The organism is Catenulispora sp. GP43 (assembly GCF_041260665.1).
Classification (GTDB): Bacteria; Actinomycetota; Actinomycetes; order Streptomycetales; family Catenulisporaceae; genus Catenulispora.
Genome location: NZ_JBGCCT010000002.1, coordinates 170,315 through 397,109, shown reverse-complemented (window position 1 = coordinate 397,109; position 226,795 = coordinate 170,315). Strand labels below are relative to the sequence as shown.

Sequence of the window (226,795 nt, the reverse complement as noted above, 5' to 3'; positions counted from 1 at the left end):
TGTTGACCCAGTCGTCGCCGAGCTTGTTGATCGCCGCGGCTGCTGCCGGGTTCTTGGACTTGCCCGCGTCGGCGTGCAGCTTGTCCCCGATCCCCTTGATTGCGGCGATCGCGCCGGTCAGGTTGCCGGCCGCATTGGATATCGTGGTGGAGCCGCTGGTCAGGTCGGAGGTCGCCGCCTGGCAACCCGGGTCGCTGCCGCCGAGGGCGCCGCCGGAGCTGCCGCCGCTGGAGTCGTCAGAAGACGAGCTGCTGCTGGTGCCGCCGGTGCTGGAGTCGTCGGAGGACGAGCTGCTGCTGCCGCCGGAGGAGGCGGTGGTCTGGGACGTGAGGCCCCCCGTGAGCGGATTCGCGCCGCCGGTGGCCGCCGCCGGGGTGGTGCCGGACGAGGAGCACCCCCCGAGCAGGATGACCGAGGAGGCCAGGGCCGTGCCGACGAGAATCCGTATGCCACGCGTCGTGGACATTGGTGTTACCCCCATTGTTGTTGGACCTGCGAAGTGCCCCGCCACGCTACCGCAACGGGTTGACGGCGAGTGCACAGACGACAGGGTTAACCCCGATTACTCGACCCAAACGTGTGCGGCCTGAGACTGTCGCGTGATGTCGGCCCCTGAGACGATCTTCATCGCCGCCGCGACGGTCTCCGGCAGCGTCTGCGTCACCGGTGTTCCGAACCTGCGCGCCAGGCGCACCAGGTAGCGGTTCCGCTCCGGATTCGGGCAGTCCGGCGGGCAGCCGAGCACCGCGCGGCCGGAGCGCGCGACCAGGCCGAACTCGACATTGGTGGTGAATCCGGGCAGGGTGCGCAGATCGCGGGGGATCCAGAACAGGATCGCCGAGGCCCGGTCCAGGCCCTCCCATTCCCACTCGATCTGGTCCTCGTACTCGGTTTCGCGCAGTCCGCCGGGGTTCTCCGGGACCAGCACGTGCAGCGTGTCAGGCTTCTTCCAAGCTCTGTCGAGAGCATGAATCGCCTGCGGGCGCCAGGAGGCGACGGCCTCGGAACGGGGCGTGGGACCGGCCAGGAAGACGCTCGGGCCGGTCGGGATGGGCTCGCGGGCCCACACAACGGAAACGGTCACGCCGCCATCATCGCCGTACCGCCGGGCACCGGGTGTTCTCCCCGAATCCACCATCCGCGGTTACCGTGCCGGAAGAGGACGCCATCTCAATCCTCTGGGAAAGACAGGAGCCCGCGCATGTCGTTGACCCGCCGCCGCCTGCTCACCTCCGCCGCCGCCACCTCGGCGCTGTCCCTGCTGCCGCCCTCGTTGGGCAAGGCGATGGCCGATGCGGCCCCGGACAGCAGGCTGCACTCGCTGGACCAGATCGAGCACGTCATGATCCTGATGCAGGAGAATCGCAGCTTCGACCACTACTTCGGCACGCTGTCCGGCGTGCGGGGGTTCGGGGACCGCGACGCGGTCCGCCTGCCCGACGGCCGTCCGGTGTTCTACCAGCCCGACACCGCCAACCCCGACGGCTACACCCTGCCGTTCCGCATCGACACCGCCAAGACCAGCGGTGCCAAGTACCCCAGCACCGACCACAGCTGGCCCGGCCAGCACAAGTCCTGGAACAACGGCGCGATGGACGGCTGGATGGCCGCGCACCGCCCCGTCGACGGCGGTCCGTGGTCCATGGGCTACCTGACGCGCGAGGACCTCCCGTTCCACTACGCGCTCGCCGATGCCTTCACCGTGTGCGACAACTACCACTGCTCGGCCTTCGGCCCCACGCACGCCAACCGGCTGTTCGCGATCAGTGGCACCAACGACCCCGACGGCGTGGCCGGCGGCCCGGTGGTGAGCAACAGCAACCCGGCGCCGTTCCGCTGGACCACCTACGCCGAGCGCCTGGAGGCCGCCGGGATCAGCTGGCGCTACTACGTCGGCAACACCGCCGGGTCGGATCTGGGCTGGTTCCAGAACTTCCAGAACGCGCCGCACGACTCGTCCCTGTGGGTCAACGGGATGCAGCCGCGGCCGCCGCAGGCGATCGCCGACGACATCGCCAACGGCGACCTGCCCGCGGTGAGCTGGCTGAACTCCCAGTACCTGCCCTCGATCGGGCTGCCGGAGGCCAGCGAGCACCCGCCGGCGCTGCCCGGGGCCGGCGCGGAGTACATCTGGGGCGTGCTGGACGCGCTCGGGGAGCACCCCGAGGTGTGGGCCAAGACCCTGCTGATCATCACCTACGACGAGAACGACGGCCTGTTCGACCACGTCCGGCCGCCGACCGCGCCGCCCGGGACGCCGGGGGAGTGGATCACCGTCGACCCGCTGCCCGCGGAGTGCCAGGGCATCGCGGGCCCCTCCGGGCTCGGGTTCCGGGTGCCGACGATCGTGGTCTCGCCGTGGAGCGCCGGCGGCTACGTGTGCTCGGAGGTGTTCGACCACACCTCGACGCTTCGCTTCCTGGAGCGCCGGTTCGGCGTGCGGGAGACGAACATCAGCGACTGGCGCCGCTGCACGGTCGGTGACATGACAGGGACGCTGCGTATGCACGAGCGGCAGGAACGGTCCTTCCCGAAGCTCCCGGACGCCGCCGCGCTGTACCAGCAGGAGCTGACAGAGGTCGCCACACTGCCCCCGGTGGTGCCGCCGACGGCGCAGAGCATGCCGCGCCAGGAGCCCGGGCACCGGCGGCGCGTGGGTTAGGCGAATAGTCCGTTTTGCCCGCTCTGGGAAGGCCCTGAGAAGACCTCGGGGCCTTCCCGGTTCCGTTCGCCCCGACGGTGATCCGGCCGCCACGCATCGTGAGAAATGTGGTGTTCGGCACCTGAAAACCTTACGGGCGGTGCGCCCTATATTGACTGCATGTCATCGTTCTTGTGATTTGCTCAGAGTTGTGCTTACCGTCTGAGTCATGCCCCGCCGCGAGCGGGGGCCTCGTCGGCCGGCACGCCCCTTCCTGCCCCGGACCGCGAGAGTCATCCGGAGTCGACCCCCGTGAGCGGAGCAGGACGCGGGCGCCCAGGCGCCCGCCGGCGTGGCGGAGAGAGTGCAAGCCTTCAGATGTTCAACCTGTCCAGCCGCAAGAAGACCGGGATCGTCGTGGCCTCCGTGGCCGGTGCCGCCGTCGTGCTGCCCGCCCTGATGGCCGCCACCGCCAGCGCCGCCAGCGTCTCGACCTGGGACCAGGTCGCGGCGTGCGAGAGCGGCGGCAACTGGTCGATCAACACCGGCAACGGGTACTACGGCGGGCTCCAGTTCTCGACCAGCTCCTGGCTGGCCGCCGGCGGCGGCAAGTACGCCCCCCGCGCCGACCTGGCCACCAAGGACCAGCAGATAGCCGTCGCCGAGAACCTGCTGGCCTCCCAGGGTCCGGGCGCCTGGCCGGTGTGCGGCCCGCGGGCCGGCCTGAGCGCCGGCGGCGCCGCGGCGGCCGTGAATCCGGGCAGCGGTTCGAGCGGCTCCACCGGCACGCAGAGCCAGGCCAAGCCCCAGACGCAGCCCCAGAGCCAGACGCAGCCCCAGACCCAGACGCAGGCCCAGACGCAGACCCAGACCTTGCAGGCGCCCAAGCAGCAGGCGCCTCAGCAGACCCAGCCGGCCCCGGCCGCTCAGGCCCAGCCGACCGGTGCGACCTACGTCGTCAAGAGCGGCGACACCCTGTCCCGGATCGCCGTGAGCCACCACGTGGCCGGCGGCTGGCAGGGCCTGTTCCAGCTGAACAAGGGCCAGATCTCCAACCCGAACCTGATCTTCCCCGGGCAGGTCATCAAGTTCTGAGAACCGATCGCGGCGCTCCTCGCGGCCGCGGCCCCGGCCTGCCGAAGGTGGCAGGCCGGGGCCGCGGCTCAGGTCTGCCTACTGCTCTTCCCAGAGCTCCCAGGCTCCCGGGTACTCGGTCGACGCGTCGCATTCCCAGTAGCGTCCGCCCGACGACACCTGGAAGGCCACGCCCGCGACGGTGCACTCGGCCTTGTTCGTGGGCGAATCGGGGCCGTTGTACACGCCCGCGAGCTGGAGCGGTCCAGTGTTCGTGCTGGCACTGGCCATCGCCGCGCCGCCGGTGACGACACATGCGGCGGCGGTGGCCGCCACGGCTATTCGACTGATCTTCCGTCGCATATCGGCATCCCTGTTCCGAGAAGGTGGCTAACGCGTTTGAGCTACCCGTGGCCGCCGAGCGAATCACGACTCTGACATGTGATCCGTGACACAGGCTGCTTCAGCGGGACGCGTTCCGCGCCGCCGCGACCGCTTCCAGCACCTGCTTGAGCGACGTCTCAGCATCCTGTTTCGCCGAGTCCAGCACCAGGTGCGGCTCGGGCCACGCCTCCCACAGCCCCTGCATCCGCACCACGTGCTCCCACGGCACCGTCGGCCGCCAGCCGGGGATGCCGCGGTCCCGGCTTTCCACCCGCGACCGGTGCGCGTCGGCATCCGAGCAGACGCACTCCACCCCGACGAACCGCGCCCCGAGGCTCTCGGCGACCCGCCGATAGCGGTCCCGGGATGCGACTTCGTGTCCTGTCACGTCGAGCACCACGTCCAGCCCGAGTTGCAGCTGTCGGGCGAGCGCCGCGATCAACATGGTCTCCGCCAGCGGGTCCACGTTCTCGTCGGTCAGCACCCGGAACGGCGTCAGTGCCCCGAGTTGCCAGTCCATGGAGAACACCGCCGCCCGCAACTCCCGGGCCAGTCCCTCGGCCAGGGTGCTCTTGCCGGCCCCCGGTGCCCCGGCGACCAGGATCGCGACCGGTGTCGCCGAGGGATCCAGGGGTGCCAGGCGTTCGTAGCGTTGGAATACGGGCTCGTAGTCGGTCATGGAGCGACAGTAGGCATGGCTCCGCCTGGAACCGGCACGGTTTCGCTGACGGCGAACGCCTCAGCCCTTCAGCCGCCCCAACCGCTCCACGGCCTCGGCCAGCACCTCGTCCTTCTTGCAGAACGCGAACCGCACCAGGGCGCGCGCGGCTTCCTTGTCGTCGTAGAACACCTGGTTCGGGATCGCGACGACGCCGCAGAGTTCGGGCAGCTCGCGGCAGAACTCCAGGCCGCCCTTGTCGCTCAGGGCACTGATGTCGGTGGTGACGAAGTACGTGCCGTCGGGCCGGAACACCTCGAAGCCGGCCGCGACGAGCCCGTCGGAGAGCAGGTCGCGCTTGCGCTCCAGATCGGCGCGCAGGGTGCTGAAGTACTCGTCCGGCAGCGCCAGCGCGGTCGCGGCGGCGTACTGGAAGGGGCCGCTGGCCACGTAGGTGAGGAACTGCTTGGCGCTGCGGACCGCGGAGACCAGCGCAGGGGGAGCGGTCACCCAGCCGACCTTCCAGCCGGTGAAGGAGAAGGTCTTGCCGGCCGAGCCGATGGTCACGGTGCGCTCGCGCATGCCGGGCAGCGTGGCCAGCGGGATGTGCTCGGGGCCGAAGGTCAGGTGCTCGTACACCTCGTCGGTGACGACCAGCAGGTCGCGCTCGCGCGCCAGCTGCGCGATCGCCTCGGACTCGGCGCGGGTGAGCACCATGCCGGTCGGGTTGTGCGGGGTGTTCAGCAGCAGCAGGCGGGTGCGGTCGGTCACGGCGGCACGCAGCGCGTCCAGGTCGGGCCGGAAGTGCGGCGGACGCAGCGTCACCGGCACGCGCACGCCGCCGGCCATCGCGATGCACGCGGTGTACGAGTCGTAGTAGGGCTCGAAGGCCACCACCTCGTCGCCCGGCTCCAGCAGGGCCAGCAGCGCCGCCGCGATGGCCTCGGTGGCCCCGGCGGTGACCAGCACCTCGGTGTCCGGGTCGAAGTCCAGGCCGTAGAAGCGCCGCTGGTGCTCGGCGACCGCGGTCCGCAGCTCCGGGACGCCGGGCCCGGGCGGATACTGGTTGCCGCGGCCGGACAGCACGGCCTCGGCCGCGGCCTGCTTGATCTGCTCGGGCCCGTCGGTGTCCGGGAATCCCTGGCCGAGGTTGATCGAGCCGGTGGCCACGGCTAGGGCCGACATCTCGGCGAAGATGGTGGTGCCCATCGGGGCCAGGCGGCTGTTCACGTAGGGCATGCGCATACCGCCATCCTGCCGTACCGGCGCCGCACGGCACCCGCGCCGCGACGCCCCCGCCGGGACCGGCGCGCCTCACGCGCGCCGCGCGGTATGCCAGGCTTGACCCATGGACTTGCGCATCTTCACCGAGCCGCAGCAGGGTGCCGACTACGACACCCTCCTGGCCGTCGCCAAAGCCACCGAGGACCTGGGCTTCGACGCGTTCTTCCGCTCCGACCACTACCTGAAGATGGGCGGCGGCACCGGCGAGCCCGGCCCCACCGACGCCTGGATCACCCTGGCCGGCCTGGCCCGCGAGACCAGCCGCATCAAGCTCGGCACCCTGGTCAGCCCGGTCACCTTCCGGCTGCCCGGCCCGCTGGCCATCACCGTCGCGCAGGTCGACGCCATGGCCGGCCCGGGCCGGGTGGAGCTGGGCCTGGGCACCGGCTGGTTCGCCGACGAGCACACCGCCTACGGCATCCCCTTCCCGGACACGCGCTTCGGCCTGCTGGAGGAGCAGCTGGAGGTCGTCACCGGGCTGTGGAACACCCCCGACGGCGCGACCTACAGCTTCAAGGGCGAGCACTACGCCCTGGAAGAATCCCCGGCGCTGCCGAAGCCCGTCACCAAGCCGCATCCGCCGATCATCATCGGCGGCGGCGGTCCCAAGCGCACCCCGCGCCTGGCCGCGCGCTACGCCAGCGAGTACAACGCCGCCTTCCGCCCCGTGGACGACAGCGAGAAGCTGTTCGCCACGGTCCGTGAGGCCGTCAACGCCAACGGCCGCTCCCCGGAGTCGATGACGTACTCCGCCGCGCTGGTCGCCTGCGTCGGCCGTGACGAGGCCGAGTTCGCCAAGCGCGCCGCCGCCATCGGCCGCGAGCCGGCCGAGCTGCGGGAGAACGGCCTGGCCGGCACGCCGGCGGAGGTCGTGGACAAGATCGGGCGCTACGCCGGCATCGGGGCCCAGCGGCTGTACCTGCAGATCCTCGACCTGTCCGACCTGGACCACGTGGAGCTCATCGCCTCCGAGGTCATGGGCCGGTTGTAGGCACTCTTGACGCACCGTACCGAACGCGCCGATCTCGCGGCCGACTGCGCGAACTGCTTCGCCCTGTGCTGTGTGGGGCTGGCGTTCACGGCGTCCCAGGACTTCGCCGTCGACAAGTCCGCCGGGACGCCGTGCCCCAACCTCGCCGCCGACGACCGCTGCTCGATCCACGCCGGACTGCGTGGCCGCGGCTTCAAGGGCTGCACGGTCTACGACTGCTTCGGTGCCGGCCAGAAGCTGTCCCAGGAGACGTTCGGCGGCGTGTCCTGGCGCGAGGCACCCCAGACGGCGCCGCGGATGTTCGCGGCGCTGCCGGTGATGCGCCAGCTGCACGAGATGCTGTGGTACCTGGCCGAGGCCGAGACCCTGGCCTCGGCCTCGGCGCTGCGCACGGAACTACTGTGGTCGGCCGAGGAGACCGAACGCCTCGCCCGGGCGCCGCTGGATGATTTGTTGGCGCTGGACCTCTCGGCGCACCGGGCCGGCATCAGCGAGCTGCTCTCCGAGGTCAGCTCCCTGATGAGGGCCGGCATCGGGGCGGGGCGGAAGAAGGACCGGCGCGGAGCGGACCTGATCGGCGCCCGGCTGACCGGCGCCGATCTGCGCGGGGCCGACCTGCGCGGCGCCTACCTGATCGGCGCCGACCTCGCCGGCGCCGATCTGCGGCGCGCCGACTTGATCGGCGCGGACCTGCGTGATGCGAACCTGGCCGGCGCGGATCTGACCGGCGCGATCTTCGTGACGCAGACGCAGCTGAACGCGGCGCTCGGCGATGCCGGGACGAGGATCCCCGACGGGCTGACGCGGCCTTCGCACTGGCAGTGAGCCGAAGCCGCGCACGTCACCAATAGCACCTGAATCGGACTATAGCCGCATAGGCTCCATGAGCGTTCATATATGAACCAAAAGCCCTGCGTTCTCGCGATCAAGGTTGCCGCCCGCCACGAAAGCCCGCCATTCGGGGGCTGGTCGTTGCCGTCCCACCAACACCACCCCGCCACTAGGCATCACGCGTTGAGCGTATTTGAGGTGCGCACCCCGGCCCTGCGCGTCCGGACCATCTGGACGGTGTCGGTCCGCTGATCCGCTCCGTGCTCGCGGCGCCCGTCCCGACCACGGGCTATTCGCGCTGACAGCGGCCCTCGCCGCGTCTAACGACTCTTACGTTGCCGTTTCGTGACGCGTTCATGGCGGATTCGTGTCCGCCAGCTCATAGCGATCATGGTCGAAACCCGAATAGGTTTTGCGCGTCAACATATCGGCGGCGCCTCCCGGGGGTAGGCGACGTGCGGAATCAGAAAGGGGCAAGCTCCCATGCGTAAGGCGATCCTCGCTATCACCGCACTCGGCGCCGCGGTTGCGTTGAGCGCGGCTGGCTGCAGCAGCTCTAAGAGCAGCAGTTCTTCCTCCACCACGGGTGGCGGCTCTTCGACCACCGCCGCTTCGGGCTCGAGCAGCAGCGGCACGCCGCACTACACGAACAACAAGGTCGGCATCCTGCTGCCGGACACCAACTCCTCGCCGCGCTGGGTCAACTCCGACCCGAACGAGCTCAAGACCCAGTGTGCGAGCTACGGCCTGACCTGTGACATCCAGAACGCCAACGGCTCCGCGACCACGCAGACCACCCAGGCGCAGTCGATGCTCAACGAGGGCGTCGGCGTCCTGATGATCGTCAACCTGGACTCCGGCTCGGCCAAGGCGATCGAGGCCCAGGCCCAGGCCAAGGGCGTCGTCACCATCGACTACGACCGCCTGACGCTCGGCGGCAGCGCGCAGTACTACGTGTCCTTCGACAACGTGGCCGTCGGCAAGGCGCAGGGCACCGCCCTGACCAAGTGCTCGCAGGTCCAGGGCAAGACCGCGGTGAAGTACGTCGAGGAGGACGGCGCCGCGACCGACAACAACGCGACGCTGTTCAAGCAGGGCTACGACAGCGTGCTGAGCACCCAGGCGGGCTGGACCCAGGCCGGCGACCAGTCCGGCAACTGGGACAACCCGGCCGGTACCGCCCAGTCGACGTTCCAGAAGCTGCTGCAGGGCGCCCCGAACCTGAACGCGGTCATGGTCGCCAACGACGAGATGGCCAACGCGGTCATCACCGTCCTGAAGCAGCAGGGCCTCAACGGCAAGGTGGCGGTCTCCGGCCAGGACGCGACCGCGACCGGCCTGCAGAACATCCTCACCGGCGACCAGTGCTTCACGATCTACAAGCCGGTCAAGGGCGAGGCCGACGTGGCCGTCAAGCTGGCCAGCCAGATCCTGTCCGGCCAGAAGCCGCAGGCGCCGTCCACGGTCCACGACCCGACCGGCAACCGTGACGTCCCGTCCTACCTGGCGACTCCGGTCGTGGTGGACAAGACCAACATCACCCTGCCGTTCACCGACGGCTACCAGAAGGCCTCCGACGTGTGCACCGGCAACTTCGCCGCTCTGTGCGCGACGGCCGGCATCAAGTAAGGAACGCCGCATACGACCGGCGGCGGCAGCGTGTCGGGTTCCCACTTTCCGACACCGCCGCCGCTGGTCGGTGCTCCGCGCGGGAGCTGTAAACCCCTGCGAAGCCCACACGGCGGCCGTCGGCGGTCGCTGAAGAGCAAGACCGTTCGGGCTCGACCGCTCTGGCTCGACCGTTCGATTGCTGGGCGTCATGAGTTGAGAGAGGTGTGAGGTGACGGAAACAACCACGTCCACGGCACCCCGGACGGCGGGATCGGGCGAGCCGATCCTCCAGTTGCGGAGTGTCAACAAATCCTTCGGCCCGGTCCACGTCCTGCGGGACGTGAACTTCGAGGCCCACGCCGGTGAGGTCACCGCGCTGGTCGGCGACAACGGCGCCGGCAAGTCCACGCTGGTCAAGTGCATCGGTGGCACGTACTCCATCGACAGCGGCGAGTACGTGTTCGAGGGCCGCGACGTCAAGGTGCACGACCCCCGCGACGCGGCGGCGCTGGGCATCGAGATCGTCTACCAGGACCTCGCACTGTGCGAGAACCTGGACATCGTCGGCAACATGTTCCTGGGCCGCGAGCGCGTCTCCGCCTGGAAGACGCTGGACGAGAACACCATGGAGCGCCTGGCCGGGGAGACCCTGGCCGGCCTGTCGGTGCGCACCGTGAAGTCGCTGCGCCAGCAGGTCTCCAGCCTGTCCGGCGGCCAGCGGCAGACCGTGGCGATCGCCAAGTCGGTGCTGTGGAACTCCAAGGTCGTCATCCTCGACGAGCCGACCGCCGCGCTCGGCGTGGCCCAGACCGCGCAGGTCCTGGAGCTGGTGCGCCGGCTGGCCGACCGCGGCCACGCGGTCATCCTGATCTCGCACAACATGCGCGACGTGCTCGAGGTCTCCGACCGGATCGCCGCGCTGTACCTGGGCCAGATGGCCGCGCAGGTCAAGCGCTCGGACGTGACCCAGACCCAGATCGTCGAGCTGATCACCGCCGGCCGCTCCGGGGACCTGGGCCTGCAGCCCGGCACCAACGGCAACGGCAACGGCAACGGCCACGCCGAGGGCGGCACCGGCATCGCCGACGCCCTGGCCGCCGCCGAGGCCAACAAGACCGGCCCGACCGACGCGACTCCCGAGGGGGGCACGGCATGAGCAGCACCACCGAGAACCCCACCGGCACCGCGACCGGCACCGCCGCCGAGGCGGCCGGCAGCACCGGCGCGGCCGGCACGCTGCTGGCCTACGGCCGCAACCGCATCGACCGGGCCCGCGGCGGTGAGCTGGGCTCGGCCCCGGCCGTGGCCGGCCTGATCGTCCTGGTCGTCTTCTTCGCGATCGTGCAGAACGGCTTCCTGTCGCTGTACAACATCGCCAACCTGGTCACCCAGGCCGCGCCGATCATCGTGCTGGCCATGGGCCTGGTCTTCGTCCTGCTGCTGGGCGAGATCGACCTGAGCGCGGGCACCGCCTCCGGCGTGTGCGCGGCGCTGATGGCGGTCATGATCGTGCGGCACAGCCTGCCGTGGTGGCTGGCCGTGATCGCCGCCGTCATCACCGGCGCCGTGCTCGGCTTCGCCATCGGCTGGCTGCGCGCCAAGGTGCGCATCCCCTCCTTCGTGGTCACCCTGGCCGCGTTCCTGTCCTTCCAGGGCGTCGTGCTGATGCAGGTCGGCAAGGCCGGCTCGATCTCGCTGCCGGACCAGGCCGCCAAGCCGATCATCACGCTCGAGGGCTACAACAACAACCTGATGCCGCTGTGGCTGGGCTGGGTGCTGCTGGCCGTGGTGGCCGGCGGCTACGCGCTGGTCAAGCTGCGCATGTCGGTCAGCCGCCGGGCCGCCGGCCTGGAGGCCGAGCCGCCCCTGGTCACCATCGCCAAGACGGCGCTGATGGTGATCCTCGGCGCGGTCTTCGTCTACCTGCTCGGCGAGAACCGCGCGATCCAGCAGAACGCGTTCTTCAACAACCTGAAGATCGAGGGCATCCCCTGGGTCGTCCTGCTGCTGATCGTCCTCACCGTCGGCCTGACGTTCCTGCTCAGCCGCACCCGCTACGGCCGGCACGTCTACGCCGTCGGCGGCAACGACGAGGCCGCGCGCCGCGCCGGCATCCGGGTCGACCGGATCCGCATCTCGGTGTTCGTGGTCTGCTCCCTGCTGGCCGCGGTGGCCGGCATCGTGCAGGCCTCGCAGCTGGAGTCGGTGGCCTCGAACTTCGGCGCCGGCAACACCCTGCTGCTGGCCGTCGGTGCCGCCGTCATCGGCGGGACCAGCCTGTTCGGCGGTCGCGGCCGCATCATGGACGCGGTCTGGGGCGGCCTGGTCGTGGCCGTCATCCAGAACGGCATGGGCGACCTGATCAAGGGCGCGAACAGCCAGGCCTGGCAGTGGATCGTCACCGGCCTGGTGCTGCTCCTGGCGGCCGGGTTCGACGCGGCCTCGCGCCGCGTCGGCAAGGGCGACTCGCGCTGAGGCGAGAATCGGTCGGTCCCGGTCGATAATGACCGGGACCGGCTGAAACCGGCCGACACGCGCCGACATGCGCAGCGAGGAGAGAACCATGAGGGCCCGCAAGGGGTTCACCTACGGAGTGACCCAGGAGGAGCTGCGCCGGCACAACCTGTCGACCCTCTTGCGCTATGTCCACCAGCACGGGCCCACCTCGCGGGCCGTGCTCACCGCGAGCATGAGCCTGAACCGCTCGACGATCGGCGCGCTGACCGCCGACCTGTCCTCGGCCGGCCTGGTCGAGGAGGAACTGCCCGGGCAGAACCTCGGCGCCGGCCGGCCGTCGCTGGTCGTGGTGCCCAGGGCCGCGCACGTGTACGCCCTGGCCTACCAGATCGGGGTCGACTTCCTCGTCGCGGCCCGGGTGGGCCTGGGCGGCCAGGTGCTCGACCGGCGCGAGCTGTACCGCCCGCGCGGCGACTACGACCTCGAAGACGTCATGGGGCACCTGGAGCGGTTCACCGGTGAACTGCTCGCCTCCGAGGGCATCCCCGCCGGCGCCCTGTGCGCCGGCGTCGGGGCCGCGGTCCCGGCCGCCGTCCGCTCCGCCGACGGCATGCTGCGCTTCGTCCCCAACATGAACTGGGACGACTGGGGCGACGCCCCCCTCGGCGACATCCTGCACCGCCGCCTGATGGAGACCTTCGGCATCGACGCACCCGTCGCCGTCGGCAACGACGCCGACCTCGGCGCCCTGGCCGAACGCACCCGCGGCGCCGCGGTGGGCTGCGACGACCTGGTCTACGTCATCGGCGAGGTCGGCGTCGGCGCCGGGGTGATCGCCGGTGGCGAGGCCATGTCCGGCCACGACGGCTACGCCGGCGAGGTCGGGCACATGGTGGTCAACCCCTCCGGCCGGCTGTGCCGCTGCGGCGCGCGCGGTTGCTGGGAGACCGAGATCGGTGAGCCGGCCATCCTGGCCGCCGCCGGCCACGTCGACGGCCGCCGGCCCACCGTGGTCGAACTGGTCGCCGAGGCGGCCATGGGCGATGAGAAGTCGGTGCGGGCTCTGGAGCACATCGGCGGCTGGATCGCCCTGGGCGTGGCGAACATCGTGACGATCTTCAACCCCGAGATGGTGATCTTCGGCGGGCTGTTCGGCGACGTGTTCCCCGGCATCGAGGGGCAGATCCGGACGAACCTGCTGTCGGGGAGCCTGGGCGTGGTGCGCGAGGGCGTGCGCCTGGTGACGCCGGGACTCGGTGCCGACTCCACGCTGATCGGGGCCGCGGAGAAGGCTTTCGAGCCGCTGCTGGCCGACCCGCTGGGGTTCGTGCATCAGCAGGCGCTGTCCGGCGGGCGGGGAGCGGTGGCGGGCTGATCCCGCACTGACACCACACTGTTTCGGCTATGGCCGCCATGCCGGAACAGCCATCGCGCACCCCATGATCGCGCGCCTAGCCTGAGGCGCATGACAGCGAATCCCGGCAGCCCCCTGGTCCTTCTCAACCCCGGCCCGGCGTGCACGACCGACCGCGTCCGCGCCGCCCTGGGGCGCGGCGACTGGTGCCACCGCGAGCCGGAGTTCTCTCAGCTGCTGGCCTCGATCCGCTCCGGCCTGACCCGGGTGCTGAACGTCGGCGACACCCACGAGGCGATCGTCGTCACCGGCTCGGGGACCTCGGCGATGGAGATGGCCGTGATCAGCGCGGTGCGCGCCGGACGCTCGATCCTGGTGGTGCGCAACGGCGTCTACGGCGACCGGCTGGCCCGCATCGCCGAGGTCAACGGGATCACGGTGCACTCGGTGAGCGGCGAGTGGACCGAGCCGGCCGACCCCGAGGCGGTGCGCGCGGCGCTGGCCGAGCACCCGGACGTGGACGCCGTCGCGGTGGTGCAGCACGAGACCACCACCGGCATGATCAACCCGGTCGGGGCCATCGGCCGGATCGCGCGGCAGGCCGGGGTCCTGATGCTGGTGGACGCGATCAGCGCCACCGCGATCGAGGACGAGGGCCACGAGGACCTGTCCGCCGACATCATCTGCGGCACCGCGAACAAGGGACTGCACGGCCTGCCCGGCATCTCCTTCATCCTGTGCTCGGACAAGGGGATCCAGCGCCTCGCTCAGGTACCGGTCCGCTCCCTGTACCTGAACGCGAACACCTACCTCACCGGCCAGCGCAAGGGCGACGTCCCGTTCACCCCGGCCGTCCAGGTGTGCTTCGCCCTGGACGAGGCCATCAAGGAGCTGGAGGAGCGCGGCGGCGTCGCGGCGCGCGTGGCGGAGTACAAGGAGCGGGCCGGGCTGGTACGCGCCGGCCTGGAGCGCCTCGGCCTGCGAGTCCTCATCCCCGAGCAGCACCGGTCGAACTCGATCTCGATGATCTACCTGCCCGAGGGCATCACGTACACCGAGCTGCACGACGCCCTCAAGGACGAGGGCTTCGTCATCTACGCCGGCCAGGGCGACCTGGCGAAGACCTTCTTCCGGGTCTCCACGATGGGCGAACTGCCGCCGGCGACACTGGAGCGGTTCCTGGCGGCGCTGGAAACGTCCATCGCGAAGATCCGCGCCGGTCGCTGAACGGCTGCCCGTTGTCAACCTCGCGGATTAGGCTGACGGGCACGGGGCAGGAGGCGTGGGAAGTGGACCAACCGTGACGCAGCTGAACTTGCACCGCCTGTCGATCTTCCTGACCGTGGTGGAGACCGGCGGCTTCTCGGCCGCCGCCCAGAAGCTCTACATGAGCCAGCCCTCGGTCTCCAACCACGTCCGCAACCTCGAACAGTCGCTGCAGACCACCCTGATCGACCGCTCCGGCCCCCGCATCCGCCCCACCGCCGAGGGCGAAGTGCTGGTCGAGTACGCACGCCGGGTGTTCCTGCTCACCGAGGAGGCGGTCGCGGCCATCCGCGAGGTCTCCGGCGTCCAGTCCGGCCGCCTGGAGGTCGGCGGCACCACGACCGTCGGCACCTACCTGCTGCCGCGCCTGCTGGCCCGCTTCCGCGAACGCCACCGCGCCATCGAGTGCGACATCGTGGTCGGCAACAACGGCCAGATCGTGAAGCGGCTGCTGGAAGGCGAACTCGGGCTGGCGATCGTCGCCGGCCAACCCGGGGCCCCGCAGCTGAAGACCGAGACGGTCCTGGACGAGCGCCTGCTGCTGGTGGCGGCCCCGGGACACCCCCTGACGAGCACCGACGCCCCGCTGGCCCCCCAGGAACTGGCCGCCGAACGCTTCCTGCTGCGCGAACCCGGCTCCCAGACCCGCGACCTGCAAGAAGCGGCCCTCATCGGCTGGGACCTGGACGACATGGCCAAGGCCGACATGTGGGGCCCGGAGACCATCAAGCAGTCGGTCGCGGCGGGCCTGGGCATATCCCTGATCTCCGAGCACGCCATCGACGCCGAGGTCCGCGACGGACGCCTGGTGGTCCTGGAGGTGGACCCGCCGCTGCGCTCCCGGCCGGTGGTGGTCGCCTACCGGCGCGACCGGCTGCTGTCGCCGGCCGAGCGGGCGTTCCTGGGGTTGGTGCGGGGGCTGCGGACGTGGCCGGCGAGTGAGGGGGCGGCGGGCTGAGCTGCCACCCACACACCAAACGGGAGTGCCGCAAATCCCCTGGTGCCCCGCCATCGAGCCCTGACATCCTGCCTGCATGGGAATGCTCGACGCCTTCGCGGCGCGCGTCGCCACCGGCGCCGAGGTGCGCTTCCGTCCGACCGGCTCGTCGATGGTGCCGTTGATCCGCAGCCGCCAACTGGTGACCGTCGCCCCGGTGGACCCGGCCCGGCTCGAGGTCGGCGACATCGTTCTGGCGCGCGTCGCCGGCACCTGCACCGAGGTCGAGGGTGTGGCGCGGCCCGGTACCTCCGGGAAGACCATCACCAAGACCATCAGCTCTTGACGCGCACCAGCCCCTCCGCTTCCCTGGACCGATGACGGCCCAGAACGCGTGGCACCCCAGCGCCGACCAGTCCATCGCGCGCCGCAGTACGCTCGCCGACCTGCTGCGCCGCAGCGCCGCCCGCGATCCCGGCAAGCTCGCGCTGGTCTTCGGCGGCGTCCGGCAGACCTTCGCCGAGCTCGACGCGACCGTGAGCCGGGCCGCGAACGCCCTGGCCGCCCGCGGCATCCGGCGCGGCGACCGGGTCCTGCTCCTGGCGCACAACTCGCACGGCTTCGTGGTCGCCTACTTCGCGCTGGCGCGGCTCGGGGCGGTCTCCGTGCCGGTGAACTTCATGCTCGGGGCCGAGGAGATCGCCTACGTCCTCGGGCATTCCGGGGCCGTCGCCGTCATCGCCGAGGACGCGCTCGCCGACACTGCTGACCGGGCCTGGCAGGCGGCCGGGGCGGTGCCGGTACTCAAAGCCGCCATCGGTACCGGTAGGGGTGCCCCCGAAGGCTGGCTCGACTTCGAGGCCGGGTATCAGGACGCCGGCACCAACGAGCACGAGCCCGACGCCCCGGTCACCGACGACGACCCCGTCCAGATCATGTACACCTCCGGCACGGAGTCCCGCCCCAAGGGCGCCGTCATGTCCACCCGCAACCTGACCGCCCAGTACACCAGCGCCATCGTCTCCGGCGACATGTCCGCCGACGACATCGAAGTCCACGCCCTGCCGCTCTACCACTGCGCGCAGCTCCACTGCTTCCTCACCCCGGACATCCAGCTCGGCGCCACCAGCATCGTCCTGCCCGGCGCCGACCCGGCGACGATCCTGCGCACCATCGAGCAGGAGGGCGCGACCAAGTTCTTCTGCCCGCCGACCGTCTGGATCGCGTTGCTGCGCCATCCCGACTTCGACAGCCGCGACCTCAGCACTCTGCGCAAGGGCTACTACGGCGCCGCCGCGATGCCCGTCGAAGTCCTGGCCGAACTGCGCCGACGCCTTCCCGACCTGCGGCTTTACAACTTCTACGGCCAGACGGAGATGTCTCCGGTGGCCACCGTCCTCGGCCCCGGCGACCAGGAACGCAAGCCGGGCTCGGCGGGCCGCGCCGCGCTCAACGTCGAGACCCGCGTGGTCGACGACGACGGCGACGAGGTCCCGCGCGGCGAGGTCGGGGAGATCGTGCACCGCGGTCCGCACACCATGCTCGGCTACTGGGACGACCCCGAGCGCACCGCCGAAGCCTTCCGCGGCGGCTGGTTCCACAGCGGCGACCTCGGTGTCATGGACGACGAGGGCTACCTGCGCGTCGTGGACCGCAAGAAGGACATGATCAAGACCGGCGGCGAGAACGTCGCCAGCCGCGAGGTCGAGGAGACCGTCTACCAGCACCCCGCCGTCGCCGAGGTCGCGGTGTTCGGCGTGCCGGACCCGTACTGGATCGAGATGGTGTGCGCGGCGGTGGTCGTGAAGCCGGGGGAGCGGCTGGAGCCCGCGGACGTCGTCGAGTTCTGCCGGGCGCGGCTGGCCGGGTTCAAGACGCCCAAGAAGGTGGTCATCGTCCCCGCGCTGCCGAAGAACCCCTCGGGCAAGGTCCTCAAGCGCGAGCTGCGGGAGACTCACGCGAGCTGATGACCTCGCGCAAGCTCATAACCCTGACCAGTAGGTCCTTTATAGACGGAAAACTTACGTCCTGTGAGTAGCTTCGTCACCATGAGTGAACGAAGGACACGGACGACTCACTGGCGCGCGTGGTGTGCGCTGCTGACCGCCGGCCTGCTCGCCGGGGCCTGTACGACGGGCTCCTCGCCACACCACGGCGCGACCGCCTCCGGCCCGGCGTCGTCCCCGGCTTCCTCGCCCCTGCCCTCGGGCGTGACGGCGCTGCCCGCGGGCCTGGCCGCCGGCGCGCCGGCCGGCGCCGGCAAGATCCAGCACATCGTCGTGATCATGCAGGAGAACCGGAGTTTCGATTCGTACTTCGGGACCTACTCCGGTGCGGACGGGATCCCGGCCGGGGTCTGCGTCCCCGACGCCGCGACCAAGAAGTGCGACCCGCCGTTCCACGACGGCAACGTGGTGAACCACGGCGGCCCGCACGGCCAGGCCAACGCCGCCGCCGACATCGACGGCGGCAAGATGGACGGCTTCGTCGACCAGGTCGCCGCCAAGGGCGACGCCCAGAGCGCACAGTGCGCGAATCCTGATGATCCCAACTGTGTCCCGGCTGGCGAGCCGGACGTCATGGGCTGGCACGACGCCCGCGAGATCCCCAACTACTGGGCCTACGCGCAGCACTTCACCCTGCAGGACCACATGTTCGAGCCGAACGCCTCGTGGTCGCTGCCGGCGCACCTGTTCATGGTCTCGGAGTGGTCGGCGCACTGCACCAAGGCCAACGACCCGAGCAGCTGCACCAACGCCCTGCAGAACCCCGGCATGAAGAACTACGCCTGGACCGACTTGACCTACCTGATGTACCGCGCCGGCGTCAGCTGGGGCTACTACCTGGTCAGCGGCAGCGAACCGGACTGTGAGGACGACGCCCAGACCTGCGCCCCGGTGAAGCAGGACGCGAAGACGCCGGGGATCTGGAACCCGCTGCCGGCCTTCTCCACCGTCAAGGACGACGGCCAGGTCGGCGACATCCAGTCGGTCGACAACTTCGTCACCGCCGCCGGGAAGGGCACCCTGCCGCAGGTCTCGTGGGTCGTGCCCGCCCAGCAGGTCAGCGAACACCCGCCGGCGTCCATCGACGACGGCCAGGCCTACGTCACCAGCCTGGTCAACGCGGTCATGAAGGGCCCGGACTGGAGCTCCACGGCCATCTTCCTGTCCTGGGACGACTGGGGCGGCTTCTACGACCACGTGGCCCCGCCGGCCGTGGACGGCAACGGCTACGGACTGCGCGTGCCCGGCATCGTCATCAGCCCGTACGCCAAGGCGGGCACCATCGACCACCAGACGCTCAGCTTCGACGCCTACGACAAGCTGATCGAGGACCGGTTCCTGAAGGGCCAGCGCCTGGACCCGGCCACCGACGGCCGGCCCGACCCGCGGCCCGACGTGCGCGAGGTCGCCTCGCAGCTGGGGGACCTGTGGAAGGACTTCGACTTCGCCCAGCAGCCGGTCGCGCCGCTGGTGCTGTCCGAGCACCCCGCGCCGGGGCCGGCCAGCCGGTAGGCCGCCGATGGACACCCGCCGTCCCACGGAGGCGGCCGAGTGCCCAGGTCACTGGCGAATGTGATGGAGTAATCCGGTAAGCCCCCACACACCCCACGGATAGTGAGGACCGCCGGACATGGCGCGATTCAAAGTAGGCGTGCAACTGCGCCCCCAGCACACCGACATCACCGCCCTGCGCGAGGCGTGGCAGCGTGCGGACGAGCTCGGTGCCGACTCCATCTGGACCTGGGACCACTTCTACCCGCTCTCCGGGGACCCGGAGGGCACCCACTTCGAGGGTTCCAGCCTGCTCGCCGCGATGGCCGTGACCACCACGCGGGCCCGCTTCGGCATGCTCGTGTACTGCAACAGCTACCGCAATCCCGAGCTGCTGGCCGACATGGCGCGGACCGTTGACCAGCTCTCCGGCGGCCGCCACATCCTGGGCATCGGGGCCGGCTGGTTCGAGCGCGACTACGACGAGTACGGCTACGAGTTCGGCACCGCACCGGAGCGGCTGCGTGCGCTGAGGGACGCGCTGCCGCGGATCAAGGAGCGCCTGGGCAAGCTCAAGCCGGCCGCCCCCAACCTGCCGATCATGATCGGCGGCGGCGGGGAGAAGGTGACGCTGCGGCTGGTGGCGCAGTACGCCGACCTGTGGAACACCTTCGGCCCGGTGGAGAACTTCCGGCACAAGAACGAAGTGCTCAACGAGTGGTGCGCGAAGGTCGGCCGGGACCCCAAGGCCGTGGAGCGCACCGTGATGATCCGGGACGACGAGATCGACAACTTCCAGGCCTACCTGGACGCCGGCGCGGACCACATCATCGTCGGCGGTGACTACCCGTTCCCGCTGGAGAACGTGCAGCGGCTGCTGGAGCACGCGCGCGACTGAGAAGCCGGACGAAAACATCAGGGGCCTGGTTCGCTGTGAACCAGGCCCCTGATTGCTTAGCTATCCGCCTTCGCCTTCCGCTTCAGCCGCTACGGCAGCGTCCACTTCTGGGCGTTAGTCCCGTTGCAGGTGTAGATCTGCAACTGCGTGCCGTCGGTCGTGCTGCTGTTCGGGTCGTCCAGGCACTTGCCGGACTGCGGGTTCAGCAGCGAGCCGTTGGACTGCTGCTGCCAGACCTGGGATCCGGTGCCGTTGCAGGTGTACAGCTGGATCAGCGTGCCGTTGGCGGTACCGCCGTTGGTCACGTCCACGCAGCCGCCCATGACGCCCAGGCTGCCGTTGGAGTTGACGGTGAACTGCTGCGCGACCGAGCCGTTGCAGGTCCACAGCTGGATGTGCGTGCCGTTGGCGGTGCCGCGGCTGCTGTCGTCGGCGCACTTGCCGGAGATGCCCGAGGTGATCGGCCCGGTGTTGCTGCCGGAGCTGCTCTGGTCGTAGGACGGCGGCGCGTCGCCGGCGGCGGTGCCCCAGGAGGACGCCGACGAGCCGAGCGTGAAGTCCAGCGTGACGCCGGACTTCCAGGTCGAGGCCGGCAGCCAGGTGTGGGTGCTGGCCGTGCCGTTCACGTTCAGCGACTGCACGTAGTAGTTGCTCGCCGAGGCGGCCGGGGCGTTGATCGTGATCGTGTTGCCGGAGTCCAGGTGCACGACGGCCTGCGTGAACAGCGGGCTGTTGAACGCCAGGTCCGCGCTGCCCGGGGTCACCGGGTAGATGCCCAGGGCGCCCCAGACGTACTGCGAGGACATGGTGCCCAGGTCGTCGTTGTTCGGGAAGCCGGAGGGAGTGTCCTGGTACAGCTGGTTCAGGACGCGGTTCACGACCGACTGGGTGTGCGAGGGCTCGCCGGTCCAGTCGTAGAACCAGGGGGTGCCCAGGTCCACCTCGTTGGACAGGAACGACTGGTCGGAGTTGGTGCTGTTGAAGGTCTGGAAGTAGTAGTCCAGCGCCGAGTTGATCGCGCTGTTGCCGCCGTACTTCGCGGCCAGGCCGGCCTGGTCGAAGCCGACGTCGAAGCGGTTCTGGGCGGCCGTGGACTCGGTGAAGCCGGTCGTGGTGCCGGTGGTGATGGCGTCGAAGTTGCCGTTGGACTCCACCGGGTTCAGCAGGTTGTTGGCCGGGTTGAAGAGGTGCTTCCAGTTGTTGGCCCGGATGTTGAACTTGGTGGCGTTCGCCGAGTCGCCCATGGCCGAGGCGAAGCGGGACAGCGCGAAGTCGGCGTTGTCGTACTCGATCAGGCTGGAGGCCGAGTCGCGGACGTTGCAGCAGCCCAGCGACCCGGTGTAGAGGTCGGAGGGCAGGTAGCCGTAGGTGTTCTCCAGCGAGGTGCCGCGGCGCACGTTGTTGTTGGTCGTGGCCTCGGTGAGCATGTCCGACAGCGCTGTCGACGTGTCGAAGTTCGTGCCGCCGAAGGCGTAGTAGTTCGAGATCGCCGCGGTGGCCGGGTCACCGTCCATGACCCAGTTGTAGAAGTTCATGAACCCCCACTGCGGGAACGTCCCGCCCTGGGCGTAGTCGTTGACCAGCGACTGGGCCTGGTCTGAGGCGACCGAGGGATCGACGAAGGCGTCGAGCTGGGTCTGGCCCTTGTAGACGTCCCAGCCGGAGAACTGGTCGTACTGCGCGTGGCCGGACGGCGCGGTGTGCACGGCGTTGTCGAAGCCCATGTACTGGCCGTTGACGTCGGTCACGGTGTTCGGGTGCAGCAGCGCGTGGTAGAGCGAGGTGTAGAACAGCTGCTGCTGGGTGGCCGTGCCGCCGGCTATCTGGATCTTGCCCAGCTGTGCGTTCCAGGCGTTGTGCGCCGCGGTCTGCACCGTGGAGAAGTTGAACCCCGACTGCTCGGCGGCCAGGTTCGCGGAAGCGTTTGCGGCCGAGACGTAGGACAGGCCCACCTTGGCCTGCACCACCGGGTTGGAGGTGGTGTTGAAGTTCAGGAACACCGAGTTCGGGCCGGGCTGGCCGCTCTCGGTGACGATCTGCGAGGAGGTGAAGGACTGGTCGAAGACCATGTCGAAGTGCAGCGTGTAGCTGCCGGTCTCGCCGCAGAAGCCGCCGGAGGTGGCGGTCCCGGTGACCTCGTTGGTGCCGACGATCTGCGCGCTGGTGGCGGTGGTGCCGTTCTCGCTGTCCAGCAGCTTGAGCAGGACGTCGGCCTGGGTGGTGGCCGGGAAGGTGAAGCGGGCTATGCCGGTGTGCGCGGTGGTGGTCAGCTCGGTCTTCACCGGGGTCGAGCCGGTCTTCACGGTGTAGTACCCGGCGTTGCCGGTCTCGCTGCTGTGGTCCAGGGACTCGGTGAGCACGCCCGGGTCGCCGGAGGGCAGGCCGCCGGTGAACGGCAGCACCGGCACGTCGCCCATCGCGCCGCAGCCGGGGCCGGCCATGTGCGTCAGGGAGAAGCCGCGGGTGCTGGTGGCCCCGTAGTCGTAGCCGCCGCCGTCGTTGCGGCTGCCGTTGGGGGAGTCCGGGCTCCACTGCACCATGCCGAAGGGGGAGTCGGCGCCCGGGAAGTCGTTGCCGCCGCCGGAGGTCATCGCCAGGGTGTTGACCGTCGAGGCCGGATCGGCGACGAAGGCGGCCTTGACGGCCTTCGTGCTGGCGTCTGCGGCGCCCGTGGACAGGCCCGCGGTGGCCAGCGCGGCCGCGGCCACCAGGGCCCCGGCGGATATCAGGGAGCTGCGGCGCCGAGGTGGGCGCCCTGTGCGGTTCGGACTGGTCACGATGTCTCTTCTCTGGACGGACTGACTCAGTATGTTGTGAACGTTCACAGGCATCGGGGATTGTCTGGCCCCTGAGAAGAGTTGTCAATGGGGCGCGCTACTGAATCACGGATGGTAACGTTAACCAGCCGAACTAGGAGGTCGGATGACAGCGCGGCCCACGATGAAGGACGTGGCGCAGGCGGCGGGGGTGTCACTGATGACGGTCTCGCGCGTGGTGGCCGGCGAGACCGGTGTGGCCCCGCAGACCGCCGCCCGGGTCGAGGAGGCGATCAGAGCACTGGGATACCAGCGTAACGACATCGCCCGCAATCTCAGACGCAAGGCGCAGGATTCGCGCACCATCGGCCTGGTGGTCGACGACCTGGCGAACCCGTTCTTCTCCGCCCTGGCCCGCTCGGTCGAGGACGAGGCCTACCGCCGCGGCTTCCTGGTCCTGGTCGGCAGCACCAACGACGACCCGCGCCGGGAGCGCGACGTGGTCTCGGCCTTCAGCGCCCGCCAGGTCGACGGCCTGGTCCTGGTCCCCACCAACGGCAACCGCCCCTTCTTCCGCGCGCAGATGGCCCGCGGCGTGAAGGTGGTCTGCGTCGACCGCCCGGCCACCGGCCTGGACGTGGACTGCGTCGCGGTGGACAACCGCGCCGGCACCGCCACCGCGGTCCGCCACCTGCTGGACCGCGGCCACAGCCGCATCGCCTACCTCGGCGACCGCCAGGAGATCTGGACCCAGCGCGAACGCTTCGCCGGCTACGAGCAGGCCATGGCCGCCGCCGGCCTGGCCGTCGACCCGGCCCTGGTCCGCCACGGCTTACGCGGCGTCCCCGAAGCCGCCGCCGCCATCGCCGCCATGATGGCCGCCCCCAACCCGCCGACCGCCGTCTTCAGCGGCAACGACCTGGTCACCCTCGGCGCGGTGGAGGCCGGAGCCTCCCGCCGCCTGGCCCTGGTCGGCTTCGACGACTTCCTGCTCGCGGACAAACTGGACCCGCCGATATCAGTGGTCAGCCAGGACCCCGCGGCCCTGGGCCGCACCGCCGCGCAGCTGCTGTTCGGCCGCATCGACGGCGACGACGCCGCCGCCCGCTCGGTGGTGCTCGCGACCCGGTTCGTGGACCGCGGGTCCGGCGGACAGGCGGTGGGGCCGCCGCTGCCGGGCGGGTATGCGGTGGGGCAGGCTGCTGGGGATTAGCCGGGCGGCGCGTGCCGGGCGGCTGCGGGCCGACGTGCGGCGTGCTGTGGCAGACGGGCCGGCGGGTGTGCGGCGTGCTGTCGCGACCGGCCGGCCGGCCGGTGTGGCGAGCTAGGCTGCTGCGATCTGGTTGGCCGCCGTGATCGTTGGCGCGGCGAGCTGTAGCCGGCTAGCCCGCCAGCGCAGCCGTCAGCGCCACCGCGATCTCATCCATCCGCTCGGCCGTGAGGGCCTCGTCCTCATCGCGCCCGAGCAGCCCGAACACCCGCGGCCCCCGCAGCTCCGGTGCCAACTCCGGGCTGCGGGGGACGATGTGGAAGTGCACGTGCAAGTACCCGGCCGCCTCGGCGAACTGCGCCACGTACGTCTTCTCGCAGCCGGTCACCGCGTGCAGCGCGCGCGACAGCCGGACCTGCCAGGCGCCGAGGCCCGCGGCCTCGGCGTCGGTCAGCTCGGCGATCGTCGTGACGTGGCGGCGCGGCACCAGGACCAGCCAGCCCGGGAGGGCTGTTCCGAGCGCGTGTGCCGCGCGCCAGTGTTCGTCGTGGGCGATGCGTTCGCGGGGTGGCAGGTCCGCGAGGCGGGCGTCGTTGCGGCAGCTGAAGCAGTCGGGGTCGTGGGTCATGGGCCCGACTCTAGGTCCGCCGCGGCTTGTGGATCTATGAGAACGCCGACAGGCAGTTCGTCGGCGTCGCGTGCGCCGGGTCCAGCGCGTTGACGGTCTCGTGCAGCGCGATCTTGTCGGTGGTGCCGATGGTCACGTGCTCGGACAAGTCGGTGGCGCACAGGTTCTGCAGCACGACGTTGTGCACGTTCGGTCCGTTCAGGGCCTGCGACTGCCACGGCGTGACGACCTCGTCGTACACCGTGGAGATCACCGTGTACTGCACGCCGGGCACGGTGTCCCCGCCGGCGTTCAGCTGCTGCATCAGCGGCGAGCCGACGATCTGGTCGGTGCACGCCGGGCACGCCGTGCCGATCAGGCCGATCGCGCCCGGGAAGTAGTCGGCGGCCAGCGTCTCGATGCCGTCGAGGTCGGTGCCGTGGTTGGACGGCGCCAGGCCCACGAGGGTGTGCACCTTCGCGGCACCGCCGAGGAACTTCAGGTAGTAGCGGGGCATCATCCCGCCCTGGCTGTGCCCGACGATGTCGACCTGCCAGGCGCCGGTGGCCCCGAGTACCTGGTCGACGTAGTCGGCGAGCTGTTGCGCGGACTGCGCGACCGGCGCCAGGCCGTGGAATACCGGGATGCCGGGTTCCTGGCCGTAGTCGAGCTCGAAGACGCAGAAGCCGCGCGAGGCGATGTAGGGCGCGCCCACCAGCCAGTTGTCACCGGCGTTGGCGAACGTGCCGTGCACCAGCACCACCGGTCGGGGGTGCGCGGCGCTGGGCCTGCAGGAGAAATCGTTGATCCCCGACGAGGTGACGGCCTGGGCCGGGGCGGCCAGCGCCAGGAACGGCACGGCCAGGAGCAATACGGAAATTGCGTGGGCGATGCGGTGTCTACGCATACTGACTCCCTGTGGAACGACCGGGGCGAACGGTTCGAGTGAGCAGGGTCACACGCGCGTGGTTACCGGTCGGTAAAGCTACTCGCAGGTAGCCAGGAAGTCACGAAGTCATGGCAGTTCCTTTGCCGAGTTGCACACTGCCTCTACCAGGTCGATCACCCGCACAGCCTCCGCAGCGGCACATGTCACCGACTCATCACCGAGTCGGTACGCCTTCGCCTTCGCGCACAGATCCGCGTACTCCGGGAACAGCTTCGCCGTGTAGTCCGCGGACGCCTCCTTCGAGATGACCTCGCCGGTGGCGATCGTCGCGTGCAGCCGCCCCGGCCCGGTCGCCTCCCAGGCCAGCAGGTGCGGGTCGACCGAAGCATCAGGATCCTGCTTCGAGAAATGCGGCCGGTGCCCGACATGCGTGCGCCAGTACGACTCCAGGTTCCCCCGGTTCCACTCCCGCAGCCACGCCGGATCCGGGGCGACCCGCAACTCCGAGGCCCTCGGCCCGCGCAGCGTGATCCCGTGCTTGGCCAGGATCGCCCACAACACCGGATCGGTCCTGTGCCCCTCGGGCTGGAAGACCCCGTCCACCGCGAACGGAACTCTCACCTCGCTGCGGGCACCGAGCAGATCCGGCGTGACGTAAAGCGCGTCGCTGTGCGCACCGTCGGCGCGCGTGGCCTCCAGCACGGCGTGCATCTCGCCGACCATCGCCAGATCCGAGGCGTTCATCGGACGGTCCAGCACCACCAGCACGTCCAGATCACTGCGGCCGGGCCGCCAACTGCCGAGCGCGGCGGAACCGACGACGTAGACCCCGCGCACCATGTCCGGCGCGAGGGTCGCCTCCAAGGCCTTCAGATACCGGTCTGCCGCCTGCTCGTAAGCCATCTTCGGAGCTTAACAAGGTCACTTCTGGGACCGGTGACGAACGCGAAACGGGCCGGCCGACTCCCCCCTCGGAGTCGGCCGGCCCGCCGGTGACGCAGATCCCTGGCTCAGTCGACCTCGGCCAGGGCCTGCGCGAACTGGGCCGCGTACAGCCGCGAGTACGCCCCGTCGGCGTCCAGCAGCTGCGTGTGCGTCCCCTTCTCCACGATCCGGCCGTTCTCCATGACCAGGATCATGTCGGCGTCGCGGATCGTGGACAGCCGGTGCGCGATGACGAACGAGGTCCGCCCCTCGCGCAGCTTGTTCATCGCGCGCTGGATGAGCACCTCGGTGCGGGTGTCGACCGAGGAGGTCGCCTCGTCCAGGATCAGGATCGCCGGTTCGGCCAGGAAGGCCCGGGCGATCGTGATCAGCTGCTTCTCGCCGGCCGAGAGGTTCGAGCCCTCCTCGTCGATGACGGTGTCGTAGCCGTCCGGCAGCGTGCGCACGAAGTGGTCCACGTGCGTGGCCGCCGCGGCGGTCTGGATCCGCTCCATCGAGGCGCCCTCGGTGCCGTAGGCGATGTTGTCGGCGATGGTGCCGCCGAACAGCCACGCGTCCTGCAGCACCATGCCGGTCTGATCCCGCAGGTACTCCCGCGACATCAGGGCCGTGTCGACGCCGTCGAGCAGGATCGCGCCGGAGTCCACCTCGTAGAACCGCATCAAGAGGTTCACCAGTGTGGTCTTGCCGGCGCCGGTCGGGCCGACGATGGCCACGGTCTGCCCCGGCTGCACGGCCAGCGACAGGTCCTCGATCAGCGGCCGGTCGGCGGAGTAGCTGAAGTTCACGTCCTGGAACTCCACGCGCCCCAGGACCTGCTCCAGCTCCACCGGCTGCTCCGGCTCCGGGGACATCTCCTCGGCGTCGAGGATCTGGAAGATCCGCTCGGCCGAGGCCACCCCGGACTGCATCATGTTGGCCATCGCCGCGACCTGCGACAGCGGCATGCTGAACTGCCGCGTGTACTGGATCGAGGCCTGGACGCTGCCGAGCGACAGCGCGCCGGCCGAGACCCGCAGACCGCCGACCACCGCGACCAGCACGTAGGTTACGTTGCCGAGGAACATCATCGCCGGCTGGATCAGGCCACTGATGAACTGGGCCTTGAAGCTGGCGTCGTTCAGCGCGTCGTTCTGCTTCTTGAACTCCGCCGCCGACTCCTCCTGCCGCCCGAACGCCTTCACCAGCTGGTGGCCGGTGTACATCTCCTCGATGTGCGCGTTCAGCCGGCCGGTGGCCGCCCACTGCTTGACGAACTGCGGCTTGGACTTCTTGCCGATCCGCCCGGCGACGAACACCGACACCGGCACCGTCGCGATCGCGATCAGACCCAGCAGCCAGGAGGTCCACAGCATGAAGGCGGTCACGCCGATCAGCGTGAACACCTGCATCACCACCTGCGCCAGCGACTGCTGCAGGGACTGTCCCAGGTTGTCCACGTCGTTGGTGGCTCGGGACAGCACCTCGCCGCGCGGCTGCTTGTCGAAGTAGGACAGCGGCAGCCGGCTCAGCTTGACCTCGATGTCGGCGCGCAGCCGGGTGATCGCGCGGTTCACCACCACGATCACCAGCCGCGACTGGACCATCATGCAGACGAAGACCAGGACGTAGATCCCCAGCAGGATCAGCAGGACATGGCCGACCTCGGTGAAGTCGATGCCGTGGCCCGGCGTGAAGTTGATGGACTTCAGCAGGCTCGCCTGCGTGCCGTGCCCGGTGTCCTGCAGCCGCTGGATGATCTCCTGCTTGGTCGGGTACTGACCGTTCGGACCCGGCTTGGCCTGGCGGCCGATGACGCCGGCGAAGATCAGGTCGGTGGCCTTGCCCAGAAGCTTCGGACCCCAGACCGACATCCCGACGCCCAGGGCCGCCATCACCATCGAGACGATCAGGATCTTGCGTTCCGGACGCAGGTAGGACAGCAACCGGCGCGAGGAGCCCTTGAAGTCCTTGGACTTCGCGGCCGGACCCGACATGAACGCCGCCGGGCCGCGCAGCGCGCCGCCCTGCTGCGGACGGGGCGCGTCGCCCTCGCTCTCGGTCTCCAGGCGCTCGCCGTCGGGGCCGGACGCGCCCGGGGCCGGCGGCTTCTTCGCCGCTTCCGGCTTGGCACCGTTCTGCGTGGTGCCGTTGGCGGTGGCGCCGTTCTGGCTCGCGCCGTTCTGCGTGGCGCCGCTCGCGCCGTTCGCAGCCGCGCCGTTCACTTCGGCACCGTGCTCCGCGCCGTTCTGGCCCGCGCCGTTCTGGCTCGCGCCGTTCTGGCTCGCGCCGTTCTGGCTCGCGCCGTTCTGGCCGGCGGAGTCGTCGGCGCTCCCCGTGTTCCCCGTGTTCTCCGTGCTCATGCCGCGGCCTCCTCTTCGGTGAGCTGCGAGAGCACGATCTCCCGGTAGGTCTCGTTGGATTCCATCAGCTCGCTGTGGGTCCCGGACCCGACCACCACGCCCTGGTCCAGGACGATGATCCGGTCCGCGTTGCGGATTGTGGACACGCGCTGCGCGACGATGACCACCGTGGACTCCCGCGTCTGGTCCACCAGCGCGGCGCGCAGCCGCGCGTCCGTGCTGTAGTCCAGGGCTGAGAACGAGTCGTCGAACAGGAAGATCTCCGGCTTGTGCACCAGCGCGCGGGCGATCGCCAGGCGCTGCCGCTGGCCGCCGGAGACGTTGGTCCCGCCCTGCGCGATCGGCGCGTTCAGCTTCTCGGGCATGCGCTCGACGAAGTCCCGGGCCTGCGCGGTCTCCAGCGCCTGCCACAGCTCCTCCTCGGAGGCGTCGGGCCGGCCGTAGCGCAGGTTGGAGGCGATGGTCCCGGTGAACAGGTACGGCTTCTGCGGCACGATCGCGATCGACTCGGTGAGCTTCTTCGGGTCCATCTCGCGCACGTCCACGCCGTCCACCAGCACCGCGCCGTCGGTGACGTCGGCCAGCCGGGGCACCAGGTTCAGCAGCGTGGTCTTGCCCGCGCCGGTGGAGCCGATGATCGCGGTGGTCTCGCCGGGCCGGGCGTTCAGCGAGACGTTGTTCAGCACGCAGTCCTCGGCGCCGGGGTACTTGAAGCTGGCCCCGCGCAACTCCAGCGTGCCGGAGATCTGCGGCGCCACGGACGCGGTCGGCGGGACGACGCTGGACTCGGTCTCCAGCACCTCGCTGATGCGGTCGGCGCAGACCGCGGCGCGCGGCACCATCATGAACATGAAGGTGGTCATCATGACCGACATCAGGATCTGCATCAGGTAGCTCAGGAACGCGGTCAGCGAGCCGATCTGCATGCCGCCGGAGTCGATGCGGTGCGCGCCGAACCACAGCACGCCGACGCTGGCGAAGTTCACGATGGTCATCACGACCGGGAACATCAGCGCCATCAGTTTGCCGACCCGCAGCGAGATCTCCAGGATGGCGTCGTTGGCCTGGCCGAAGCGCTCGTTCTCCTGCTCGTCCTTGACGAAGGCGCGGATGACGCGGATGCCGGTGATCTGCTCGCGCATCACGCCGTTGATCTTGTCGATGCGCACCTGCACGATCCGGAACAGCGGGCCCATCCGCCGGATGATGATCCCGATCGCGATGGCCAGCGCCGGGATGATCGCGACCAGCAGCCCGGACAGCGGCACGTCCTGGCGCAGCGCCAGGATCACCCCGCCGACCAGCATCACCGGGGCCGCGGCGGCCATGGTGAAGGTCATCAGGACCACCATCTGCACCTGCAGCACGTCGTTGGTGGTGCGGGTGAGCAGCGAGGGCGCGCCGAACCGGCCCACCTCGCGGGTGGAGAAGGCCTGCACCCGGTCGAAGATCGCGCCCCGCAGGTCCCGGCCCAGCGCCGTCGCGGTCTTCGCCCCGAAGTAGACCGCGCCGATCGAGCAGGAGATCTGCAGCAGCGAGAACACAAGCATCAGGGCGCCGGTCTTGAGCACGTAGCCGGTGTCGCCCTTGACCACCCCGTCGTCGATGATGTCGGCGTTCAGGGTGGGCAGGTACAGCGCGCACAGCGTCTGGACGAACTGAAGCGCCAGGACGAGCGAGATCGGCCCTCTGTACGGTCGCAGGTATTGTTTCAGGATTTTGACAAGCATAAGGATCGTCCCATCTGGCTCGGCAGGCCGGCTTGCGGTGGCAGTCGGCGTGACCGGGCGAGCACTGTATGCGAAATCAGAGGTCTTCGTTTTCCGGTAAACTGGCCTCCGGCGGGGAGGGGATTCCCGGCTGGTCGCCCAGCGCGGCGGCGGTGCGGACCGCCTGGCGCAGCAGGGCAGTGTAGGGGGCCTGGACGTCCTCGCGCAGCCAATATCTGGTCGCCACCCGCACCGCGCCGCTCACCGCGGCCGCGACGATCCGGGGCAGCAGGTCCTCGTTCTCATCCAGCCCCAGCCGGGCCGCGATCGCCGGCGTCAGCTGGTCTTCGAGCTGGGTCATCGCCTCCAGGAAGTGCGGGCGCACCCCCTTCTCGGCCATGACCTTGCGGAGCGCCTCCTTGCTGTAGCTCCCGTCGGCCATGATCGCGCGCAGTTTGCGCACGCTGGCCTTGTCCGGCTCGTGGCCCAGCGTGAACTCCGCGACGACCGCCTCGGCCAGCGCGACGTCGAAGGGCTCCTCGGCCGGCCGTTCGCTGAAGGCGAACGCCACCCGCCGCGCGCGGTCGCCCGGCAGCGCGCCGAGCGCGGCCTCGCGGCTGTGGAAGTAGTTGTGGAACGTGCGCGCGGAGACCCCGGCGCGTTCGGCGATCTCGTCGGGGCTGACGTTCTGCAGACCGTCGTTCTCCAAGGTGAGCTGCAGAGCTGCCTGGGTGATGCACTTGCGGGTCTCCAGGCGTTTGCGCTCGCGCCGGGAGCCCTCTTCGTTCTCGTTCGCGGACACGGCTCCACCTTCTCCTGAACTTGCGCTCAGCGCAATTATATTTTTGCGCTCGGCGCAGGTTTTCAGCCCGCGGCCGCTTCCCGCCGGCCCGCGCGCAGCGTTCTGGCGGTCCAGATCAGCTGGTCCAGCAGGCCCTCCACGGCCTTGTCGCGGTTGTCGCTGGGGCGCGGCCAGGACTGGTCCTCGGCGAACTGGGTCCAGAACTCGGTGAAGCTGATCGTGTCCCGGATCGGCACCGCGGACAGCTCGATGAAGACGTGGCGCAGCTGCTGGACCGCGCGAAGGCCCCCGGAGACGCCGCCGTAGGAGACGAACGCGACGGGCTTGCGGCTCCACTCGCCGTGGTACCAGTCGATCGCGTTCTTCAGCACCGCCGGGAAGCTGTGGTTGTACTCCGGGGTGACGATCACGAACGCGTCCGCGCCGGCCAGGCGCGGGGCCAGGGCGGTGACCGGCTCGGGGCGCGGCGCGCCGAACCCGGTCATGGTCAGCGGCAGATCCGCCTCGGCCAGATCGACGATGTCCAGGTCGAGTTCGGGGCGGCGCTCGGCGGCCTGGCGGACGAACCAGTCGGTGACGGTCGGGCCGAAGCGACCGTCGCGGGTGCTGCCGATGATGACGGCCACGCGCAGCGGATCGGTGTCCTCCCCGCCGGTCCCGGTCACGGTGGCGGCGGTTCCGGCGGTGCCGGTGCCGGTGCCGGTGGCGGTGGTGATGGTCACGGCGGTCATGGTGATCCCCTGGTATGTGTACGGTGTACGCGCTGATGCGTACACCGTACATCGATGCGTACGCTGTACACAAGATGACCCCATGGGAGGCTTCAGGCATGGCGAAGACCAAGAGCGGGACCGCACCGTCCCCGGAAGGCGGCGACGCCCCGCCGACCATCTGGGAGCGCATCGACGCGCCCCGCACGGCCCGCAGCACCCTCACCCACGAGCAGATCGCCGAGGCCGCCGTCGCCCTGGCCGACGCCGAGGGCCTGGACGCGGTCTCCATGCGCCGACTGGCCGAGCGCCTCGGCGTGGCCACCATGGCGCTGTACCGCTACGTCGACAGCAAGGACGAACTCCTGGAGCTCATGACCGACGCGGTGACCGCCGCCACCCCGCTGACCGCCGACCCCGCCGACTGGCGCGCGATCTTCCGCGAGGCCGCCCGCCGCCGCCGCGAGACCGCCCTGGCGCACCCCTGGCTCCCGGCGGCCCACGCCCAGGTCCCGACCACCCTGACCCCCAGCCGCAACGTGGTCCTGGAGCGCATGCTCGCCGCCCTGGAGCCGCTGCCGCTGACCGGCGACCAGAAGATGCAGCTCATCAGGGCGCTGGACGCCTACGCCCGGGGCGCGGCCGACGGCGAGGTGAACCAGCGCATGATGCTGGAGCGGCGCGGCTACGGCGCCGACGGCGATGTCAGGATGCTGCTGCGCTCCAACATGGAGTGGCTGCTGCGCAGCGGCCGGTTCCCGCGGTTCGCCGACCTGGTGAAGGCCGGGCTGTCGCCGGTGGACGCGGTGGAGGAGTTCGACCTGGGCCTGGAGGCGATGCTCGACGGGCTGGCGGCGCGCTTCGGGATCTGAGCCCCTGCCTCACCCCGGGATCTGAGCCCCCTGCCTCACCCCGGAATCTGCTCGGAGGGGTCCACCAGCCGCTTCACCGCGATCTCGCGCGGATACTCGCCGGTCGCCACCTCGTGCTCGGCCCGCCGCAGCGCGGCCTGCTGCACCGCCTCCACCGCCGCCTCGGCCGCCGGCGTGGTCCGGTACAGGGCCCGGACCAGGTACGAACCGGTGACCGGGAGGTCGGTGATGATGACGTTGTCCAGGGCGTCGGCCAGGTAGCGCGGCACCAGGACCGCACCGAGGCGGGCCCTGGCCAGCGCCTGCACCGAATACGGGTTCCGCGCCAAGTGCTCGACCGACGGCACGACGCCGTGTTCGGCGGCGAAGCGCGCGAAGCACCGGCCGCGTGCGGAGTCCGGGATAGCGGCGATCCAGGGCCGGCCGCTCAGCTCCGCGGCGGTCGCCGGCGGCTCCCAGTCGTCCGGGACGGCGATCCGGTATTCGGCCTCGATGATCACCCGGGCCGCGCAGCCGGGCGGCAGGGCCACGGCGGTGGTCCGGTCGTCGGTGAGGATCAGGACGTCCAGGGCGCCCAGCCGCAGATCGGCCAGCCCCGGTCCGGACTCGGTCTCCCGCACGGCCGGCTCCAGCTCCGGCCGGGTGCGGGCCAGTAGCGCGACGGTCTCGGCGGCCAGCGTCACGACCTTGCCCGGCACCGCGCCGATCGTCACCGGGCCCCGGGCCCGGCCGGTCACCGCCGCCAGCTGGCGCTCGGCCTCGGCCAGGGTCGAGGCCAGCGCCTCGCCGGCCCGGGCCAGCACCAGCCCGGCGGCGGTCAGCTCCACCTGCCCGCGGCGGCCGGCGCCGCGTTCGGCCAGCGCGGTGCCGGCCTCCTGCTCCAGCCGGTTCAGCTGCTGGGAGACCGCCGACGGGGTGTGGCCGAGGATCCGCGCCGCACCGGCCAGGCTGCCGGCTTCGGCGACGGCTTGCAGGATCAGCAGTCGGCGGGGATCGATGTCCACGAAAGCAATTAACGGTGCTTCGCATCGTCGTGAGCAAGTCTTGGCCGGTCGTGCCGGTCGCGTCGGTCGCGTCGGTCGTGCCGGTCGCCGTTCTCCGCGACCAGGGCCTCGCCGATCCGGCTGCGCACATACAGCACATACCGCCCGGTCCGGTGGGCATCGACGAGCCCCGCGTCGCGCAAGGCCGTCAGATGCTGCGACACACCGCCGGCCGACAGACCGGTACGGCGGGCGAGATCCGTGGTCGAGGCGGGCGCGTCGAGTTCGGCCAGCAGCCGCGCGCGCCCCTTGCCCAGGACGGCCGCCAGGGCCGCCGGAGCGTCGCCGCCACCGCGTTCCCACAACGCGGCCACCCCGCGCGGCGGGTAGCGCAGGGCCGGCTGGTACGCGGGCACGATCAGGGAGAACACCCGCGGCCAGATGAACACCGACGGCACGAGCAAAAGCCCCTGCCCGGACAGGGATCTGCGGCCCGAGGAACGGCGGTGCGCGATCCGCAGCGTGTCGTTGTCCCACGCCAGGCTGGCGTCGAGGTCGTCGAACAGTCGCGTCAGGCCGCCGTCCAGCAGCCGGCGCGCGCGGTACAGGACGTCGGCTTCGTAGATGGTCATGATGCGCGGCCAGTACGGCGCCAGGGCGACGGCGAAGAAGTCCGTTACGCTCGCGGCGAGCCCGGCGAGCTGCTTCTCAGGGTCCTGGCACAACGCGTCGAGGCGCGGCGAGGGGTCGAGATGGGCGATGCCCTCCCGGATGCTCTGCGGCGGGGTGGCTCGCAGCGCCCGCAGCTCCAGATCCAGATCGGGCACCGGTGTCGTGGGCGGCGGCGCGAGGAACGCCGGGATGCGGACCGCGGGGACCAGATCGGACAACAACCCCCAGTCGACGCCCGCGGTGGCCAGCCGGTCCCGCGCCGACGCCGCCCATCCGGCGTGCAGCGGATGATCGCCGGGATACTTCAGCACCCGCACCGCCGCGACCGCCTCCCACAGCGGGGAGAAGGCGAAGCGGGTGCGTGCCACATCCGCCGTGGTGAACTCGACTTCCAGCACGCTCGCCGCCTCTTGCCCCCTGCGAACCCGTCCGATTCGCTCCTGGCTAAATCTATCGAGGGCGGGGGCGCCCCCGCGCGATCGTTCGACCATGACGATCGAGATCCGCGAATCCCTTTCCGCGCCTGCCGAACCCGCCGCGAAGCCCGCCGGCCTGGTCCGCGTCAACCACGCCTTCCGCCACGTCTACACCGCCGCGGCGATCAGCAGACTCGGCACCGCGGTGGGCACGCTGGCGATCCCGCTCGTCGCCCAACTGGTGCTGCACGCCTCGGCCACCGGCATCGGGGTGCTGGCCGCCCTGAACACCGGCGCGTTCCTGCTGATCGGCCTGCCCGCGGGCGTGTGGGTGGAGCGGATGCGGCGCCGTCCGCTGCTGATCGCGGCGGACTTGGCCCGGGCGGCGGCTTTCGGCTCGGTGCCGGTCGCGGCGTTGTGCGGGGTGCTGACCTACTTCTGGCTGTGCGCGGTGGTGTCCGTCGCGGGGGTGGCGACCGTGTTCTTCGACGTCGCCTCGCTGAGCTACCTGCCGCACATCGTCGGGCGCGACCGGCTGGTCGAGGCGAACGCCTCGCTGGTCGGGATGGACGCGGTCGGCCAGATCGCCGGCCGGGGCCTGGCCGGTCTGCTCGTGCAGGCGCTGACCGCGTCCGGCGTCGTCGCCCTCGACGCGGTCAGCTACCTGGCCTCGGCGCTGTTCCTGATGCGGGTGCGCAAGCCGGAGCCGGTGCCGGCGGCGGCCGCCGACCAGAGGCGTGATCTGCGGGCCGAGATGCTGGAGGGGCTGCGCTTCGTGCTCGCCGACCGCGTGCTGCGACCGCTGGTCCTCAAGGGCGCGCTCGCCAACCTGGCGACCATGCTGGTCCTCACGCTGCTGCCGACCTGGTTCGTGCTGCGGCTGGGGACGGCGCACGGTCCGTCGCTGCTCGGCCTCTTCCTCGCGCTGGGGGCCGTCGGATCGCTGCTCGGGGCCCGCTCGGCGCCGTGGCTGGGGCGCCGTTTCGGCGCGGCGCGGACGATGTGGCTGGCGAGCCTGGTGACCGCGCCGATCAGCCTGCTGATCCCGTTCCTCGGGCGCGGACCGTGGCTGGTGGTCGCGGGGCTGGCGTGGGCGGTGACGCTCGGCCGGGTCGGCGTCGACAACGTCCTGGGCGTCAGCCTGCGGCAGACCGCGGCGCCGGAGGCGATGGCCGGGCGGGTGAACGCGACCTTCCGCTTCCTGCTGTTCGGCGCGCTGTCCCTGGGCTCGCTGCTCGCCGGAGCCATCGGCGCGACGCTGGGGATCCAGGCCTGCCTGTGGGCCGGCGCGATCGGATTGGCGCTGCTGTGGGTGCCGGTGTACTTCTCGGGGCTGCGGGCGCAGAGATGAGCCGCTACCCCAGCCGCTCCAACCGCCGCGACGCGATCTCCGCCGCGACGTCCCCGACCTCGGTCAGCATCGGCGGCGCGAGCTTCCACTGCTGCCAGTACAGCGGCACGTCCACCGGCCGCCCCGGGGCCAGCTCGACGAGTTCCACCTGGCCGAACTGCCTGGCCTGCACGTCGGGGATCAGGCCCCAGCCGAGGCCGGACTCGACCGCGTAGAGGAAGGCGTCGGTGGCGGGCACGTACTGGCGCGGCCCGGACGCCGGCGTGCCGAGGCCGCGCAGGAACGCGTCCTGCAGATCGTCCTTGCGGTTGAAGATGACGACCGGCGCGGCGGCGAGCGCCGCGGCCGTATCCGGCGCGCCGACACCGTCCGGCAGCCAGCGTCTGATGAACCCGCGTGTGGCGACCGCCCGATACCGCATCCGGGCCAGCGGCCGCACCACACACCCCTGCACCGGCTTCGGCGAGGAGGAGACGGCCGCCATCACCAGGCCGGCGCGCAGCAGCTCGTCGGTGTAGTCCTGGTCCTCGCGGTGAAGATCGAAGCACAGCCCCGAGCCGGGGCCGAACCGGGCCGTCACCTCGGGGAACCAGGTGCTCAGGGAGTCGGAGTTCACGGCGATCGACAGCGTCTGCACCGGTGCGGCGCGGCCGGGGCCGCCGGCGCCGCCGCCGGGTTCGCCATCGGCCTGGTCGGCGCCGGTCAGGCCCAGCTCGGCGCGGGCGTTGTCCTCCAGCCAGGCCAGCTGCCGGGCGAAGCGCACCACCGCGACGCCGGACTCGGTCGGGCGCAGCGGCTTGGAGCGGACCAGCAGCACCCGGCCGGTGCGCTGCTCCAGCGCCTTGACGCGCTGGCTGACCGCGGAGGGGGTGACGTGCAGGACGCGGGCCGCGGCCTCGAAGGTGCCGGCGTCCACCGCGACCAGGAGGGTGCGGACGTGGTCCAGAGGCAGGTCCATCATCATGATCTCTAATGATAGCCAAGAAAAGTTAGCTGGTCTTGGGATCACACGCCTTCCTACCATCGTGCTCATGAGCTCCTCCCTCGCGGCCGCCGCAGCCGGCCTCGGCACCGGCCTGTCCCTGATCGTCGCGATCGGCGCGCAGAACGCGTACGTCCTGCGCCAGGGCGTCCGCCGCGAGCACGTGGGCCCGATCGTCGCGATCTGCGCCGCCTCCGACGCGGTCCTGATCGCCGCCGGCGTCGGCGGCCTGGGCGCGCTGGTCCGCAGGATGCCCACGGCCGTGACCGCGATCGCCTGGATCGGCGCGGCCTTCCTGGTGACCTACGGCGTCCTGGCCGCCCGCCGCGCCTGGCGCCAGCAGGACCACCTGGCCGCCGACGGCGCGGGGGAGAAGTCCCTGCGCACCGCGGTCCTGACCTGCCTGGCCCTGACCTGGCTCAACCCCCACGTCTACCTGGACACGGTCCTGCTCCTGGGCACCGTCGGCAACAGCTACGGCGGCGCGCACTGGTACTTCGCCCTCGGCGCCATCACCGGCAGCGTGCTGTGGTTCTCAGGGCTCGGATTCGGCGCTCGCCGCCTGGGCCGGCTGCTGGCGCGCCCGAAGGCCTGGCGGGTGCTGGACGGCGTCATCGCGGTCACGATGATCACGCTGGGCGTCGCGATGGTGGCCAGAACGTGAGGTCAGCGGCGGGTATAGCATCCGGGGCGTGGGGGACTTGGTCTTCGTGAGGCCGCGCAAGCTGATGGGGCTCGGGTTCTACCCGCCGATCGCGGGATTCCCGTGGCACTGGCTGCCGGCGCACACGTCGCTGGCCATCGACGCGGCGGCCGCGATTCCTTTCGTGTTCCTGATCCGGCCGTGGTCCACGACCGTCACGGCCGAGGGCATCACGATCCAGACGCTGCGCCGCCGCTTCATCGCCTGGAGTCAGGTCCGGGACATCACGCTGGACGTGATCGCCGGCGACACCTCGATCGACGTCCGCCTGCACGACGGCTCCCGCCATCGTCTCCCGGCGCCGCTGGAGCGGTACAAGGCCTTCTACGACACCGAGTTCCCCGCCAAGTACGTCGCGATCGTCCAGGCATGGCGTGCAGGGGTCCGGCCCGACAGCGTGTCCACGAGCGTGACCGCCGCCGGGCCGGACTCCGGGCAGATCAGCTCGCCGGGATCACCGACCCGTTGAACGTCTTCTCGATGTACTGCTTCACCTGGTCCGAGGTCAGCAGCGCGGCCAGCTTCTTCACCGCCGGGTCGTTCTCGTGTCCCTTCTTCACCACCAGGATGTTGACGTAGGGGTTGCCGGCCGTCTTCTCCAGCGCCAGCGCGTCCTTGCTCGGGGTGAGCTTGGCCTGCAGGGCGTAGTTGCCGTTGATCACCGCGGCGTCCACGTCGTCCAGGGCACGGGGGAGTTCGGCGGCCTCCAGCGGCTTGAACTTCAGGTGCTTGGGGTTGCTCGCGACGTCCTTCTCCGTGGCGGTGGTGCCGGCGCCGGGCTTGAGGGTGATCAGGTTGTTGTCGGCCAGCAGCTTCAGGGCGCGGCCCTCGTTGGTGGCGTCGTTCGGGACGGCGATGGTCGCGCCGTCCTTGATCTGGTCCAGGGACTTGGCCTTGTGCGAGTACAGGCCCAGCGGTTCCAGGTGGACGCCGACCACCGGGACCAGGTCCGTGCCCTTGCTCTTGTTGAAGTCGTCGAGGTAGGGCTGGTGCTGGAAGTAGTTGGCGTCGACCTCGCCGTCCTGGGTGGCCAGGTTCGGCTGGACGTAGTCGGTGAACTCCTTCACCGTCAGCTTCAGGCCGGCCTTGGCCGCCAGGTTGTCGCGGATGTAGTCCAGGATCTGCGCGTGCGGGACCGGGGAGGCCGCGACGGTGATCGAGTCCACGCCGTCGGCGGCCTTCGCGGTCGCACCCGTTCCGGCGGACTTCGAGGAGGAGCAGGCGGTCAGACCCACGGCCAGGACGCCCGACAGGGCGATCAGGGACGCGGCGAGCTTCTTGTTACGCATAACAAGGTCTTCTTTCTTCCGTGTGATTACCGATGAGCCAGCCGCTTAGCGGTGAAGTCGCCGAGCCACTGAACGATCTGGACGAGGACGATCAGCAGCACGACCGTGGCGATCATGAGCCCGTTCTCGAAGCGCTGGTAGCCGTAGCGGATGGCCAGGTCGCCCAGGCCCCCGCCGCCGATCGCGCCGGCCATGGCCGAGTAGCCGACCAGCGCGACCACGGTCGTCGTCAGGCCGCTGACCAGCGCGGGCAGCGACTCCGGGAGCAGGACCTTGCGCACCGTGGCCAGGTGCGAGGCGCCCATCGCGGCCGAGGCCTCGACCAGGCCCCGGTCGACCTCGCGCACCGCGGTCTCCACCAGCCGGGCGAAGAACGGCACCGCGCCCACGGCCAGCGGCACGATCGCGGCGTCCACGCCGATGGTGGTGCCGACGATCCCGCGGGTGAACGGCGTGATCGCGATCAGCAGGATGATGAACGGCAGCGAGCGCCCGACGTTCACCACCGTGCCCAGCGCCTTGTTCGCCGGCGCGTTGGCCAGCAGGCCGCCGCGGTCGGTGAGCACCAGCAGCAGCCCGATCGGCAGCCCGATCAGCACCGTGAACAGCGCCGACCAGCCGACCATCTGCACGGTCTCCAAGGTCGCCTGCCACAGCAGCGGCTGCATGTCCGACCAGCTCACGACCCGACCTCCTCAAGGGCGTTCCCGGAGACGTCGGCGCAGACCGTCTCCACGTTCAACCCCCGCTCCCGCAGGAACCCGATCGGCACCACGTTGTCCTCGAACCGCCCCGGCAGCCCGATCCGCATCCGCCCGACCGTCTGCCCGTTCACCGTCTCGATCGCCGCGCCCAGAATCGTCACGTCGACCGAGTACGTCCGCGCCAGCTGCGAGATCAGCGGCTGCGCCGTGGAGTCGCCGTGGAACGTGACGTCCACGACCGTGCTCCGCGGCAGCCCGGCCGCGGCCGGCTGCGGCGCCGGGCCCAGCTGGAACAGCTCCCGCGCCAGCTCGGAGCGCTCCCGGCCGAGCAGGTCGGAGATGGTCCCGGACTCGGCGATCCGGCCGTCGCGCATCAGGGCCGCGCTGTCGCACACGGCCTTGACGACCTCCATCTCGTGCGTGATCAGCAGCACCGTGACCCCGAGCCGCTCGTTGACCTCCTTGAGCAGCTTCAGCACGCTGCGCGTGGTCTCCGGGTCCAGCGCCGAGGTGGCCTCGTCGGACAGCAGCACGTGCGGGTCCGCGGCCAGCGCCCGGGCGATCCCGACCCGCTGCTTCTGCCCGCCGGACAGCTGCGCCGGGTGGGCGCCGGCGCGGTCGGCCAGCCCGACCACGTCCAGCAACTCGTCGGCCCGGGCCCGGCGCTCGCGCCGGGTCAGCTTGCCGCCGATCTCCAGCGGCAGCTCGACGTTCTCCCGCGCGGTGCGGCTGGAGAGCAGGTTGAAGTGCTGGAACACCATGCCGATGCGGCGGCGCTCGGCCCGCAGCGCCCGCCCGCTCAGCGCGGTGAGCTCGCGACCGGCCACCGACACCGTGCCGGAAGTGGGGCGCTCGAGCAGGTTCACGCAGCGGATCAGCGTGCTCTTGCCGGCCCCGGAACGGCCGACGACGCCGTAGACCTCGCCGGCGGCCACCGAGAGGTCCACGCCGTCCAGGGCGGTGACCTCACGATTTCGTGCAGGGTAAACCTTTGTCAGGTTCTTGATTTCAATCATGACGCTTTCCAAAAGGCCGCGACCACGCGGCGGCGGGCGCGCGAAAACGGCGCGCCGCTAAGGCTTACAAGGGGGAGGAACTGCTAGAACCCGGTTCGGGGAGGCCAAGCCTCAGCAGCTACACATTCGACACATGGGCATGCCACACATCATCCGCGGCGCCAAGATGGCGGCGGACGTGCGGGAGCTCTGCGTGTCGATCATGGGGATGACTATAGGTGGATCGGCAGGGTGACCCTTACCGCGTCCATTTCGTGAGACAGCGTGGTTTCACGAGCGTGCTGACGTAGCCGTACTGCCGAACCAGTACAGCTACGTCGCCCGCTAGGTCACCCGCTACTTCACCGGATGCACCACCGCCGCGGCACCGCCGCCCCGCCGAGCCGGCTCCGCCGCGGCCTCGACCGCGCCGTCCGGCAGGAACTCCAGCCCGGTCGCGGCCCCGATCTCGGGCGTCGGCGTCCCCGAGGGCGGCGCGAGGGTGAACGTCTCACCCAGCGCCTCCAGCCCCGGGATCTCCGGCAGGTTCAGGAACGCCGGTTCGGCCTGCGTGGAGGAGGCGTTGCGCTGAGAGGCCCGGGGCGCGGCGATCGCCTGCTCCAGGTTCATGCCCAGATCCAGGCGGTCGACCAGGATCTGCAACACCGTGGTGATGATCGTCGCCCCGCCCGGCGAGCCGACCGCGATGAACGGCCTGCCGTCCTTCAGGACGATGGTCGGGGACATCGCCGAGCGCGGCCGCTTGAAGGCGGCCGGCAGGTTCGGGTCCGGCACGCCCGGGTACAGCGGCGTGAAGTCGAAGTCGGTCATCTCGTTGTTGAGCAGGAAGCCCCGGCCGGGCACGGTCATCGCCGAGCCGCCGGTCTGCTCGATGGTCAGCGTGTAGGAGACGACGTCCCCCCACTTGTCCGCGGTCACCAGGTGCGTCGTGGACATGCCCTCGGTGTCGGTGTACGAGGTCCCGGCCGGCGCACTGGACGGGCACGTCGTGCCGCCGCCCGGCGCGAACGGGTTCCCCGGCGCCACCGGAGCCGTCAGCGTACTGGTCGGGCTGATCAGACAGGCGCGGTCCTTGCCGTACTGCGCCGAGGTGAGCTGCTTGGTCGGGACGTCGCTGAAGTTCGCGTCCCCGACCCAGCGGTTGCGGTCCGCGAAGGCGATCTTCGAGGCCTCGTCATACAGGTGCAGCGCCTGCACCTGGTTGGACGGATCGATGTCGAAGTTCGACAGGATGTTGAGAGCCTCGCCGACCGTGGTACCGCCGGAGGACGGCGGCGCGATCGAATAGACGTCCAGGCCCTTGTAGTTCACATGCGTCGGAGCCTGCACCGGCGCGCTGTACCCGGCGATGTCGGCCGCGGTGAGCCGGCCGGGCCGGAAGTCCATCGTCGGATTCGGGATCGTCGGCGGGTGCTGCGAGGTGTTGGCCACCTCCTTGCCCAACTCGCCGCCGTAGAACAGCCCGGGGCCGTCCTTGGCCAGCAGCTTGTAGGTGTTCGCCAGATCCGGGTTCTTGAACACCGAGCCGACCGCCGGCGGCGCGCCGTTGGGCAGGAACAGCTGCGCCGTCGGGGCTATCTGCGAGAACCGCGCCTGGTTCATCGCCGTGAAGGAGTTGAACGTCGGGTCGACGACGAAGCCCTTGGAGGCGATGTCGATGCCGCCCTGCAACGCCTGCTTCAGCGAGATGGTGCCCCAGTCGTCCAGCGCCGTCGTCCACGTCTTCAACGTGCCCGGCACACCCACCGACAGCCCGGAGTTGACCGCGTCGGTGAAGGACAACGGCTGGCCGGTCGCCGGATCGATGAACCAGTTCGTGTTCATCGCCGCCGGGCCCGACTCGCGGCCGTCGATGGTCGACACCTTGTGGGTGCGGGCGTTGTAGTAGACGAAGAAACCACCGCCGCCGATACCGGCCGAATACGGCTCGACGACACCGAGCGCGGCCGCCGTGGCCACCGCCGCGTCCACCGCGTTGCCGCCGTGCTTGAGCACGTCCAGGCCGGCCTGGGTGGCATACGGGCTGACGCTGGCGACCGCACCGCCGTAGCCGGTGGCGACCGGGTCGCGCGGCGGCTGGCCGCCGCCGTGGCCGGCCGGGGCGGCGCGCGCCGCGGTCAGGGTGCCCGTCAGGGCCGCCGCCGTGACCAGGGCGGCGAAAGCTTTGGAGCGTCTGCGTGTGGGGACGGACATCTATGCCTCCGCGTGATCGTTCCGGTACTCCCTGCAGGTCCTCCACTTTGGCAGAGGCCTCATTTCCTGGGAAGCGGCCATGGAATATGCTCAGGCGCCCCTCGGCTATTACCGGGGGTGGTCGGACCGGCTCCCACCGGGGGCTTCGCAGAGTCGATCCGGTCATGGGTTTCGTTCGGTTCCGTCGCCTCGAGGGGGCTCGCGTGTCGAAGCGGGGATGGCTGCTGTTCGCGGCCATGTCGGTGATCTGGGGCATCCCCTACTTGCTGATCAAGGTGGCGCTGGAGGGGATGCCGGCGCCGTTCATCGTGTTCGCGCGCACCGCCATCGGCGCGGCGGTGCTGCTGCCGGTCGCCTGGAAGCGCGGCATGGTGGGCCCGGCGCTGAAGCACTGGCGGTACATCGCGGCGTTCGCGGCGCTGGAGATCGCCGGCCCCTGGCTGCTGCTGGGCGACGCCGAGCAGCACATGACGTCCTCGCTGGCCGGGCTGCTGATCGCGGCCGTGCCGTTCTTCGTCGCGCTGATCATGTGGCGCCTGGGTGAGCGCTCGGCGGTCTCCGGCACCCGCCTGGCCGGCCTGTTCATCGGCATGGCCGGCGTGGTGGCGATCGTCGGGTTGAACATCGGGCAGGTCCAGGTCCTGCGGATGCTGGAGGTGATCGCCGTCGCGGTCGGCTACGCGATCGCGCCGATCATCGCCGACCGCAAACTGGCCGGCGTCCCCACCCTGGCCACCATCACGCTCTCGCTGACCGGCGTGGCCCTGCTGTACGTGCCGATCGCCGCCTTCAGCCACCCGACGCACACGCCCAGGGCCAACGCCCTGGGCGCGGTGGCGGCCCTGGGCCTGATCTGCACCGCCTCGGCGTTCCTGCTGTTCTTCGAGCTGATCGGCGAGGTCGGCCCGGCCAAGTCCTCGATGATCACCTTCGTCAACCCGGCCGTCGCGGTCGCCGGCGGCGTGCTGTTCCTCGGCGAGACCATCAAGGCCGGCATCATCGTCGGCGCTCCGCTGGTGCTGATCGGGCTGATCCTGTCGACGCTGCGCCGGGGCGACGCGGTCGTGCCGGCGGCGGCCGACGCGCTACAGGCGCCGGCCGCCGCGGCTGAGGAACACGGGCCAGAGGCGGCCATGGCCTGAGGCCCAAGGTCTGAGGTCTGAGGCCCTAGGCTCGAGGCCGCCGCCGGACGGACTCAGCTCAGCAGGTTCAGAGTGTTGGTCGCGTCGTCGACGAAGTACACGTCGCCGCGCGGCGCCTGCGCCAGACCGAACAGCGCGCCGGCGCCGGCCGGTGAACCGGAGGAGTCCAGCTGGACGACGTGCACCTGCGCGCCGCCCGGGGTGGTCGCCACGAGGTTGCCGTCGCCGGCGTTCACCGTCAGGATCAGGCCCCTGCGGTCCACCATCAGGCCCAGCGGGGTGTTCAGCGCGCCGCCGCTGGTGACGGTGCGGCCGGTGCCGTCGGCGGTGTGCCGGGTGGCGGCGAACGGGATGGCCGCGATCCGGTTGCCGACGCTGTCCGCCACGTACAAGGTGCCGTGCTCGTCCAGGCCGACGCCGGTCGGCCCGACGACCAGCGCGGCGGGGTCGGTGCGCTCACCGAACCCGCAGCCGATCACCGTGGTCTCCTCGCGCCGCGGCAGCCGGCCGTGCTCCAGGGACAGCCGGATCCGCAGGACGGTGCCCTCGTTCACGACCGCCCCGTTGCCGGCGACCGTGCCGTTGAGCACGTTGGTGACGAACAGGTCGGCCTCGTCGCCCCGGTCCAGGGCGGTCATGTCCCAGGGCCCGTTGATGCCCTGGCCGGCGAAGGTCTCCCGGACCTGGCCGTGGTCGTCCAGCACGATCAGGCAGCCGGCCTGGGCGGTGGCCGAGGTCCCGTCGGCGGTGGGCAGCGAGCCGACGATCACCCAGCCGGAGCGCAGCACCGACAGGGCCGTGGTCAGGCCGACCCCGCCGGGGCACGGGCCGGGCAGGTGCGCCGGGTCGATGGTGGCGAAGGTGGACACCGCCCCGCCCGGGGCGACCTGGACGATGGTCGTGCCGGTGCCCTGCAGGTTGGAGACGGCGTTGAAGTTGCTCACCAGCACGTCGCCCCGGTGCAGGTCGCCGGTGGAGGCCGGGACCACGGCGACGCCGTAGGGGTTCACGTCGCCGTTGGCCGGGACGGTGGAGGCGATGGTGGAGACGGTGTCGGGGAACCGGGCGGCGGCCGCGGGCGTGATCCCCGCCGCCACCCCCAGCCCGATCGCGGCCAGCAGGATGATGGTGCGTACGCGTGCCAAGGACACGGGTTTCGTCCCTTCGATGAGAAGTCGGGTTCCGACCTCTGGTCGGTACTCGACGAAGGGATACACCGTCACATTCCGCGACACGCCGTATATAGCGTCCCTCAGGCGTGGCCGGGCGTGTCGCTACTCCGCCACCCGATACACCTTGTGCTGCGCCGCCTGCGCCCGCGGCCGCACGACCATCAGGTCCACGTTCACATGCGCCGGCCGCGTCACCGACCACACGATGCAGTCCGCGACGTCCTCGGCCACCAGCGGGCCCGGGACGCCGGCATACACCGAGGCGGCCTTGTCCGCGTCGCCACCGAAACGCTTGAGGGAGAACTCGTCGGTCATCACCATGCCGGGCGCGATCTCGATGACGCGGACCGGCTGGTCGAACAGCTCCAGGCGCAGCGTCGCGGTCATGGCGTGCATCGCGTGCTTGGACGCCGCGTAGCCCGCCCCGCCCTCATAGGCGACATGCGCGGCGGTGGAGGTGAGCATCACCACGGTGCCGGCGCCGGAGGCGATCAGCTGGGGCAGCAGCGCCTGGGTGAAGGTCAGCGCGCCCAGGACGTTCGTCTCGAACATCGAGCGCCAGTCCCCGGCATCCGCGGCGGACACCGGGTCCGAGCCGATCGCGCCGCCGGCGTTGTTCACCAGGACGTCACACGACTCCAGACCGGCTGCGAACGCCTTCACGGCCTCGGTGTCGGTCACATCCAGCGCCACCGCCTCCGCCGCCTCGCCGATCTCCGCCGCCAACGCCTCCAGCCGCTCCTTGCGGCGGGCCACGAGGACCACCCGGAACCCCTCGGCGGCCAGCTGGCGCGCGGTGGCGGCGCCGATGCCGCTGCTGGCTCCGGTGACGACGGCGGTCTTGGTCATGGCGGGTCCTTATCGCTATCGGCCGGCCGGCATCGGCTGGTCGGACTTGTCAGTGCTGTCGCGGACAATGATCGGATGCAGATCGCGGCGACCTACGACCCCGAGGGTTTCAGGGATCGAGGCTTCGTTCAAGCGATCACCGACACCGGCGAGGCGGCAGGGCCGGCGCGCGCCGTCGAGGACCTGGAAGCCGAGGTCGGGGCGCTGGAGGCGGCTGGGGCCGGCGACCCGGGTCTGGCTGGTCTGCCCGGTCTGCCCGGTCCGCTCAGCGGCGGGCGCGCCGGCCCGGCCATCGGGTCCGCGGCCGGCCAGACCCAGCCCGGCCACCCGCGCTGGGTATGGCCGGCCACCGCCGACCTCGCCCCGGCCCTGCTGCGCCGCGGCGTGCGCGTCGACCGCTGCCACGACCTGGCCCTCACCGAGGCCCTGCTGCTGGCCTACGAGGGCCGCTGCGGCGAGCCGCGCTCCCTGGGCGCCGCCTGGGCCCGGCTGCACGGCCTGCCGGTCCCCGAGGACCGGGCCGAGGGCACCATGGCCGCCCCGGCCGACAACCCGACCACCCAGCCGGCGTTGTTCGAGCCGGACCGCTCCGGGCTGGCCGCCGACGTCGATCCGCTGCGTGCGGTGCGCGAGGTCTACGCCGACCAGCTGCGCCGGATCGCGGCCACCGCGAACCCCGGCGGGTTCCGGCTGTTGGTGGCCGCCGAGTCCGCGGCCTCGCTGGCCGCCGCCGAGATGGCGCACGCCGGCCTGCCCTGGCGCGCCGACGTGCACAGCCGGATCCTGGAGGAGGTGCTGGGCCCGCGTCCGCCGGACGGCTCGCCGCCCCGGGAGATGGCCGCGGCGGCGGCCCGGCTGGCCGAGGCGCTCGGGGTCCGCACGCTGAACCCCGACTCCGCACCGCAGGTGACCAAGGCCTTCGCCGACGCCGGGGTGCGGCTTCCCTCGCTGCGCCGCTGGGAGCTCAAGGAGATCGACCACCCGGCGATCCCGTTGCTGCTGAAGTACAAGGAGCTCTCGCGCCTGTACTCGTTCAACGGCTGGGCCTGGCGCGACACCTGGGTCGTGGCCGGCCGCTTCCGGCCCGAGTACAGCGTCGGCGGCGTCGTCACCGGACGCTGGGCGGCCCGTGGCGGCGGCGCGCTGCAGATCGCGCGGCGGCTGCGCAAAGCGGTCATCGCCGACCCCGGCTGGGTGTTCGTCTCCGCCGACGCCGCGCAGCTGGAACCGCGCATCCTGGCCGCTATGGCGCAGGACGCGGGCATGGCCGAGGCGACGCAGAGCGATGACATGTACGCCGCTCTGGCCGGGGTCTTCGAGGGCTCCCGCGACCAGGCCAAGCTCGGGCTGCTCGGGGCCATGTACGGGCAGACCGGCGGCGGGGCCGCAGCGCCCCTGGCCCTGATGCGCCGCCGTTTCCCGAAGGCCACGGCGCTGCTGGACGACGCGGCCCGCGAGGGCGAGCGCGGCCGCCTGGTCCGCTCCCAGCTCGGCCGCACCTGCCCGCCGCCCTCGCAGCGCTGGCAGAGCGCGATCGCCGGGGACGCCGAGGCCGGGGCCGACGACGACAGCAACCGGCGCTCCGGCCAGGTGGCCCGGGCCCGGGGCCGGTTCACCCGCAACTTCGTCATCCAGGCCACCGCCGCGGAGTGGGCCGAGGTGCTGCTGGCGCTGCTGCGGCAGCGGCTGCGCGCCCTGGACGGACCGCAGCTGGTGTTCTTCCAGCACGACGAGGTGCTGGTGCACGCGCCGCGTGAGCACGCCGAGGCGGTAGCTGCGATGATCATTGAGTGCGCCGCCGGCGCCGGGCGGCTGGTATTCGGTCCTTCACCGGTCCGATTTCCTATGAGCGTTCACTCGGTGGAGTGTTACGGGGACGCCAAATAGTGCACAACGAGTGACAGTGCGATCACCCAGAGGGCATGCTCCAGTGATGTGGAAACCAATGTGGAAGTCGAAGAAGTAGTCCTGCTGTCCGAGGACGGCAGCCCGATCGGCGCTGCGCCGAAGGCCACCGTGCACACCGAGAACACCCCGCTGCACCTGGCCTTCTCCTGCTACGTCTTCGACGGCCTGCAGCGTCTGCTCATCACCCGGCGCGCCGATTCCAAGCGCACCTGGCCCGGAGTGTGGACCAACTCCGCGTGCGGGCATCCGGGGCCGGGGGAGCAGATGGAGGACGCCGTGCGCCGGCGGCTCTCCAGTGAACTGGGCCTGAACATTTCCGCCGTCCACCCGATCCTGCCGGATTTCCGTTACCGGGCGGTAATGCCGAACGGCATCGTCGAGAACGAAGTCTGCCCGGTGTTCCGGGCCACGGTCGCGACCGGAATTGCGCCGTCGCCCGATCCCGCCGAAGTGGGCGAATACCGGTGGATTCCGTGGGCTGATTTCAGCCGTCAAGTCCTTTCCGGTTCCTTCGAGGTGTCGCCGTGGTGCCGCCTTCAAGTCGAGCAGTTGGCCGCCCAGGATATGGACAACTGGATGTGTTGATCTTCGTGGTGATCATGTGATCACACAGGGGCTTGTTCGACACCTGTGAAGTCGGGCATCATTGCGCGGTGCCCGATCCCTTTACGCGCTCTTGGGAATTGCTTGACGATGCCCAACTGCCCGACCCCCCGCCGGCAGCCGTCTGAGCCCCCATGAGCCCCCACGACTTCAAGCCCGTCATGCACCCGGCCGGATTCGACGAGCCGCTGGCGCGGATCCTCGGTGAGGTCCGCACCGGCCACTGGTTCTCGATGGCCGAGCTGCTGGCCGACTCCTCGCGCGACCGCCGCCTGCGCGGCACCCGCATAGCGCTGCTGGCGCAGGTCGCCGCCGGCTCCAACGCGGTCGACGAGTGGGTCGGCGAGCGTCCGCGCGACCCCGACGCCGTCGCGATGGCCGCTCGGGTGGCGGTCGAGAGGGCCTGCAAGGCCGCTGCCAAGGGCCTGGACCAGGCGCAGAGCCTGGGCCGGCGGGCCGCCGAACTGTGCGCGGAGGCCGCGGCCATGGACCCCGGGGACCCGGTGCCCTATCTGGGCCGGCTGGCCCTGGCCGCCGGGTTCGGCGAGCGCGTCGAGGGCCCCGCCTCCTGTCCGGTCCCGGGACCCTGGCACGCCTTCCGCGACCTGTGGCGCGTCGACCCGGCCAACCGTGAGGGCTGTCACCGGATGCTCAGCGCCGTCGGCTCCGGCCCCGGCCCGAGCCCGGCCGCCGCGCAGCTGTTCGCGGCCAGCATCGTCAGCGGCGTCGGTCTGAGCAGCCTGTCCCCATTGCAGCTGCTGCCCCTTTACGCGCTGGTCATCGCCTACGAATACCGCAAGGCTCAAAACGACGGCCTGGCCCACCTGCTGTGGACCACCGACTCCACCCGCACCGAGATGGCCCGGGGCTGGAACTGGTTCACCAGCACCGGCAAGGACGACTGGCTGGTCGTGGACCTGTCGCACCTGGCCCACGTCCTGGTCGTCGGCGGCCGTTCCGATCTGGCCGCGGACGTGTTCGCGGCCCTGGGACCCTACGGTTCGAACCGGCCGTGGGCCGTGGTCTCGGCGACGGGGGACGCCGTGGAGGAGTTCGTCAGGGCGCGGTACACCGCGCTGTCGGCAGCGGCGCGGCGCACCGACCCCTCCGGTCGGCAGCGCGCCGGACCCTAGCGCGCGGCCGGCATCGCACAGTAACTCAGGGTTCAGATTTCTCAACGAAATCCGAACCCGCCTCGGGGAAAACGCACCATCGCAGTGAGCTCATTCGCACCATCGCCAAACGCACAACCCTTCCCCCCTAGTTGGGCCTCGAAGCGAAAACGGAACGAGACCATGTCGATGACTCAAAGCTCAGATAGCTCTGCCTGGAGTGACACCGACTCCGCCGACGCCGCGCAACTGCGCGCCATCGGCTACGAGCCGGTGCTGTCCCGCAAGATGTCCGGCTTCGGCAACTTCGCGATCAGTTTCTCCATCATCTCCATCCTGTCCGGCTGTATGACGCTGTTCGGCTTCGGCATGGCCACCGGAGGCCCGGCCGTCATGGTCTGGGGCTGGATCGGGGTCACGATCGCGGTCCTGCTCATCGGCCTGAGCCTGGCCGAGGTCACCAGCGTCTACCCGACCTCCGGCGCGCTGTTCTTCATGGCCCACCGCCTCGGCGGCAAGGGCTGGGGCTGGATCACCGGCTGGCTGAACATGCTGGGCCTGTTCGGGGTCATAGCCGGCATCGACTACGGCGCCGCGGAGTTCATCGGAGCGTTCACCGGCATGGCGTTCGGCTGGACCCCGGACAAGTACGGGCTGATCGCCATCTTCGCCGGCGTGCTGCTGCTGCACGGCGTGCTGAACACCTTCGGCGTGCGGGTGCTGGACCTGTTCAACCGGGTCAGCGTCTGGTGGCACCTGCTGGGCGTGGCCTTCATCGTCGCGGTGCTGTTCGTCGTCCCGGCGCACCACCAGAGCGCCAGCTTCGTCTTCACGCACTACGCCAACGCCACCGGCTTCAAGAGCGCGATCTACGTCAGCGCCATCGGCCTGCTGCTCACCGGCTACACCCTGACCGGCTACGACGCCTCGGCCCACATGTCCGAGGAGACCTCCCAGGCATCGACCCTGGCCCCCAAGGGCATCGTCCGGTCCATCTGGGTCTCCGGCATCGCCGGCCTGGTCCTGATCGTCGCCTTCCTGTTCTCCATCCAGGGCGGCGCCGACAGCTACGCCACCGAGTCCGCGGGCTCGGGCTACGGCGGCGCGGTGACGGCCCCGTCGATCATCATGCTCGACGCCCTGGGCCAGCACTGGGCCGAGGTCCTGACGCTGGTCATCATCGTCGCCCAGCTGTGCTGCGGCCTGGCGGCCGTGGGCTCGGCGGCCCGCATGGTCTTCGCCTTCTCCCGGGACGGCGCCCTGCCCGGCTCCAAGACCTGGCGCAAGGTCAACCGCGCGGCGGTCCCGACCAACGCCATGTGGCTGGTGGTCGTCGTGGCCTTCCTGCTGACCCTGCCCTCGCTGTGGACCATCCAGGCCTACGGCGCGGTGACCGCCATCGCCTCCATCGGCCTGGCCCCGGCCTACGTCATCCCCGGCTTCCTGCGCGCCCGGCAGGGCAAGAACTTCAAGGCCGGAGCCTGGAACCTGGGCAAGTGGGGCCCGCTGGTCGGCTACATCGCCTCGGTGTGGGTGGTGATCGAGGTCGTGCTGTTCTGCCTGCCGCAGGCCTCGCCGATCACCGCGCTGACGTTCAACTACGCACCGATCGCCCTGGTCGCCGCGCTGCTGCTGTCGTGGGTCTGGTGGCTGGCGCGCGGGCGCGCCTCCTACGCGCCCCCGGCCGGCGCGGTCGAGGCCGAGCAGTTCGCGGACCTGGACGTGATCTAAGCACCTCGCTTGACCGTCGCAGTGTTCTGGCGCGCCCCGGGGATCCCGGGGCGCGCTCGCTTTTCCCCGGCGCTCAGCGCGGCGTCGGCAGACGTGACAGGAACACCTCGAACGCCGTCGGATCGACCTTCATGGTCCCCGAATACGGGTAACTCATCTCCCTGACGACCACCAGCGAGACCACCACCAGCCCGGCCAGCGTCATCACCATCACGGTGTGCGCGAAGGAACTCGACAGGCCGAACAAGAACGTGAACGCGATGGTCACCAGCGCGCTGCCGATCAGGATCGCCCACAACAGCGGCGGCAACGACTCCTCGGTCTGGTTCAGACGCTCCCTTCGTTGCTCGGCCAGCGACTCCACATGGGTCAGAACGTGGTCATAGAGCACCTGCTGCGAGATGTCGGCCGGACGGAAGGCGAAGACACTGTCCCGGATCTGATACACCAGGTCGGTGGCCTTCGGACTGGTCTGGTGCTCGGCCAGCAGCGGCCATTCGTCGTCGATGACGGTGTGCGCGTAGTCCAGGGTCTCGTGCTCCAGCCGCGAACCCAGCGGCAGCGGCATCTGGCGCGAGATCCAGTAGATGCCGGCGAGCTCGTTGGCCTCCTTGAAGGTGGTCTGGTGGGCGTTGTCGTTGTTCGTCCACAGAGCCACCACGACGAAGGCCAGCGGCACCGCGAACACCACGGACACCGTGGCGAAGATGAAGCCGGCGACGTCGTTGTGCGGTTCGCGCCGGTGATGCGGGATGAAGCGTTCGAACAGACGCAGGGTGATGAAGGTCAGGATGAGGACGGCGACGATGATGCCGTAGTCCTTCGCGGTCATGACGGCTCCCCGTTTCGTGGTGCAGTGGTGCCCTTGGTGCCCTTGGTGCTGTGGTGCTGTGGTGCTGTGCGTGTTGCTGCCGTGGTGTCGCCGTGCTGCGGCTAGTTGGTCCGCCGCGTGATCAGCTCGGCGATCGCGCGCAAGTCGTGCACCCTGGTGTGGTCCACCCCCGGCGCGCGCCGCAGATGCGCATGCGCCTTCGCCACCCGCGCGGTGGCCTCGGTCACCGCCCATGCGCGCCCGCCGGCCCGTTCGACGGCGTCCGTGGCGTGCCGGAGTTCGTGCTCGGTGAAGTCCCGGCCCAGGGCATACAACCGCGCCAGCTCCACCGCCGCCGCCGAACTAGCCGACAACGCGGCCACCACCGGCAACGACTTCTTACGGGCCCTGAGATCCGAGCCCACCGGCTTGCCGGTGAGCGCCGGATCGCCCCAGATGCCCAGCAGATCGTCGGTCAGCTGGAAGGCCATGCCGATCTCGCGGCCGAACAGGTCCAGCGCCGCCACGGCCAGCGGATCGGCGTGCACCGACAGCGCCCCCAGCGCACACGCGCACCCCAGCAGCGCGCCGGTCTTCTTGCCGGCCATCGCCATGCACTCCTCGAGCGTGACGTCGTCGCGCTGCTCGAAGGCGCAGTCCTCGTACTGGCCGTCGCAGATCTCGATGACGCACTCCGCCAGCCGGCTCGCCGCCTCCCCGCCGACCAGGCGCAGCGCCAGCGCCAGCATCGCGTCGCCGGCCAGGATCGCGTTATCGGCCCCGAACACCGTCCAGGCCGTGGGACGGTGGCGGCGGGTGTGGTCGCGGTCGATGACGTCGTCGTGCAGCAGCGTGAAGTTGTGCGTCAGCTCCACGGCGGCGGCCGCGGCCAGGACCGCAGAGTCGGCGACCGGCTCGCCGCCGGTGGCCGCCGCGGCGGCCAGGACCAGGCCCGGCCGCAGGAGTTTGCCACCGTCGGCCTCGATCGCCACGCCCTCGGCGTCCTGCCAGCCGAGGTGGTACGCGGCGATCGTGCGCAACCGCCCCGGCAGGGTGTCCACGGCCGTGCGCAACACCGGCTCGACCAGGTCGCGGGTCCGGTGCAGCGTCGCCTCCGCGTGCGACCTGACGTCGGCCGTGTGGCGCTGGCCGTGCGGCTGGTCATGCGGGTCATGCCGGTCATGCTGGGCAGGGTCACCGGTTACGCCGGTGCCGGCTATCTTCGGCGGCCCCTCGTCCGTCATCGTCAGCGGCTCAGCCACGGGGCCGCGCGATCTCGACGTTCTCCAGTACCCCGAGCGCGTCCGGGACCAGCACCGCCGCCGAGTAGTAGGCGCTCACCAGATAAGAGGTGATGGCCTTGTCGTCCACGCCCATGAACCGCACCGACAACCCCGGCTGGTACTCGTCCGGGATCCCGGTCTGGTGCAGACCGACCACGCCCTGCTCCGCCTCGCCGACCCGCAGCGCCAGGATCGAGGTGGTGTGGCCGTCCAGCACCGGGATCTTCGGCACCGGCAGCAGCGGCACGCCGCGCCACGCCGACACCTGCGTCCCCAGCAGATCCATGGTCCCCGGGTAGATCCCGCGCTTGGTGCACTCCCGGCCGAACGCCGCGATCGCCTTCGGGTGCGCCAGCAGATGCGTGGTGTCGCGGCGCAGCGACAGCAGCTCGTCCAGGTCGTCCGGGGTCGGCGGACCGGAGTGGGTGTGCACGCGCTGCTCGAAACCGGCGTTGTGCAGCAAGCCGAAGCTGCGGTTGTTGACCAGCTCGTCCTCCTGCCGCTCGCGCACCGCCTCGATCGTCAGCCGCAGCTGCTGGTCCAGCTGGCTCATCGGCTTGTTGTAGAGGTCCGCGACGCGGGTGTGGATCCGCAGCACGGTCTGCGCCACCGACAGCTCGTACTCGCGCGGCTTGAGCTCGTAGTCGGCGAACGTGCCCGGCAGCTCGGCCTCGCCCTCGTGCCCGGCCGCCAGCGCGATCTCCGCCTCGCCGTGCGCGTTCTGCGCCTTGCCGCGGGTGCTGCGGTGCTCGGCCAGATGCCGCCGCAGCGCCTCCGACCGCTCGATCAGGGCCCTGACGTCCGAGGCCGGCACCGACAGCGCGATGACCGGGGTCGCGGCGCGCGCCGTGGTCTTCCAACGGGGGGCGTGGCCGTTGGTGGCGGCGCCGCCGGCGGCCGTTGTGTGGAACACCTCCTCGCCCAGGTGGTCGCCGTCGGCGAGGTGGCCGTGCACGGCGTCGTCGCCGTACTTGCCCTGTCCGGCCAGGTCCACCTTGCCGTGCGCGATCAGCCATAACGTGTCCACCGGGGTCCCGGCCTCGGTCAGGGCCTGCCCGGCGCGCAACTCGCGCACGGTGAAGCGCGAGGCCAGCTCGGCCAGCAGCGCCTCGTCGCCGAACCCGCGCAGCGGCGGCAGCTCGGTCAAGGTGGGGGCCAGCACGCTCACGTCGTCGTCGCCGGCCTGGCTGAACGCCACCCGGCCGCGGCCCACGGCGTGGCTGAGCCGGCGGTTCACCCGGTAGGTGCCGCCGGAGGCCTGCACCCAGGGCAGGACCCGCAACAGCCAGCGCGAGGTGATGCCCTGCATCTGCGGCGGCGTCTTGGTCGTGGTGGCCAGGTTCCGCGCCGCCGCGGTGTCCAGGCTGAGCTGCTCGCCCTCGGCTGCCGTCCCGGGTGCCGCGCTCTGGTCGACCGTCATCGTGCCCCCTCCAAAACGATGGATGCTTCTCGTCTCCATCGTGAGTCCGTTGGCGGACCGGGTCTATTACCGCAATGGGTGACAAACTGCGGACGATTCACGAGTGGTCGCGGCCGCGCGGACCGGTGGCATCTCGCCGGAGCATGTGACATAGTACTGGCGTGAGCGCAGCCGCCAACAGGTCCCGCCCGACGTCCGACGTCGTGGTGATCGGGGCCGGGATCATCGGCGCCGCGTGCGCCTACTACGCCGCGCGCGAAGGCCTGTCGGTGACAGTGGTCGACGCCGGCCCGGTCGCCGGCGGCACATCCGGCGCGGGGGAGGGGAACCTGCTGGTCTCGGACAAGGAACCGGGACCGGAACTGGATCTCGCGCTGCGCTCGCAGGAACTGTGGCGCGCGCTGGCCGAGCAGGACGACGGCGCCCTCGGCGCCCGGTTCGAGTACGAGGCCAAGGGCGGCCTGGTCGTCGCCTTCACGGCGGAGGATTTCGAGGCGCTGCAAGGGTTTGCGGCCACGCAGTTAACTCCGGGGGTAGTAGCCGAGGAAGTACCGGCCGAACGCCTGAGCGAACTCGAGCCCTTCATCGCCCCGGGACTGGCCGGCGGCTTCTGGTATCCGCAGGACGCGCAGGTGATGCCGTCACTGGCCACAGCCGCACTACTGAAAGCGTCGGGGGCACAGCTGCGACTGGGCAGCGCCGTCACCGGGCTGGTGACCTCGCGAGGCACGGTGCGCGGGGTCCGGACGGCGGCCGGGACGATCTCGGCGCGGTTCGTGGTGAACGCCGCCGGCTTCGGGGCGTCCTCGGTCGCGGCGCTCGCCGGCTCGACGCTGCCGGTGCAGCCGCGGCGCGGGTTCGTGCTGGTGACCGAGCCGCTGCCGGCGATGGTGCGGCACAAGGTGTATTCGGCGGCGTACGTCGCCGACGTCTCCAGTTCCGACGCAGCGCTTCAGTCCTCGGCGGTGGTCGAGGGGACGCCGTCGGGGCCGGTGCTGATCGGCGCGAGCCGGGAGCGGGTCGGCCTGGACCGGACGCCGTCCTACGACGCACTGGGACGGCTGGCGGCTCAGGCCGCTGAACTGTTCCCCTTCCTGGCAGATGTGAAGGTACAGCGTTACTACTGCGGCTTTCGCCCCTACCTTCCGGACCACCTGCCCGCGATCGGCCCGGACGCTTCCGTCTCAGGACTCTTCCACGCCTGCGGACACGAGGGCGCCGGCATCGGTCTGGCACCGGCGACCGGGGAGCTGATCGCGGCGTTGCTGGCGCAAAGGGAGCCGGAGGTGGCGGCCGAGCCGTTCCGCCCGGCGCGGTTCGAGGAGGGTGCGCGGTGAGTGTGCGGTTCAGTTTCGACGGCCGGCCGATGACGGCCCAGGCCGGCCAGACCGTCGGCGCGGCACTGCTGGCCGAGGGGATCCGGTCGTGGCGCACGACCCGCTTCGGCGGCCGGCCGCGCGGATTGTTCTGCGGCATCGGCGTGTGCTTCGACTGCCTGGTGACGGTGAACGACGAGCCGAACGTCCGAGCCTGCCTGGCGGTCATCGCCGACGGCGACGCAGTCCGGACGCAGATCGGAGACGGACACGGTGAGCAAGGTGAATGACCTCCTCCCACCCGCCGGCCAGGCCTTCGCCGACCTCGAGGAATCCGGCACCTTCGACCTGGCCGTCATCGGCGCCGGCCCCGCAGGCATGGCCGCCGCGGCGACCGCCGCCGAGCAGGGACTGCACGTGGCGCTGATCGACGCCGGCCGCCAACTCGGCGGCCAGTACTTCCGCCACCCGGCCCCCGGCCTGACCGCGGACTGGCTGCCGAAGCTGTACCACGGCTGGCAGCAGTTCGAGCAGCTGGTGACGCGCGTCGAGACAGCCGCCGGCATCGAGGTCAGATTCGGCCACCAGGTATGGGCCATTGAGAAATTCGGGGCCGTCGACCGCAGCGAGGACGTCCCCGGATTCAGGGTCCTGACAGACCGCGGCCCGATCGAGGCCCCCGCCGTGATCCTGGCCACCGGCGCCTACGAACGCGTAGTCCCCTTCCCCGGCTGGGACCTCCCCGGCGTCTTCACAGCAGGCGGCGCCCAAGCACTCCTCAAAGGCAACCTGGTCCTCCCCGGCCGCCGCGTAGTCGTGGCCGGCACCGGCCCCCTGCTCCTCCCAGTGGCCGCAGGCCTGGCAGCCGCCGGCGCCAAAGTCCTGGGCCTATACGAAGCCAACACCATCCGCGGCTACGCCAAGAACCCCCTACCCCTGCTGTCCAACCCGACCAAACTCGCCGAAGGCCTGGACTACGCCCGCCAATTCACCCGAGCCCGCATCCCGGTCCACACAGGCCGAATGGTCATCGAAGCCCACGGCACCGACACCCTGGAAGCAGTAGTGACGGCCCGCCCCGACGGCACCGACCCCCAACGCATCCCCTGCGACACCCTGGCCATCGGCTACGGCCTGGCCCCCCAAATCGACCTGGCCCTCACCCTCGGCGCAGCACCGACCCACCTCACCGACGGCACCATCGGCCTCCGCGTGAACACAACCCAGCGCACAACAATCCCCGGCCTATACGCCGCCGGCGAGACAGCAGGCGTCGCCGGCGCCGAGACGGCCCTACTGGAGGGCGAGATCGCAGGCCTCGCGGTCGCGCAGGTCGCAGCGCGGGCCTGGGCCCGCCGGCTGGCGAGCCGGACGGCCGGAGGCGGCGTGGCGCCCGGCACTGATAGCTCGGCCCGTGCTGTTTCCGACGAGAGCTCTGGTGTCGCTGGCCCGGCTGGCCCGGCTGGCACCGGCACCGGCAGGACTTCCGGCGGTTCGCCATCGAGGACTACCGAGGACAAGCCCGCCGGCCCGATCACCGCCCGCGCGATCGCCGCGGCCCGAGCCCGCGTTTCGCGCCGCACCCCCGAAGACGCTGCCGAGGCCGCCGACTCCACCAACCGCCTCGCCGCGGCCCGAGCCCGCCTCACGCGCCGCGCCCCCGACGATGGTGCCGACGCCGCCGGCTCCACCAACCGCCTCGCCGCAGCCCGAGCCCGCCTCACGCGCCGCCCCGAGCCCTCCGCCGCAACACCCCCGTCGCCGCCGCCACTTTCGCTCGCGTCCCCCTCCGCCGAAGCAACCGCCGCAGCCACCACCCCGGCTACCCTCACCACCCCGGCGAGCCCTGCTGTGCCGACCACTCCGGCCAACCTCGCCAACCTCCTCCGCCGCCGGACCCGCCAGCGTGCCCTCGCCGACCTCCTCCGCGCGCGCCATCCCATCCCGGCCGCGTGGCGCGAACACCTCGCCGACGACACCATCGTCTGCCGCTGCGAAGAGGTACCCGCGAAAGCCATCGCCGAGGCGACCGGCGACCTCGGCGCCGGCGATGCGCGGACCGTCAAGCTCCTCACCCGCGCCGGCATGGGCTGGTGCCAGGGACGGGTGTGCGGCTACGCCGTCGCCTGCCTGGCCGGCGGTACCGAGCCCGCGTCCGATGCCGATCTTCTTGCCGCCGCCTCGCGCCCCCTGGCGCGTCCCGTCCCGCTCGGTGTGCTCGCCGAGCAAGATCGAAGGAACAAGTGACCATGTCCTCCCGCATGCCCTGGCACGGCGTCGTCGTCGCCACCGCCCTGCCGTTCCGCGAAGACCTGACCGTGGACCTCGACGCCTACGCCGAGAACCTGCGCGGCCTCATCGACGCCGGATGCGACGGCGTGTGCCCCAACGGGTCACTCGGGGAGTACCAGACACTCACCGATGCCGAGCGCGCCGCCGTGGTACGCACAGCCGTCGAAACTGTCGGCGGGGACCGGGTTCTGGCCGGCGTGGCGGCGTACGGGTCGATGGAGGCCCGCCGCTGGACCGAGCAGGCAGCCGAGGCCGGGGCCGGCGCCGTCATGCTCCTGCCGCCCAACGCCTACCGGGCCGACGAGCGCTCTGTCCTGGCGCACTACAAGGCCGTCGCCGAGGTCGGCATCCCGATCGTGGCCTACAACAACCCCATCGACACCAAGGTCGACCTCGTCCCCGAACTCCTCCAGCAGCTCCACGAGGCCGGCTACATCCGGGCCGTCAAGGAGTTCTCCGGCGACACCCGGCGCGCCTACCGCATCAAGGAACTGGCGCCCGAGCTCGACCTGCTCATCGGCGCCGACGACGTCCTGCTCGAGCTGGCCCTGGCTGGCGCCGTCGGCTGGATCTCCGGCTACCCGAACGCCATCCCGCACGTCTGCGTCGAGCTCTACCAGGCCGCCACGGCCGCCGCCACGACCGGCGACCTCGGCCAGGCCCTCCCGCTCTACCGCGAGCTGCACCCGCTGCTGCGCTGGGACTCGCGCACCGAGTTCGTCCAGGCCATCAAGCTCTCCATGGACCTGGCCGGCCGGCACGGCGGCGGCTGCCGTCCGCCGCGCGTCCCGCTCCTGCCGGAGCAGGCCGACACCATTAAGGCCGACACCCTGCGCGCACTGCCGCTGGAGGACAAGGCCCGCGAGCGGAAGCGGCAGGCCTGATGCGCACCAAGAACATCTACCACGCCGTCGACTCCCACACCGAGGGCATGCCGACCCGCGTCATCACCGGCGGCATAGGGGTCATCCCCGGCGAGACGATGATGGCCAAGCGCCTGTACTTCATGGATCACCTGGACCATCTGCGCACGCTCCTGATGTACGAACCCCGCGGCCACGCCGCCATGTCCGGGGCGATCCTGCAGCCCCCGACCCGCCCCGACGCCGACTACGGCGTGCTGTACATAGAGGTCTCCGGCCTGCTCCCGATGTGCGGCCACGGCACCATCGGCGTGGCCACGGTGCTGGTCGAGACCGGCATGGTGCCCGTGGTCGAGCCGGTCACCACGGTGCGCCTGGACACCCCGGCCGGGCTGGTCCTGGCCGACGTGCGCGTCGAGGACGGAGCCGCCAAGGCGGTGACCATCCGCAACGTCCCCAGCTTCGCCGAACGCCTGGACGCCCAGGTGGAGGTCCCCGGCTTCGGCGCGGTGGCCTACGACCTGGCGTACGGAGGCAACTTCTACGCGATCGTCGACCTGGACGCCTACAAGCTCCCCTTCGACCGCGCCGCCAAGAACGAGATCATCGCCGCGGGCCTGGCCACCATGGACGCCATCAACGCCGCCGACGAGCCGGTCCACCCGCTGGACGAAGGCATCCGCGCCGTCCACCACGTCTACTTCCGCGCCCCCGGCTCCACCGCGCAGCACTCACGCCACGCGATGGCCATCTTCCCCGGCTGGTTCGACCGCTCCCCGTGCGGCACCGGCACCTCGGCGCGCATGGCGCAGCTGCACGCCCGCGGCGAGCTGGCCCTGGACACCGACTTCGTGAACGAGTCCTTCATCGGCACCCGCTTCATCGGCCGCCTGGTGGAGCAGACCGAGGTCGCCGGCCGGCCCGCGGTGATCCCGACGGTGACCGGCCGGGCGTGGGTGACCGGGACCGCGCAGTATTTCCTGGACCCGGACGACCCCTTCCCGGCTGGGTTCCTACTCTGACCGGTGTCAGGAAGGTCTCTCTATAAAACGAGACAAGATCTGTGGCCGCACGTCACTCAGCGGATAGGGTTTCGACCATGCCAGACAGGACTTCCAGCGGCGCCGCGGTATTCGCCGGCACGGCTCCCGGGCCGGACCCGGAGCGCGGCCCGGCGTTGAACCTGCCCCGCGTGCTCGGCCACAACTCGCTGCGGGAGCAAGTGTCGCATGCCCTGCGCGCCGCCCTGATCGCCGGCGAGCTGCGGCCCGGCGTGGTGTACTCCGCGCCGGTGCTGGCCGCCGGCTTCGGGGTGTCGGCCACGCCGGTGCGCGAGGCCATGCTCGATCTGGCGAAGGAGGGGCTGGTCGAGGTCGTCCGGAACAAGGGCTTCCGGGTGACCGAGCTGTCCGAGGCGGACCTCGACCAGTTCACCGAGATCAGGGCCCTGATCGAGATCCCGGTGGTGACCGGCCTGGCCCGCAGCGCCGCCCTGGCCGACCTGCAGGCGCTGCGGCCCGCGGCCCGGGCCATCGTCAGCGCCGCCAAGGCCCGCGACCTGATCGGCTACGTCGAGGCCGACCAGGCCTTCCACCTGGCCCTGCTGGGCCTGTCCGGCAATCCGCACCTGGTCGAGGTGGTCAGCGATCTGCGCAACCGCTCGCGGCTGTACGGGCTGCCCTCGCTGGCGGACGCCGGCGTGCTGGACGCCTCGGCCGAGGAGCACGTGGCGCTGGTGGACGCGCTGGTCGCCCGGGACGCCGAGACCGTCGAGAGCCTGATGAAGACGCACCTGACGCACGTGCGGTCGATCTGGGCCGGCCGGGAGTAGCCGGCCGGGCCTGTCACAGTGGGCTGAAAAGGGCAGGTTTGGGCGCCGGACCCTGGCGCCTGGGGGTGGCGCCGGGGTCCGGCTGTTGGGTTGTACTGCGCCAGCCCCTTGCGGGGCCTGCTCGATGCGAAGCGATCCCCCATTTGCCTCCGACTTGGCCGAAGCCGGAGGCCCTTATCGCCTCGCTTCGAGCAGTCGACGACGCAAGGTCATCGATGGCGTGGCGGCTGCTTCCTGGTCGGGCGCGGTGAGCTCTGTCCGTGCGCGGCAGGTGGTGACCGTCGGTCCTGGGGCCGCCGTTGCTTGGCGGTGCGTGGCGGCCTTCGGATTAGCTCAATAGTGCTCGAATGTTGTATATCAGACATCGGGTGATTCGCGTAGATCTGGCTGCGCACAATGGCCGACGCCGAATGGGTGAGCTGTGGCCTCTGTGGTGCTGTCGACGTGCTACGCCGCCGCTTGGGCCTCGGCGGGTGTGCGGCTGCCGCGTTCGGGGGACTCAGCTAGCCACCGACCGCTACGGCGCCCGGTCTGGGCGGGAGCGTTGTTGGGGCCGGGCCGCCGCGCGCAGGGCCTCAGCGGTGGGCGACTACGCGCAGGGCCTCAGCGGCCGGCGACTACGCGCAAGGCCTCAGCGGTGGGCACCGCTGAGCTCGCGAGCCGCAGCGGTGCCCACCACCCCCAACCTCACCCCGCGTGCTCGCCCATCCAAGCCTCGACCTCGTCCGCCTCGCGCGGCAGCGCCGATGACATCAGCACCGCGCCGTCCTCGGTGATCAGCAGGTCGTCCTCGATCCGGATGCCGATGCCGCGCAGCTCCTCGGGCAGGGTCAGGTCGTCGGGCTGGAGGTACAGGCCCGGCTCGACGGTCAGTACGTTGCCGGCCGCCAGCGTGCCGTCCACGTACTCCTCGGCGCGGGCCTTGGCGCAGTCGTGGACGTCGATGCCGAGCATGTGGCCGCTGCCGCACAGCGTGTAACGGCGGTAGAGGCCTACCTCGGGGTCCATCGCCTGCTCCAGCGACACCTTCAGGACGCCCATGTCGATCAGGCCGGCGGCGATGGTGCGCATCGCGGCCCAGTGGAACTCGCGGAAGGCTGCGCCGGGTCGCAGTGTTGCGATGCCCGCGTTCTGGGCTGCGAGTACCAGATTGTACAGGTCGCGCTGAAGCGGGGTGAAGGTGCCGGAGATCGGGAGGGTGCGGGTGATGTCGGCGGTGTAGAGGCTGTCCACTTCGACGCCGGCGTCGAGGAGCAGGAGTTCGCCGGCGTTCAGGGTGCCGTTGTTCGCGGTCCAGTGCAGGACGCATGCGTGGGCGCCGCCGCCGACGATGGTGTTGTAGCCGACGTCGTTGCCTTCGATGCGGGCTCGGTTGTTGAAGGCGCCTTCGACCCAGCGTTCGGCGCGCGGCTTGCCGATGACCGAGGGCAGGATGCGGGCCACGTCCTGGAAGCCGAGGGTGGTGGCGTCGACGGCGGCCTGGAGCTGCTCGATCTCCCAGGCGTCCTTCACCAGGCGCAGTTCCGACAGGTACGCGGTGAACTCGGCGTCGGCCTCCGGGCGTGCGGAGACCAGTGTGTCCACTCGCGGGTCGGAGCCGCGAAGGACGCGCGTCGGGACCGAGGAGCCGGTGAGCTTGTCCGGCAGCCGGTTCAGGTTCTCGGTCGCGAGGCCGTACAGCTCCGCGCTTTCTGCGAGGGAGGGGCGGCGGCCTTCCCACATCTCGCCGAGGCGGCGGTCGCGGAAGGCTTCGCCGTTGTCGCGGGAGGAGCGGTCGTGGGCGAACAGGATGGCGTCGTGGCCCGAGCCGTTGGGCTCGAAGACCAGGACGCCCTCCAGCAGCTGGCTGCCGGTCAGGTGGGCGAAGGCGCTGTGCGGGCGGTAGTGCCAGTAGGTGTCGTTGCTGCGCAGCTTCTCCACGCCCGCGGGCACGATCAGGCGCTCGCCGGGGAAGCGGGCCGAGGCGGCGGCGCGTCGGCGCGGGGTCCAGGCCGAGGCCGGCGTGGGGCCCAGGTTCGGCAGCGGCGAGGGCGCCCACTGCGTGGCCATGAACGCCGCCAGGGCGTCGGTGACCGGGAGGTCGTGGCTGCCGGTGGCGAACTTCGACAGGTTCGGGTCGCTGGACACTGCGGCTCCCTGGGGGTGCGATGGGTCGGAACGTGCGGCGCGCGGCGGCGTCCCCGGCGGGCCGCAGTGTGCAATGTTACATTCCACGGCCAGGTCCGGTAACCACCTCCGCGCCCCGAAGAACCTAACGGTCTCCCGAGTCGTCTGGTGGATGTGGATGACGACGACACCCTCGGCACGGGGCCGGAACCCGCGATACCGGAACCCACCGCGCGGGACCCGGAAAACGTGGACGCGGACTTCACCGCGTTCGTCGCGGCGCAGGGCGCGCGCCTGCTGCGCCTGGCGGAACTGATCTGCGGCGACCCGCACCGGGCCGCCGACCTGACCCAGACCGCCCTGGAGCGCGCCTACCTGCGCTGGCACCGCATCCGCGCCGACGACCCGCTGGCCTACGTGCGCCGCATCATCGTCAACTCCTACCGCGACTGGTGGCGGCTGCGCCGCGGCCGCGAATGGAGCACGGACACGGTGCCGGAGCGGGCGGTGCCGTGGGACGTTGCGGATCGCCACGCTCACCAGGAACTCGTGCGCGCCGCACTCAGCACCCTGACACGGCGCGAGCGGCAGGTGGTGGTGCTGCGGTACTACGCGGACCTCAGCGAGGCGGCGATCGCGGCGGAGTTGAGGATCGCGCCGGGCACGGTGAAGAGCTGCCTGTCGCGGGCCCTGACCCGGCTGCGGACGCTGCCGGAGTTCGCCGAGCGCGGCGACCCGTCGAACTGGAAAGGGGATGAAAGGGAGAATATGACAGAGAGGATGCAATCAGATGTCTGAGAACCATGATGCCGGTTCCCCCGGCTTCGAGGACCGGATCAGGGACCTGTTCGCGGACGGGGCCGAGCGCAACGTCTCGGCGCAGCAGGTGATCGACGGCGCGCGCCGCCGCCGGGTCCGGTACCGGGCCGCGGCGGCCGGGTCGTCGCTGGGGGTGCTGGGGGTGCTGGGGGTGCTGGCGGTGCTGGGGGTCGCGGCGGGGGCGATCGCCTTCGGCGGGCACTCCGCCGGGGCGTCGCAGTCGGTGTTCATCTCCAAGCGGGCCGGTTCGTCGTCGCCGCCGCCGGCCGTGGCCGCGGCTCCGGCGCCGAAGACCTGCTCGGCCTCGGTGACCGGCACGGTGCCGGCCACAAGCCCGACGACGCAGGACGGTCTGGTCTTCGAGACGGTTTCGGGGAAGACCGCGGGGTTCCCCTGGACTGTCGAGATCCACGTCTTCCCCGACAAACAGTCCCACATCTCCTGGGAACAGAAGCTGCAGCCGGGCACGATTCCGCAGGCGGCGATAGACGGAGAACATCCGGGCGCCATGGCCCAGTTCCGGACGCCGGGCGTTCAGGGCTATTCGGAGTTCGGATTCCCGGGCGGCGGCGACAACCAGTTCTTTGCGATCCAGCGCGGGCTGGGTCTGGGAACCGGCACACCGGACAAGTCGCCGGAGGCGCAGGGCATGCCGAAGGGATTGTCGATTGATGACTACCCGGCGTATGTGACTTCGGGGTGGATGGCTCCCGATGTCGACCACATGTGCGCCCAGTACGCCGGCCATGCCGAATTCGTGCCGGTGTATCGGATTCAGGGCGGCGACTTCTACGTGATCGGCTACAGCGCCGCCGACCCGCCCCAGCAGCTGATCGGGTATGACTCTGCCGGAAAGGTGGTGGGAAACGGACGCGCCGTCAAGGAAGGAACGTTCTTCCTCATGCCGCAAAGCCCTCAAAGCCCTCAAAGCCCACACTGACCGGCGGAGGCGGCCGCACCGACCGCGGACCTCTCGCCGCCATGCGACGACGACGAGAGGCCCGCGCCGGCTGGTCCCGGAGCGTCCCGATCAGGCCCCGCTCACGGCGTGAGCCGGTGCAGGTCCCGCGGGAACAACGCGGTCCGCCGCAGGTTGTCCGCCTCGGTCAGCCGCATCGTCCACCGCTCCAGCCCGAGGGCGAAGCCGCCGTGCGGCGGCATCCCGTGCTTGAAGTTCGCCAGGTATCCCTCGTAGGCCTCCGTGGACTCCCCCCGGGCCGCCAGTGCCGCGACGTAGTCCTCGTACCGGTGCAGACGCTGGCCGCCGGTGATCAGCTCCAGTCCGCGGAAGATCAGGTCGAAGCTGTTCGAGTACTGCGGCCGGTCCGGCTGCGCGTGCGTGTAGAAGGGGCGCTTGGCCATCGGGTAGCCGGTGACGAACAGGAACTCGCTGCCGTGCTCGCGCAGCGCCCATTCGCTCAGTGCGCGCTCGTCGGCCGGGGACAGGTCCGGCTCGTCCTGGCCGAGCATCTCCATCGCGTCGGCGAAGTGGATCTCCGGGATCTGCTCCGGGACCGTCGGCAGCTTGACCCCGAGCAGGTCCACGGCCGCCGCCGCGCGCTCGGCGACCGAGGCGGTCATGCCGGCCAGTGTGTGGCGCACCACCGCCATCACGTCGCGGTGGTCGGCGATGAAGCCCAGCTCCGCGTCCAGGCTCGTGTACTGGGCCAGGTGGCGCGCGGTGTCGGAGGGCTCGGCGCGGAAGACCGGGCCGGTCTCGTAGACGCGCTCGAAGACGCCGACCATCGCCTGCTTGAAGAACTGCGGGGACTGGGCCAGGTACGCCTTTCGCCCGAACCAGTCCAGTGCGAAGACGTTGGCGCCGGACTCGGTGGCCGAGCCGACGATCTTCGGGGTGTGGATCTCGGTGAAGTCCAGGGCGTCCAGCGCGCTGCGGAAGCCGGCGACGGAGGCGGCCGTGATCTGGAACGGGGCACTCAGGTGCGGGTGACGCAGGGTCACCGGCGCGCCGTCCAGGATGGTCGGCAGCGAGGCGGTCACGGTCGGGCGGTAGATGTCCAGCGGCGGCGTCCCGGCCGGGCTGGACAGCAGCTCGACCTGCGGGCCGGCGGCCGGTGCGACGACCTCCACGCCGCCGGGCGCCTGCTCGTTGGCCGTCACGGTCCCGACGAAGGACAGCACGGTCTCCTCGGGGATGTCCCGCAGCTGCTCGGCGACCGCGCCCGACAGGACGGCCTGGGTCAGGCCGCTGCGGTCGCGCAGGATGAGGAACGTGACGTTCTTGAGCTCGCGGCGGCGGTGCAGCCAGCCGGAGACCTGGACGGTTTCACCTGCGTGCGCCGACAGCTCGGCGGCTAGTACACGGTGGACCATTTTGAGCCCTCCCAAGGGCATCGAAGTGATCCCTTGGGGGTGCGGGCGATAAGGGAATCGCGGTACCACCGCACCTTCGCCGCGGTGGGGGCCGCGGCCTCGTGGCGGCCCGTTGACGGGGGCCGGGCGGCGGGGCATTTCCTCCCCGCACTCAGGAGGGTCTTCGCCTCGGGACGCGGGGCCGTCTTCCCAGCTGTCGACGGCTCTCTGGACCCGCGCGGATCTGAGGCTACTCGTCTCCTTCAACGTGTTGCAGGGATCTTAACCCGCTGTGTGATCACGAACAATCGAATACGCCGCTCGCCGTCTTTCCGGTGCCGGGGGCGAAGCCGGGGATGCTGTGGCAGTGGCCTGTGACCCACGCGTCGCGGTCCTTCGCCGCGACGCTGCGGCCTCCCATGCGCATCCCGCTCACCACCACGTAGCGCACCTGTCCGGTGTGCACGAGCCGGGCCAGGCCCTGCACTGTCGGCGCCGGGGCGTCGCTGGTGAAGCCGCCCATGGGCAGGACCGGGACGTTCGCCGCGAGGTAGGACGCGGCCGTCATCGAGCCGTCGACCGCCGCGGCGTAGGGACGGCCGTCGCGATTGCGCTTCAGGAAGCGGATCACCCGCGGGTCCGGTCCGCGCCCGAAGTCGCGCAGGCCGTGCTGGATCTCGTCGTTGACGGCGGCGTTCTTCCGGCCCCCGAACATCGCCTGCGGCGGGCCGGCCGAGGCCGCGACGCTGCCCATCGTGTCCCCGCGCCGTGTGAGCACCGAAGCGGCCCACACCGAGGGCGCCGCGAGCGCCGCGGTCGCCACCGCCACGGCCGAGACGGCGCCCAGCGCGCGGTTGCGCGAGATACGGGCCCAGGGCAGGAGCGCGATAGCCACCACCGCCGCGCCGAGTACGAACCAGCGCAGCCACGGCTGGTAGTGCGGCGTTTCGCGGCTGGCCAGAAAAGCCCAGCCGGCGGTCGTCGCCACCAGCGCCGGCAGCTGCCAGGTCCGGCCGCGGGCAGCGGCGACGAAGGCGACGCCGGCCAGGGCGGCGACCGGGGGAGCCAGGGTCGAGGTGTAGTAGGAGTGGATGCCGGTGGCCGCGCAGAAGGCCAGGCCGTAGATGCCGAGCCAGCCGCCCCAGAAGAGGTAGCCGGCGGTGGTCTTGCGGCGGATCCGATCCGAGCTGAATCGTTGCCTGGTCAGCGAATCCGCGCTTGCTTCTAGCTCCGGTGTGAGATCGGGGCCGAACGCCGACGTGGACTTCCGCGCCGCCCGCCAAGCTGCCCACAACCCGGCCGCCAGCCCCGCCACCGCCGCCGGCACCAGCCAGCTGATCTGCCCCGCCGAGGCCGCCCCGAAGATCCGCCCGAGCCCGGCCGGCCCGCCGGCCCCGGACAGCACCGCGCCGCCGGCCAGCGGGTCGGTGCCGGCGCCCTGGCCGCCGATGCGGCCGAACCCGTTGTACTGGAAGACCATCTCCCACACCGAGTTGTGCACCGAGCCGTCGATGTAAGGCCGCTGCGAGGCCGGGGTCAGCGTCACGAACACCATCCAGGCCAGCGAGACCGCCGCCACCAGCGCCCCGTAGGCCGCCGCGCGCCCCAGCCGCCACCAGCGCGTGCCGGCGCCGAGCAGGAAGCACGTCCCGGCGAAGACCGGCACCACCAGCAGCGCCTGCCCCATCTTCACGTTGAACGCCACGCCCAGCCACATTGCCGAGGCCGCCAGCCACCAGGTCGCGCGCCGTCCGCCGTCGGCCCAGCGCCACAGCGCGTGCGCGGCGACAACCATGAAGAACACCATCAGCGCGTCGGGGATGTTGGTGCGCGACAGCGCCACGGTCACCGGGGTCAGGGTGTAGGCGATCGCCGCCGCGTAGCCCGCGTGCCGCCCGGCCCAGCGCCGCACCGTGACGAACAGCAGCGGCACGCACGCCGTGGCCGCCAGCACCTGCGGCAGCAGCACCGCCCAGGGATGGAACCCGAACATCCGCACCGACAGCGCCTGCACCCAGAAGGCGCCGGGCAGCTTGTCGGTGGTGATGAAACCGCCCGGGTCGAAGGACCCGTAGACGAAGTCGTGCCAGTCCGCGCCCATCGAGCGGACGGCCGCCGTGTAGTAGGGGTGCGTCCGCCCCCGCTGGAAGCCCCACCCGAACACCACAGCCGCCAGCGCCGTCAGGGCCGCGACCAGGGCCCGATCCGGCATTCGTCGAGTAATCCACGCCATGACCCGGACAACGAGCATGATCGGGAGGAGTCACCTGAAGTTACGAAACAGTCATCCAACACAGAAAAAAGGGGCGTCCGGGACCGGCGATACGGATGATGATCATTCATGCTCGGATTCTGCGCGAACGAGCATTGCGGTGAGCGGGTTGCGCGCTACTGTGTCCCCATGCGACAGGAAGACCGCCTCGGAGCCATCCTCGCCCTGCTGGCCGACCACGGTTCGGTGGGCGTCGTGGAGACCGCCGAACGCCTGGGCACTTCCCAGGCCACCATCCGCCGCGACCTGCAAGCCCTGGAAGAGCAGGGCCTGGTCAAGCGCACCCACGGCGGCGCCGTCCCGGCCGGCGTCCTGTATGAGCTGCCCATGCGCTACCGCGGCGCGCGCCAGCAGGAGGAGAAGAGCAGGATCGCCGAGCTGGCCGCCGGACTGATCGACGAGAGCGCGGCGACCGTGGGGCTGTGCGGCGGCACGACCACCAGCGAGGTCGCGCGGTTCCTGGGGATGCGCGGCGGTCTGAAGATCGTCACCAACGCCCTGAACATCGCCGCGGAGTTGGCGCTGCGCCCGGCGATAGACCTGGTGGTCACCGGCGGCACCGTGCGCACCGAGTCCTACGAGCTCATCGGCCCGGTCGCCGAGCGCGCGCTGGAGGGCTTCAACCTGGACGCCTCCTTCCTCGGCGTCGGCGGCGTCAGCGCCACGGCCGGCGTCACCACCCACCACGAGGTCGAGGCGCAGACCAACCGTGCCATGATCCTGCAGTCCGCGCGCGTGATCGTGGTCGCCGACGGTACCAAGGTGGGCCGGCGCGCCTTCGCTCGGATCGCCGAGGCCGCGCTCGTCTCCGACCTGGTCACCGACCCCAGCGCCGACCCGGCCGAGCTGGACGCCTTGCGCGAGCTCGGCGTGCGGATCCACCTGGCGGACTGAGCGGGGGCGCGGCAATTATGCGGGCTCGCGCGAAGTGCGGCGGCTGACCACGCCGTATTTTCTCCTGCTTGATTCTGCTCGACTCGTCTGGCTATCGTTCAGATACAAGCATGAGGATCACGCGCCCTGTCGAGCGCAGCCAGCCTGGGGAGAGACACCATGTCCGGATCCGAGTACGTCGACGCCGAGATAGCGAGCCAGCCGGACACCTGGCGCCGGGCCGCCGCGATCGCCGTCGGCCCGACCGCCGAGGCGCTGCCGAAGAAGGGCGAGCGCGTGGCGGTCGTCGGCTGCGGCACCTCGCTGTACATGGCGCAGTCCTACGCGGTCCTGCGCGAGCAGGCCGGCCTCGGGGACACCGACGCCTTCGCCGCCTCGGAGTTCCCGTTCGGCCGCGCCTACGACCGCGTGGTCGCGCTCAGCCGCTCCGGCACCACGACCGAGGTGCTGGAACTGCTCGAGCGCCTCAAGGGCGTCATCCCGACCGTCGCGGTCATCGCCGACCCGGCGACCCCGGCCCCGGCGCTGGCCGACGAGACCATCGTGCTGGACTTCGCCGACGAGAAGTCGGTCGTGCAGACCCGCTTCGCGACCACCGCGCTGACCCTGTTCCGCGCGCACGTCGCCGCGCAGTCCGGCACCGCCTTCGACGTGGAGAAGATCGTCGCCGACGCCGCGCGCTGCGTCACCGAGCCGCTGCCGGACGGGATCCTGGAAAAGACCCAGTTCGCCTTCCTGGGCCGCGGCTGGACCGTCGGGCTGGCCAACGAGGCGGGGCTGAAGATGACCGAGGCCTCGCTGACCTGGACCCAGTCCTACCCGGCGATGGAGTACCGGCACGGCCCGATCAGCATCGCCTCGCCCGGCACCGTGACCTGGCTGCTCGGCCAGGCCCCGCGCGGGCTGTCCGAGCAGGTCGAGGCGACCGGCGGGCAGTGGCTGGACGGCACCGCCGACGGCCGCGACCCGCTGGCCGAGCTGATCCGGGTGCAGCGCCTGGCCGTGGCGCTCGGCGGCCGCAAGGGCCTGCAGGTCGACACCCCGCGCAACCTGACCCGTTCCGTCGTCCTGTCCGAGGTCTGAGATGCCCGATCCCGAGCAGAGCGCCGCGCCTGAGGCCGCTGCCGCTCCCGTCCACGCCCTCGCGCTGGACGTCGGCGGCACCGGCATCAAAGCCGGCCTGGTCACCCGCGACGGCGAGCTGACGCGCACCTGGCGCCGCGCCACCCGCATCGAGCGCGGCCCGCAGCCCGTCATCGACACGATCGCGGACTTCGCCGCCGAACTCCTCGAGGAGGCCGCGGCCGCCGGCACCCCGGTCGCGGCCGCCGGCTTCGCGCTGCCCGGGATCATCAACGAACAGACCGGCGTCGGCGTGTTCTCCGCCACCATCGGCTGGCGCGACGTGCCGTTCCGCGACCTGCTCGGCGCGCGCCTGGCCGTGCCGGTCGCGATCGGCCACGACGTGCGCGCCGGGGGAGTGGCCGAGGCCCGCATCGGCGCCGGCCGCGGCTCGGCGCGCTTCGTGTTCCTGCCGCTGGGCACCAGCATCGGCGGCGCGATCATGATCGACGGCGTGCCGAACCTGGGCCCGCACGGCATGGGCGGGGAGTTCGGCCACATCATCGTCCGCCCCGGCGGCCTGCCCTGCGGCTGCGGCCTGCGCGGGTGCCTGGCGCAGTACTCCGCGGCCGGCGCGGTCGCGGCCCGCTACGCCGAGGCCGCCGGCACGCCGAACGCCGGAGCCCTGGACGTCGCGGCCCGCCTGGCCGCCGGCGACCCGATCGCCGCCCGCGTCTGGGACGAGGCCGTCGACGCCCTGGCCGACGCGCTGCTCACCACCGCCGCCCTGCTCGACCCGGACCGCGTGGTCATCGGCGGCGGCCTGGCCGAGGCCGGCCCGACGCTGATGACGCCGCTGGCCCAGGCGCTGGCGGCCAAGGCGACCTACCACGTGCTGCCCGAGCTGGTCACCGCCGAACTGGGCGACCTGGCCGGCTGCCTGGGCGCCGGACTGCTGGCCTGGGACCTGGTGCCGTGATAGTCACGGTCACGCTCAACCCGGCCCTGGACATCACGTACACGATCGCGGAGCTCAAAGACGGAACCACGCACCGGCCGCGGGTGCACGCCCAAGCCGGCGGCAAGGGCGTGAACGTGTCCCGGACGCTGCACGCGCTCGGCCACGAGACCGTCGCGGTCCTGCCGCTCGGCGGCTTCGACGGCGACGCGGTGCGCGCGGAGCTGGAGGCGGCCGGGGTGCCGCATCACGCGATACCGATCGCCGGAGCGACGCGGCGCACGGTCACCGTGGTCGAGGAATCGGGGCAGGCCACCGGTTTCAACGAATCAGGGCCCGAAATCACCGGCGCCGAGTGGGCTGAGATATGCGGGGCAGTCGCCTCGCTGCTGGAGACCGCGGTGCTCGACGCCTCGGCGGTGTTGGTGCTGTCGGGCAAGCTGCCGCGGGGCTTGGCCGAGGATGTCTATGCCGAGCTCATCACAGTCGCTGAAAGCCTTGGCGTTCCTGCAATTCTGGACACCGAAGGCGCCCCGCTGCTGGCCGCGCTGGCCGCGCGCCCAGCCATCGTCAAGCCGAACGCGCACGAGCTGCTCGACGCCACCGGCCTGGCCGATCCGCGTGCCGCCGCCGCGGAACTGCTCGAACGCGGCGCCCGGGCCGTGGTCTCCTCCAACGGCCCCGACGGCCTCACCGCCCTGACCGCCGAGGGCACCTGGACCGCCCGCCCGCCGCGCATCGACGGCGGCAACCCCACCGGCGCCGGCGACGCCTCGGTCGCCGCCCTGGCCATCGGCCTGGCCGCAGGCAGCCCCTGGCCCGAAACCCTCGCCGACGCCGCGGCGCTCTCGGCCGCCACCGTGCTCACCGACCGCGCCGGGGTCTTCGACGCCGAGGCCTACCGCCGGTTCCGAAGCGAGATCGCAGCATGCTGATTCCGTCCTCGGCCGCCGCTCCCCGAACCTCTGCCCGCCCGCACACCCTCTAGGAGCCCGCATGCCGCTCAAGCCCACCGGCGAGCTCATCACCGCCGCCCGCGCCGGGCACCGCGCCCTGGCCGCCTTCAACGTCATCACCCTGGAGCACGCCGAGGCCATCGTGGCCGCCGCCGAGGCCGTGCAGTCCCCGGTGATCCTGCAGATATCCGAGAACGCCGTGAAGTTCCACCACGGCCGCCTCGCCCCGATCGCCCGCGCTTCCGCCGCCGTGGCCGAGGGTGCCGGCGTGGACGTCGCGCTGCACCTGGACCACGTCGAGGACCCCGCACTGCTGCGGCAGGCCGCCGACTACGGCTTCGGCTCGGCCATGTTCGACGGCTCGCACCTGGACTACGCCGAGAACCTCGCCGCCACCCGCGAGGCCGCCGACTGGTCCCACGCCCGCGGCCTGTGGCTGGAAGCCGAACTGGGCAAGGTCGGCGGCAAGGACGGCGAGCCCCCGCTGTCCGCGCACGCCCCCGGCGCCCGCACCGACCCCGACGAGGCAAGCGCTTTCGTCGCCGCGACCGGCGTGGACGCGCTGGCCGTCGCGGTAGGCAGTTCGCACGCCATGACCGACCGCAGCGCCGTGCTCGACCACGAGCTGATAGCGCGCCTGCGCGAGGCGGTCGGCGTCCCGCTGGTGCTGCACGGCTCCTCCGGCGTGCCGGACGAGGAACTGGCGCGCGCCGTCGCCGGCGGCGTGGTGAAGGTCAACATCGGCACCGCCCTGAACATCGCCTTCACCGGCGCCGTGCGCGGCTGGCTGGAGCAGGCGCCGGCGAACGCGGTCGACCCCCGCAAGTACCTGGCACCGGCGCGCCAGGAGATGGCGAAGACCGCGGCGCATTTCATAAACGTTCTGTCCCCGGACGCCAACTAGCAGCGACGCTGGCGCCCCGGGGTCGGTGTGGGCCAGCATAAGCGCCACACCCGTACGAGGCGATCACGAAGAACGGCGGATGATGGCGAACCCTGAGATGCCCGGCGCACCGGAGGAGGCGGCGGCGGAGGCCGTCCGGACGAGCGCGACGGCTTCGGGCGGGGCGGCCGGCGAGGCCGGCTCGGCTGGCGAGGCCGCGCAAGCGACGGCCGTGACGCCGGAAGTGCCGCGCCCGCGCCGCGAATCGGCCGAGGGGCAGCAGGCGGCCGGGGACGCGCAGTCCTCGAGCGCTGCGCAGTCTGCCGGTACCGGGTCGCCTTCGGAGGCCGCGCAGCCCGCCGGCGCTCGCCAGCCCTCGAACGCGAAGCCCGCAGAAGCCCGCCGCCGTCCGCCCGCCGCCTACGAGCCCGAACCCGAGCGCATGCCGCTCATGGCGCGCGTCCTGCTCGCCGACTTCGCCGTCGCGGTCATCGCGCTCATCGTGCTGTTCGTCATCGAGGTGCAGCGCTTCGGCGACGCCACCTTGCACCTGCGCCGCGAGGCCTGGGGCGAGGACCTGGTCGTGCTGTTCGCGGTGGCGGCCGTCTTCGGCGCGGTGACGTTCCTGCTCGTGCGGGCCCGCCATGCGCGGGTCGCGATAGTGCAGGCGGTCGTGACCGCCCTGGTCGTGCTCGCCGCCGTCACCTCGGCCGTGACCGGCGATCCCAAGCCGACCTCCGTCGACCTCCCGCCGAGTACTTCCAGCGGCAACCCCGGCTAGCCGGATCGAAGAACGACCGGATCGAAGAACGACCGGATCGAAGAACGATGGGCGGCGGAGTCCCTACTCCGCCGCCTTTTGCGTGTCCTCCGTCGGCACGATCCGACGCAGCAGGTCGCGCAGCGTCTCCCGCTCGCTGCCGCTCAGTCCGGCCAGCGGCTCCGCGGCGAACGTCAGGCCGCCCCACACCGCGTCGAAGGACGCGCGGCCGAGTTCGGTCGCTGTGATTCTCTTCACTCGCCGGTCCTCCGGATCCGGCTCGCGCGTCACCAGGCCGCGCGCCTCCATCCGGTCCACCAGGCCCGTGATGTTCGACGGCTCGCACTTGAGGTGGTCGGCCAGGAACCGCATCGGCTTCGGCCCGGCCATCAGGTTGGCCAGCACGAACGCCTGCATCCGGGTCAGATCGTGGCGGGCCGCGGCCTCGTCGTAGTTGTCGTAGAAGCTCTGCGAGGCCGCCCAGAACAGCTCCAGCACCTCCGCGGTCACGGGGTCGCGGCGGTTGTCCAGGGCGGCGGGGAGGTCGGCGCGGCTCACGGAGCCACGGTATGCGGGCTCCGTCCAGTGCTCAACATCCGGGCCGGCCGTGGTTAAATACTTCATGACATCAACAATAAACCAGTGAAACTGTGGAGTGCACCATGTCCGACCAGGCGCGGCGTTCGCGGGGAGTACTGCCCGCGCTCGTGTTGTCAGTTCTGGCCTTCTCCCTCGTCCAGACCTCCGTGGTCCCGATCCTGCCGACGCTGCAGAAGGACCTGCATGTCGCGGGCAGCGGCATCACCTGGCTGATGACCGCGAACCTGCTGTCCGCGGCGGTGCTCACGCCGCTGCTGGCGCGCATCGGCGACCTGCGCGGCCGCAAGCCCATGCTGGTGGTGGCGATCGCCGGCGTGCTGGTCGGCGGGATCCTCGGCGGCATCGGCGGCTCGTTCGGGCTGCTGCTCATAGCCCGCATCGTGGCCGGCACCGGTGGCGCGATCCTGCCGCTGGCGGTGGCCATCGTCCGTGACGAACTGCCGCGCGAGAAGGTCACCGGCGGCGTGGCGATGGTCTCCGCGGCGCTCGGCGTCGGCTCGGGCCTGGGCCTGGTCGCCACCGGCGTGGTGATGGAGCACTTCAGCTACGAGTCGGTGTTCTGGATGGGCGCCGTCCTGGCCGCCGTCGCCTTCGCCCTGGTGCTGGCCGTGGTCCCGCACGACCCGATCAAGGCCGAGGGCAAGGCCGACCCGCTGGGCGCGCTGCTGCTGGCCGGCTGGCTGTCGGCGCTGCTGATCGCGGTCAGCCAGGGCAACGACTGGGGCTGGGCCTCCACCCGCACCCTCGGGCTGTTCGTGACCGCCGCGGTGGTCCTGGTGCTGTGGGTCGTGGTCGAGCGCCGGGTGGCCTCGCCGCTGGTGGACATCGCGATGCTGGCCAAGCCGGCCGTCGCGGTCACCAACACCGCCGGCGTCCTGGTCGGCTTCGCGATGTACGGCTCGTTCCTGCTGATGAGCGACTTCACCCAGACCCCGAAGGCGGTCGGCTACGGCTTCGGCGCCTCGGTCCTGGCCTCCGGCTGGATGCTGTTCCCCTCAGCGGTCGGCTCCTTCGCCGCCGCCCCGGTCGGCGCGGCCCTGATCAAGCGCGGCGGCCCGCGCCTGCCGCTGGTGCTCGGCGGCGCGTTCACGGCCGCGGGCCTGGGCCTGCTGATCTTCGCGCACAGCTCCAGCTGGCACGTGGTGGTCGCCTCCGGCGTGATGGGCGTCGGCGTGGGCATGGCGTACGCGGCCATGCCGGCCTACATCAACGCCTCGGTCCCGGTGCAGCAGTCGGGCATCGCCAACGGCATGAACGCGGTGCTGCGCACGGTCGGCGGCGCGGTCGGCACGGCCGTCATCGGCGCGGTGCTGACCGCCGACATGAAGCCGGTCGCGCCGGGCGTGAGCCTGCCGTCGATCGACGCCTACACCCACGCGTTCCTCATCGCCTCGGTGCTGGCGGTGGTCGCCGCGCTGGTGCCGTTCCTGGTGAAGGCGCCGCGGATGGCGGCTATGACGACGCCGGACACGATCGACGCGGTGGACGGGGCGCCCGGTACCGAGTCGAAGGCCATGGCCGGTGTGAACGCCTGACCTTCCTCACAACCCGATGGGCCACTGGAAACACCATAAGGTTCCAGTGGCCCTGGTCTGTGTGGCGGCGCAGTAGCCGGCCTGCTCCAGCCGCAGGGCCGCCACCGATCCGGCTTCCGTCGGCGGACGCGGCACATGCAGCTCGATCCGATCCGCGGTCAGCGCCAGCAACTCGGCACCGAAGCGGCGGCGCCAGTCGGCCAGTACCGCAGTGTGTTCAAGCCCTGAGATGCCCGATGCCGCGTCCCAGTCGAGCAGGCCGGGGATCTCCACCCCGCCGTACTCGGCCGCGATCAGGCCGATCGTCGTGGTCTGCGCGACGGAGGACGCCGACTCGGTTTCTGAGGACACCGGGTCGGTCTGTGCCGCAGGCAGTACAGCCTTCCCCCTGGCGAAGATCTCCGCGGCGCCGCGATGCTGCTCCCGCTGTTCCCCCGCGCGCGGCAGCCTGTCTAGGACCGTCGGCGCCTGCGCGTCCACCAGGAACGGCCACAGCCCGGTCATCGCGTGCTCCTCGCGCAGCTCCCGCCACGCTTGCCGCGCCGTCCCCGCCTCGACGGTCACCGCCAGGATGTCAGTGCCGTCCGCGAGCGTGGCCTTCACCGTCGCCGTGCCCATCAGGTCCATGACGGGCACGATAGAGGCTCAGTCCCACGGAGCTGCCAGGGGGTGATCCATCACCAGGGCACGCTCCACTACCAGCGCACGCTCCGCTACCAGGGCACCACGCCGTCGGCCTCGAAGAGCCCTCCGCTGGGCCCGTCGTCCGGCAGCGTCGCCAGCCTGATCGCGGTCACCGCGCCCTGTGCGGGGGTGAGCGTGCCCTGGAACCCGTTCAGGTCCGTGGCGACGTAGCCGGGGCAGGACAGGTTGATCAGGATGCCGGTGCCCTGCAGCTCCTTGGCGTACTGGATCGTGACAGCGTTCAGATACGTCTTCGTCGGTGTGTACCCGCCGCTGATCCCGCCGCGCTCCATCCCGGGCGTGGTCTGGAACGTCAGCGAGGCGACCTGGCTGGACTGGTTGACGATGCGCGGGTGCGCGGAGCGGCGCAGCAGCGGCAGCATCGCGTTGGTGACGCGCATGACGCCGATGACGTTGGTCTCCACCAGCCGCCGCACGACGTCCAGGTCCAGCGACGTCGGATTGTCCGGCCAGCCCTCGGCGATGCCGGCGTTGTTGACGAGCACGTTCAGCCGTCCCGCGCGCTCCTCGATCAACCGCACCGCCGCGGCGGTGCTCGCATCGTCGGTCACGTTCAGCGGCACCAGGAAGGCGTCCGCTCCGGCTGACCGCAGCCGGTCCACCGCATCGGTCCCGCGCTTCTCGTCCCGGGCGCCGACGCCGACGCTGTAGCCCAGCGCGCCCAGCCCGGCCGCGATCTCATATCCGATGCCCTTGTTCGCGCCGGTGATCAGCGCGATCGTCTTCTCGTTCATGACCTCGAGTCTTGTCGCGCCGGCGACGCGGACCAACACCGACTGGGCACCGCAGCCATAGCCGGACGGCATCGGTCCAGGTCCGATGGCGATACCGTGGACGTATGGAGACCCGCGAGCTGCAGTACTTCGCTGCCGCTGCCGAGGAACTGCACTTCGGGAAGGCCGCCGAGCGCCTGGGCATCGCGCAGCCGGCGCTGTCCCGCACCATCGCCCAGCTCGAACGCCGCCTCGGCGTCACGCTCCTGGAGCGCACCAGCCGCAAGGTCGAGCTCACCGAGGCCGGGGCGGTGCTGCTGGCCGAGGCCCGCTCGATCCTCGGCGCCGTGGCCGCCGCCGAGCGCCGCACGCGGGAAGCTGCGCAGGCCCGGCCGCGCGTGGTCTTCGCGGTCAAGACCGGCACCGCCGGCGACCTGGTGGCCAAGCTGCTCGACGCCTACCGGGCCGAGCCCGGCGCCGCCACTGTCGAGCTGCTGCTGTGCGAGGCGCACCAACACCGGCGCCTGCTGCTGAGCGGTCAGGCCGACGTGGCGTTGCTGCATCTGCCCTTCGACCCGGCCGAAGGCCTGGACACCGAGACGCTGTACACCGAGGCGCAGGTCGCGGTCCTGCCGGCCGGGCATCCGCTGGCCGCGCGGACCCAGATCCGGAACGCCGAGCTCGCCGGCCAGCCGGATCTGCCGCCGGCCCGCTGGTGCCGGGTGGACGGCAGCTATCCCGACGGACCGGGGCCCGAGGTACGCAATCTCGGCCAGGTCTACCAGCTGATCGCGCTCGGCCGGACCACGGTGGTCGTCCCCGAGTCCGCCGCCGTCGACCTGCGGCGCGATCTGGTGGCCGTGCCGGTCCTGGACGCGCCGCCGGTGACCACGGTGATCGCCTGGCCGGCGCACAGCCGGCAGCGGGCGGTCGCCGATCTGGTGCGGGTCGCGACCCGGCTGTGAGGGCCCCGGCCGATCACGTGACGCCGCACGGTCTCATGACCCTGGCAGTCTCAGGCGGCAGTCCCTACCCTGCGCCGCATGAACGGACGCTGGAACACCTCCGTGGCCGAGCTCTTCACCGCCCGCGCCGGCGACCACGCCACCGCGCTGGCCTGGACCGGGCCGGACGGCGTCGTGCGGCGCGTGTCCTGGGACGAACACGTGCGGCGCAGTGCGGCGCGCGCCGCGTGGCTGGCTGAGCGGCTGCCGGCGGAAGGGGACGCTGGGGCCGGGCCGCGGCATGTCGGGGTCCTGATGGAGAACGTGCCGGAGTTCTCGTTCCTGCTCGGCGCGGCGGCGCTCGGCGGGTTCACACTGGTCGGGCTGAACCCGACGCGCGGTGCCGCCGAGGTGGTGAGCGATATCCGGCACACCGACTGCGCGCTGATCCTCACCGAGTCGCCCTTCCTGAACATGGTGCGCGACTGCGGCGTTCCGGTGGTCGATATCGACTCCGCGGAGTACTCCGGCTTGCTGCATAAGGGTTTCAGCTCTCGTTTCCACCTCCGGGAGGAACACCGGGAAGCGGACCTGAAGAGCGCTTCTGAGCTCCCCTTCATGCTCATCCTGACCTCCGGCACGACCTCGGCCCCGAAGGCCGTGATCTGCTCCCAGGGCAAGATCGCCTCGCAGGGCGCCAGCCTGGCTGAACAACGCGGCCTCACCAAGGACGACGTCCTGTACTGCGCGATGCCGCTGTTCCACAGCAACGCCGTCATCGCCTGCTGGATCCCGGCGGTCGCCACCGGTGCGAGCGTGGCCCTGCGCCGCCGCTTCTCCGCCTCCGGCTTCCTGCCAGACGTGCGCCGCTTCGGGGCCACGTACGCGAACTACGTCGGCAAGCCCCTGTCCTACATCCTGGCCACCCCCGAGAAGCCCGACGACGCCGACAGCACCCTGCGTCAGGTGTTCGGCAACGAGGCGGCCCCGGCCGACGTCGAGCGCTTCGCTGAGCGGTTCGGGTGCCAGGTCACCGACGGCTTCGGCTCCACCGAGGGCGGGATCTCCTTCTACCGGCTGCCGTCCACGCCGCCGGGGGCGCTGGGCGTGCCGGTCGGGGACGTGCGGATCGTCGATCCGGACAGCGGCCGGGAGCTGGGGGTCGGCGAGGTCGGGGAGATGGTGAACTTCGCCGGTGCCGGGGCGTTCGAGGGCTACTACAAGCACCGCGAGGCCGATGCGGCGAAGCTGCGCCAGGGCCGGTTCTGGTCCGGCGACCTGGCCTATCGGGACGCCGAGGGCAACTTCTTCTTCGCCGGCCGCTCCGGGGACTGGATCCGGGTCGGCGGGGAGAACTTCGCCTCCGGGCCGATCTCGCGGGCTGTGGAGGAGTGGGAGGACGCTGTCGCGGCGGCGGCGTACGGGGTGCCGGACGCCGCGTCGGGGGATCAGGTGATGGTCGCGGTGGAGCTGCGGGACGCGATCGCAGGGTTCGAACCAGAGCGGTTCGAGGCCTATTTGGGGTCCCGGTCGGAGCTGGCCAAATTGTGGTGGCCTCGTTATGTACGGCTCGTCGCGGCGATGCCGAGGACGGCCACGAACAAGGTGGTGGTGCGCTCCTTGGTGGAAGAGGCCTGGTGTACCCCGGATCCGGTGTACGTGCGCGCCGACTCCGGCCGCCCCGGCTACCGTCCGATGACCGACGCCGACCGTGCCGAGCTGGCCCGGGAGTTCGCCGACCATGGCCGCACGCCGCCCCGTGCCCGGTAGATCGTTGTTACGCTGCTTGCTTTCGGGCCCGGGGATCGGCGAGGGAGCAGGTGAGTCGCGCGCATGAGCGCAGAGGGCAGTACCAAGGCGGTTCTGGCGGCGTTGAGCGCCAACATGGGCATCGCCGTCTCGAAGTTCGTGGCCTACGCCTTCACCGGTTCGGCGTCGATGCTCGCCGAGGGAGTGCACTCGGTCGCCGACTCCGGCAACCAGGTGCTGCTGCTGATCGGCGGCAAGCAGGCGCGCAAGAAGGCCGACACCGAGCATCCGTTCGGCTACGGCCGCGAGCGGTTCGTCTACGCGTTCATCGTCTCGGTGGTGCTGTTCAGCGTCGGCGGCCTGTTCGCCCTGTATGAGGGCTGGCACAAGGTCACGCACCCGGAGAAGGTCGACAGCTGGTACTGGGCCGTCGGGGTGCTGGTGTTCGCGATGGTGATGGAGGGCATGTCCTTCCGCACCGCCGTGCGCGAGTCGAACCACCTGCGCGAGGGCAGCAGCTGGATCGGCTTCATCCGCCGGGCCACGACGCCGGAGCTGCCGGTGGTCCTGCTGGAGGACTCCGGGGCCCTGCTCGGCCTGTGCTTCGCGCTGTTCGGCGTCGGCATGGCGGTCATCACCGGCAACGGACGCTGGGACGGCGTCGGCACCCTGGCGATCGGCGCGCTGCTGGTCTGCATCGCGGTGATCCTGGCGGTGGAGATGAAGAGCCTGCTGGTCGGCGAGGGCGCGGGCAAGCACGACGTGGCCGCGATCCGCACGGCGGCCGTGGACGGCGACACCGTCACCGACGTGATCCACCTGCGCACGATGTACCTGGGGCCGGAGGAGCTGCTGGTCGCGATAAAGATCGCGGTCCAGCACGACGACACGGCGCTGGAGGTGGCCAAGGCCATCGACGCGGCCGAGGTGCGCATCCGCGCCGCGGTGCCGGAGGCGCGGATGATCTACATCGAGCCCGACGTGCGCCGGCCGGGCCCGCTGCCGCAGCCCACGACCGGCTGAGGCTCAGCTCACGCCCGCGGCGCGGCGTACCACCGCCAGCGCGTGAGGCGCTCGCGGCCCGGGATCTCGCCGCGCCCGGTGGCCCACAGCAGGGTGGGCCACCGCTCGGTGCCGGCCGGCGCCTCGGGGAAGAGCCGGTACAGCACCCGGTCGCAGAGGTCCTGCGGCGGCGTCCAGCCGATGTGCAGGCCGGCGGCGACGTCGTACATGTGGACCACGACCTCGACGACGCCCATCGCGGCGAAGCCCTCCGGATCGGCCAGCCCCATCGCATGGTGGGCGCGGGTCTCCGGCGGCGCGGTCGCGACCATCGCGGCCAGGAACGCACCGCAGGCCTCGAACATCTGGACCAGGCCCGCGTTGCCGGCTTCGGGATCGGCGAACGTGGTGACGGCCGGGCCGCCCTCCCGCTTGCGCTGCCAGGCGAAGGGGACGTGCGTGTTCCGCGGCGGCTCGCGCGGGCCGAGCTGCGCGGCGTAGGCGAACAGGTCGTCGGCCATGTGCTCGACGGTCTCCCAGCAGTCCCAGCCCAGGGTGCCGGCCGGGACGTGCCAGTCCTGGTCGACGGCGGTCAGCAGGACGTCGGCGGCGAGCGCCACGGCGTGCCGGACGTCGGCGGCGGTGACCGCTGTCGTATTCACGGCTTGAGGCTATCGCGGCACTCCGACAAGTGGTCTGAACAGGTCAGGTATGTGCCTTCATGCCGCCGAACTTTACGCCGCCGAACTTCATGCCGCCGACCTTCACGCCACCGACCTTCACGCCACCGACCTTCACGCCACCGACAGCGCCGCCACGCCCCGGTCGTACCCCACCAGCAGCCGCCCGTCCGGCGTCGCCGTCAGCGCCTGCACCTGCGCCGGGAACGTCAGTTCCGGCCCGACCTGGCGGCCGGAGGCCAGGTCCCACACCCGCACCGTCTGGTCCCAGCTCCCCGACACCGCCACCGGGCGGCCGTCCAGGGTCGTCGTGGTCACCGTCTCCACTCCCGCGCTGTGGCCGGTGAGCGGTGCGCCGAGGGCGCGGCCGGCGGTCAGGTCCCACATCCGCAGCGTGGCGTCGTCGCTGCTGGTCACCGCGATCGGGCGGCCGCCGAGGTCGGCGGTCGCGATGGCCCAGACGGCGTCGGTGTGGCCGGTCAGCGGGGCGCCGAGCGGGCGGTGCGTCGTCAGGTCCCAGATACGGATCGTCGCGTCGTTGCCCGCGGTCACCGCGACCGGCTTTCCGTGCACCGTGGCCGTGGCCACCGCGCATACCGCGTCGGTGTGGCCGGCCAGGGGCGCGCCGGCGGGGCGGCGGGTCGTCAGGTCCCAGACCTGCACCGCGGGTTCGGCCAGGCCCAGGGCGCCGCCGGTGGCGGTGACGGCGACCGGGCGGCCGTTCACGGTCGTGGTGGCGATCGCCTCCACCTTGTCCTCGAAGCCGCTCAGCGGTTCGCCGCGGGGTCGGCCGGCGGCCAGGTCCCAGACCCGGACCGTCATGTCGGTGCCGCTGCTCAGCACCAGGGGCCGGCCGTCCAGGACCGTGGTGGTCAGGGCCGTGCCCCAGTGGCCGGTGACCGCCTCGCCCAGGGCCTGGCCGGTCGCCGCGTCCCAGGCCCGCACCGCCTGGTCCGAGCCGCCGCTGAGGGCGATGAGCCGGCCGTCCACCCGCGCCGTCGCCATGGCCACGACCCAGTCCCAGTGCCCGGTGGGGGACTCGCCGTCGGTGGACCAGTCCGTCCGCCACCGGGTCGGGGGTGCGGCCAGGAGATCGTGAAGCATGAGCGGCACGCTACCGGGGCCGGGCGCTGCGGGCGCCTGACTTTACTCAAACAGAAGTATCAAATTACGTACTTTTACGCAGGCCGGGGCGTCCGGCGCCGCGCCCGGCGCGCCTACTGCCGCGTCCCGTGCCCGATCCGGCCCGACGCCGGGATCACGAAGACGCCCGTGGCCTCGGCGGTCAGCCGTCCTTCGGCGTAGCAGCGGCCCCAGCCGTGGATCTTGCGGCCCTCGCGGTGGGAGAATCCGGCCTCGTAGGTGATCTTCGTGTACAGCGGTGTCGCCCGCCGCAGCGTGATCGTCAGGGTCCCGGTGTAGCCGAACGCTCCCGAGGCCCCCTGCGCGCAGCCGAGGATCTCGTCGAAGCACGCCGCTACCCAGGCCCCGTGTACGCGCCCGGCCGGCCCCTCGTGCGGCGCCGTGAAGTACGCCTCGCCCCGGATCACGTCGCCGTCGGCCCACATGCGCACCGGCGGCGCCAGCGGGTTGCCGCGGCCGTTGATGGTCGAGCGCTCCACCAGCAGGGTGTCGTGGCGGCGGGCCAGGCTGGCGTTCACACCGTCGGCCTCGGCGCGCGGGATGCGCGGCAGCGCGCTGATGCGGTCGGCCAGGGACTCGGCCTCGGCGGCCAGGGCCATGAAACGCGCCGCGCGGTCGGTGTCAGCCTCATCTGCCGCGTCGCTTCCGGCGTCGGAGCCGGCGTCGGAGCCGGCGCCGGAGTCGGAGCGGGAGTCGGCCGGCTCATACCCGGCGTCCCCGCAGTCCACCTGGAACGCCGCGTCCACCAGCCGCCGCACCTGCTCGACCAGCCGGTGCTTGGCCACGCGAGCCGCCGACAGGTTCGCCTCGTCCTCGTCGAGCCAGGCGCGCCTGACGTCGCCTTTCGATACCGCTTCGGTCATGCGGAGTCTCTCCCCATCCGTCGGTGGCCCCGGCCATTGCATCCGACAGTAACGTGTTCTAGTTTGCCCGGGACAGTGCTGCACGATCAGCTCGACCCACCGAAGGGACCGGCGCATGCCCATCGACCCCGAGAAGGCCCTGGCCGCCCCGGCCACCAGCATCGAGCTGGCCTGGACCCCCAAGGACGTCCAGCTCTACCACCTGGGCCTGGGCGCGGGCGTCCCGGCGACCGATCCGGGCGAGCTGGCCTACGTCTACGAGAAGGACCTGAAGGTCCTGCCGTCCTTCGCGGTGGTGGCCGGCGGCGCGCTGGGCTTCTCCCTGTTCGCCAACCCCGGCATCGACATCCAGCTGGTCAACGTGCTGCACGGCGGTCAGTCGATCACCGTGCACCGTGCCATCCCGGCCGCCGGGGAGGCGGTCGCGACCGCGCGCGTCACCGACATCTGGGACAAGGGCAAGGCCGCGGTCATCCGCACCGAGAGCGTGATCGCCGACGACGAGGGCCCCATCTGGACCAACCACTCGCAGATCTTCGTGCGCGGCGAGGGCGGGTTCGGCGGCGAGCGCGGCGCCTCGACCGTGGACAGCACGCCCGAGCGCGAGCCGGACCACGCCGTCGAGGTCAAGACCCTGGAGCAGCTGGCGCTCATCTACCGGCTGTCCGGCGACTGGAACCCGTTGCACGCCGACCCCGGGTTCGCCGCGATGGCCGGCTTCGACCGGCCGATCCTGCACGGCCTGTGCTCCTACGGCATCACCTGCAAGGCCGTGGTCGACACGGTCCTGTCCGGCGACGTGACGCGCGTGACGGAGTACTCCACGCGCTTCGCCGGGATCTTCTTCCCGGGTGAAACGATGCGCGTGAAGATGTGGGACGACGGCGCGGGGCGGGTGGACGTGGTGTCCACCTCGGCCGACCGCGACGACGCGGTGGTGCTGGCCAACACCGTGCTCACCTACAAGAGCTAGGTGAATACCAGAGCTAGGCGAAGGAACCCCCTCATGCGCGCAGCAGTCCTGTTCGAGATCGGCTCCGAGACCCTCCAGGTCCGTGACGACGTCACCCTCGCCGACCCCGGCGCCGGCGAGGTGCGCATCCGCCTGCGCGCCACCGGCCTGTGCCACTCGGACCTGTCGGCGATGACCGGCGTGCTGCCGCAGCCGGCGCCCTTCGTGCCCGGCCACGAGGGCGCGGGGGAGGTCGTCGCGGTCGGCGCCGGCGTGGACCAGGTGGCGGTCGGCGACCACGTCATCGTGTGCTGGAACCCGCCGTGCGGCCAGTGCTCGTTCTGTCGCGGCGGCCAGGGGAACCTGTGCGTGAACATCTTCTTCGGCATGACCATGACGCCGCACTTCAAGGTGGACGGCGCCGACGTCTACGGCTTCGCCGGCAACGGCACCTTCGCCGAGGAGATGGTCGTGCCCTGGCAGTGCGCGGTGAAGATCCCGGACGACGTGCCGTTCGAGATCGCGGCCCTGATCGGCTGCGGCGTCACCACCGGCGTCGGCGCCGTGGTCAACACCGCGCAGGTCACGCCGGGCTCCTCGGTCGCGGTGATCGGCGCCGGCGGCGTCGGCATCAGCGTGATCCAGGGCGCGCGGATCGCCGGGGCCGCCGAGATCGTCGCCATCGACCCGGTCCAGAGCAAGCACGAAGCCGCGCTGCGCTTCGGAGCCACCAGGGCCGTCAGCCCCGAGGACGCCGACGCCGCCAAGGCCGAGGTGACCGGCAAAGCCGGGTTCGACTACGTCTTCGAAGTCGTCGGCCGCTCCGCGCTGGTGAAGCAGGCCTACGGCCTGACCCGCCGCGGCGGCACCGTCACCGTGGTCGGCGCGGGAAAGATGGACGACACCGTCGACTTCAACATGTTCCAGCTCTTCTTCGACAACAAGAAGATCCTCGGTTCCTACTACGGCGGCGCCGACCCGCGCCAGGAGTACGGCCGGCTGATCGCGCTGTGGCGCGCCGGCCGGCTGGACCTTGAGGGCATGATCACCGCCCGGCTCAAGCTCGACGACATCAACCAGGCCCTGGAGCTGCTGCGCACCGGCGCCGCGATCCGGACGATCATCGAGGTCTGATCTGTGCCCGAAATAGAGATCTGTGTCCGAAATGGAGATCTGACATGAGCACCTCCCTCACGGGCCGCGCAGCGATCGTCACCGGCGCCGGCCGCGGACTCGGCCGCGCCGAAGCCCTGGAGCTGGCCCGTCAGGGCGCCGCGGTCGTGGTCAACGACCACGACCCGGCCATCGCCGAGCAGACCGCCGCGGACATCGCCAAAGCCGGCGGCCAGGCCGCCGCCTCCGCCGGCGACGTCTCCGACTTCGCCTACGCCGAATCCCTGACCCGGCTGGCTGTCGACACCTTCGGCTCGCTGGACATCGTCGTCAACAACGCCGGGATCCTGCGCGACCGCATGGTGTTCTCCATGTCGGAGCAGGAATGGGACGACGTCCTGCGGGTGCACGCCAAAGGCCACTTCGCACTGACCCGGCACGCCACCGCGCACTGGCGCGAGGCGTCCAAGGCCGCCGGCGGCCCGGTCTTCGGCCGCATCGTGAACACCTCCTCCGAGGCCTTCCTCGCCGGCGCCGCGGGCCAGGCGAACTACGCCGCGGCCAAGGCCGCGATCGTCGGCCTGACCACCGCCACCGCCAACGGCTGCGCGCGCTACGGCGTGCGGGCCAACGCGATCTGCCCGCGGGCCCGCACCAAGATGACCGAGGAGGTCTTCGCCGGCTTCGAACCCCCGGCCGAGGGCATGGACCCGCTGGCCGTCGAGCACGTCGCCCCGCTGGTCGCCTACCTCGCCTCCCCGGCCGCCGACAAGGTCAACGGCCAGGTGTTCGTCGTGCACGGCGGCATGGTGCTGCTGATGCAGCGTCCGGTCGTCGAAGAACGCTGGGACTCCGCCCAGGAGACGTTCACTGTCGGCGAGCTCGAAGACGCGCTCGGTCCGTACTTCGAGGCGAAGAAGCCCGGTGAGAATTTCAGTGCCACGGACGTGTTGTCGATGCGTCGCCATTGAGTTCTATCCTGTGCTCCCTAGGCCTTATCACTTGGGGGTTCGGGCAATGGCCGACACAGACACGTTGTGGTTCAGCAACAACCATCGGGACTATTCGAACCAGTACGGCAACGACGCCGGATTCGAGTTCGAGTTCTACTGCCAGCGCTGCAGCGACACCTGGCGCAGCGGCTTCGAGCCGTACAAGGCGGCCCGCGCCGCCGGCTGGATCCGCCGGGCCGCGAACATGGCGCACGGCGCCACGTCCTCGATCGGCTGGGACGTCGCCAACGGCGTCGACGGCCTGGTGGAGAGCGGCTGGCACAAGGCGCGCGACGCCTCGTTCAAGGAGGCGATCGTCGCCGCCGAGAAGCACTTCAACCGCTGCGGCCGCTGTACTTCCTACGTCTGCGTGCGCTGCTACAGCCCGGACCGGGGCCTGTGCACGAACTGCGCGCCGGACCTGGCCGCCGAGGTCGAGTCGGCACGCACCCACGGCCTGGTCGACGCGGCCACCACGAAGGCCCGCGAGGTCGGCGCAAGCATGGCCGCCGAGGTGGACGTCACGACGCAGAAGCAGCTGGTGTGCCACGCCTGTGGACACGAGACGCACGGGGCGAAGTTCTGCCCCGAGTGCGGGGTGAAGCAGGGCGCGCCGGGGACGTGCGGCGGGTGTGGTTCGGAAGTGGGGATGAACGCGAAGTTCTGCCCGGAGTGCGGCCAGCCGCGGTAGATGTTCTCGGGCGAGCCGCCGGGCGGGGAAGTCTCGCAGCCCGGCGGCCGCCTCGAGCTGGGGCGTACATAGCCGCGCACAGTCGCGAGAGGGCGTCTAAGGTCTGCGCGTGACCACAGCCCTCGTCCTCGTCGACCTCATGCCGCGCCTGCTCGAGCTGCCGGTGGCCCCGCACACCGGACCCGAGATCCTCGACCGGTCCCTGCGTCTGGCCGAAGCGTTCCGCGCCGCCGGCCGGCCGGTCGTGCTGATCCGCGTCGACCGGCCGAACGTGGCCGAGCAGCCGCCCGGCAGCGGCTTCGCCGAGGGCCTGGTGCGGCCCGGCGACGTGACCGTGGTCAAGCGCAGCATCGGGGCGTTCGCCACCACCGACCTGGACGCCCGCCTGAAGGAGCTCGGCGCCACCACCCTGGTCTTCGGCGGCCTGATGACCACCATGGGCGTGGAGTCCACGGCGCGCGTCGCCTCCGACCTGGACTACGAGCTCGTGTTCGTCGAGGACGCGATGGCCGCGCCGACCGCCGAGGAGCACGAGGTCGCGGTGCGGGTGGTGCTGCCGCGCTTCGGGGAGGTCGTGACGAGCGCGGATTATCTTCAGCAGTAAGGAAACGCGTAAGGAATCGCGCAAGGGAACCGCTCGGGGCCGAAGCCCTCAGGGCTTGATGATCGTCTTCCCACGCGCCCCGCCATGTTGGATCCGGGCCACGGCCTGCGGCGCCTGCTCCAGCGGCACCTCCTCCTCCACGAACACCCGCAGCGTGCCGGCGTCGACCAGCTCGGCCAGGGCCGCCAGCAGTTCGGCGCTGGGCTTCACGCCGAAGGCGATCTCCTCCACGCCGGACTGCACCGTGCCGTGCTCGCGCGTCGCGCCGCGGGTGCTGACCGCGACGCCGCCGTCGTGGACCAGCTTCTTGTTCGCCTCGAACGCCTCCGGGTCCTTCGACACCAGGTCCACCAGCACGTCCACGCCCTCGGGATACTCCTCGCCCCGGACGCGGCCGGCGACGTCCTCGGCGGTGGCGTCGATGGTGACCGCCGCGCCGGACAGGCCCAGCCGCACGCTCTCATCGCCCCGGGTCACCGCCAGCACCCGGGCGTCGCGGGCCGAGGCCAGCTGGGTCAGGAAGGTGCCCACGCCGCCGGCCGCGCCGATCAGCAGCAGGCTCTCGCCGCCCCGGACCCGGGCGGCGTCCAGGATGCCCAGCGCGGTCAGCCCGGCGGTCGGCAGCGCGGCGGCGGTCTTGAGCTCCAGGGCGTCCGGGGCCGGGCTCAGCGGGCCGTTCTCGTCGACGGCCACATATTGGGCGTAGGTGCCGGCGGCGCGGCCGAAGACCGGGTCGCCGACCGCGTAGCGGGTGACGCCCTTACCGACGGCCTCCACCCGGCCGGCGAAGTCCACGCCCATCACCAGCGGAAGCGGCGGGCGGCCGAAGCGGCCGGAGGCGATGATCGTGTCCACCGGGTTCACCCCGGCGGCCTCGACCCGCACCAGGACCTGTCCCGGTCCGGCGGCCGGCTTGGCCACCTCGAGCAGTTCGGGCGTGGCCCCGTAGTCCTTCACACCGACCGCGCGCATCCTGGTGCCTCCCTGGTCTCCTCGCAGCTTGAGACGAATCTGCGGCCTGAGGCGCGGCTTCGCGAGCCGAGTCGGTCAAACGGGCGGGTTCGGATCAAGTACTGCGCGGCCCGGTAACCTACTGGGCATGCCGCAACCCGCCGCCACCGACGTGGAAACCGCCGCGCCGACCCTCCGTGAGGTCGTCGCGATCCTGGAGCGGGTGTACGACCCCTCCTGGGCCGAGCCGTGGGACGCGGTCGGGCTGGTGTGCGGCGACCCGGACGAACCGGTCAGCACCGTCGCCTTCGCCGTGGACCCGGTGGCCGCGGTGATCGACGAGGCCCTGGAGCGCGGTGCCGACCTGCTGGTCACCCACCACCCGCTGTTCCTGCGCGGCGTCCACGGCGTCCCGGCGACGACTTTCAAGGGCCGCCTGGTCCACCGGCTCATCCGCGGCGGCACCGCGCTGTTCACCGCGCACACCAACGCCGACTCCGCCGACCCCGGCGTCTCCGACGCCCTGGCCCGGGCCCTGGAACTGCACGAGCTGCGGCCCCTGGAGCCGCGCGCGTCGAACCCGGAGCTGGGCATCGGCCGGGTCGGCGAGCTGGCCGAGGCCGAGCCGCTGAGCGCCTTCGCCGCGCGGGTGGCGGCCGCGCTGCCGGCCACCGCCGGCGGGGTGCGGGTGGCCGGGGATCCGGACCGTCCGGTGCGCCGGGTGGCGGTATGCGGCGGAGCGGGGGACTCGCTTTTCGGCGCCGTGCGTGCCTCCGGGGCCGACGCCTACGTCACCGCCGACCTGAGGCACCACCCGGCCTCCGAGGCGCTGGAGGCCGGGGGACCAGCGCTGGTGGACGTGGCGCACTGGGCCAGCGAGTGGCCGTGGTTGGACCACGCTGCTCAGACGCTGCGTTCCACGCTGGGCGCCGCCGGTACTAACGTGGAGACGTACGTCTCCACGCTGGTCACCGATCCGTGGACCGCGCACCTGTCGGCAGGCTCTTAGCCGGCCGTCGTCCGGAGCGTGAAGACAAGTCAAGAGAGAGGCACTGCCCTGAACGCGAACCCCGCCGACCAGCTCCGTCTGTTGGACCTGCACGGCCTGGACGTGCGCCTGGCGCAGCTGGCGCACAAGCGGCGCACCCTGCCGGAGCTGGCCGAGGCCGAGAAGGTGGACCGGCGCCTGGCGGACCTGCGCGACGTCCTGGTCGCCGCCGAGACCGCAGAGGGCGACGTGGCGCGCGAGCAGAAGAAGGCCGAGGCCGACGTCGAGCAGGTGGTGAACCGCGCCACCCGGGACCGGCAGATGCTGGAGTCCGGCCGCGGCTCGGCCAAGGACCTGGAGAACATCCAGCACGAGTTGCAGACCCTGGCCCGGCGCCAGTCCGACCTGGAGGACGTGGTCCTGGAGGTCATGGAGCGCCGTGAGACGGCCCAGACCCGGGTCGCGGAGATGACCGTGCAGCGCGACGAGGCCCAGGCCCGCCGCGACGAGGTGGGCGCGGCCCTGGCCAAGGCCTCCGAGGAGATCGACCGGGACGTCACGGCCGTCACCGCCGAGCGCGCCACCACCGCCGGCGTCATCCCGGAGGACCTGCTGGCGCTCTACGAGCGCATCCGCTCCGACAACGGCGTGGGCGCCGCGGCCATCCGCCAGCGCCGCTGCGACGGCTGCCGCCTGGAGCTGGACATCAGCGAGGTCAACGCCATCAAGGCGGCCGCGGCCGACCAGGTCTTGCGCCACGACTCCTGCGGCAGCATCCTGGTGCGCGTCCCGGACTCGGGCATCTAGGCCCGGACCGGCGGACCGGCACAGCGATCATGGTGCACACGCTCATCGTCGAGGCCGACGGCGCCTCCCGCGGCAACCCCGGGCCGGCCTCGTACGGCGCCCTGGTCGCCGACGCCGCCACCGGCGAGGTCCTGGCCGAACTCGCCGAGGGCCTCGGCGTGGTGACCAACAACGTCGCGGAGTACCGCGGCCTGATCGCCGGCCTGCGCGCCGCCTACGCCCTGGACCCCGGCGCCGAGGTCGAGGTGCGCATGGACTCCAAGCTCGCGGTCCAGCAGATGAGCGGGGTGTGGCAGATCAAGCACCCCGACATCAGGCCGCTCGCGGTGCAGGCGCGCACGGCGTTCCCGCGTGCCGGCGCGGTGCGCTACACGTGGGTGCCGCGCGCGGAGAACAAGCGGGCTGACGCGCTGGCGAACCTGGCGCTGGACGATCCGGCGGCGGCCGCGGCGAAGGTGGCCGAGGCGCAGACGCTGATCGCGGTCACCCGGGCGGCCAGAGAGGTCGCAGGCAGCTCGGCTTCAGGTGGAGAGTCGGCTTCTGGAGGCGGCTCGGGTTCCGGCGGGGGCTCGGTTTCCGGAGGCGAGTCGGCTTCCGGCGGCCGGTCGAGCACCGGATCGGCGACGCACCACCAACCCAGCTGGTCCCCGGCCCCCGACATGGGCCCGCCGACCACCCTCCTGCTCCTGCGCCACGGCGCCACCCCGCTCACCGCCGAGCGGCGCTTCTCCGGCGCCGGCGACCCCGAACTCGCCGACACCGGCCTGCTCCAGGCCGCCGCCGTCGCCCGCCGCCTGGCCGCACGCGGCGGCATCGACGCCATCGTCGCCTCGCCGCTGCAGCGCACCGTCCAGACCGCGCAGGCCGTTGCCGACGCGCTCGGCCTGCCGGTCGAGACCGACCCCGGCTTCCGGGAGACCGACTTCGGGCTCTGGGACGGCCACAGCTTCGCCGAGGTCCGCGAGCGCTGGCCCGCCGAGCACCGCGCGTGGCTGGCCTCCACCGCCGTCGCGCCGCCGGGCGGAGAGTCCTTCGACGCCGTCACCGACCGCGTGCTGGCCGCGCGCGACGCCCTGCTGGCCCGGCACGCGCGGCGCACCGTCCTGGTCGTCTCGCACGTCACCCCCATCAAAACCCTGATCCGCGACGCGCTCGGTGCTCCGCCGGAGTCCTTGTACGCCATGGAACTCTCACCGGCTTCGCTGTCGGTCGTCACGTGTTATGCCGACGGCCGCAGTTCGATGCGCCTGTTCAACGACACCGCGCATCTGGCCGGTTGAGGCCGGGCCGGACCGATCTTGCCGGGCCTGCCTCGCGTGGCGGTGATCGTGGATAGACTCCGGCGTCATGGAACGGATGGGCCCGCGGCGCGCGGCACAGGAGAACGGGGACGGAACAACCGCGGGACGGGTCGGTGTCGTCCGGGCCACGGCGGTGACCGTGGCCGTGGTCGCGGCGCTCGCCGGCTGCTCGGTCACCGTCAAGCCGAAGAACGCCGCCGCCAGCAGCCCGCTGTCCTCGACCCCGACACCTTCGGCGGTCTCCTCCAGCACCACCCTGAGCACCGCCGCGCCGTCGTCCACGTCGGCGGCCCCCAGCACCCCGGCGCCCTCGGACGTCGACCACACCGTCTGCGGCAACGTGCGCGACGTGCTGGCGACGCTGAAGGACAAGCTGGCCACGGACAAGGACTCGACCTCGCGCAGCTCCCTGGACTACCGCAACGCCGGCACCGCCCTGCGGACCCAGGACGCCAAGACCGACAACGCCGACCTGAAGGCGACGCTGAAGACGGTCGGCACCGACTACCAGACCGTCGGCCACGACATCGCCAACCACGAGTCTTCGGACGCTGATCTGGGCAAGGCCCTGGACGCCTCCAAGCCGCTGGCCACTCTGTGCGGCGGGGGCGGCAGCAGCGCCGGCGGCAGCAGCACGGCCACCAGCACCGCCACCACCAGCAGCTCGTCCGGCTGATCAGGCCACTGAGTCGACCACCACGTCGATCGTCCACGCCGTCCCCGGCCTGGCCGGCGCCGCGGTCTCGGTGCGCAGCCCCAGGTCCTGCAACGCCTCGGCGAGTTCCTTCGGGGTGTCGACCACGACATCCCCGACCAGCAGGGCCCGGGCCAGCCGGCCCTTCGTCGCCTTGTTGAAGTGGCTCACCACGCTGCGCTTGGCCACGCCGTCCACGATCCGCTCGTGCAGCACCCGCACGGTCGCGGTGCGCTCGGCGGCCGTGGCCGGCGCCTTCCACATCCCCGCGTACATCGACGAGCGCAGGTCCACCACCAGCCCCGTGGCGACCGCCGGGGCCAGTGCCGGGGTGAGCGCGGCGCGCCAGAGCCTGGCCACCGGCCCGGCCTTCGGCAGCGTCACGCCGCCGGAGCAGCGATACGCCGGGATCGCGTCGCCGGGCCGCACCACGCCCCACAGCCCGGAGAACGTCAGCACCCGCTCCTCGGCGCGCGCGAACGCCGCCGGGTCCTCGCGGCGCAGGCCGGGCAGGTCCAGCGCGTCGTAGAGGACGCCGGTGTACCGGTCGGCGGCCGGCAGCGTCGGGGCCGTGGCCAGCTGCCGGTCGGCGGCCAGCTCGCCGGCCTGGTTCGGCGACAGGCCCAGCACCTCCAGCGCCGCCGCCTCGCGGCCCTTGGCCACCCGGGCCAGCTCGGCCATCAGGGCTTTGCGGGTCTTGGCGAGCTGGGGGAAGGCCAGCGCGGCCAGGTCGACCGCGGGGCCGTCGCCGTCGGGGGCCTTGCCTTCGGAGGGCGGGAGCAGGATCAGCACGGCGATCATTCTGGCGCATCGGCGGGCTCGCGGCGGCTTCCGGTGGGCTTCTGACGGCTTGTGGTGGCCCGCGGCGGGCTTCCCCGGCGGGCTCTTGTCCGGCCGGGGCTTGCGGAGTGACAGTTAGCGATATATCGTTGAGCTATCGAAGAACACCTTCGGAAGTCGTTTCGTCGATGGGGAGGCCGAGATGGTCGAGGAACAGCCGTCCGAACAGCGGCTCGGCGCGTCCTGCCGGTGGCGGCGCACCGAGCGCCGGACCCGGGGCGCCAAGGAGATCGAGCTGGAGATCCGCCTGCGTGAGCGGCAGCGGGCGCGCCGGTACGCCGACCGCGGGGAGCGGGACCGGCTCCGGTACCTGCCGCTGCTCCCGGTCGCCGCACCGGGACAGGATTCGTCATATCGTTGAGAGGCGACGACAGTCGCCGGTGAGTGAACTGGAGGCGGCGATGGCCGGCGAGCAGGACGAGAACAGCACCGAGGAGCAGCTGCGCGAGCAGCTTGAGGCGCTCAAGGAGCAGAGCCAGCGCCTCCGCGAGGAGGCGGCCGAGCGCGAGCGGGAGCTGAAGGCCCGGCTCCACCAGGAGGCCCGGGAGCGCGAGAGCGAGACCCGGGGGCGGCGCCACGACGAGCGCGACGAGCACCGCGAAGACCGCCGGGGCCCGCGCCGCGGCGGACGCGGCGGTGGCTACTGGTCCACTCCGGGCGGACCGCCGCTGCCGCCCATGCCCCCGATGCCCCCCGGCGGCCCGCTGCCGCCGATCCCGGGCGCCGGCGGCACCTTCACCCCGTTCGACGTCCTAGGCGGGCTCGGCGCGATGTTCGGGCCGCCGCCGGGCGGCCCGGCCGGGCGGCGCCGGCACGGCGGGCGCGGCCGCGCCGGACGCGGCGACGTGCGCATAACGATCCTGATCCTGCTCGACGAGGGGCCGGCCAACGGCTACCAGCTGATGCAGGAGATCGAGCAGCGCACCAACGGGCAGTGGAAGCCCAGCTCCGGCTCCATCTACCCGGCGCTGCAGCAGCTTGAGGACGAGGGCATCGTCCAGACCACCGAGGGGGAGGGGCGCAAGATGTTCGCGCTGACCGAACAGGGCAAGACCTACGTGCGGGAGAACCGCGCCAAGTGGACCCCGCCGTGGGAGGGCATGGAGGAGGACGAGGGCCCCTCGGAGGAGGCGGTCAAGATTCGCGACGTCATCGCCCAGCTGGCGATGGCCTACATGCAGGTGATCCAGGTCGGCACCGACAGCCAGCGGTCCGAGGCCTCGCGGGTGCTGGTCGGCGCCAGGCAGGCGCTGTACCGGATCCTGGCCGGGGACTCCTCAGAGGACTGACGCACCGGCGCCGGGCGGGGAAACCCGTAGCCGGCGGCGGCCGGGCGCGGCGGCGAAAGCGCACGCCACGCCCGGATCCGCCGCGCCGACGCGGGCGTGACGATGATCGCAGGACGCGTGCACCGGCGGGGCGGCACCCCATAAGGTGCTGGCATGCCGCAAAGAGTCCTCACCGTCGAGGCCGCCGTCCCGGCCGCCGACCTGCGCGCGGGGTTCGACGCCATCCGTACCGAGCTCCAGCTTCCCGGACCCTATCCGGAGCAGGCGCTGGCCGAGGCCGAGGCGGCCGCGAAGGCGCCGCGGATGCCCGCCGAGGACGCCACCGGCCTCCCGCTGGTCACCCTGGACCCGGCGGAGTCGATGGACCTGGACCAGGCCATGCACCTGGAACGGCGCGCGGGCGGCGGCTACCGGGTGCACTACGCGATCGCCGACGTCGCGGCGTTCGTCACCCCCGGCAGCATGCTCGACCTGGAGACGCACCGGCGCGGCGAGACGTACTACATGCCGGACATGCGCGTGCCGCTGCACCCGGAGATCCTGTCCGAGGGCGCGGCCTCGCTGCTGCCGGGCCAGGAGTGCCCGGCCCTGCTGTGGCAGATCGACCTGGACTCCTCCGGCGACAGCACGGACGTCGAGGTCCGCCGGGCCCGGGTGCGCAGCCGCGCCAAGCTGAACTACCAGGACACCCAGGCCGCCCTGGACGCCGGGAAGGCCGAGCCGGTCCTGGAGCTGCTGCGCGAGATCGGGAACCTGCGCCAGGACCGCGAGGCCGAGCGCGGCGGGATAAGCCTGAGCGTGCCGGCGCAGGTCGTGGTCGCCGACAACGACAGCTGGTCGCTGGAGTACCGCACGCCGCTGCCGGTGGAGAACTGGAACGCCCAGATCTCGCTGCTGACCGGCATGGCCGCCGCCGAGCTGATGATCTACGGCGGCATCGGCCTGCTGCGCACCATGCCCGACCCACCGGAGTTCGCCTACCACCGCCTGCACCGCGTGGCCCGCGCCCTGAAGATCCGGTGGCAGGAGGGCGTCAGCTACAGCGACCTGATCCGCAAGCTGGACCCGGCGGTCCCGGCGCACGCGGCGTTCCTGCAGGAGACCACGACCCTGATGCGCGGCGCGGGATACACCGCGTTCGACGGCGGCGTGCCGGAGCAGGCCGGGCACTCGGCCCTGGCCACGACCTACGCGCACGTCACGGCACCCCTGCGCCGCCTGGCCGACCGCTACGCCGGCGAGGTGTGCGTGGCCCTGTGCGCCGGCGCGGAGGTCCCGGACTGGGCCCGCTCGGAGCTGCCGAAGCTGCCGGCGGTGATGGAGGGGGCGGATCGCCGCGGCTCGGCGGTCGACCGCGAGTGCGTGGACCTGGTCGAGACGGTGCTGCTGAAGGACCGGGTCGGCGAGGAGTTCGACGCGGTGGTCATCGACCTGAACGAGCGCATCGACTGGGACCACAACGGCAAGCCGGACGTCGGGATCGTGCAGCTGACACAACCGGCGGTGCGGGCCCGCTGCGACGGCCACGACCTGCCGCTGGGGCAGGAGACGCGGGTGCGGCTGGCCGAGGCCGACGTCGCGACCCGGCGGATACTGTTCGAGGCCACGGATCCGCGGTACACGGTGCGGGACCGGCCGGTGAAGAACAACGGCAATGGCAACGGCGGCGGCGCCGCAGCGGCTAAGAGCACTGAGAGCCCCGCGAACAACTCTGACAAGAACGCTGACAAGAACACCCGCACCAGCACCGACAAGAACACCCGCACCAGCACCGACAAGAACTGAGGAGCACCATGGCGGCCGAGCCCGAACGAGTCCTGCGGATGCGCGAGGCCTCCGAAGCCGTCGAGGCGATCGGCTGGCGCTACCTGCTGGGCACGCTGCGCACGGCGGTCACCGTGACCTCGCTGGCGCAGGCGAGCACGGTCATGGCCAAGGCCGTCGAGGCCTGCGGCCCGGACGCCGACCGCCACCTGTGGGGCGACGTGCGGGCCGCCAAGGTCGTGCTGGTGCTCCAGTCGCTGGACGCCGCCGCGGCGACGGACCTGGACACGACGCTCGCGGGCCGCGTCTCGCTGGCGGTGCGCGAGCTCGGGCTGGAGACGTCGGCGGACGTCGGCGGCCAGGCGTCCCGGGCACCGCAGCTGGTGGAGATCGCGGTGGACGCGCTGGACATCCCGGCGGTGCGGCCCTTCTGGAAGGCGGTCTTCGCCTACGAGGACGAGACCCTGCCCGCCGGCCCGACGGACGCCCTGGTCGACCCGCAGCGCCAGGGCCCGGCGATCTGGTTCCAGCAGATGGACGCGCCCCGTCCCCAGCGCAACCGCATCCACTTCGACATCTGCGTCCCGCACGACGAGGCCCAGCGCCGCATCGCCGCGGCCCTGGCGGCCGGCGGCCGGCTGACGTACGACGACGAGGCGCCGGCGTTCTGGGTGCTCGCCGATCCGGAGGGCAACGAGGTGTGCATCACGACGTGGCAGGGGCGGCAGCCGGACTAGCGAGGGCATGAGCTGCGGTATCGCCCCGTCCGCGGCTCGTCCCCGGCCTTCAGCTCGCCGCCTGCGCCTCTCTCTCGGCCGCGCTGCGCTCCACGCAGAAGGCGTTCCCCTCGGGGTAAGCGAGATTCTACATACCGTCCTGCCAGGTCAGAGCGGGTCCGGATTCTGTGTTGCCCAACCCTCCGGTGCCCCGGAAGAATCCCGACCATGACTTCTCTCGTGCGCCACGTCACGTTCGACTGCTCCGACCCGTACGCGCTTGCGTCCTTCTGGGCGCAGGTCTTCGGGTCCACGGTTCACGTCGACGACCAGCCGGGTGACGGCGAGGTCTCGGTCATCGCACCTGAGGGCAACGCCAACTTGCTGTTCATTCAGGTTCCGGAATCGAAGGCTGTGAAGAACCGTGTTCACATGGATCTTCAGCCGCAGGACCGTACGCGTGATGAGGAGGTTGAGCGGCTTCTCGTCCTCGGCGCGACGTTGGCGGCGGACTTTCGGAAGCCGGATGGTACCGGCTGGGCGGTCCTGAACGACCCCGAGGGCAACGAGTTCTGCGTCGAGCGCAGCAGGGCAGAGCGCGAGTAGCCGGAGCTTCGCGCACGATCTGGTCCATGAGCAGGTCCTGCAGTTCTTCCTCGCCGGCCGGCGCGTGGGTTCCCCGATCGCCGGCCTCTAGGCGGCAGTTGGGCGAAGGCGGGAGTTGCTAGCCTCCGCCCAGGTCGATGTCGACCCCAGGCTGCGGAACGCGCTGACCGAGATCGTGCAGGGGCCGCCGGTCGACTGGTTCGCACGCACGGTCGACGTTCTGCTGGTGGGGGCGTACAGGCGTTTGCCGTGCTGTTGGAACCCCCAGCCCTAGACTGGGTAGGGACCGGAACCACCTCCGCCTGCGCGGAGAGACCCCCTCGCTACCGACGTAGGTCGAGGAGGAATTCGAACCACCTCCGCCTGCGCGGAGAGACCTAGTACGACCTAGTACTCCAGCTGACGTTCGAGATGTGTCATAGCGGTGTGGCTTGTCGTCGCTGGTAGTGGCATCGCTGTGCGGTGTGTTGGTGGCGTCGTCGCCATGTTGACCAGTGCAGTCGGTGTTCGGTCGGGTGCGGCTGGTTGTGCATGACGGCCAGGAGGTGGGCGATCTCGTTGCGGGTCAGCGGGATCAGGTTGACCTCCGGTCGGGAACGCCTCCTCGATCTTCCAGCGGACCCCGGCGGTGCGGATCAGCACGTTCAAGCCGACCGATGTCGGGGCTCAGCACCGGTAGAACGCCGTCTCGCCAGTCGTGGGGCTACGCCTGACCAGGAGGTATCGCTGCCCGACAACCGGTGGCTCGGGGTCGTCTAAGTGCAGGTAGGCCCGCTGATACCAGCGCGGACCCTTCGCGCCGGTGCCGGCGGGCCGCGTCTGCCAGCAGTGTTCAGGCAGCGCTTCGGCCGGCGCATCCGCTCGGATCCGGGCAGGTCCGATCGGCATCCGCATGGAGCGTGAAGTCGCCAGCACATGGCCGATCCGGTGCCGCTCCAGGCCGGCGCGAAGGGTCGGGTCGTTGCCATAGACCTCGTCGGCGGCGACCCAGCCCGCATGACGCCCGGCGGCAAGGGAGTGCTCGACCAGGAGCAGCGCTAGCGCGGGTTTGGTGGCGAACTGCAGGCCGTCGGACAATCCGGCCGCAGCACACCGGCCGGGATCATCAATCCAGGACGCCGGGACATACAGCTCCCGGTCGATGAACGCCGCTCCGCGCGGCGTGGCCCACGCTGCGGCGACCACGACCTGCGAGTTCTCGATCCGTCCGGCGGTGCCGGAGTCCTGCCGCTGCACTCCGACCGTGTGGGTGCCCTTCTTGACGTCCCCGGTCTCGTCCAGCAGCAGCACCGCACCGTCGCACCCGAGCTGGTCGACCACGGACCGGGCCACGTTGTCCCGGACCCGTCGTGGTCCCATGCTCCGCAGGACAGGAACCGGTGCATCACCGCAGGCGGCGCGTCTCCCACCTGCTCGGCGATCGTCCAGCAGTTCTTGCGCGGCAACTCCGCCAGCAGCCCGCGCACCATCCGCTCGCACGTGCGGCGCGGCTCAATGCGGCCGAACCGTCCGGCGACCCGTCCCATCAGGTCCCTGAACAACCCTTGGGCACGTCCAGGGTCTAAGGTGTGGCCGACAGCCACCGCAGCGTTCTTCGTTGTCTTCACAAACCACGATGGATAGCGGTGGCCGTCGCGTCTCGCCAGCCCCTACAGCCACACCAGCAACGAACGTCAGCTGGAGTACCTAGAACATCTGGACGCCGGCAGCGGAGTTGGACAGCCACTGCGACCACGACAGCGTGTAGTCAGCGTAGCCGTTGGACTGGCTCACCTTTTGGTTGGTGCCGTTGATCGTCACCGGGTCTCCGACTTGGACTATGTTCCACAGATACGCCGCGTCGGCCTCCGAGAGGTGGACGCAGCCGTGCGAGACGTTCGCCTTACCCAGCGAGGTGTCCCACCACGCCGAGTGGATGAAGGTGCCGCTGTCGGTGAGTTGCAGGTCGTGGTACGTCTGGAGGTCGTACCACCCGGGCCCGCCCTTGGTGCACTGGAGGCCGATGGCGCACGAGGTCATCTCGATGTGCGGGACCATGTCCATGATGGCCATCGTGCCGCCGTAGGTGGCATCGCCTGGCTTGCCCGTGCCGCTGGCCAACTTCTTGATCAACGTGCCGTTCTCGTAGACGCTCATCATGTGCGTCGTCGCATCGACGACGATCTCGTGGTCGTCACCGATGGAGAAGTCCAGCGTGCGGCTGGTCGAGCCGAACTGGACGGAGACCTTGGTACCGGCCGGCCAGAAGCCCTGCGGGCGGAAGTCGACCGTGGTCGAGTCGACCCAGGACCACGCGCCGTCGACGTGCGGCGTCGTCGTGACCTTCATCGCCCTCTCGATCGCGGCGCGGTTCGTCGACGCCACCGCGGAGCCGAAGTTGACGCGGACTGGCATCGCGACGCCGACCTTGGAACCGTTGTCCGGTGTCACCGAGGATATAGAGGGCAGCGCGACCGTTCCGGCCGAAGGGGAGGAGGATGTGGTCGGCACGGCAGACGTGCTCGGCGTCGGAGCCGTAGAGGTCGACCCGGTGGTGGTACTGGGCACCGTGCTCGGCGCGGCCGACGAGGTGGTAGACGACGTGGTCGTCGCTGAGGGAACCGCTGTCGTAGTCTCGGATGCAGGCAAGGACGAGGCAGCAGTGGCGTCCTTGGTGGCAGCCGTGCTAGCGCATCCAGCGAGCAGTAGCAGCGACCCTGCGACCGCCGCCCCAGCGAACTTGTTCCCCACCGCGGTTCCCCCTACATGACTCTCTTCAGTGCTGTCGCTACTCATGACGCACGGTCTGCGGCTCGGGTTGCTAAGGAAATCGGAAAGATTCCAGTGCGACGGCAAGGAACGGCACAGGTGGTGACGGAGCGATGCGACACCCGCGCCAGGCTCACAGCAGCCTGGGAAGCTGGACGATGCTGACCCGTGGTCAGTGACCACATGGCGCAGACCAAGGCCCGGCAACAGAAGACCGCCACCTCGAAGCCGTAGCACCCCGGGCCAATTCAAGCCACCACCTGATCAACCCGACGCCAGAACCGCCCGGGCCACTTCAAACCGCCACACCCGGGCCAACTCAGACCGCCCCGAACAGGCTGGCAGATGACGACACCGGACGGGCGTTCTGGTCGCGAACTGCAGGTCTTCCGGCAGGCCGGCGGCCCGGCAGCGGTCGGGATCATCCGTCCAGGACCGCGGGAGGTACAACTCGCGGTCGACGAACGATGCCCCGTGCGACGTGGCCCAGACCGCGCACACGGTCACCTGAGTGTTTTCGATCCGACCGGCGGTGCCGGAGTACTGCCGCTGCACGCCGACCGTGTGCGCACCCTTCTTCGCATCGCCGGTCTCGTCCAGCACCAGCGTCCCGCCGGCGCCCAGACGGTCGACGACCAGGTCTCGCACGTCGTCCCGGACTCCGTCGTGATCCCATGCGCCGCGAGACTAGAAGGACTGCATCACCGCCGGGGAGGCGTCCCCGACCTGCTCGGCGATCGTCCAGCAGTTCTTGCGCGGCAACTCGGCCAGCAGGCCCCGCACCATCCGCTCGGCGGTCCGGCGTGGCTCGACCCGTCCGAACCGGCCGGCCACCAATCCCATCAACTCCCTGAAAAGCGCCTCGGCTCCACCAGGGTCTAGAGTGCGGCCGACGGCCACCGCAGCATTCTTCGTTGACTTCACAAACCACGATGAATAGCGGTGGCCGTCACGTCTCGCCAGCCCCTCCAGCCACACCAGCAACGAACGTCAGCTGGAGTACTAGTCGGACCACTCGCCAAACCAATCCGAGTACGAACCACCTCCGCCTGCGTGGAGCGACCGAGTTCGGCCCGTCCGGCTGTGGCCAGTGCGGCGAACCACCTCCGCCTGCGCGGAGAGACCGACATGGGCGATGCCCACGTGCGTGTCTGCTGTGAACCACCTCCGCTCTCGCGGAGAGACCACGGTCGAGCACATCGGAACGCGCACCGCGCCAACGGTCGTGCGATCTCCCGCGGCTAGCTCCGGTCTGCACCGACATTCCCCTCCGGGTCCTCGCACCAGACCCACCCGGCACCGTCGGCCTTGCGGTGGTCCTCGACCACCTTCGCGCCGAGCCCCAGCACGCGGGCCAACTCCTCGTCGCGGGTGGTCTGCGGCATCAGGTCGAAGTGCATGCGGCTCTTGGCGCTCTTCGGCTCCGGCACCTCGATCAGCAGCAGCCCGGGCAGGCCCTCGGGCGCCACCAGCAGCACCTCGCCGTCGCCGGGAGCGCACTCGGGGTCCATCGGCCAGCCGAGCACCGACTCCCAGAACTTGCCGAGCTCGTAGGGATTGTTCGCGTCCAAAGTGATGTGGCGTATGACAGTCATGGGCGCCACTGTTCCGGCTCCGCCGGAACTTCCAGCAACTCGATTGACCCACACCGGCCCGGCGACCCGCCGCGTACCCGCCCCCGTATACTGAACGCGCGGCGAGTCGGCGAGGCGATCGCGGCACCGGGCGACCGGTGTCGAGGAAAGTCCGGACTCCACAGGACAGGGTGGTTGGCAACACCAACCCGGGGTGACCCGCGGGACAGTGCCACAGAGAAAAGACCGCCCGCCGTCAGGCGGGTAAGGGTGAAACGGTGAGGTAAGAGCTCACCAGCGCCCGGGGCGACCCGGGCGGCTAGGTAAACCCCACCCGGAGCAAGGTCAAGAGGGCCTGGGAAACCAGGCCTGCGCAGGTGTTCGAGGGCGGTCCGCCCGAGCCTGCGGGTAGACCGCACGAGGCACGCGGCAACGCGCGCCCTAGATGGATGGTCGCCACCGCACCGCGGTGCTTCGGCACGGCAGTGCGGGACAGAATCCGGCTTATCAGCCGACTCGCCGCCTGACCTGCGAAAACAGGTCGAGTCTCGTGTGCGGCGCTCCTTCCCCGCCGTCGCCGAACGGTTCCGACGGCGCGTCCCTGTACTCGCGGCCACAGATATTGCACAGATCCGGTATTGCACAGATCCGGAACCCTGCTGAACGTCGTGACCCTGGGCCGGCCCGGGGAAGGAAGCATCTTTAGCCTGACGCGTTCATCAGGGGCGTTCGTCAGGGCGCCGCGTCGCCGCCAGTCCATGTCCTTGCTGATGACCGCCTACCGTTACCACGGCGACGAGCGTGACGGAGCGCAGCCACTCCCGCACAGCAAACTCGATAGCACAGAAACTTGCTCGTTCCCCTTCGTGAAGGTGCCGAACGCCGGCGAAGGCTGCGGCCTCGTCGATGTCGGCAAGAGCATCACGGCACCGTAGCAAGCTATCTTCATCCCGGCACGGCGGAGGCGGCATCGCCTAACCGCGGCTACCGCCGCAGCTGCGGCGCCTACTCCTCAGTTGCCGGCTCTGCGGTAGCTGGTACCAGAGCATCGATCTCGTCAGATTCCGTAGTGCCAGGTGGTGAGCATGAAGGCACCGAACCAGCAGCCGAACAGTGTGGCGGGGATGAGGGCCATCGCGACGGTGCGGTTGTCGGTCCGGGCCAGGCTGCGGGCGGGTGGCAGCAGGAAGATCAGGGCCAGGATGAGTAGGCGCAGTTTGCACTGGAAGTAGTTGGATTGCCCGAGGGTCAGGATCAGGATGCCGGCGCCGTAGGCGAGCAGCGGCGGCCAGGTGTGCCGGCGGAACGCGGCGATGGCGATGACGATCAGGGCGACGGTCACGATGGCGGTGCAGACCGCCATGAACTCGTTGCTGAGGGCCAGGGTGTCGCGCAGGTCGGTCAGGAACTGCCGGCCGTAGTCCCATTTGGTGCCCCAGCCTGCGTTTTGGATGGTGAACCAGCCGTTGAGCTGTCCGGAGCGCAGCCCGACCCAGCCGATGAACAGCGGCACCCCGGTGCAGCCCAGGGCGAGGCCCGCAACGGCGCGTCCGGGTAGGTGGCGGTGCTTGCGGGCATGGAGCACGACGGCGACGGCCATCGCCAGGACCACGGCGGCGCCGGCGGGGCGGGTCAGTCCGGCCAACGCGGTCAGTACGCCGGCGCTCAGCCAGGCTTGTTTGTGCAGGGCCAGGAGCGCCCCGGCGGTTAAGGCCAGGAACAGCGACTCGCTGTAGGCCATGGAGAAGACCAGCGACATCGGCTGGGCGCCGGCCAGCAGCACGATGGCGATGGTGGCGGTGCGCCGGTCGTACAGGCGGCTCAGCAGCGCGTGCATCACGATGAGCGCGGCGGCCAGTGACAGGTGGGCGGCCAGGATGCCGCTGACCGCCCAGCTGAGTCCGGAGGCTGCGTGGACGATCCGGATCAGCTGCGGGAACAGTGGGAAGAAGGCCAGGTTGCTGCCGTCGGCCAGACTGTCCATGCCGTGGGGGTAGCCGTGCTCGGCGATCTGGACGAAGCGTAGGCCGTCCCAGGCGGTGAGCCGGTCGGTCAGGCTGGGCCCGCCGGGCCGGATCATCACCGACAAGATCAGCAGGTGCAGCGCGGTCGTCGCGGTGTAGACGATAACCGCCGGTCCGGCCACTGTGCGGGCGCGCGCAACCCAGCCATGCGCGGCCCAGGCGCGGGTGGGGGCGCCGGTGCGGCCGTCGGCGGGTATTCGGGACCGGGGTTCGGGCCTGACCGGCGCCTGGGTGTCCTGCGTGATGTCGGTCACCATCTGCGTCGACAGCATGATCACTCCTTCTGCTGCGGTGGTGGGACACGGAGCAGAATCGGCGAACCGCGCTGAACAGACCCTGAAGTTCCTGAAGATCGTTTCAGGAGGGGTATCCGGAATCCGTGCGATCCTTGATCGATGGATGTGCTGGTGGTCGAGGACGACCCGGACGTGGCCTCGGCCGTGCGCCGGGGCCTGGAGTCGGAGGGCTGGACGGTCGACGTGGCCGGCGACGGCGCCACCGGCCTGCGGCTGGCCCGCCGCCACGACTACCAGGCGATCATCCTGGACATCATGCTCCCGGCACTGAACGGCTACCGGGTGTGCGCCGAGCTGCGCCGGGCGGGCGTGCAGACGCCGATCCTGATGCTGACGGCCAAGGACGGGGAGTGGGACGAGGCCGAGGCGCTGGACACCGGCGCGGATGATTACCTGCGCAAGCCCTTCGCCTACGTGGTGTTGCTGGCCCGGCTGCGTGCACTGATCCGCCGTGGCGGCGGGGCCGAGGGCAGGCTGTTGCGGGTCGGGGACTTGTGGATCGACCCGGCCGGGCGCCGGGCCGGCCGCGGCGAGCAGCCGGTCGAGCTCACGGCTCGCGAATTCGACGTCCTGCTGTGCTTGGCCCGCTACGCCGGCCAGGCCCTGACCCGCCGGGCCGTGGTGGAGGAGGTCTGGGACCTTGCCTACACCGGCGAGCCGACCATCGTCGAGGTCTACATCAGTGCTCTGCGCCGCAAGATCGACGCCCCGTTCGGACGGCACAGCCTGCAAACCGTACGCGGCATCGGATACCGCCTGACCGACGACGCCGATGCGTAGGCCGGCGACTCGGGCCCGCACCGCCCTGGCCGCCGGGCTCGCGGCGCTGACGCTGCTCGGCATCGGCGCGCTGTTTCTACGCCAGCACGTCTACGACTCCCGCCTGGCCGCCGGGCGCACCACCGCGCAGTTCCAGGCCCGCACCATCGCCAGCCGACTCACCGCGCCGCACGGCTTGGAGAAGATCCACGCCGACACCGCCGCCCTGCCGTCGGTGGTGCTGAACCCCTCCGGCGACGTCGTGCGCCTCGGCGACCCACTCTCGGACCAGCAGCCCGCTATGGTGGGCCTTCCCTGGCCCGATCACGTCGACTGGGTGGACTGGAGCGGGTCCGGGACGGTCCACGTGGCCCCCGCCGCCAAAGACCCGGCCTATGCCGGGCGGACCTTCGCCGCCGTCGGCGCCGCCGCCTACGTGACCGGATCCCAAGGCCCGGGCGAACCGGAGGGCGTCTACACCGTCTACGTCCTGGTCACCCCGTTCGATGCACAAGCCGCCCGCGCCGCGGTCGACCCGGCACTGTGGTTCGGCGTTCCCGCCGCCGCGCTGCTGGTCGGCGTCATCGCCTGGGCCGCCACCAGCCGCGCGCTGCGTCCGGTGGAGGCGATCCGCGCCCAGATGGCCGCGATCAGCGAACACCACCTGGACCGCCGAGTCCCGGTCCCACCCGCCCGGGACGAGATATCCCGCATGGCCGTCACCACCAACGCCACCTTGGACCGGCTCCAGCACTCCGCCGAACAGCAGCGCCGCTTCGTCGCCGACGCCGCCCACGAACTACGCAGCCCCATCGCCGCGCTGCGCACCAACCTCGAAGTCTCCCTGGCCCACCCCGAACACACCGACTGGCCGACCACGACCGGCCAGGCCCTGGCCGCTGTCCGCCGCCTACAAACCCTTGCCGAGGATCTGCTCTACCTGGCCCGCCCCGGCGACCAGCCCCGCCACACCGAACCAGTTGACCCCGCCGAACTGGCCCACGACCTACTCACCGAATACCGCCACACCCACACCAGCGGCCCGCACTACACACTCAGCATCCACACAACCGGCCAGGTACGCGGCAACCGCAGCGAACTGAACCGCTTGCTGCGCAACCTGCTCGACAACGCCACCCGCCACGCGGCCAGCCGCGTCGCCGTCACCATCGCCGCGGAGAACGGACAAGTCCTGATCACCGTCGACAACGACGGCTCCGACATCCCCACCGCCGACCGCCAGCGCATCTTCGAACGCTTCACCCGGCTCGACGAATCCCGCAGCCGCGACGCCGGCGGCACCGGCCTCGGCCTCGCCCTGGCTCGCGCGATCGCCGAACACCACGGCGGCGCCCTGACCCTCGCAGCTTCAGGACCGACCTTCACCATCTGTCTCCCGGTCGCGCCAGCCACCTATTCCAGGAACAGGGCGGACACCTGCTCGCCAAAACGCTGAGCAGCGTCACCAGCGGCCACAGCAGCCTGCGCTGCATAGGTCAAGGCACCGAAGTCCGACGCCACCACCCGCAACTTGATACTCACTGACGAGATCGTCCAGCAGTTGGAGATGCTCCGCCTGTGGCAGGAGACGCAACGAGTCGCCGCCGGTGAGGCATGGGTCGACTGTCAAGAGGTTGCGCCGCCAGTGCGCACCCAGGCCGAAGCGGGGCCCGCAACCTGGTCATGGATCTTCAAGGCACGGGTACAGCCACGAACCCCGCGCACGCGGGGCTGATCCCACCGAGTCGAAGCGGCGGACCGCCTCAGCTGATTTCGACGGTGGTGTCGGGGCCTACTTCGACGGTCCGACTGGGGCCCACCTGCGGGGCGGTTTGAACGGAGCCCACCCCTTTCCCGATGGTTCGGACAGTTTGAAGGGGACCTGCCGGTTCTGGCAGTCGCGCGGCACATCAGCGGCGCGTGTAGCAGTGCCATACCGGGGCGGGGGAGAGCAGGCGGTCCCAGCCGGTGCCCAGCAAGTCGGGAAGCTCGTCCGGCGCGAGTCCGGTCGGGCCGATGCTGCGACGTCGGCGTGGAACCCCGCGGATCAGCAGCAGGCATCCAGGCGCGGCCAGGGTTTGGACGGTGGCCGCCCAGCCGGGCCGTAGCGCCTCGGCGATGCCGTGCAGGCAGCCGTTGTCCAGTACCAGTGTGGCGGTTCCGGTGATCCTGCCGCCGGGATTGACTTGGGCCGGGTCGGTGACGTCGGCGAGCCGCCACTGGATCCGGCCGGTTTCGCCCGTGCCTGCGGCGTCGCGGGCACGGGCGGCGGCCAGGGCTTGTGGCGTGGCGTCGACCCCGGTGACCGTCCACCCGTTGGCGGCCAGGTAGACGGCTTGACGGCCGGTGCCGCAGCCGAGATCGACCGCCACCCCCGGTGGCAGCGCGGTGGGCCCTTCCACGATTGCGGCCAGCGGCGCCGGGATCGCCTCGGTGTCCCAGGGCGTGATGCCCAAGCGGTAGAGGGCGCGGTAGGTGGTACGCATCGCGGTCAGCCTCGGGCGATCTGTGCCGACGTCGTGGATGTCGTGGACGTTGAGGGCTCGGCCGTCGAGGGGTCGGTCGATGGGATTCGGTGGGGCCGGTAGCGCAGCAGCGCCGCGATGAACAGCGCAGGCATGAACGATGCCGTGGTGACCTGGCGCAGGGTCACGTCACCGGTGGTGAGGTAGGTCAGGGTGCTGATCCAGTCGATCGCCTGGATGACGATCATGGTGTCGATCCATGTTCGGTGGTGCTGCGGGTCGCGAGCGGCGACAAACATGCCGTAGGCGTAGCCGAGGAAGCGGGCGGCCATCATCGTGAACAGCCAGTTCGCCCAGGTCGGCGCCGCGGGGGCGAGACCGAGCAGGCTCGCGGTTCCCCTCGGCGCGGCCAGGAACAGGGCGCCGAGGGCAAGTTGAAATATGCCGATGGTGATCAGTGTGATGCGTAGGGCTCGCATGGGAGCCACCTCCATCTTCCGTAGCAGCGTCTTGCCGTGACGGTAGGCGGGTGGCGTAGTCGATTGTCAAAGAGTAACCTAATTTCAGATTGTGAACTATTGTCTTTGACCTGGGGTGATGCAATGAAGCGGGAGTGCATGGACGAGACCTGTCCGGTCGCGCGGTCCGTGGCGGTCCTGGACGGGAAGTGGACCATGCTGGTGCTGCGTGACCTATTGCGGGGCACCAAGCGCTTCTCGCAGCTGCGCGAGTCGCTGACCGGTATCAGCCCCAAGACGCTCACCGACCGGCTGCGCGCTCTGGAGGAGCAGGGCATGGTGCAGCGGCTGATCTACCCGGAGATTCCGCCGCGCGTGGAGTACACGCTGACCGAGCGCGGCCGCGGGGTTGAACCGGTTATCAACGCGCTAGCCGCCTGGTCCGGAGGGACCCCGTTGGCCGAGCTCTGACAGTGACTACCAATCCTCGACAGAGGAACAACTCCGCCGGGAAGCCGGGTTCACCCGGACCTGCGCCTGTCGGGGCGACGCCCGAGAGGACCTGGAGCCACCCCCTGCCGAGGTCACCGACGCTCACCGTCAACAACAGATCTCCCGACGGCGAAAGTCACCCAACCGCGGGTGGGCCTTCACATCAGGACACAGAGGTGCCGATCAACCGGCCGACCGCGTAGGTGACGCCCGCGGCGAGCGCGCCGACCAGGACCTGCCGGAAGCCCGAACGCAGCACGGAGCGCCCGTTGAGCGCGCCGATTCCCGCGCCCACGGCGAACATCGCCAGTATGGCCAGGGTGATGACGGTCGCCAGGGCGGCCGTGCCCGCGCCGATCAGATAGGGCAGGACCACGACGAAGGCACCGATCGCGAACGTCAGCAGGCTGGACACCGCCGCCGACCACGGAGAGCCCAGCGCGTCCGGGTCGAGGCCGAGTTCCTCGCGGGCGAGCGTGTCCAGCGCCACGCTGCGGTCGGCCATGATCCGGTCGGCGATGCGCTCCGCCTCGTCCTTCCCCAGGCCCTTGGCCCGGTAGAGGAGTACCAGTTCGGCGTGCTCCTCCTCCGGGCTCTCCTCGAGCTCCTGGGCTTCGAGGGAGATTTCGCGCTCGTACATCTCGCGTTGGCTCGACATCGAGACGAACTCGCCCGCGGCCATCGAGAACGATCCGGCCAGCAGTCCGGCGATGCCGGCCAGCAGGATCGCGCTGTGCGAGGAGCCGGAGCCGGCGAATCCCATGACCAGCGCGGTGTTGGAGACCAGGCCGTCGCTGACGCCGAACACCCCCGCGCGAAGCGCACCGGAGCGGTCGCCGCGGTGCCAGCCCTCGCGGCGTTCGATCTGCTTGCGCGGATCGGGCTTGCCGCCGTCGATGAGCTTGGACAGGGTACGCGCGTGGCCGCGCTCGTCCGCGGCCATGCCGGGGGCGGCGTCGGGGTCGCGGTCGTAGACGCCGGCGTCGGCCCGTTCAGCGCGCTCGATCATCGGCAGGACCGTTTGCGTCGACAGTCGCCGCGCCGCCGCGCTCAGGAGTCTGGTGCGCAGGCTGGGCCGTCCCGGCGGGGGCACCTCAGCGCCGGCGTCGCGCAGCTTCGCCGCCCAGTGGGCCGCGTGCTTGTGTTCGATCTCCGCGAGTTCCTCGAAGATCTTGCGTCGCTCCCCAGATTCGGCTTCGGCGAGCCGTGAGTACAGCGCCTCGGCGTCCCGCTCGCTCGCGAGCAGGTCCCGCCAGTGACGTATCCGTTCGGCGGCTGATTCTGCACCCGTGTTCATACCGACCTCACCTCGACTCTCCAGGCCCACGTCGGGGTCGACCTGCGCCGACAGCTCGCCGCGTGCGACCCCCTCCAGCGCCGAGCCGGGCCCGCCTCTCGCGTTGCAAACGGGTGACCGCATCAGGAACGTGCCTGGGTCACCGATCGGCCGAAGCTCCTGTCTCCCGCAGGTATTCGTGCACCAGGCGGACGGACATCGACCCTTCCCCCACGGCCGAGGCGACGCGCTTGATCGAGCCGCTGCGCACGTCGCCGACCGCGAAGACTCCTGGTCGGCTCGTCTCGAGTACGTAGGGCTCGCGGGCCAGATGCCGCCAGCGCTGCGCGCGGCCGGGTTCGGCGGCGGCGTGGCCGGTGAGTACCGCGCCGCGGTCGTCCAGGGCCAGGGTGCCGGCCAACCACTCGGTGCCGGGCTTCGCTCCGATGAACACGAACAGCGCTCCGACTGGCAGCGTCCGCTGTTCGCCGGTGCGGTTGTCTTCGACGACCACAGACGTGATGGCCTTGTCGCCTTCCGCGGCGCGTACCTCGCTGTGCAGCAGCACCTCGATGTGGGGGTCGGACTCGATGCGGTCGACGAGATAGCGGGACATGTCCGTCAACAGGTTGTCACCCCGCACGACCAGGTAGACGTGGGGCGACTGAGCGGCCAGGAAGACGGCGGCCTGACCCGCCGAATTCCCGCCGCCGACCACGGCCACCGGGTGAGACCGGCACAGGTTGGCCTCCCATGCGGTCGCCGCGTAGTGGATGCCCAGCCCCTCCAGTGCCCGACAGCCCGGTGCCTCAAGGCGTCGGTACAACGCCCCGGTGGCCACGACCACCGTCCGTGCGGCGATCTCGCCGCCGTCGTCGAGCCGGACGGCGTAGTGGCCGTCGTCCCGGAGGTCGAGCGCGACCGCGGCCGCGGGGACGGTGAGCCGGGCGCCGAATCGGGCCGCCTGGACCACCGCGCGCTCGGCGAGCTGCGCTCCGGAGATCCCGGACGGGAACCCGAGGTAGTTCTCGATCCGGGACGACGTGCTCGCCTGGCCGCCAGTGGCAGCCGCCTCCAACACCGTGGTGGCCAGGCCCTCAGAGGAGCCGTAGACGGCGGCGGCCAGACCGGCCGGGCCGGCGCCCACGATCAGCAGGTCGCAGACCGCGTCCTGCGGCACCGGCGCCCGCAGCCCGACCAGCTCGGCCAGGCGCGCGTTGGTCGGATTGCGCAGCACCTTGTCGCCGCCCCAGACCACGACCGGGGTCTGCGCGGCGGTCACCCCGAACCTGCGCAGCAGGGCCTCGGCGCCGCTGTCCTGCTCCAGGTCGATCCAGCGGTGTGGGAGCCGATTGCGGGCGACGAAGGCCAGCAGCCGGCGGGTGTCGGGGGAGTACGCCGAGCCGATGATCCGCAGTCCGGTGCCCTCCCCGAGCAGGAGCGAGCGACGGTTCAGATAGGCCCGGAGCACCAGGTCGCCGAGCTCGGGCTCGCGGGCCAGCAGTGCGGTCAGCTCGGCCACGGGGACCGCCAGTACCTCGCCGGGTTCGCGCACCACCGCGGTCAGGAACGAGGCCTGACCCTCCAAAAGCCCGATCTCGCCGAGGAACCGGCCGGGGCCGTGCACCCGGACGACGCCCTCGTCCGCGCCGTGGTCGTCGACGATCGCGACCAGGCCGGCGAGCACGACGAAGAAGTGGCCGACAGGTTCCCCCGCCCGGAACAGCACGTCTCCGGCCCGGACCGGGCGGCGTTCGCCTCGGGCGGCGAGGACGGCGATCTGTGAGTCGGTCAGCCGGGGGAACGCGCCGTCGAGGTCCGGCGTCTCGGTCGCGGTGCTCATACATAGGCCTCGTCGATGTAGCACCAGCGCCAGTCCTCGCCCGGTTCCAGGGAACGGACGATCGGATGCGTGGCAGCGTAGGCATGAGCTCGGGCGTGCTTCATCGGTGAGGAGTCGCAGCACCCGACCTGCCCGCAGGTCAGACACAACCGCAGGTGCACCCACGGCGTGCCGAGCCGCAGGCACTCCTCGCAGCCCTGCGGCGTGCGCGGCGTGACGGGCCGAACCAGGGCCAGGTGCGGGTCGGGCAGGGCCGGGCTCACGAGACGCCCCCGGAGTCCGGGGCGCCGGCGTCCGCCGGGCGGCGGTTCGCGAGGGCCTGATCCACCCATTGGCGCAGCACCGGCGCGGGAGCGGCCCCGGACTGCCGGGCGATCACCACGCCCCGGTCGGTCACCAGCAGCGTGGGCACGGCCTTGACGTCGAAACGCCGGGAGAGCTGAGGGGAGGTGTCCACGTCGACCTTGACCAGCTTGATGCGGCCGGCCAGGTCGGTGGCCACCTTCTCCAGCGCCGGGCTCACCATCCGGCACGGGCCGCACCAGGTCGCCCACATGTCCACCAGCACCGGGATGCCCGCCTTCTCCACGACCTGGGCGTAGCTGGCGTCGTCGGCGTCGGCGATCCACGGCAGCAGGTGATGGCAGTTGCCGCACTTGGGCCGCCCCTCGGCCGCGGCCGGAACCCTGTTGTTCTTCTGGCAGTTCGGGCAGCGGACCACCCTGGCCGCGGCGCTCACCATGCGCTTCTCTCTTCGGTGTGGTCTTCTGGCTCCGGCTCTGAGTAGCCGGTGTCGCCCTCGTCCGTCTCTTGGAAGCCGACGGTCAGCTCCCCACCGCTGGCGTCCACCACCACGGTCACTCCCTCATGGACTCCGCCGATCAGCAGCGCGCGGCCGATCTTCGTCTCCACCTCGTGCGAGATGAAACGGCGCAGCGGCCGGGCGCCGTAGACCGGGTCGTAGCCCTGCTCGGCGATCAGGCGGCGGCCCTCCTCGGTCAGGCGCAGCGTGACCCTTTGTTCGGCCAGGCGCCGCCGCAGATCGTTGAAGAGCAGGTCGACGATCCGCTCGATCTGGGACAGGCCGAGCGGCCGGAAGATGACCACGTCGTCGACCCGGTTGAGGAACTCGGGACGGAAGTGGCCGCCCAGCTCCCGCATGATCAGGTCCCTGACATCCGGCTTGATCTCGCCGTCGGCGGTGGCGCCCTGCAGCAGATACTGCGAGCCCAGGTTGGACGTCATGATGATCACGGTGTTGCGGAAGTCGACGGTCCGTCCCTGGGAATCGGTGATCCGGCCGTCGTCGAGGACCTGCAGCAGGGTGTTGAAGACGTCCGCGTGTGCCTTCTCCACCTCGTCGAACAGCACCACCGAATAGGGCTTGCGGCGCACGGCCTCGGTCAGCTGGCCGCCCTCCTCGTAGCCGACGTAGCCGGGAGGCGCGCCGATCAGACGGCTGACGGTGTGCCGCTCCTGGTACTCGCTCATGTCGAGCCGCACCATGTTGTCCTCGCTGTCGAACAGCGCCGCGGCCAGGGTCTTCGCCAGCTCCGTCTTACCGACCCCGGTGGGGCCCAGGAAGATGAACGAGCCGATCGGCCGGCGCGGGTCGCGGATGCCGGAACGGGCCCGGATGACGGCGTTGGCGACCAGCTCGACGGCCTCGTCCTGGCCGATCACCCGCTGGCGCAGGATCTCGTCCAGCCGCAGCAGCTTCTCCCGCTCGCCCTCCTCCAGCCGGGACACCGGGATACCGGTCCAGGCCGAGACGATCTCGGCGATCTCGTCGGCGGTGACCACCTCGCGCAGCAGGCGGGTCTGGCCCTGCTTCGCCGACAGCTGCTGCTCTTCGGCCACCAGCCGCCGCTCGAGTTCGGCGATCTCCCCGTAGCGCAGTTCGGCGGCCCGGTTCAGGTCGTAGGCGCGCTCGGCCTGCTCGGCCTCCTGCCGGGCCTGCTCCAGTTTCTGGCGCAGTTCCTGGACCTTGCGGATGGCCTGCCGCTCGGCCTCCCACTGTGCGCGCTTGGAGTCCGCCTCGGCGCGCAGATCCGCGAGCTCGCGGCGCAGGTCCGCCAGGCGGTCCTGGCTGGCACGGTCCTTCTCCTTGGCCAGCGCGGCCTCCTCGATCTCCAGACGGGTGACCCGGCGGGTGAGCTCGTCGAGTTCGGCCGGCATGGAGTCGATCTCGGTGCGCAGCCGGGCGCATGCCTCGTCGACCAGGTCGATGGCCTTGTCCGGGAGGAAACGGTCGGTGATGTAGCGGTGGCTCAAGGTCGCCGCGGCGACGAGCGCGCCGTCCTGGATCTTCACGCCATGGAAGATCTCCAGACGCTCACGCAGCCCCCGCAGGATCGAGACGGCGTCCTCGACGGTGGGCTCGTCGACCATGACGGTCTGGAAGCGGCGCTCCAGGGCGGCGTCGGACTCGACGTACTTGCGGTACTCCACCAAAGTGGTGGCCCCGATCATGTGCAGCTCGCCGCGGGCCAGCATCGGCTTGAGCATGTTGCCCGCGTCCATCGAGCCCTCGGCCGCCCCCGCGCCCACCACAGTGTGCAACTCGTCGACGAACAGCAGGATCCGGCCCTCGGCGGCCTTGACCTCCGACAGCACCGCCTTGAGCCGCTCCTCGAACTCCCCTCGGTACTTGGCCCCGGCGATCAGGGCGCCCATGTCCAGGTTGAACACCGTCTTGTCACGCAGCCCCTCAGGCACGTCGCCGCGCAGGATGCGTTGGGCCAGTCCTTCGACGATGGCCGTCTTGCCGACGCCGGGCTCGCCGATGAGCACCGGGTTGTTCTTGGTCTTGCGGCTGAGGATCTGGACGACGCGGCGGATCTCGGCGTCCCGGCCGATCACCGGGTCGAGCTTGCCGGAGCGCGCCTCGGCGACCAGGTCGCGCCCGTACTTCTCGAGCGCCTCGTAGGATCCCTCGGGGGTGGCCGAGGTCACCCGCTGGTTGCCGCGCACCTGTGCCAGGGCTTTGAGGAAGCTGTCCCGCGTCACTCCGCGTTCCTTCAGCCGACGCCCGGCGGAGGTGGCAGAGCCTTCCTCGATGAGCGGCAGGACCAGGTGCTCCACCGAGACGTACTCGTCCTTGAGGCGTTTGGCCTCGCGCTCGGCCGTGTCCAGGAGCCGGGACAGCCGCTGGGTGACGACGACCTGGCCCGGGGCCGTCCCGGGCCCGGTCGTGCGAGAACGCTTGGCCAGGTCGGCACTCAGGTCCGCGTGCAGGCTCTCGATATCGGCGCCGGCCTGGTCCAGCAGCCGGGGCACGAGACCCTCGGGCTGGTCGAGCAGGGCGATCAGCAGATGCTCGCCGTCAACCTCGGTGTGGCCCAGCCGCACGGCGACGGTCTGCGCCTCCTGCAGCGCCTCCTGGGACTTCTGGGTGAGGCGGTTCATGTCCACGGCGTCTGCTCCTTACCTGGGCGCCCAGCGCGGCGCAGTTCGGCTTCCAACCGCTCGATCCGGTCGAGCAGGTCCATGACCAGTCCGAGGGCGGCGTAGTTGAGGCCGAGTCCGGCGTGCAGCCGCAGTGCCCGGGCGACAGTCGCCGGGGCGCGCGCGTCGAACCAGAGCCGTCCGGACACGTCCCGGCGTGCGTCGACGAGGCTGAGTGCCACGAAGCGGCTGATCAGCTGCGGATGGACCCCAGCCCGGCGCGCGACCTCCTCCAGGCTCAGCAGAGCGCGGTCGCTCCGGTGCGCGACGACGATCATCGGGAAGCGCATTTCGGAACCGGCCTGGTCACCGGGTCCCCCGAATGGCTGTTGGCGGGGAGTCATGTCCGCCTCCTCGGGTCGAAGTCCGAGACGGCAGCCAACTGCTCGAACAGCTCCCGCTCCCGATCGGTGGGTGAGGACGGCACCATGATCCGGACCTCGGCGTAGAGGTCCCCGGGCGAACCCTTCGGGTTGGGCATGCCCTCGCCCCGCAGCCGCAGCTTCCGGCCGGTCGAGGAACCCGCGGGGACCACGACCTTGGCCATCCCGGCAGGCGTTGCGACCGGCGCGGTGGCGCCCAGCACGGCCTCCCATGGGCTGACCGGCAGATCCACGGTGATGTCCCGGCCGGAAAGCCGGTAACGGCGGTGCGGCTTGATGTGCACGACGAGGTAGAGGTCGCCGGGCTGCCCATCGCCGTACCCGCGCCCGCCCTGCCCGGCCAGCCGGATGCGCTGACCGTCCACGACCCCGGCCGGGATGTCGACCCCGTACTCGCGCCCACCCCCCGGCCCCCCGATGGTGATCTTGCGCCGGCCTCCGTGGAACGCCTCCTCGACGCTCAGCTCCAGGTCGGCCGTCTGGTCCGCGCCGGCGACCCGCCCGGCACCCCGGCCGCCGAACATGCTGCCGAACAGGTCCTCGAAGTCGACCGGGGAACCCTGGAAGCCGGCGCCGCCGAAGCCCGCGCCGGCACCGGCACCGGCACCGGCACGACCGCGCCCGAACCCGCTGGTGCGGGCGCCTTGGGCCGCCTGGGCCGCGGCGACCCGCTCGTCGTAATCCTCGGGGATCTGCCGGAAGTCCGGACCGAACCGGTCATACCGGGCGCGGGTCTTCGGGTCCGACAGCACCTGGTAGGCGTCGTTGATCTCCTTGAACCGCTCCTCCGCGGCCGGGTCCTTGTTGACGTCGGGGTGGAGACGGCGGGCGAGCTTCCGGAAAGCCTGCTGGATCTCCTGCGCGCTCGCGTCCCGCGGGACGCCCAGCACCTCGTAGTAGTCGCGGGCCATGACGGCTCACTCCTGCTTGCGGCGGACCAGCACGGTCGCCGGACGCAGTTGGCGGTCGGGCGGCTCGCCGTAGCCCGGCCGCAACACCTTGGCGACGGTTCCGGGCGGGGCGTCGGGCTCGTCGACCATGCCGGCCGCCTCGTGGCGAACAGGATCGAACGGCACGCCGGTCTCGTCGTCGCGCGGATAGCCGAGCGAGGCGAGCAGGGTGACCGCCTGATCCCGCACCGCCCGCACGCCGTCGATGAGGGCCCCCGGATCGGCCTCGGAGTGCTCCAGGGCGAGCTCCAGGTTGTCCACCACCGGGAGCCAGGCCAGCGTGACCCGGCGGCGCTCGGCCTCGGCTGCCTGGCTCAGCTCACGAGCGTGCCGCTTGCGGGTGTTTTCCAGGTCGGCCAGTGCCTGGCGCCAGCGGTCTTCAAGGTCCTTCACGGTGGCTGCCAGGGCGTCGGGGGACGGTTGCCCGGTGGCGGTCTCCTGACCGCCAGACCCGTCCCGGGCGGCGTCCGCCTCGTCGCCGGACATGTCGCCGCCCTCTGGTGTGTTCAGGTCGCGGGCCATGGCGACGCCCCTCAGCTCCGGTCGAAGTCTGCGTCGATGACGTCGTCGTCCCCGCCGCCGGCCGATGTGGCGTCCGGGCCGCCGGCGCTCGTCCCGCCGGCCCCGCTGTCGCCGCCTGCCCCGCCATCGCCGCCGGCCCGGCGGCTGGCGAGGGACTGGTAGATCTGCTGCAGCTCCGAGGTCAGCGTGCGGACGCGGTCCAGCGGTGCCTGGTCCTTGACCGCCTCGCGTGCGTCGCCGATGAGCAGTTCGGCCCGGGCCCGTTCGTGCTGTGGCGCGTCGTCTCCGAGCTCCGACAGGCGCTTCTCGACCTGGTAGGCGACCGCGTCCAGCTCGTTGCGCGCGTCCACGGCCTGGCGCAGGCTCTGGTCCTGGGCCCGGTTGCGCTCGGCCTCGGCGACCATCCGCTCGACCTCCGCGGGATCCAGGTTCGAGCCCTCGCTGATCGTGATGCCCTGCTCCGCGCCGGTGTCCTTGTCCTTCGCGCTGACGTTGAGGATGCCGTTGGCGTCCACGTCGAACGTGACCTCGACCTTCGGCTCGCCCCGCGGGGCCGGCCGGATGTTCTCCAGCCGGAACCGGCCGAGCACGCGGTTGTCGGCCGCGGCCTCGCGCTCGCCCTGCAGCACGACCACGTCCACCGCGCTCTGGTTGTCGTCGGCGGTGGAGAAGACCTCCGAGCGGCGCACCGGGATGGTGGTGTTCCGCTCGATGATCTTCGTCATGACGCCGCCCTGGGTCTCCACGCCCAGTGACAGCGGCGTGACGTCCAGCAGCAGGACGTCCTTCACCTCGCCCTTGAGCACCCCGGCCTGGACGGCCGCGCCGAGCGCGACGACCTCGTCGGGGTTGACGGACATGTTGGGTTCCTTGCCGCCGGTCAGACGCTTCACGAGCGCCTGCACCGCGGGGATCCTGGTCGAGCCGCCGACCAGGATGACCTCGTCGATGTCGCTCGCGGTGACCTTCGCGTCTTCCATGGCCTGCTGGACCGGGCCCAGGCAGCGCTCGACGAGATCCGCGGTGATCTGGTCGAAGGTCGACCGGCGCACCGTCTCGGTCAGGTGCTTGGGGCCGGCGGCGTCGGCGGTGATGAACGGCAGGTTGACCTGGGTCTGGGAGACCGAGCTCAGCTCCGTCTTGGCCTTCTCGGACGCCTCGAACAACCGCTGGAGCGCCTGCGGGTCGCTCCTCAGGTCGATCCCGTTGGCCTTTTGGAAACCGTCAGCCAGATAGTCGACCAGCCGCCGGTCGAAGTCGTCGCCGCCCAGATGGCTGTCGCCGGCGGTGGAGCGCACCTCGACCACACCGTCACCCACATCCAGCAGGCTGACGTCGAAGGTCCCGCCGCCCAGGTCGAAGACGAGAACCGTCTCGTGCCCCTTCTTGTCCAGGCCGTAGGCCAGGGCCGCGGCGGTCGGCTCGTTGATGATGCGCAGCACCTCGAGCCCGGCGATCTTCCCGGCGTCCTTGGTGGCGGTCCGCTGGGCGTCGTTGAAGTACGCCGGCACGGTGATCACCGCTTCGGTCACCCGCTCGCCGAGCGATTTGGACGCGTCCTCGGCGAGTTTGCGCAGCACCAGGGCGCTGATCTCCTCGGGCGCGTACAGCTTGCCGCGCACGTCGATCCGGGCCGTCCCGCCGGGCCCCTCGACCACGTCGAACGCGACTGCCTTCGCCTCGTCGGACACCTCGTCGAAGTGCCGGCCGATGAAGCGCTTGGCGGAATAGACCGTGCCTTTGGGATTGAGGATCGCCTGGCGCCGGGCAAGCTGCCCGACCAGGCGTTCGCCGTCTTCGGTGAAGGCCACCACGGACGGCGTGGTCCGCGAGCCCTCGGCATTCGGTATGACCGTCGGCTCGCCGCCCTCCCAGATCGCGATGACCGAGTTGGTCGTGCCTAGGTCGATTCCTACCGCTTTCGCCATGGGGACGCTCCTTGCCCAGGTCGGCCCGGCGTGAGACGCCCCGGTAGGGCATGCTCATATGATGCCGTTACCGTACAAGTCGCAATAAATGCGACACCTTCGTTCCTATCATCGTGAGCACACCCCCGCGAGCCGGTCACGGTTCGACACGACGGCCGACCTGGGCGACAGCGGGCAGAGCCTGAGACCTGAGGCGTTGGCCGAGCTCACGCAGCAGCCAGACCGCGGTGGGAGGCCTGGAGCCCGGTACGGCGCCGGAAGCGACGGAGGGCGTGAGCAGCTCGCGCTTGAGGCCGGCGTGGTGGCCATCGGCTGGGGCTACTCAGCGCTCTGTCACCGGGCTACCGCTACCAGGCACCCCTGACAGTCAACGTCACGGCGATACAGAGCCTTGTGGCTTGGTCGAGGCAGGCGCAGGCAGGAATCGCCCCTCCGACCTCGACCGACGGCCACTTGGCATTCGCCGCCGGATCGGACGGCCCCGGTCGATCCTGCGATACCTTGATCGCACTGCCTGATTGTTACCGCCGGGGCCGGTGATATCCGCGTTCGATGGAAGGGGCCGATGATGGCACGTCGCGGACTGTCCCGCTCGCTGGCCTCGGTTCCCCTCGCAGCCCGCCGCCGCTCCACCCGTGAGCGGCTCTCCGAGACCCGCACCGTGCGTGAGGCGCTGGTGTCGCTGGCCGGGCTGGTCGGCAAGCCGGTGGTCAACCAGGCCGGAGACCCGATCGGCCGGGTCGTGGACCTGCTCGCCCGCTGGGACGGCCAGGAGGCCTACCCGGCGATCACCGGCTTGGTCGCGCAGATCGGCCGGCTGCGCTCCCGGGTGCCGTACGACGCGGTGGGGCGGGTGGGGCAGGACGCGGTGCATCTGCGCAGCGCACGGCTGGATCTCCGCGAGTTCACAGAGCGCGTCGGGGAGGCGGCGCTGGCCGCCGACGTGCTGGATCACCAGCTGGTGGACATCGAGGGCGTGCGGGTCGTGCGGCCCTCGGATCTGTATCTGACCACGGATGCCCAGGGGCAGCTGCGCCTGGTGGGGATGGACACCGGTTTGCGGACGTTGGGCAGGCGGCTGGGCCCGGCCCGGCTGCGGGACCGGGTGCGCCCGGAGAAGGTGATCGACTGGTCGGACGTGCAGGCGTTCGGCACCGGCGCCGGCCACGGCGGCGTGAAACTGGCCGCCTCTCGTAGCGAGTTGCGCCTGCTGCACCCCGCCGAGCTGGCCGAGCTGCTGGAAGACCTGGGCCGCACCGAGCGCCGGGAGCTGCTGGGATTGATGGACCCGGAGTCGGCGGCCGACGCGCTGGAGGAGATGCGGCCGCATGAGCTGGAGCAACTGCTCAGCGAGACCGATCCGGGCGAGGCCGCAGCGCTGCTGGCCCGGATGGAGCCGGATGAGGCCGCCGACGCCCTGCGCGACCTGGATGAGGACCGGCGGGACGAGCTGCTGGCCCGCATGCCGGAGTCGCCGCGGGCGGCGCTGCGGGTGCTGCTGGCCCAGGACGAGCACAGCGCGGGCGGGTCGATGACCACAACGGTGGTGCGGGTCCGGCCGGATCAGAGCGTCACGCAGGTCCGCGAGGTGCTGGCGGAGCACGAGGCGCACATCGCCGACATCGACTCGGTGGTGATCGTGGACGCCGACGGGCGGCTGGTGGACGATGTGCCGCTGGGCGAGCTGCTGCTGGCTGATCCGGACACGGTGATGGCCGACCTGGTCGGCCCGCCGTGGCCCGTGACCGTCCCGGCAGACTCCGACGTGCGGGAGATCGCCGACCGGTTCATCCACTCACGCCGCATGTCGGTGCTGGTCCTGGACGACCAGGAGCGGCCGGTGGGCCGGATCCTGGCCGACGACGTGATCGACATGCTGATGCCCGAGCACGGCCGGATCCGTTTCCCGCGGGTGCTGTCGTGACGACGGGCCGCGAGACCGCCGACGGGGGTGCCGCCGGCGGACAGGCCACGGGTGGGCAGCCTGCGCCCGGGCGTCGCAGGAGTCTGCGGCGCACGCTGTTCGCGGCGCTGGCGTTCGTCGGCCCCGGTCTGATCGCGGCGAACGCGGGCAACGACGCCGGTGGCATCGCCACCTATGCCTCGGCCGGGGCGCAGTTCGGCTACCGCACCCTGTTCGTGATGCTCATCGTCACCGTCGCGCTGGTCGTCGTGCAGGAGATGTGCGCCCGCCTGGGCGCCTACACCGGCGAGGGCCTGGGGTCGTTGATCCGGGAGCAGTTCTCCATCCGGATCACAGCCTTCGCCATGGTGGCGCTCCTGGTCGCCAACCTGGGCCTGGCGGTCTCCGAGTTCGCCGGCATCGCCGCGGCGCTGGACCTGCTCGGGGTCAGCCGCTACGCCTCGGTGCCGATCGCCGCGGTCGCGATCTGGGCGCTGGTGGTGTTCGGGTCCTACCGGTACGCCGAACGGCTGTTCCTGATCCTGTCGCTGGCGTTCCTGGCATATCCGGTCGCCGCGGTGCTTTCCCATCCAGACTGGGGCCAGGCGGCCAGCAATACGGTGTGGCCGCACCTGATCGGGTCCAAGGACTTCCTGCTGCTGTCGGTCGCCCTCATCGGTACCACCATCACCCCGTACATGCAGTTCTACGTCGCCGGTGCGGTGGCCGACAAAGGCATCGGCCCGGCCGAGTACAAGGCCGAGCGCGTCGACACTGTCGGCGGCGCCATCTTCTCCGACCTGATCAGCATGTTCATCATCATCGCCACCGCCGCCGCGATCACGGTGCGCGCCCCGCTGGACTCTGCCTCGCAGGCAGCCCAGGCCTTCGAACCAGTCGCCGGGCGCTTCGCCGAGCAACTCTTCGCCATCGGCCTGCTCGGAGCCTCCGCCCTGGCCGCCGCCGTCGTACCACTGTCCACCGCTTACGCGATCAGCGAGGCCATCGGCGCCGAACGCAGCGTGGGCCGGCGCTTCCGTGAAGCCCCGCTCTTCCTCGGCCTGTTCACGGCACAGATCTTGATCGGCGCTGCGATCTCCCTCATCCCCGGCAACCTGATCCGGCTGCTGATCAACGCCCAGCTGCTCAACGGGATCATCACCCCGATCCTGCTGACCTACGTCCTCATCCTGGCGAACCGCAAACGCCTGCTCGGCGCCGCCGCCAACGGCCCGGTGTTCCGGGCGGTCGCCACGGCAGGCGTGGTCATCGTCGCGATCATGGCGGCGGCGGCGCTGGCCGTGACCGTCCTCGGCTGGTTCGGCATCGGCTGACCCGCTGACTCCCGGACGGCCACTGTGGCGATGACAGCATCCCCTTTCAGCACAGCACCACGGCCGAAACCGGCGCTGACGCGTCCCGCCGCCTGCGAACCGGAAACCGGCCGGGCATTCGCGGAAATGGCCGACTGCGTACCCTGAGGGTGAAGACCTCGGTCTGGCCTCGCAGGGCCCTGACGCCCGATGATCGGCGCGAACGTCTGTGAGGTGCTGAACGCCTCGTCGTGGCGTCCCGATAGTCAACGCGGCTAGTTGGCGCCGACGACTTTGAAGTCCTGGGTGACGAAGACGTGGTGCGGCCAGTTGACACCGATGTTGTGGACCTCATACTCGCCGTTGCTCAGCTGTACGACGCGGTCGACGACGCCGCCCGGATACGCGGCCAGCGCGGCCTGCGTCGCGTTGTCGGCGGCTGTTCCGCTGACGATCGTTCCCGATCCCTCGCTGTAGTTCGCCGGGATCTGCCCGACCTGCTTCGACGTCGACGGTGCGCCCTGCAGGAACGGCACCACCCCTGCCGCCGTCGAAGCCGCAGATCCGCCGGTGCCTGCCGGTTGCACGACGACCTGCGTGGCGGCGATCGTCGTTCCGTTGACCGTCCCGAGGGCGAGCACGGATTCCCCTGTCGTGATGGCGCTCACCGAGGCCGGGTTCGCCCCGTTGAGGTAGGTCGTTGAGGCCGCCTCGTTGATGCTCACCGTCTGACCCGTCGCCGTGGCCATGGTGAAGCCCGACTGCGACACGCCGGCCACGGTGCCGGACGATCCACCCACGGCAGGTCCAGACCGTGCATTGGATCCCCCGCCTACAGGGCTGTGGCTGCTGGCGTTACCCGGCACGGCGGCCCCCGCTGTCGCCGACGGCGCCGCGGCAGCCGTCGATGAGGAGGACGCGGCGGAACAAGCGGATATCCCGAGCGCCGCAGTCACCGGCACGGTCACCATGATCAACTTCCTCGCTCGGTTCGGCATCATGATCGCGGCTCCTCTGGTTCATCTTGCGCTTTCGCCCAGCGTCGCTGCCATTCATGAGAGCTGTCTTCAAGCGGGCTTCGACTCCTGTGAATCCTGGCGCCGGCACCAGCAGGTGAGACGGAAGGCTTGGTCCAAGCAGAACGAGGCCACCGCACATTCAGCCTGCTAGGGGTGCCCCGTCCCACAGGCGCGGCGTGCTGCCGAACGGGTGGACGAGCGGATCCCTCCCTGCGGTGGCAGCCTGGGGGAAGCGGCGAGGCGCGACATCGCCGAGTGCCACCGCACCGCTAGGGGCGGCCGCTGGCAGACGGACACCGACGTCGCCCCCCACGAACGACCAGGTCGACGTGTCCAACGTGGCCGATACGTCGGCACCCGCCTGGAGGACGCGAGGGCACTGGAGGTGTGTGATGAGTGCTGATCGCTCCCACGAGAACCGTGATGGTCACGTACTGGTCCTCGATGCTGGCTCTTCGAGCCTTCACATCGCTCTGTTCGCGGCGGACGGTGAACGGGTGGCGGATCGAGACGTCTCGGAGCCTCCGGGGCCTGCCGCGGCGGCGGAACTGCGGAACTTCCTCAGCGAGGTGCCCGCTCCTGCGGCGGTTGGTCACCGCATCGTCCACAGCGGTCCGCACCTGACTGGACATACGCTGATTGACGCACGCGTACGGGCTCTGCTGGCGGACGTCGCCGATCTCGCGCCGTTGCACGTGACCCCTGCCTTGCATGTGGTCGATGCCGCACGGGAACTCCTGCCCGACGTTCCTCACATCGCCTGCTTCGACACTGTCTTTCACAAGGATTTGCCGGCACCGGCGCGCACGTACGCCGTGCCGGAGCGATGGCGAGCCGAATACGGGCTGCGCCGGTACGGCTTCCACGGGCTTTCCTACTCGTGGGCACTGCAGCGGACGGCGCAGGCCCTGGGCCGACCCGTCGACAACCTCCAGGTCGTGCTCGTGCACTTGGGCGGCGGCTGCTCGGCCTGCGCCGTCCGGAACGGACGCAGCGTGGACACCACGATGGGCTTCACTCCGCTGGAAGGCCTGGTGATGAGTCGGCGCAGCGGCAGCCTCGACCCCGGCGCGCTACTGTGGCTGCAGCGGCGGCACGGTCTGAGCACGGACGAATTGGATGACACACTCCACCGGCATTCCGGTCTGCTCGGCCTCTCCGGTACCTCGGGAGACACCCGGGACCTGGTGCGCGCCCGCGCGCAGGGTGATGCCGCGGCCGCGTTGGCGCTGGCGACGTTCACACTCAGCTGCCGCAGGGGCGTCGCCGCGATGGCCGCCTCGCTGGACCGGCTGGACGCCCTGGTCTTCACGGGGGAGATCGGCGAGGACCAACCTGAGGTACGCGAGGAGATCTGCTCGGCCCTGACTGTTCTCGGTGTACGAGGCGGGCTGCTCGTCCCCGAACTGGAAGATTTGATGCGGGAAGGCCACCGACGCATCGATCAGGCGGTGAGAGGTGTCCCGGTCCTCGTGGTCGCAACCGGCGAGACGCAGCAGATCGCCGCCGAGACCCGACGGGTGCTCGGCGGCATGTGACTGGCCAAGGCAACTACCGGCGCATTCACACTTCCCTGGCCCGCGCAAAGAACCGGCCTCCTGTACCTGGACATGATCGCGAGGGGGAAGATCTTGGGTGGAGTTCTTGGCGGGGCTGCGGGTCATGGAGCTGTTGATGTCAGGGGCGAGATGCATCAGGGCTCTTATTACTTGGCGTCGCGGAAGACGGCCCAGATGGCCAGGGCGACTCCGGAGAACGCGGCCCCGGTCAGCGTCACCGCGTTCCATCCGCCGCTGGCGAAGACCGCGCCGGAGGCCGCCGAACCCGCCACACCGCCGAGGAAGACAGAGGTCATGTACGCCGTGGTGATACGACTGCGGGCCTCTGGGCGCAGCCGTAGGGCCACCGCGAGGTTGGTGACATGCGCGCCCTGCACGCCCAGGTCGAGGACCACGATACCGAGGATCAGCGGGAGCAGCCAGTGGCCGCCGTGGACGCCGAGCAGGAGCCAGCCGAGCAGCATCGCGGTGAACATCAGGCCGCTGACGGCCCGGTCCCGGCCGGCGTCGACGGCCCTGCCGGTGGCCTTGGCGGCGATCGCGCCGGCCGCCCCGGCCAGGCCCAGCAGGCCGATGGCCGCCTCGCCGAACGAGTACGGCGGCCGGGCAAGCTGGAACGCGATGGAGGTCCACAGGACCGAGAAGGAGCCGAAACCGAGGAATCCGAAGGCCATCCGCAGCCGCAGCGCCGGCTCCTCACGGACCAGCTTCACCACGCTGCCGAGCAGAGCGCCGTAGCCGAGACGCGCGACCGGCGCCACGTCCGGCAGGACTCTGCGAAGCACCTCGGCCAGCGCGAGGGTCGCGACCGCCGCGACCGCGTACACCGCGCGCCATCCGGCCAGCTGGGCGAGCAGTCCGCCGGCGGTCCGGGAGAGCAGCACACCCATCAGGACGCCGCTCATTACCGAGCCGGTGACGGCGCCGCGCTGCTGGGGCGAGGCGAGAGTGGCGGCGAGGGGCACCAGGACCGGTCCGGCGACCGCGGTCGTCGACAGCACGGCGGCAGCGACGGCCAGCACTGCGAAACCGGGGGCCGCGGCCGAGACCGCGAGTGCTACGGACGTGACGAGCAAGAGCACCACAAGGAGCTTCCTGCGGTTCACGATGTCGGCGAGTGGTACCAGAAGGGCCAGGCCGACGGTATAGCCGATCTGGCCGAGGGTGGCGATCAACGAGGCGGTGCCGGGGCCGAGGGCGAAGGTCCGGGCGATCGATGTCAGGAGCGGTTGGGCGTAGTAGAGGTTCGCCACGGCGGTGCCGGCCGCGACGGAGAACAAGGCGGTCGTCTTCTTGGAAAGACCTGCGTCGGGGCCGAGGCTCTTGTGGATCCCGGTCGGAACTCCCACCTTCTGATGGGCGAGGGCTGATGTGGTCACGTCGGTAAAGGTAGGCCCCGTGAGCGAGACGATGAATGGCTGAAAGTCTTGATTCAGTGTCTGATCGTCTCGCGTTCTGCGGGCTACAGTAGTGCGATGGACATCCTGAGCGACACCCTCGACGCGCTGCGCACAGGCCGCCCCGGAGTGGTCCGCACCGACGCGCACGCGCCTTGGAGCCTGCGGTTCCGCCCCATCGCAGGGGCCGGATTCCATGTGGTCGTCGAGGGACACTGCCGTCTGCTGCCGCCGGTCGGCGGCCCGGTCGCACTCGGCCCCGGCGACATCGTGTTCCTGCGCCGGGGCGGCGGCCACGTGTTGTGTGACGAGGTGGACAGCGCGATAGTGGACTTCGTGCCCGAACACGTCGACGCGTCCTCGCCTATCGGCCGCTTCGCCCTGGAGGGCCCCGGCGTCCGCACCGTGCTGTTGTGCGGCGCGTACTCGCTGGACATCGACCGGCCGCATCCGCTGCTCGGCGAACTGCCGGAGGTGATCCACCTGCCGGCGAGCCCGGGCCGGCACCCGGCGTTGCGCTCGGCGGTGGACCAACTCTGCGCCGAGGTCCACAACCCCCAGCCGGGTTCGGACAAGGTGGTCTCGACCCTCGTCGACCTGCTCCTTCTCTACATCCTGCGATCCTGGTACGCCGAGCAGCCAAAGGAGCAGGCACGCGGCTGGTCGGCCGCCCTGTCCGACCCCCTGGTCGCCCCCGCACTGAAGGCGATCCACGACGATCCGGCGCACCCGTGGACCGTGGAATCGCTGGGCTCCCAAGCCGGACTGTCCCGCGCCGCCTTCGCCCGGCGGTTCACGGCGCTCGTCGGCGAGCCACCGCTGACGTACCTGACGACCTGGCGGATGACCACGGCGGCCCGCATGCTGCGCCAGTCCTCTGATCAGCTCGGCGCCATAGCGGAGAACGCGGGCTACACCTCGGAGTTCGCGTTCGCGAAGGCGTTCAAGCGCCATTTCGGCATGCCGCCGGGGGTGTATCGAAAGCGGTCGGTATCACAGGGGTCGGATACCGCAGTGATGATCGGGACCGGAACCTGATCGTTTCCTGGTCGCCGATCGAGCCGGCGCTAGAACGTCCTGCTCGCGATCTCGCCAGCCGCCAGTCCGCCACCCCTGAGATCTTCGAGGGCCTGGCGCGCCTCAAGTGCCGAGCCCGCACTTGCGGTCTCGTTACCTCTTGTGGGTGATCGTTTTCAGGGATCCGCTGCACCGGTGAGCCCAAGTGGGTGCTTCATGGTGAGACCCGCCGGGCGAGCTTGAATTCACTCAGGAAGCGGTTTGGGAGGCAACCCTGGGATATTTCCGCCGCCTGCGCCTCCATCGCCGCCCCCACCACCGCCGCCGCCGCCGTCTCCCCCTCCACCGCCGTCGCCGCCACCCCCGTCTCCTCCAGCGTCGCCACCGCCACCGTCAGAACCGCCCGCATCTCCACCACCGCTGCTGTCACCTCCGCCACTGCCGCTGCTGCTGTCACCTCCGGTGCCGCTGTCTCCGATGATGCCGCCCACGCTGCTGCCGTCTCCTCCAATTGCGCTGCTGCTGTCTCCCGCGCTGCCGCCGTCTTCGCCAGCGCTGCCCCCGCTGCTGCTGTCGCCGCCCTCGCTGCCGCTGCTGTCGCCTCCGCTGCTGCTGTCACCGCCTCCTCCGGAGCCGTCGCTACCGCTCCCGCCGCCTCCCCCGGAGCCGTTGCTACCGCTCCCGCCGCCTCCTCCGGCGCTGTCAGGCTTACCGTCGATCGTCACTTCGGGGAGAGTGATGGTGCCTGTTCCCGTGGCGCTGTTCCCCTCGATGACCACGGGCGAGATGGTGATCGTGGTAGAGGCGGTGTCACTCGGATCGGCGGAGATCACTACTGGTGGGATCGTGAACGCCGGGGTGCCGGGAGGAACATCGCCGGGCGTGCTGACGATGGTCGGGGCTGGTTGCTCGTCGGCGCCGGTCGCCGACGGGACGACGATGATGACCGGGTCGGTCGTGATCACAGGAGGCTGGCTGGCCTGGCTGAGTATGCCGCTCTTCTCTTGGTCCAGTTGGTCGAGCTCCCTGATGAAGCCCTGCATCTCAAGTTCCCAGTTCTTGATCGCCGCCATGTTGGCGATGCCAGCAACCACAGCGGGGACCTCGGTGCCCGGGGTGAGCAGGGAAGCGGCCGACCCTATGAGACTCAAGAACTTCACCTGGAAGGCGGACTGGGCGTTGCTCCGAATCTCGGCTTCTCGCTTCTCGATCTCCTGAATTCGCGTCGCCTGCTGTTCCGTGAGTGGCATGGCCTACTCCTTGTGGGGTCGCACTGCCAAATAGGTGACTGTCTTCAAACGAGACAGCTGCAAGGAAGCACCCGATCATTGGCAGGAACGGTACGTCGCCTGTCCACAAATGTCGGTCATGTCAACTCTAGGGCATTGACAAGCTGGTCGCTGCTTGAGAGCGATGACAACCAGGCTTGCCAAGCGATTACCGGTTGATTACCGGGGCGCTCCATGATTGTTGAGGCCGCTCCGCCGGGAGTCGGCCGCTACATCGCAATAGCCTGACGGAGCAGGCCCCGTCGGCGTTTTATGGGGGGACACATGAAGATCGGCACTCGCATCGCCTCCGCGGTCGGGACGACGGCCATCGCAGTCGCCGGCATCGGCTTCGTGTCGGCCGGAGCGGCGAACGCTACGACGTCCTACGGGATCGTCGAGAACGCCTGGAGTGGCTTCTGCCACGGCTACATGGACGGTGAGAAGTTCGACGACGGCAGCTACAACATCCTCGCCCAATTCCAGGACAGCCTGGGCTCTTACGATCCGAACGAGTGCGGAGGCTGGATCGACCAGTCCGGGGACGGCGGGCGCAGCTGGCACGGGCTCATCGGGTACCAGCACTTCGGCGCCAACGGCGGGAATCCCATCGGATGGGTCAACGACAGCTCCACCGTGATCCGCGTGTGCGTCCAGTCGCGCGCGGACAACACCGCCCGGTGCAGCGGCTGGTGGTAACCAGACCCCGCTGACCGGCACTCCCGGGGGATCGGGGGACCAGGAGGGGGAAACGGCCCTCGGAGAGCGCCGGTCAGCGGCCTTCGGCCGACGCGAGCCGGGCGGCCGCGTCCGCCGACCGCGGGTCGTGCAGCCCTTCCCAGAGCTGGACGGCCTGTCGGAGATGTTCGCGCGCTTCGGTGCGGCGGTCCAAACCGAGCAGGGCGCTGCCGAGGTCGGTGAGGATCTCCGCCTCGCCGATCCGGTTGCCGAAGGAGCGCGTCACCGGAAGCGCCTCCTCCAGACAGCCCAGGGCCGCTGCGAAATCCCCGCGGCGCAGGTGGACAGTGCCGGTATTGGCCAGGGCCACCGAGTCTCCGTCGAGGTCGCCGAGTTCATGCCAGATGGCCCTGGCGGCTTCAAGGTGGAGCAGCGCCGCGTCGTAGTTGCCGAGCCGAGTCTCGAGGACAGCCAGGTTGTTGAGGCAGTTCGCCGCCGCTGGCTTCCGCCCCAGTTGCCGGGCAAGCGCGAGGACTTCCAGATAGTGCGAGTGCGCGTACTCATCGCGCTGCTGCCGCATATAGACGACACCAAGGTTGCTGAGCAGGGCTAACTCGCCCACGGCGTCGCCCGTCGTCTGTCTCAGTTCGAGGGCGGCTCGGAGACAGGCTTCGGATTCCTCAGTTCTTCCCGTCTGTAGGAGTAGCGCGCCGTGCGCGCTTAGCAGACGTGCCTCGGCTTCGACATCGCCAAGGGTGCGCGCGCTCGCCAGGCCGCTGGTGTTAACAGCCGACCACTCCACGTAACGGCAGCTCTGCCGGAGATACCCCAATGCGTAGGCGGGGATGAGCCAGGCCAGCGTGTGCAGCCCGTGCGCGGTGGCCGCCGCGGCGGTGGCGACCAGCGCCGTGGTCTCACGATCGCACCAGGACAGCGCGGCCTCCCGGGTGGCGAACTCCAGGGCGGGATGGCCGGGGTCGGGCGGGGGCAGCTCCGGCCTGCGGCTGTTCGGGAAGAGCGTGCCATCCGCAGCGGCCAGTGACACCAGGGTCCACCGGGCCAAGCGCTCCACCGCCGCGTCTCGCTCGGTCTCGGCCTCCGCTAGGGAACACTCGGCGGCGTAGACCCTGAGCAGATCGTGGAGCCGGTAGCGGCCCGGCAGCGGGTTGTCCAGCAGGCAGGCGTCCACGAGGATTTCGAGCGCTTCCTCGGCCGCTTCCATCGACCTGCCGAACAGCGCTGCGGCAGCCGGCAGGCTGATCTCCGCCGATCCGCACAGTCCGAGATGCCGCAACGCCCTGGCCGGATCCGCGGTTTCCGCGTCGGTCACATGTGACACGCTGCCGGCGACTGTCCACGCACCACTGTCCAGGTCCGCGTAGCTGACCTGGAAGCAGCCCCTCACGGCGACGTCCGCCAACCGCAGCTCGTCCAGCCGACGGCGCTCGTCGGCGAGTCGCGCCGCCAGCGTCGCCATCGGCCACGAGGGACGGCTCGCCAGCCGCGCGCCGGCGATTCGCACCGCGAGCGGCAGTCCGGCGCAGTAGCGGAGCACAACCTCGGTGGCTTCCGGGTCCGCGGCGGCGCGGGCCGGACCGATGATACGGCCGAGCAGAGTTTGGGCCTCGGCAGCGTCCAGTCCGTCCAGATCGAGATGGAAGGCGCCGTCGAGTCCGGGCAGCTTCTGGCGGCTGGTGACCAAAACGGAGCAACTCCCCGTCCCCGGCAGCAATGGACGGACCTGGGCGGCGTCGCGCGCGTTGTCCAACACCATCAGCAGTCTGCGACCGGAGGTCAGCGACCGGAAGGCTGCGGCCTTGGCCTCCTGGCCGAGCGGTATGGCCTGGTCCGGCACCCCGAGGTCACGGAGGAAGCCGGACAGGACGTCGTCGGGATTCCGCGGGGCGGCCTCCCGGCCGCGCAGGTCGACATACAGCTGACCATCAGGGAAGACGTTCTGTAGACGGTGCGCAGTGTGCAGAGCCAGCGCCGTCTTCCCCACGCCGCCCATGCCAGTGATCGCGCAGACCGCCAAGGGACGTATTCTGCTGCCGAACTCGAGGGGCTGATCCAGACTCTCCAGCGCTGCGCACAACTCACGCACTTGCGTCTCGCGACCGGTGAAGTCGGCTATGTCAGCGGGTAGTTGCGCCGGTCCCGGTCGTCGGCCCGCAAGAGGCGGAGCGTCTGCTCCTGTCGTGACCTGGTCGCCACCCGGCTGCGCGCTCGTGTCCAGGATCTGCTGCTGGAGGGCCTGGGCCTCGGCGCTCGGTTCCAGTCCGAGCTGGTCCACCAGGTTGCGGCGCAGCTGCTGGTAGACGTCCAACGCATCCGCCGAACGACCGCCGCGGTACAGCACTTGCATGAGCTGTACATGGAAGGTCTCGACGAGCGGATGTTCTGTCACCAGCACTGAGAGCTGCGTCGCGAGGCCGTCGTGGAGCCCCTGCCGGAGTGCCGCGTCGAAATGCCATTCGAGCACTTCGCGGTGGGTCTCCACCAGGTGTCGGACGTCGAGGTGCACCGCGTCCACCGGCGCGTCGTCCAGCGGGGTCCCACGCCACAACCGCAGCGCCGCACTGCTCGCCCGGCTCACCTCCGGCCAATCCTGCCGCGCTCGCGCCTCCCGCGAGTCTCGTACGAGCGCCGCGAACTCGTCCGCGTCGAGCTCTCCCTCGTCCACGCGCAGGAGATAGCCCGACGGAACGGCCCGCAGCCGGTCCCGCGCCTCGTCTCCAAGCAGCCGACGCAGCTTGCTGACATGGTTCTTCAACGAGGCGGCGGCGGTCGGCGGCGGGGCCCCGTCCCAGAGCACGGTGCGCAGCACCCCGTGCGAGACCGGCCGATTCGCACGGAACAGCAACACGGCCAGCAGCGCCCGGTGCATGGCGCTGCCGATCGCCACCGGCCCGCGGCCGTCGTCGACCTCCAAGGGTCCCAGCAAGCCGAACCGCACCGTACACCTCCCCGCGACCCGCGATGATCCAGGCCGGACGTCTTGATCAAAGCGTAGTCGTCGGTGGGCGCGCGAACGACCCGAAGGGTCCTGACCTCAGCTTCCGCTCGACGCGGAGCCGGTGCTCGTCGCGGCGCTCGTACTGCAACCCACGCTGTCTGTCGGTCTTGGCGGTCGCGTCGCAGCCGTAGAACAGGCGACAGGCCATCTGTGCACGCCTTCCGCCGGAGACCGGGACCAGGGGGCACATGGCTTCATGCGCGCGGTTGCCCACACGTTACTGCGCGGTTGCCGGCCGCATTCGCAGACTCCGGATTGGGGCCGCTGAAGGTCGTCACCGCCCGAAACTCCCGATCCGGTTGCGGCAACCGTGCCACCAGGTCTGCCGGCGGCTCGTGCTCGCTGCCAATGGCATCGACGAATCGCTTGGCATCCGCCGGCCCGAAGCCCTCGCCCGCTTGCCGCGCTGCCCTCAGCGCCTCAAAGCGGCGACCGGCTTGCAGCAGTTCTCGGATCCGAACGTCCAACTCACGCGGCTTGACCTGGCTCCGCACCTTCGCACGGTACTGGTCCTCCCACTCGTTCCCTTCGGCCCCGAACTGCGGATGCACCATGTGCAAGCTGCCGTCCAGGCCGTCGACGAGGAACGGCCCGTGCCCGATCAACAAGTCCCGGAAATCCCGCGTCTCGGCGTATCGCTGGGACTGACAGACGACCAACCAGCCGAACTCGTGAGCCTTCACATCGATGATCACCATCGGCGGACCCAGGACCTCTCGCATTTCTGGGGAGTGCGCCATCCACTGGGCGGCCAGATGCGCCTCCACCACCTCGGTCGCCCACAGACACCCGGGAACCTCCGGCCCGGCAGCCGAACCACAGCACCGTTGCCGCCATCGGAGCGGCTTCTTGCGGGCTCTCCGCTTCCCGGTGATGATCACCGGGTTGTCGGGGTCGTCGTCCAGGGCGGTGAACCCGAGGTCGCCGATCGCGCCGAGCCCGGCGGCGCGCAACTTCGCGCAGATCTTGTTGTGCCTCGCGGCGGTCAGGTCCGAGGCACGGCCGGGTTTGGCCGCCGAGATCCACAGCAGGTTCCCGCGCTCGTCGGTGATCGCGAGGAACAGCAGTCCGTGGGCCTTGTGCTTGCCGGAGTAGTTGCGCCGATTCTGTTTGCCGGTACGGCGTCTGGTGCGCACCAGCGTCAAGTCGATCAGGACCACCTCGCCACCGGATCGGGTGATCGCCGCCAGCGCCCGGTCCAGTCTCGGGGCCTTGGCCGCGAGCAGAGCGATCGTCTCCAGCACCCAGCGGCGCACGGTGGAGGCCGATACGCCGTTGCCGCCGGCCATGTCGGAAAGGCGCTGGTCGTGGCGGGCAGATCATGCCTTGTCGGCCTTGCTCCGTGGTGCGGCGCGGACGTGGATGTGTTCGCCTTGCTTGCCGAACAGGCTGAGGATCTCGACGGGCTGGTCGCCTGCGGGTCCGAACCAGTGCGGAAGCCGGGTGTCGAACTCGGCGGCTTCGCCCGGGCCCATGGTGATGTCGTGGTCGGCCAGGATCAGCCGCATCCGTCCGGACAGCACGTAGAGCCATTCGTAACCCTCGTGGGTGCGGAGTTCGGGTTCGTTCTGTTCGAGCGGGATGATCGCTTTCCAGGCCTGTAGACCACCTGGCTGTCGGGTCAGCGGGACCACGATGCGGCCATGGTGGTTTCGCGGGGTGAACCGGACTCGCGGGTCGCCGACCTCGGGTGCCCCGACCAGCTCGTCGAGGGGCACTTGATGGGCTTGGGCAATCGGCAGGAGCAGCTCGAGGCTGGGTCTGCGTTGTCCGGCTTCCAGCCGGGACAGGGTGCTCTTGGAGATGCCGGTGGCCGCGGCGAGTTCGGTCAAGGTGACGCCCCGTTGGGCTCGCACCCACTTGAGGCGGGGACCTACTTCGGCCAGGGCTGCAGTGATCGCCGGCGAGTTCTCCATACCGTCAGTCCACCACCCCGTTCCCGGAAATGGCAACAGAAGTTGTCAGTTCCGAGCCGCTTGGCGAACTCTGTCGGTGGAGGTGATCGCTATGGAGGCGACGGTCTATGACGTGGTGGTGGTCGGCGGTGGGGCAGCGGGCCTGAGCGCGGCTCTGGTACTGGGTCGGGCCCGGCGCCGGGTCGCGGTGGTCGATTCCGGAGCGCCGCGCAACGCTCCCGCAGCACACATGCAGGGCTTCTTGTCCCTCGACGGCATACCGCCGGCCGACTTCTCGGCCGCGGGACGGGCCGAGGTGACCGGCTATGGCGTCGAGTTGGTCGAGGATCAGGTGGTCGGGATCGATGCCGGGTTCTACGTTCGTCTGGCGGGTGGCCGCGTGTTGAAGGCGCGGCGGATCCTGGTGGCGACCGGTGTCCGCGACGAGCTGCCGGAGATCCCCGGAGTCCGCCAGCGGTGGGGCCGGGATCTCCTGCACTGCCCCTACTGCCACGGGTGGGAAGTCCGCGACCAGCCCATCGGGGTCCTGGGCACCCATCCCGGCTCGGTACAGCATGCGCAACTGGTGCGGCAGTGGTCTGACGACGTGGTCTTCTTCGTCCACACCTATGACCTGACCCCGGCCGAACACGTCCGGTTGGAGGCACGCGGGGTGCGGGTCGTCGGCGGCGAGGTCGCGCGGCTGGTAGTCGAGGACGACCGGTTGACCGGTGTCGAGCTGATCGACGGTCAGGTGGTGGCTCGGACAGCGGTGTTCGTCCGGCCCGGCAACCTGCCTCACGCCGACGGTCTGCTGACCGGCCTGGGTTGCGAGATCGATCAGGCGGGCTTCGTCACTGTCGACGCCACGGGCCGTACCACTGCCTTCGGTGTCTGGGCCGCCGGCAACGTGGTCGATCCGCGCGCCCAGGTGATCACCTCGGCGGGTGCCGGGTCCGCAGCGGCGATCGCGATCAATGCCGACCTTGTGCAAGAAGACGTTGAAACCGCTGTGGAACGCCACCATGCCGCTGGTCGCGTGTTCTCCGCCGCGATGGAGTCCCGCGTCACCCAGGCCGTGCTAGGCGATCGCCGGCACGGGCTCTAGGACCGCCACTTACCCCACGGTTGAGGTGGCCTGCGAGCAGGCCACCTTATTCGCCGCGCCACTAAGAGCGTGGATCTGCCTGACCAAGGAGTCCTTCGCATGTCTGTCCAAAGTCCTGTACTGATTCCCAGCACCCCGCGCCCGGCGCCGTCGCGCGCGATGCTCGCGCTGATGTCGTCGTGCGTGGTGGTGGTGGTCGCGATGGTCGCCGCGATCAACCTGGCCCTGCCCAAGCTGTCGGGCAGCGGGCTGCACCCGAACTCCACGGAACTGCTGTGGATCGTCGACGCCTACATTCTCGTGTTCGGCTGCCTGCTCATCCCCGCCGGAGCGCTCGGTGACCGGATCGGCCGCAAGGGCGTGTTGCTCACCGGCCTGGCCGTTTTCGCGGCCGGCTGCCTGTCCTGTGCCGCCGCGCCGAATATCACGGTTCTGCTAGCCGGGCGTGTGGTCACCGGGCTCGGCGCCGCGCTGGTCATGCCGGCCACCCTCTCGCTGCTCATGCAGGTCACACCGCCCGAACGCAGACCCCACGCCATCGCGACGTGGACAGCTGCGACCGGCGCAGCCGGCGCCCTCGGCACCCTGGGCGGCGGACTCGTTTTGCAGTGGCTGCCCTGGCAGGGACTGTTTCTGGTCATCGGACCGTTGGCGCTGCTGCTCGTTGTCGGGGTGATGCGAGTCGCGCCGCGCGGTGAGCGGCACCCCGCCAGCCTCGACCTGATCGGTACGGTCCTTCTCGCCGCAACCGTCTTCGCGCTCTTGTTCGCCATCATCGAAGGACCGGACCACGGCTGGAGCTCAGTGCTCGTACTGGGCTCGTTCGCCGCCGCGGCACTGCTGTTCGCAGTGTTCATCGCTTACGCCCTGCGCGCGGCGCACCCGATATTCGATCCGCGGGTCTTCGCCATCACCAGGCTGCGGACCGGGACGATCGGCGTGGCGGCCGTCTTCTTCGGCATGTTCGCGCTGTTCTTCGTCAACGCCCAATACCTCCAATACGCCAGGGGATACGCCCCCTTGGCCACCGGCCTGGCCATCCTGCCGCTCCCCGTCGGGATGATCGTGGTCAGCCGACGCAGCCTCGCGATCGCCCGACGATTCGGCACCCGCACCGTTGTCACCAGCGGCATCGTCCTCATCGCAGCCGGTCTCGCAGCGCTGTCCTTCGTCACGTCCGCGACTCCCTACGCGCTCTACGGCCTGGCGCTCCTGGCTATCTCCACCGGCGCGGGGCTCAGCGTTCCCAGCCTCTCCACGGGCATCATGGCCTCGCTCCCGCCGGCCCGCGCCGGCATGGGATCCGGACTCAACAGCGCTGCCCGCGAAATCGGAAGCGCCCTCGGAGTCGCAGTCGTCGGGACCGTTCTCACGAGCCACTTCACCAACGCCCTGCCGGCATCCCTGCAAAAGCTCGCCGGCTCCACCTCGCAGACACTCGGCGCCGCTCAACGACTCGGGACCGCCGTCCACGCCCAAGCTGTCAGTGCCTTCACAGACGCCATGGCAAGCGGCTACCGCGTCATCGCGGCGATCGTCCTGATCGCCGCGGTCGCGGTCGCCGTCTCACTGGGCGACGCGTAAAGGTATCGCCGGACATGGGTACGGCCTTCGCGTGATCAACGCGAAGGCCGTACCCATGGCGTCACCGGCTGGCGTACTCGTCGTGGCGGCGCCACCGGAAGCCGGACTCGTTGCGACCGAGTGGTGCGCGGTCCTGGCGCATCCTCACCAAGGTGCGGATGAACGCCGCCCACGCCGCCACGCTGCCGCGCGCGCTCCTGGTGCTGACCAACGCCGAGATCACCCGCTGACAGACGATCACGAGCGGCGGTCACACCCGCCGACCAGCCCGATCACACCCGACCAGACCCAGGCCACCCCACCCCACCCCACCTGCGAAATCAGGATGAAAAATCCTCAGTGATTGCAGGACCGCGCGGCGGAAGTACGGATGCGCCCGTGGATTGGTCAGCAGGTGTGAGACCGCGGTGTCGCCGGCCGACTCGCCGCCGATCGTGACGTTCTCCGGATCACCGCCGAACGCCCCGATGTTCTCGTGCACCCATGCCAAGGCTGCGAGCTGGTCCTGCACCCCGAGATTCACCGCCTCCGGCAACCCGCCGCCGAGCAGGCCGAAGTGCACCCAGCCCAAGGCACCGAGCCGGTAATTCGGCCGCACCATGATCACGCCGGCCTCGCGGGCCAGGTTCGCGCCGCGCTCCAACGCGAACGAGCCGGAGCTCACCGCGTTGGCGCCCCCGTGGTAGTACACGTAGACGGGCAGGTTGCCGCGCGGCGCCGAGTCGGGTACCCAGATGTCCAGGTAGAGACAGTCCTCTGCCGCGTCGTTGTGCCGGTACGTTGCGTTGGTGCACGGCGGCCAGGCCATGATCCCGGCCACGCCCGGGTCGGTCTCCCGGACCACGCGCTCAACCTCACTCTGGTTGACCGCGTTGAACTGGTACGACGCGGACCCGGACCGGCTCGCGTCGCGGATCCCGGGCCACGGCTCAGGCGGCGCCGGGCTGCGGAAACGTAGTGGCCCGACGGGCGGTGCGGCGAACGGGACTCCGCGATAGGCGGTCACCCCTTCTTCGCGGATCCCGCGAAGCAGCCCGGTCGATAGCCGGGCGAGACCCTGCGCATCCATTGCGTGCATGACTGGCGTCTCCTCACTCGTGCCAAGTTGGCTGTACGTACGGTGTGGGAGATCCTTAAGGACGCCGGCGTCGATCCGTCGCCGGATCGGGCCTCGACCAGTTGGGCGGCGTTCCTGCGTGGTCAGGCCGAGGCGATCCTGGCGTGTGACTTCCTCGAGACGGTGACGCTGTCCGGGCAGCCGCAGTACATCCTGGCCGTCATCGAACACGCGCCACGCAGAATCCGCATCCTGGGCACCACGACACACCCCACGGCTTCGTGGGTCGCGCGGGCCGCCCGGAACCTGGTCATGGATCTGCAGGACGCCGGCAGTTCGATCAGGTACCTGAGTCGCGACCGTGACGGAAAGTTCTGTGCCACATTCGACGAAGTGCAGGCGGATGCCGGTATCCAAGTCGTGCTCACCGGGGTTCGGATGCCGCGGATGAATGCGGTGATGGAGCGCTGGGTCGGCACTTGTCGCCGCGAGTTGCTGGATCGGATGCCGATCTGGAACCAGGCTCATCTGCTGCACGCGCTGCGCGAATTCGAGACCCACTACAACCTGCATCGGCCACACCGCTCGCTGGACCAGGACGCATCACTGCAGCCCGCGCCCGAACCGATCACCAGCAGGGCCGACATCGTCGACCTGAACGTGCGAAGACGCGACCGACTCGGGCGGGATCCTTCACGAGTACGAGCTCGCTGCCAGACCTGCATGGATGGATCGGCACCCACAGCGTTGATCCGCCATGTCCCGCTCGTCAAGCCGCCTGACGCCAAGCGGATTGTCCGACATGCGGAAGGTAGACATGTGGCTGAAAATATCAGACTTTAGGCTGCGGGGCTGTTCGGGTGGTGTATCGACAGCGTTTCGGAGCTGTACGGGCTGATTGTTGCCACGGAATGCCGTAGCCTCCTGGAGTTCGCGTCTCGCCCTCGCTCTTCTTTGGTTAGGGAATGGCTTTGACCTCTGTCTCTTATGACACCACATTGCCGCCACAGATTGGAGCGTCAGGTGTCGGATCTGCGACTGCCGACGTGGGGCGGCGCCCGCAGAATCACCACTTCAGCACGACGGACCTGGTATATGAGCCCGTTCCCGAGCCGGTTGCCGTGGCCGACGGGGGGCCGGATGTCGAGGGCAGGCCCTTGGTGGCAGGTCACGCGCGGGACGAGAGCCACTCGCAGCGCACGCCACGCGCCGGTGTGCTCGGAGTGCTGACCGCAACGGTGTTCGCCGCCCGGCGCCGGCATCCGTGGACGTCGGCGGCGCTAAGAGTCCATGAGCGGTTGGTCGGGCACTATCGTGATCAGGTGGTGCGCCTGAACGGCGACGGTTTGCTGACAGCGCCACACGGCGAGGTAGCCAGTAAGGCATTGGCCGTCGCGCTGGGCGCGTTCGCAATCCAGTGCGATGCCGAGCAATTGTCGGCTAAGGCACTGGCCGCCAGCCAGGAGGCTGTAGCGGTGTATCAACGGCTGGCCGGGGTCCAGCGCGCATACCTCCCCGACCTGGCCAACGCTTTGAAGTATGTCGCCAAATGCTATGACGCCAACGGCCAGACAGCGGAGGCGTTGGCGGCCACGGAGCAGGCTGTCGTCGTTTATCGTCAGTTGGCGAGCACGAGTCCCGAGCTGCACAGCGCCGAGCTCGCCACGACGCTGGGCGCGCTCGCCACACGATGTGAGGCTCAAGGCCGGGCCGCCGAGGCGTTGTTGGCGATCGAAGAGTCCGTCACCGTCTACCGACGCCTGGCCAGCGTCAAACCCGACACCTACATCGCGGAGCTGGCGGCCAGCCTCCACGCGCTGGCCATCCATGCCGCTCGCGCCGGGCGGAATGCCGCCGGACTGGCCGCCGCTGAAGAAGCCGCGACGCTGCGCCGATCGCTGGCCCAAACCGATTCCGAGAAGTACCTGCCCGATCTCGCCGCCTCTCTGCACCTTCTGGCTAAACGCCACGATGCCGCCGGGCAGCCCCAGCGGGCTGTCGTCGCGTTGCGCCAGGCTGTCGTCTGCCATCGGCGCCTGGCCGATAAACACCCGAACGCCTTTTGCCCGGATCTGGCCGCCAGCCTGACGGACCTGCTGATGCGCATGGACCCGGACCAGCCCTCACCCGAGACGTTGGAACTGGCCCAGGAAACCGTCGATGTCCTTCGCCGACTGGCCGCCGACCACACCCTGCGCGACTACCACGTGGACCTGGCGTCGTGCCTTCTGGTCCTCGGCGGGCAACTCCAAGCTGCCGGCCGTGCCGATGATGCCTCGGCCGTCGTCGAGGAAGCAGCCACGTACCTGCGTCAGCTGGCACAGGAAGATCCGGCCGCCCACCGCGTCGACTTGGCGGCCTGTCTGCTGGTGCTGGCCGAGCACCTTGAGGCCGTCGGCCAACCTGACCGGGCGCTGTCCGCCACCGATGAAGCCGCGCGGCACTACCGGCAGATGGCCGCGGACGACCCGACGACGCAGAACGCCGACCTCGCCAATTGCCTGCACATCCTGGCCCTGCGGCTGGCTGAGCGGGGACGCCGTGAAGGCCTCGCGGCGCTGGAGGAAGCCGTCGAGTGCTACCAACGACTCACCGCAGACCAGCCACACAGCTATGGCAGCCAACTGGCCGCCAGTTTGTCCCTGTTGGGCAACTGGTGTGACGCGGTGGGGCAGACGGAGAAGGCCCACACCGCCACCGGCGAGGCCGAACGCCTGTATCGGCAACTGGTCCGTCTCGACCCAGACGCCTACACGCACGACCTGGCCGCGCACCTGCTGACCACCGCCACCCGCGCAACATCGCCCCACAACCTGGAGACCATTCCCATACTGCAGGAAGCTGCCAACCTCTACCGGCGACTGGCGCACGCCCAGCCCGAGGCGTTCCGGGCCCAGCTGGCCGCATGTCTGGTCGCGCTGGCCGACCGGCTCCACGGCGTGAGCCACTGGGCTGACGCCTTGTCCGCCATCGAGCAATCCATCGCCTTGTATCGGCAACTGGCCGACACCGATCCGGCTGCCTACCGGCCCCTGCTCGCCGCCAGCTTGCACGGCATGGCCCGCCAACTCGGACCGCACGCACGACTGATTTCCCTCAATGAAGCAGCCGCGATCTACCGCAGTCTTCCGGACACCCACCGGCAAGGCCTCGCAGCCACCTTGCACACCCTGGCTGCAGCCTATGAAGAACTCGATCGAACACAGTCAGCAGCCACCGCTCGCGCCGAAGCCAACGCCATCAACGAGCAGCGTCGCGAACGCTCCGTGGCTGTGGAGTAGCCGAGGTCGCCGATGCGGTGACGGTTCCTGCTTCGACGTCGTGCGACCCTGTCAGCGCCGACTGGAACGGCGCAAGGCTCCGGTGAAGCCGGCGGAGTCGGCGTCGACCAGCTGTGTACACGCGTTTAGTCTCATTTCAGCCGCCAGGCCAGTCCGGGTAGCTGGCAGGACTGTGGTAGGTGACCTCGGTGTCCATGTCGGCGCCCGCCGCGGCGGCGATCCGCCTCACGTCACGCCACGAACGCGCCTGCTTGAACTGATCTCCCACGACGACCAGCCCGTAGCCCTTTTCCGGTTCGTACGGGCCGACAGCCATCTTGATGCCCATGCATCAAGTAATTTATATCTTCAGCCTTCAGTGCACCGCTGTTCGGGGGAACTCCCGGTGCGCTGCCCTTCATTCCGGCTCCAGGAGGCCCAGCGGCACCTTTTTCGGCCCGGGCGGACGTGACCCTCTGATGCTCCCCGCAGGCAGTGGAAGAGGGGCGCAGACGCCCGCCGGGACGCCGGGTCAACCGGGCGGCCAAATCCTCGTCCACCCCCTTCCGATGCTGGTACACGTTTCGATCCACTCACCCTGAGGCACGCTCCGGCTGACCACTATCCACAATCTGGGGTCGCCGCCGAAACTCGGGCCGGTCAGGACTGTTGCAGCCATGGCCGTGAGGTTGGCGGTCGCCCACTCCCGCCACGGCCTGGCATCGTCGACATCGACGGTGATCCGGTATCTGCGGCCCAGGTGCGTGTGGGGTAGCGATTGGATGTACATCGAAGCTGTGAAATGGACGAGCGGCAGCGTGCCGTCATCCCACAGGCTGAAGGCGGGATCGATCGCTTTGGCGGAAACGATGCCTAACCAGGCGTCCGTAAAATGATAGAGGCGCACTACCCCATCTTCGTGGATGAATGCCCTGGTATTTCCGAAGACACGTGCGTTTGCAGGCGGGGATGCGCTCGCCGATGCCTTTGCCGGTCGAAAGCGGCTCTTCGAGCGTGGTCGTGCTCGCTCGGTAGGCGGCGTCAGGGCCGTGGTGAACGTCGGCGGTATCCGCGTGTGGGCTACTCGCGATCTGCTGCGGCGTGGACTGTCGGATCAAGAGTGTGGCTCATCGCGCTGAGTACGCGGATCACAGCCTGTATGTCGTGGGGGTCGACGGAGCGCAGCGTGGTGCCGCGTTCCCGCTCGAATGCCTCATCGCCGCGGCGTAGCAGTTCGGTGTCGGCCGGAGTCAGGGTGACGACGTTTTCGCGGCGGTAGTGCTGTGCTGTCTCGACAGTTGCAACACGTGCGGCGTTCAGCGCCGGGGTGCGCGAGTTCGGCGATGTCCTCGACGGCCTGGGCGTAGTCGTTTGGGCGAACAAGTGTCAGCCCCAGATGGCTGTAATCCGTTGTTCCCTAACACGGCCATCGCTGCCTCCTGGACTGACTGATCAACTACAGCCAACAGGTCATCATGAACGGACCGAGTTACTGACCCGACAAGCAACCCAAGAGCGCCGCCGCCAAGGAGGACTCACCAAGAACAAGTAGACACGACAGGCCGAGACCCCGGCCCATTACGTGACGCGAGGGCCGGGGAATAACACCATGGTTCACACCATTCGCTCCCCACTCGAAAACGAGCGGGAGCAGAGCCGCTTAGAGGATGCCCGTCAGCAGAGCGCTGAGGGCGGCTACGAGGCTCTCCACAAAGGTGATAATCATGCCGGTACTCCTTTCTTGAATCTGGATGTCCAGTCGAGCTTTGCGTGCTCCGCACGGGGGCCTCCCCTCGGTTTGTCCCGGCTATGCGGCGATGCGTCCATATGAGTGTCTATGAAGAACGCGAACGCGTACGGGCCCGTCAAAGCAACGGTCCCAGCCCGCGAACGGTGCTGCGGGTCAAGGTCGAACGGGACGGGCGAAGGCCGCTGGAGGCAGTCTGGGGCGGGTCTGGCTCACAAGAGATTCGGCGTCAGGACCGCCCTCAATGACAATCCTGTGGGATACAGTAAAGGCCAACCTCAATGACTCAAGGGTCACAGATCTCTTATTCAATCCCGGGTGTGCACGGCAGGGTCGCAAGACGTCTCCAGCAGGTGGTGTACGCGCTGGTCCAGGGCCAGTCAGCGGGGATGCGCAGGATCGCATCGCGGGCGTGATGCACCAGTCGGCCTGGGCGAGTTCGACGGACGCCCGGATGCGGCAGCGGCGGGCCCGGGAGGTCCAGCGTTCACGACACGATCTTGAGCCTCCGCCACCTCGGGGAACCGTCACCGTGTCACCAAACTTTCGGACCCGTGGTCGCCGGATAGATCACCGACAGGGTCCTGAACTGCGACGATCCTGGGTCCGAACCGGCTGTGTGCCTGCGAACTGCCGAACCCGGGCGATACGGCCCATCTCTACCGGCGCCTGAGCCATGCGTCCGGAGTACCGGCCGTTTGAGGCGTCGAAGCCTAGGGGAGTACCCGGTAGTAAATGTACGATTTAGCCATGTAAGATATAGTATCTTCTTCAAGGGGCCGTTGATGCTCACTAGCGATTTCGTTCCCACGGTCGAAAAGTCACTAGTGGAACTGCTCACCCAGCGGGCACAGTCCCGACCACATGAGCGGGCATTCACCTTCGTGGATTTCCCTCATCTTGAATCCGCCGGTTCCCACCGTACGCTGACCTGGCACCAGCTCGACATTCGGGTGCAGGCAGTGGCCGCTCAAGTAGCGCAGAGCGCGAATCGGGATGACCGCGTGGTTTTGCTATTACCGCAAGGGTTGGACTATGTTGCCGCTTTCCTTGGGTGCCTGCGGGCCGGCGTGGTGGCGGTGCCGCTGTTTCCCCCGGATGCTGCCGGCCATGCGGATCGTGTGGCCTCCGTGCTCGATGACTGCGAACCAGCCTGCGCCCTCGTAGCCGCCGACGAAACGCAGGAGAATCGGACGTTCCAACGGACGGCGGAGTCCCGCAAGATTCCACTGATTCCGGTCACAAACGGAAGCGCGACCCTCGACTCTCGAGGTCAGATGCCCGGTATCGTAGGCGACCCCGCGTTCGGGATATCGGATACCAGTTTGGATAGTCTCGGATACTTGCAATACACCTCTGGGTCTACCCGGGCTCCCGCTGGTGTGATGATCAGCCATCGCAACGTTGTCGCTAATGCGCTCCAGGCGCTTTCATGTCTTGGCACACCTCTGCCACAGTTGACCACCGTGAGCTGGCTGCCCATGTTCCACGACATGGGCCTGATGCTCGCCATCGTGGCCCCGATCGTCGGAGGGCTACCTTCTGTGCTGATGGATCCCGTTGCGTTCCTGCAGAAGCCGGAGCGATGGTTGCGTTTGCTCGGCCAGTATCCCGGAGTCGTCTCAGCCGCGCCGAATTTCGCATACGACTATTGTATGGCGAAATTCGACCATGAACAGATTGGGGATCTGCGGCTCGACCGGGTGAAGATGCTGATCAACGGAAGCGAGCCCGTCATGCCAGGCACCGTAAGCCGTTTCCAGCAGACTTTCGGCCCAGCGGGCCTGCGCCCAGAGGCACAGCGCCCATCGTACGGCCTGGCGGAAGCTACCGTGTTCGTCACGACCGGTGTTGGAGATGAACTCCCAGTCAGCGTTGCCTGCCTTCGCGATCGGCTGGTCGAGGGCCGCATCGAGCCGGTCGCTCTGGGGACGGATGTGCATCCAGACGGCACGGACACGATCACGACGTTGATGAGCTGCGGTGTTCCCGTCGGTCAGGAACTACGGATCATCGATCCGCGTACCCGGTCCGTGCTTCCTGATGGCGACGTGGGTGAGATCGCGGTACGAGGCCCAAACGTCGGCCTGGGGTACTGGAAGCGCGCAGAGGAGTCGGCCGAGACGTTTGAAACGCTCGTGCACGGTACCGGTAGCAAGCCCTGGCTGCGCACGGGTGACCTCGGGGCGATCCATGAGGGGCGACTGCTGGTGAGCGGCCGCCTCAAGGATCTACTGATCGTGAACGGCCGCAACCACTACCCGCAGGACATCGAGGAAACGGTGCGGGCGGCTCTGGGCGCTTTCCGCAACGAGCGGATCGCGGTGTTCTCCGTTCCCGGGGAGGGCGGAGAAGAGGTTGTCGCGGTTGCCGAGCGGCGTCGCGACAAGACCCCACAGGGCGCCGAACGGGCCGAACTCGAAGGCACGGTACGCAGCCGAGTCGCCATGGTTCACGGACTGCGGCTCGAAAGGCTCGTGCTGGTCCGCCCCGCAACAGTCCCACGAACATCCAGCGGCAAAGTCGCACGCGGCGAGTGCCGCACTGCATTTCTTTGTGGACACTACGACGCCCCCCAAGAGTCGGCAAGCTGACCTCGCACAACCCCAACAACGAAGTGGGGTTCGAGATGTAAAGAGCACGAGAGAAGGATGTCTTCCCATGCGGAATCCGGATCTAGGGGCCGAGGTACGCGAGCTCGTCCTACGGCGACTGCACGAATGGCACAAGATCGATCCGGCATCGGTCGCACCTGGCAGGCCGCTCGCAGAACAAGGCGTGAATTCGAGCGATGCAGTAGCACTCGCCGCAGGGCTGTCGGAGCTTGCCGGGGTCTCCTTTCCGGCGACGCTCCTGTGGGAGGTTTCGACGCTCGACGAGTTGGCGCACTTCGTCAGTGAGTCAGCCGAGGCCGCGGGCCAGGCGCGGCGATCCGAGTCCTCGAGTTCGGGCCTCAAAGCCGGGGCCGTCCAGATCGCTGTGGTCGGCATCGGCTGCCGCCTGCCCGGGGCCGCCTCGGCCGAGGAGTTCTGGCAGATGCTGGCCGAGGGCTCGGACGCGATCACCACGCTGCCTGAAGGCCGGTGGGACGCGTTCGCCTCGTGTGGCGATCCCGTAGCCGCTGGTGTCAGCATGCGCGGAGGCTTCCTCGACGACGTCGCCGGCTTCGACGCGGAATATTTCGGCATCGCGCCGAGCGAGGCCGTTGCGATGGATCCCCAGCAACGCATCCTGCTGGAGGTGGCACATGAGAGTCTGGATCATGCCTCGATCCCCGCGAGCTCGCTGGCCGGTACGCGGACTGGGGTATTCATCGGCGTCAGCGGCAACGAATACGCGCACCTGACTACTTCCACTCTCGATAGCGTCGAGGCGTGGACCGCGCCGGGAGTGGCGCTGAGCATCGTGGCGAATCGACTGTCCTACATGCTGGACCTGCGCGGCCCCAGCCTCGTAGTGGATACGGCGTGTTCCTCTTCGCTGGTCGCGGTGCACCAGGCGGTCTCTAGCCTCGTCAACGGCGAGTGCGATACCGCACTGGCGGGCGGGGTGAACGTCCTGCTTTCCCCGATGGTCACACTGGGCTTCCAGCGCGCCGGCGCGCTTGCGGCGGACGGCCGATGCAAAACCTTCGACGCTGCGGCGGACGGCATGGTGCGCAGCGAGGGCTGCGCTGTCGTTGTCCTTAAGCGGCTTGCGGACGCGGAACTGAATGCGGACCGCGTACTGGCCGTGATTCAAGCCAGTGCTGTCAACTCGGACGGCCGTTCCAACGGGCTAATGGCTCCCAACGGCGCATCTCAGCGGGCGTTGCTGTCGGAGATTTACGCCAGAGACGGCGTCACTGTGCCGACGGAAGTCGACTATGTCGAGGCGCACGGTACAGGCACGGCGCTCGGAGATCCGGTGGAGGTAGGGGCGCTGGGCGCCGCAATGGGCTGCGGTCGCGACCCGGACCGACCGCTCCTGATCGGTTCGGTCAAGACCAACCTGGGCCATCTCGAGGCCGCAGCCGGGATTACGGGGTTGGTCAAGACCGTCCTGGCGCTCCATCACAGCGAGCTCCCACCGATCCTGCATTTCGAACGACCCAACGGCCACGTCGACTTCGACGCCCTTGGCCTGCGGGTGGTCACCCGGCCCGAGCCCTGGCCGCGCTATTCAAGCCGTGCGACGGCGGGTGTATCGGCGTTCGGCTTCGGCGGCACCAACGCGCATGTGGTGCTTCGAGAATATGAACCCTCTGTGGTTTCCTCTGCCACATCTAATGTCATGGCGCCGGCTGTGATCGCCCTCGGCGCGCAGTCAGCCGGTCGCCTGCGGGAGGCCGCGGGCGACCTTGCCACCTGGCTGGATTCGCCGCACGCGACCAGGGCGCGCCTCCATGATGTCGCGCACACGCTTCTAGGGCGCCTCGGCACCGGCCGGTACCGGGCCGCAGTCGTTGCACGCAGCGGCGAGCAGGCTGCCGAAGCCCTGTCGCGACTCGCGGCAGACGAACCACACGCGGGCTACGTCGAATGTGACACAGATGGTACTGACGGTGCCACGCCCGGTACGGTCTGGGTTTTTTCGGGCTACGGTTCGCAATGGCCTGGCATGGCTCAGCGCCTGCTCGACGAGGAGCCCGTCTTCGCTTCAGCCGTCGATGCGGTGGAGCCCGTGCTCGAACGGTACGCGAGCTTCTCGCTGCGGGACATCCTTGCCACCGGCGCCGCGGTAACCGAGCCCGCGGTCGCGCAGCCGACGCTCTTCGGACTCCAGGTGGCGCTCGCCGCCCTGTGGCAGTCCTATGGCCTGCGGCCAGCCGCCGTGATCGGGCACTCCATGGGAGAGATCGCTGCGGCCGTCGTCGCTGGAGCTCTGTCGCTCGAGACCGGCGCCAGTATCATCACCTCGCGCTCCCGACTACTCGGTGGTCTGACAGGCGGGGCCATGGCCGTCGTAGGCTGGTCTGAGGAGCGGGCCACGCACTCCGCCAGGGACTTGGAGAGCATCAGAATCGCTGTCCACTCGTCCCCAACACAGGTCGTGGTCGCAGGATCGGCTGCAGACGTCGCGTCACTGACCTCCCGCGCCGAGCGCGCCGGAGCGACGGTAGGCATGCTGGACATCGCGGCGGCCAGCCATACAGAACACGTCGAGCCCATCTTGCAGACTTTCGCGACGGAGCTCGGCACAATCAAGTGTCAGGATCCGACGTGCCGGTTCTACCCGACCGCCGCCCAGCACCCGCGCGACACCGGTCCCCTCGACACCAACTACTGGGTGCGCAACCTACGCGCGCCAGTACGCTTCCACCAAGCGATTGCCGCAGCGGCGGAGGACGGTCATCGAGTCTTCGTCGAGATCTCACCACACCCGACCCAACTGCACCCCATCGCCGAGACGCTTTGCGCAACAGGGGTCAAGGACACGCTGCTGCTGCCCACGTTGCGCCGCGGTGTGGACGAGACGGTGGGATTTCGCCTCTCGCTGAGCGCCCTATTGCTCCGCGGCAATTTGGAACCGGTCCCTGGCAGACGGCCACTCCACCCCGGCGCGCGGATCATCGACGTGCCCTCTGTCCGTTGGCGCCACCGTACGTACTGGGCCGGCGCTCGGCAGAGCCACCCAGCCCCAGACGCCGACGATGTACTGCGGAACTCCCCAGCAGCGCAGCAAGCGTTGAGCCCGATTGACCACATCAGGGCTTGTGTCGCGCAGGTCATGGGCTACACGCCATCAAGCATCGACGACCACACAAAGCTGACCGAACTCGGCCTCGACTCGCTTCAGGCCGCACGTATCGTGGTCATCATCAAACAGGAGTTCGGTGTCCAAGTTCTGCCCCGGCTACTCCTCGACGCAGGTACCGTGGCTCGCGTCGCCGACCACCTCAAGACAGTGGCGCCGGCATCCGCATCGCACGGCTGCAAGCCGCAACCGCGCGACATGACCGAGCGATTGATCGCGCACGCTTGGCAGACCGTCGGCGGCAAGCCGCCAGCCGGCGTCGATGACGAATTGACCGGCTTGCGCCTGGAGCCGCGCTTGGCGACTGAGCTCTCTCGCGCTATCGGCACGAGCATCGGACGCCCCATCGAGATTCCAAGCCAGGCGGATTCGCCCGTCACTATCGCGTCTCTCGCTGACTGGCTGCGGCCCTTGGTGGAAACGCCGGTGGAAGGCAACATCCGTGCACTGCGTCCCAGTGGAACCTGTCCTCCGCTTTTCCTCATTCATCCTGCCGGAGGTTCCTCCGCGGTATATCGGCCGCTGTGCAGCCGCCTCACAGCAGAACAGCCCTGCTTCGGGCTCGAACCGCTAACCCATGTCACCGATGTCGGAGAGCGTGCTGCAGAATACGCACGCCTGATCCAGGAATGTCGCCCCGGAGGACCGTGGGTTCTTGGTGGGTGGTCTTATGGCGGAATCGTAGCGCAAGAGACCGCGCGGCTTCTGGCGGACGACGGCGAGGTCAGAGCCCTGCTGCTTATCGATAGCGTGCTACCGCTGCCTATCCTGGATGCCAGCCCGGAGCAGATCACGCGCACTCGATATGAGGCCTTCGCCGCCTATATTCGTGACACGTATGGGGCCGACCTGGCGCTACCGTATAACGAACTGGCCGCGATGGACGAATTGCAGCAGATTGACCTGATCATGGGTCTTCTTGAGAAAACGATGGCTCTGCCGCCATCTATCCTCAAACACCAACGCGATTCTTACATCGACACGTGCAGCCTGGAGCGGCACATTCCAGCCGTTTACCACGGACGTACCATCCTATACCGAGCGAGCCAGCCGGCCCCCCACACCGTTTCCGACCCGCGCTACCAGAGGGACGATAAGGCCCTCGGATGGGATGAGTGGTGCACTGACCTGGCAGTGGCTTCCGTGCCGGGACACCATCTTGCCTTGCTCGATCCGCCCGTCGTCGATGTTCTGGCCGACTTGCTCACCGCCGACCTTCTACATGCTGAACAGGACTTGGCTCCCGAAGGCTCGTCGCGCCGACGCTAGAGGGCGTCTCCGCCGATATTCGCCCAGCTCGAGGCCTATGCAGCGAGCTGATTCTTCGAGTTGGAAGAAGCCCAGCACTCCGAGTTCAGAGCACGACGGCATTCATTGTGCGAAGCGGTTCTGCACGACACGAGGACTACCTAGATATGGATGAAGACACCGCGGTCGTGCAATCTGTGACCGAACCGGTCTCGCCGGAATCAGAGCCGTCGGCATCACGCCGCAGACTCATTCGCCGAGGAGAATCGGTTGCCACGGTTCGCTCCGGCCCACGTTCGGCCGTGGTGGTCAACCCTGCTTTCACGAGGCTATGGGTCGGGCAGGTCGTGTCTGGGGTCGGTGACCAGCTTGCACTGACGACCATGGTGCTGTGGATGGGTGCAACGCTGCTGCGTGGCGAGAGCGTCGCACCTGCGGCGGTCGCCGGATTGATAGTCGCCGAGGCGATCACAGTGTTGATCGTCGCTCCTATCGCAGGAGTTTTCGTAGATCGCTGGGACCGGCGCCGCATCATGCTGGCCACTGACTTGGTCCGGGCTGGGCTGTTTGCAGGCCTTGCCTTCGTCGTGTCAATGGGCGCGAGCACTCGGGTGTCAATCGTGCTCTTATATGCCGTGACGGTGGCATCGTCGGCGGCGGCCCGATTCTTCCTCCCGGCTCGCGCCGCGTACGTTGCGGACATCGTGCCGAAGACCAACGCGAGGGTGCGAGCCTCAGGAATCGGCCAAGCCACCGACGCCGCGGCGATCATCACCGGGCCGCCGCTCGCCGCACCCTTGCTGTTCTTCGCAGGACCGCAGTGGGCTCTGGGGCTCAACGCAGCTTCGTTCCTTCTCTCATTCACTGCTGTGCGTGGCATTCACGTACCGGCGGCTGCACGACCGACTGCGGACGAGTCGTGCACTCGAGCCTCGAGCTTCCGAGAAGAAGTCAGCGCCGGATTGCGGTTCATCTTACGAAACCGGGAATTGGCTGTGCTCACGGTCTCCATCGTGGTCAGCACGCTGGGATCAGGAGCGCTCAGCGCGCTTGGCGTGTTCTTCACCACCCGCAACCTGCACGCAGCGGCGAGCTTCTATGGCCTGCTCGGGCTCTCCCTCGGGACAGGAGTGGTGGCGGGAGCGCTGGCCAGCGGAGCGCTGGCCGCACGTTACGGTCCAGCGCGGGTCATCAGCGGAGGGCTGCTATCTGCTGGGCTACTGGTAGCTGTGTATGCCAAACAGGGCAGCAGTTGGCCCGCACTAGCTGTACTCGGCATGCTCGGCGTGCCTGTGGGTGTGCTGAACTCCCTCATCGGCTCGATGCTGCTGGCCGTCACGCCACGCGAACTGCTCGGCCGAGTCAACGCGACGATCAGCCCGGTCCAGCAAGTCGCCAGCCTTGTGTCAGCGCTGGCCGCCGGCTGGCTTGCCAGCAGCGTGCTAGTGGGGATGGATGAGGATATCGGCGGCCTTCACTTCGGACCGATCGATACGATCTACTTCATCAGCGCCTTGCCCATCCTGGCTGGAGGCGTCTACGCCATGATTGCACTGCCTCGCGCGCGTCCTGAAGCGAATTCGTGATGCACTTAGCTCTACGTCTAACCTCAGGAATTGATCAACGCTCTGCTCTTGGTTCTGGAACCAGGCTGAGACTACCGGTGGGCGAGGAATGAGGGGTATGCCGCGGCCGAGCCGTTCACCTACCGTTCGGCGCGAGCGCTAGTCGCCGGCACCGGGCGGGAGATGGCGCGCAACGTTGCGATCGGCGATCTGACGGTGGCCACCGGGTTGCGGCTGGCGAGTTCACGCACTTGTTGCCGTCGGGGATCCCGGTGCTGCCGCTGGAACCGACGGCCGTGCCGATTCCGCTTCCGGGCCCTGGCGGGATCGCCAAGGGCCAGAAGGCGCGGACGACGTGAGCCTCTTATGTGGCCTTGGCGTCGGTCCCCGATTACCTGGGCCTGAACCGGGAGGCAGCGACGGTCGTCTCGTCGTGGCGTCCGCCGCGACGGTGGGATGAGCCGTTGCTAGTGATAGGGCCGGATGCTCGAGGCGGACAGATCACAGAGTCCGTTGGTCGTGGGCGTCGCTGACTATTGCCGAGCGGCGGCGTCTGATCGTGCCGGACGGAGGCTCGTATCTGCTCTGCCGGTGAAGAACGGCGGCGGGCCGTTCACTGCCTGAGCCATGGTGCTCGAGCGCACGTGCGACCGGATCCGGGCCTGGTTCGAGCCCAGGTTCGGTATGTGAAGCCCCACCAGCTGCGCACCGCTTCTCTATGCGAGCTTTGGAATTCCTGGCCACCGGCCACTATCGGCAGGCCGCGAGCTGGTGCTCGACACGGACTCGGACACCGCTGGTGTTCTATCTGTCCAAGGCCTACCCGCTGCTGGTGCTACGTGCCACCACCATCGCGTTCCGGCCGACCCTGGAATGGCGCCGAGAAGAAAGGGCATGCGGGCCGCCAGAAGATCTTCGACGGACTCCTCGGCCGCCTCGATCAGACGAGCGCGCTTCCCGGCCCATCACCACGTCGCATGACACGATCAAATTTCGTCCTCTTACATCTCTCCTAGCGGCAGTTCATGCTAATACGCTTCATACCATGACAACGAGAACCTTCATGGTGACCGGGGCGTCAAGTGGGATTGGACGGGCCTGCGTTGATGAGTTGGTGCGCACGGGTGCTCACGTGTGGGCCACGGTACGTTCCGACGCGGACGAGAAGGCGATTCTGCGGGATCACCCGAGGGCGGTCCGGGTACTGCGAATGGACCTTTCCGATCCGGATTCGGTGCGCGCCGCTGGGGAGCAGGTGGTGGCGAACGGCCCGCTCGACGGCCTGGTCAACAACGCCGCCACGCCCATGCCGGGACCGCTGGAGTACATGCCGCTCGCCGACTTTCGAAGACAGTTGGAGATCAACCTGACCGGTCACCTGGCAGTGACTCAGGAGGTACTCCCCGCGCTGCACTTGGCCGCACAGCAGGGCAGGTCAGCGCGCATTGTGCAGGTGGGTTCGATCATTGGCCGAATCGCCGGAACCACCCACGGTCCCTACCAGATCTCGAAGTTCGGCGTCGTGGGCCTGACCGACAGCCTACGCGCCGAGCTCGCGCCGTTCGGCATCAAGGTCGTGCTGATCGAACCCGGTGCCGTCGCGACGAAGACGTGGACCAAGATGGCGGCTGCCTTCGCCGAACTCCAGGACACCCTGCCAGCCGCCGCACAAGAAAAATACGCATATCAGATTGCCACAGCACGGACAGCAGCCAGGCGCACCGCGCAGCGTGGCTTATCCCCGAGCCGCCCCGCGAAGGTTATCGTTAAAGCGCTGACTGCCCCTCACCCCAGACCCCGATACCTGGTGGGTCTCGACGCTCACCTCGGAGCCCTGGCCGCCAGATTGCCGGATCGGCTGCGATACCGACTAACCGCCGCCAAGGCGTGATCCCGGCTACAGCCACGCGGTCGCAAACGGTTGCGAGATCGATGGAAGGTGGGAGTCGACAGTGGACGTATCAGACAATCCTGAGATGGCAGTGTGTCTCGATGACTGCCGAGAAAGCGACTCAGGAATTCTAGCCCCTTTCGCGCGTCTGCCAGTGCTCACGATCGCGGGCGCGGCCGCGGCAGCTCTGCTGGCGGTGAGCGGCCGATTCGGATACTTCGGCGACGAACTCTACTTCCTTGCCTCCGGAAAATATCACCCGGCCTGGGGATACGAGGACAACCCATGGCTGCTTCCGCAGCTCGCCAGACTCCTTGAACTCATGTTTCCGGGCTCGGTGGCCGGCATGCGGCTGCTGCCCATGCTACTGACAACTATCGGGGTTGTGCTTTGCGCACTAATCGCCCGCGAATTCGGAGGCGCGGCACGCGCACAGACCACGGCCGCGGCGGCGTACGCGCTCTCATTTCAGCTTCTCGCGTCTGGTCATCTTCTGGCCACCTCTACGGTGGATCCGTTCTGCTGGGTGCTGGTCAGCTGGCTCGTGGTGCGCTGGGTGCGAATCCGAGACGACAGGCTCCTGTTGTATGCCGGAATCGTCACGGCAATCGCGATGCAGGCCAAGTTCCTTATCTGCTTCTTCTGGCTCGGGCTGGCGGCCGGTGCCCTCATTGCCGGTCCTCGCGAACTGCTGCGCCGTCCTCTGCTTTGGGCTGGTGGCGCGATTACCGTGCTACTCACAGTGCCAACCATCATCTGGCAGGCTGACAACGATTGGCCGTACCTGCTAATGCGTCAGGTGGTCTTTGAGCAGGACCAGCGGCTACTTGGCGGTCCGTTGGCCATGGTGCCTCTCGCCGTGTTGATGGCAGGCTTACTTGCAGGGGCCTTCCTGGCTTGCCACGGGTTCTATTGCTTACTGCGCGCTCCAGAGCTCCGTGAGTATCGGTTGCTCGGCTGGGCGTGCGTCGTCGTGCCCCTGGTGCTGGCGGTCTCCGCCGACCGCTACTACTACCTCGCGGGGCTGTACGCGGTGCTGTTCGCCGCTTCGGCGGCACGTATCGAGCGTTGCCCTCCAGCACGCTGGTGGCGCTGGGTTCCCACCTGGCCGGTGTTCGCATTGTCTGCCCCGTTGGCAATCTACTTCAGCCTGCCGGTCCGACCGGCCGACGGGCTTACGGGCGTCACCCTTGTGGACTTCGTCTCCAGCGGCAGCTACGGCTGGCCCCAGCTCGCAGAGACCACGGCGAGCGCATACCGTCGCCTGCCGCCCGATCTTCGCGCGCACACCGCTGTGATAGGCGACTCCTACTGGCAGGCCAGCGCGCTCGATGTATACGGCCGCGCCGACGGCCTGCCGGCGGCCTACGGGCCCGAACGCGGTTACTGGTATGCCCGGCGCCCGCCCGCGACCACGCGCCAGGTGCTGTACGTTGGCGGCGACGGCCGCTGGATCGGCGAGTTCTTCAACTCGGTACGCCGTGTGGACACCATCCATCTCGCCCACGGGAGCTCCGAACTCGCCAACCAGGACGTCCCCGTATGGCTGTGTGCCGAGCCCCGCGCCCCTTTGAACAGGCTGTGGGATCGGATACACCGACCATGACAACGCGGCGCAGTGATTGAACGACCCAGGCCGGACCTTCCCGGTTGGATCATGGAGTGACGTCGGTGGAGCACGGCGCGCGGTGGCACTTCTGAACTGGCGCCTTGGATGTACAACCTGCTCCACTCCGGCTCCTTCTAACCCTGAGTGATGTCTTCATCACGGGGTGGGCTCAGCCTGTCGCTTTCACGGTCGCGCCCACATGTCTGTCCCCAGCCGCGGTTGCCAGCTTCGTCACCCCCTCGGTTCGCCGACAAAAGGCGACGTGACGGCCTCAGAGGCTGAGCCCAGCCTGCCAGCCGCCCGGAGGCTAGGTCCGTTAACCGTGCGTGGCGGACATCCTCCCGCACCAACGCCGACTCCCCCAGCCCGATCGAGAGAGAAGAACCATTGTGGCCATCATGCCGCGTCCGACTCGGGGCCTAGCCTCAGCACTCGCCCTGGCGCTCACGCTAATTGTCTGGTTCGCAGCCGCACCCACCTCATCGGCCAGCTCTCCAGGTAGTGCATATCCGGCCGCAGTGAATATTCCGACCCCACCGCCACTGCAGGTGCCGACATCCCCATCAACCATGAAATCGATCTCGGTTACGCCTCCCTCTGGTCAGGCTGACGACGGCTCGTACATTCAGTCCGAGGATTGGCTCGACCGGCGCATGGCCGACATCGACATCAGCTCCACCGCAGTCGGCGGAGTGGTCCCGACTCGGATCATTGTTCCAGCCCGCTGGACCACCGACCCAGGAGGCGAAACGTGGCCCGTCCTCTACCTGCTGCACGGCGGCAATGACGATTACACCTCCTGGACCCGGGAAACCGATATTGAATCCTTCGTCTCCGCCAAGAACGTCATTGTCGTCATGCCTGATAGCAGCCGCACCGGCCTGCCGACCCGCTGGTGGAACAACGGTTGGAACAAGCCCGACTATGAGACCTTCGAAGCCGTGGAGCTCATGCAACTGCTGGAACGCAACTACCATGCAGACTCAACACGCGCTGTGGCCGGCGTGTCCGCCGGCGGCTACGGCGCCATGATCCTGGCCGCTCACTTCCCACGGACTTTTACCGCGGCGGCATCCTACAGCGGGATCGTTAACACGACTGATCCCGGCACATCCATGATGATGGGCCTGACACAGTCCTGGCAGGGAATCAACCCGAACCAGGTGTGGGGAAATCCGAATGATAGTTCCGCTGCTAGAGTATGGATTAGGAACAATCCTTACGCGCAAGCGGCGAACCTTCGCGGAACTTCGATTTTCCTATCTTGTGGTGATGATTCCGTAGGGGGCGGTGGGTTCACAATGGAAAGGCTAGGGAAGTTGTTGGAGGGCGCGATGCTGCGACCGCAGAACATCGCGTTCGCTAATCGGCTCACCATGCTCGGCATCCCAGTGTTAACCGACTTCTACGCCGGCGGCTCGCATGACTGGTCGTCTTGGAGAGACACTTTCGTCGCTTCCTGGCCGATGCTCGCCGCCAGCCTCCGTCTGCCCTCCTAGCTCGGCTTTCGCTGCTTTCGCAAGCCTGATGAGGTCAGGCTGCCAAGTCCAGTCCTACTTGGGCCCGGGCGTGTTGACCACCGCCGCCTGGCGGCATCGGTCAACGATCACGGGAATGCCGATCGGACGCTGCTTGGTGCTGCCGCGCTTGGGGATGAACACCCGCCGGACCGGACGGCCCGTCGTCGACGCCGTCTGGTGTTGGACCTGCTCGGCCAGTCCAGTCTTGCCGATGGGGTCCTTCACCACGACGCCGTCGACGCCCGCCGTCTTGCGCCCGGCGTTGACGTCCGTGACCCGCCGCACGCTCAGCAGAGCGTTCGCACGGGACCGTAGTATCAACTTCTGCAAGTTCCGGACCTTCTCCAGGTCCCCTTCCCGCGACGCCATGAAGATCCGCTGCCGCAGACGCCGTACGCTGTCCTCGACGGTCTGCCAACCCACCGTCAGCCAGTCGAGTACCTCGCCCTCGGGTCCGTTCGCCTCGGCGACGGCGGACGCGACGACCTGCGTCGCGTTCGGCATCACGTCGGCGTCCAACTCGTCGCTCGGTTCCGGCATCGGTGATCGCTTGTCCTTCACAGGCTCACCCGGCCCACGTCATTTTCGGGTCCGGACGGCGAGCCCGGTATCCGGCCGGTTATGCGAGGCCGCCAGCAGAGGGGCTGGCCTTGCGGTCTCGGTTTCCCGCTGCCTTTCGGCCGCCGGCGTTGGCTTCATGGGCCGTCCTGTCCCGCTGGGTAATGCGGCCTTCCTCGCGGTCGGCTTGCCAGGGCCGTGATTCAGTCCTGGACCCCATCTGGGTTTCCACGTTGCACACGTATGAGATCCGGCTGGGGTGGGTGCCCCCTATACCCCGGGGACGGCGGTGTCCTTGCGGCCGGAAGAACCCGTTCCAGCCGCCGCCTGCCGCTTCACAACGGCCAGTCCCTCTACCCCCGCCCGAACAGGTCCATCTACGGAGGGTACTTCGTAACGAGGCGTCATCGTTTTCCGAGGGCCGGTGGCGGTTTCGTCCGTGACGCGACGCACTGGGCGGCCCAGGCGGCGGTCGGATGCCGGGGGATGCCGAGAAGGTGGACCCGACGCGTGCGGTGCTCGATGACGAACGCGACGTAGAGCCTGGTGAGGGTGACCGCGCAATCGATATGGAAGAAGTCTGTGACCAGCGGGGTCTGGGCCTGAGCCTGCAGGAATGTGCGCCAAGAGTCGTCGCGGTGTTTCGGTGGCGGGATCCGGTGGCTGCGCAGGACCTTGCTGATCGTGGCCGCAGCAACGCAACAGCGTGCCCGTGGTGATGATCCGGTGGCCGCGCAGTGTCTTGGGCAGGAGCTTGGACAGCGCCGCGAGCACCGCCCGGTTGCTCCAGGTGAGCCTCGGCTTCGGGTTGGTCCGGCGCAGCACCGCTACTTCCTGGCGCAACACCAGTGTCTCGGCGTTCTTCGACGCCTGCGATCGGGCCAGCAGCGCCAGCCAGGACAGGCGGTTCACGAGGATCCGGTAGAGCAGACCGACGGCCTCAGACCCCGATAGTGCCACGTGATCACCCGAGGTCAGGCCGGTTGGCCGCCGTCTTGCGGATACCCCGTGAGGAACACATACCGAATCGAACGTTCATTAGGCCTCTGAGATCTTACCCCTTGAAGCCCCGTAGGTGGCGTGGAGTTCGGCCCGAGAGCGAATCAATGTAGCGCCCACAACGAATTCAGGCACCGCCGCAACAGGCGCCCCCTTCTACACTAGGGAGCCAGTCTGATACGCAGTAGCCTGAGACACGACATCAATGATGTCCATTTGATAGGCGTCGCATCCGTTCGCCGGTCCCACGGAATGCTGGCCAATACCCTGTCGGAACTCAAAGAGGATCACCGATCTCTCCAGGTCGGAGCAGGGTCGCAGCCCACGAGGCTGGCGAGCTCCGCTCGACGGGCTCAGCGCCGGACGGGCGCTGCTGGCTTGCGCCGCTGAGGCAGCGTATACATCCCCAATATGAGTGACGTCGATCTCTTCGATGTTCACGACTAGTGCCACATTGGGTATTCCCGTAGTGCAGCCACATATCAGCCGGTATTCGAAGCCGGCTGGTGCTGGTGACTCGCGCTGCGTCTTTGGGGGGTGTCATGTGAACAATTCGCATGCTCTCCGGCCCTACAGGGGTCTCCATCCTAAACGCAGGGTTCGACGCCGTACCGACCGCTTGTCCTGCCCGCGCAGCAGGGGATGCGGGCCCGGAAGCCGACAGGGCCATGTCAGCCTCCAGCAAACACGTCCAAGGGCAGCAGCTGGCGTCCAAACTCCACCAAATCAACCGTTCAAAGTAAAAGGAAACACTCATGCCTATTTCTCCGAACCAGGGACCCACCGGCGGCGGGAACGCCGTCACTATCACCGGCACCAACCTCGCCGGCGCGACCGCCGTCAAGTTCGGCACCAAGTCCGCCACCATCACCGCCAACACCCCCACCTCGGTCACCGCCACCGCCCCGTCCGGCGCCGGGACCGTGGGCGTCACCGTGACCACCGGTGGCGGGACCAGCAATCCGCTGTCGTACTTCTACGTGGGGGCACCGTTCAAGGCGACGCTGAGCAACGACTCCGGACCGACGGCCGGCGGCAACACCATCACCCTGTCCGGCACCGGCCTGTCCACCGCCTCCAGCGTGGCCTTCGGTGCCAACAGCGCCACGCCCACCGTGGTCTCCGACAGCCTGATCAGCGTCACGGTGCCCGCCGGCGCGGCGGCCGGATCGGTCGGCATCACGGTCCACACGGCCGGCGGCGCCAGCAACGGCCTGTCCTACACCTACGTGGACGCCCCCACGGCCACCTCCGTCACCCCGAGTTCCGGTCCGACCTCCGGCGGCACCGGAACGACAGTCGCCGGCACCGGCCTGACCACCACCGCCTCCGTCACCGTCGGCGGCGCCGTCGCGCCGTTCTCGGTCATCAGCGACACCGAACTGTCCGTCGTCACCCCGCCCGGGACCGCGGGGGCGGCCGACGTCACGGTCAGCACCGCGGGCGGCTCCGCCACTCTCACCGGCGGCTTCACCTACGTGGCCGGCCCCGGCATCTGATACACCACCGCAGCCCGGCAAACCAGCCGGGCTGCGGCCCACCTAACCCCTGCGGGGCAGACGCCGCATCGGCCTCTGCCCCGCAGGAAACCACCCGTACCACCATTCCCGCCGCTGAGGACCCGCGAGGAGAACGTGTTGAACACCCCAGACCCCACTGCCTTAAAGAATAGGGATGATTTGAGGGTCGGACGTGGACGAAACCGGCACGACGATGGCGGAATCAGCGGACAACGAAGCTCCCGGTATGCGCGTGGCGTCCAGACAACCCAGCACCTCCGACTCTAGCCGCCGGTAGCCGGGGTGGAGTCGCGGCGTCGACTCCGCCCCGTTCACACGCTCGGGGAGGCGACCAGTTGGTAGGACGCGGCGTTGCTGACGCCGCCCGGCGTGGTCGCCGTGACGGTGACGGAGCCGGGGGTGCCGCCTGGGCTGGTGGCCACGATTTCGCTGTCTGAGATGGCGACGAAGGGCGCTGCGGTTCCGCCGATCAGGACGGATGTGGTCAGGCCGAAATGGCTTCCGCTGATGGTGACCGCGTTTCCTCCATTCGCCGGCCCCTGAGTCGGGGTGAGGGTGGTGATGACCGGGACCGCGACATAGGTGTAGTAAGGGCTGCCCACCCCAGGCAGGCTCGTGCCGCCCGGCGTGGTCACCGTGACAGCCACAGTCCCGGAACCGCTGGGGGCTTGGACTGTGAGCTGATTGTCCGAGACGACCACGAGGCCGGTTGCCGCAGCGGTGCCGAAAGGACAGCCGTGGCGAGCGTCAGGTTGGTGCCGGTGATGGTGACGGTGTTGCCGCCGGCGAGCGGCCCCATCGAGGGGGAGATACTGGCGACGGTCGGCGGCGGGACGTAGAAGTACAACACCCCGTTGCTGGTGCCTCCCGGGGTGATGACCGTGACGGCGACCGGCGCCACGGGCGCGGCAGATGCGGCGGCGGTGATCTGTGTGGCACTGACCACCGTAAACGCCGCAGGCACCGAACCGAACAACACGCTGGTGGCACCGGTGAAACCGGTCCCTGTGATCGTGACCGTGTTGCCACCCGTGCTGGGGCCCTGCATCGGACTGAGACTGCTGATCGTCGGCGCCAGGACATAGGTGTAGGTGACGGCATTGCTCGTGCCGCCTGGGGTAGTGACCGTCACCGACACCGATCCGGTGCCGGCGGGAGCTGTCGCGGTGATCTGTGTGGCACTGACCACCGTGAACGCCGCCGTCGCCGAACCGAACTTCACCGCAGTCGCACCCGTGAAACCGGTTCCCGTGATCGTGACGGCCGTACCCCCGGCCGGGGAGCCTTGGACCGGGCTGATGCTCCTGATGACTGGCGCCATGATGCGATTCCTTCCTTCCGGTGGCTCTCATCGTGCCGGGCTCCGGCGGGCGGCCTGCGGGGGTTCGTGAAGACACTGTGATGGAACGGATCGGTCTCAATACTTTCAGTTATCTGCGCAGATCGCGGGGCTGCAAGGGCATTGATGCGATACCACCCTTTCGTGTCTGCCGAGCCGCTTCCGGGCTCCGCGACCGGCCCGTGCCCGGCCACGCATGATGCGCCACAAGAGCCCTGATCCCGCAGTGCGCCTGCCGAATAGCTCGTCCACGCAGGTCAACCGGTATGGGGCTGTCATGTCGGTGGTGGGCCCGGTATCGGCTTACCCGCTGTGATCTGGACAGGGACTCGGGCATGATGGCCATCGCCCCCCCCGAGGACCGGGCGTTCCTTGCGGCACTGCTCAAGCCCCTGCCCCGTGACTCACTTCGCCGGCTGCATCTGATCGTCAATCCGGACACGGTGTTGCGATGGCACCGCGATCTGATGCGCCGGCGCCATGCGAACACTTGCCGGCCCCGGCGAACCGGACGCCCGCGAACAGTGGCCTCGATCCGGCGGCTGGTGCTGCGTCTGGTTCGGGAGAACCGGAGTTGGGGTTATCGCCGGTGCCCGGTGAGCTGGCCACCTTGGGCATCAAGATCGCCGCCTCGACCGTTTGGGAGATCCTCAAAGATGAGGGCTTCAACCCGGCACCGGAGCGTACCGCCACCACTTGGGCCGATTTCCTGCGCAGTCAGGCCGACGCGTTGCTGGCGTGTGACTTCATCGAGACGGTCACGCTGACCGGGCAGCGCCAGTACATCCTGGCCGTCATCGAGCATGCCACCCGGCGGGTGCGCGTGTTGGGCTCCACGGCCCATCCCACCGCTGCCTGAGTCACCCAGGCGGTAAGGAACTTGGCCATGGACCTGGAAGACGCGGGAGCCACAGTCAAGTACCTGATCCGGGACCGGGACGCGGAGTTCCCGTCGCTGTTCGACGAGATCCTCGTACAGGTGGGGATCCAGGTCGTGCTCAGTGGGATCCGCATGCCGCGGATGAACTCCGTCATGGAGCGGTGGGTGCAGACCTGCCGCCGCGAGTTGCTGGACCGCACCTTGATCTGGAACCAGCGTCACCTGCTGCACGCCCTGCGCGAATACGAGACGCACTACAACTGCTACCGCGCTCACCAAGCAATAGGGCAGGCCGCGCCACTGCGTGCAGTGCCCGCACCGATCACCGGCCCACTCCACATCACCGACCGCGACATCCGCCGACACGATTGACTCGGTGGCATCATCCACGAGTACCAATACGCAGCCTGACCTGCCTGGACGATATTATCGGGCCCGTTGGCCGAGTTTCTGACCAGGGCAGGTGCCTCGACGATCTCACCGTGGCTTGTTCTCAGGGGTTCGGAGGCCGCCGGTCGTGGTGGCGAGTCTACCGCCGTCCTACTGAGTCGTCTTGCGCGTTGTCGAGGTCGGCGCCTTCGGCGACCATACGGGCCACCTCAGAAAGCCGCTGGTTGTGGTTGCGGGCGTGCGTGCGCAGAACGGTGAAGGCCTTGTCGACGTGGATCTGCATCCGTTCGGCGAGGACGCCTTTGGCCTGCTCGATGACGATCCTGCTGGTCAGGGCGTGTTGCAGCTGGGACGTCGTCGCGGCGCCGCGGGCGGCGGCGCGCTGGTGCAGGATCCCGATCGTGGCGGCCTCGGCCAGCGACCGGCCCAGATCGAGCTCGGGGTCGGGGAGCGGGTCGGGGATGTCGGCGAAGAGGTTGAGCGCGCCGATGACGGCGTGCCGGTTTTGGAGCGGCAGCGCGTGGGTGATGGCGTAGCCGTTGTCACGGGCTCGGGCTGCGAAGGCCGGCCAGACGGTGGCGTCCGCGTCCAGGGTCGCGTTGGTGACCAGGGTGCCGCTGCGGTAGCAGTCCAGGCACGGTCCCTCGTCGTTCTGCGCCTCGAACAGTTCCAGCAGCCCGGTGACCTCGTCGGAGGCCGCCATGGGGTGCAGTTGCCCGCGGTGGTCGGCCAGCAGCACCCCTGCTGCGGTGACCGCCAGGAGCTCCACGCAGCTTCTGGTCAGCACGCAGAGGTAGTCGATGATGTCGAAGTCGTCGGCGAGGGTGTCTGTGAGCGCGACGAAGGTGTCTGCGATGCGCTGCTCGCGTCGTGCGGTGGTCGACTTCCCGTCGTGCTCAGGCACTTGTCGGGCCTCCTCCCGGCTTGCCTGAGACAATAGTCGAATTCGCTATCGTCGAGCGTCTCTCGCGCCGAACTGACGTCCCCGTTCGGCGGGTTCGATCGCGTCGGCGGGTGATCCTCGCCCAAGTACGGGCCCGCACGCGCCTCGGCCGCCTTGACAGCGGCCTGCACGGTGCACCCGACCTGGCCGGTGCGACCAGGTCGGGCCCGACGGCTCGCACGATCTACAGCGCCCGTCCGCTAACCTCGGAGACGTGTCCACGACTTCGTCTGCCCTGCATTCGGGTCCGCGCGCGGCGTGCGGCCGTCGGGCGGAGCCGCACTGCGGACGGCGGCTGCGAGGTGCCCGCCGGTGAACGGGGACGTGGTGCAGGATGCGTCCGGGTCCGACGGGTCGGATGAGCGGTACGCGGTGGTCGCGGTGGCGGCTTCGGCCGGCGGTATCACCGCGCTGGGGGTGCTGCTGGGCGCGCTGCCGGTCGGGTTCCCCGTCCCGGTGCTGGTGGTACAGCACCTGGACCCAAGACACGAGACCGTGATCGCTCACGTGCTAGGGCGCAGCACGCAGCTGCCGGTCAAACTCGCCGAAGCAGGCGAGCTCGCCCGCCCCGGCACCATCTACGTCGCCCCTCCGAATCGGCATCTGCTGGTCGGCGCGGCGGGCCTGCTGGCGTTGTCGGACAGCGAGCTGGTCCATTTCGTGCGTCCGTCGGCGGACTTGCTGTTCGAGTCGGTGGCCGGCGCCTACGGCGCGCGGGCGATCGCCTGCGTGCTGACCGGAACCGGCAAAGACGGTTCGATGGGCGTGACCGCGGTCAAGTCCCGCGGCGGCACTGTGATCGCCGAGGACCCGGTGTCGGCGGAGTTCAAAGGCATGCCGCAGGCGGCCGTCGACACCGGTGCGGTCGACTTCGTGCTCCCCCTGGACGAGATCGCCGCGGTCGTCCGCGGTCTGGTCGAGCCGGCAGACCGTTGATCGGGAACGGCGCCGCGCCCGCCCCGGAGCCGGGCGGCGACCTGGAGGAGCTGCTGGTCTTCATCCGCGATGCACGGGGGTTCGACTTCACCGGCTACAAGCGTTCCACCCTGGCCCGGCGGATCCGCAAGCGGATGGCCGACGCCCGCATCGCCGACTACGCCGACTACCAGGACCGGCTGGAGGCCGACGCCGAGGAGTTCCGGGCGCTGTTCAACACGATCCTGATCAACGTCACCAGCTTCTTCCGGGACGCCGAGGCCTGGGCCCACCTGCAGCGGGAGATCCTGCCCGAGCTGATCGCGGCGCGCGGGGCCGACGAAGACATCCGGGTGTGGAGCGCCGGGTGTTCCAGCGGCCAGGAGCCGTACTCCCTGGCGATCCTGTTCGCCGAGGTCCTCGGCGTCGAGGAGTGCGTCAGACGGGTCAAGCTCTACGGCACCGACGTCGACGAGGAGGCCCTGCGCGAGGCGCGCAGCGGCCTGTACACAGCCAAGGCCCTGGAGCCGCTGGCCCCGGAGCTGCGGGACAAGTACTTCGAGCCCAACGGCGCCCAGTTCGCGTTCCGCCCCGATCTGCGCCGCCGGGTCATCTTCGGACGGCACGACATCACCCGGGACGCCCCCATCTCCCGCCTGGACCTGCTGGTCTGCCGCAATACCCTGATGTACTTCAACGCCGAGGCCCAGTCGCAGATCATCGACCGGTTCCACTTCGCCCTGCGCGAAGGCGGCCACCTGTTCCTCGGCAAAGCCGAGATGCTGCTGTCCGACGCCGAGCGCTTCGAAGTCGCCAACATGCGCCAGCGGATCTTCCGGCGCCGCCCGGGCGACGCGGCGACCCCCTATCACCCGGCTCCGCTGAAGATGGACGGCACCACCGGCACCGAGGTCCGGGAGGCCAGCCGCAAGCGGCAGCTGCGCGATCTGACCTTGGAGACGTCGCCGAACGCGACCATCGCCGTGGACCCCGACGGCGCGATCGTCCTGATCAACGCTGCGGCCCGGGCGCAGTTCGGTCTCACCACCTACGACCTGAACCGGCCGTTCCGGGACCTGGAGATCTCCTACCGGCCGATCGAGCTGCGCTCGCTGATCGAACAGGCCGAGACCGAGCGACACGCGGTCCGGGTCCCCGCCGCCGAGCGGCAGCTGCACGACGGCGACACCCAATTCCTGGACATCGTCATCCAGCCGATGTCCGCCGCCGACGGCCAGCCGGTCGGCGTCGCGGTGACGTTCCTGGACACCACGATCGCGACAAGGCTGCACAACGAGCTCGCCCGCACCCGGGGGGACCTGGAGGCGGCCTACGACGCGCTGCAGTCCACGAATGAGGAGCTGGAGACCACCAACGAGGAACTCCAGTCCAGCATCGAGGAGCTGGAGACCACCAACGAGGAACTCCAGTCGACGAACGAGGAGCTGGAGACCACCAACGAGGAACTCCAGTCCGGCAACGAAGAACTGGAGACCATGAACGAGGAGATGCGGATCCGCTCCAGCGAACTGGACGAGGCCCGCAGCTTCCTGGAGGGCGTGCTGTCCAGCATCGCCGCCGGCGTCGTGGTACTGGATGCGGACCTGCGGGTGCGCAGCTGGAACCGGGGCGCGGAAGACCTGTGGGGGCTGCGCAGCCGCGAGGTCCACCTGCAGCCGTTCTTCACCCTGGACTTCGGCCTGCCGACCGACGAGGTCCGCAAAGTCGTCGCAGCCTGCCAGGCGACCGGCGCCCGGTCCGGGCCGGCGGACGTCGCCGCCGTAAACCGCATCGGCCGCACCATCCTGTGCTCGATCGCCTGCTCGCCGATGGACGGCGGCGGCGTCGTCCTGCTGATGGAGGACACCGGTCGCGGCTGACACGGCAGATATGGCTCTTGTCGCTTTTGGCTTTGGCCGCCGCGGGCGTCGGCGTATCCTGCGAACATGCCCCTGCCGCCTGAATCCGGCCGGGAACTCGACCAAGCACTGCAACACGCGGCAGTCGAGCACCGGCGAGCAGCCCGCGCCGCTGAGATCGCCACCCGGCACGAGGCACAGATGCTGACGGCCGCGGAAGGTATGCGGGCGTTCCACGCACGTATGGTGGTCATGCACCGGCAGGTGGAGCAACAGCATCGAACCGCGGCCCGGATCCACACCGCCCACGCCGACCGGCTGCGCCGGTGGACCGAGGGAACCGCCGATCCGCAGCAAGTCCAACCCGGGTTCATGGCGGCCGTCGCCGAGACCCTCGGCGCGTCGGGCGCAGCGCTCACCCTGTTCGGGCCCGATGATGCCGAGACCCCTGCGGCGGCCTCGAACCCGGCCAGCAGGACCGCCCAGCGTCTGGAGTTCACCCTCGGCCAGGGGCCGGCCCGTGAAACAGTCCATCTGCGCCGCCCGGTCACCGCGGCCGGGAAGCAGATGGCGCAGGCATGGCCCATCTACGGTCCCGCCGTGGAGAAACTGGGCATCCGTGCGGTCGCGGCCGTCCCCGTGACCACGGTCGGCGCCCCCCTCGGAGCCCTCACGGTCTTCGACCCGCCGATGGCCCACGGCCCGGACCTGGAGACCTTCCTAGCGGCCGCGGACACTCTGGCCGCGTCGCTGCTCACACCGTGGGGCGCACCCGGAAATGAGGAACCCATCGGCTGGCCGCCGCTTCTTGACCAGCACGATTCGTGGGCCGTGGTGCATCAGGCCGTCGGCATGGTGTCAGTGCAGTGTCGCTGCGGCACCGCGGATGCCCTCGCCCTGATCAGAGCGCACGCCTTCGCCGAGAACCGGCCAGTAGACGAAGTCGCAGCCGACATCGTCGACCGCACCCTGTGCCTACCCTGAGGAAAACAACAGACCGCCCTCGGCATGCCGTGAGTCCGGTCTGTGGGTGCCGATTATTTCGTCCACGCAGGTCAGGCTGCATGCTCGTACTCGTGCAGGATGCCTGTGGGACCTGTCCTTGCCGAAAAATTCTTCCATGCTGGTCAGGCGGCTGGTCGGTATTCGTTGATGACGCCACCCGCGAGGTGGGTTCGTCGGATACGGAAGGCGTCGAGGTCGGTGATGTTCGGCGGCAGCGGCTTGAGCGGGGCGGGCCCGGACAAGCTCATGTGCGGCCGGTGGCTGTTGTGGTGGAACTCGTAGTCGTGCAGGATCTGGCGCAGATGTTCGTGGTGCCAGACTGGGGTGCGGTAAAGGAGTTCCCGGCGGACCGAGCCGATCCAGCGCTCCATGATCGCGTTCATACGCGGGGTCCGCACGTTGCACAGCACGGTACGGATGCCTGCATCGGCCAGGACAGAGTCGAAGGCTTCGGTGAAGTTGGAGCCGCGGTCGCGGATCAGGAACTTCACCGTGGTCGCGGCGTCTTCAAGGTCCATAACCGGATCGCGTGCCATCGGTGTGGTCCACTGGCCGGTCGGATGGAGCGTGCTGCCGAGGATGCGGATCCGACGGGTGGCATGCTCGATGGCAGCCAGGACGTAGACCTTTGCGCCGTCCATGAGGTCGGCGGTGAAGAAGTCGGCGGCGATGATCCCTTCGGCTTGGGACCGCAGGAAGCTCGCCCAAGTCACCGAACCGCGTCGTGGGGCGGGTTCGACGCCGGCGTCCTTGATGATCTCCCAAACGGTGGAGGCGGCGACGTGCACGCCGAGGCCGGCCAACTCGCCGTGGATACGCCGGTAGCCCCAGGCCGGATTCTGGCGTGCCATGCGCAGAACCAGGGTCTTGATGTTCCGGTGCGTGGCCGGACGGCCGTTCTTCGGGCGGGACTTCTTCGTCCAGCGGCTCCGCAGCAGGTCGCGGTGCCAGCGCAGGATGGTGGCTCTTCAATCTTGACCGTGGCATCAGGGCCTTGATGAATACGCAACGCCCGTGACCTTCTGTGATCATCCGAGATGCGAAGCAAGGATAGTCGGCGAAGGGTCACGGGCTTGAACGACGATACGGCAACGCTGCTGCTTGGGCTGGACGGGGTGAAGGTCGTCTCGGCCGAGATGGACGAGACCGGGATTCCGATGCTGGCGCTGGTCACGGCGTGTGATGCAGCGCGGTGTTGCCCAGAATGCGGAGTCCGTTCGTCGCGGTCGCTGGGCCTGGTGACCACCAGGCCCCGGGATCTGCCGCTGGCCGGTCGGCCGACGCAGTTGCGGTGGACGAAGCGCCGGTGGGCCTGCGAGAACTCCCGGTGCCCTCGCCGGTCGTTCACCGAGGCGCTGCCGACGATCCCGGCAAGGACCCGATTGACCAGCCGTCTTCGCGCGTCAGCCGGGTCCGCGGTGGCAGATGGCGGTCGCACGGTGATCCAGTCCGCGCGAGATCACGAGGTCTCCTGGCCAGTGGTGCAGGCCGCGTTCGCTGTTGCCGCCGAGGCGGCGCTGCCGAAGACGGTCCCGGCCGTAGAGCATCTGGGCATTGATGAGACCCGCCGCGGCAAGGCGAAGTTCCGCCTGGTGGCAGGCCCGGACGGCGGCGAGGTCTGGGAAGTGCTGGCCGACCGGTGGCATGTCGGCTTTTGCGACCTGTCCGGCGGAGCCGGGCTCCTGGGACAGGTCGAGGGCCGCACCGCGGCCAGCGTCAGCGCCTGGATTGAGAATCAGAGCCAGCAGTGGCGGGCCGGGGTGCGGGTCGTGGCGATCGACATGTGCAGCGTGTTCAAGGCCGCCATCCGCGACAGCCTGCCGCACGCCATCTTGGTGGTGGACCGCTTTCATGTCGCCCAGCTGGCGAACACCGCGCTGACCGAGGTCCGTCGCCGGGTCACCGTGCAACAACGCGGCCGACGCGGCCGGAAGGGCAACCGCGAGTGGGAGTTGAGGAACCGGCTGACCCGCTCAGCCGCGCGGATGCACGCCGACCACCTAGATCCGATGGTGGAAGACCTGATGGCGCTGCCGAAGAAGATCGGCGTCCCGATCCTGGCCGCCTGGAATGTGAAGGAGGACCTGATGGACCTCCTCGCGCTGCACGGCACCGGCCCGACCGCGCCATGATCCGCGGGCTGCTCGTCCGCTTCTACGAATCCGCCGCCGCCTCCGGCCTGCCAGAGATGGAACGTCTCGCGAACACCGTTTCCACCTGGTGGCCGCAGATCCTCGTCGCGATCACCACGGGCGTCACCAACGCCGCCTCCGAAGGCGTCAACCGCCTGATCAAGACTGACGCCCGCAGCGCGTTCGGCTACCGCAACCCCGCAAACCAGCGCCTGCGCGCCCGCTGCGCCACCACCCGCCGCGCCCGAGGGCACCTCAGCCGACGCACTAGCGGCCGTCACAGCCAGCCGCGAAGGAACGTGTGAAGAAAAGCGACCCCCGGCACATCCCGGACGCTCGCGCTGCAAGGATCGCGTCATGGCTGAGCCAAGGACGGTTCCTGAAGCGCAAAGCCCAGCAGGGCGGCGCGGCCGAGGCTGTTTCTGGGCGCTGGCGGTCGTCCTGGCGTTGAGCGCAGCCGGCTATGCCACACGTCAGGCGGTGGCGCCATGCTGGCCCGAGGACCCCACGCGAACCGATCCACACTCCTACCACCGCAACGAGTGTTCGTCCGGCTGGACCAATTCGGCAACCGGCACCCTGACAGGGGCTGTGCAGTACTACCGCATCCCACTACCGCCGACGTCCAGCGATGTGCGCTACTACAGCGACGACAACTCATTCAACGGCCCCGACACGCTGTTCTTACGTTTCTCCGTCCCGGCGCCAGACACGGCGACCCTTCTGAAGACGCTTGCCGCTGTGCCGACGGCAAAGACCGCGGACGAGGTGACGGCTGACACCGGCCGACCCCAGTCATTCGTGCAAGGGCTCGGTCCAGACTGGAGCGAGGACTCCACAGAGGGATCCGCGGTCTACCAGTGGGACGGGGCGTCATCCGGCAACATCATCGTCGAGAGACGATCGACAGACACGGTCGTCATCCTTGTCATCGCCCAGAGCATGGGGTAAGCGGCCCCAGAAAGCTGCACCCATCCCAGGACCAGCACGTAGATGATCAGCTACTTGATGCCACACCCAAGATTGATGAGCCAGGATGGTATCCGGGGTAACGAACAGACGTAGTCCAGCGCGGCACGCTTTGGGTGCTAGACCGAGCAGCAGCGCGATGATCGCGCGATCGGCCCAGTCAGGTCGCGGACGTCTTCCTGCCGCGGCGAGTTGGCGCTGCAAGACGGCCAGGACGTAGGCGAAGCGCAGGCACACGAGAACTCACGATCCCACCGCCGGTCAATTGCCGTCACCATGATCTGGATAGGCGGCCGGACCAGCATGGATGAGGTTCTCGGCAAGGACACAGGTCACTCCACTGCTTCAGCTTCTTGCGCATGTCTTCGCCGGCCGCGTCCGAGGCAGGATCCATGTCGGTGATACAGGCCACGCGCACCGGCAGTTCTGCTTTGTCGTTGCGCTGAAAGATACGTGCGTAGCGGAACAGGCCGACGTGGCCGCCGTTGACGATGCTGACGCCGCTGCGGCTGAACGAGTGCCCCGGAGCAGTGGCCGGCGCCGACAGCAGCAGGGCTTTGGCGGGCGATCCACCGCGGTGGCTCGCCCGAGCCGGGTGATGCCGGGCCCGGCCGCGACGATCCAGTCTCCGATGGTCCCTTCGAGCGGGGCGACCGCGCCGCGCGGAAGCTTCAGACCGGCGATACGCGTGCGCGGCGCCGGCCGTCGTCACCGGGTTCGGCCGGGATCTCGAACAGGCGTCCGGAGAGGACGCCGACGAAGACGAGGCCGCCGCCGGCCCAGCGGGCGCCTTCGGCGAATGCGAACCCGCCCTCGGCCCAGATCTCGACCGCCTCGGCGGGGATGGTGCTGATCGCGGGTCTCCGCGGCTCGTTCCTGGTCAGCGGAGGGTGGTGCCGGACGGATGGTCGAGCAGTGCGAGGCTGTCCCGGGTGGGCAGGCCCTCCCAGTCGCCTTCGGCGGCGACGGCGAAGGCGCCGGCGGCCACTGCGCGACGGAGCCGCCGGTCGAGGTCCAGGCCGTCCAGGAGGCCCGACAGATAGCCGGCGACGAAGGCGTCGCCCGCGCCGACCACGTCGACCACGGGCACCTGGTGCGCCTCGGCGTGGGCGCTGGCCGCGGTGGTGAACACGTCGGCCCCGTTGCCGCCGCGAGTGAGCACGAGTTCGCGGGTGCCTTCGGTCAGGAGCGCGTCTACCAGGGCCTTCTCTTCCAGCACGGGATCCGCGCAGACCAGGTGCAGTTCGTCGGCGGAGGCGATCAGGATGTCGGCCAGGCGGGTCAGGGGCAGCAGCGTTTCCCGTGCGCGCTGCGCTGACCACAATCTGGAGCGGTAGTTCACATCCAGGCTGACGGTGATGCCGAGTTCGCGTGCTTCACGGGCCGCGGCCAAGGCGGCTTCGGCACAGGTCGGGCTCAGCGCCGGGGTGATCCCGGTCAGATGCAGAAGGCGGACTCCGGGCGACAAGGCGGGCAGCACGTCCTCGGGGCACAGGGCTGATCCCGCCGACCCGCCACGGTAGTAGGAGACCTGGATCAGGCCGCCTATACGTCTTTCGCGTGCCAGCAGGCCGGTGGGTCGGCCTTCGCCGTCGATGTGGGCGTGGCTGACGTCGACTCCTTCGGCGAGCAGGGTTCGGAGAACCAAGGCGCCGAACTCGTCGTCGCCGACCCGCCCGATCCAGCACGAGCGGTGCCCGAGACGGGCCAGGCCGATGGCGACGGTGGATTCGGCTCCGGCGACGGAGAGGTTCATCGGTGCGCCGAGCCGGACCGGACCGGTGGCGCGCAGCGCCGCCATGGTCTCGCCGATGGTGACGACGTCCGGCGTGGTCACGCGGCCACCGCCTCGGCCATGCGCAGCCGCCAAGCCGCGGCGCGGGCGCGCAGGCCGTCGTGGCCGCCGCCGGACGCGGCATCGCCGATCAGCGGCGAACCGACCCCCACGGCGGCCGCGCCGCCGGCGAGGTAGGCGGCTGCGCCGTCGGCGTCCACTCCGCCGACCGGGACGAACGGCACAGTCGGGAACGGATCCCTCAGCGCCTTGAGATACGGTGGTCCGCCGAGGGAGGCGGGGAAGACCTTGACCGCGGTGGCGCCGTAGGCCAGGGCCCCGATCACCTCGCCGGGTGTCAGGGCGCCGACGAACGTCGGCAGTCCGGGCGGGCCAGCCTCGCGCAGGTCCGGGCCGAGTCCGGGGGTGACCAGGAAGGCGGCTCCGGCGTCGGCGGCTCGCGCCGCGTCGGCCGCTGTGACGACGGTGCCGGCGCCGAGCAGGGCGTCGGGGCCGAGTTCGCGCCGGGCCTGTTCGATCACCCAGAGCGCGTTCGGGGTCGTCAGGGACACCTCGCTGGCGGTCAGTCCCTCCTCGGCGAGGATCAGGATGGTGCGCAAAGCAGCCGTCGGGTCGGAGCCGCGAACGATGGCGAGGGTCCGGTGGGGGAGTGCGGTGACATCCATGGCTTCGTGTCTCTCGGGGATCAGTGTTCGTGGCGGCGGGCCGCGGTGATTTGTAGTGCCCACCGCAGTTCTCCGGTCGGTGGCACGACGGCGGCGTCGTGCGGCCCGGCGTCGGCAAGGTCGAAGACGCTGCCGAGCATGGGCTCGACACCGACGCTGCGATACGGCGCGGAGTGTGGGAAACCGCCCATATTGCGCCATAGTGCGATCGAGACGGGCACATCGGGTTCCGCGTACAAGCGGAGGTTCAGAACGTCGGGACCGTCCGCGACTCCGATCGCGTCGCAACCGACCAGGACCGCGCCGACCGCGGTACCGTCGTCGGGACCGAGGCGGTCCAGGCGCAGTCCGCGGGGTTCGGGCCAGTTGCCGGTGACGTACGGCGCTGAGCTGGGCCAGGTGTCGGTCAGAAGTCCCGCGGCTTCGGGGAACAGGCGGGTCGGTGTGCCCTCGGGCGCGGACAACACAGCTTGCTCAGACAGGTCGAGCAGGGCGTGCGCCGCCCACAGGAACCGGTAGCCGGGTTCGGCGCGCAGTGTGTAGACGAGGTGCAGCGCCGCGGGCCCGGCGATGATCCGGCGGTCCAGCTCGAAGTCAGGACATTGCACCATGGTGCGACCGCTGTGCGCCCGCCAGGGCCGGGACCATGCGTCGCCGTGGTCGGGGAGCCCCCGAATCGTGGGAACGCATTCCTCCACGCCGCCGACGTCGACGAAGGCGTCGCCGGGGCGCACCGTCCGGCGCGCCGGATCGGGGCGCCGCCACAGCCATTCCCTGCCGCCCGCGCGCAGTGACGTCCAGCGCCCGCCGCGCTCGGCGTCGAACTCGACGGCCGGCTGCTGGACGGTCACCATTCTGCGAACGACCCGTCCGCGTGCTGCCAGACGGGGTTGCGCCACCGGTGGCCGACTTCGGCCGCACGGCGCACCGCCGCCTCGTCGATCTCGATGCCCAGCCCCGGCCCGGTGAAGCGCTCGATATGGCCTTCGCGGACGCGCAGCGGCTCGGGGTCGGCCAGGTAGTCGAACATCTCGTTGCCGCGGTTGTAGTGCAATCCCAGGCTCTGTTCCTGGATCAGGAAGTTGGGTGTCGCGAACGCCAGTTGCAGGCTGGCGGCCAGGGCGAGCGGGCCGAGGGGGCAGTGTGGGGCCACGGCCACGTCGTGGGTCTCGGCGGCGGCGGCGATGCGTCGCACCTCCGAGATGCCGCCGGCGTGCGACAGGTCCGGTTGGGCGACCGCTATGCCGGTGGTGAGCACGTCGCGGAAATCCCAGCGGGAGAACAGCCGCTCGCCGACCGCCAGCGGGACGCTGGAGCATTCGACGAGGCTGCGCAGGTCACGCGAGTACTCGGGGAGGACCGGTTCCTCGACGAACAGCGGTTGCAAGGGTTCGAGCATTGGAAGCAGACGGCGTGACATGGCCGTGGACATCCGGCCGTGGAAGTCGACCACGACGTCGCGGTCTGGACCGAGGACCGCGCGGACCGCGGCGACCCGCTCGACGACCGCCTCGGCCTGCGCGGGGGTGTCGATGTGCCGCATCTGGGCGGAGCCGTTCATCTTCACCGCGCTGAACCCGGCCTCGGCCTGGGCGGCGGCCAGTTCGGCCACCTCGGTCGGCCGGTCGCCGCCGATCCAGGCGTAGACGCGGGCGCGGTCCCGCACCGGGCCGCCGAGCAGTTGGTGGACCGGCGCGCCGTAGGCCTTGCCGGCCAGGTCCCACAGCGCCTGGTCGATTCCGGCCACCGCCGAGGACAGCACCGGGCCGCCGCGGTAGAACCCGCCCTTGGTGAGCACCTGCCAGTGGTGCTCGATGCGCAGCGGGTCCTCGCCGACGAGGTAGTCGGCGAGTTCGTGGATCGCGGCGCGGACGGTCTCGGCCCGGCCCTCCACCACCGGCTCGCCCCATCCGGTGATGCCCTCGTCGGTCGCGACGCGCAGGAACAACCACCGGGGGGCGATCAGGAATGTCTCCAGCGATGTGATCTTCATCCGGACTCTTTCGGGTGCGTGCGGGATATCACGGTCCGCAGGTCGGCGGTGGCCTTGGCGAGCAGATCCTCGACGGCTCGCGCTGCCGCGTCGGGGTCCTGGGCGCGTACCGCGTCGAGGACGGAGCGGTGGGCGGGTACGGCGTCATCGGCGTGTTCGGCGCCGTGGACGAACCGGTCGCGCACGCGCAGCCCGGCCTCGATCACGACTTCCATCCGGGTGAGCAGTTCGTTGTTCGCCGCGGCCAGCAGCGCCCGGTGGAACAGCAGGTCGGCTTCGACGTTCGCTTCGACGTCGCCTTCGGCGGCGGCCATCGCCGCCAGCGCCTCCTCCAACGCCGCCAGGTCCTGCTCGGTGCGGCGGGCGGCGGCCAAGCGGGCGCCGGCTGGCTCGACGATGGCGCGGACCTCGGCCAGGTTCTCCAGGAAGCCCTCATCCGGTACGCCCATGCCCTGCCAGCGCAGCAGATCCGCGTCGAGCAGGTTCCAGTCGGCGCGGGGCCTGATGAAGGTGCCGCGTTTCTGCCTGGAGTCGATGAGCCCCTTGGACGCCAGCACTCGAAGCGCTTCGCGGACCACGGTCTTGCTGACGCCGAGTTCGGCCTCGATCTTGTCGGGGTACAGCGACTGGCCTGGGGCGTAGACTCCGCGCACGATGCGCTCGCCGATCGCCTCGACGGCCTGTCCGTGCAGTCCTCGCGCCGTGGTGTTCATGAAGGGCCTTTCGTTCGCGCCGGTTCGCGGCGTGGATGGTGGTGTCAGTCAGGAGGATGATTTGACCACTGACCATCCGCCGTCCACTACCAGCGTCGTTCCGGTGATGTAGGAGGCGTCCGCCGAAGCCAGGAACGCCACCGCGGCGGCCACCTCTTCCGGCCGTCCGAATCGCTTGGCCACGGTCTCGGCGACGCTCGCCGCGCGGGCGTCCTGCTCGACGCGGTCCCAGGCCGCCGTCATGATCGGCCCGGGGACCACGGTGTTGACCCGGACCCGCGGTCCGTACTCCACGGCGAGCTGCCGGCCCAGCGCGCACAGCGCCCCCTTGGCCGCGGCGTATGCCGGATGACCGGGCAGGCCGATCAGCGCGTGGACCGAGGAGGTCAGGACCAGGCAGCCTTCGTGTTCGGTCAGCAGCGAGGCGAAGGCGCGCATGCCGAGCCACGAGGCCTTCAGCGTGACGGCCATCTGGCCGTCCCACTCCTCCTCGGTCAGCGCGTGCGCCGCCTTCACGACGACCGTGAACGCGTTGCTGTGCAATACATCCAGGCGGCCATACCGCTCACGTACGTGCGAAGCCAACGCCTCCCACATCGCCGCCGAGGACACGTCGCCCGGCCAGTACTCGGCCCGGCCCGCGGCGAACCCGATGTCGCGCACCACCTCGCGGGCTTCCTCGTCGGCGATGTCCACCACCACGACGGCCGCGCCCTCGGCGGCCAGCCGCCGTGCTGTCGCCGCACCGATCCCGCTCGCCGCGCCGGTGATCACCGCGACCCGACCGGCGAACCGGTGACTCCTCTGCTCGTTCACGGCTCAACGATAGGCTCTGATAATTATTTATGCAATAATCTTGACAGCTCCGAGAGCCCGCTCTTAGGGTTCGAGAGCTGCGACGACACGTCGCCGACGCGACCGGTCGCAGTGGCAAGACCGCGGGGAAACGCCCGAACGGGCGCCGGAAGACAACCCGATCGTCGCCGGCAAGCGGAAGATCACAGGTCCGTCACGGCCGGAGTACGAATCAACGCATCGGGTTGACCACATCATATTCCTGCCTATCTCGTGGAAAATCGGGCGAGGCGGATCCATGAGGCGAGGAACCTCGTCATCTCCCTGGAGTCGGACATGAACAGCTCACGCACCCGCGGCGCCGCCGCGATCCTGGGCGTCGCGGTGGTGCTGGCCGCCACAGCGTGCTCGACCGGCAAGTCCTCCACCGCCGCCGCGGCCCCCGCGCCGGCAGGCGGCCAGATCTCCCTGACCTACCTGCAGAAGCAGGGCGACCAGCAGTACTTCGTCGACGAGGCCGACGGAGCCAAGGCCAAGGCCGCCGCTCTCGGCGTCAAGCTGACCGTGGTCAACCTCGGTAACGACGCGAACCAGACGGTCAGCGACGTGCAGGCGGCGATAGCCCAGAAGAGCAGCGGCCTGATCATCGTGCCGCCGGACCCGGCGGTGGGCCCGCAGGTCATCTCCACGGCCAAGAGCGCCGGCGTGTCGATCATCAGCTCGGACGACCAGGTGTGCGCCACCGGCCCCGACCCGTCCAAGTGTGCCGCGACCGACCTGCTCCCGCGCATCGGGTTCAGCGGCCAGCAGATGGGTGCCGCGGTCGGCCAGGAGGCCGGACAGCTGTTCGCCAAGTCCGGCTGGAGCGCCGCCGACACCCGCACCATCTCGGCCTGGGAGCAGGACGTCACCGTGTGCACCGACCGCGTCAACGCGGCCAAGAGCGCCTTCGCCACCGCCGCGGGTGCGAGCGTGGCGAACATCGACGTGGCCACCGACAACACCCCGACCGGCGCCCAGGACAAGGTCGCCGCCACGGTCACCGCCAACCCCGGCGTCAAGCACTGGGTGATCTGGGGATGCAACGACGAGAACGTCCAGGGCGGTGTCACGGCCCTGCAGAACACCGGCGTGTCCCCGGACAACATCATCGGCGTGGGCTTGGGCGCCTACCTGGCCTGCAAGGACTGGAAGTCCGGCCAGCCCTCCGGCATGAAGGCCGCCCTGTTCATCAACGGCAAGGACATCGGCGCACTGGCCGTGCAGACCATGTACGACAAGCTCAAGAACGGCAAGGCGTTGCCGCAGGAGGCCTTCGCCCCCACCAAGATGGTCGACCCCACCAGCTGGCAGTCCGCCGGTCTGGTGTGCAGCTGACCCGACCATGACCAGCCCTCAGACCGTCACGACGTCCGCCGGGCTCGCCGCCGAAGCCGTCTCCAAGCGCTTCGGTGGCGTTCAGGCCCTGACCGACGTCTCCGTGCACTTCCCGGCCGGCCGCATCACCGCCCTGATGGGCGAGAACGGCGCCGGCAAGTCGACTCTGTTGAAGATCCTCACCGGCGACCACCGCCCCACCGCGGGCCGGGTCCTGCTCGACGGCGAGGTCCTCGATCTGGGCTCCCCGCAGGATGCCCGCCGGGCCGGGATCCGCTTGATCCCGCAGGAACCCGAGATCATCCCGCACGTCTCGGTGGCCGAGAACATCTACGCCGGATCGCTGCCGCGTCGCGGCCCCCGCGGCTTCGACCGCGCGGCCCTGCGTCGCCAGGCCGCCGCGGCGCTGGAGCGGTTCGGGTTCGCGAAAGCCCTGAATCCAGACCTGATCGGCGCACAACTCACGCCGGCGCAGCGCCAGATCGTGGAGATCATGCGGGCGCTGACCGGCCGCACGCCGCCGCGCGCGGTGGCGTTCGACGAGCCCACCTCCTCCTTGTCCGAACATGAAGTGGATGCCCTGTTCACGCTGATTCGCAGACTGCGCGACGACGGCATCGCGGTCATATACGTGTCGCACCGCATGAAGGAGGTGTTCGAGCTCGCCGACCAGATCGCCGTGCTGCGCGACGGCGAACTCGTCGACGTCCGCGACGCGGCCGCCGCCGACGAGGGCACCTTGGTGCGCCTCATGGTGGGTCGCGACCTGTCCTCGCTTTTCGTGCGGCAGAACGTCGTCACCGACCGGGTCGTCCTGGAAGTCGAGGACCTCACCACCGACGCCGTCCACGCCGTGAACCTGACAGTCCGCTCCGGCGAGGTCGTGGCCCTGGCCGGCCTCATCGGCGCCGGACGTTCCGAGCTCGCCCTGGCCCTGGCCGGCGACGCGCCGATCCGATCGGGGAAGGTCAAGCTGAACGGCCGCGTCCTGCGCCTTCGCAGGCCCCGCGACGCCATCCGGGCCGGCATCGGGCTCGCGCCGGAGGAGCGCAAGGCCCAGGCCCTGTTCGCCCAGCGGAGCATCCGCGACAACACCTCGCTGGTGAGCCTGGACCGGCTGCGGTGCGCCCGCATCGTCAAGAAGGGCCAGGAGAAAGCCCTCGTCCAGCAGTACACCGATCGGCTGCGGGTCCGGGCCCCGTCCCTGGAGACCGAAGTCAGGACCCTGTCCGGGGGCAACCAGCAGAAGGTCGTCCTGGCCCGCTGGCTCGCCCGGGGACCGGCCCTGCTGATCCTGGACGAGCCCACCCGGGGGGTCGACGTCGGCGTCAAGACGGAGATCTACCACATCATCGCCGAGTTGGCCCGCGCCGGAACAGCGATCCTTGTCATCTCCTCCGAACTACCCGAAGTGCTCGGGCTCGCCGACCGGATCCTGGTCATGCAGAACGGCCGCGTCGCCGGATCCCTGGACCGGGCCGCGACCTCCGAGGAGGCGATCCTCGCGCTGGCGATGGCCGACGATCTCGACCCCACTCCCACCACGACGGCGGGCCGCCGCACGGCGCGCCCCGGCACCGGCTCCGCGCCCGGAGGTTCATGATGACCACCACGTCCGCTCCCGGCCGCGAGGCCGAAGACCAACGGCGGAACGGCACGAAGCCGCCGGGCCGCGCCTGGGGCGTCCGCGTCCGGCTCGGCGGCCAGAGCATCGGCCTGATCGGCGCGCTGGTGCTGGTCCTGGCCCTGTTCGGCTCGCTCAACCCCGACTACCTGAGCTGGGAGAACATCCAGGTCATCGCCGAGGCCGTGACCATCTCCGGCCTGCTGGCCGTGGTGCAGACCGTCGTCATCATCTGCGGCGCCCTGGACATCTCCGTGGGCTCCCAGGCAGGTCTGGCCTCGGTCACCAGCGCCATGGTCTTCACCTCCATGGGCTCGAACGCGCTGCTGGGCATGGGCGCCGCCATCGCGCTGGGCGCCGTCATCGGCTTGTTCAACGGCGCCATCATCGTCTACGGACGGGTCAACGCGGTCATCGCGACGCTGGCCGGCCTGGCCGCCTACAAGGGCCTGGCCGAGCTGATTTCCAACGGCCGGGCGCAGGGCTACGTCCTCAACGACAGCGTCTTCATCTTCCTGGCCCGCGGCAAGATCGCCGGCCTGCCGGCCATGGTGTGGCTGCTGCTCGTGGTCGCCGCCGCGGTCCATGTGCTTCTGAAGTACACGGACATAGGCCGGAACATCTACGCCATCGGCGGCAACGACACCGCCGCCCGCCTGGCCGGCATCAACCTCAACCGGTACATCATCGCGGTCTACGCCCTGTCCGGAATGATCGCCGCGGTCGCCGGCATCCTGCTGACCGCGCGCACGGGCTCCGGGCAGCCGGTCTCCGGCAGTGAGGGCCTGGAGCTGCAGTCCATCACCGCCGCGGCGCTCGGCGGCTGTGCGCTGAAAGGCGGCAAGGGCGGCGTCGGCGGCACGCTGTTGGCCGTCGCGCTGCTCGGCGCGCTGCAGAACGGTCTGACCGTCCAGGGCATCAACGCGTTCTGGCAGAACATCGCCCAGGGCGGCCTGTTGGTCGTCGCGGTCGTGCTCCAGCAGCGGCGGTCCCGCGAGCGGGCGGTGGGGCTGCCCGCCTGATACGCGGCGCCGGCCTTCGAGGGTGGGCGGGCGGCGCGACCGGCGTCCGGGACCATGTCCCGGGCGCCGCTTCGGCCTGCCTTCACGCAGGTCAGTGGCCATCTCGACCGACTGTTAATTAATTATGAATTTATCTTGACGGCCGACACGGGACTGCGCAGAATGCTGCACCGAGGACGGCGTGCAAAGCCGTCCGGCGCCGTCGTCGGGCGGCAGCTGGGAACCGGTTCGGACGAAACCAGGACAGCGGCCAGCCCCCGTGTGATCGAGGGCCGGCCAGCGGAGTGGAGGGTCTCAATGCACGGTTCGAAATCCGGCACGTTCCGTCGGCGGCGGCGGCGCCGCGCGGGCGTGGGCGTGCTGGCTCTGGTGGCCGGCATCGCGGCCACGATGTGCGGTGTCTCGGCATCGCCGGCCGCCGCGCTCGTGCCCTCGGGAGTGTCGACGACACCGCCGATGGGGTTCAACTCGTGGTATTTCTTCGCCAACGGCGTCACCGCCGACAACCTCGCCGCCGAGGCGGACGCGATGGCGGCCCCGCAGTCCGGGCTGGGCGGCGCGAGCCTGAAGTCCCTGGGCTACACCGACGTCGGCATCGACGGCGGCTGGTGGCTGCAGTCGCAGAGCCCGAACGCCCGCGACGCCGACGGGATCGTGCCGGGGGTGCACTTCTTCACCGCACCCATCAAAGCCACCGCGACCAGCGCCCAGCCCGGTTTCAGCGCTGACGCGGCACACGACGGCGACCCGGGGACGATGTGGCACACCGCTTGGAACTCCAGCGGCCAGCCGGTCAGCCCGGTCTCGGCGTCGAACCCGCAGTCCATCACGCTTGACATGCGAGCGGCGCACACCGTGGACGCCGTGACCTACGTGCCGCGCAGCGACAGCAGTACCAACGGGATCATCACCGCCTACAACGTCTACACCAGCACCGACGGCGCCACGTACACGAAGGTGGTCTCCGGCGGGACCTGGGCGAACGACTCCACCACCAAGATCGCCAAGTTCCCGGCGACCTCCGCGCGCTACGTCAGGCTGGAGGCGACCGCCGGAGACGGCGGCTTCGCCTCCGCGGTGGAGGTGATGCCCGACGTCGTCAAGACGGCGGCGAGCTCGACGGTCGCCACGGGCGGCAGCTCGGTGACCTACGATCTCGGGGTCTCAGACGGAGTCGGGGACACAGTTCCGGTTCCGGTCGACGCAGTGTCGTACCAGAGTCAAAGCGGTGAAACGGTCACTGGTTTCGCAGTCGACGCGAGCACCGACGGTGTCACCTACCACCAGGTCGCCACCGGCGCCCCGGGGGGTACCGTCAACCTGCCCGCGCAGCTGGCCCGCTACGTCCGCCTGGTCGCCACCGGCGGAGCCTTCGGGACCGGCACCGGCTCCGGCGGCACGGTCCAGGGCGAGGCCGCCGGCACCTACCTGTCGATGAACCAGCTCACCGCACACGTCCACAGCCAGGGCCTGCGGGCCGGCATCTACACCGACACCGGTTCGACCGGCTGCGGTGGGCAGTGGGGCAGCGGCGGCCACGAGTCGGCCGACACCACGCAGTTCGCGAACTGGGGCTTCGACTACGCGAAGATCGACCACTGCGGCGGCGACGCCGGGTACCCCACCGCGCAGTCCGACTACCTCGCCTGGGGTTCGCACCTGAGCAGCGCTACCACCTCGGGCGGCGTGTCACACCCGATGTCGCTGGAGATTTGCGAGTGGGGCGCCGAGGACCCCGACGGCCCCTGGATGTGGGGCGGTGCCGCGGGCAGCACCTGGCGCACCGGCAACGACATCACCGGCAGCTACGGCGGGGACCTCACCGCCGGAATGACGAAGATCAACTGGTCGCAGGTCACGAATAACTTCGCGCTGAACGACCACCCGAGCAACGCCGGGCCCGGCCAGCACAACGACCCGGACTACCTGCTGCTCGGCACCGGCTTCGGCGGCAACCTCACCACGAACGAGAAGCAGTCCTACTTCGGCATGTGGGCCATCCAGTCCGCGCCGCTGCGGGTCGAGACCGACCTGGCGGACATCGACTCCACCACGCTCGGCATCATCGGCAACTCCGCCGTCATCGCCGTCGACCAGGACTCCGCGTCCAGCCAGGCCCAGAAGATCATCGACACCGGGACAGTCCAGGTGTGGTCGAAGAAGCTGTCCGCCTCCGGCAGCCGGGCCGTGCTGGTGCTCAACACCGGCGCGTCCAGCACGACCTACAACTTCACTTTGTCCGGCACGGACCTGATGGGCACGCCGAGCTCGGTCAAGGAGCTGTACAGCGGCACCGACGACACCTCCGCGTTCAACACTTCCGAATCGCTGTCGCTCACCCTGGCCAGCCACCAGTCCGTGCTGCTACAGATCACCGGCGCGGGCGAGCAGCGCCCGGAGACCGTCTTCGTGCGCGACTCCTCGGGCAACCTCCAGCAGAGGACGTGGAACGGCAGCAGCTGGTCGTCCTGGAGTCCGCTGTCCCTGGGCGTGGCCGGCTCGACCGGACCGGGATCCTTCCAGGGCTCGCCGGCGGTCGTCTCCTCCCCGTCGGGCACCGACGTCTTCGTCCGCGGCGGCGACAACCACGTCTGGGAGAACACTTACACCGGCGATACCGGAAGCGGCTTTCCCGGCTGGACTGGCTGGGTCAACCTCGGCGGCAGCGTGGCCACCAGCCCCACCGCCGCCAGCCTCGGCCAGGACCGCATCGACGTGTTCGCCCAGGGTACCGACGGCGCCTTGTGGCAGAACACTTACGAGCAGGTCTCCAACGGAACCGGCGGAGGCATCATTACCCCAGGGCTGGCTTGGGGTGGCTGGAAGAGCCTCGGCGGCCCGACCGGCTCCACCTTCACTGGCACCCCGTCCGCGGTCGCGTCCCTGAACCGGATCGACCTGTTCGTCCGCGGCACCGACAACGCCCTCTACCAGCGCAGCCTGGTGAACAACACCTGGACCGGCTGGACCGGCCTGGGAGGCACGCTCACCGGCGCACCCGCCGCGGCCAGTGCCGGCCCCGGCCAGGTCGATGTGTTCATCACCCAGGCCAACCAGGGTGCCGACAACGTCTACGAGAAGCAGTGGACGACGGCCGCCGGCTGGTCCGGCAGCTGGGCCAGCCTGGGGAGCCAGAACGTGACCGGCGGCGGACTCGCGGCGGCCGAAAGCGGCTCCCGCGTCAACGTCTACGCCCAAGGCACCGACAACCACCTGTGGCAGTGGTACTACACCAGAAGTGGTGGGGCGTGGCAGCAGCTTGACAGCACGCTCACGCTCGACGCCAACAGCTCGCCTGCGGCTGCTGCACCTAGCTCCTCGGATGCCCGAGCTGTCACCTGCCCACCCAAGCGGCAGGGGACAGCGTCAGGGCCCCGGTCGTGCCAGGAGCGCGCACACCCGAGGCCGCATTGTTGCTGACGTCGGCACCCCGAACCAGTCCTGAACCAAGGCGGCGCTGAACGGGCTGGACTGGCAGCCGGCGGCGAGGCGGTGGTCGGTTCGATCGAGCCGACCACCGTCGAGTGGTCATGCCAGCAGAAGCCACCGCTGGTTCTCGTTGTCCGTGCAGGTCCAGACGAACAGCTGGGCGCCGGTGCCGTCGCAGGTGTGGAGCTGGATTCCGGCGCTGTCGGCGGTGCCGTTTTCGCGACGTGGCTCCGCTTCCCGAGCCGTCCAGACAGCGGCCTGCGTAGCCGGTGATCGGGGCCGGAGCAGGTGCCGAATGGTCGTGAACCCCGGCGGGGTTCAGAATCTGCCTGCTCAGATCGTCGAGTTCCGAACGGCTCGGGTTCCTGCGTGAGCAACTGATCGCGCTGCCGTCGGCGCAGATCGTGCAGTTCCAGGTGCATCTGGACCGGACCTGCGAGCACGGCTACACCTGGGATCTGGTGGGAGCCGCGACGCGGATCTTCGGAGGCTGGCTCGGGGCGTGGGCCGGCGATCGTGACGGCGCTGTGCGGCAGGCCGCCGCTGGTGTTCGCTGTGCCCGGCGCCGGCAAGACCGTCGTCGCCGTCATACCGCGCACCGCATGACGTCCGACGTCTATATGCGCTTCGCGCGGGTGGAGCGCCGACGAGCAGCGGCACGTGGTCGTTTCGCACCGCTGGGGAACCGGTGCCACAGGTTGCGCCATCGGCGCGCTCACTGAGCGCCATCCGCCTGACCACCAGGGTATGTGAGTGGCGGGATGGGGCCAGCCTCCACGCTGCCCGGTGTCGGCCCCCTGAGGGCTAGACACCGGGCAGCGGATGTCGCCTACATGGACGAGCGGCGGTCTCCCATGCCTGCCTTGCTGGCTGCGTTACCGCCACCGGCGGCCATGCCGGACAGGACGGGCTGGTCCGGGAGCTGGCCGTCAGGTGTCATCTTGTCCACCAGCGTGGGCAGTTTCTGTGAGATGTTCCGCGCGGCCTGCTCCGGGGTCACCCCGGTCTGGTCTGCGATCTTGGCGAGCTGCTCGTTGCCCAGCGCCTGCGTGACCTGCTCGGGGGTGACGGGCTTGTTCTCGCCCTTCCCGATCCAGGACTGGAATTGTTCGGAGATGCTGCTGTTCTTGAGCTTGTTGAACATGCCGCCGATGTCGCCGCCGACGGTCTTCTTCACCTGGTTGATCGTCTTGCCGATCCCGCTCTGCTGACCCATCTCGCTCATGACGCCTCTGCTTTCTGTGAGTGCCCCTGCACGAGCCTGGGACAACACCGCACGACACGCTTGCGCAGACAGCCATCCGAGCGATGGCGCTGCGGGCCGGATCCGCCTGGTGGGCCCGCGCTGACCCGCGAACGCCCCGGCATCAATGAGCCTGCGGCCGTGCCAGATCGCCTTGCCGTCGATTCGTCCAAACGAATGAACGCCCCCGACGCCTAACGCGGTTGACCCGAAAGGCGTCGGCGTGTGTCCCCGCAGCGGTCTCGCAGCCTGCTGAGTCAGGCCCGAGAGTCGTTGCGTATCAAAGGGAATGCCGCCCCATCGCTCTCGACCGGTGCAACGCCGGCTCAGCGGGTTCGACCGTCCAGTATCGGCAGAAAACGAATCACCGCCCCGCGAAGTGGCTGCCATTTGGTGCGCAAACCAGGACGGAATGGGACCGTTCGTTTTGGATGAAGACCGGCCGAGGGCTGGTCCCATACGCAAGGAGGCAGCAAATGCCGGCTACATTCGTGCTCCGAAAACGCGCGGGCAAGTTCAGCTTCGACATGGTCGCGGGAAACGGGGCGGCAATCGCCAAATCCGTCGCCTACAGCAGCAAGCGCGCCGCGATGAACGGGATCACGCTGATCCAGACTGCGGTCAAGGCAATCGAGGACAAGACTGAGAAACCGACCACGTCCGCCAGCAGGACGGTCGCGACCACGACCACCGGCAAGCGCACTGCGACCAAGGCGCCGGCCAAACGCGCAGGCAGGACGACAACCGCCAAGAGGGCCACCGTCAAGCCGGCCAAGTCGAAGAGCACGGTCAAGCGTGCAACGAGCAAGACCGTAGCCAAGAACGGGAAGGCTCCGGCCAAGCAGACGACGCTCAAGCGGACCGGGGTCAAGCCGCGTGTCGCGATATCCAGTACACGGCCGCGCGCCACCGCGAAGACGGTCGGCTCCACCGTGAAGCGCACCACGACCGCTGCGAAACGGACGATGGCACGATCGCGCTGATGACGGCCTCGGGTTGCGGAAGACATGACTCGAGGGCCTCGAACCCGACCAGGTCCGAGGCCCTCGAGTCGAGGCCAATCGCGGCTTCTCCCACGCCTTCGGGTGGTGCCCGATGTACGGGTGAGGGCGGCGGCCAACTCTGCCCCGGCCGTCGGGGTCGCAGCGGCTGCGATCGAGCGCCGCAGGGCTGGCCGATGCTCTCGCCTGCGGGTCGGCCCGGACGCTGCAGACTGCTGTACCCGGGTGAGGAATCCGGAGACCGGCATCTTATGGCCCGTGGGCGGGGCGGTCGACGCACTCGTGCACCAGCTAACGGCGCGTACCGGTGGCCGGGGCCAACGGCATGGGCCCACCACAGCGCCCAGACAGGCCGTGTCGTTCACAGGTGCCGTGGCCGACGGCGTGGACGGAGATGCAGTGGCGGACCGCGAGCCGAGCGGTGGACCATGTCGTGGCGAGGGACACGGCGGCCGCGACGACGGCCACCGGGAGGAGCGCTCTGTTCGGCGACACACTCGCTGCTTTCCACGGGGTCGTGGATGCCTGAACGTCCTCGGTCAGGGGGCGGGATGGGCTTGGACGCCTCGGCCGCCTGAGGAGGGTTGGGCGCTGCTGTCCCGTTCGGCTTTGACGTGGCCGCAGTCCGCCTGCGAGACGGCTTCCAGGGCCGCGCGGACGCGGTTTGCGGCAGTGATCGAAGGTGGTCGGGATCCTGTCGCCAGCCGGCCTTCGGAAAAAATCAGGGTCCTGGTATCGACGGCCAGTTCTTGTTGGAACTCGCGGGCGGACGGGCGGCGGCCGAGCCGTGCGGACAGGTCCGCGAACACGGCTGCGCCCTCGGCGGTCCAGTCCCGACGGGACGGAGCTTTGACGGTTGTGTGGTCGGTGGTCGCCTCCGGCCCCAGGTTGACCAGGCGGGCCAGGCCGCCCAGCACGAGCGCGGCCAGCAGCAGAAGATCCATCTCTTTTCGCGTCGAGATCAAACCCCGCCACCCGCGCGCTTCGCACGAAGGAGTGGCATTGCGTCAGGACTATTGCAGTGCGCTGACCTGCGCAGGTTACTGATAGTAGCCGAACCGGTGGGCCGCCCACCTCCCGGGGGAGCGGCAGCCGGCACGGCCTGGTCCTACCCGGTGGTCCAGCCCCCAGGCGCATCGGGCGCCCTGGTGGAGGAACGGTCCGCCGCTCGGTGCCACCGGGAACCCGCCTGGTGCGGGTGGATCCGTGCTGCGTCCCCCCGTCATACGACGGTTCGTATGCTGCCGCCCCGCCTTTGTGTGGTGTGCCGGTCCTGACCGGGGTTCGGCTGCCGATCTCACCCGCGCCTACGCGGGAACGATCAACCATGAAAAGGAGCTTCCGATGCCAATCTCCCCTGACAGCGGTACAACCGCCGGCGGCACCGCGGTCACCATCACGGGAACCAACCTGACGGGGGCTACCGCGGTACGCTTCGGTACCGCTGCGGCCACTGACGTCACCAACGTTTCTCCTACCGAGATCACCGCCGTCTCACCCGCGGGAGCGGGCGCGGTCAACGTGACCGTCACGACCCCGGGAGGCGAGAGCAACCCGGCGCCGTTCTTCTACATCGGCGCGCCCACGGTCACCGCGGTGAGCCCGGCTTCAGGGCCGTTCGGCGGCGGCAACACCGTCACCATCACCGGCATCAATCTAGCCACCGCGAGTGCGGTGATGTTCGCAGCCAACCCGGGCACGATCACCGGCGTCACCGATAGCACCCTCACTGCCACCGTGCCGCGAGCGAGCAGTACCGGCACTGTGTCGATCGTCGTGGTCACCGGTGGCGGCAGCGCTGACGGCATCAGCTACGCCTACCTCGCCAACCCCGTCATGACTGCCCTCGTTCCCGCTTCAGGGCCGGCTTCGGGCGGCAACACCGTCACCATCACCGGCACTGACCTCGCATCGACCGAACAGGTGGTCTTCGGTCCCAACGCCGTGCATGCCGGCGGTCAGAACGCCGCGTTCACCGTCATCTCCGACACCGAGATCGCAGCGATCGCGCCCGCGGAAGCGGTGGGGCCCGCCGACGTCATCGTCGCATCGCCCGGTGGCTCGTTCTCTTTACAAGGTGGCTACACCTACGAAAGCGGCCCCAGCATCTGACATCCCTTTCGGGAAGACCCGCAGAAGCCCCCGGTTCCAAGCCCAGGTTCGTGGGGCGACTCCGCCGATCGGACGGTGACCCGTGCCACCGACGTGGATCCTCTCACGGCGCCGTTCACCCGTGCTGGAACAGCCAACCATCCAAGGGAGTATGTGTCATGTTCACCAATACGAGATCGTTGTCCCTGCCTAGCCGGGGACTCCGGATCCCTGCCCTGCTTTCGGCCGCCGACCCCGTCCTGCCGGTGGGCGGCAACCCGCTAGGAGTGGTGCTGTCTCCCGACGGGACACGCGCCTACGTGGCCTGTAGTTCGTCGAACACGCTCGTCGTGATCGACACCGCGACCGAGGGTGTCCTCGCGACCATTCCCACCGGTGCGGGGCCGGCGTTCTTGGCGATCGCGCACGACGGGGCCCACCTCTACGCGGCCGTGTCCGGCGACGGCCTGCTCAGCGTGATCGACACCGCGACGAACACCGTCACGGCAAGCGTCGCGGTGGGAGGGTCGCCGATCGGCGTGACCGTAACCCCGGACGGCGCCCACGTCTATGTGGCGAACAACGGCTCCGACACGGTCAGTGTGATCGACACCGCCACCACCACCGTCATCTCGACCATCCCGGTCGGAGGGTCGCCGATCGGCGTGACCGTCACCCCGGACGGCACCCACGTCTACGTGGGCAACAGCGACGGCAACACCATCAGCGTGATCGACACCGCCACCAACACCATCACCGCCACCATCCCCGGGGCCGGCGGTCCCGCGGTCGTGGCGATCACCCCCGACGGCACCCGCGGCTACGCCAGCAACCTCAGCGGCAACACCATCAGCGTGATCGACACCGCCACCAACACCATCACCGCCAGTATCCCAGTCGGTATAGAGCCGCGTTTCGTGACCACCAGCCAGAACGGCGCCCACGTCTACGTGGCGAACAACGGCTCCAACACCGCCAGCGTGATCGACACCGCCACCAACACACTCACCGGAAACCTCAGCACCGGGCAAGGCCCCACCGGCGTCGCCGTCGCCCCCGACGACTCCACCCTCTACGTGACCAACACCGATGCGGGCACGCTCAGCATCATCCCGCTGACCCTGATCCCCCAAGCGGGAAGCACCGCGGGCGGCGCCACCGCGACCATCAACGGCCACAACCTCGCAAACGCCAGCGCCGTACGCTTCGGTGCCGCAGCTGCCACAATCCTCACCAACACCGCGACCTCGATCACCGTCGTCATCCCCGCCGGAGCCGGGGCCGTCCCCGTGACGGTCACCACCCCCGGCGGCACCGGATTCCTGGGCGACTTCATCTACTTCCCACCCCCGCAGATCAACGACGTGAACCCCGCCGAAGGCCCCTCCATCCTGGGCAACACCGCCGTCATCAGCGGCTTCAACCTGGCCGGTGCGATCGCCGTGTCCTTCGGCCCCAACCCCGCCACCATCCAGTCCGCCACGGACACCCAGCTCACCCTCGCCCTGGCCCCCACACGAAACCCCGGCACCGTCCCAGTCACCGTCACCACCCCGGGCGGAACCGCCGCCGGCCTCTTCTACACCTACTGGCCCGAACCGACCGTCACCAACGTCACCCCCAACACCGGGTCGACCAAAGGCGGTACCCCCGTAACTCTCACGGGCACCGACCTCGCCACCACGCAACAAGTCACCTTCCAGAACGTCTCGGCCGACTTCTGCGTCATCTCCGACACCCAGGTCACCACCGTCGCGCCGCAACAATCCCCGGGCCAGAACATCACCGTCTCGGTCACCACCGCCGGCGGCAGCAACTCCTGGAACGCTTTCACCTACCAGCAGCCCCCTGCTCTCTGATTACGATGACGGTCCGATACTCCCGAAGCCAAGGCCAGACACGAAGTAGGCCGATCCGATACACCAGCCGGTCGAACGACAACAGCGGCCTACTGACAGACGGGTCAAGTTGGGAATGCACCGACAGGCTCAGCGCCCAGGAAAGGCCCAGGCCCCCTGGGCGGATCTTCAGGAACCGGCACAAGTCGCCCGCTGCTGCCAGCCGGGTGTTCGGCGCCGCGCCGACCATCGCCGACGCCAGGAAGTAGCCGTTGAGGTCCAAGTCGTACTCCATCGACGGCGAGATTAAGAACGGCATCTCCTCCAGCCAGCTGTCCACGAAGTCCAGCGCCGTCCCTCTCAACAAGCTCCGGCAGCACACTCGACAGCGCGGGGATTCCCCGCTTCGTGACTTCGATGCGCCAGCGATTACCATCCATGACGCATCAACAGCAAGATCACGGCAAAGGTCACTGACCGGACGTACATAACCGTCGGCGATGAGCTGGGCCTCGTCGCCGTCTTTGAGGGTGAGGGTGATGAGGATCAAAGGTCTGCGGAGGTCGGCGGTGGCGGCGTGATCGGGGTCGAACAGGGACCTGCGCCGGGGTCTGGCGCGCAGCAGCCGGAACGCTGCCTCAATGTCAAGGACGGTGTCCCCGATCACGGCCAGCTGTTGCTCGTGCCGGGGAACAGGCCGCTGGTCTTTCGTCTGCTTGTTCGCTGTCGGGGTCGGTTTCGCCTTCCGGTGCTGCTTCTTCTTGCTCATCGGGGTTGTGCTGCCGTCATCAGTGGCCACCGCGTCGGGCGACGGCGGTGACGTGGGTCTGACTTGCGCGGGGAGTCGTTCACGGGCTGTGTGCTCCTCGAAGAACCTTGCGCGGCGGCGGACACCGCCGCGCCGGGTGGATCATCGTCTCGGCCCTCCGGCGGCCGGAGGGCCGAGAGCCGCAACACGACCCGGTTGGGGTTCGCGCTGCTGTCGAAGTTGGGGTGCCGTTAACGGCAGCGCCCGTGGCGGAAACGCCGACGGGCCCATGCCCTTCCCCCGGCGCGCGGGTCGGCCCGCGTCCGGGACTAACCGGCCACCGCTCTCGCCCGCTATCGCCATCGGTCGCCGGGTCACGGCGTCGGCACTCTTCGTTACCGTGGTCAGAGGCCCTGGATGCCGGAAGTGGCTGCCGGGGCCGATTTTGCGGTCCCGATCGTTTCAGCCAGTTTTTGGTATTAGCGCCGTTCTCGCCATTTCCGCCGGATAGTCTGCCGATCCGGTGCGCGGGCAGCCTGTGAGTCTGCGTGGGAAGGCAAAGGGGAGAATTATAGCCAATGAGCTGAAGTGCGGGGATGCGGTCAGCCTTCAGAACGGCTACTCGAACTGGACGGGCGGCTTCCTGGATGTCACCGGGGGCGGGCCGTCCGGTGCCGCCTACGCGGCCGAGACGGCCCCGACCGCCGCGCGCGACGGCCTCAGCGGCACCTGGAAGATCGCCTCGGCGAGCGGCAAGGCCGCCGGAGCAACGGTGGTCTCCGGAGACCTCGTCTTCTTGGTGAACCAGTACGGCGCCACGACCTACCTCGACGTGAACGGAGGCCCGGGCGCGGGCTCCAGCGCCGAGAAATACGGCGTCTCCACGGCGGCGGTCCAGAACCGCGAGGGCGCCAGCGGCGAGTGGTTCCTGTTCGCCGAGACCTCCTCGCCCCAAGACGGCGCCATCCGCGCCGGGGACGTGGTGCACATCCTGAGCAATTACAGCCAGGCCAACGGGGGCTGGCTGGACATCAGCGGCGGCGCGCCGGCAGGCGGGCTCGGGCTGCACAGCGTCTTCACCAGCTACTACTCCGACCGCGACAGCGGTTCCGGAGACTGGCGCTTCGCCCAGGCGTAGCCCGCCACCGCACGCGACCAGCGCTCCGCTGCCCGCCCGAGGCAGCGGAGCGCCCGCAAGCACGCCGCCACCCTGTAAGCGCGCAGAGGAGCGGGAGCGTGACGGTCCCCCGGTTGCTGGAGGCTCAAGATCATGCCCTGATTGATCTCATGATATGAGCCCCACGATGGCTGCCATGCAGTACGGCTCGATATCAGAACTGACAGGTCAGAGCGCTTTCACAAAGCGACGATATGTTGCATCCGACGCAATAAAGGCCGTTGCATCTCGACGAAGTCTTCAGCGTCCGCAGGGTTGAGCTGGGACAGTCCGAGCGTTCTTGCCGACTTTTCAGTTGATCGTTATCGTCGACGTGCCCAGCATAGTGGACAAATGGGTCGTATCTCTTGCCCTCCGCCCAGGTTGGGGCAGTCCCAACGCCAGACCGACCCCCGCGGTCCCGGTGCCTACTCCGTCCCCTGTCGCAGTCCCGTCGGGGGCGATTTCCCTGGTGCGGGGCGCGCGAGTGGCCGACGGCATCGAGGTCGGGTACCCGCACACGATCGTCGGCGCGGTGAGCGCGGCGTCGGAGTACCTCGACGCGGCGGCCTCCACGCTCGATCCGGACTACGCCGCGTCGGTGATGCGCATCGCCGGTGACCCGGGCAACACGGCCCTGCCGTCGAGCCTTGCTACGAGCATCGTCAAGCTGCGATCCGACCTGCAGCTGCGCTCCGACGGACCACTGGCCCCGCAGGTGACGTTCCAGACCACAGCGCAGATGTACCAGCTGCGGAACGTCGCGGCGGATGACGCCCTGGTCCTGCTGCTGACTGACAGTACGTTCATCAACGCGCACGGCGGGACGGCGCAGACCACCGGCGTGTTTCCGGTGCAGATGCGATGGGTCGCAGGGGACTGGAAGGTCGGTGCTATCGGTCGTACTGGCCAGGACTACGCCGTGCTGGCCGCCACTCCTGATACTCAGGCTGCTGTGAAGCAGGGCTGGCTCGCCCTCATCGCGGCTCCCGGTGGCACGTCGTGATAGCCGGGCGAGTGGTCTTCGAGCCACCTGGGTCAGGCTCCGGATGAGCTTGACCCGGTTTCCCGGACTGTTGCGGTGCGCTTTCACCTGACGGTGAGCGCGTGTGCTTGTTCGAACTGTATGGGGCTGAGCATTCCGATCGTGGAGTGTCGGCGGTGCGGGTTGTACCAGGCCTCGATGTACTCGAAGATCGCGTTCGCCAGCTCCTGCCGGGTGGTCCAGTGCTGCCGGTCCAGAAGTTCCAGCTGCGGGGTGCCGAAGAACGATTCGACCATCGAGTTGTCGAAGCAGTCCGGGTGTGGGCGGCTGTGGAGAGTTTCGGGCCCGTGGTGGTCACCAGACAAAGGGGACCAGTCTGTAGGGGGTGGTCGCCGCGTAGGCGCGGTAGGCATCGCCCAGTTCGCGGCGCAGCACCTCTTCTTCGACCTCGATCCCGGCGGTGAGGGAGAGCATGACTGTCATGGCGACGACGCCGAGCGACAGCCAGTTCGACATCAGCGTCACTACGCCTATCGAGGCCAGAGCGATGCCGGCGTAGCTGGGATGCCTGACGAGCCGGTACGGGCCAGAGGCGATGACTGGCTGGTCGCTGCTGGTCATCAGCTCGAAGGTGAAGTAGTCGCCCAGTGTCCGGAAGCACCACAGGCGCAAGGTGCCGCCGCAGCTCAGGGCTGCCAAGCCGATTAGAGCGATCAGCCCCGGCGGACTGATGGCGGCGTCCGGCGTGGTCCATGACAGGACGGCCCCGATGGCGATGCCGGCCAGCGGGGCAAAAGCGAAGACCCTGCTGCAGTGGTCCTGGGCTTTGGTCGCTGCCGGGCGGGTCCGTCGGCTCTGCCGGAACTCCACCGCCAGCCAGATGACTGAGACTGCGAGGAGAGCGGCGACAGCTGGCGACAGTTGAGGTGGCACGGTGCCACGCTAGGCAGCGTAAGACGTGTAAGGCTGTTCATACGGTCGCCGGCGTGCCGAAGTTCGTCTCATCGGGTGTCGCCAGGCCGCTGTCGCTACTGGACTCGGCGGCGGTTGGAGGGGGTGATCGACCAGTCGGGAACGTCGGGCTGCCTGCCCGACGCGGATTCGGTCATGCTGACGCGCGTCGGCGCGGTCCTCCCGGCGCTGGCCCTCGAGCCCAACGCCCTCGGACGCCGACCACACCACCCTTGCGGCAACGTCCGCGACGCCGACAAGGGCGGCTGCCCGTGCCGACGCTCGGCGATTGCCTCCTCGGTGCTGCCGACAAGTGAAGAGATCGAATCGACGGCTGCATGAGGGCCGGGTAGGGCGGCAGTGAATCAAGAGAAGCGACCGTGCCGCGGCCGTCTCGCCGGCAACTCCCAAAAGTTCCTGACCAGTGCAAACGCCGAGGCGCCTCGTGGCATGCGGAAGCGGCAGTCTGATGGCGTCGATGCAGGTCAAGGCATGTTTCAGTGGCAGATGTGGAAGTCTTCCTCAGAATCCGGCTTGTCAGCCGACTCGCCGCAATGACTTGCATCGATGTGGTGATCTTCACGTGGCGAGCTCTCCTGGCTCGGCGGTCGCAGACGAGCGTCCTCGGGTACGTTTGATCCACTGGCAGGCCGGGGGCGGAAGCGAGTGAGTTGGGATGACCGAAACAAGCGAACGGGGCGCTGTCGAGGGGACCCGGCGGGCCGAACTGGCTGCGTTCCTCAAGACCCGGCGCGCGAAGATCCAGCCCGAAGATGTCGGTCTGCCCGACGGGGTTCGGCGACGGGCCCCTGGGCTGCGGCGCGAAGAGGTCGCGCAGCTCGCCGGGGTTGGGCTGTCCTGGTACACGTGGCTGGAGCAGGGCAGGGCGATCAATGCGAGCACCCAGGTCCTCGACGCGCTTGCCAAGGCGCTGCGGATGGACCTGGTCGAGCGGGAGCACCTGCACGTCCTGGCTGGTGCCGTCCCGCTGCGCGGCCAGGCTGACGACCTCGTGGTCCCTGATGCGGTCTTCGCCATCCTGCGCTCGCTCGACCCGCTGCCGGCGACGCTCGCGACCAGCCGCCTGGACACGCTCGGCACCAACGACGCCTTCCACGCGCTCTTCGCCGGCTGGCACGACCTGGGCTGCCTGCACCACAACGGCCTGTGGTGCACCATCACCGAGCCGAACGCCCGCCAATGGCTGCCGGATTACGACGACGACATCGCCTACCTCGTGGCGCGACTGCGCTGCAACTACGCCCGCCACATCGGCGATCCGGAGTGGGAGGCGAACATTGCTCGCCTGTCGGCCACCTCGCCGGAGTTCGCCGAGGTCTGGGCGCGGCAGGAGGTCGCCGAGCCCCGACTGCGACCGCGGCGGGTGCTTCATCCCGACCTCGGGCTGATGAACTTCACGGTGACGCAGCTCGACGTCGCTTTCTGCCCGGAGGTCGGCATCAACGTCTACACCCCGAGCGACGCCGAGACGTGGGCGCTGCTGGCGCGGACCAGACAGGGCTGATGTGGAACCGGCGGTGATCACCCGAGCGTTGACCGTCTGATTCATGCTCATCATCGGTACCGCAGTTTGTTCACAAGGGGATGGTTATGACTGACCTGACAGTGCTGGTTGACCGGGCCGCGCTCATCGAGCTCGTCGACAGCATCTTCGACACCGTCGATGCCAAGGACTGGGATGGTGCCGAAGCCCTGTTCACCGACAAGGTCGACGTCGACTTCACCAGCCTCGCCGGCGGTGAGCCCGCGGAGATCACCAATGTCCAGCTGGTCGACGGCTGGCGCGTGGGCCTGCACGCGAAGAAGGCCAGCTTCCACACTGTCTCCCACTACCGCGTCGTCGTGACTGGCGACGAGGCATTGGTCAAGGTCAAGGGTTACGCCTACAACCTCCTGGACGCCTCGCTCGGCGGCGGAATGTGGGAGGTCTGGGGCCGCTACGAGATCCCGGCGCGTCGCACGGCCGAGGGCTGGAAGGCGACCGGGCTCACCTTCGTCGCGCTGCACACGCGTGGCGACGACGCCGTGCGAACTCACGTGCTCGAGGCGTAGCGGAGAACTTGCCGTTGTACCTCCGAGTATGCCGAAGTCGGGCATGGCGTGAGCGTAGGTCTCGGAGACCTCTTGCACGGTGTCGGCGCGTACTATCCAGACTTCTGCCGCCGGCAGGCCCATCCGGCGGCAGAAGTCTTACCTCGCGAGACCCCGTCGCCCGCTATGCGGGTGAGCCGGTCAGTACCACCCGGTGCAGTGGATGTCGCCGTTGCCGGCGTCCGCGCAGGCCCGCACCAGGACTCCGTGGTCGTCGAACTCGGTGGTGTGGGCGTCCGTGCCGCTGGTGATGGTGGCCAGGCCCAGCCTTCCCTGCCAGGTCGAGCCGCCATCGGTGCTTCGGTCCACCCACACTGATGTGCCTGCTTTCCCGAAGACCCGGCCCCAGGCGCACTGGATGCCCGGGCTGTAGCGCAGTTCGACAGTCGCCGAGCCGGCGGTGGCGGTGCGGACGGTCACGGCGTCGGTGTTGCCGCTGGGGTCGCCGTTGTCGCACGAGTCGGCTCGGGCGGGAGCCGCGGTGGCGATTGACGGGGCTGCCGGGCTCGCCATCGTCGGGACTGCCGCCGACGCCGGGCCGGCGAGCACCGCGAGCGCGGCGCAGGAGACGGCGGCCAGAGTGCCGGTGTAAGCAAGGGTCTTGGTTTTCATTTCGGACTCCCTATCTGGATCGTTGGCGGGGGATCGTTGGCTTGGGATCGTTGTCCCGAGAACGTTGGCTCGGGTCTCGGTCAGCAGTTCGGGATGGCCACACCGTTCACGTCATTGGCCACGTCGTTGCCCTCGTCCTTGAGGAAGTAGGCCGGGACGTACTGGTTCCGCGTCGGGTTGCCGCTGTCGAGGTCCGTCTTGAGCCAGTAGTGGTTGTGCTGCGCCGGGTTGCCCGCCGGGTAGTCCGGCCCCCAGACGCGGCAGTAGACGTAGTTCAGGCCCTGGTTGAGGGTTCCGGTCTGGGTGCCGCCCGGGGCGTCGAAGCCCGGTGCCTTGGCGAATGTCTGGACGTTCACCGTGCCGGGTCCGGGTCCGGGTCCGGGGCCTGGACCGCCGTCGATGTGCTTGTAGCGGTAGGCCGTGTAGTGCGAGGCGGGCCAGCCGGCGAGGTTCGCGTCGTTGATGCCGCCGACGGTGTGGCTCGGCGGGGCCACGCCCGAGGCGCCGCCGCCGAAGGTGAAGTAGGAGAAGTGGACGTGGTCGGGCTGCCACTGGTCGAACAGGATGGCGTGGCCGTCGGCGGTGTCGTCGAGCTCGTCTCCGGGCTGCAGGTCCGACGTGGCGATCTGGTCGACCAGGCCGCTGGCCACGATGCCGTCGGTGTTCGGGTTGGACGCCAGGTGCCAGGCCATGTCGACGAAGCCCTGGCAGTCGGTGCGGTACTGGGCGGTGTGCCCGACATCCCAGATATAGGTGGTCTGGCTGTAGGCCGGGGCCCGGTTCAGCCAGTCGTTCGCCCTCGCGATCACCTCGCTGCGGCTGATGGCGCCGCCGATGTCCGAGGCGTGGGCCGGCCCGGCGGTCCAGAGCAGCGCGAGCGGCGCGAGCCCGAACGAGGCGAGCGCCGTGATCCCGGCGGCCCGGCGGCGCCCGGGCGGCCGGGCGACCGCCGGCTGAATGAATGCTCTGCGCGACATGGTGGCACTCCCTGACTGGTCAGCGGCTCCGATCTGTCGGAGCCCTCTGCCAGGGGTATCGGCGCCGGTTCCACCGATCGGCTGCCGATGCGCCACCGGTCGGCTGTCAGTCCGGTACCGGAGGGCATTCGGGCAGCCCAGAGCGGGTGTGATCGGCACCGATGCTCAGATAGGGGGCCGGGACGAAGCCCCAGCCGAACCGGTATTCCCGCCCCGGGGCCTGTTCGTCGCCGATCGTGTAGTAGTAGATCTTGTTGCCGACGACGTCCGGGGCACCGACCGTCCAGCACAGGAACCAGCTCGGATCGTTGACAGCGCCGGTGCGCAGACGGGAGACGACCGGGGAGCCGGCGGCGGTCGACGGGGCCAGATACAGCGGTGCGCGGTCGACGTTCTGGCACAGCGCGGCCTTGTCCCACTTCTGGAGGAAGACGCCGTTGCGCTCGTCGCTGTTCGCCGTGTCTTTGAGGACGCACGTGGTGGTCGGGGCGTGGAAAGGTTCGGCGGCGACGCTGAACTGAGTATTCGCGGTGGTGGGCCGGGCGATGAGCCACCATGCTCCGGCCGTCACGCCAAGGGCGAGCATGCTGAGCGGAGCCAGGATCCGGATTCGGCGCCGTGATCGGTGGGGCGCGTCTGGTTCCGTCGCTGACGGCTGGGATGGTTCCGGTTCTGGTGCCGGCTGCGGTGTCAGGCTGGCTGTCGGCGCTGGCGTCGAAGGCACCACTGGCTGGAAGTCGAGCGACGGATCACAGTTGAGGATCGCACGCTCCAGCTCGCGCATAGCCGGGCCCGGATCCATCCCCAATTCCTCGGCACGCAGCCGACGGCCCTCCCGGCAGACCGCTAGGGCCTCACTGACCCGGCCCGACCGGTAGAGCGCCACCATCAGCCAGGCCCGGAGCACTTCGTCCACGGGCGACTCGTTGACGATCGTGTAGAGGTCGGGGACGAGGTCGGTGTGCCGTCCGCGGACCAGTTCGACCTCGATCCGCTCCTTGCGCACCCGAGCCCGTTGTTGCTCCAGGGCGAACGCCTCAGCGCTGGCCAGCGGGGAGGCCACGCCTCCCAGCGCCGGTCCGGTCCAGGCACCCAACGCCTCACCGAAGGCGATCGCGGCCTGCTCCAGGTCTCCGGCCCGCTGCGCCCGGCGGCCACGGTCGGCGGACTCCTCGAACGTCACGAGGTCGAGCGGGGCGTCCGCACGGTGCACCAGGTAGCCCGGCGACACGGTGACGATGCCGGGAGCCGGGTCGCCGCCGACGGCCGCGAGGATCTTCCGCAGCGCCGCGATCTGCGTCTGGACCAGGGCCGGAGCAGTGGGTGGCGGCTGCTCGCCCCAGACCGCGTCGATCAGGTGATCGGTCGAGACGACTTTTCCTTGCCGCAACAGCAGGGCGGCGAGGATTGTCCGGGCTTTGGTTCCGCCCAGGCGGACGTACTCGCCGTCGTTGACGATGCCGACGGGACCGAGGACTCTGAATTCCACATATGGAAGCGTAGTAGCTTAATTCGCAGAATATTGGCATAGGGTGCCAAAGACGTGGCCAGCATGCTCTCTTCCGGCTGTCAGCGGGCGATCGAGATCGCGAAGGGCGCGAATCCGCTGGACCGGATCACGTGCGGTACGAACAGGATCGCGGCCTCCGTGGCGCGGGCGGTTCGGATCCCACCGAGATCAGTGATCCACTCCTCGCGCCAACCGAGATCGACGAGCAGATCCTGGACGGTCTGCTTGGCCTGCTCGTCCTGACCGGACAGGAAGGCGGTCGGCGGGTGGGTCAGCGCGGCGGGCGCGGTCATCACTGTGTAGAGCATCGTGTTCAGCGTCTTGACGACGCGCGTGTCGGGGAGCGCTTCCTGCAGGTGCTCCGCGAGGCTTGAGCCGGGGTAGAGCAGGTCGGCGGGCAGTCCGTCCGGTCCGTCGACGGTGGCGTTGGAGACATCGACGAGGATCTTGTCGCGCAGTTCCTCGCGCAGGGCGGCGAGCCGTTCCAGCGCGCCGGCGCCCGGCGTGGCGTGGATGACGATCTGCGCCGCCCGGGAGGCTTCGGCGGCGGAGCCTGGTGAGCGGTCCGCCACGGTCACCTCATGTCCGGCCCGGGTGAGGGCTTCGGCGAGGCTGCCGCCGACGCGGCCGTTCCCGAGAACTGCGATGGCGGTCATGGTCATCTGGTCCTTCCGATGGTGGTCGGTGCTGGTCGGTGCTGGTGGTGCTGGTCGGTGTTGATCGGTGCCGGTGGTTTCCCGCGTGCGGTCCTCGAGGAGTCAGCGGGAGAGCGCGGCGACGGCATCGGCGTGCACGCCGGGGGCAGCGGCCAGGAAGCTCTCGCTGTCCGGGGTCCACGGGCGGCCTTCTGCGTCGGAGATCCGTCCGCCGGCCTCGGCGACGAGCAGCGCCCCGGGCAGCAGGTCCGCGCGGGCCCCGGCGAACTGCCAGAACGCGTCGATCCGGCCGGCGGCCACGTTCAGCAGGTGCAGGGTCGCGGGCACGGAGGTCCGCACCACGAGTGCGTCCTGGAGCATCGCGGTGATCGAGGACCCGACGCGCCGCACGACCTGCTCGTCCTCGTCCGGCCGTGCCTGGCTCGTGGCCACCAGGCCCAGGCCGAGGTCGGCGGTCTCGGACACGCGCAGCGGCCGGCCGTCGAGGTGGGCGCCGGCGCCCGCGAGCGCGGTGTGGGTCTGGCCGGTCAACGGCAGGTGGACCACGGTGAGCACGGCCTGGTTCTCGCGGACCAGGGTGGCGGTCACCGCCCATTCCGGCAGGCCGTGCAGGTGGTTGATATTCCCTTCGGCGGGATCCACGACCCACCACTCGCCGGGCGGCAAGGCCCCGCCGGCCAGCTCGTCCTCCACCCAGCGGGCATCCGGGCGCAGCGTCTGGAGGCGGGGGCGCAGGACGTCGAGGGCCGCGTCGTCGTTGGCGGCGAGCGCACGCATCAGTTCTTCGCGGGTCTGGTAGCGGACCACGTCGCCGAAGCGCTCACGCAGCGCCGAGCCCGCCGCGCGCACGGCGATCGCGGTCTGCGCGAGCAGATCGGCGTCGGACGCGGCCCCGGCGGCTGCGGTCGTGTCAGTGACTATATCAGTGCCCTTATTCAATTCGGGCATGGCCGTTCTCCCATCCGAGCAGGGGTGATGAATTCGAACCGGGCGATGAGGCTGAGTCTCTTGCGCCCGCATCTCGAAGGTATGTGTACCCTTCATTAACTACAAGTGCATGTGAAGCACTCCTGGAATGACTGTCATGCAATTGAGCTCTGACCTGCTCAGCGGTCCGTCACAGGGTGTCCGCGGCGTAGTCCGGCAGGTCCGGACCGGGCACCGCCTTGCCGCCGAAGCGCATCGCCAGCGCGCGTCCGGTGGCACTGCCCAGTACGAGATCGCGCAGGCGCAGCGCGGCCCGTCCGGTCGGGGCCAGCAGCCGCGCCGGGTGGCCTTCGCCCTGGCACCGTTGCGCGTACGGGCGCACGATCCGTTCGTACTCGGCGAAGGCCCGCTCGTGATCGCCGGTCCTGGCCAGCTCGCCGGCCAGCACGTACGCGGACACCACTGCCAGGCCGGTCCCGAGCCCGCTCAGCGTCGCTCCGCAGGCGGCGTCGCCGAGCAGCACGATCCGGCCCGCCGTCCAGCTCGGCAGCTGCACCCGGGCCACCGCGTCGAAGTAGACGTCGGTCGCCGCCGGGAAGGCGGCCAGCAACTCCGGCACCAGCCAGCGCTGACCGGCGTACACCCGTTGCAGCACCTGGTGCCGGTCATCGCGCGGCACGACGGCTTCGGGAGAGGCGAACAGGGCGTACGCGTCGGCCTGGGCCGGGACGCGAGCATCGCCCGACAGACCGGCCAGCGTGCCGGGCCGGTTGTGGAAGACGAGCTCGCCCCGCACGTCCCACTGGTTCGGCAGGTCCCAGCCCGCCACCTGGTAGCCGAGGTAGCTCACGCATGCGTGTTCGGGGGCGAACGCGAGCCGGCGCACCGTGGAGTGCATGCCGTCGGCGCCGATCACCAGGTCGAACCGCCGGGCCGGCGCGTCCCGGAACGAGACCAGCACCCCGTCCGTGGTCTGCTCCAAGGCGGTGACCGTGTCACCGAACACGTACTCGACCCGGTCGCCGCCCCGGTCCCGCAACGCCCCGGACACCTCGGCGCGGGGCACCTCCAGGTCACCGCCGGTGAACTCGGCGGGCAGCCGGAAGATCGTGCGCCCGCCCCCGTCGACGAACCGGCTCGGCCGCCCGCCGGTGGCCCGCGACCGCAGCTCCGTCAGCAGACCCATGCGTTCCAACACGGTCAGGTGGGTCGGGCCGCTGAAGTCCACCGCGTACCCGCCCTCGCGCGGCGCCGCAGCGATCTCCACCACGGTGACCTCGAAGCCGTACCGCGCGAGCCAGTAGGCCACCGCGGGCCCGGCGACGCTCGCCCCGGACACCAGAATCGTTGCACTCATGCCGCAGAGTCTGGACACGGCCCGAAGGCCCAGCCACTGACCGATGATCAGAGGCCGATATCGTCAGCGCATGGCAGCCAGACGGCAGATCGACCGCACGGCACTCGGCGCGTTCCTGCGCCGGCGGCGGGAGGCCCTTTCGCCGGACGGGTTGGCTCCACCGTCCTCGACCCGGCGGCGCACGCCGGGCATGCGCCGCGAGGAGGTCGCCGACCTGGCCGGCATGTCGGTCAACTACTACGAGCGGCTGGAACGGGCCAGCGGGCCGCAGCCCTCCGACGCCGTGCTCGACGCCATCGCCCGCACACTGCGACTCTCCGACGACGAGATCGCCCACCTGTACACGCTCGCCGGGCACGGGGCACCGCGTCGCGTCCCGGTGACGCACACGGTCGATCGGGGCCTGCGCATCGCCCTGGACGCCCTGGCACCCGACACCGCCGGACTGGTCTTCGACCGGACCGGCGAGGTACTGGCCGCGAACGCGCTCGGCGCGGCGATCTTCGGCGGCATGACCGGGGGCAACGTCGTCGAGCGCTGGTTCACCGACCGGGCGTGGCGCGACGCGTTGAGCCCTCCCGACGAACAGGAGCCGACCAGCCGCGCCTACGTGGCCGATCTGCGCGCGTCGCTCGTCGGTGACGACGACTCGGCGGCCGAGGCGTTCATCCGTCGGATGCGGATGGCCAGCGCGGAGTTCAGCGACCTGTGGGACCGGCACGAGGTGGCCGTCGTGCGAGCTGGGACCAAGGTGATGCTGCATCCCCGCGGCCGACTCGACCTGGAGTGTGCCGTGCTGCCCGCACAGGAGCCGGGTCAGCGGCTCACGTTGTTCCGGGCGGCCGCGCACACCCCCACGGCCGAGCGGCTTCCGCTGATTGCCGCCTCCTGATCAGGTCCTAGGCGCAGTCGCTGGGTGCCGGTGTCATTCAAACGACGGTCGAGCATTTTCGTGCAGAGTGCTTCCTGATGTGGCCTGGTTGGTTCGCGGCGTACTGCACATACAGCGGTGTGGCCGTCACGATGCGGTCCCCGGCGTAGTCGGTGAAGTTTCCAGTCACTCGAGCCAGGCCTGAGACCCGGGTAGCCGTCTCGGCAACGGACTTGCGGTCGAGGAGCTGCCTCGCAGGGCCCTGGGTCTGTGCCGGAACGGCTTCGTTCTCCCTGCCCGCGACGTTCAACGCTACAGGCAGGGGGCGCAACATCGGCTACATGGCCAGATCGGCGTGCATCTCCCACACCAGGACTTCGGCGGGCCCGGCCGCGGTGACGCGTTGGCCCCCGGTCGCGGTCAGGCGCACCGCGTCGCCGGCGCTGAGTTCTCCGGTCCCTTCCAAGCTGATCGATCCGCGTGTGACGAACAGGTGGAGGAAAGGCGCCTCGGGCAGTTGCACGGAGCGCTGCGCGGTCAGGCGCGCGGCGTGCAGGGCCGCGTGGCGGTTCTTGATGCGGATCGCGCTGGCGCCGTCGTGCTCGGCCATGCCGGACGCGACGGTGACCAGCCCGCCGGACAGCAGTTCGTGGTCGATCTCGAGTTGCTCGTAGCCGGGCGTGATGCCGGCCTCGTCGGGCACGACCCACATCTGGATCAGGTGCACCGGATCGGTGTGCGGCTCACCGCCTAGGCGCCAGGAGTCGTTCTTCTCCGAGTGCATGATGCCGGTGCCGGCGCTCATCCGTTGGGCCAGCCCCGGGTAGATGACGCCGGTGTTGCCGGTCGAGTCCTGATGGACGAGGGCTCCCTCCAGCACCCAGGTGACGATCTCCATGTCGCGGTGCGGGTGGGTCTCGAAGCCGGTACCCGGCCGGATGGTGTCTTCGTTGTGGACCAGAAGCAGCCCGTGGTGGGTGTTGGTCGGGTCGTCGGGTTGGCCGGGAACCCAGAAGGAGTGCCTGCCGTGCAGCCACGACAGCTTGGTCTGCGACCGGTCCCCAGACCGCCGTACATCGACGAGCGGCGTCGCGCCGGCGTTCACAGTGCGCCGGCGATCAGTTCGCGGGGGTGGCCGAGGCGGCCACCGCGGAGGCGAAGTCGGGCTTCACTCCCATCTGGGCGAGCATGACGCTCGCGCCGATGTAGCAGTTGAACTCCTTGATCTTGCCGTCCTCGACGTACCAGAAGTCGGCGGTCGGGATGTCCACCTTGCCGCCGGTCGGCTGGACGAGACCGGCGGGCGTCTCGAACGTGCCCCGGAAGGTGCCGCGGATGGACAGCTCGATGGCGACGACGTTGCCGATGACGTGAACGCGGTGCAGCTCCCGGTGGACGTCGGGGTACAGGTGCGCCATGTAGTGGACCGTGTCGCCGAGGCGCTCGCCGCGGTAGCTGACGCCGTTGACGATGTCGTTGAACACGCCGTCCTCGGCGAACAGGTCGATGAATCCCTGCGCGTCCAGGACGTCGCCCTCGGCCGCGTGGTAGGCCGCCCGGACCAGTTCTTCCGCGTTGGTGGTCATGATTCTGCGCTCCCCAGAAAGTAATCGAATGCTTGATTGACATCATGCGCGCCGCTTGACACGGAAGTCAAGCGGCTGTTTGAGTTTTGGCCATGGTGACGGAACGGTCGGATCAGCGCCGTGAGGCGGGGCAGCGTACGCGGGAGGCTCTTCTCGCCGCGGCCTTGGAGCTCTTGGCAGTGCGGGGCCAGGAAGGCGTGACCCTGCGCGAGATCACCGAGAAAGCCGGGGCGAACGTGTCCGCGGTGAGCTATCACTTCGGGTCGCTGAAGGCCTTGTGCGACGCCGCGATCGAGCATGCGCTGGAGCGGTACCTGGATGCGCAGATCGACGCGTTGGAGTCCGTGCACGAGGGCTCCGGGCTGGAAGACCTGGCCGCGGCGTTCGCTCGTCCGATGATGCGCGCGCTGGCCGCCGGCGGCCGGGACCTGGCGGTGATGCGGACGGTCGCGCGGGTCGGGATCGATCCGCCCGAGGGCTGGGACCGGCTGGCCGGCAAGTTCGAGCACACCCGCCGCGACGCTGTACGGCTCCTCGCCGCGCACCTGGACGGCGTGGGGGAGCAGGAGTTGGCTTTTCGCACGCGCTGCGCGGCCGGCATGCTGAACTGGCTGGCGCTGGCACCCATCGGCCAGGAACTCGCGGCGATGCCCGCCGAGCAGGTCGAGCGCCAGCTCGTCACGGTGCTGGCCGGAGCCTTCGGCGGGACGCCTTCCATGCACTGAGCTGGGGATCCGTCCCCGCCGCGGGCAACAATTCAAACGATCGCTTGACAGTGGGCCCGAGGTGGCGAATGATATCAATCAATCGTTCGATTTCATTGCTACCCGGAAAGGCGGAGGACGATGAAGATCGCACTCACCGGGGCCACCGGCTACATCGGCTCCCACGTACTCACCGAGCTGCGTGACCACGGCCACGACGTGGTGGCGCTCGTCCGCGACGCCGGACAGGCCGAGACCGTCGCCGCCCGCGGCGCGCAGCCGGTCGTCGTCGACCTGCACGACCGCGCGGCGCTCGCGCAGGTGCTCGCCGACACGGACGGCGCCGTGCACACCGCCAGCCCGGGCGACGCCACCAGCGCGGAGCTGGACTCGGCGGTCGTCGACGCCGTCATCGACGCCTACACCGGCACCGGCAAGCCCTACGCCCAGATCAGCGGCCTGTGGATCTACGGGGACAACACCGAGATCACCGAGGAATCGGTGTTCGAAGCGCCCGCCCTGGTGGCCTGGAAGGAGCCGATCGAGCGCCGCGTCCTCGCTGCCGACGGATTCCGTCCGATCATCGTGGTCTCCAGCGTCGCCTACGGCGACGGCGCGGGCGGCATGCCCGGCGTCCTGCTCGGCTCGCCGCGCGACGGCGACGGGAACCTGGTCATGGTCGGCGACGGACGCCAGCGGTGGTCGACGGTGCACGTCGCAGACCTCGCCGACTTCTTCCGCAGGGTGCTGGAGGACGACACCGCGACCGGCTACTACGTCCTGGGCAACGGCGACCGCCCGACGGTCGCCGAGCTGACGGAGGCCGCGGCCGTGGCGCTCGGCGCCCCCGGCGCGGTGCCCGGCTCCGAGCAGGAGGCCCGCACCCGCTTCGGCGACTACTTCGCCGAGGTCCTCCTCCTCGACCAGGCCACCACCGCCGACCGCGCCCGCAAGGAACTGGGCTGGCGCCCGACGCACCCGACCCTGGCCGCCGAGTTCCGCGAAGGCAGCTATCGCCGGTGACCGTGCAGTCGACAGCTCCGATGCCGGCCCCGTGACTCGCCCCGAGTCTCGCCCCGAGTCTCGGGGCCGAGCCGCGGACTGCGCGCGTTGGCGGCGAGCACGGTGAAGTGCGCGTCGCCGCGCCACTCGCGCAGCACCGTGATCTGCTGCCACAGCGCGACGAGCGGATCGGCCGCCCATCGGGGCTGACCGGAACGCGAAGTACGCCGGTCCGTACTCGGTCACTCGGTCACGCCGAGCTTCGCGGCCTCTTCCGCTGCCTCGGAGACATCGGCTACAGCAAAGGGCTGATCATCACCCCGGCCGTGCGTGCCCTGCAGGACCGCAATGCTTACGTTTCCTGGTTTGGACTACGCTCCGTCGGCGACATCCGCGGTGCCGTCCAGCTGGCGAGGAGTTTGAGGCGGTCCTCCGAGGGGGTGCCCGGCTCGGCCGTGTAGATGATCAGGTCGTATACGGCCCGTTGGGGCAGGGGCAGGGGTAGGGGCAGCGGCAGGTTCAGGGAGCGGAAGGTCATCTCCACTCGACCGACTTCCGGATGGTTCAGCTGCTTGACGCCGTCGTGATGGATCCGGACGTCGTGACTGGCCCACATGGTGCGGAAGTCGGGGCTGAGCGTGGACAGCTCGCCGACGAGCTCGCGTAGGGCCCGGTCGTGAGGGTCGCGTCCGGCTTCGGCGCGGAGCACGGCGACCGTGGCCCGCGCGCCGTCCTCCCAGTCGACGAAGAAGTCGCGGGAGCCGGGGTCGAGGAAGAGATAGCGGGGGAAGTTGGCGCAGCCCCGGTCGCTGGTGGTGTCGCTGTCGAACATCGGTGAGTACAGGGCCCTGCACAGTGCGTTGCTCGCGACGATGTCCAAATGGCCGCCGCGGACGAAGGCGGGGGCCATGGTCATGGAGTCCACCATCCATTGGACGCTGGCCGGGATCTTGACGTCCTTGCGGCGCTGCGGCCTGCGCTGGGCGGGGCGGGCCGCTCTGGCCAGATCGAGCAGGTAGGCGCGCTCGTCCTCATCGAGGCGCAATGCCAGCGCGACCGCTTCCAGCACGTCCTCGGAGACGCCGCCGATGTGGCCCTTCTCCAGCCGCGTGTACCACTCGGTGCTCACACCGGCGAGGGCCGCGACCTCCTCGCGCCGCAGTCCCGGGACCCGGCGGCGTCGGCCGGTGGGCATTCCGACCCGCTCCGGGGCGAGCTTGGCGCGTCGGCTGATGAGGAAGTCGCGGATGTCCGAGCGGTTGGCGGTGGGATCACCGGTGTGGTTTTCGGACGGAGGTTCCATTCCGTCCAGGGTACCCATGGTCCGGGCCGATAAAGAGGTTGTGTTTATACCCCCCATAAACGCGGCCTTGTCCGCTTCTGACGGCGCCGGTTTCCTGGGGTCGGCGGACTTGAACCGCATTACTTCATCGCGGGCCGCCGTCCCCCGATCCACACCTCAGGAGCACAGCCATGTCCAGCAAGACCGTACTGATCACCGGCGCGACCAGCGGTATCGGCGCCCACACCGCGCGGCTGCTCCTCGACCGCGGCCACCGGGTGGCGGTCACCGGCCGCGACGAGAGCAGACTGAAGTCCTTCCTCGACGAGGCCGGCCGTACCGACCGGCTGCTGGGTCTCGTCGCGGACGCGGCGGACTGGCAGGCCACCGAGTCGGCCGTGGACCGCACCGTCGAGCGTTTCGGCGCCCTCGACGCGGCGGTGGCCAACGCCGGATTCATGTCCGGGGACTCCATCGGGGCCGGCGACCCGACACGGTGGTCGCCGATGGTCCTCACCAACGTCCTCGGTCCCGCCCTGCTCGCCCACGCCACCCTGCCCCACCTGGAGGCCACCGGCGGACGGCTGGTACTCATCGGAAGCGTCGCCGGGCTGAAGAACTCTCCCGGCAATCTCTACTCGGCCACCAAGTGGGCCACCACCGGACTCGCCGAGAACCTGCGCCTGCACGCCACGACCCGCGGCATCGGTGTGACCCTGGTGAACCCCGGCATGATCGACACGCCCTTCTGGCAAGGCGCCGGCGTTCCCCCGTTCGCCCTGCCTCCCCAGCACATCGCCGAGGCCGTCTGCTTCGCCCTGGACCAGCCGGCGGGTGTGGATCTCAATACCCTGACCATCCGGCCCATGGGCCAACCTGTCTGACTTCTTCGGCGGCTACGGGATACCGAGCTCGAACAGCATGTACCCGGCGAAGGATCCTGAGACCACTGCGCTCAGAACCAGCACTGCCACCCGCCCCGGTGTCTTGAGCCGGTCCAGCGCCATTGCCGCCGGGATCAGCAGTGGAAACGTTGGCAGTAAGTACCGGGAGACCATGCCGAAGATCTCGTGGGTCCCGACTGCCAGCACGACAGTGCAGAGCGTGTAGACCGCGAGCACGGTCGGCGGCCGCAGTTGGACCAGCGCGACGAGCAGCGCCCCGGTCAGCACCAGCACGCCCACGCCGACCAGGTCCGCAGACGGCGCGGCGAATTCGTAGTCGCTGCGACCGGTGAGGATCGCGACCACCGCGTGTGCCGTGGACCGGCCGAAGTCGAAGTAGTGGTCCCAGGCGTCTGACTCCAGGATCGTGTAGGCCTTGACGTTGCCGGCCTGTTCGCCGACCCAGCCGAGATACCCCACCAGCCCCAGCGGCGCCAGCGCGGCGGCGGCGAGCGGTCGCCGGCGGTCGTCCCCGCGACGCAGGGCCGCCGGGACGGCTGCCCCGGCGACCGCGGCGATGAGCGTGACGGCGGTGGGCCTGCTCAGTCCGGCCACCAGGCACAGGGCGCCGGCGGTCAGCCAGCGCCGGGCCAGGACGGCGTGGCAGGTCCAGGCGGCGAGGGCGATGAACAGGGAGTCCGAATAGACGGCCCACTCCACGCCCGAGCCCGGCCAGACCGCCCACAAGCCGGCGGCCAGCAGGCCGACACGGTGGCCCGCCAGACCGGCGGCGACCCGGTAGATCCCCAAGGCCGCCGCGAACGAGGCGGCTATGGACACCGTCAGGCCGGCGCCGTAGGAGCCCAGGCCGGTCATCGCCGAGACGGCGCGGATCAGGGCCGGGTACAGAGGGAAGAACGCCGCCGAGTTCTGCTCCACCGACCAGTGGCCGCTGCCGCCCGGTACCGGGACCAACCGCGGGTGGTAGCCGTGTTCTGCGATCTGTCGGTACCACCAGCCGTCCCAGGAAGAAACGACGTCCCAGGCGTGGGTGCCGCCACCGTAGCGCGGCGCCTTGGAGCGGTAGTCGCCGGTGGTGTCCAGGAGCCACATGAGCACGAGGAAGCCGGTGAGCTTGAGCGCGCCGTAGACGGCCAGCACTGTTGGCGCGGCTTGGCGGAGGGCTGCGTCGGCGTATTCCTTCTTTGGCGGCTGGTCCCGCCGGTCCCGCCGGTCCCGCTGGTCCCGCTGATGCGAGCGCGACAGACGCGACTGTGTCGGTGTCGGTGCCGGTACCTGTGCCTCTGCGGAATTAGCGAATGCCATTCGGGCTTCCCTGGTTCGGTTCCCGCCGAACCGGTGCCATCAGCCTCATCCGGGCTGTTTTCGGGCAGGCCGGAGCGTGCCGAGGCTCGCCGCGGCGTGAGCGGGACTCGCTACGCCTCGGCGTCGGCAGGTGACGGGTGTCTGGTGGGTCTGGTTAGCGGGTAGCTGTCGTCGTGGTGGGACTCGTCGGGACTGAGGACGTGGTCGAAGACGTGCTCGAAGACGTCATGCCGATTGCCCCTGATGAGGAGTGCGGAGGACTGGTCGGAGTCTGGGACACCGTCGTCGCAGACGCTGTGGGCCCGCCGCTGGCCGGGGGAGTCTGCGGCAGGGAGCTGGGCAGTGGCGGCGTCGGCACCGAGGTCGCCGGCGGAATCGTCGGTCTGGGACCTGCGTCGACGGCGCGGGGCAGCAGCACCAGCCCGACGGCGCAGGCCGCGGCGGCGACGACCGAACCGGCGACGATCCGCCGCACGCGGGCCCGCCGCCGGGCCCGCACCGCAGCCCACAGCCGCTCGCGGTGACGCGGTTCGAAGGGCTGGGGATCCAGAGGCTGACGCAGCATCTGGATCAGGTCCTGCTCGAAGTCGTCCATCACGCCTCCTCTACCCTGCCGTCTCGGTGCTTTGTGCGAAGATCTCGCGCAGCCGTGCCACCCCGCGTGCGGTGTGCGACCGCACCGTGCCGATCGGGTAGCCGAGTACCTCGGCCACCTGGTTCTCGGACATGTCCAGGTAGTAGCGCAGGATCACGGCCGTGCGCTGCCGGGGCGGCAACTGCGCCAGCGCCGCCTCCAACCTCGTGCGCTCGGCCACGGCCGCGGCCAGGTCACCCGCCTGCACGACGTCCGGCACCTGCTCGGAGGGGCGCTCGCCCCACCACCGGCGCCGCGCCGAGCGTGCCGCCAGCCGCGCCAATACGGTGCGCGCATAGGCCTCGGGCGCTTCGTCGGCGACCCGGGGCCAGGCCGACCACAGCTTGACCAGCGATTCCTGGACGAGGTCCTCGGCCCGCTGCCGGTCGCCTCCGGTCAGCAGGGAGCCGAGCTGGTTCAGCGCCGACCATCGGGCCGCGACGAACCGCTCGAACTCCTCGGTCTGCGACCGTCTCATCCACACCGTCCCCTGGCTTGTGCGTTCTCCCCGTACCTGTAAGAAGACACCAGGCCCGCTCGGGCTATGCAGTGGGGGGAGGTGAGGTGGGTCACACATGGGGGGCGAGATCTGGCACTACGCCGACACCACTCTCAGCACCGACGGAAGCGGGCGCGGCTGGGTGTTCTCCGGCGACGTCGCCTGGACGTTCGGCACGCCCATGAACTACTGACGTGCGTCGAGCAGCCGCGCCGGCCAAACTGCGCATCGCTTGGCCGGACGCCTCGGTCCTGGTCCGCTGACCGCTGATGCCTTCCGGCCTTGTCTGAACTCGATCAAGGTCGGTCAGGCCGGGAGCGGGTCGGCTGCGGGAGACTGGCCCCTATGGAATTCTTCTGCTACCACCGCGACCGCGCCGACTCCCTCGCACTGCGCATGGAGCTCCTGGAGGACCACTGGTCCTACATGGACCGGTTCGCGCAGCAGATGATCGCGCGGGGGCCGACGGTGTTCGGCGACGAGGAGGTGCCGACGGGCAGCGTGCACATCCTCACGCTGCCCGACGCGGCGGCCGCGCGTGCCTTCGCGTTCGAGGAGCCCGGGTACCAGGCCGGTGTCTACCGGGACGTGATGCTGCGGCGGTGGCGCGACGACGTCGGGCGCACCATGTGGGAGTACCCCGGTGGCGCGCCCGAGGCCGACGGGTACCTCGTGCTCGGCCTCGGTAAGCCCCGGCCGGTCGGCGAGGTGCCCGCGGTGCCCGACGCCGAAGGGGTCATCGCGTTCGGGCCGCTGCTGTCCGACGACGGCCGGCGGTGGCTCGGGACCGTCGCCCTGCTGCGCGCCTCCAGCGCCGACGCGGCGCGCGCCACCCTGCCCCGCAGCGGGTACGCCGAGGTCGAGGTGCATCAGTGGCGGTTCGGCGGACGCTCCTGATGCTCGCCGCCGGGCACCACCAGCCCGGACTCGTACGCCGCGACCACGGCCTGGGTCCGGTCGCGCAGGCCCAGCTTGGTCAGGATCCTGCTGACGTGGGTCTTCACGGTCTCGTCGGTGACGACCAGTTCCGCGGCGATCTCCGGGTTCGACAGGCCCCGGGCCAGCAGGAGCAGGACCTCGGTCTCGCGCGGGGTGAGGGCGGCCGGGCCCCGGCCCGGGACGGCGGCCGGCGCCCGGCCTCTGCTCCGGGGATCCGGAGCCGGAGGCGGAGCCGGAGCCGTATTCGGATCCGCTTCGGCGGATGTGCGAGGCGCCGCGCCAGCGGGCGTGCCGATGGCTGATTCCGCGGCCGAGACTCCACCCCCGGGCCGCAACCGTGCGAACTCACTGATCAACCGCCGCGTCACCCCCGGCGCCAGCAAAGCCTCCCCGGCGGCCACCACCCGCACCGCCTCGAACAGCCGCTCGGCCGTCGCGTCCTTCAACAGGAAGCCGCTGGCCCCGGCGGACAGCGCGTCGTAGACATAGCTGTCCAGATCGAAAGTCGTCAGGATCAGGATCCTGGGACCGGCCGCACCCCGCGCGCCGGCCTCGGCCACCACCCGCCGCGTCGCCTCGATCCCGTCCGTCCCGGGCATCCGCACGTCCATCAGCACCACGTCCGGTTCCACCTCCCGGCACAGCCGGACCGTCTCCTCGCCATCGGAGGCGGTGCCCACGACCTCGAAGTCCGCCTGTGTCGCCAACAGGGCCGCGAACCCCGTCCGCACCACCAGATGGTCATCGGCGATCACGATCCGGATCGGTACCGACTGCGGCTGAGGCTGCGGCGGCATCACAGCGCGCCGTCCACGCCGGCCCCGGCCGGCAACTCCGCCTCGACCAGGAACCCGCCCGTCGGCGAAGGCCCCGCCGCCAGCCGCCCGCCCACCGCCGCCGCCCGCTCCCGCATGCCCGCCACCCCGTGTCCGCCGGCCGAGGCCACAGAATCAGTATCCTGACTCTCCGCCCCCGGCCCGCTGTCCCTGATCCGCAACCGCAACGTCTCGTCCGTGAACCGCAGCTCCACATCCACCGGCGCGCCCGGCGCGTGCCGCCGCGCGTTCGTCAGCGCCTCCTGCGTGATCCGGTACGCCGCCAGCTCCACCCCCGGATCCAGCGCGGCCGGCGCCCCGGACACGATCAGCCGCGTCGTCGCCCCGGACGTCAGCCGCGCCGCGTCCACCAGCGCCAGCAGCTGGTCCAGCCCCGGCTGCGGCTGCCGGCTCTCCCGCTCGTCCGCCGGGCCCGCGTCCTCGCGCAGCACGCCCAGCAGCCGCCGCATCTCCGTCAGGCCGGCGCGCGCCGTGTCGCCGATCGCCAGCAGCCGCTCGGCGCCGGCGGCCGGCATCCCGGGCGTGGCCAGCCGCGCCGTCTCGGCCTGGACCGCGATCATCGAGATGTGGTGCGCGACCACGTCGTGCAGCTCCCGCGCGATCCGGGCCCGTTCGCCGCGCGCCGTGTGCTCGACCAGGGAGCGTGCCACGGCCTCCCGCGCCGCCTGGTGGACGCGCGCCTCGGCGCGCGCGTGCGCCGCGTTCCCGGCGAACGCGGCCGCCGGGGCCAGCGCGGCCAGCAGGACCGCGACCACCCCGGCGTCGGAAGTGCGCGGCACGCACAGCGCGATCACCGGAAACGGCACCGACAGCGCGACGGCGAACGCTCCCGCCGACCGCCTCAGCCGCGATTCGGCGAAGGAGCCGGCGGCCCATCCCAGCCGATACATCGCCACGACCGCGGCCACCGCCGACCCGGCGGGCAGCACCCCGGTGATCGTCATCGCCAGCACGGACGCTGCGACCACGGCCGTGGCCGCCCCGACGGCGCCGAGGAACCCCAGCGGCAGCGTCGCGCACAGCGCCAGGAACGCCGACGTCAGCAGCACCCCGGACGACCCGTTCCGATGCTCGGCCACCCCGCGCGCCAACGCCTCGGCCAGCGCGGCCCCGGCGAGCACGGCCGCCGCCGTCCCCGCCCGCCGCTCACCGCCGCGTTCCTGAAGCACGCCGCCTATTCTGATCGACTTCCCCGCCTGTGCACCTCCCCCTGTCCGGGGACGTCTCCGGCGCCGATCGTCCCCCGCGTGGGGGACGCCTCAGACCGCTCTCGCGCGGGACGATTCCAGCACCATCCCCTTCCTAGCCTTCAGGACATGACAGCCATGACAACCAGGACCGACGCCTCACCGCCGGCCATAGCGGTCCAGGGCCTGCGCAAACGCTTCGGCGCCACCGCGGCCCTCGACGGCATGTCCTTCGACGTCGCCGCCGGGAAGGTCACCGGCTTCGTCGGTCCGAACGGCGCCGGCAAGTCCACGACCATGCGGGTCATCCTCGGCCTCGACACGCCCGACGAGGGCAGGGCGCTGATCGGCGGCGTCCCCTATGCCCGGCTGCGCCGACCGCTGGGCCACATCGGCGCCCTGCTCGACGCCGCCGCGCTGCAGCCCGGCCGCAGCGCCCGCAACCACCTGCTGTGGCTCGCGCACTCGCAGGGCCTGGGCGCCAAGCGCGTCGAGGAGGTGGTCCAGGCCTCGGGCCTGGCCTCGGCGATCGGCCGCAAGGCCGGCGGCTACTCCCTCGGGATGCGCCAGCGCCTCGGGATCGCCGCGGCGATGCTCGGCGACCCGCCGGTGGTGATGCTCGACGAGCCCTTCAACGGCCTGGACCCCGAGGGGATCGTCTGGATCCGCGGCTATCTCAAGGCCCTGGCCGGCGAGGGACGCGCGGTCCTGGTGTCCAGCCATCTGATGAGCGAGCTGGAGGGCTGCGCGGACCACCTGGTCGTGGCCGGGCGCGGCAGGGTCGTCGCCGACACCGGCGTGGCCGAGCTGATAGCGCGGTCCTCCGGGGGCCGCGTGGTGCTGCGCACCGGGGCGCGGGCCGAGGCCACGACGGCGCTGGCGAACGCCGGCGGTACCGTCGCGGTCACCGGGCCGGACCAGCTGACCGTGGACGGGCTGGGCGCCGAGGAGGTCGTCAGGGTCCTGAACGCGGGCGCCGTTCCGTTCGCCGAGGTCTCCGCACACCGTGCCACCCTGGAGGAGGCGTACATGGACCTCACCCGCGACTCGGTCGAGTTCCGCGCCGCCGATGCCACCGCCACGGTCGATGCCACCGCGACGGTCGAGGCCACGAACGCCGAGGAGGTGGCGTGATGGCCGGCCGCGACGGTTTCGGTCAGCTCGTCCACGCCGAGTGGACCAAGCTGCGCACGGTCCGCGGCTGGGTGGCCGGCCTGGTCCTGGCCGCGATCCTGACGGTCGCGCTCGGCATGCTCGGCCCGCTGGGCAGCAAGATCGCCTGCGACCACGTCGGCGACGCCCCGACCCACAGCTGCCACATCAGCGGTCCGCCGCAGGACGCCACCGGCCAGGAGGTCGACGACCAGTCCACCTTCGTGCACCGCACCCTGACCGGCGACGGCACCGTCACCGCGCGCCTCACCGGGTTCGACGGCAAGTATTCGCCCGACGGCGGCGGACCGGCCGACCCCGGCAACCCCACCGCCGGTCTGATCGACGGGCTCCAGCCCTGGTCGAAGGCCGGGATCCTGATCAAGGACGGCACCACCGCCGGCTCCGCCTACGCCGCCGTCCTGGCCTCAGGCAGCCACGGCATCCGGATGCAGTACGACTACACCCACGACACCGCCGGCCCCGCCGTCTCCGTCACCGCCGCCGAGCCGCGCTGGCTGCGCCTGACCCGTGCCGGCGACACGCTCACCGGCTTCTCCTCCACCGACGGCACCACCTGGACGCAGATCGGCACCGCGCACTTGGCGAACCTGCCGAAGAGCGTCCAGGTCGGTGTGTTCACCGCCTCGCCGGACTTCGCGGTCGTGAAGAACTCCTTCGGCGGCAGCTCGACCAACACCGGTCCGACCCTGGCCACCGGTACCTTCGACCAGATCGCCGTGACCGGCGACAGCACCGGCGACTGGACGGTCCCGGCGATCGGCAGTGCGGCGGCAGCCGACGGCGGGCCGGGCGCGCTGCAGGGCCCGGAGGCCGTGGCCGGCGCCGTGTCTAATGCCGGTGCCGGTGCCGATGCCGCCGACGGCTTCACCGTCACCGGCACGGGTGACATCGCCCCGTCAGCGCCCGGCGAAGGCGCGGGCAAGACCCCCGAGAGCTCGCTGGCCGGCACCTTCGGCGGACTGATCGCGGTGATCGTGGTCGCCGCGCTGAGCATGACCTCGGAGTACCGCCGGGGCCTGATCCGCACCTCGCTGGCGGCCAGCCCGCGGCGCGGCCGGCTGCTGGCGGCCAAGGCGGTGGTGCTCGGCGGGGTGTCGTTCGTGGTCGGCCTGGTCGCCGCGGCGATCGCGGTTCCGGCAGTGCGCGCGGTGGATCACAGCAAGCGCATGTACGTGTACTACGCCTCGACACAGGCCGAGATCCGCATGGTGGTCGGCACGGCGCTGCTGCTGGCCGTGGCGGCGGTGTTCGCCCTGGCGATCGCCACCATCGTGCGGCGCGGGGCGGCGGCCGTCGCGGCGGTGATCGTGGCGGTGGTGCTGCCGTACATCCTGGCCGTCGCCTCGGTCCTGCCGGCCGGGGCCGCCGAGTGGCTGGCCCGGGTGACGCCGGCCGCCGCCTTCGCGGTGCAGCAGACGGTCACCGCGTGGCCGCAGGTCAAGGCGTCCTACACACCGACGAACGGCTACTTCCCGCTCTCGCCGTGGCTCGGGCTGGCCGTGTTGGGTCTGTGGGCGGCCGTCGCCTACGCCTTCGCGCACCGGCAGCTGTGCCGGAGGGATGTGTGAGCGGCGCGGTGAAGGCGAGCGCGTTCGCCGACGCGCTGCACGCCGAGTGGACCAAACTGCGCACGCTCGCCGGCACCGCGTGGCTGCTGGCCGCGGCCGTGGTGCTGACCGTGGGGCTCAGCGCGGTCTCGGCGGCCACCGTGACCTGCGACGGGGCCGGCTGCGGCGAGGACCCGGCGAAGGTCGGCCTGCTCGGCGTGCTGGCCGGGCAGGCGGTGGTCGCGGTGCTGGCCGTGCTCGCCGTGGGGGAGGAGTACGGCACCGGGATGATCCGCGTCACCTTCGCCGCGATGCCCCGCCGCGAGGCGGTGCTGGCGGCCAAGGCCGCGGTCGTCGCGGCCGTGACCGCCGCCGCCGGGGTCCTGGCGGTGGCCGCCTCGGCGCTGGTCGCGCTGGCCCTGGAGCCCGGCAACGGCTTCACGGCGGGGCACGGCTACGGGCACCTGGCCTCGGCCGCGACGCTGCGCGCGGCCTTCGGCTCGGTGCTCTACCTGGTGCTGGTCGCGCTGCTCGGGGTCGGCGTCACGGCCCTGCTGCGGGACTCGGCCGCGGCGGTCGGGACGGTGCTGGGGCTGCTGTACCTGTTCCCGATCCTGGCGCAGGTCATCTCCAACCCGGACTGGCACCGCCACACCATGCAGCTCGCCCCGATGCAGGCCGGCCTGGACGTGCAGTCCACGATCGGCCTGGCGGGCCAGCCGCTGTCCCCGTGGCAGGGGCTCGGGGTGCTGGCGCTGTGGGCCTTCGGGGCGCTCGGCCTCGGGGGCCTGACGCTGCGGTTGCGCGACGCCTAGGCAGGTCTGCGGCCTGCTGCTGCCTACTCGCCCCGCAGCGTCTCCCGAGCCGCCATCAGCGCCTCGCCGAGCAGGTTCAGGCCCCGCCACTTCGCGGGGGCCTGGGCCCGCTCGTCGTCGGCGGCCAGCCCGATCCCCCAGACGCGGTCCAGCGGGCTGGCCTCCACCAGCACCCGCTCGCCGGTCGCGAGCAGGAAGGCCAGCAAGTCCGGGTTCTGCCGGAACTTCTCCACACTGCCCGCGGTCACGATGGCCAGCCGTTCGGCGACCCACTTCGCCTCGTCGAACCCGGTGATCGTCCGTCCGAGGTCCTTGGCCTGCTCGGGGTGTCCGGCGGCCAGGATCCGCGCCGCGGCCTCCGGGTCCCCGAACAGCTGTGCTTTGCCCCACATCATGTAGTGCTCGGCCGTCGTGAACCGGACGCCGTCCACCTCGAACGGCGCCGGGTACCACTGGCTCAGGCACTCCGCGCCGACGGTCCCGGCCTTCTTCGGTGTGTGTCCCCAGAAGAACAAGTACTTCGTCGCCATGGCGTGATCCTCCCGCATGCCGCCGCGACAAGTCACCGGGTTTGCAGTTCACTGGAGATCATGGCGACAGACTCCGAATACGCCCCCAGTCCCCGCGACTACGTCCGCGAGACCGTCGACCTGTACGAGTCGACGGACGGTGCCGAGGGCAACCTGCTGAACGGCAGGCCGATCATCATCCTGACCACGACCGGGGCCAAGACCGGCAAGACCCGCAAGACCCCGCTGATGCGGATCGAGCACGACGGCTCCTACGCCGTGGTCGCCTCGATGGGCGGAGCGCCGCAGCACCCGGTCTGGTACCACAACATCGTGGCCCACCCGGAGGTCGAGCTGCAGGACGGCGCGACGAAGAAGCAGTACCTCGCCCACGAGGCCGCCGGCGAGGAGAAGGCCCAGTGGTGGGCCCGGGCCACCGCGGCCTGGCCGGACTACGACACCTACCAGACCAAGACCGACCGGCAGATCCCGCTGTTCGTGCTCACGCCGCGCTGACCACGGCGGGCGGCCGCGCAGGTCGCGGCCGCCGCACCGGTAGGCTGGGGCGGGTGGACAAGGTGCACGAGGACCCGGTGGAGACCGACGCGATAACGGCCGGCGCGCAGGCGATAACGCAGACCGGGCCTGCCGAGCCCGCCCCCGAGCGGCACGCCCGGCACGGCTTGATACGCACCTTCCACCCGCGCCGCGGCCGGGCCAGCACCACCCAGGCCGACGCGCTGACCAGGCTCTGGCCGGTCTATGGCCACACCATCCCGGATCCGCACCACGAGTACCACACCCCGGCCGTCGCCCCCGACGCTGCGTTCGACCGGGAAGCCCTGTTCGGCCGGCGCGCCCCGCTGGTGCTGGAGATCGGCTGCGGCATGGGCGAGGCGACCGCCGAGATGGCCGCCGCCGACCCCGGCCGGGACTACCTCGGCGTCGACGTCCACACCCCGGGCCTGGGCAACCTGATCGCGCTGGCCGAGGTGCGCGGGCTGACGAACGTCCGGGTGGCCCGCGGCGACGTGCTGTTCCTGCTGCGCGACTCGATCGCCGCCGGCTCGCTGGCCGCGGTGCACGTCTACTTCCCCGACCCCTGGCCCAAGGCCAAGCACCACAAGCGCCGGATCATCCAGCCCGACACCGTCGCGCTGCTGCGCGACCGGCTGGAGGCCGGCGGGGTCCTGCACTGCGCCACCGACTGGGCCGAGTACGCCGAGCAGATGCTCGAGGTGCTCCAGGCCGACCCGGGACTGCGCAACCGCTTCGACGGCTACGCCCCGCGCGAGGCAGTCGGGCGTCCCCTGACCGGCTACGAGCGCCGCGGCCTGCGCGACGGCCGCCCGATCGCCGACCTGGTGTTCGAGCGAGTCGGGCCCTGACGGCGCCAGCGCCAGCGCCGGCTCCGGGGGCTCCGGGAAGGGGATCAGGACTCGGATTCCCCTTCCCGTGCGTGTCCGGCTCGCTACATTGAGTGTGTGCCGCAGATCGCTTCCCGGACCCCGGTAGACGCCGAGATAGCCAAACTCGCGGGCCTGATGCTGGCCCGCACCGACGAGCTGACGGACCTGGTGCTGAACCGGGTCGCCGAGGAGTTCCCGCTCTACATCGGCATGATCGCGCCGGACGCGCTCCACGTGACGATCAAGGACCACATCCACTTCGCGTTCGAGCCCATCACCCGCTACATGCCCCCCGACGCCCGCCCGGCGGCAACCTCGGGCCGGGACCGGGCGATGGAGGGCATCCCGCTGACCGTCATCATGGACGGCTACCGCATCGCCTTCGGCGTGCTGTGGAAGGAACTGGCCGGCACCGCGGACTCCGTCGGCCTGTCCACGCAGGCGGCCCTGCGCGCGGCCTCGGAGGTGATGGACACCCTGGACGCCTTCACCCGCGAGAGCTCCGCGGCCTACAAGGAGGAACTGCGCTACCAGGCGCGCCGCGAGGAGCAGCAGCGCGCGGCCCTGGTCCAGGCCCTGCTGGAGGGCCGCCTGGACGACACCAACGTCTGGGAGGCCGCCGAACTGCTGCGCCTGCCCACCGTCGGCCCCTACGTGGTCATCGCCGCCCGCGTCCCCAACGCCGGCGAATACGGCCTGCCGCACATCGAGCGCGAACTCGGCGGCATGGGCATCGACTCGGCCTGGCGCCTGATGCACGACGTCGAAGTCGGCGTGGCGCACCTTGCGCGCCCCGGCGACCAGTTCGACAAGATGGTCGCCGCCCTGGCCGCCGAGGGTACCGGCCGCGTCGGCGTCAGCCCGCCGTACGAGCACCTGCTGTCCACCTGCCAGGCCATGCGCCTGGCCCGCATCGCCATGCGCGGCGCGCAGGAACGGCGCACGGTAGTGGTCTTCGGCCGCGACCTCCTCTCGGCGGCGGCGGCCAGCGCGCCGGACATCATGCCGCGCGTCGCGGACGCGGTCCTCGGCGGGCTCGACGGCCTGGCCGAGGAGGACCGGACGCTGCTGCTGCACACCTTCGGCGCCTGGCTGGACGCCGACGGATCGGCGGCCGAGGCGGCCAAGCTGCTGTTCGTGCATCCGAACACGGTGCGGTATCGGCTGCGGCGGCTGGAGGAGCGGACGGGCCGGTCGCTGTCGAATCCCCGGGCGGTGGCGGAGTTGAGCCTGGCCTATGAGATCGACTCCGCACTGGTTGCAGAGGCGGGATCAGGGGGCTAAAACACCCTCTATGCAACGTCCTTACCCGACGGCCGTCACCGCCGCCGAGCACTTCGCGGCCGAAGCGGGCTTCACCCGATCCTGCATCCCCGAAGTCGGCCGCCTGCTGAGCGCGGCCGCCGCCGCCAAGCCGGCCGGCGTGATCGCCGAGAGCGGCACCGGCGCCGGGGTAGGCACCGCCTGGCTGCACAGTGGCCTGGGCCCGGCCGCCCGGCTGGTCACCGCCGAGCGCGAGCCGAAGCTCGCCGCCCGCGCCGCCGCGCTCTACGCCGACGACGCCCGCGTCGAGGTGCTGGCCGGGGACTGGCGGCTGCTGGAGGCGCACGCACCGTTCGACGTCTTCTTCTGCGACGGCGGCGGCAAGCGCGACGATCCCGAGCGCGTCGTGGACCTGCTCGCGCCCGGCGGCGTGCTCATCATGGATGACTTCACGCCCGCCGAGGCCTGGCCGCCGTTGTTCGACGGCCGGGTCGACGAGCTGCGCGTCTTCTACCTCGGCCATCCGCGGCTGGTCGCCGCCGAGGTGCTGACCACCCCGACGACCGCAGCGATCATCGCTACGCGGCTTGGGTGAGGGGTTTCGGGGTCGGCGCCCCCACCTGCCCGCACCACCAGCCGCCAACGCGCGTCGACCACCGCCTGACGCGCCGCGCCACCAGCGGATCCCGTAAACCATTTCCAACGGGGGGAGGGGGAGAAGGGCTGCGGGCGGCCGGAGAGGGCACTGCCGGACCGCCCGCTCCCGTCACCCCTCCAGGAACGCCAGCAGTTCGCGATTGAACTCAGCGGCGCGGGTGACGATCAGGCCGTGCGGTGCGCCCTGCATCCGCAGCAGGCGGCTGCCGGCGACCGCCTCGGCGACGCGGGCGCCGGTGGCGTCCACCGGCAGGACGGCGTCGGCCTCGCCGTGCACGACCAGCGTCGGCACGGTGATGGCCCGCAGGTCGTCGCGGAAGTCCGTGGTCGCCGCCAGGCCCAGGGTCTGCAGCGCGCCGCGGTGGCTGGCCGCGGCGGCGAGCATGACCACGCGGGTGTGCAGCGGCTGCGGCATCACCGGACGGCCCGCCGAGGTCCGGCTGACCTCGAAGAACTTGGTGGCGAAGCGGTGCAGGAAGCTGACGCGGTCGTCGGTCAGGCAGCGCTGGTACTCGCGCAGCTTCGCGTCCTCCAGGAAGCCCTCGGGGTGCGCGTCGGTGCGGCGCAGGTACGGGCTCGCCGGCGACACCAGCACCAGCCGGGACACGCGCTGGTTGCCGAAGCGGCTCAGGTAGCGCGCGGCCGTGTTGGCGCCGGAGGAGAAGCCGACCAGCGCGGTCTCGCGCAGGTCCAGGTGTTCCAGCAGCATGTGCAGGTCGGCGGCCAGGGTGTCCGGGTCGTAGCCGCCGCGCGGTTTGGCCGAGCCGCCGAAGCCGCGGCCGTCGTAGGCGACCACGCGGTGCCCGGCCGCCAGCAGGTCGGGGATCTGGAACTCCCACTGGCCGACGGACAGCGGCCAGCCGTGGAGCAGCACGACCGGCCGGCCGGAGCCCCGGTCCTCGTAGTGGATGTCGACGGGAAGGTGGTTCTCCTTGTCGACCGTCACCCGCGCCATGATTCCGCACCCTTTTCCGGTTCCGTGGGCCGGGACCTTCCCGTCCACACTTGAAAATGGTCGCGGAAAGTGGCCCTCAGGTCACTGTTCTGATGGACATGGCTGGCGGCCCGCGGTTGTGGCCGGGGATAACCGCCGTGCGTGCTCCGGCACGCTCCGGGGTGCGCTTGTGGGCACCGGGCCGTAGCCTGCCGACTATGGGTTCTGCCGAAGCGCACGTCGAAGCCGGTGGTCGCAGCGTCCGGATCTCCTCGCCGGACAAACTTCTCTTCCCCGACGCCGGAGTCACCAAACTCGGCCTGGCCACCTACTACGCGAGCGTGGCCGACGGACTGTTCCGGGGCCTGGCCGACCGCCCCGTGGCCCTGAACCGCTTTCCGGACGGCCTGGGCGGCAAGTCCTTCTTCACCAAGGCCGCGCCCAAGGGCCTGCCGGACTGGGCCTCGACCGCGCGCGTCACCTTCCCCAGCGGCCGCACCGGCGACGAGGTCTGCATCACCGAGCCGGCCACCGCGCTGTGGACCGTCCAGATGGGCACGCTGGAACTGCACGGCTGGCCGGTCCGCGCCGCCGACACCGACCACCCCGACGAGCTGCGCATCGACCTGGACCCGCAGCCCGGCACCGACTTCGCCGAAGCCGTCCAGGTCGCCGGCCCGAGCTGTTCGCCGAACTCGGCATCCGGCCCTTCGTGAAGACCTCGGGCGGCCGCGGCCTGCACCTGCTGGTCCGCATCGAGCCGCGCTGGACGTTCGTCCAGGCCCGGCGCGCGGTGATCGCCCTGGCCCGCGAACTGGAACGGCGCCACCCGGACCTGGTGACGACGTCCTGGTGGAAGGAGGAGCGCGGCGAGCGCATCTTCATCGACTTCAACCAGATGGCCCGCGACCGCATGACCGTGGCCCCCTACTCCACCCGGGCCCGCCCCGAGGCGCCGGTGTCGATGCCGGTCCGCTGGGACGACCTCGGCGACGTGGCGCCCGGGGACTTCACCGTGCAGACCGTCCCGGACCTGTTCGCCAAGAACGGCGACGCGAACGCCGAGATCGACGACGTCGCACACAGCCTGGACGCGCTGCTGGAGATGGCCGACCGCGACGAGAAGGACCGGGGCCTGGGCGACCTGCCCTACCCGCCGGACTTCCCCAAGATGCCCGGCGAGCCCAAGCGGGTCCAGCCCTCCAAGGCCCGCAGCGCTGGGAAGGAAGCAGGGAACTGAGATGTCCGCCATGAACCTGCCGGTGGCGCCCCCGGTCGAGCCGATGCTGGCCAAGTCCGCGGCCAAGGTCCCCACCGGCGACTACCTCTACGAACCCAAATGGGACGGCTTCCGCTGCGTCGTCTTCCGCGACGGCGACCAGGTCGTGCTCGGCAGCCGCGGCGGCAAGGAGCTCGGCCGCTACTTCCCGGAGCTGGTCGAGTCGCTGAAGGCCGCGCTGCCGCAGCGCTGCGTCGTGGACGGCGAGATCGTGGTGGTCGTCGAAAGCCGCCTGGACTTCGACCGCCTCAGCGACCGCATCCACCCCGCGGCCTCCCGCATCCAGCTGCTCGCCGAACGCACCCCGGCCTCCTTCATCGCCTTCGACCTGCTGGCCCTGGCCGACCGCGACCTGACCGCCGAGCCGTTCACCGAGCGCCGCGCGGCCCTGGTCGCCGCCGTGGCCGAGCACGAGCACGTGCACGTCACCCGGGCCACCGACGACCCGGACCTGGCCACCACCTGGTTCGCCCGCTTCGAGGGCGCCGGCCTGGACGGCGTGGTCGCCAAGCCGTCGCAGGGCCCGTACACCCCCGGCGAGCGCAGCATGGTGAAGGTCAAGCACGAGCGCACCGCGGACGTGGTCGTCGCCGGCTACCGCCTGCACAAGAGCGGCCCGGTCGTCGGCTCCCTGATGCTCGGCCTGTACGGCCGGGACGGCGTCCTGAACTACGTCGGCGGCTCCAGCGCCTTCACCATGGCCCGCCGCGCCGAGTTGATCGACGAACTCGCGCCGTACCTGCTGCCCGAGGGTGAGGCGCATCCCTGGGTGGACGCCGCCGACGAGGGCGACGAGGAGCACCGCCGCCCCGGAACGCTGAACCGCTGGAACGCCGGCAAGGACGTGTCGTTCATCGCGCTGCGCCCCGAGCTGGTCTGCGAAGTGCGCTACGACCAGCTGCAGGGGGACCGGTTCCGGCACAACGGACGCTTCGTGCGCTGGCGGCCGGACCGGGAGGCGAAGTCGTGCTCGTACGAGCAGCTGGAGGTGCCGGCGGCCTACGACCTCGCGGACGTGTTCGGGGGCTGAGCGGTCAGCGAGCACGGACATCACGATATCCGCGGGGCCCGCACTGATGTGCACTCGCTGTGCTCGGATTGTGAACCGCGGATGTGACTCTGGCGTCTCAGCCACCGATCCGTCGATATGGGGGAAGAACCTTGAGACGCCATCTCCGCACCGCTGCCGCACGCCTGGGCGCCGTGGCCGTCGCCGCCGCCACCATCGGCCTCACCGCGCCGGCCGCGCACGCCGACACCACCCCGCTGGAACTGCGGCCGCTGGTCGCCGCCGGGCCGAACTTCAACCAGGACCTGCGCACCGAGGTGAACTACTTCTGGACCCTGGCCCAGATGGCCTCCGTCGGCCTGAACGACGACGGCCAGGACGCCACCGGACCGGCGAGCGGCTGGGACGACCTCAGCGCGCCGTGGTCGACCGAGGGCCAGGGACTCATATCCCGCACTGCCGGGAAGCTGTTCTTCGTCCAGAAGGACGTCGACAGCGGCGCGCTCGTCCCCGACTCGTGCTCGGCGGACGTCGTGACCAGCGGCAACCAGAGCACCGTGGTGACCGCCGCGCACTGCGTGGCCGTTCATACGCCGTTCGACCTCGGCGCGCCCTACGGCATAGGCAACACCGTGGTCACCAACATGGTCTTCATCCCGGGCTACAACGGCGCGGCCCTGCCGCGCGGCACCACCAGCACCGCACTGCCCGGCAAGGACATCGCGCCGTTCGGGGTGGTGTGGAGCGCCACGCGGGCGTGGATCACGAACACCTGGAGCAACAGCGCCGACTTCGCCCTGGGCCACGACATGGCCGCGATACTGGTCGCCAACTCCGACGACCCGCGGCCCATCGCGCAGGTCACCGGTGCCCAGCAGATCGCCTTCAACCAGCCGCAGAACCAGTACGAGTACATGTTCGGCTACCCGCAGACCAACGAGCGCAACTGGTACTGGTCGAACAACAACAACGGCACGAAGGCCAGCAACGGCGAGCCGCAGAACCTGTGGCGCAGCTTCGACGGCCGCACCTTGAACGTCACCCGCGGCCAGTCCCAGCCCGACGCCGTCTACGCCAACGACGTGCTGAACACCGCCCAGGCCCCGGGGTGCAGCGGCGGGCCGTGGCTGCAGAACTTCGACCCCTCGACCGGCACCGGTGTGCAGACCGGTGTGAACTCCCGGTACCAGAACCCGTCCCAGGGACCGAGTCCTTTGGGCTGGCTGAACTGGTTGCAGGGCCCGCAGATGGAGGCCACGCACTTCGGCGACGAGGAGCAGGCGGTCTGGCAGGCCGCGCAGAGCGCTTCGCTGTAGCAGGACGCTTGCGCTTCGTTGTAGCAACGAGGGCAGGTCGCGGGAAACCGTGGCCTGCCCTTATCGCCAGCTGTGCCTCACGCCGACAAGAACGCGTCAGCCGTCGCAGCCAACGCCGGCGCCATGAAGATGTTGTAGTGCGTGGTCCCCGGCAGCACCGCCAGCTGATGCGCCCCCGGCCGCCCCGCCCCGTCCCACCCCGCGTCGCGCACCCCGCCGCCGAGCAGCGCCCAGAAGTCGCAGACGTGCTGCATCGAGTACATGTCGGCGTCGGCGAAGACCAGCTGCGTGGGCACCTGGATGCCGCGGATCTCCTCGGAGTAGTCGAACGGCGTCTGCAACCAGTCGCTCATCTTGCCGACCAGCGTGGGGAAGTCCTGCGGCCGAGGGGCTGTGCGCTCGTACAGCTCCCACATCGGCGTCTCCTTCATGAACGCCGCCGCCTCCGGCGACATCTGCCGCTGCTGCGCGCGCACATCCTCGTAGAAGCCGTCCAGGCGGAACGGGAACGACACCACGACCAGCTTGCGGACCGCGTCCGGGTGCTGGATCCCGCACCGCAGCGCCACGCCGCCCCCGAACGAGTAGCCCATCACGTCCGCGCGCCCCAGCCCCAGATGCTTGATCAGCGCGGCCACGTCGTCGCCGAGCGTCTCCACCCGGATCGGGCGGTCGACGTCGGCGGTGCGCGCGTGGCCCTGCAGGTCCGCCGTGATCACCCGCCGGCCGGCGGCCAGCACCGGCAGGAGCGGCGCCCAGTTCTCCGTGCCCTGGAAGCCGCCGTGCAGCAGCACCAGCGCCGGGTTGTCCGCGGTGACCTCGGCGTCCCCGTGCTCCTCGTAGTACATCGACAGGCCG

At 69.9% G+C, this 226,795-nt stretch carries 203 protein-coding genes, 1 other RNA gene and 5 pseudogenes (2 of these 209 cut by a window edge); 114 read left to right on the top strand and 95 right to left on the bottom strand.

Features of this window, described 5'->3' with window-relative positions; translation table 11 throughout:
* Positions 1 to 466 carry the 5' portion of a hypothetical protein gene (locus ABH926_RS05425; RefSeq protein WP_370364222.1) on the bottom strand. Its footprint begins 89 nt before the window's first position, so 466 of the gene's 555 nt are visible here — the first part of the coding sequence; its start codon is at positions 464 to 466; its stop codon lies off the left edge, out of view.
* A gap of 96 nt (positions 467 to 562) precedes the next feature.
* On the bottom strand, positions 563 to 1,084 hold the full coding sequence (locus ABH926_RS05420) for a nucleoside 2-deoxyribosyltransferase domain-containing protein (protein WP_370364221.1): 522 nt from the start codon (positions 1,082 to 1,084) through the stop codon (positions 563 to 565).
* A gap of 117 nt (positions 1,085 to 1,201) precedes the next feature.
* On the opposite strand from ABH926_RS05420, the gene ABH926_RS05415 reads away from it, so the two are divergent.
* Positions 1,202 to 2,662 (top strand): alkaline phosphatase family protein, encoded by a 1,461-nt coding sequence (locus tag ABH926_RS05415; protein ID WP_370364220.1) that lies wholly within the window; start codon positions 1,202 to 1,204, stop codon positions 2,660 to 2,662.
* A gap of 357 nt (positions 2,663 to 3,019) precedes the next feature.
* A complete protein-coding gene (locus tag ABH926_RS05410) occupies positions 3,020 to 3,736 on the top strand; it encodes a transglycosylase family protein (RefSeq protein WP_370364219.1) in 717 nt (238 codons plus the stop codon).
* 78 nt (positions 3,737 to 3,814) lie between these two features.
* Here ABH926_RS05410 and ABH926_RS05405 read toward each other — a convergent pair whose 3' ends face one another.
* The 3 genes from ABH926_RS05405 to ABH926_RS05395 all read right to left on the bottom strand — a co-directional run bounded on the left by ABH926_RS05405 (position 3,815) and on the right by ABH926_RS05395 (position 6,002).
* Positions 3,815 to 4,078 (bottom strand): hypothetical protein, encoded by a 264-nt coding sequence (locus ABH926_RS05405; protein WP_370364218.1) that lies wholly within the window; start codon positions 4,076 to 4,078, stop codon positions 3,815 to 3,817.
* Positions 4,079 to 4,178: 100 nt separating this feature from the next.
* Positions 4,179 to 4,778 carry an AAA family ATPase gene (locus ABH926_RS05400; RefSeq protein ID WP_370364217.1) on the bottom strand — a complete coding sequence of 200 codons (600 nt, stop codon included), beginning with the start codon at positions 4,776 to 4,778 and terminating at the stop codon, positions 4,179 to 4,181.
* 60 nt (positions 4,779 to 4,838) lie between these two features.
* A complete protein-coding gene (locus tag ABH926_RS05395; RefSeq protein ID WP_370364216.1) occupies positions 4,839 to 6,002 on the bottom strand; it encodes a pyridoxal phosphate-dependent aminotransferase in 1,164 nt (387 codons plus the stop codon).
* A 103-nt stretch (positions 6,003 to 6,105) separates the two neighbouring features.
* Here ABH926_RS05395 and ABH926_RS05390 point away from each other — a divergent pair, with 103 nt between their 5' ends.
* The 12 genes from ABH926_RS05390 (at position 6,106) to ABH926_RS05335 (ending at position 19,883) form a co-directional block, all read left to right on the top strand.
* Positions 6,106 to 7,032, top strand: coding sequence for an LLM class F420-dependent oxidoreductase (locus tag ABH926_RS05390; protein WP_370364215.1), 927 nt, complete (start codon positions 6,106 to 6,108; stop codon positions 7,030 to 7,032).
* A 6-nt stretch (positions 7,033 to 7,038) separates the two neighbouring features.
* Positions 7,039 to 7,857 (top strand): pentapeptide repeat-containing protein, encoded by an 819-nt coding sequence (locus ABH926_RS05385; RefSeq protein ID WP_370364214.1) that lies wholly within the window; start codon positions 7,039 to 7,041, stop codon positions 7,855 to 7,857.
* Positions 7,858 to 8,346: 489 nt separating this feature from the next.
* Positions 8,347 to 9,492 carry a sugar ABC transporter substrate-binding protein gene (locus tag ABH926_RS05380; RefSeq protein ID WP_370364213.1) on the top strand — a complete coding sequence of 382 codons (1,146 nt, stop codon included), beginning with the start codon at positions 8,347 to 8,349 and terminating at the stop codon, positions 9,490 to 9,492.
* Positions 9,493 to 9,703: 211 nt separating this feature from the next.
* Positions 9,704 to 10,630, top strand: a complete 927-nt coding sequence (locus tag ABH926_RS05375) for an ATP-binding cassette domain-containing protein (RefSeq protein ID WP_370364212.1) — start codon at positions 9,704 to 9,706, stop codon at positions 10,628 to 10,630.
* Positions 10,627 to 11,949 carry a sugar ABC transporter permease gene (locus ABH926_RS05370; RefSeq protein WP_370364211.1) on the top strand — a complete coding sequence of 441 codons (1,323 nt, stop codon included), beginning with the start codon at positions 10,627 to 10,629 and terminating at the stop codon, positions 11,947 to 11,949. The genes ABH926_RS05375 and ABH926_RS05370 overlap by 4 nt, the downstream gene beginning before the upstream one ends.
* 88 nt (positions 11,950 to 12,037) lie before the next feature.
* On the top strand, positions 12,038 to 13,306 hold the full coding sequence (locus ABH926_RS05365; RefSeq protein WP_370364210.1) for an ROK family protein: 1,269 nt from the start codon (positions 12,038 to 12,040) through the stop codon (positions 13,304 to 13,306).
* A 90-nt stretch (positions 13,307 to 13,396) separates the two neighbouring features.
* Positions 13,397 to 14,512, top strand: coding sequence for an alanine--glyoxylate aminotransferase family protein (locus ABH926_RS05360; RefSeq protein WP_370364209.1), 1,116 nt, complete (start codon positions 13,397 to 13,399; stop codon positions 14,510 to 14,512).
* Positions 14,513 to 14,585: 73 nt separating this feature from the next.
* A complete protein-coding gene (locus ABH926_RS05355) occupies positions 14,586 to 15,509 on the top strand; it encodes a LysR family transcriptional regulator (protein ID WP_370364208.1) in 924 nt (307 codons plus the stop codon).
* A gap of 76 nt (positions 15,510 to 15,585) precedes the next feature.
* Complete coding sequence (locus ABH926_RS05350) at positions 15,586 to 15,834, top strand: hypothetical protein (RefSeq protein ID WP_370364207.1); 249 nt, start codon at positions 15,586 to 15,588, stop codon at positions 15,832 to 15,834.
* Positions 15,835 to 15,865: 31 nt separating this feature from the next.
* The gene (locus tag ABH926_RS05345; RefSeq protein ID WP_370364206.1) at positions 15,866 to 17,455 is read left to right on the top strand and encodes an acyl-CoA synthetase; all 1,590 of its coding nucleotides are present in this window, start codon (positions 15,866 to 15,868) and stop codon (positions 17,453 to 17,455) included.
* A gap of 81 nt (positions 17,456 to 17,536) precedes the next feature.
* On the top strand, positions 17,537 to 19,006 hold the full coding sequence (locus ABH926_RS05340; RefSeq protein WP_370364205.1) for an alkaline phosphatase family protein: 1,470 nt from the start codon (positions 17,537 to 17,539) through the stop codon (positions 19,004 to 19,006).
* 118 nt (positions 19,007 to 19,124) lie between these two features.
* Positions 19,125 to 19,883, top strand: a complete 759-nt coding sequence (locus tag ABH926_RS05335) for an LLM class F420-dependent oxidoreductase (RefSeq protein ID WP_370364204.1) — start codon at positions 19,125 to 19,127, stop codon at positions 19,881 to 19,883.
* Between the two features lie 89 nt (positions 19,884 to 19,972).
* On the opposite strand, the gene ABH926_RS05330 is transcribed toward ABH926_RS05335, so the two are convergent.
* The gene (locus ABH926_RS05330; RefSeq protein ID WP_370364203.1) at positions 19,973 to 22,660 is read right to left on the bottom strand and encodes a GH92 family glycosyl hydrolase; all 2,688 of its coding nucleotides are present in this window, start codon (positions 22,658 to 22,660) and stop codon (positions 19,973 to 19,975) included.
* 145 nt (positions 22,661 to 22,805) lie between these two features.
* Here ABH926_RS05330 and ABH926_RS05325 point away from each other — a divergent pair, with 145 nt between their 5' ends.
* Positions 22,806 to 23,852 (top strand): LacI family DNA-binding transcriptional regulator, encoded by a 1,047-nt coding sequence (locus ABH926_RS05325; RefSeq protein WP_370364202.1) that lies wholly within the window; start codon positions 22,806 to 22,808, stop codon positions 23,850 to 23,852.
* 169 nt (positions 23,853 to 24,021) lie between these two features.
* On the opposite strand, the gene ABH926_RS05320 is transcribed toward ABH926_RS05325, so the two are convergent.
* The 7 genes from ABH926_RS05320 to ABH926_RS05290 all read right to left on the bottom strand — a co-directional run bounded on the left by ABH926_RS05320 (position 24,022) and on the right by ABH926_RS05290 (position 31,874).
* A complete protein-coding gene (locus tag ABH926_RS05320; RefSeq protein WP_370364201.1) occupies positions 24,022 to 24,477 on the bottom strand; it encodes an HIT family protein in 456 nt (151 codons plus the stop codon).
* A gap of 34 nt (positions 24,478 to 24,511) precedes the next feature.
* Entirely contained in the window at positions 24,512 to 25,363 is an 852-nt protein-coding gene (locus ABH926_RS05315; RefSeq protein WP_370364200.1) for an esterase/lipase family protein, read from the bottom strand.
* A 108-nt stretch (positions 25,364 to 25,471) separates the two neighbouring features.
* Positions 25,472 to 26,248: a nucleotidyltransferase domain-containing protein gene (locus ABH926_RS05310; RefSeq protein ID WP_370364199.1), complete on the bottom strand. Its 777-nt coding sequence runs from the start codon at positions 26,246 to 26,248 to the stop codon at positions 25,472 to 25,474.
* A 107-nt stretch (positions 26,249 to 26,355) separates the two neighbouring features.
* Entirely contained in the window at positions 26,356 to 28,632 is a 2,277-nt protein-coding gene (locus ABH926_RS05305) for an ABC transporter ATP-binding protein (protein WP_370364198.1), read from the bottom strand.
* The gene (locus tag ABH926_RS05300; RefSeq protein WP_370364197.1) at positions 28,629 to 30,362 is read right to left on the bottom strand and encodes an ABC transporter ATP-binding protein; all 1,734 of its coding nucleotides are present in this window, start codon (positions 30,360 to 30,362) and stop codon (positions 28,629 to 28,631) included. Before ABH926_RS05300 ends, ABH926_RS05305 begins: the two co-directional genes overlap by 4 nt.
* Before the next feature lie 76 nt (positions 30,363 to 30,438).
* Positions 30,439 to 31,143: a TetR/AcrR family transcriptional regulator gene (locus ABH926_RS05295; RefSeq protein ID WP_370364196.1), complete on the bottom strand. Its 705-nt coding sequence runs from the start codon at positions 31,141 to 31,143 to the stop codon at positions 30,439 to 30,441.
* Between the two features lie 62 nt (positions 31,144 to 31,205).
* A complete protein-coding gene (locus tag ABH926_RS05290) occupies positions 31,206 to 31,874 on the bottom strand; it encodes an NADPH-dependent FMN reductase (RefSeq protein ID WP_370364195.1) in 669 nt (222 codons plus the stop codon).
* Positions 31,875 to 31,972: 98 nt separating this feature from the next.
* On the opposite strand from ABH926_RS05290, the gene ABH926_RS05285 reads away from it, so the two are divergent.
* Entirely contained in the window at positions 31,973 to 32,725 is a 753-nt protein-coding gene (locus ABH926_RS05285) for a TetR/AcrR family transcriptional regulator (protein WP_370364194.1), read from the top strand.
* A 35-nt stretch (positions 32,726 to 32,760) separates the two neighbouring features.
* Here ABH926_RS05285 and ABH926_RS05280 read toward each other — a convergent pair whose 3' ends face one another.
* On the bottom strand, positions 32,761 to 33,729 hold the full coding sequence (locus tag ABH926_RS05280) for a LysR substrate-binding domain-containing protein (protein WP_370364193.1): 969 nt from the start codon (positions 33,727 to 33,729) through the stop codon (positions 32,761 to 32,763).
* 8 nt (positions 33,730 to 33,737) lie between these two features.
* Positions 33,738 to 34,778, bottom strand: coding sequence for a DUF5937 family protein (locus tag ABH926_RS05275; RefSeq protein ID WP_370364192.1), 1,041 nt, complete (start codon positions 34,776 to 34,778; stop codon positions 33,738 to 33,740).
* A gap of 91 nt (positions 34,779 to 34,869) precedes the next feature.
* Between ABH926_RS05275 and ABH926_RS05270 the strand changes: the two genes are divergently transcribed.
* Complete coding sequence (locus tag ABH926_RS05270; protein ID WP_370364191.1) at positions 34,870 to 36,147, top strand: MFS transporter; 1,278 nt, start codon at positions 34,870 to 34,872, stop codon at positions 36,145 to 36,147.
* A gap of 4 nt (positions 36,148 to 36,151) precedes the next feature.
* On the opposite strand, the gene ABH926_RS05265 is transcribed toward ABH926_RS05270, so the two are convergent.
* On the bottom strand, positions 36,152 to 37,108 hold the full coding sequence (locus tag ABH926_RS05265; protein WP_370364564.1) for a LysR family transcriptional regulator ArgP: 957 nt from the start codon (positions 37,106 to 37,108) through the stop codon (positions 36,152 to 36,154).
* Positions 37,109 to 37,178: 70 nt separating this feature from the next.
* Here ABH926_RS05265 and ABH926_RS05260 point away from each other — a divergent pair, with 70 nt between their 5' ends.
* Together ABH926_RS05260 and ABH926_RS05255 are read left to right on the top strand one after the other, a co-directional pair.
* Positions 37,179 to 37,793 carry a LysE/ArgO family amino acid transporter gene (locus tag ABH926_RS05260; protein ID WP_370364190.1) on the top strand — a complete coding sequence of 205 codons (615 nt, stop codon included), beginning with the start codon at positions 37,179 to 37,181 and terminating at the stop codon, positions 37,791 to 37,793.
* Positions 37,794 to 37,821: 28 nt separating this feature from the next.
* Positions 37,822 to 38,301 carry a hypothetical protein gene (locus ABH926_RS05255; protein ID WP_370364189.1) on the top strand — a complete coding sequence of 160 codons (480 nt, stop codon included), beginning with the start codon at positions 37,822 to 37,824 and terminating at the stop codon, positions 38,299 to 38,301.
* Here the strand turns inward: ABH926_RS05255 and ABH926_RS05250 are convergent.
* The 4 genes from ABH926_RS05250 to ggt all read right to left on the bottom strand — a co-directional run bounded on the left by ABH926_RS05250 (position 38,273) and on the right by ggt (position 43,034).
* Complete coding sequence (locus ABH926_RS05250; protein WP_370364188.1) at positions 38,273 to 39,121, bottom strand: MetQ/NlpA family ABC transporter substrate-binding protein; 849 nt, start codon at positions 39,119 to 39,121, stop codon at positions 38,273 to 38,275. The two genes, ABH926_RS05255 and ABH926_RS05250, sit on opposite strands and share 29 nt — an antisense overlap.
* A 26-nt stretch (positions 39,122 to 39,147) precedes the next feature.
* Positions 39,148 to 39,804: a methionine ABC transporter permease gene (locus tag ABH926_RS05245; RefSeq protein WP_370364187.1), complete on the bottom strand. Its 657-nt coding sequence runs from the start codon at positions 39,802 to 39,804 to the stop codon at positions 39,148 to 39,150.
* Complete coding sequence (locus ABH926_RS05240; RefSeq protein WP_370364186.1) at positions 39,801 to 40,841, bottom strand: methionine ABC transporter ATP-binding protein; 1,041 nt, start codon at positions 40,839 to 40,841, stop codon at positions 39,801 to 39,803. Before ABH926_RS05240 ends, ABH926_RS05245 begins: the two co-directional genes overlap by 4 nt.
* Positions 40,842 to 41,177: 336 nt before the next feature.
* Positions 41,178 to 43,034 carry a gamma-glutamyltransferase gene (ggt, locus tag ABH926_RS05235; RefSeq protein ID WP_370364185.1) on the bottom strand — a complete coding sequence of 619 codons (1,857 nt, stop codon included), beginning with the start codon at positions 43,032 to 43,034 and terminating at the stop codon, positions 41,178 to 41,180.
* Between the two features lie 203 nt (positions 43,035 to 43,237).
* Here ggt and ABH926_RS05230 point away from each other — a divergent pair, with 203 nt between their 5' ends.
* Positions 43,238 to 44,176, top strand: coding sequence for a DMT family transporter (locus ABH926_RS05230; protein WP_370364184.1), 939 nt, complete (start codon positions 43,238 to 43,240; stop codon positions 44,174 to 44,176).
* Positions 44,177 to 44,229: 53 nt separating this feature from the next.
* Here ABH926_RS05230 and ABH926_RS05225 read toward each other — a convergent pair whose 3' ends face one another.
* Both ABH926_RS05225 and ABH926_RS05220 read right to left on the bottom strand, forming a co-directional pair.
* The gene (locus tag ABH926_RS05225) at positions 44,230 to 45,327 is read right to left on the bottom strand and encodes a hypothetical protein (RefSeq protein WP_370364183.1); all 1,098 of its coding nucleotides are present in this window, start codon (positions 45,325 to 45,327) and stop codon (positions 44,230 to 44,232) included.
* 123 nt (positions 45,328 to 45,450) lie between these two features.
* Positions 45,451 to 46,197 (bottom strand): SDR family NAD(P)-dependent oxidoreductase, encoded by a 747-nt coding sequence (locus ABH926_RS05220; RefSeq protein WP_370364182.1) that lies wholly within the window; start codon positions 46,195 to 46,197, stop codon positions 45,451 to 45,453.
* 75 nt (positions 46,198 to 46,272) lie between these two features.
* Between ABH926_RS05220 and ABH926_RS05215 the strand changes: the two genes are divergently transcribed.
* The 4 genes from ABH926_RS05215 to ABH926_RS05200 all read left to right on the top strand — a co-directional run bounded on the left by ABH926_RS05215 (position 46,273) and on the right by ABH926_RS05200 (position 51,551).
* A complete protein-coding gene (locus tag ABH926_RS05215) occupies positions 46,273 to 48,084 on the top strand; it encodes a bifunctional 3'-5' exonuclease/DNA polymerase (protein WP_370364181.1) in 1,812 nt (603 codons plus the stop codon).
* Between the two features lie 48 nt (positions 48,085 to 48,132).
* Positions 48,133 to 48,690 carry an isopentenyl-diphosphate Delta-isomerase gene (idi, locus tag ABH926_RS05210; RefSeq protein ID WP_370364180.1) on the top strand — a complete coding sequence of 186 codons (558 nt, stop codon included), beginning with the start codon at positions 48,133 to 48,135 and terminating at the stop codon, positions 48,688 to 48,690.
* A gap of 152 nt (positions 48,691 to 48,842) precedes the next feature.
* Positions 48,843 to 49,841: a hypothetical protein gene (locus tag ABH926_RS05205; RefSeq protein WP_370364179.1), complete on the top strand. Its 999-nt coding sequence runs from the start codon at positions 48,843 to 48,845 to the stop codon at positions 49,839 to 49,841.
* Positions 49,842 to 50,003: 162 nt separating this feature from the next.
* The gene (locus ABH926_RS05200; protein WP_370364178.1) at positions 50,004 to 51,551 is read left to right on the top strand and encodes an amino acid permease; all 1,548 of its coding nucleotides are present in this window, start codon (positions 50,004 to 50,006) and stop codon (positions 51,549 to 51,551) included.
* A gap of 73 nt (positions 51,552 to 51,624) precedes the next feature.
* On the opposite strand, the gene ABH926_RS05195 is transcribed toward ABH926_RS05200, so the two are convergent.
* The 3 genes from ABH926_RS05195 to ABH926_RS05185 all read right to left on the bottom strand — a co-directional run bounded on the left by ABH926_RS05195 (position 51,625) and on the right by ABH926_RS05185 (position 55,065).
* A complete protein-coding gene (locus ABH926_RS05195) occupies positions 51,625 to 52,383 on the bottom strand; it encodes a DUF4239 domain-containing protein (protein ID WP_370364177.1) in 759 nt (252 codons plus the stop codon).
* A gap of 101 nt (positions 52,384 to 52,484) precedes the next feature.
* Positions 52,485 to 53,624, bottom strand: coding sequence for a polyprenyl synthetase family protein (locus ABH926_RS05190; protein ID WP_370364176.1), 1,140 nt, complete (start codon positions 53,622 to 53,624; stop codon positions 52,485 to 52,487).
* Positions 53,617 to 55,065 (bottom strand): family 2B encapsulin nanocompartment shell protein, encoded by a 1,449-nt coding sequence (locus ABH926_RS05185; protein WP_370364175.1) that lies wholly within the window; start codon positions 55,063 to 55,065, stop codon positions 53,617 to 53,619. The genes ABH926_RS05190 and ABH926_RS05185 overlap by 8 nt, the downstream gene beginning before the upstream one ends.
* A gap of 161 nt (positions 55,066 to 55,226) precedes the next feature.
* On the opposite strand from ABH926_RS05185, the gene ABH926_RS05180 reads away from it, so the two are divergent.
* The 6 genes from ABH926_RS05180 to ABH926_RS05155 all read left to right on the top strand — a co-directional run bounded on the left by ABH926_RS05180 (position 55,227) and on the right by ABH926_RS05155 (position 61,367).
* Positions 55,227 to 56,402, top strand: coding sequence for an NAD(P)/FAD-dependent oxidoreductase (locus ABH926_RS05180; RefSeq protein WP_370364174.1), 1,176 nt, complete (start codon positions 55,227 to 55,229; stop codon positions 56,400 to 56,402).
* A complete protein-coding gene (locus tag ABH926_RS05175; RefSeq protein WP_370364173.1) occupies positions 56,399 to 56,671 on the top strand; it encodes a (2Fe-2S)-binding protein in 273 nt (90 codons plus the stop codon). Before ABH926_RS05180 ends, ABH926_RS05175 begins: the two co-directional genes overlap by 4 nt.
* On the top strand, positions 56,664 to 58,628 hold the full coding sequence (locus tag ABH926_RS05170) for an FAD-dependent oxidoreductase (protein ID WP_370364172.1): 1,965 nt from the start codon (positions 56,664 to 56,666) through the stop codon (positions 58,626 to 58,628). Before ABH926_RS05175 ends, ABH926_RS05170 begins: the two co-directional genes overlap by 8 nt.
* A 2-nt stretch (positions 58,629 to 58,630) precedes the next feature.
* On the top strand, positions 58,631 to 59,557 hold the full coding sequence (locus ABH926_RS05165; protein ID WP_370364171.1) for a dihydrodipicolinate synthase family protein: 927 nt from the start codon (positions 58,631 to 58,633) through the stop codon (positions 59,555 to 59,557).
* Positions 59,557 to 60,558, top strand: coding sequence for a proline racemase family protein (locus ABH926_RS05160; RefSeq protein WP_370364170.1), 1,002 nt, complete (start codon positions 59,557 to 59,559; stop codon positions 60,556 to 60,558). The genes ABH926_RS05165 and ABH926_RS05160 overlap by 1 nt, the downstream gene beginning before the upstream one ends.
* Positions 60,559 to 60,635: 77 nt before the next feature.
* A complete protein-coding gene (locus ABH926_RS05155) occupies positions 60,636 to 61,367 on the top strand; it encodes a GntR family transcriptional regulator (protein WP_370364169.1) in 732 nt (243 codons plus the stop codon).
* 687 nt (positions 61,368 to 62,054) lie between these two features.
* Here ABH926_RS05155 and ABH926_RS05150 read toward each other — a convergent pair.
* On the bottom strand, positions 62,055 to 63,494 hold the full coding sequence (locus ABH926_RS05150) for an aminopeptidase P family protein (RefSeq protein WP_370364168.1): 1,440 nt from the start codon (positions 63,492 to 63,494) through the stop codon (positions 62,055 to 62,057).
* Between the two features lie 153 nt (positions 63,495 to 63,647).
* Between ABH926_RS05150 and ABH926_RS05145 the strand changes: the two genes are divergently transcribed.
* Entirely contained in the window at positions 63,648 to 64,271 is a 624-nt protein-coding gene (locus ABH926_RS05145; RefSeq protein WP_370364167.1) for a SigE family RNA polymerase sigma factor, read from the top strand.
* Positions 64,264 to 65,232, top strand: a complete 969-nt coding sequence (locus ABH926_RS05140; RefSeq protein WP_370364166.1) for a hypothetical protein — start codon at positions 64,264 to 64,266, stop codon at positions 65,230 to 65,232. The genes ABH926_RS05145 and ABH926_RS05140 overlap by 8 nt, the downstream gene beginning before the upstream one ends.
* A gap of 101 nt (positions 65,233 to 65,333) precedes the next feature.
* On the opposite strand, the gene aspS is transcribed toward ABH926_RS05140, so the two are convergent.
* A complete protein-coding gene (gene aspS / locus ABH926_RS05135) occupies positions 65,334 to 66,626 on the bottom strand; it encodes an aspartate--tRNA(Asn) ligase (RefSeq protein WP_370364165.1) in 1,293 nt (430 codons plus the stop codon).
* Between the two features lie 277 nt (positions 66,627 to 66,903).
* Positions 66,904 to 68,817: an ArnT family glycosyltransferase gene (locus ABH926_RS05130; protein ID WP_370364164.1), complete on the bottom strand. Its 1,914-nt coding sequence runs from the start codon at positions 68,815 to 68,817 to the stop codon at positions 66,904 to 66,906.
* Positions 68,818 to 69,006: 189 nt separating this feature from the next.
* Here ABH926_RS05130 and ABH926_RS05125 point away from each other — a divergent pair, with 189 nt between their 5' ends.
* The 6 genes from ABH926_RS05125 to ABH926_RS05100 all read left to right on the top strand — a co-directional run bounded on the left by ABH926_RS05125 (position 69,007) and on the right by ABH926_RS05100 (position 74,411).
* The gene (locus ABH926_RS05125; protein ID WP_370364163.1) at positions 69,007 to 69,771 is read left to right on the top strand and encodes a DeoR/GlpR family DNA-binding transcription regulator; all 765 of its coding nucleotides are present in this window, start codon (positions 69,007 to 69,009) and stop codon (positions 69,769 to 69,771) included.
* Positions 69,772 to 69,930: 159 nt separating this feature from the next.
* Entirely contained in the window at positions 69,931 to 70,854 is a 924-nt protein-coding gene (locus ABH926_RS05120) for an SIS domain-containing protein (protein ID WP_370364162.1), read from the top strand.
* Position 70,855: 1 nt separating this feature from the next.
* The gene (locus tag ABH926_RS05115; protein WP_370364161.1) at positions 70,856 to 71,812 is read left to right on the top strand and encodes an ROK family protein; all 957 of its coding nucleotides are present in this window, start codon (positions 70,856 to 70,858) and stop codon (positions 71,810 to 71,812) included.
* Positions 71,809 to 72,726, top strand: coding sequence for a 1-phosphofructokinase family hexose kinase (locus tag ABH926_RS05110; RefSeq protein ID WP_370364160.1), 918 nt, complete (start codon positions 71,809 to 71,811; stop codon positions 72,724 to 72,726). Before ABH926_RS05115 ends, ABH926_RS05110 begins: the two co-directional genes overlap by 4 nt.
* A gap of 61 nt (positions 72,727 to 72,787) precedes the next feature.
* The gene (locus ABH926_RS05105) at positions 72,788 to 73,651 is read left to right on the top strand and encodes a ketose-bisphosphate aldolase (protein ID WP_370364159.1); all 864 of its coding nucleotides are present in this window, start codon (positions 72,788 to 72,790) and stop codon (positions 73,649 to 73,651) included.
* A gap of 79 nt (positions 73,652 to 73,730) precedes the next feature.
* The gene (locus ABH926_RS05100) at positions 73,731 to 74,411 is read left to right on the top strand and encodes a hypothetical protein (protein WP_370364158.1); all 681 of its coding nucleotides are present in this window, start codon (positions 73,731 to 73,733) and stop codon (positions 74,409 to 74,411) included.
* A 63-nt stretch (positions 74,412 to 74,474) separates the two neighbouring features.
* Here the strand turns inward: ABH926_RS05100 and ABH926_RS05095 are convergent, their stop codons facing one another.
* Positions 74,475 to 75,014, bottom strand: a complete 540-nt coding sequence (locus ABH926_RS05095; protein ID WP_370364157.1) for a MarR family winged helix-turn-helix transcriptional regulator — start codon at positions 75,012 to 75,014, stop codon at positions 74,475 to 74,477.
* A gap of 38 nt (positions 75,015 to 75,052) precedes the next feature.
* Here ABH926_RS05095 and ABH926_RS05090 point away from each other — a divergent pair, with 38 nt between their 5' ends.
* Positions 75,053 to 76,525 (top strand): MFS transporter, encoded by a 1,473-nt coding sequence (locus ABH926_RS05090; RefSeq protein WP_370364156.1) that lies wholly within the window; start codon positions 75,053 to 75,055, stop codon positions 76,523 to 76,525.
* A gap of 6 nt (positions 76,526 to 76,531) precedes the next feature.
* On the opposite strand, the gene ABH926_RS05085 is transcribed toward ABH926_RS05090, so the two are convergent.
* Together ABH926_RS05085 and ABH926_RS05080 are read right to left on the bottom strand one after the other, a co-directional pair.
* Positions 76,532 to 77,152 (bottom strand): DUF4253 domain-containing protein, encoded by a 621-nt coding sequence (locus ABH926_RS05085; RefSeq protein ID WP_370364155.1) that lies wholly within the window; start codon positions 77,150 to 77,152, stop codon positions 76,532 to 76,534.
* Positions 77,153 to 77,238: 86 nt separating this feature from the next.
* On the bottom strand, positions 77,239 to 77,964 hold the full coding sequence (locus tag ABH926_RS05080) for an SDR family oxidoreductase (RefSeq protein ID WP_370364154.1): 726 nt from the start codon (positions 77,962 to 77,964) through the stop codon (positions 77,239 to 77,241).
* A 104-nt stretch (positions 77,965 to 78,068) separates the two neighbouring features.
* Between ABH926_RS05080 and ABH926_RS05075 the strand changes: the two genes are divergently transcribed.
* The 3 genes from ABH926_RS05075 to ABH926_RS05065 all read left to right on the top strand — a co-directional run bounded on the left by ABH926_RS05075 (position 78,069) and on the right by ABH926_RS05065 (position 81,659).
* Positions 78,069 to 78,908 carry a LysR family transcriptional regulator gene (locus tag ABH926_RS05075; protein ID WP_370364153.1) on the top strand — a complete coding sequence of 280 codons (840 nt, stop codon included), beginning with the start codon at positions 78,069 to 78,071 and terminating at the stop codon, positions 78,906 to 78,908.
* 78 nt (positions 78,909 to 78,986) lie between these two features.
* Positions 78,987 to 80,657 carry a long-chain-fatty-acid--CoA ligase gene (locus tag ABH926_RS05070; RefSeq protein ID WP_370364152.1) on the top strand — a complete coding sequence of 557 codons (1,671 nt, stop codon included), beginning with the start codon at positions 78,987 to 78,989 and terminating at the stop codon, positions 80,655 to 80,657.
* Between the two features lie 63 nt (positions 80,658 to 80,720).
* The gene (locus ABH926_RS05065; protein ID WP_370364151.1) at positions 80,721 to 81,659 is read left to right on the top strand and encodes a cation diffusion facilitator family transporter; all 939 of its coding nucleotides are present in this window, start codon (positions 80,721 to 80,723) and stop codon (positions 81,657 to 81,659) included.
* A gap of 8 nt (positions 81,660 to 81,667) precedes the next feature.
* Here the strand turns inward: ABH926_RS05065 and ABH926_RS05060 are convergent, their stop codons facing one another.
* From ABH926_RS05060 to ABH926_RS05050, 3 genes are all read right to left on the bottom strand, one after another.
* Positions 81,668 to 82,300 carry a hypothetical protein gene (locus ABH926_RS05060; RefSeq protein WP_370364150.1) on the bottom strand — a complete coding sequence of 211 codons (633 nt, stop codon included), beginning with the start codon at positions 82,298 to 82,300 and terminating at the stop codon, positions 81,668 to 81,670.
* Positions 82,301 to 82,432: 132 nt separating this feature from the next.
* On the bottom strand, positions 82,433 to 83,422 hold the full coding sequence (locus tag ABH926_RS05055) for a hypothetical protein (RefSeq protein ID WP_370364149.1): 990 nt from the start codon (positions 83,420 to 83,422) through the stop codon (positions 82,433 to 82,435).
* Positions 83,423 to 83,535: 113 nt separating this feature from the next.
* Positions 83,536 to 84,324, bottom strand: coding sequence for a hypothetical protein (locus tag ABH926_RS05050; RefSeq protein WP_370364148.1), 789 nt, complete (start codon positions 84,322 to 84,324; stop codon positions 83,536 to 83,538).
* A 115-nt stretch (positions 84,325 to 84,439) separates the two neighbouring features.
* Here ABH926_RS05050 and ABH926_RS05045 point away from each other — a divergent pair, with 115 nt between their 5' ends.
* From ABH926_RS05045 to ABH926_RS05025, 5 genes are all read left to right on the top strand, one after another.
* A complete protein-coding gene (locus ABH926_RS05045) occupies positions 84,440 to 85,297 on the top strand; it encodes a MaoC/PaaZ C-terminal domain-containing protein (RefSeq protein ID WP_370364147.1) in 858 nt (285 codons plus the stop codon).
* A gap of 33 nt (positions 85,298 to 85,330) precedes the next feature.
* Complete coding sequence (locus tag ABH926_RS05040; protein ID WP_370364146.1) at positions 85,331 to 86,410, top strand: Zn-dependent alcohol dehydrogenase; 1,080 nt, start codon at positions 85,331 to 85,333, stop codon at positions 86,408 to 86,410.
* 44 nt (positions 86,411 to 86,454) lie between these two features.
* Complete coding sequence (locus tag ABH926_RS05035; RefSeq protein WP_370364145.1) at positions 86,455 to 87,360, top strand: 3-oxoacyl-ACP reductase; 906 nt, start codon at positions 86,455 to 86,457, stop codon at positions 87,358 to 87,360.
* Between the two features lie 46 nt (positions 87,361 to 87,406).
* A complete protein-coding gene (locus ABH926_RS05030) occupies positions 87,407 to 88,072 on the top strand; it encodes a zinc ribbon domain-containing protein (RefSeq protein WP_370364144.1) in 666 nt (221 codons plus the stop codon).
* 109 nt (positions 88,073 to 88,181) lie between these two features.
* Positions 88,182 to 88,676, top strand: a complete 495-nt coding sequence (locus ABH926_RS05025; RefSeq protein ID WP_370364143.1) for an isochorismatase family protein — start codon at positions 88,182 to 88,184, stop codon at positions 88,674 to 88,676.
* Between the two features lie 48 nt (positions 88,677 to 88,724).
* On the opposite strand, the gene ABH926_RS05020 is transcribed toward ABH926_RS05025, so the two are convergent.
* Positions 88,725 to 89,648: an NADP-dependent oxidoreductase gene (locus tag ABH926_RS05020; protein WP_370364142.1), complete on the bottom strand. Its 924-nt coding sequence runs from the start codon at positions 89,646 to 89,648 to the stop codon at positions 88,725 to 88,727.
* Positions 89,649 to 89,775: 127 nt separating this feature from the next.
* On the opposite strand from ABH926_RS05020, the gene ABH926_RS05015 reads away from it, so the two are divergent.
* The 4 genes from ABH926_RS05015 to ABH926_RS05000 all read left to right on the top strand — a co-directional run bounded on the left by ABH926_RS05015 (position 89,776) and on the right by ABH926_RS05000 (position 93,399).
* Entirely contained in the window at positions 89,776 to 90,636 is an 861-nt protein-coding gene (locus ABH926_RS05015; protein WP_370364141.1) for a Nif3-like dinuclear metal center hexameric protein, read from the top strand.
* Between the two features lie 48 nt (positions 90,637 to 90,684).
* Complete coding sequence (locus ABH926_RS05010) at positions 90,685 to 91,422, top strand: zinc ribbon domain-containing protein (protein WP_370364563.1); 738 nt, start codon at positions 90,685 to 90,687, stop codon at positions 91,420 to 91,422.
* A gap of 29 nt (positions 91,423 to 91,451) precedes the next feature.
* Entirely contained in the window at positions 91,452 to 92,702 is a 1,251-nt protein-coding gene (locus tag ABH926_RS05005; RefSeq protein ID WP_370364140.1) for a bifunctional RNase H/acid phosphatase, read from the top strand.
* A 67-nt stretch (positions 92,703 to 92,769) separates the two neighbouring features.
* Positions 92,770 to 93,399, top strand: coding sequence for a hypothetical protein (locus ABH926_RS05000; protein ID WP_370364139.1), 630 nt, complete (start codon positions 92,770 to 92,772; stop codon positions 93,397 to 93,399).
* Here the strand turns inward: ABH926_RS05000 and yaaA are convergent, their stop codons facing one another.
* Positions 93,400 to 94,209, bottom strand: coding sequence for a peroxide stress protein YaaA (yaaA, locus tag ABH926_RS04995; protein ID WP_370364138.1), 810 nt, complete (start codon positions 94,207 to 94,209; stop codon positions 93,400 to 93,402).
* Between the two features lie 190 nt (positions 94,210 to 94,399).
* Between yaaA and ABH926_RS04990 the strand changes: the two genes are divergently transcribed.
* The 5 genes from ABH926_RS04990 (at position 94,400) to ABH926_RS04970 (ending at position 98,632) form a co-directional block, all read left to right on the top strand.
* Complete coding sequence (locus ABH926_RS04990) at positions 94,400 to 94,618, top strand: hypothetical protein (protein WP_370364137.1); 219 nt, start codon at positions 94,400 to 94,402, stop codon at positions 94,616 to 94,618.
* A gap of 19 nt (positions 94,619 to 94,637) precedes the next feature.
* The gene (locus ABH926_RS04985) at positions 94,638 to 95,546 is read left to right on the top strand and encodes a PadR family transcriptional regulator (protein WP_370364136.1); all 909 of its coding nucleotides are present in this window, start codon (positions 94,638 to 94,640) and stop codon (positions 95,544 to 95,546) included.
* Positions 95,547 to 95,699: 153 nt separating this feature from the next.
* Positions 95,700 to 97,331, top strand: coding sequence for an RNB domain-containing ribonuclease (locus ABH926_RS04980; RefSeq protein ID WP_370364135.1), 1,632 nt, complete (start codon positions 95,700 to 95,702; stop codon positions 97,329 to 97,331).
* An 8-nt stretch (positions 97,332 to 97,339) separates the two neighbouring features.
* Positions 97,340 to 98,047, top strand: a complete 708-nt coding sequence (locus tag ABH926_RS04975; RefSeq protein WP_370364134.1) for a VOC family protein — start codon at positions 97,340 to 97,342, stop codon at positions 98,045 to 98,047.
* Positions 98,048 to 98,254: 207 nt separating this feature from the next.
* A complete protein-coding gene (locus ABH926_RS04970; protein WP_370364133.1) occupies positions 98,255 to 98,632 on the top strand; it encodes a VOC family protein in 378 nt (125 codons plus the stop codon).
* A 416-nt stretch (positions 98,633 to 99,048) separates the two neighbouring features.
* Here ABH926_RS04970 and ABH926_RS04965 read toward each other — a convergent pair.
* Both ABH926_RS04965 and ABH926_RS04960 read right to left on the bottom strand, forming a co-directional pair.
* Positions 99,049 to 100,158, bottom strand: a pseudogene (locus ABH926_RS04965) (IS701 family transposase).
* Between the two features lie 160 nt (positions 100,159 to 100,318).
* Complete coding sequence (locus ABH926_RS04960) at positions 100,319 to 101,026, bottom strand: L,D-transpeptidase (RefSeq protein ID WP_370364132.1); 708 nt, start codon at positions 101,024 to 101,026, stop codon at positions 100,319 to 100,321.
* Here ABH926_RS04960 and ABH926_RS04955 point away from each other — a divergent pair.
* Entirely contained in the window at positions 100,950 to 101,381 is a 432-nt protein-coding gene (locus ABH926_RS04955) for a hypothetical protein (protein WP_370364579.1), read from the top strand. The genes ABH926_RS04960 and ABH926_RS04955 overlap by 77 nt on opposite strands.
* Positions 101,382 to 101,728: 347 nt before the next feature.
* Here the strand turns inward: ABH926_RS04955 and ABH926_RS04950 are convergent.
* Positions 101,729 to 102,223: pseudogene (locus ABH926_RS04950) on the bottom strand (IS701 family transposase); the annotation flags it as partial.
* A 398-nt stretch (positions 102,224 to 102,621) separates the two neighbouring features.
* Complete coding sequence (locus tag ABH926_RS04945; RefSeq protein WP_370364131.1) at positions 102,622 to 102,975, bottom strand: VOC family protein; 354 nt, start codon at positions 102,973 to 102,975, stop codon at positions 102,622 to 102,624.
* A gap of 102 nt (positions 102,976 to 103,077) precedes the next feature.
* On the opposite strand from ABH926_RS04945, the gene rnpB reads away from it, so the two are divergent.
* Together rnpB and ABH926_RS04935 are read left to right on the top strand one after the other, a co-directional pair.
* Positions 103,078 to 103,477: RNase P RNA component class A (gene rnpB / locus ABH926_RS04940), an RNA gene on the top strand.
* A gap of 247 nt (positions 103,478 to 103,724) precedes the next feature.
* Entirely contained in the window at positions 103,725 to 103,889 is a 165-nt protein-coding gene (locus ABH926_RS04935; protein ID WP_370364130.1) for a hypothetical protein, read from the top strand.
* Positions 103,890 to 104,011: 122 nt separating this feature from the next.
* Here the strand turns inward: ABH926_RS04935 and ABH926_RS04930 are convergent, their stop codons facing one another.
* Positions 104,012 to 105,250 (bottom strand): mannosyltransferase family protein, encoded by a 1,239-nt coding sequence (locus tag ABH926_RS04930; RefSeq protein ID WP_370364129.1) that lies wholly within the window; start codon positions 105,248 to 105,250, stop codon positions 104,012 to 104,014.
* A gap of 123 nt (positions 105,251 to 105,373) precedes the next feature.
* Here ABH926_RS04930 and ABH926_RS04925 point away from each other — a divergent pair, with 123 nt between their 5' ends.
* Positions 105,374 to 106,054 (top strand): response regulator transcription factor, encoded by a 681-nt coding sequence (locus tag ABH926_RS04925; RefSeq protein WP_370364128.1) that lies wholly within the window; start codon positions 105,374 to 105,376, stop codon positions 106,052 to 106,054.
* Positions 106,047 to 107,489 (top strand): sensor histidine kinase, encoded by a 1,443-nt coding sequence (locus ABH926_RS04920; protein ID WP_370364127.1) that lies wholly within the window; start codon positions 106,047 to 106,049, stop codon positions 107,487 to 107,489. The genes ABH926_RS04925 and ABH926_RS04920 overlap by 8 nt, the downstream gene beginning before the upstream one ends.
* A gap of 454 nt (positions 107,490 to 107,943) precedes the next feature.
* Here ABH926_RS04920 and ABH926_RS04915 read toward each other — a convergent pair whose 3' ends face one another.
* Positions 107,944 to 108,519, bottom strand: coding sequence for a class I SAM-dependent methyltransferase (locus tag ABH926_RS04915; protein ID WP_370364126.1), 576 nt, complete (start codon positions 108,517 to 108,519; stop codon positions 107,944 to 107,946).
* A gap of 5 nt (positions 108,520 to 108,524) precedes the next feature.
* On the bottom strand, positions 108,525 to 108,977 hold the full coding sequence (locus ABH926_RS04910) for a hypothetical protein (RefSeq protein ID WP_370364125.1): 453 nt from the start codon (positions 108,975 to 108,977) through the stop codon (positions 108,525 to 108,527).
* 138 nt (positions 108,978 to 109,115) lie between these two features.
* Here ABH926_RS04910 and ABH926_RS04905 point away from each other — a divergent pair, with 138 nt between their 5' ends.
* Complete coding sequence (locus tag ABH926_RS04905) at positions 109,116 to 109,427, top strand: winged helix-turn-helix transcriptional regulator (RefSeq protein WP_370364124.1); 312 nt, start codon at positions 109,116 to 109,118, stop codon at positions 109,425 to 109,427.
* Between the two features lie 184 nt (positions 109,428 to 109,611).
* Here ABH926_RS04905 and ABH926_RS04900 read toward each other — a convergent pair whose 3' ends face one another.
* From ABH926_RS04900 to dnaK, 9 genes are all read right to left on the bottom strand, one after another.
* Positions 109,612 to 110,745 carry a VIT1/CCC1 transporter family protein gene (locus ABH926_RS04900; protein ID WP_370364123.1) on the bottom strand — a complete coding sequence of 378 codons (1,134 nt, stop codon included), beginning with the start codon at positions 110,743 to 110,745 and terminating at the stop codon, positions 109,612 to 109,614.
* A 139-nt stretch (positions 110,746 to 110,884) separates the two neighbouring features.
* Positions 110,885 to 112,567: an FAD-dependent oxidoreductase gene (locus tag ABH926_RS04895; protein WP_370364122.1), complete on the bottom strand. Its 1,683-nt coding sequence runs from the start codon at positions 112,565 to 112,567 to the stop codon at positions 110,885 to 110,887.
* Positions 112,564 to 112,830, bottom strand: a complete 267-nt coding sequence (locus ABH926_RS04890) for a UBP-type zinc finger domain-containing protein (protein WP_370364121.1) — start codon at positions 112,828 to 112,830, stop codon at positions 112,564 to 112,566. The genes ABH926_RS04895 and ABH926_RS04890 overlap by 4 nt, the downstream gene beginning before the upstream one ends.
* Positions 112,827 to 113,309, bottom strand: a complete 483-nt coding sequence (gene trxA, locus ABH926_RS04885; protein ID WP_370364120.1) for a thioredoxin — start codon at positions 113,307 to 113,309, stop codon at positions 112,827 to 112,829. Before trxA ends, ABH926_RS04890 begins: the two co-directional genes overlap by 4 nt.
* Positions 113,303 to 115,981: an ATP-dependent chaperone ClpB gene (gene clpB / locus ABH926_RS04880; protein ID WP_370364119.1), complete on the bottom strand. Its 2,679-nt coding sequence runs from the start codon at positions 115,979 to 115,981 to the stop codon at positions 113,303 to 113,305. The genes trxA and clpB overlap by 7 nt, the downstream gene beginning before the upstream one ends.
* Entirely contained in the window at positions 115,972 to 116,304 is a 333-nt protein-coding gene (locus ABH926_RS04875; protein WP_370364562.1) for a chaperone modulator CbpM, read from the bottom strand. Before ABH926_RS04875 ends, clpB begins: the two co-directional genes overlap by 10 nt.
* A 50-nt stretch (positions 116,305 to 116,354) precedes the next feature.
* On the bottom strand, positions 116,355 to 117,308 hold the full coding sequence (locus ABH926_RS04870; protein WP_370364118.1) for a DnaJ C-terminal domain-containing protein: 954 nt from the start codon (positions 117,306 to 117,308) through the stop codon (positions 116,355 to 116,357).
* A gap of 6 nt (positions 117,309 to 117,314) precedes the next feature.
* Entirely contained in the window at positions 117,315 to 117,869 is a 555-nt protein-coding gene (locus tag ABH926_RS04865; RefSeq protein WP_370364117.1) for a nucleotide exchange factor GrpE, read from the bottom strand.
* 11 nt (positions 117,870 to 117,880) lie between these two features.
* Entirely contained in the window at positions 117,881 to 119,797 is a 1,917-nt protein-coding gene (dnaK, locus tag ABH926_RS04860) for a molecular chaperone DnaK (protein WP_370364116.1), read from the bottom strand.
* Positions 119,798 to 120,362: 565 nt separating this feature from the next.
* On the opposite strand from dnaK, the gene ABH926_RS04855 reads away from it, so the two are divergent.
* Together ABH926_RS04855 and ABH926_RS04850 are read left to right on the top strand one after the other, a co-directional pair.
* The gene (locus ABH926_RS04855) at positions 120,363 to 121,721 is read left to right on the top strand and encodes a magnesium transporter MgtE N-terminal domain-containing protein (protein WP_370364115.1); all 1,359 of its coding nucleotides are present in this window, start codon (positions 120,363 to 120,365) and stop codon (positions 121,719 to 121,721) included.
* The gene (locus tag ABH926_RS04850; protein ID WP_370364114.1) at positions 121,718 to 123,034 is read left to right on the top strand and encodes an Nramp family divalent metal transporter; all 1,317 of its coding nucleotides are present in this window, start codon (positions 121,718 to 121,720) and stop codon (positions 123,032 to 123,034) included. The genes ABH926_RS04855 and ABH926_RS04850 overlap by 4 nt, the downstream gene beginning before the upstream one ends.
* A 254-nt stretch (positions 123,035 to 123,288) precedes the next feature.
* Here the strand turns inward: ABH926_RS04850 and ABH926_RS04845 are convergent, their stop codons facing one another.
* The gene (locus ABH926_RS04845; RefSeq protein WP_370364113.1) at positions 123,289 to 123,783 is read right to left on the bottom strand and encodes a hypothetical protein; all 495 of its coding nucleotides are present in this window, start codon (positions 123,781 to 123,783) and stop codon (positions 123,289 to 123,291) included.
* Here ABH926_RS04845 and ABH926_RS04840 point away from each other — a divergent pair.
* Positions 123,761 to 124,183 carry a hypothetical protein gene (locus ABH926_RS04840; protein ID WP_370364112.1) on the top strand — a complete coding sequence of 141 codons (423 nt, stop codon included), beginning with the start codon at positions 123,761 to 123,763 and terminating at the stop codon, positions 124,181 to 124,183. The genes ABH926_RS04845 and ABH926_RS04840 overlap by 23 nt on opposite strands.
* Before the next feature lie 241 nt (positions 124,184 to 124,424).
* A complete protein-coding gene (locus ABH926_RS04835; protein WP_370364111.1) occupies positions 124,425 to 125,570 on the top strand; it encodes an acetate/propionate family kinase in 1,146 nt (381 codons plus the stop codon).
* Between the two features lie 167 nt (positions 125,571 to 125,737).
* Here the strand turns inward: ABH926_RS04835 and ABH926_RS04830 are convergent, their stop codons facing one another.
* A complete protein-coding gene (locus ABH926_RS04830) occupies positions 125,738 to 126,970 on the bottom strand; it encodes an MFS transporter (RefSeq protein WP_370364110.1) in 1,233 nt (410 codons plus the stop codon).
* Positions 126,971 to 127,066: 96 nt separating this feature from the next.
* Here ABH926_RS04830 and ABH926_RS04825 point away from each other — a divergent pair, with 96 nt between their 5' ends.
* Positions 127,067 to 128,026: an AraC family transcriptional regulator gene (locus tag ABH926_RS04825; protein WP_370364109.1), complete on the top strand. Its 960-nt coding sequence runs from the start codon at positions 127,067 to 127,069 to the stop codon at positions 128,024 to 128,026.
* Between the two features lie 224 nt (positions 128,027 to 128,250).
* On the opposite strand, the gene ABH926_RS04820 is transcribed toward ABH926_RS04825, so the two are convergent.
* Positions 128,251 to 129,255, bottom strand: coding sequence for a hypothetical protein (locus tag ABH926_RS04820; RefSeq protein WP_370364108.1), 1,005 nt, complete (start codon positions 129,253 to 129,255; stop codon positions 128,251 to 128,253).
* A gap of 303 nt (positions 129,256 to 129,558) precedes the next feature.
* On the opposite strand from ABH926_RS04820, the gene ABH926_RS04815 reads away from it, so the two are divergent.
* Entirely contained in the window at positions 129,559 to 129,972 is a 414-nt protein-coding gene (locus tag ABH926_RS04815; RefSeq protein WP_370364107.1) for a hypothetical protein, read from the top strand.
* 73 nt (positions 129,973 to 130,045) lie between these two features.
* Here ABH926_RS04815 and ABH926_RS04810 read toward each other — a convergent pair whose 3' ends face one another.
* From ABH926_RS04810 to ABH926_RS04800, 3 genes are all read right to left on the bottom strand, one after another.
* A complete protein-coding gene (locus tag ABH926_RS04810) occupies positions 130,046 to 132,883 on the bottom strand; it encodes a tetratricopeptide repeat protein (protein ID WP_370364106.1) in 2,838 nt (945 codons plus the stop codon).
* 278 nt (positions 132,884 to 133,161) lie between these two features.
* Entirely contained in the window at positions 133,162 to 134,256 is a 1,095-nt protein-coding gene (locus ABH926_RS04805; RefSeq protein WP_370364105.1) for a transposase family protein, read from the bottom strand.
* A 30-nt stretch (positions 134,257 to 134,286) separates the two neighbouring features.
* Positions 134,287 to 134,883, bottom strand: coding sequence for a helix-turn-helix domain-containing protein (locus ABH926_RS04800; protein ID WP_370364104.1), 597 nt, complete (start codon positions 134,881 to 134,883; stop codon positions 134,287 to 134,289).
* A 91-nt stretch (positions 134,884 to 134,974) separates the two neighbouring features.
* Here ABH926_RS04800 and ABH926_RS04795 point away from each other — a divergent pair, with 91 nt between their 5' ends.
* On the top strand, positions 134,975 to 135,970 hold the full coding sequence (locus tag ABH926_RS04795) for an NAD(P)/FAD-dependent oxidoreductase (RefSeq protein WP_370364103.1): 996 nt from the start codon (positions 134,975 to 134,977) through the stop codon (positions 135,968 to 135,970).
* Between the two features lie 99 nt (positions 135,971 to 136,069).
* Positions 136,070 to 137,554, top strand: coding sequence for an MFS transporter (locus ABH926_RS04790; RefSeq protein ID WP_370364102.1), 1,485 nt, complete (start codon positions 136,070 to 136,072; stop codon positions 137,552 to 137,554).
* A gap of 250 nt (positions 137,555 to 137,804) precedes the next feature.
* On the opposite strand, the gene ABH926_RS04785 is transcribed toward ABH926_RS04790, so the two are convergent.
* Complete coding sequence (locus ABH926_RS04785; protein ID WP_370364101.1) at positions 137,805 to 138,632, bottom strand: carboxylesterase family protein; 828 nt, start codon at positions 138,630 to 138,632, stop codon at positions 137,805 to 137,807.
* On the opposite strand from ABH926_RS04785, the gene ABH926_RS04780 reads away from it, so the two are divergent.
* Complete coding sequence (locus ABH926_RS04780; RefSeq protein ID WP_370364100.1) at positions 138,627 to 139,454, top strand: integrase core domain-containing protein; 828 nt, start codon at positions 138,627 to 138,629, stop codon at positions 139,452 to 139,454. The genes ABH926_RS04785 and ABH926_RS04780 overlap by 6 nt on opposite strands.
* A gap of 380 nt (positions 139,455 to 139,834) precedes the next feature.
* Positions 139,835 to 141,892: a hypothetical protein gene (locus ABH926_RS04775; RefSeq protein ID WP_370364099.1), complete on the top strand. Its 2,058-nt coding sequence runs from the start codon at positions 139,835 to 139,837 to the stop codon at positions 141,890 to 141,892.
* 136 nt (positions 141,893 to 142,028) lie between these two features.
* On the opposite strand, the gene ABH926_RS04770 is transcribed toward ABH926_RS04775, so the two are convergent.
* The 3 genes from ABH926_RS04770 to ABH926_RS04760 all read right to left on the bottom strand — a co-directional run bounded on the left by ABH926_RS04770 (position 142,029) and on the right by ABH926_RS04760 (position 143,254).
* Complete coding sequence (locus tag ABH926_RS04770) at positions 142,029 to 142,220, bottom strand: hypothetical protein (RefSeq protein ID WP_370364098.1); 192 nt, start codon at positions 142,218 to 142,220, stop codon at positions 142,029 to 142,031.
* A 183-nt stretch (positions 142,221 to 142,403) separates the two neighbouring features.
* A complete protein-coding gene (locus tag ABH926_RS04765; protein ID WP_370364097.1) occupies positions 142,404 to 142,778 on the bottom strand; it encodes a hypothetical protein in 375 nt (124 codons plus the stop codon).
* Between the two features lie 173 nt (positions 142,779 to 142,951).
* Positions 142,952 to 143,254, bottom strand: a complete 303-nt coding sequence (locus tag ABH926_RS04760) for a hypothetical protein (RefSeq protein WP_370364096.1) — start codon at positions 143,252 to 143,254, stop codon at positions 142,952 to 142,954.
* 1,149 nt (positions 143,255 to 144,403) lie between these two features.
* Here ABH926_RS04760 and ABH926_RS04755 point away from each other — a divergent pair.
* The 6 genes from ABH926_RS04755 (at position 144,404) to ABH926_RS04730 (ending at position 157,166) form a co-directional block, all read left to right on the top strand.
* Positions 144,404 to 146,212 carry a fatty acyl-AMP ligase gene (locus ABH926_RS04755; RefSeq protein WP_370364095.1) on the top strand — a complete coding sequence of 603 codons (1,809 nt, stop codon included), beginning with the start codon at positions 144,404 to 144,406 and terminating at the stop codon, positions 146,210 to 146,212.
* 67 nt (positions 146,213 to 146,279) lie between these two features.
* Entirely contained in the window at positions 146,280 to 150,623 is a 4,344-nt protein-coding gene (locus ABH926_RS04750) for a beta-ketoacyl synthase N-terminal-like domain-containing protein (protein WP_370364094.1), read from the top strand.
* Between the two features lie 146 nt (positions 150,624 to 150,769).
* Positions 150,770 to 152,188: an MFS transporter gene (locus ABH926_RS04745; RefSeq protein ID WP_370364093.1), complete on the top strand. Its 1,419-nt coding sequence runs from the start codon at positions 150,770 to 150,772 to the stop codon at positions 152,186 to 152,188.
* Positions 152,189 to 153,212: 1,024 nt separating this feature from the next.
* Positions 153,213 to 154,058 carry an SDR family NAD(P)-dependent oxidoreductase gene (locus tag ABH926_RS04740; protein ID WP_370364092.1) on the top strand — a complete coding sequence of 282 codons (846 nt, stop codon included), beginning with the start codon at positions 153,213 to 153,215 and terminating at the stop codon, positions 154,056 to 154,058.
* 154 nt (positions 154,059 to 154,212) lie between these two features.
* Entirely contained in the window at positions 154,213 to 155,664 is a 1,452-nt protein-coding gene (locus ABH926_RS04735) for an ArnT family glycosyltransferase (protein WP_370364091.1), read from the top strand.
* Between the two features lie 572 nt (positions 155,665 to 156,236).
* Complete coding sequence (locus tag ABH926_RS04730; RefSeq protein ID WP_370364090.1) at positions 156,237 to 157,166, top strand: alpha/beta hydrolase; 930 nt, start codon at positions 156,237 to 156,239, stop codon at positions 157,164 to 157,166.
* A 54-nt stretch (positions 157,167 to 157,220) separates the two neighbouring features.
* On the opposite strand, the gene ABH926_RS04725 is transcribed toward ABH926_RS04730, so the two are convergent.
* A complete protein-coding gene (locus tag ABH926_RS04725; protein ID WP_370364089.1) occupies positions 157,221 to 157,727 on the bottom strand; it encodes a reverse transcriptase N-terminal domain-containing protein in 507 nt (168 codons plus the stop codon).
* 1,772 nt (positions 157,728 to 159,499) lie between these two features.
* Between ABH926_RS04725 and ABH926_RS04720 the strand changes: the two genes are divergently transcribed.
* Positions 159,500 to 160,243: an IPT/TIG domain-containing protein gene (locus tag ABH926_RS04720; protein WP_370364088.1), complete on the top strand. Its 744-nt coding sequence runs from the start codon at positions 159,500 to 159,502 to the stop codon at positions 160,241 to 160,243.
* A gap of 332 nt (positions 160,244 to 160,575) precedes the next feature.
* On the opposite strand, the gene ABH926_RS04715 is transcribed toward ABH926_RS04720, so the two are convergent.
* The 3 genes and pseudogenes from ABH926_RS04715 to ABH926_RS04705 form a co-directional block, all read right to left on the bottom strand.
* Positions 160,576 to 160,866: an IPT/TIG domain-containing protein gene (locus ABH926_RS04715; RefSeq protein WP_370364561.1), complete on the bottom strand. Its 291-nt coding sequence runs from the start codon at positions 160,864 to 160,866 to the stop codon at positions 160,576 to 160,578.
* Between the two features lie 29 nt (positions 160,867 to 160,895).
* Positions 160,896 to 161,402 (bottom strand): IPT/TIG domain-containing protein, encoded by a 507-nt coding sequence (locus ABH926_RS04710; protein WP_370364560.1) that lies wholly within the window; start codon positions 161,400 to 161,402, stop codon positions 160,896 to 160,898.
* Positions 161,403 to 161,405: 3 nt separating this feature from the next.
* Positions 161,406 to 161,585, bottom strand: a pseudogene (locus ABH926_RS04705) (IPT/TIG domain-containing protein); the annotation flags it as partial.
* Between the two features lie 353 nt (positions 161,586 to 161,938).
* Between ABH926_RS04705 and ABH926_RS04700 the strand changes: the two are divergent.
* Positions 161,939 to 162,855 (top strand): annotated as a pseudogene (locus ABH926_RS04700) (integrase core domain-containing protein).
* Between the two features lie 157 nt (positions 162,856 to 163,012).
* On the opposite strand, the gene ABH926_RS04695 reads toward ABH926_RS04700, so the two are convergent.
* The gene (locus ABH926_RS04695; protein ID WP_370364087.1) at positions 163,013 to 163,777 is read right to left on the bottom strand and encodes a GAF and ANTAR domain-containing protein; all 765 of its coding nucleotides are present in this window, start codon (positions 163,775 to 163,777) and stop codon (positions 163,013 to 163,015) included.
* A 351-nt stretch (positions 163,778 to 164,128) separates the two neighbouring features.
* Here ABH926_RS04695 and ABH926_RS04690 point away from each other — a divergent pair, with 351 nt between their 5' ends.
* The 3 genes from ABH926_RS04690 to ABH926_RS04680 all read left to right on the top strand — a co-directional run bounded on the left by ABH926_RS04690 (position 164,129) and on the right by ABH926_RS04680 (position 167,574).
* Positions 164,129 to 164,752 (top strand): chemotaxis protein CheB, encoded by a 624-nt coding sequence (locus tag ABH926_RS04690; protein ID WP_370364086.1) that lies wholly within the window; start codon positions 164,129 to 164,131, stop codon positions 164,750 to 164,752.
* Positions 164,749 to 166,611 carry a CheR family methyltransferase gene (locus ABH926_RS04685; RefSeq protein WP_370364085.1) on the top strand — a complete coding sequence of 621 codons (1,863 nt, stop codon included), beginning with the start codon at positions 164,749 to 164,751 and terminating at the stop codon, positions 166,609 to 166,611. Before ABH926_RS04690 ends, ABH926_RS04685 begins: the two co-directional genes overlap by 4 nt.
* A 66-nt stretch (positions 166,612 to 166,677) precedes the next feature.
* Positions 166,678 to 167,574: a GAF and ANTAR domain-containing protein gene (locus tag ABH926_RS04680; RefSeq protein WP_370364084.1), complete on the top strand. Its 897-nt coding sequence runs from the start codon at positions 166,678 to 166,680 to the stop codon at positions 167,572 to 167,574.
* A 143-nt stretch (positions 167,575 to 167,717) separates the two neighbouring features.
* Here the strand turns inward: ABH926_RS04680 and ABH926_RS04675 are convergent, their stop codons facing one another.
* Entirely contained in the window at positions 167,718 to 168,398 is a 681-nt protein-coding gene (locus ABH926_RS04675; protein ID WP_370364083.1) for an integrase core domain-containing protein, read from the bottom strand.
* A gap of 234 nt (positions 168,399 to 168,632) precedes the next feature.
* Here ABH926_RS04675 and ABH926_RS04670 point away from each other — a divergent pair, with 234 nt between their 5' ends.
* The 3 genes from ABH926_RS04670 to ABH926_RS04660 are packed head-to-tail and all read left to right on the top strand — an operon-like array spanning position 168,633 to position 170,678.
* The gene (locus tag ABH926_RS04670; protein WP_370364082.1) at positions 168,633 to 169,727 is read left to right on the top strand and encodes an ISL3 family transposase; all 1,095 of its coding nucleotides are present in this window, start codon (positions 168,633 to 168,635) and stop codon (positions 169,725 to 169,727) included.
* A complete protein-coding gene (locus ABH926_RS04665) occupies positions 169,724 to 170,032 on the top strand; it encodes a transposase (RefSeq protein WP_370364081.1) in 309 nt (102 codons plus the stop codon). Before ABH926_RS04670 ends, ABH926_RS04665 begins: the two co-directional genes overlap by 4 nt.
* Before the next feature lie 52 nt (positions 170,033 to 170,084).
* The gene (locus ABH926_RS04660; RefSeq protein ID WP_370364080.1) at positions 170,085 to 170,678 is read left to right on the top strand and encodes a hypothetical protein; all 594 of its coding nucleotides are present in this window, start codon (positions 170,085 to 170,087) and stop codon (positions 170,676 to 170,678) included.
* A gap of 898 nt (positions 170,679 to 171,576) precedes the next feature.
* Here ABH926_RS04660 and ABH926_RS04655 read toward each other — a convergent pair.
* Genes ABH926_RS04655 through ABH926_RS04630 form a run of 6 tightly spaced genes read right to left on the bottom strand, consistent with a single transcriptional unit; the run spans position 171,577 to position 176,678 of the window.
* The gene (locus tag ABH926_RS04655; RefSeq protein ID WP_370364079.1) at positions 171,577 to 172,533 is read right to left on the bottom strand and encodes a sugar kinase; all 957 of its coding nucleotides are present in this window, start codon (positions 172,531 to 172,533) and stop codon (positions 171,577 to 171,579) included.
* Positions 172,530 to 173,156 carry a bifunctional 4-hydroxy-2-oxoglutarate aldolase/2-dehydro-3-deoxy-phosphogluconate aldolase gene (locus tag ABH926_RS04650; RefSeq protein ID WP_370364078.1) on the bottom strand — a complete coding sequence of 209 codons (627 nt, stop codon included), beginning with the start codon at positions 173,154 to 173,156 and terminating at the stop codon, positions 172,530 to 172,532. Before ABH926_RS04650 ends, ABH926_RS04655 begins: the two co-directional genes overlap by 4 nt.
* Before the next feature lie 20 nt (positions 173,157 to 173,176).
* Positions 173,177 to 174,010 (bottom strand): hypothetical protein, encoded by an 834-nt coding sequence (locus tag ABH926_RS04645; RefSeq protein ID WP_370364077.1) that lies wholly within the window; start codon positions 174,008 to 174,010, stop codon positions 173,177 to 173,179.
* The gene (dgoD, locus tag ABH926_RS04640) at positions 174,004 to 175,149 is read right to left on the bottom strand and encodes a galactonate dehydratase (protein ID WP_370364076.1); all 1,146 of its coding nucleotides are present in this window, start codon (positions 175,147 to 175,149) and stop codon (positions 174,004 to 174,006) included. Before dgoD ends, ABH926_RS04645 begins: the two co-directional genes overlap by 7 nt.
* Positions 175,146 to 175,862, bottom strand: a complete 717-nt coding sequence (locus ABH926_RS04635) for a FadR/GntR family transcriptional regulator (RefSeq protein WP_370364075.1) — start codon at positions 175,860 to 175,862, stop codon at positions 175,146 to 175,148. Before ABH926_RS04635 ends, dgoD begins: the two co-directional genes overlap by 4 nt.
* Positions 175,863 to 175,910: 48 nt before the next feature.
* Positions 175,911 to 176,678 carry an SDR family NAD(P)-dependent oxidoreductase gene (locus tag ABH926_RS04630; RefSeq protein WP_370364074.1) on the bottom strand — a complete coding sequence of 256 codons (768 nt, stop codon included), beginning with the start codon at positions 176,676 to 176,678 and terminating at the stop codon, positions 175,911 to 175,913.
* A 315-nt stretch (positions 176,679 to 176,993) separates the two neighbouring features.
* Between ABH926_RS04630 and ABH926_RS04625 the strand changes: the two genes are divergently transcribed.
* From ABH926_RS04625 to ABH926_RS04610, 4 genes are all read left to right on the top strand, one after another.
* A complete protein-coding gene (locus ABH926_RS04625; protein WP_370364073.1) occupies positions 176,994 to 178,034 on the top strand; it encodes a substrate-binding domain-containing protein in 1,041 nt (346 codons plus the stop codon).
* 7 nt (positions 178,035 to 178,041) lie between these two features.
* Entirely contained in the window at positions 178,042 to 179,637 is a 1,596-nt protein-coding gene (locus ABH926_RS04620) for a sugar ABC transporter ATP-binding protein (RefSeq protein ID WP_370364072.1), read from the top strand.
* Positions 179,637 to 180,680, top strand: coding sequence for an ABC transporter permease (locus ABH926_RS04615; RefSeq protein WP_370364559.1), 1,044 nt, complete (start codon positions 179,637 to 179,639; stop codon positions 180,678 to 180,680). Before ABH926_RS04620 ends, ABH926_RS04615 begins: the two co-directional genes overlap by 1 nt.
* A gap of 297 nt (positions 180,681 to 180,977) precedes the next feature.
* Positions 180,978 to 184,100 carry a discoidin domain-containing protein gene (locus ABH926_RS04610; RefSeq protein ID WP_370364071.1) on the top strand — a complete coding sequence of 1,041 codons (3,123 nt, stop codon included), beginning with the start codon at positions 180,978 to 180,980 and terminating at the stop codon, positions 184,098 to 184,100.
* Between the two features lie 838 nt (positions 184,101 to 184,938).
* Here the strand turns inward: ABH926_RS04610 and ABH926_RS04605 are convergent.
* Entirely contained in the window at positions 184,939 to 185,742 is an 804-nt protein-coding gene (locus tag ABH926_RS04605) for a YidB family protein (protein ID WP_370364070.1), read from the bottom strand.
* Between the two features lie 86 nt (positions 185,743 to 185,828).
* Between ABH926_RS04605 and ABH926_RS04600 the strand changes: the two genes are divergently transcribed.
* Positions 185,829 to 186,335, top strand: a complete 507-nt coding sequence (locus ABH926_RS04600) for a YegP family protein (protein WP_370364069.1) — start codon at positions 185,829 to 185,831, stop codon at positions 186,333 to 186,335.
* 557 nt (positions 186,336 to 186,892) lie between these two features.
* Here the strand turns inward: ABH926_RS04600 and ABH926_RS04595 are convergent.
* Positions 186,893 to 187,297: a hypothetical protein gene (locus ABH926_RS04595; RefSeq protein WP_370364068.1), complete on the bottom strand. Its 405-nt coding sequence runs from the start codon at positions 187,295 to 187,297 to the stop codon at positions 186,893 to 186,895.
* 262 nt (positions 187,298 to 187,559) lie between these two features.
* Here ABH926_RS04595 and ABH926_RS04590 point away from each other — a divergent pair, with 262 nt between their 5' ends.
* A complete protein-coding gene (locus tag ABH926_RS04590) occupies positions 187,560 to 188,465 on the top strand; it encodes an IPT/TIG domain-containing protein (RefSeq protein ID WP_370364067.1) in 906 nt (301 codons plus the stop codon).
* Between the two features lie 269 nt (positions 188,466 to 188,734).
* Positions 188,735 to 190,303: an IPT/TIG domain-containing protein gene (locus ABH926_RS04585; RefSeq protein WP_370364066.1), complete on the top strand. Its 1,569-nt coding sequence runs from the start codon at positions 188,735 to 188,737 to the stop codon at positions 190,301 to 190,303.
* On the opposite strand, the gene ABH926_RS04580 is transcribed toward ABH926_RS04585, so the two are convergent.
* A complete protein-coding gene (locus tag ABH926_RS04580) occupies positions 190,275 to 191,051 on the bottom strand; it encodes a hypothetical protein (protein ID WP_370364065.1) in 777 nt (258 codons plus the stop codon). The genes ABH926_RS04585 and ABH926_RS04580 overlap by 29 nt on opposite strands.
* 517 nt (positions 191,052 to 191,568) lie before the next feature.
* Between ABH926_RS04580 and ABH926_RS04575 the strand changes: the two genes are divergently transcribed.
* The gene (locus tag ABH926_RS04575) at positions 191,569 to 192,168 is read left to right on the top strand and encodes a hypothetical protein (RefSeq protein WP_370364064.1); all 600 of its coding nucleotides are present in this window, start codon (positions 191,569 to 191,571) and stop codon (positions 192,166 to 192,168) included.
* Between the two features lie 490 nt (positions 192,169 to 192,658).
* On the top strand, positions 192,659 to 193,192 hold the full coding sequence (locus tag ABH926_RS04570) for a hypothetical protein (RefSeq protein WP_370364063.1): 534 nt from the start codon (positions 192,659 to 192,661) through the stop codon (positions 193,190 to 193,192).
* Between the two features lie 83 nt (positions 193,193 to 193,275).
* Here the strand turns inward: ABH926_RS04570 and ABH926_RS04565 are convergent, their stop codons facing one another.
* Positions 193,276 to 193,584, bottom strand: a complete 309-nt coding sequence (locus tag ABH926_RS04565) for an IS3 family transposase (protein WP_370364062.1) — start codon at positions 193,582 to 193,584, stop codon at positions 193,276 to 193,278.
* Entirely contained in the window at positions 193,526 to 194,041 is a 516-nt protein-coding gene (locus tag ABH926_RS04560) for an isoprenylcysteine carboxylmethyltransferase family protein (protein ID WP_370364061.1), read from the bottom strand. Before ABH926_RS04560 ends, ABH926_RS04565 begins: the two co-directional genes overlap by 59 nt.
* 186 nt (positions 194,042 to 194,227) lie before the next feature.
* Here ABH926_RS04560 and ABH926_RS04555 point away from each other — a divergent pair, with 186 nt between their 5' ends.
* The 3 genes from ABH926_RS04555 to ABH926_RS04545 all read left to right on the top strand — a co-directional run bounded on the left by ABH926_RS04555 (position 194,228) and on the right by ABH926_RS04545 (position 196,195).
* A complete protein-coding gene (locus tag ABH926_RS04555) occupies positions 194,228 to 194,464 on the top strand; it encodes a hypothetical protein (RefSeq protein WP_370364060.1) in 237 nt (78 codons plus the stop codon).
* A 334-nt stretch (positions 194,465 to 194,798) separates the two neighbouring features.
* Positions 194,799 to 195,647: a helix-turn-helix transcriptional regulator gene (locus ABH926_RS04550; RefSeq protein ID WP_370364058.1), complete on the top strand. Its 849-nt coding sequence runs from the start codon at positions 194,799 to 194,801 to the stop codon at positions 195,645 to 195,647.
* An 86-nt stretch (positions 195,648 to 195,733) separates the two neighbouring features.
* Positions 195,734 to 196,195, top strand: a complete 462-nt coding sequence (locus ABH926_RS04545; RefSeq protein WP_370364056.1) for a nuclear transport factor 2 family protein — start codon at positions 195,734 to 195,736, stop codon at positions 196,193 to 196,195.
* A 180-nt stretch (positions 196,196 to 196,375) separates the two neighbouring features.
* Here ABH926_RS04545 and ABH926_RS04540 read toward each other — a convergent pair whose 3' ends face one another.
* From ABH926_RS04540 to ABH926_RS04515, 6 genes are all read right to left on the bottom strand, one after another.
* Entirely contained in the window at positions 196,376 to 196,846 is a 471-nt protein-coding gene (locus tag ABH926_RS04540) for a DUF2690 domain-containing protein (protein ID WP_370364055.1), read from the bottom strand.
* Between the two features lie 80 nt (positions 196,847 to 196,926).
* Positions 196,927 to 197,823 (bottom strand): hypothetical protein, encoded by an 897-nt coding sequence (locus ABH926_RS04535; RefSeq protein WP_370364054.1) that lies wholly within the window; start codon positions 197,821 to 197,823, stop codon positions 196,927 to 196,929.
* 106 nt (positions 197,824 to 197,929) lie between these two features.
* Positions 197,930 to 199,312, bottom strand: coding sequence for a BTAD domain-containing putative transcriptional regulator (locus tag ABH926_RS04530; protein ID WP_370364052.1), 1,383 nt, complete (start codon positions 199,310 to 199,312; stop codon positions 197,930 to 197,932).
* A gap of 80 nt (positions 199,313 to 199,392) precedes the next feature.
* Positions 199,393 to 199,989 carry an NADPH-dependent F420 reductase gene (locus ABH926_RS04525; protein WP_370364051.1) on the bottom strand — a complete coding sequence of 199 codons (597 nt, stop codon included), beginning with the start codon at positions 199,987 to 199,989 and terminating at the stop codon, positions 199,393 to 199,395.
* Between the two features lie 102 nt (positions 199,990 to 200,091).
* Positions 200,092 to 200,937 (bottom strand): inositol monophosphatase, encoded by an 846-nt coding sequence (locus ABH926_RS04520; protein WP_370364049.1) that lies wholly within the window; start codon positions 200,935 to 200,937, stop codon positions 200,092 to 200,094.
* A 169-nt stretch (positions 200,938 to 201,106) separates the two neighbouring features.
* Positions 201,107 to 202,273, bottom strand: a complete 1,167-nt coding sequence (locus ABH926_RS04515; protein WP_370364048.1) for an FAD-dependent monooxygenase — start codon at positions 202,271 to 202,273, stop codon at positions 201,107 to 201,109.
* Positions 202,274 to 202,343: 70 nt separating this feature from the next.
* On the opposite strand from ABH926_RS04515, the gene ABH926_RS04510 reads away from it, so the two are divergent.
* Positions 202,344 to 203,165 (top strand): helix-turn-helix transcriptional regulator, encoded by an 822-nt coding sequence (locus ABH926_RS04510; RefSeq protein ID WP_370364047.1) that lies wholly within the window; start codon positions 202,344 to 202,346, stop codon positions 203,163 to 203,165.
* Positions 203,166 to 203,481: 316 nt separating this feature from the next.
* Here ABH926_RS04510 and ABH926_RS04505 read toward each other — a convergent pair whose 3' ends face one another.
* Together ABH926_RS04505 and ABH926_RS04500 are read right to left on the bottom strand one after the other, a co-directional pair.
* The gene (locus tag ABH926_RS04505; RefSeq protein ID WP_370364045.1) at positions 203,482 to 204,249 is read right to left on the bottom strand and encodes a pirin family protein; all 768 of its coding nucleotides are present in this window, start codon (positions 204,247 to 204,249) and stop codon (positions 203,482 to 203,484) included.
* Between the two features lie 13 nt (positions 204,250 to 204,262).
* The gene (locus ABH926_RS04500) at positions 204,263 to 204,730 is read right to left on the bottom strand and encodes a nuclear transport factor 2 family protein (RefSeq protein WP_370364044.1); all 468 of its coding nucleotides are present in this window, start codon (positions 204,728 to 204,730) and stop codon (positions 204,263 to 204,265) included.
* 92 nt (positions 204,731 to 204,822) lie between these two features.
* Here ABH926_RS04500 and ABH926_RS04495 point away from each other — a divergent pair, with 92 nt between their 5' ends.
* Both ABH926_RS04495 and ABH926_RS04490 read left to right on the top strand, forming a co-directional pair.
* Positions 204,823 to 205,455 (top strand): TetR/AcrR family transcriptional regulator, encoded by a 633-nt coding sequence (locus ABH926_RS04495; protein ID WP_370364042.1) that lies wholly within the window; start codon positions 204,823 to 204,825, stop codon positions 205,453 to 205,455.
* A 120-nt stretch (positions 205,456 to 205,575) separates the two neighbouring features.
* Entirely contained in the window at positions 205,576 to 206,457 is an 882-nt protein-coding gene (locus ABH926_RS04490) for an NAD-dependent epimerase/dehydratase family protein (RefSeq protein ID WP_370364041.1), read from the top strand.
* Positions 206,458 to 206,788: 331 nt separating this feature from the next.
* Here ABH926_RS04490 and ABH926_RS04485 read toward each other — a convergent pair whose 3' ends face one another.
* Complete coding sequence (locus ABH926_RS04485) at positions 206,789 to 207,739, bottom strand: helix-turn-helix transcriptional regulator (RefSeq protein WP_370364039.1); 951 nt, start codon at positions 207,737 to 207,739, stop codon at positions 206,789 to 206,791.
* Positions 207,740 to 207,909: 170 nt separating this feature from the next.
* Between ABH926_RS04485 and ABH926_RS04480 the strand changes: the two genes are divergently transcribed.
* Positions 207,910 to 208,602, top strand: a complete 693-nt coding sequence (locus ABH926_RS04480) for an SDR family oxidoreductase (protein ID WP_370364037.1) — start codon at positions 207,910 to 207,912, stop codon at positions 208,600 to 208,602.
* A gap of 12 nt (positions 208,603 to 208,614) precedes the next feature.
* Here ABH926_RS04480 and ABH926_RS04475 read toward each other — a convergent pair whose 3' ends face one another.
* Complete coding sequence (locus ABH926_RS04475; protein WP_370364036.1) at positions 208,615 to 209,928, bottom strand: hypothetical protein; 1,314 nt, start codon at positions 209,926 to 209,928, stop codon at positions 208,615 to 208,617.
* A 173-nt stretch (positions 209,929 to 210,101) separates the two neighbouring features.
* Between ABH926_RS04475 and ABH926_RS04470 the strand changes: the two genes are divergently transcribed.
* Entirely contained in the window at positions 210,102 to 210,452 is a 351-nt protein-coding gene (locus tag ABH926_RS04470) for a hypothetical protein (protein WP_370364035.1), read from the top strand.
* Between the two features lie 81 nt (positions 210,453 to 210,533).
* Here ABH926_RS04470 and ABH926_RS04465 read toward each other — a convergent pair whose 3' ends face one another.
* On the bottom strand, positions 210,534 to 211,040 hold the full coding sequence (locus ABH926_RS04465; protein WP_370364034.1) for a SigE family RNA polymerase sigma factor: 507 nt from the start codon (positions 211,038 to 211,040) through the stop codon (positions 210,534 to 210,536).
* 366 nt (positions 211,041 to 211,406) lie between these two features.
* Here ABH926_RS04465 and ABH926_RS04460 point away from each other — a divergent pair, with 366 nt between their 5' ends.
* The gene (locus ABH926_RS04460) at positions 211,407 to 211,958 is read left to right on the top strand and encodes a YciI family protein (RefSeq protein WP_370364032.1); all 552 of its coding nucleotides are present in this window, start codon (positions 211,407 to 211,409) and stop codon (positions 211,956 to 211,958) included.
* Here ABH926_RS04460 and ABH926_RS04455 read toward each other — a convergent pair.
* Both ABH926_RS04455 and ABH926_RS04450 read right to left on the bottom strand, forming a co-directional pair.
* Complete coding sequence (locus ABH926_RS04455) at positions 211,931 to 212,797, bottom strand: response regulator (RefSeq protein ID WP_370364031.1); 867 nt, start codon at positions 212,795 to 212,797, stop codon at positions 211,931 to 211,933. The two genes, ABH926_RS04460 and ABH926_RS04455, sit on opposite strands and share 28 nt — an antisense overlap.
* On the bottom strand, positions 212,797 to 214,005 hold the full coding sequence (locus tag ABH926_RS04450; RefSeq protein WP_370364030.1) for a sensor histidine kinase: 1,209 nt from the start codon (positions 214,003 to 214,005) through the stop codon (positions 212,797 to 212,799). Before ABH926_RS04450 ends, ABH926_RS04455 begins: the two co-directional genes overlap by 1 nt.
* A gap of 156 nt (positions 214,006 to 214,161) precedes the next feature.
* Between ABH926_RS04450 and ABH926_RS04445 the strand changes: the two genes are divergently transcribed.
* Genes ABH926_RS04445 through ABH926_RS04435 form a run of 3 tightly spaced genes read left to right on the top strand, consistent with a single transcriptional unit; the run spans position 214,162 to position 217,561 of the window.
* The gene (locus ABH926_RS04445; protein WP_370364558.1) at positions 214,162 to 215,157 is read left to right on the top strand and encodes an ABC transporter ATP-binding protein; all 996 of its coding nucleotides are present in this window, start codon (positions 214,162 to 214,164) and stop codon (positions 215,155 to 215,157) included.
* Positions 215,157 to 216,767 (top strand): DUF1349 domain-containing protein, encoded by a 1,611-nt coding sequence (locus ABH926_RS04440; protein ID WP_370364029.1) that lies wholly within the window; start codon positions 215,157 to 215,159, stop codon positions 216,765 to 216,767. Before ABH926_RS04445 ends, ABH926_RS04440 begins: the two co-directional genes overlap by 1 nt.
* Positions 216,764 to 217,561 carry an ABC transporter permease gene (locus ABH926_RS04435; RefSeq protein WP_370364028.1) on the top strand — a complete coding sequence of 266 codons (798 nt, stop codon included), beginning with the start codon at positions 216,764 to 216,766 and terminating at the stop codon, positions 217,559 to 217,561. Before ABH926_RS04440 ends, ABH926_RS04435 begins: the two co-directional genes overlap by 4 nt.
* Positions 217,562 to 217,584: 23 nt before the next feature.
* Here ABH926_RS04435 and ABH926_RS04430 read toward each other — a convergent pair whose 3' ends face one another.
* On the bottom strand, positions 217,585 to 218,091 hold the full coding sequence (locus tag ABH926_RS04430) for an NADAR family protein (protein ID WP_370364026.1): 507 nt from the start codon (positions 218,089 to 218,091) through the stop codon (positions 217,585 to 217,587).
* A gap of 60 nt (positions 218,092 to 218,151) precedes the next feature.
* On the opposite strand from ABH926_RS04430, the gene ABH926_RS04425 reads away from it, so the two are divergent.
* The 4 genes from ABH926_RS04425 (at position 218,152) to ABH926_RS04410 (ending at position 221,337) form a co-directional block, all read left to right on the top strand.
* On the top strand, positions 218,152 to 218,586 hold the full coding sequence (locus tag ABH926_RS04425) for a nitroreductase family deazaflavin-dependent oxidoreductase (protein WP_370364024.1): 435 nt from the start codon (positions 218,152 to 218,154) through the stop codon (positions 218,584 to 218,586).
* A gap of 53 nt (positions 218,587 to 218,639) precedes the next feature.
* Positions 218,640 to 219,458: a tRNA (guanosine(46)-N7)-methyltransferase TrmB gene (gene trmB / locus ABH926_RS04420; protein WP_370364023.1), complete on the top strand. Its 819-nt coding sequence runs from the start codon at positions 218,640 to 218,642 to the stop codon at positions 219,456 to 219,458.
* 96 nt (positions 219,459 to 219,554) lie between these two features.
* On the top strand, positions 219,555 to 220,763 hold the full coding sequence (locus ABH926_RS04415) for a PucR family transcriptional regulator (RefSeq protein WP_370364022.1): 1,209 nt from the start codon (positions 219,555 to 219,557) through the stop codon (positions 220,761 to 220,763).
* 10 nt (positions 220,764 to 220,773) lie between these two features.
* Entirely contained in the window at positions 220,774 to 221,337 is a 564-nt protein-coding gene (locus ABH926_RS04410; protein ID WP_370364020.1) for an O-methyltransferase, read from the top strand.
* Positions 221,338 to 221,508: 171 nt separating this feature from the next.
* Here ABH926_RS04410 and ABH926_RS04405 read toward each other — a convergent pair whose 3' ends face one another.
* Positions 221,509 to 222,354: an alpha/beta fold hydrolase gene (locus ABH926_RS04405; RefSeq protein WP_370364019.1), complete on the bottom strand. Its 846-nt coding sequence runs from the start codon at positions 222,352 to 222,354 to the stop codon at positions 221,509 to 221,511.
* 197 nt (positions 222,355 to 222,551) lie between these two features.
* Here ABH926_RS04405 and ligD point away from each other — a divergent pair.
* From ligD to ABH926_RS04390, 3 genes and pseudogenes are all read left to right on the top strand, one after another.
* A pseudogene (ligD, locus tag ABH926_RS04400) lies at positions 222,552 to 223,573 on the top strand (non-homologous end-joining DNA ligase).
* 10 nt (positions 223,574 to 223,583) lie between these two features.
* Complete coding sequence (locus ABH926_RS04395; protein ID WP_370364557.1) at positions 223,584 to 224,642, top strand: ATP-dependent DNA ligase; 1,059 nt, start codon at positions 223,584 to 223,586, stop codon at positions 224,640 to 224,642.
* Between the two features lie 131 nt (positions 224,643 to 224,773).
* Entirely contained in the window at positions 224,774 to 225,937 is a 1,164-nt protein-coding gene (locus ABH926_RS04390; RefSeq protein WP_370364017.1) for a serine protease, read from the top strand.
* A gap of 77 nt (positions 225,938 to 226,014) precedes the next feature.
* On the opposite strand, the gene ABH926_RS04385 is transcribed toward ABH926_RS04390, so the two are convergent.
* On the bottom strand, positions 226,015 to 226,795 hold the 3' portion of the coding sequence (locus ABH926_RS04385; protein ID WP_370364016.1) for an alpha/beta fold hydrolase. Its footprint extends 20 nt past the window's final position; only the last 781 of its 801 coding nucleotides appear in the window; its start codon lies beyond the right edge, outside the window — the gene reads right to left on this strand; its stop codon occupies positions 226,015 to 226,017.

Excerpts from the sequence above, each read along its gene's own strand:
- ABH926_RS04805 (WP_370364105.1), bottom strand. The coding sequence starts at position 134,256 with ATGGCCGGCGGCAACGGCGTATCGGCCTCCACCGTGCGCCGCTGGGTG.
- ABH926_RS05400 (WP_370364217.1), bottom strand. The coding sequence starts at position 4,778 with ATGACCGACTACGAGCCCGTATTCCAACGCTACGAACGCCTGGCACCC.
- ABH926_RS04440 (WP_370364029.1), top strand. The coding sequence starts at position 215,157 with ATGGCCGGCCGCGACGGTTTCGGTCAGCTCGTCCACGCCGAGTGGACC.
- ABH926_RS05410 (WP_370364219.1), top strand. The coding sequence starts at position 3,020 with ATGTTCAACCTGTCCAGCCGCAAGAAGACCGGGATCGTCGTGGCCTCC.
- ABH926_RS05315 (WP_370364200.1), bottom strand. The coding sequence starts at position 25,363 with ATGCGTAGACACCGCATCGCCCACGCAATTTCCGTATTGCTCCTGGCC.
- ABH926_RS05285 (WP_370364194.1), top strand. The coding sequence starts at position 31,973 with ATGGCGAAGACCAAGAGCGGGACCGCACCGTCCCCGGAAGGCGGCGAC.
- ABH926_RS04540 (WP_370364055.1), bottom strand. The coding sequence starts at position 196,846 with ATGAAAACCAAGACCCTTGCTTACACCGGCACTCTGGCCGCCGTCTCC.
- ABH926_RS05240 (WP_370364186.1), bottom strand. The coding sequence starts at position 40,841 with ATGATTGAAATCAAGAACCTGACAAAGGTTTACCCTGCACGAAATCGT.
- ABH926_RS04750 (WP_370364094.1), top strand. The coding sequence starts at position 146,280 with ATGCGGAATCCGGATCTAGGGGCCGAGGTACGCGAGCTCGTCCTACGG.
- ABH926_RS04720 (WP_370364088.1), top strand. The coding sequence starts at position 159,500 with ATGCCTATTTCTCCGAACCAGGGACCCACCGGCGGCGGGAACGCCGTC.
- ABH926_RS04670 (WP_370364082.1), top strand. The coding sequence starts at position 168,633 with ATGCGAAGCAAGGATAGTCGGCGAAGGGTCACGGGCTTGAACGACGAT.
- ABH926_RS04795 (WP_370364103.1), top strand. The coding sequence starts at position 134,975 with ATGGAGGCGACGGTCTATGACGTGGTGGTGGTCGGCGGTGGGGCAGCG.
- ABH926_RS04410 (WP_370364020.1), top strand. The coding sequence starts at position 220,774 with ATGCAACGTCCTTACCCGACGGCCGTCACCGCCGCCGAGCACTTCGCG.
- ABH926_RS04865 (WP_370364117.1), bottom strand. The coding sequence starts at position 117,869 with ATGGCCCGCGACCTGAACACACCAGAGGGCGGCGACATGTCCGGCGAC.
- ABH926_RS05085 (WP_370364155.1), bottom strand. The coding sequence starts at position 77,152 with ATGGACCTGATGGGCACGGCGACGGTGAAGGCCACGCTCGCGGACGGC.
- ABH926_RS04915 (WP_370364126.1), bottom strand. The coding sequence starts at position 108,519 with ATGCGTACCACCTACCGCGCCCTCTACCGCTTGGGCATCACGCCCTGG.
- ABH926_RS05200 (WP_370364178.1), top strand. The coding sequence starts at position 50,004 with ATGTCGATGACTCAAAGCTCAGATAGCTCTGCCTGGAGTGACACCGAC.
- ABH926_RS04480 (WP_370364037.1), top strand. The coding sequence starts at position 207,910 with ATGTCCAGCAAGACCGTACTGATCACCGGCGCGACCAGCGGTATCGGC.
- ABH926_RS05015 (WP_370364141.1), top strand. The coding sequence starts at position 89,776 with ATGCCGCAACCCGCCGCCACCGACGTGGAAACCGCCGCGCCGACCCTC.
- ABH926_RS05140 (WP_370364166.1), top strand. The coding sequence starts at position 64,264 with ATGTCTGAGAACCATGATGCCGGTTCCCCCGGCTTCGAGGACCGGATC.
- ABH926_RS04960 (WP_370364132.1), bottom strand. The coding sequence starts at position 101,026 with ATGCCAGTCCGCGTCAACTTCGGCTCCGCGGTGGCGTCGACGAACCGC.
- ABH926_RS05405 (WP_370364218.1), bottom strand. The coding sequence starts at position 4,078 with ATGCGACGGAAGATCAGTCGAATAGCCGTGGCGGCCACCGCCGCCGCA.
- ABH926_RS04935 (WP_370364130.1), top strand. The coding sequence starts at position 103,725 with ATGACCGCCTACCGTTACCACGGCGACGAGCGTGACGGAGCGCAGCCA.
- ABH926_RS05335 (WP_370364204.1), top strand. The coding sequence starts at position 19,125 with ATGGCGCGATTCAAAGTAGGCGTGCAACTGCGCCCCCAGCACACCGAC.
- ABH926_RS05130 (WP_370364164.1), bottom strand. The coding sequence starts at position 68,817 with ATGCCGGATCGGGCCCTGGTCGCGGCCCTGACGGCGCTGGCGGCTGTG.
- ABH926_RS04980 (WP_370364135.1), top strand. The coding sequence starts at position 95,700 with ATGCCGCAAAGAGTCCTCACCGTCGAGGCCGCCGTCCCGGCCGCCGAC.
- ABH926_RS05325 (WP_370364202.1), top strand. The coding sequence starts at position 22,806 with ATGACAGCGCGGCCCACGATGAAGGACGTGGCGCAGGCGGCGGGGGTG.
- ABH926_RS04650 (WP_370364078.1), bottom strand. The coding sequence starts at position 173,156 with ATGGATGTCACCGCACTCCCCCACCGGACCCTCGCCATCGTTCGCGGC.
- ABH926_RS04610 (WP_370364071.1), top strand. The coding sequence starts at position 180,978 with ATGCACGGTTCGAAATCCGGCACGTTCCGTCGGCGGCGGCGGCGCCGC.
- ABH926_RS05185 (WP_370364175.1), bottom strand. The coding sequence starts at position 55,065 with ATGACGGTCGACCAGAGCGCGGCACCCGGGACGGCAGCCGAGGGCGAG.
- ABH926_RS04475 (WP_370364036.1), bottom strand. The coding sequence starts at position 209,928 with ATGGCATTCGCTAATTCCGCAGAGGCACAGGTACCGGCACCGACACCG.
- ABH926_RS04595 (WP_370364068.1), bottom strand. The coding sequence starts at position 187,297 with ATGGATCTTCTGCTGCTGGCCGCGCTCGTGCTGGGCGGCCTGGCCCGC.
- ABH926_RS04520 (WP_370364049.1), bottom strand. The coding sequence starts at position 200,937 with ATGCCCGAATTGAATAAGGGCACTGATATAGTCACTGACACGACCGCA.
- ABH926_RS04755 (WP_370364095.1), top strand. The coding sequence starts at position 144,404 with ATGCTCACTAGCGATTTCGTTCCCACGGTCGAAAAGTCACTAGTGGAA.
- ggt (WP_370364185.1), bottom strand. The coding sequence starts at position 43,034 with ATGTCCGTCCCCACACGCAGACGCTCCAAAGCTTTCGCCGCCCTGGTC.
- ABH926_RS05065 (WP_370364151.1), top strand. The coding sequence starts at position 80,721 with ATGAGCGCAGAGGGCAGTACCAAGGCGGTTCTGGCGGCGTTGAGCGCC.
- ABH926_RS05345 (WP_370364206.1), top strand. The coding sequence starts at position 15,866 with ATGACGGCCCAGAACGCGTGGCACCCCAGCGCCGACCAGTCCATCGCG.
- ABH926_RS04680 (WP_370364084.1), top strand. The coding sequence starts at position 166,678 with ATGCCCCTGCCGCCTGAATCCGGCCGGGAACTCGACCAAGCACTGCAA.
- ABH926_RS05360 (WP_370364209.1), top strand. The coding sequence starts at position 13,397 with ATGACAGCGAATCCCGGCAGCCCCCTGGTCCTTCTCAACCCCGGCCCG.
- ABH926_RS04615 (WP_370364559.1), top strand. The coding sequence starts at position 179,637 with ATGACCACCACGTCCGCTCCCGGCCGCGAGGCCGAAGACCAACGGCGG.
- trxA (WP_370364120.1), bottom strand. The coding sequence starts at position 113,309 with ATGGTGAGCGCCGCGGCCAGGGTGGTCCGCTGCCCGAACTGCCAGAAG.
- ABH926_RS04730 (WP_370364090.1), top strand. The coding sequence starts at position 156,237 with ATGAAATCGATCTCGGTTACGCCTCCCTCTGGTCAGGCTGACGACGGC.
- ABH926_RS04535 (WP_370364054.1), bottom strand. The coding sequence starts at position 197,823 with ATGTCGCGCAGAGCATTCATTCAGCCGGCGGTCGCCCGGCCGCCCGGG.
- ABH926_RS04945 (WP_370364131.1), bottom strand. The coding sequence starts at position 102,975 with ATGACTGTCATACGCCACATCACTTTGGACGCGAACAATCCCTACGAG.
- ABH926_RS04905 (WP_370364124.1), top strand. The coding sequence starts at position 109,116 with ATGGACGAGACCTGTCCGGTCGCGCGGTCCGTGGCGGTCCTGGACGGG.
- ABH926_RS05105 (WP_370364159.1), top strand. The coding sequence starts at position 72,788 with ATGCCGCTCAAGCCCACCGGCGAGCTCATCACCGCCGCCCGCGCCGGG.
- dgoD (WP_370364076.1), bottom strand. The coding sequence starts at position 175,149 with ATGAAGATCACATCGCTGGAGACATTCCTGATCGCCCCCCGGTGGTTG.
- ABH926_RS04975 (WP_370364134.1), top strand. The coding sequence starts at position 97,340 with ATGGCGGCCGAGCCCGAACGAGTCCTGCGGATGCGCGAGGCCTCCGAA.
- ABH926_RS04840 (WP_370364112.1), top strand. The coding sequence starts at position 123,761 with ATGGTGAAGCCCGACTGCGACACGCCGGCCACGGTGCCGGACGATCCA.
- ABH926_RS05305 (WP_370364198.1), bottom strand. The coding sequence starts at position 28,632 with ATGAGCACGGAGAACACGGGGAACACGGGGAGCGCCGACGACTCCGCC.
- ABH926_RS04495 (WP_370364042.1), top strand. The coding sequence starts at position 204,823 with ATGGTGACGGAACGGTCGGATCAGCGCCGTGAGGCGGGGCAGCGTACG.
- ABH926_RS04740 (WP_370364092.1), top strand. The coding sequence starts at position 153,213 with ATGACAACGAGAACCTTCATGGTGACCGGGGCGTCAAGTGGGATTGGA.
- ABH926_RS04855 (WP_370364115.1), top strand. The coding sequence starts at position 120,363 with ATGATGGCACGTCGCGGACTGTCCCGCTCGCTGGCCTCGGTTCCCCTC.
- ABH926_RS04405 (WP_370364019.1), bottom strand. The coding sequence starts at position 222,354 with ATGGCGCGGGTGACGGTCGACAAGGAGAACCACCTTCCCGTCGACATC.
- ABH926_RS04895 (WP_370364122.1), bottom strand. The coding sequence starts at position 112,567 with ATGAGCACCGCGACCGAGACGCCGGACCTCGACGGCGCGTTCCCCCGG.
- ABH926_RS05020 (WP_370364142.1), bottom strand. The coding sequence starts at position 89,648 with ATGCGCGCGGTCGGTGTGAAGGACTACGGGGCCACGCCCGAACTGCTC.
- ABH926_RS04485 (WP_370364039.1), bottom strand. The coding sequence starts at position 207,739 with ATGGAACCTCCGTCCGAAAACCACACCGGTGATCCCACCGCCAACCGC.
- ABH926_RS05055 (WP_370364149.1), bottom strand. The coding sequence starts at position 83,422 with ATGCTTCACGATCTCCTGGCCGCACCCCCGACCCGGTGGCGGACGGAC.
- ABH926_RS04425 (WP_370364024.1), top strand. The coding sequence starts at position 218,152 with ATGGCGACAGACTCCGAATACGCCCCCAGTCCCCGCGACTACGTCCGC.
- ABH926_RS04785 (WP_370364101.1), bottom strand. The coding sequence starts at position 138,632 with ATGCACGCAATGGATGCGCAGGGTCTCGCCCGGCTATCGACCGGGCTG.
- ABH926_RS04790 (WP_370364102.1), top strand. The coding sequence starts at position 136,070 with ATGTCTGTCCAAAGTCCTGTACTGATTCCCAGCACCCCGCGCCCGGCG.
- ABH926_RS05290 (WP_370364195.1), bottom strand. The coding sequence starts at position 31,874 with ATGACCGCCGTGACCATCACCACCGCCACCGGCACCGGCACCGGCACC.
- ABH926_RS04605 (WP_370364070.1), bottom strand. The coding sequence starts at position 185,742 with ATGGCAGCCACTTCGCGGGGCGGTGATTCGTTTTCTGCCGATACTGGA.
- ABH926_RS04625 (WP_370364073.1), top strand. The coding sequence starts at position 176,994 with ATGAACAGCTCACGCACCCGCGGCGCCGCCGCGATCCTGGGCGTCGCG.
- ABH926_RS04550 (WP_370364058.1), top strand. The coding sequence starts at position 194,799 with ATGACCGAAACAAGCGAACGGGGCGCTGTCGAGGGGACCCGGCGGGCC.
- ABH926_RS04875 (WP_370364562.1), bottom strand. The coding sequence starts at position 116,304 with ATGCGCTTCCCGATGATCGTCGTCGCGCACCGGAGCGACCGCGCTCTG.
- ABH926_RS05000 (WP_370364139.1), top strand. The coding sequence starts at position 92,770 with ATGGAACGGATGGGCCCGCGGCGCGCGGCACAGGAGAACGGGGACGGA.
- ABH926_RS05350 (WP_370364207.1), top strand. The coding sequence starts at position 15,586 with ATGGGAATGCTCGACGCCTTCGCGGCGCGCGTCGCCACCGGCGCCGAG.
- ABH926_RS04395 (WP_370364557.1), top strand. The coding sequence starts at position 223,584 with ATGAACCTGCCGGTGGCGCCCCCGGTCGAGCCGATGCTGGCCAAGTCC.
- ABH926_RS05265 (WP_370364564.1), bottom strand. The coding sequence starts at position 37,108 with ATGATGGACCTGCCTCTGGACCACGTCCGCACCCTCCTGGTCGCGGTG.
- ABH926_RS05090 (WP_370364156.1), top strand. The coding sequence starts at position 75,053 with ATGTCCGACCAGGCGCGGCGTTCGCGGGGAGTACTGCCCGCGCTCGTG.
- ABH926_RS04770 (WP_370364098.1), bottom strand. The coding sequence starts at position 142,220 with ATGGGCATCAAGATGGCTGTCGGCCCGTACGAACCGGAAAAGGGCTAC.
- ABH926_RS05195 (WP_370364177.1), bottom strand. The coding sequence starts at position 52,383 with ATGACCGCGAAGGACTACGGCATCATCGTCGCCGTCCTCATCCTGACC.
- ABH926_RS04820 (WP_370364108.1), bottom strand. The coding sequence starts at position 129,255 with ATGCCACTCACGGAACAGCAGGCGACGCGAATTCAGGAGATCGAGAAG.
- ABH926_RS04525 (WP_370364051.1), bottom strand. The coding sequence starts at position 199,989 with ATGACCGCCATCGCAGTTCTCGGGAACGGCCGCGTCGGCGGCAGCCTC.
- ABH926_RS04910 (WP_370364125.1), bottom strand. The coding sequence starts at position 108,977 with ATGCGAGCCCTACGCATCACACTGATCACCATCGGCATATTTCAACTT.
- ABH926_RS04455 (WP_370364031.1), bottom strand. The coding sequence starts at position 212,797 with ATGCCGCCGCAGCCTCAGCCGCAGTCGGTACCGATCCGGATCGTGATC.
- ABH926_RS04800 (WP_370364104.1), bottom strand. The coding sequence starts at position 134,883 with ATGGAGAACTCGCCGGCGATCACTGCAGCCCTGGCCGAAGTAGGTCCC.
- aspS (WP_370364165.1), bottom strand. The coding sequence starts at position 66,626 with ATGGTCCACCGTGTACTAGCCGCCGAGCTGTCGGCGCACGCAGGTGAA.
- ABH926_RS05155 (WP_370364169.1), top strand. The coding sequence starts at position 60,636 with ATGCCAGACAGGACTTCCAGCGGCGCCGCGGTATTCGCCGGCACGGCT.
- ABH926_RS05035 (WP_370364145.1), top strand. The coding sequence starts at position 86,455 with ATGAGCACCTCCCTCACGGGCCGCGCAGCGATCGTCACCGGCGCCGGC.
- ABH926_RS04990 (WP_370364137.1), top strand. The coding sequence starts at position 94,400 with ATGGTCGAGGAACAGCCGTCCGAACAGCGGCTCGGCGCGTCCTGCCGG.
- ABH926_RS04460 (WP_370364032.1), top strand. The coding sequence starts at position 211,407 with ATGGAATTCTTCTGCTACCACCGCGACCGCGCCGACTCCCTCGCACTG.
- ABH926_RS05115 (WP_370364161.1), top strand. The coding sequence starts at position 70,856 with ATGCCCGATCCCGAGCAGAGCGCCGCGCCTGAGGCCGCTGCCGCTCCC.
- ABH926_RS05075 (WP_370364153.1), top strand. The coding sequence starts at position 78,069 with ATGGAGACCCGCGAGCTGCAGTACTTCGCTGCCGCTGCCGAGGAACTG.
- ABH926_RS04565 (WP_370364062.1), bottom strand. The coding sequence starts at position 193,584 with ATGCCTACCGCGCCTACGCGGCGACCACCCCCTACAGACTGGTCCCCT.
- ABH926_RS04490 (WP_370364041.1), top strand. The coding sequence starts at position 205,576 with ATGAAGATCGCACTCACCGGGGCCACCGGCTACATCGGCTCCCACGTA.
- ABH926_RS05030 (WP_370364144.1), top strand. The coding sequence starts at position 87,407 with ATGGCCGACACAGACACGTTGTGGTTCAGCAACAACCATCGGGACTAT.
- ABH926_RS04445 (WP_370364558.1), top strand. The coding sequence starts at position 214,162 with ATGACAACCAGGACCGACGCCTCACCGCCGGCCATAGCGGTCCAGGGC.
- ABH926_RS05395 (WP_370364216.1), bottom strand. The coding sequence starts at position 6,002 with ATGCGCATGCCCTACGTGAACAGCCGCCTGGCCCCGATGGGCACCACC.
- ABH926_RS05125 (WP_370364163.1), top strand. The coding sequence starts at position 69,007 with ATGCGACAGGAAGACCGCCTCGGAGCCATCCTCGCCCTGCTGGCCGAC.
- ABH926_RS05270 (WP_370364191.1), top strand. The coding sequence starts at position 34,870 with ATGACGATCGAGATCCGCGAATCCCTTTCCGCGCCTGCCGAACCCGCC.
- ABH926_RS05005 (WP_370364140.1), top strand. The coding sequence starts at position 91,452 with ATGGTGCACACGCTCATCGTCGAGGCCGACGGCGCCTCCCGCGGCAAC.
- ABH926_RS04620 (WP_370364072.1), top strand. The coding sequence starts at position 178,042 with ATGACCAGCCCTCAGACCGTCACGACGTCCGCCGGGCTCGCCGCCGAA.
- ABH926_RS04725 (WP_370364089.1), bottom strand. The coding sequence starts at position 157,727 with ATGCCGGAACCGAGCGACGAGTTGGACGCCGACGTGATGCCGAACGCG.
- ABH926_RS04500 (WP_370364044.1), bottom strand. The coding sequence starts at position 204,730 with ATGACCACCAACGCGGAAGAACTGGTCCGGGCGGCCTACCACGCGGCC.
- ABH926_RS04970 (WP_370364133.1), top strand. The coding sequence starts at position 98,255 with ATGACTTCTCTCGTGCGCCACGTCACGTTCGACTGCTCCGACCCGTAC.
- ABH926_RS05300 (WP_370364197.1), bottom strand. The coding sequence starts at position 30,362 with ATGCTTGTCAAAATCCTGAAACAATACCTGCGACCGTACAGAGGGCCG.
- ABH926_RS04930 (WP_370364129.1), bottom strand. The coding sequence starts at position 105,250 with ATGCTGTCGACGCAGATGGTGACCGACATCACGCAGGACACCCAGGCG.
- ABH926_RS04925 (WP_370364128.1), top strand. The coding sequence starts at position 105,374 with ATGGATGTGCTGGTGGTCGAGGACGACCCGGACGTGGCCTCGGCCGTG.
- ABH926_RS05215 (WP_370364181.1), top strand. The coding sequence starts at position 46,273 with ATGCAGATCGCGGCGACCTACGACCCCGAGGGTTTCAGGGATCGAGGC.
- ABH926_RS04920 (WP_370364127.1), top strand. The coding sequence starts at position 106,047 with ATGCGTAGGCCGGCGACTCGGGCCCGCACCGCCCTGGCCGCCGGGCTC.
- dnaK (WP_370364116.1), bottom strand. The coding sequence starts at position 119,797 with ATGGCGAAAGCGGTAGGAATCGACCTAGGCACGACCAACTCGGTCATC.
- ABH926_RS04510 (WP_370364047.1), top strand. The coding sequence starts at position 202,344 with ATGGCAGCCAGACGGCAGATCGACCGCACGGCACTCGGCGCGTTCCTG.
- ABH926_RS04515 (WP_370364048.1), bottom strand. The coding sequence starts at position 202,273 with ATGAGTGCAACGATTCTGGTGTCCGGGGCGAGCGTCGCCGGGCCCGCG.
- ABH926_RS05205 (WP_370364179.1), top strand. The coding sequence starts at position 48,843 with ATGAGCCCCCACGACTTCAAGCCCGTCATGCACCCGGCCGGATTCGAC.
- ABH926_RS04430 (WP_370364026.1), bottom strand. The coding sequence starts at position 218,091 with ATGGCGACGAAGTACTTGTTCTTCTGGGGACACACACCGAAGAAGGCC.
- ABH926_RS05220 (WP_370364182.1), bottom strand. The coding sequence starts at position 46,197 with ATGACCAAGACCGCCGTCGTCACCGGAGCCAGCAGCGGCATCGGCGCC.
- ABH926_RS05380 (WP_370364213.1), top strand. The coding sequence starts at position 8,347 with ATGCGTAAGGCGATCCTCGCTATCACCGCACTCGGCGCCGCGGTTGCG.
- ABH926_RS05340 (WP_370364205.1), top strand. The coding sequence starts at position 17,537 with ATGAGTGAACGAAGGACACGGACGACTCACTGGCGCGCGTGGTGTGCG.
- ABH926_RS05365 (WP_370364210.1), top strand. The coding sequence starts at position 12,038 with ATGAGGGCCCGCAAGGGGTTCACCTACGGAGTGACCCAGGAGGAGCTG.
- ABH926_RS05415 (WP_370364220.1), top strand. The coding sequence starts at position 1,202 with ATGTCGTTGACCCGCCGCCGCCTGCTCACCTCCGCCGCCGCCACCTCG.
- ABH926_RS04815 (WP_370364107.1), top strand. The coding sequence starts at position 129,559 with ATGAAGATCGGCACTCGCATCGCCTCCGCGGTCGGGACGACGGCCATC.
- ABH926_RS04825 (WP_370364109.1), top strand. The coding sequence starts at position 127,067 with ATGGACATCCTGAGCGACACCCTCGACGCGCTGCGCACAGGCCGCCCC.
- ABH926_RS05080 (WP_370364154.1), bottom strand. The coding sequence starts at position 77,964 with ATGAACGAGAAGACGATCGCGCTGATCACCGGCGCGAACAAGGGCATC.
- ABH926_RS04660 (WP_370364080.1), top strand. The coding sequence starts at position 170,085 with ATGGCTGAGCCAAGGACGGTTCCTGAAGCGCAAAGCCCAGCAGGGCGG.
- ABH926_RS05260 (WP_370364190.1), top strand. The coding sequence starts at position 37,179 with ATGAGCTCCTCCCTCGCGGCCGCCGCAGCCGGCCTCGGCACCGGCCTG.
- ABH926_RS05310 (WP_370364199.1), bottom strand. The coding sequence starts at position 26,248 with ATGGCTTACGAGCAGGCGGCAGACCGGTATCTGAAGGCCTTGGAGGCG.
- ABH926_RS04665 (WP_370364081.1), top strand. The coding sequence starts at position 169,724 with ATGATCCGCGGGCTGCTCGTCCGCTTCTACGAATCCGCCGCCGCCTCC.
- ABH926_RS04745 (WP_370364093.1), top strand. The coding sequence starts at position 150,770 with ATGGATGAAGACACCGCGGTCGTGCAATCTGTGACCGAACCGGTCTCG.
- ABH926_RS04580 (WP_370364065.1), bottom strand. The coding sequence starts at position 191,051 with ATGAGCAAGAAGAAGCAGCACCGGAAGGCGAAACCGACCCCGACAGCG.
- ABH926_RS05100 (WP_370364158.1), top strand. The coding sequence starts at position 73,731 with ATGATGGCGAACCCTGAGATGCCCGGCGCACCGGAGGAGGCGGCGGCG.
- ABH926_RS05165 (WP_370364171.1), top strand. The coding sequence starts at position 58,631 with ATGTCCTCCCGCATGCCCTGGCACGGCGTCGTCGTCGCCACCGCCCTG.
- ABH926_RS05250 (WP_370364188.1), bottom strand. The coding sequence starts at position 39,121 with ATGCGTAACAAGAAGCTCGCCGCGTCCCTGATCGCCCTGTCGGGCGTC.
- ABH926_RS05160 (WP_370364170.1), top strand. The coding sequence starts at position 59,557 with ATGCGCACCAAGAACATCTACCACGCCGTCGACTCCCACACCGAGGGC.
- ABH926_RS05370 (WP_370364211.1), top strand. The coding sequence starts at position 10,627 with ATGAGCAGCACCACCGAGAACCCCACCGGCACCGCGACCGGCACCGCC.
- ABH926_RS05320 (WP_370364201.1), bottom strand. The coding sequence starts at position 24,477 with ATGACCCACGACCCCGACTGCTTCAGCTGCCGCAACGACGCCCGCCTC.
- ABH926_RS04635 (WP_370364075.1), bottom strand. The coding sequence starts at position 175,862 with ATGAACACCACGGCGCGAGGACTGCACGGACAGGCCGTCGAGGCGATC.
- ABH926_RS05120 (WP_370364162.1), top strand. The coding sequence starts at position 69,931 with ATGTCCGGATCCGAGTACGTCGACGCCGAGATAGCGAGCCAGCCGGAC.
- ABH926_RS04600 (WP_370364069.1), top strand. The coding sequence starts at position 185,829 with ATGCCGGCTACATTCGTGCTCCGAAAACGCGCGGGCAAGTTCAGCTTC.
- ABH926_RS05040 (WP_370364146.1), top strand. The coding sequence starts at position 85,331 with ATGCGCGCAGCAGTCCTGTTCGAGATCGGCTCCGAGACCCTCCAGGTC.
- ABH926_RS05095 (WP_370364157.1), bottom strand. The coding sequence starts at position 75,014 with ATGAAGTATTTAACCACGGCCGGCCCGGATGTTGAGCACTGGACGGAG.
- ABH926_RS05045 (WP_370364147.1), top strand. The coding sequence starts at position 84,440 with ATGCCCATCGACCCCGAGAAGGCCCTGGCCGCCCCGGCCACCAGCATC.
- ABH926_RS05070 (WP_370364152.1), top strand. The coding sequence starts at position 78,987 with ATGAACGGACGCTGGAACACCTCCGTGGCCGAGCTCTTCACCGCCCGC.
- ABH926_RS04900 (WP_370364123.1), bottom strand. The coding sequence starts at position 110,745 with ATGAACACGGGTGCAGAATCAGCCGCCGAACGGATACGTCACTGGCGG.
- ABH926_RS05390 (WP_370364215.1), top strand. The coding sequence starts at position 6,106 with ATGGACTTGCGCATCTTCACCGAGCCGCAGCAGGGTGCCGACTACGAC.
- ABH926_RS04645 (WP_370364077.1), bottom strand. The coding sequence starts at position 174,010 with ATGGTGACCGTCCAGCAGCCGGCCGTCGAGTTCGACGCCGAGCGCGGC.
- ABH926_RS05050 (WP_370364148.1), bottom strand. The coding sequence starts at position 84,324 with ATGACCGAAGCGGTATCGAAAGGCGACGTCAGGCGCGCCTGGCTCGAC.
- ABH926_RS04835 (WP_370364111.1), top strand. The coding sequence starts at position 124,425 with ATGAGTGCTGATCGCTCCCACGAGAACCGTGATGGTCACGTACTGGTC.
- ABH926_RS04545 (WP_370364056.1), top strand. The coding sequence starts at position 195,734 with ATGACTGACCTGACAGTGCTGGTTGACCGGGCCGCGCTCATCGAGCTC.
- ABH926_RS04870 (WP_370364118.1), bottom strand. The coding sequence starts at position 117,308 with ATGGCCCGCGACTACTACGAGGTGCTGGGCGTCCCGCGGGACGCGAGC.
- ABH926_RS04465 (WP_370364034.1), bottom strand. The coding sequence starts at position 211,040 with ATGAGACGGTCGCAGACCGAGGAGTTCGAGCGGTTCGTCGCGGCCCGA.